The sequence below is a fragment of the Cupriavidus sp. GW823-FHT07A04 genome, from assembly GCF_058794615.1.
Genome location: NZ_JBXAHA010000019.1, coordinates 1 through 194,364 on the forward strand (window position 1 = coordinate 1; position 194,364 = coordinate 194,364).

General features: G+C 65.9%; 172 protein-coding genes and 2 pseudogenes. 108 read left to right on the forward strand and 66 right to left on the reverse strand.

Annotation, left to right across the window (positions count from 1 at the left end):
• Window positions 1-149: 149 nt before the first annotated feature.
• From AC1Q7Q_RS29000 to AC1Q7Q_RS29010, 3 genes are all read left to right on the forward strand, one after another.
• Window positions 150-473, forward strand: coding sequence for a GIY-YIG nuclease family protein (locus tag AC1Q7Q_RS29000; RefSeq protein ID WP_492371287.1), 324 nt, complete (start codon window positions 150-152; stop codon window positions 471-473).
• A gap of 143 nt (window positions 474-616) precedes the next feature.
• Complete coding sequence (locus tag AC1Q7Q_RS29005; RefSeq protein ID WP_492371288.1) at window positions 617-2,080, forward strand: DegQ family serine endoprotease; 1,464 nt, start codon at window positions 617-619, stop codon at window positions 2,078-2,080.
• 271 nt (window positions 2,081-2,351) lie between these two features.
• Window positions 2,352-2,669, forward strand: coding sequence for a hypothetical protein (locus tag AC1Q7Q_RS29010; RefSeq protein WP_006164639.1), 318 nt, complete (start codon window positions 2,352-2,354; stop codon window positions 2,667-2,669).
• A 231-nt stretch (window positions 2,670-2,900) separates the two neighbouring features.
• Here AC1Q7Q_RS29010 and AC1Q7Q_RS29015 read toward each other — a convergent pair whose 3' ends face one another.
• The 5 genes from AC1Q7Q_RS29015 to AC1Q7Q_RS29035 all read right to left on the reverse strand — a co-directional run bounded on the left by AC1Q7Q_RS29015 (window position 2,901) and on the right by AC1Q7Q_RS29035 (window position 9,073).
• Entirely contained in the window at window positions 2,901-4,475 is a 1,575-nt protein-coding gene (locus AC1Q7Q_RS29015; RefSeq protein ID WP_492371289.1) for an MFS transporter, read from the reverse strand.
• Window positions 4,472-4,960: a MarR family winged helix-turn-helix transcriptional regulator gene (locus AC1Q7Q_RS29020; RefSeq protein WP_492371290.1), complete on the reverse strand. Its 489-nt coding sequence runs from the start codon at window positions 4,958-4,960 to the stop codon at window positions 4,472-4,474. Before AC1Q7Q_RS29020 ends, AC1Q7Q_RS29015 begins: the two co-directional genes overlap by 4 nt.
• 115 nt (window positions 4,961-5,075) lie before the next feature.
• Window positions 5,076-7,103, reverse strand: a complete 2,028-nt coding sequence (locus AC1Q7Q_RS29025) for a transglutaminase TgpA family protein (RefSeq protein WP_492371291.1) — start codon at window positions 7,101-7,103, stop codon at window positions 5,076-5,078.
• Window positions 7,100-8,146, reverse strand: a complete 1,047-nt coding sequence (locus AC1Q7Q_RS29030) for a DUF58 domain-containing protein (protein WP_492371292.1) — start codon at window positions 8,144-8,146, stop codon at window positions 7,100-7,102. The genes AC1Q7Q_RS29025 and AC1Q7Q_RS29030 overlap by 4 nt, the downstream gene beginning before the upstream one ends.
• 6 nt (window positions 8,147-8,152) lie before the next feature.
• Window positions 8,153-9,073: an AAA family ATPase gene (locus AC1Q7Q_RS29035; RefSeq protein WP_043357117.1), complete on the reverse strand. Its 921-nt coding sequence runs from the start codon at window positions 9,071-9,073 to the stop codon at window positions 8,153-8,155.
• A gap of 169 nt (window positions 9,074-9,242) precedes the next feature.
• On the opposite strand from AC1Q7Q_RS29035, the gene AC1Q7Q_RS29040 reads away from it, so the two are divergent.
• Window positions 9,243-10,124, forward strand: a complete 882-nt coding sequence (locus AC1Q7Q_RS29040) for a phytanoyl-CoA dioxygenase family protein (protein WP_492371293.1) — start codon at window positions 9,243-9,245, stop codon at window positions 10,122-10,124.
• A gap of 13 nt (window positions 10,125-10,137) precedes the next feature.
• On the opposite strand, the gene AC1Q7Q_RS29045 is transcribed toward AC1Q7Q_RS29040, so the two are convergent.
• Window positions 10,138-10,986 carry an IclR family transcriptional regulator gene (locus tag AC1Q7Q_RS29045; protein ID WP_492371294.1) on the reverse strand — a complete coding sequence of 283 codons (849 nt, stop codon included), beginning with the start codon at window positions 10,984-10,986 and terminating at the stop codon, window positions 10,138-10,140.
• 141 nt (window positions 10,987-11,127) lie between these two features.
• On the opposite strand from AC1Q7Q_RS29045, the gene AC1Q7Q_RS29050 reads away from it, so the two are divergent.
• The gene (locus tag AC1Q7Q_RS29050) at window positions 11,128-12,057 is read left to right on the forward strand and encodes a LysR family transcriptional regulator (protein WP_150991598.1); all 930 of its coding nucleotides are present in this window, start codon (window positions 11,128-11,130) and stop codon (window positions 12,055-12,057) included.
• 157 nt (window positions 12,058-12,214) lie between these two features.
• Here the strand turns inward: AC1Q7Q_RS29050 and AC1Q7Q_RS29055 are convergent, their stop codons facing one another.
• Both AC1Q7Q_RS29055 and AC1Q7Q_RS29060 read right to left on the reverse strand, forming a co-directional pair.
• Complete coding sequence (locus tag AC1Q7Q_RS29055; protein ID WP_253930380.1) at window positions 12,215-12,493, reverse strand: hypothetical protein; 279 nt, start codon at window positions 12,491-12,493, stop codon at window positions 12,215-12,217.
• Between the two features lie 209 nt (window positions 12,494-12,702).
• Window positions 12,703-13,272, reverse strand: a complete 570-nt coding sequence (locus AC1Q7Q_RS29060) for a YggT family protein (protein WP_492371295.1) — start codon at window positions 13,270-13,272, stop codon at window positions 12,703-12,705.
• Between the two features lie 202 nt (window positions 13,273-13,474).
• Here AC1Q7Q_RS29060 and AC1Q7Q_RS29065 point away from each other — a divergent pair, with 202 nt between their 5' ends.
• From AC1Q7Q_RS29065 to AC1Q7Q_RS29075, 3 genes are all read left to right on the forward strand, one after another.
• Window positions 13,475-13,927, forward strand: coding sequence for a MarR family winged helix-turn-helix transcriptional regulator (locus AC1Q7Q_RS29065; protein WP_492371296.1), 453 nt, complete (start codon window positions 13,475-13,477; stop codon window positions 13,925-13,927).
• Window positions 13,928-14,105: 178 nt separating this feature from the next.
• The gene (locus AC1Q7Q_RS29070) at window positions 14,106-14,783 is read left to right on the forward strand and encodes an outer membrane lipoprotein (protein ID WP_492371297.1); all 678 of its coding nucleotides are present in this window, start codon (window positions 14,106-14,108) and stop codon (window positions 14,781-14,783) included.
• Window positions 14,784-14,913: 130 nt separating this feature from the next.
• Window positions 14,914-15,594 carry a type 1 glutamine amidotransferase domain-containing protein gene (locus AC1Q7Q_RS29075; RefSeq protein ID WP_492371298.1) on the forward strand — a complete coding sequence of 227 codons (681 nt, stop codon included), beginning with the start codon at window positions 14,914-14,916 and terminating at the stop codon, window positions 15,592-15,594.
• 10 nt (window positions 15,595-15,604) lie between these two features.
• Here the strand turns inward: AC1Q7Q_RS29075 and AC1Q7Q_RS29080 are convergent, their stop codons facing one another.
• From AC1Q7Q_RS29080 to AC1Q7Q_RS29090, 3 genes are all read right to left on the reverse strand, one after another.
• On the reverse strand, window positions 15,605-17,146 hold the full coding sequence (locus AC1Q7Q_RS29080; RefSeq protein ID WP_492371299.1) for a fatty acyl-CoA synthetase: 1,542 nt from the start codon (window positions 17,144-17,146) through the stop codon (window positions 15,605-15,607).
• Between the two features lie 305 nt (window positions 17,147-17,451).
• A complete protein-coding gene (locus tag AC1Q7Q_RS29085; protein WP_492371300.1) occupies window positions 17,452-18,171 on the reverse strand; it encodes a dienelactone hydrolase family protein in 720 nt (239 codons plus the stop codon).
• A 122-nt stretch (window positions 18,172-18,293) separates the two neighbouring features.
• Window positions 18,294-19,028, reverse strand: a complete 735-nt coding sequence (locus AC1Q7Q_RS29090) for a DNA/RNA non-specific endonuclease (protein WP_492371301.1) — start codon at window positions 19,026-19,028, stop codon at window positions 18,294-18,296.
• Window positions 19,029-19,303: 275 nt separating this feature from the next.
• Here AC1Q7Q_RS29090 and AC1Q7Q_RS29095 point away from each other — a divergent pair, with 275 nt between their 5' ends.
• Window positions 19,304-20,215: a LysR family transcriptional regulator gene (locus tag AC1Q7Q_RS29095; RefSeq protein ID WP_492371302.1), complete on the forward strand. Its 912-nt coding sequence runs from the start codon at window positions 19,304-19,306 to the stop codon at window positions 20,213-20,215.
• A gap of 222 nt (window positions 20,216-20,437) precedes the next feature.
• The gene (locus AC1Q7Q_RS29100) at window positions 20,438-21,181 is read left to right on the forward strand and encodes an SDR family oxidoreductase (RefSeq protein WP_492371303.1); all 744 of its coding nucleotides are present in this window, start codon (window positions 20,438-20,440) and stop codon (window positions 21,179-21,181) included.
• Between the two features lie 33 nt (window positions 21,182-21,214).
• Here AC1Q7Q_RS29100 and AC1Q7Q_RS29105 read toward each other — a convergent pair whose 3' ends face one another.
• Together AC1Q7Q_RS29105 and AC1Q7Q_RS29110 are read right to left on the reverse strand one after the other, a co-directional pair.
• Window positions 21,215-21,466: a hypothetical protein gene (locus AC1Q7Q_RS29105; protein WP_006163098.1), complete on the reverse strand. Its 252-nt coding sequence runs from the start codon at window positions 21,464-21,466 to the stop codon at window positions 21,215-21,217.
• A gap of 247 nt (window positions 21,467-21,713) precedes the next feature.
• Complete coding sequence (locus AC1Q7Q_RS29110) at window positions 21,714-22,898, reverse strand: tartrate dehydrogenase (protein WP_492371304.1); 1,185 nt, start codon at window positions 22,896-22,898, stop codon at window positions 21,714-21,716.
• Window positions 22,899-22,957: 59 nt separating this feature from the next.
• On the opposite strand from AC1Q7Q_RS29110, the gene AC1Q7Q_RS29115 reads away from it, so the two are divergent.
• A complete protein-coding gene (locus AC1Q7Q_RS29115) occupies window positions 22,958-23,890 on the forward strand; it encodes a LysR substrate-binding domain-containing protein (RefSeq protein ID WP_492371305.1) in 933 nt (310 codons plus the stop codon).
• A gap of 45 nt (window positions 23,891-23,935) precedes the next feature.
• On the opposite strand, the gene AC1Q7Q_RS29120 is transcribed toward AC1Q7Q_RS29115, so the two are convergent.
• Together AC1Q7Q_RS29120 and AC1Q7Q_RS29125 are read right to left on the reverse strand one after the other, a co-directional pair.
• Window positions 23,936-24,940: a Bug family tripartite tricarboxylate transporter substrate binding protein gene (locus AC1Q7Q_RS29120; RefSeq protein ID WP_492371306.1), complete on the reverse strand. Its 1,005-nt coding sequence runs from the start codon at window positions 24,938-24,940 to the stop codon at window positions 23,936-23,938.
• Window positions 24,941-25,052: 112 nt separating this feature from the next.
• Window positions 25,053-26,459: an amidase gene (locus AC1Q7Q_RS29125; RefSeq protein WP_492371307.1), complete on the reverse strand. Its 1,407-nt coding sequence runs from the start codon at window positions 26,457-26,459 to the stop codon at window positions 25,053-25,055.
• Window positions 26,460-26,896: 437 nt separating this feature from the next.
• Here AC1Q7Q_RS29125 and AC1Q7Q_RS29130 point away from each other — a divergent pair, with 437 nt between their 5' ends.
• Both AC1Q7Q_RS29130 and AC1Q7Q_RS29135 read left to right on the forward strand, forming a co-directional pair.
• Window positions 26,897-27,859, forward strand: coding sequence for a LysR family transcriptional regulator (locus AC1Q7Q_RS29130; protein ID WP_492371308.1), 963 nt, complete (start codon window positions 26,897-26,899; stop codon window positions 27,857-27,859).
• Window positions 27,860-28,023: 164 nt separating this feature from the next.
• Window positions 28,024-28,230, forward strand: coding sequence for a dodecin (locus AC1Q7Q_RS29135; RefSeq protein WP_150991561.1), 207 nt, complete (start codon window positions 28,024-28,026; stop codon window positions 28,228-28,230).
• On the opposite strand, the gene AC1Q7Q_RS29140 is transcribed toward AC1Q7Q_RS29135, so the two are convergent.
• The 5 genes and pseudogenes from AC1Q7Q_RS29140 to AC1Q7Q_RS29160 form a co-directional block, all read right to left on the reverse strand.
• The gene (locus tag AC1Q7Q_RS29140) at window positions 28,199-28,972 is read right to left on the reverse strand and encodes a tetratricopeptide repeat protein (protein ID WP_492387243.1); all 774 of its coding nucleotides are present in this window, start codon (window positions 28,970-28,972) and stop codon (window positions 28,199-28,201) included. The two genes, AC1Q7Q_RS29135 and AC1Q7Q_RS29140, sit on opposite strands and share 32 nt — an antisense overlap.
• A 149-nt stretch (window positions 28,973-29,121) precedes the next feature.
• Window positions 29,122-31,338, reverse strand: coding sequence for a TonB-dependent receptor (locus tag AC1Q7Q_RS29145; RefSeq protein WP_492371310.1), 2,217 nt, complete (start codon window positions 31,336-31,338; stop codon window positions 29,122-29,124).
• A gap of 480 nt (window positions 31,339-31,818) precedes the next feature.
• Window positions 31,819-32,049 (reverse strand): annotated as a pseudogene (locus AC1Q7Q_RS29150) (TonB-dependent receptor plug domain-containing protein); the annotation flags it as partial.
• Between the two features lie 10 nt (window positions 32,050-32,059).
• Complete coding sequence (locus AC1Q7Q_RS29155) at window positions 32,060-33,727, reverse strand: ShlB/FhaC/HecB family hemolysin secretion/activation protein (RefSeq protein WP_492371311.1); 1,668 nt, start codon at window positions 33,725-33,727, stop codon at window positions 32,060-32,062.
• 199 nt (window positions 33,728-33,926) lie between these two features.
• Window positions 33,927-35,468: a collagen-like triple helix repeat-containing protein gene (locus AC1Q7Q_RS29160; protein ID WP_492371312.1), complete on the reverse strand. Its 1,542-nt coding sequence runs from the start codon at window positions 35,466-35,468 to the stop codon at window positions 33,927-33,929.
• 702 nt (window positions 35,469-36,170) lie between these two features.
• Here AC1Q7Q_RS29160 and AC1Q7Q_RS29165 point away from each other — a divergent pair.
• The 14 genes from AC1Q7Q_RS29165 (at window position 36,171) to AC1Q7Q_RS29230 (ending at window position 50,441) form a co-directional block, all read left to right on the forward strand.
• Window positions 36,171-37,346 (forward strand): collagen-like triple helix repeat-containing protein, encoded by a 1,176-nt coding sequence (locus tag AC1Q7Q_RS29165; protein ID WP_492371313.1) that lies wholly within the window; start codon window positions 36,171-36,173, stop codon window positions 37,344-37,346.
• A gap of 355 nt (window positions 37,347-37,701) precedes the next feature.
• Complete coding sequence (locus AC1Q7Q_RS29170) at window positions 37,702-37,890, forward strand: Flp family type IVb pilin (protein WP_492371314.1); 189 nt, start codon at window positions 37,702-37,704, stop codon at window positions 37,888-37,890.
• The gene (locus tag AC1Q7Q_RS29175) at window positions 37,891-38,397 is read left to right on the forward strand and encodes an A24 family peptidase (protein WP_492371315.1); all 507 of its coding nucleotides are present in this window, start codon (window positions 37,891-37,893) and stop codon (window positions 38,395-38,397) included. It begins immediately after the preceding gene.
• Between the two features lie 87 nt (window positions 38,398-38,484).
• Window positions 38,485-38,949, forward strand: coding sequence for a TadE/TadG family type IV pilus assembly protein (locus AC1Q7Q_RS29180; RefSeq protein WP_043357084.1), 465 nt, complete (start codon window positions 38,485-38,487; stop codon window positions 38,947-38,949).
• An 82-nt stretch (window positions 38,950-39,031) separates the two neighbouring features.
• A complete protein-coding gene (gene cpaB, locus AC1Q7Q_RS29185; protein WP_492371316.1) occupies window positions 39,032-40,003 on the forward strand; it encodes a Flp pilus assembly protein CpaB in 972 nt (323 codons plus the stop codon).
• 97 nt (window positions 40,004-40,100) lie between these two features.
• On the forward strand, window positions 40,101-41,462 hold the full coding sequence (locus tag AC1Q7Q_RS29190) for a type II and III secretion system protein family protein (RefSeq protein ID WP_492371317.1): 1,362 nt from the start codon (window positions 40,101-40,103) through the stop codon (window positions 41,460-41,462).
• A gap of 38 nt (window positions 41,463-41,500) precedes the next feature.
• Window positions 41,501-42,718 carry a CpaE/TadZ family protein gene (locus AC1Q7Q_RS29195; protein ID WP_492371421.1) on the forward strand — a complete coding sequence of 406 codons (1,218 nt, stop codon included), beginning with the start codon at window positions 41,501-41,503 and terminating at the stop codon, window positions 42,716-42,718.
• A gap of 1 nt (window position 42,719) precedes the next feature.
• A complete protein-coding gene (locus AC1Q7Q_RS29200; RefSeq protein WP_492371318.1) occupies window positions 42,720-44,036 on the forward strand; it encodes a TadA family conjugal transfer-associated ATPase in 1,317 nt (438 codons plus the stop codon).
• A complete protein-coding gene (locus AC1Q7Q_RS29205) occupies window positions 44,029-44,955 on the forward strand; it encodes a type II secretion system F family protein (RefSeq protein WP_492371319.1) in 927 nt (308 codons plus the stop codon). Before AC1Q7Q_RS29200 ends, AC1Q7Q_RS29205 begins: the two co-directional genes overlap by 8 nt.
• Window positions 44,956-44,967: 12 nt before the next feature.
• On the forward strand, window positions 44,968-45,990 hold the full coding sequence (locus AC1Q7Q_RS29210) for a type II secretion system F family protein (RefSeq protein ID WP_492371320.1): 1,023 nt from the start codon (window positions 44,968-44,970) through the stop codon (window positions 45,988-45,990).
• Window positions 45,987-46,877, forward strand: coding sequence for a pilus assembly protein TadD (locus AC1Q7Q_RS29215; RefSeq protein ID WP_492371321.1), 891 nt, complete (start codon window positions 45,987-45,989; stop codon window positions 46,875-46,877). The genes AC1Q7Q_RS29210 and AC1Q7Q_RS29215 overlap by 4 nt, the downstream gene beginning before the upstream one ends.
• Window positions 46,878-46,954: 77 nt before the next feature.
• Window positions 46,955-47,314, forward strand: coding sequence for a DUF3613 domain-containing protein (locus tag AC1Q7Q_RS29220; protein ID WP_492371322.1), 360 nt, complete (start codon window positions 46,955-46,957; stop codon window positions 47,312-47,314).
• Window positions 47,311-49,032, forward strand: a complete 1,722-nt coding sequence (locus AC1Q7Q_RS29225) for a TadG family pilus assembly protein (protein ID WP_492371323.1) — start codon at window positions 47,311-47,313, stop codon at window positions 49,030-49,032. Before AC1Q7Q_RS29220 ends, AC1Q7Q_RS29225 begins: the two co-directional genes overlap by 4 nt.
• A 38-nt stretch (window positions 49,033-49,070) precedes the next feature.
• Window positions 49,071-50,441: a sigma 54-interacting transcriptional regulator gene (locus AC1Q7Q_RS29230; protein ID WP_183033918.1), complete on the forward strand. Its 1,371-nt coding sequence runs from the start codon at window positions 49,071-49,073 to the stop codon at window positions 50,439-50,441.
• Between the two features lie 33 nt (window positions 50,442-50,474).
• Here the strand turns inward: AC1Q7Q_RS29230 and AC1Q7Q_RS29235 are convergent, their stop codons facing one another.
• Both AC1Q7Q_RS29235 and AC1Q7Q_RS29240 read right to left on the reverse strand, forming a co-directional pair.
• A complete protein-coding gene (locus AC1Q7Q_RS29235) occupies window positions 50,475-50,801 on the reverse strand; it encodes a hypothetical protein (protein ID WP_150991512.1) in 327 nt (108 codons plus the stop codon).
• Between the two features lie 72 nt (window positions 50,802-50,873).
• Complete coding sequence (locus AC1Q7Q_RS29240) at window positions 50,874-51,731, reverse strand: helix-turn-helix domain-containing protein (protein WP_309405743.1); 858 nt, start codon at window positions 51,729-51,731, stop codon at window positions 50,874-50,876.
• 400 nt (window positions 51,732-52,131) lie between these two features.
• Between AC1Q7Q_RS29240 and AC1Q7Q_RS29245 the strand changes: the two genes are divergently transcribed.
• On the forward strand, window positions 52,132-53,121 hold the full coding sequence (locus AC1Q7Q_RS29245; RefSeq protein ID WP_492371324.1) for a Bug family tripartite tricarboxylate transporter substrate binding protein: 990 nt from the start codon (window positions 52,132-52,134) through the stop codon (window positions 53,119-53,121).
• Between the two features lie 105 nt (window positions 53,122-53,226).
• Here the strand turns inward: AC1Q7Q_RS29245 and AC1Q7Q_RS29250 are convergent, their stop codons facing one another.
• The gene (locus AC1Q7Q_RS29250; RefSeq protein ID WP_492371325.1) at window positions 53,227-53,571 is read right to left on the reverse strand and encodes a NirD/YgiW/YdeI family stress tolerance protein; all 345 of its coding nucleotides are present in this window, start codon (window positions 53,569-53,571) and stop codon (window positions 53,227-53,229) included.
• A 211-nt stretch (window positions 53,572-53,782) separates the two neighbouring features.
• Between AC1Q7Q_RS29250 and AC1Q7Q_RS29255 the strand changes: the two genes are divergently transcribed.
• The 7 genes from AC1Q7Q_RS29255 to AC1Q7Q_RS29285 all read left to right on the forward strand — a co-directional run bounded on the left by AC1Q7Q_RS29255 (window position 53,783) and on the right by AC1Q7Q_RS29285 (window position 63,151).
• The gene (locus tag AC1Q7Q_RS29255; protein WP_492371326.1) at window positions 53,783-54,928 is read left to right on the forward strand and encodes an exonuclease SbcCD subunit D; all 1,146 of its coding nucleotides are present in this window, start codon (window positions 53,783-53,785) and stop codon (window positions 54,926-54,928) included.
• On the forward strand, window positions 54,925-58,002 hold the full coding sequence (locus tag AC1Q7Q_RS29260) for an AAA family ATPase (RefSeq protein ID WP_492371327.1): 3,078 nt from the start codon (window positions 54,925-54,927) through the stop codon (window positions 58,000-58,002). The genes AC1Q7Q_RS29255 and AC1Q7Q_RS29260 overlap by 4 nt, the downstream gene beginning before the upstream one ends.
• Before the next feature lie 396 nt (window positions 58,003-58,398).
• A complete protein-coding gene (locus AC1Q7Q_RS29265) occupies window positions 58,399-59,082 on the forward strand; it encodes a 3-oxoacid CoA-transferase subunit A (RefSeq protein WP_043357062.1) in 684 nt (227 codons plus the stop codon).
• A 20-nt stretch (window positions 59,083-59,102) separates the two neighbouring features.
• Window positions 59,103-59,750 carry a 3-oxoacid CoA-transferase subunit B gene (locus AC1Q7Q_RS29270; protein ID WP_492371328.1) on the forward strand — a complete coding sequence of 216 codons (648 nt, stop codon included), beginning with the start codon at window positions 59,103-59,105 and terminating at the stop codon, window positions 59,748-59,750.
• A gap of 98 nt (window positions 59,751-59,848) precedes the next feature.
• Window positions 59,849-61,051, forward strand: coding sequence for a 3-oxoadipyl-CoA thiolase (pcaF, locus tag AC1Q7Q_RS29275; RefSeq protein ID WP_174424128.1), 1,203 nt, complete (start codon window positions 59,849-59,851; stop codon window positions 61,049-61,051).
• Between the two features lie 223 nt (window positions 61,052-61,274).
• Window positions 61,275-62,006 carry an SDR family NAD(P)-dependent oxidoreductase gene (locus AC1Q7Q_RS29280; RefSeq protein ID WP_043357057.1) on the forward strand — a complete coding sequence of 244 codons (732 nt, stop codon included), beginning with the start codon at window positions 61,275-61,277 and terminating at the stop codon, window positions 62,004-62,006.
• Window positions 62,007-62,131: 125 nt separating this feature from the next.
• Window positions 62,132-63,151, forward strand: coding sequence for a Bug family tripartite tricarboxylate transporter substrate binding protein (locus AC1Q7Q_RS29285; RefSeq protein WP_150993157.1), 1,020 nt, complete (start codon window positions 62,132-62,134; stop codon window positions 63,149-63,151).
• Window positions 63,152-63,384: 233 nt separating this feature from the next.
• Here the strand turns inward: AC1Q7Q_RS29285 and AC1Q7Q_RS29290 are convergent, their stop codons facing one another.
• A complete protein-coding gene (locus AC1Q7Q_RS29290; RefSeq protein WP_416051513.1) occupies window positions 63,385-63,606 on the reverse strand; it encodes a hypothetical protein in 222 nt (73 codons plus the stop codon).
• Between the two features lie 311 nt (window positions 63,607-63,917).
• Between AC1Q7Q_RS29290 and AC1Q7Q_RS29295 the strand changes: the two genes are divergently transcribed.
• Window positions 63,918-64,463: a PadR family transcriptional regulator gene (locus tag AC1Q7Q_RS29295; RefSeq protein ID WP_150993161.1), complete on the forward strand. Its 546-nt coding sequence runs from the start codon at window positions 63,918-63,920 to the stop codon at window positions 64,461-64,463.
• Between the two features lie 115 nt (window positions 64,464-64,578).
• Here AC1Q7Q_RS29295 and AC1Q7Q_RS29300 read toward each other — a convergent pair whose 3' ends face one another.
• Together AC1Q7Q_RS29300 and AC1Q7Q_RS29305 are read right to left on the reverse strand one after the other, a co-directional pair.
• A complete protein-coding gene (locus tag AC1Q7Q_RS29300; protein WP_174424123.1) occupies window positions 64,579-65,580 on the reverse strand; it encodes an NAD(P)H-dependent flavin oxidoreductase in 1,002 nt (333 codons plus the stop codon).
• A 67-nt stretch (window positions 65,581-65,647) separates the two neighbouring features.
• Entirely contained in the window at window positions 65,648-66,028 is a 381-nt protein-coding gene (locus AC1Q7Q_RS29305) for a nuclear transport factor 2 family protein (RefSeq protein WP_220810808.1), read from the reverse strand.
• Window positions 66,029-66,413: 385 nt separating this feature from the next.
• Here AC1Q7Q_RS29305 and AC1Q7Q_RS29310 point away from each other — a divergent pair, with 385 nt between their 5' ends.
• Entirely contained in the window at window positions 66,414-67,439 is a 1,026-nt protein-coding gene (locus AC1Q7Q_RS29310; RefSeq protein WP_492371422.1) for a tyrosine-type recombinase/integrase, read from the forward strand.
• A gap of 185 nt (window positions 67,440-67,624) precedes the next feature.
• Window positions 67,625-68,644 carry a UDP-glucose 4-epimerase GalE gene (galE, locus tag AC1Q7Q_RS29315; RefSeq protein WP_492371329.1) on the forward strand — a complete coding sequence of 340 codons (1,020 nt, stop codon included), beginning with the start codon at window positions 67,625-67,627 and terminating at the stop codon, window positions 68,642-68,644.
• A gap of 196 nt (window positions 68,645-68,840) precedes the next feature.
• Here the strand turns inward: galE and AC1Q7Q_RS29320 are convergent, their stop codons facing one another.
• The gene (locus tag AC1Q7Q_RS29320) at window positions 68,841-69,146 is read right to left on the reverse strand and encodes an H-NS histone family protein (RefSeq protein WP_043357044.1); all 306 of its coding nucleotides are present in this window, start codon (window positions 69,144-69,146) and stop codon (window positions 68,841-68,843) included.
• A gap of 346 nt (window positions 69,147-69,492) precedes the next feature.
• Here AC1Q7Q_RS29320 and AC1Q7Q_RS29325 point away from each other — a divergent pair, with 346 nt between their 5' ends.
• The 3 genes from AC1Q7Q_RS29325 (at window position 69,493) to AC1Q7Q_RS29335 (ending at window position 74,128) form a co-directional block, all read left to right on the forward strand.
• Complete coding sequence (locus AC1Q7Q_RS29325; protein WP_492371423.1) at window positions 69,493-70,098, forward strand: flavin reductase family protein; 606 nt, start codon at window positions 69,493-69,495, stop codon at window positions 70,096-70,098.
• A 184-nt stretch (window positions 70,099-70,282) separates the two neighbouring features.
• Window positions 70,283-72,034 (forward strand): methyl-accepting chemotaxis protein, encoded by a 1,752-nt coding sequence (locus AC1Q7Q_RS29330; protein WP_492371330.1) that lies wholly within the window; start codon window positions 70,283-70,285, stop codon window positions 72,032-72,034.
• A gap of 132 nt (window positions 72,035-72,166) precedes the next feature.
• On the forward strand, window positions 72,167-74,128 hold the full coding sequence (locus AC1Q7Q_RS29335; RefSeq protein WP_492371331.1) for a putative bifunctional diguanylate cyclase/phosphodiesterase: 1,962 nt from the start codon (window positions 72,167-72,169) through the stop codon (window positions 74,126-74,128).
• A gap of 71 nt (window positions 74,129-74,199) precedes the next feature.
• Here the strand turns inward: AC1Q7Q_RS29335 and AC1Q7Q_RS29340 are convergent, their stop codons facing one another.
• Window positions 74,200-74,952, reverse strand: coding sequence for a hypothetical protein (locus AC1Q7Q_RS29340; RefSeq protein WP_492371332.1), 753 nt, complete (start codon window positions 74,950-74,952; stop codon window positions 74,200-74,202).
• Between the two features lie 344 nt (window positions 74,953-75,296).
• On the opposite strand from AC1Q7Q_RS29340, the gene AC1Q7Q_RS29345 reads away from it, so the two are divergent.
• The 22 genes from AC1Q7Q_RS29345 (at window position 75,297) to AC1Q7Q_RS29450 (ending at window position 98,661) form a co-directional block, all read left to right on the forward strand.
• Entirely contained in the window at window positions 75,297-75,680 is a 384-nt protein-coding gene (locus AC1Q7Q_RS29345) for a response regulator (RefSeq protein WP_492371333.1), read from the forward strand.
• 168 nt (window positions 75,681-75,848) lie between these two features.
• Window positions 75,849-76,325: a chemotaxis protein CheW gene (locus AC1Q7Q_RS29350; RefSeq protein WP_492371334.1), complete on the forward strand. Its 477-nt coding sequence runs from the start codon at window positions 75,849-75,851 to the stop codon at window positions 76,323-76,325.
• A 45-nt stretch (window positions 76,326-76,370) separates the two neighbouring features.
• A complete protein-coding gene (locus AC1Q7Q_RS29355; protein ID WP_492371335.1) occupies window positions 76,371-78,011 on the forward strand; it encodes a methyl-accepting chemotaxis protein in 1,641 nt (546 codons plus the stop codon).
• 152 nt (window positions 78,012-78,163) lie between these two features.
• Window positions 78,164-79,987 (forward strand): methyl-accepting chemotaxis protein, encoded by a 1,824-nt coding sequence (locus tag AC1Q7Q_RS29360; RefSeq protein ID WP_492371336.1) that lies wholly within the window; start codon window positions 78,164-78,166, stop codon window positions 79,985-79,987.
• A gap of 50 nt (window positions 79,988-80,037) precedes the next feature.
• Window positions 80,038-80,772, forward strand: a complete 735-nt coding sequence (locus AC1Q7Q_RS29365; RefSeq protein ID WP_492371337.1) for a DUF4088 family protein — start codon at window positions 80,038-80,040, stop codon at window positions 80,770-80,772.
• Between the two features lie 409 nt (window positions 80,773-81,181).
• The gene (gene flhD, locus AC1Q7Q_RS29370) at window positions 81,182-81,499 is read left to right on the forward strand and encodes a flagellar transcriptional regulator FlhD (RefSeq protein WP_006162633.1); all 318 of its coding nucleotides are present in this window, start codon (window positions 81,182-81,184) and stop codon (window positions 81,497-81,499) included.
• Complete coding sequence (flhC, locus tag AC1Q7Q_RS29375) at window positions 81,496-82,101, forward strand: flagellar transcriptional regulator FlhC (protein ID WP_043357029.1); 606 nt, start codon at window positions 81,496-81,498, stop codon at window positions 82,099-82,101. Before flhD ends, flhC begins: the two co-directional genes overlap by 4 nt.
• Before the next feature lie 239 nt (window positions 82,102-82,340).
• A complete protein-coding gene (gene motA, locus AC1Q7Q_RS29380) occupies window positions 82,341-83,204 on the forward strand; it encodes a flagellar motor stator protein MotA (RefSeq protein WP_253930423.1) in 864 nt (287 codons plus the stop codon).
• Between the two features lie 18 nt (window positions 83,205-83,222).
• Complete coding sequence (gene motB / locus AC1Q7Q_RS29385) at window positions 83,223-84,245, forward strand: flagellar motor protein MotB (protein ID WP_492371338.1); 1,023 nt, start codon at window positions 83,223-83,225, stop codon at window positions 84,243-84,245.
• A gap of 59 nt (window positions 84,246-84,304) precedes the next feature.
• Window positions 84,305-86,323 carry a chemotaxis protein CheA gene (cheA, locus tag AC1Q7Q_RS29390; protein WP_492371339.1) on the forward strand — a complete coding sequence of 673 codons (2,019 nt, stop codon included), beginning with the start codon at window positions 84,305-84,307 and terminating at the stop codon, window positions 86,321-86,323.
• A gap of 21 nt (window positions 86,324-86,344) precedes the next feature.
• A complete protein-coding gene (gene cheW, locus AC1Q7Q_RS29395; protein ID WP_006162638.1) occupies window positions 86,345-86,839 on the forward strand; it encodes a chemotaxis protein CheW in 495 nt (164 codons plus the stop codon).
• A 70-nt stretch (window positions 86,840-86,909) separates the two neighbouring features.
• On the forward strand, window positions 86,910-87,812 hold the full coding sequence (locus AC1Q7Q_RS29400; RefSeq protein WP_492371340.1) for a CheR family methyltransferase: 903 nt from the start codon (window positions 86,910-86,912) through the stop codon (window positions 87,810-87,812).
• Complete coding sequence (cheD, locus tag AC1Q7Q_RS29405; RefSeq protein WP_492371341.1) at window positions 87,812-88,468, forward strand: chemoreceptor glutamine deamidase CheD; 657 nt, start codon at window positions 87,812-87,814, stop codon at window positions 88,466-88,468. Before AC1Q7Q_RS29400 ends, cheD begins: the two co-directional genes overlap by 1 nt.
• A gap of 23 nt (window positions 88,469-88,491) precedes the next feature.
• Window positions 88,492-89,568 (forward strand): protein-glutamate methylesterase/protein-glutamine glutaminase, encoded by a 1,077-nt coding sequence (locus tag AC1Q7Q_RS29410; protein WP_492371342.1) that lies wholly within the window; start codon window positions 88,492-88,494, stop codon window positions 89,566-89,568.
• Between the two features lie 88 nt (window positions 89,569-89,656).
• Window positions 89,657-90,052 (forward strand): chemotaxis response regulator CheY, encoded by a 396-nt coding sequence (gene cheY, locus AC1Q7Q_RS29415; RefSeq protein WP_006162642.1) that lies wholly within the window; start codon window positions 89,657-89,659, stop codon window positions 90,050-90,052.
• 10 nt (window positions 90,053-90,062) lie between these two features.
• Window positions 90,063-90,698: a protein phosphatase CheZ gene (gene cheZ, locus AC1Q7Q_RS29420; RefSeq protein WP_492371343.1), complete on the forward strand. Its 636-nt coding sequence runs from the start codon at window positions 90,063-90,065 to the stop codon at window positions 90,696-90,698.
• Between the two features lie 274 nt (window positions 90,699-90,972).
• Window positions 90,973-92,115, forward strand: a complete 1,143-nt coding sequence (gene flhB, locus AC1Q7Q_RS29425) for a flagellar biosynthesis protein FlhB (protein WP_492371344.1) — start codon at window positions 90,973-90,975, stop codon at window positions 92,113-92,115.
• Window positions 92,112-94,199, forward strand: coding sequence for a flagellar biosynthesis protein FlhA (gene flhA, locus AC1Q7Q_RS29430; RefSeq protein ID WP_492371345.1), 2,088 nt, complete (start codon window positions 92,112-92,114; stop codon window positions 94,197-94,199). Before flhB ends, flhA begins: the two co-directional genes overlap by 4 nt.
• Window positions 94,200-94,212: 13 nt before the next feature.
• A complete protein-coding gene (flhF, locus tag AC1Q7Q_RS29435; RefSeq protein ID WP_492371346.1) occupies window positions 94,213-96,654 on the forward strand; it encodes a flagellar biosynthesis GTPase FlhF in 2,442 nt (813 codons plus the stop codon).
• A 3-nt stretch (window positions 96,655-96,657) separates the two neighbouring features.
• Window positions 96,658-97,476: a MinD/ParA family ATP-binding protein gene (locus AC1Q7Q_RS29440; RefSeq protein ID WP_492371347.1), complete on the forward strand. Its 819-nt coding sequence runs from the start codon at window positions 96,658-96,660 to the stop codon at window positions 97,474-97,476.
• 40 nt (window positions 97,477-97,516) lie between these two features.
• Entirely contained in the window at window positions 97,517-98,233 is a 717-nt protein-coding gene (locus tag AC1Q7Q_RS29445) for an RNA polymerase sigma factor FliA (RefSeq protein WP_006162649.1), read from the forward strand.
• Window positions 98,230-98,661, forward strand: a complete 432-nt coding sequence (locus AC1Q7Q_RS29450) for a flagellar protein FlhE (RefSeq protein WP_492371348.1) — start codon at window positions 98,230-98,232, stop codon at window positions 98,659-98,661. Before AC1Q7Q_RS29445 ends, AC1Q7Q_RS29450 begins: the two co-directional genes overlap by 4 nt.
• A 192-nt stretch (window positions 98,662-98,853) precedes the next feature.
• Here AC1Q7Q_RS29450 and AC1Q7Q_RS29455 read toward each other — a convergent pair whose 3' ends face one another.
• The 3 genes from AC1Q7Q_RS29455 to flgA form a co-directional block, all read right to left on the reverse strand.
• Window positions 98,854-99,312: a flagella synthesis protein FlgN gene (locus AC1Q7Q_RS29455; RefSeq protein ID WP_492371349.1), complete on the reverse strand. Its 459-nt coding sequence runs from the start codon at window positions 99,310-99,312 to the stop codon at window positions 98,854-98,856.
• Between the two features lie 54 nt (window positions 99,313-99,366).
• Window positions 99,367-99,672 (reverse strand): flagellar biosynthesis anti-sigma factor FlgM, encoded by a 306-nt coding sequence (gene flgM / locus AC1Q7Q_RS29460; protein WP_183033945.1) that lies wholly within the window; start codon window positions 99,670-99,672, stop codon window positions 99,367-99,369.
• 167 nt (window positions 99,673-99,839) lie between these two features.
• Complete coding sequence (gene flgA, locus AC1Q7Q_RS29465; protein WP_492371350.1) at window positions 99,840-100,559, reverse strand: flagellar basal body P-ring formation chaperone FlgA; 720 nt, start codon at window positions 100,557-100,559, stop codon at window positions 99,840-99,842.
• A 222-nt stretch (window positions 100,560-100,781) separates the two neighbouring features.
• Between flgA and flgB the strand changes: the two genes are divergently transcribed.
• The 11 genes from flgB (at window position 100,782) to flgL (ending at window position 111,474) form a co-directional block, all read left to right on the forward strand.
• Entirely contained in the window at window positions 100,782-101,192 is a 411-nt protein-coding gene (gene flgB, locus AC1Q7Q_RS29470; protein WP_416051536.1) for a flagellar basal body rod protein FlgB, read from the forward strand.
• A gap of 7 nt (window positions 101,193-101,199) precedes the next feature.
• Window positions 101,200-101,607, forward strand: coding sequence for a flagellar basal body rod protein FlgC (gene flgC / locus AC1Q7Q_RS29475; RefSeq protein WP_006162655.1), 408 nt, complete (start codon window positions 101,200-101,202; stop codon window positions 101,605-101,607).
• Between the two features lie 14 nt (window positions 101,608-101,621).
• Window positions 101,622-102,293, forward strand: a complete 672-nt coding sequence (locus tag AC1Q7Q_RS29480) for a flagellar hook assembly protein FlgD (RefSeq protein WP_183033949.1) — start codon at window positions 101,622-101,624, stop codon at window positions 102,291-102,293.
• 56 nt (window positions 102,294-102,349) lie between these two features.
• A complete protein-coding gene (gene flgE, locus AC1Q7Q_RS29485; RefSeq protein ID WP_492371351.1) occupies window positions 102,350-103,591 on the forward strand; it encodes a flagellar hook protein FlgE in 1,242 nt (413 codons plus the stop codon).
• 50 nt (window positions 103,592-103,641) lie between these two features.
• Window positions 103,642-104,385, forward strand: a complete 744-nt coding sequence (gene flgF / locus AC1Q7Q_RS29490; RefSeq protein WP_492371352.1) for a flagellar basal-body rod protein FlgF — start codon at window positions 103,642-103,644, stop codon at window positions 104,383-104,385.
• 51 nt (window positions 104,386-104,436) lie between these two features.
• Complete coding sequence (flgG, locus tag AC1Q7Q_RS29495) at window positions 104,437-105,222, forward strand: flagellar basal-body rod protein FlgG (RefSeq protein ID WP_043356996.1); 786 nt, start codon at window positions 104,437-104,439, stop codon at window positions 105,220-105,222.
• A 2-nt stretch (window positions 105,223-105,224) separates the two neighbouring features.
• Complete coding sequence (gene flgH, locus AC1Q7Q_RS29500; RefSeq protein ID WP_370564869.1) at window positions 105,225-105,902, forward strand: flagellar basal body L-ring protein FlgH; 678 nt, start codon at window positions 105,225-105,227, stop codon at window positions 105,900-105,902.
• Window positions 105,903-105,916: 14 nt separating this feature from the next.
• Window positions 105,917-107,050, forward strand: a complete 1,134-nt coding sequence (locus AC1Q7Q_RS29505) for a flagellar basal body P-ring protein FlgI (RefSeq protein WP_492371353.1) — start codon at window positions 105,917-105,919, stop codon at window positions 107,048-107,050.
• Window positions 107,051-107,052: 2 nt separating this feature from the next.
• A complete protein-coding gene (gene flgJ, locus AC1Q7Q_RS29510) occupies window positions 107,053-108,075 on the forward strand; it encodes a flagellar assembly peptidoglycan hydrolase FlgJ (RefSeq protein ID WP_492371354.1) in 1,023 nt (340 codons plus the stop codon).
• Window positions 108,076-108,290: 215 nt separating this feature from the next.
• Window positions 108,291-110,204, forward strand: a complete 1,914-nt coding sequence (gene flgK / locus AC1Q7Q_RS29515) for a flagellar hook-associated protein FlgK (RefSeq protein WP_492371355.1) — start codon at window positions 108,291-108,293, stop codon at window positions 110,202-110,204.
• A 37-nt stretch (window positions 110,205-110,241) separates the two neighbouring features.
• The gene (flgL, locus tag AC1Q7Q_RS29520; protein WP_492371356.1) at window positions 110,242-111,474 is read left to right on the forward strand and encodes a flagellar hook-associated protein FlgL; all 1,233 of its coding nucleotides are present in this window, start codon (window positions 110,242-110,244) and stop codon (window positions 111,472-111,474) included.
• A 156-nt stretch (window positions 111,475-111,630) separates the two neighbouring features.
• Here the strand turns inward: flgL and AC1Q7Q_RS29525 are convergent, their stop codons facing one another.
• Window positions 111,631-111,831: a hypothetical protein gene (locus AC1Q7Q_RS29525; protein ID WP_492371357.1), complete on the reverse strand. Its 201-nt coding sequence runs from the start codon at window positions 111,829-111,831 to the stop codon at window positions 111,631-111,633.
• A gap of 416 nt (window positions 111,832-112,247) precedes the next feature.
• Between AC1Q7Q_RS29525 and AC1Q7Q_RS29530 the strand changes: the two genes are divergently transcribed.
• The 4 genes from AC1Q7Q_RS29530 to AC1Q7Q_RS29545 all read left to right on the forward strand — a co-directional run bounded on the left by AC1Q7Q_RS29530 (window position 112,248) and on the right by AC1Q7Q_RS29545 (window position 120,507).
• Window positions 112,248-114,053 carry a methyl-accepting chemotaxis protein gene (locus AC1Q7Q_RS29530; protein WP_492371358.1) on the forward strand — a complete coding sequence of 602 codons (1,806 nt, stop codon included), beginning with the start codon at window positions 112,248-112,250 and terminating at the stop codon, window positions 114,051-114,053.
• 932 nt (window positions 114,054-114,985) lie between these two features.
• Entirely contained in the window at window positions 114,986-118,384 is a 3,399-nt protein-coding gene (locus tag AC1Q7Q_RS29535; RefSeq protein WP_492371359.1) for a bifunctional diguanylate cyclase/phosphodiesterase, read from the forward strand.
• A gap of 50 nt (window positions 118,385-118,434) precedes the next feature.
• Entirely contained in the window at window positions 118,435-119,013 is a 579-nt protein-coding gene (locus tag AC1Q7Q_RS29540; protein ID WP_492371360.1) for a glycine-rich domain-containing protein, read from the forward strand.
• Window positions 119,014-119,106: 93 nt separating this feature from the next.
• Window positions 119,107-120,507, forward strand: coding sequence for a hypothetical protein (locus AC1Q7Q_RS29545; RefSeq protein WP_492371361.1), 1,401 nt, complete (start codon window positions 119,107-119,109; stop codon window positions 120,505-120,507).
• A gap of 67 nt (window positions 120,508-120,574) precedes the next feature.
• On the opposite strand, the gene AC1Q7Q_RS29550 is transcribed toward AC1Q7Q_RS29545, so the two are convergent.
• The 5 genes from AC1Q7Q_RS29550 to pgaA all read right to left on the reverse strand — a co-directional run bounded on the left by AC1Q7Q_RS29550 (window position 120,575) and on the right by pgaA (window position 127,870).
• Window positions 120,575-121,813 carry a hypothetical protein gene (locus tag AC1Q7Q_RS29550; RefSeq protein WP_492371362.1) on the reverse strand — a complete coding sequence of 413 codons (1,239 nt, stop codon included), beginning with the start codon at window positions 121,811-121,813 and terminating at the stop codon, window positions 120,575-120,577.
• Between the two features lie 114 nt (window positions 121,814-121,927).
• Complete coding sequence (locus tag AC1Q7Q_RS29555) at window positions 121,928-122,371, reverse strand: hypothetical protein (RefSeq protein ID WP_492371363.1); 444 nt, start codon at window positions 122,369-122,371, stop codon at window positions 121,928-121,930.
• A gap of 13 nt (window positions 122,372-122,384) precedes the next feature.
• Window positions 122,385-123,707 (reverse strand): poly-beta-1,6-N-acetyl-D-glucosamine synthase, encoded by a 1,323-nt coding sequence (gene pgaC / locus AC1Q7Q_RS29560; protein ID WP_492371364.1) that lies wholly within the window; start codon window positions 123,705-123,707, stop codon window positions 122,385-122,387.
• Between the two features lie 65 nt (window positions 123,708-123,772).
• Window positions 123,773-125,818 carry a poly-beta-1,6-N-acetyl-D-glucosamine N-deacetylase PgaB gene (gene pgaB, locus AC1Q7Q_RS29565; protein WP_492371365.1) on the reverse strand — a complete coding sequence of 682 codons (2,046 nt, stop codon included), beginning with the start codon at window positions 125,816-125,818 and terminating at the stop codon, window positions 123,773-123,775.
• Between the two features lie 6 nt (window positions 125,819-125,824).
• The gene (pgaA, locus tag AC1Q7Q_RS29570) at window positions 125,825-127,870 is read right to left on the reverse strand and encodes a poly-beta-1,6 N-acetyl-D-glucosamine export porin PgaA (protein ID WP_492371366.1); all 2,046 of its coding nucleotides are present in this window, start codon (window positions 127,868-127,870) and stop codon (window positions 125,825-125,827) included.
• 883 nt (window positions 127,871-128,753) lie between these two features.
• On the opposite strand from pgaA, the gene AC1Q7Q_RS29575 reads away from it, so the two are divergent.
• Window positions 128,754-129,329, forward strand: a complete 576-nt coding sequence (locus AC1Q7Q_RS29575; protein ID WP_492371367.1) for a hypothetical protein — start codon at window positions 128,754-128,756, stop codon at window positions 129,327-129,329.
• 113 nt (window positions 129,330-129,442) lie between these two features.
• On the opposite strand, the pseudogene AC1Q7Q_RS29580 reads toward AC1Q7Q_RS29575, so the two are convergent.
• The 5 genes and pseudogenes from AC1Q7Q_RS29580 to AC1Q7Q_RS29600 all read right to left on the reverse strand — a co-directional run.
• Window positions 129,443-129,580: pseudogene (locus tag AC1Q7Q_RS29580) on the reverse strand (SDR family oxidoreductase); the annotation flags it as partial.
• Window positions 129,581-129,763: 183 nt separating this feature from the next.
• The gene (locus tag AC1Q7Q_RS29585) at window positions 129,764-130,321 is read right to left on the reverse strand and encodes a phasin family protein (RefSeq protein WP_492371368.1); all 558 of its coding nucleotides are present in this window, start codon (window positions 130,319-130,321) and stop codon (window positions 129,764-129,766) included.
• Between the two features lie 716 nt (window positions 130,322-131,037).
• Entirely contained in the window at window positions 131,038-131,220 is a 183-nt protein-coding gene (locus AC1Q7Q_RS29590) for a hypothetical protein (protein ID WP_492371369.1), read from the reverse strand.
• A gap of 153 nt (window positions 131,221-131,373) precedes the next feature.
• The gene (locus tag AC1Q7Q_RS29595; RefSeq protein WP_492371370.1) at window positions 131,374-132,048 is read right to left on the reverse strand and encodes a M24 family metallopeptidase; all 675 of its coding nucleotides are present in this window, start codon (window positions 132,046-132,048) and stop codon (window positions 131,374-131,376) included.
• 331 nt (window positions 132,049-132,379) lie between these two features.
• Window positions 132,380-133,297 (reverse strand): LysR family transcriptional regulator, encoded by a 918-nt coding sequence (locus tag AC1Q7Q_RS29600; protein ID WP_492371371.1) that lies wholly within the window; start codon window positions 133,295-133,297, stop codon window positions 132,380-132,382.
• Between the two features lie 153 nt (window positions 133,298-133,450).
• On the opposite strand from AC1Q7Q_RS29600, the gene AC1Q7Q_RS29605 reads away from it, so the two are divergent.
• From AC1Q7Q_RS29605 to AC1Q7Q_RS29635, 7 genes are all read left to right on the forward strand, one after another.
• Window positions 133,451-134,656 (forward strand): pyridoxal phosphate-dependent aminotransferase, encoded by a 1,206-nt coding sequence (locus AC1Q7Q_RS29605; RefSeq protein WP_492371372.1) that lies wholly within the window; start codon window positions 133,451-133,453, stop codon window positions 134,654-134,656.
• A gap of 50 nt (window positions 134,657-134,706) precedes the next feature.
• Window positions 134,707-135,681, forward strand: a complete 975-nt coding sequence (locus tag AC1Q7Q_RS29610; RefSeq protein ID WP_492371373.1) for a Bug family tripartite tricarboxylate transporter substrate binding protein — start codon at window positions 134,707-134,709, stop codon at window positions 135,679-135,681.
• A gap of 11 nt (window positions 135,682-135,692) precedes the next feature.
• Window positions 135,693-136,409: an RraA family protein gene (locus AC1Q7Q_RS29615; protein WP_492371374.1), complete on the forward strand. Its 717-nt coding sequence runs from the start codon at window positions 135,693-135,695 to the stop codon at window positions 136,407-136,409.
• A gap of 243 nt (window positions 136,410-136,652) precedes the next feature.
• The gene (gene hpnI, locus AC1Q7Q_RS29620) at window positions 136,653-137,930 is read left to right on the forward strand and encodes a bacteriohopanetetrol glucosamine biosynthesis glycosyltransferase HpnI (RefSeq protein WP_492371375.1); all 1,278 of its coding nucleotides are present in this window, start codon (window positions 136,653-136,655) and stop codon (window positions 137,928-137,930) included.
• Entirely contained in the window at window positions 137,927-139,348 is a 1,422-nt protein-coding gene (hpnJ, locus tag AC1Q7Q_RS29625; RefSeq protein ID WP_492371376.1) for a hopanoid biosynthesis associated radical SAM protein HpnJ, read from the forward strand. Before hpnI ends, hpnJ begins: the two co-directional genes overlap by 4 nt.
• Window positions 139,349-139,365: 17 nt before the next feature.
• On the forward strand, window positions 139,366-140,217 hold the full coding sequence (hpnK, locus tag AC1Q7Q_RS29630) for a hopanoid biosynthesis-associated protein HpnK (protein WP_492371377.1): 852 nt from the start codon (window positions 139,366-139,368) through the stop codon (window positions 140,215-140,217).
• Window positions 140,214-141,260, forward strand: a complete 1,047-nt coding sequence (locus tag AC1Q7Q_RS29635; RefSeq protein WP_416051584.1) for a lysylphosphatidylglycerol synthase domain-containing protein — start codon at window positions 140,214-140,216, stop codon at window positions 141,258-141,260. The genes hpnK and AC1Q7Q_RS29635 overlap by 4 nt, the downstream gene beginning before the upstream one ends.
• Here the strand turns inward: AC1Q7Q_RS29635 and AC1Q7Q_RS29640 are convergent.
• From AC1Q7Q_RS29640 to AC1Q7Q_RS29665, 6 genes are all read right to left on the reverse strand, one after another.
• Entirely contained in the window at window positions 141,244-143,325 is a 2,082-nt protein-coding gene (locus AC1Q7Q_RS29640; RefSeq protein WP_492371378.1) for a 3-hydroxyacyl-CoA dehydrogenase NAD-binding domain-containing protein, read from the reverse strand. The two genes, AC1Q7Q_RS29635 and AC1Q7Q_RS29640, sit on opposite strands and share 17 nt — an antisense overlap.
• Window positions 143,326-143,414: 89 nt before the next feature.
• Window positions 143,415-144,617 (reverse strand): acetyl-CoA C-acyltransferase, encoded by a 1,203-nt coding sequence (locus AC1Q7Q_RS29645; protein WP_459374973.1) that lies wholly within the window; start codon window positions 144,615-144,617, stop codon window positions 143,415-143,417.
• Window positions 144,618-144,649: 32 nt separating this feature from the next.
• The gene (locus tag AC1Q7Q_RS29650; protein ID WP_492371379.1) at window positions 144,650-146,407 is read right to left on the reverse strand and encodes a long-chain-fatty-acid--CoA ligase; all 1,758 of its coding nucleotides are present in this window, start codon (window positions 146,405-146,407) and stop codon (window positions 144,650-144,652) included.
• Between the two features lie 54 nt (window positions 146,408-146,461).
• Window positions 146,462-147,799, reverse strand: a complete 1,338-nt coding sequence (locus AC1Q7Q_RS29655; RefSeq protein WP_492371380.1) for an MFS transporter — start codon at window positions 147,797-147,799, stop codon at window positions 146,462-146,464.
• On the reverse strand, window positions 147,796-148,470 hold the full coding sequence (locus AC1Q7Q_RS29660; RefSeq protein ID WP_492371381.1) for an alpha/beta fold hydrolase: 675 nt from the start codon (window positions 148,468-148,470) through the stop codon (window positions 147,796-147,798). Before AC1Q7Q_RS29660 ends, AC1Q7Q_RS29655 begins: the two co-directional genes overlap by 4 nt.
• Window positions 148,467-149,402 carry an alpha/beta fold hydrolase gene (locus AC1Q7Q_RS29665; RefSeq protein ID WP_492371382.1) on the reverse strand — a complete coding sequence of 312 codons (936 nt, stop codon included), beginning with the start codon at window positions 149,400-149,402 and terminating at the stop codon, window positions 148,467-148,469. Before AC1Q7Q_RS29665 ends, AC1Q7Q_RS29660 begins: the two co-directional genes overlap by 4 nt.
• A gap of 247 nt (window positions 149,403-149,649) precedes the next feature.
• On the opposite strand from AC1Q7Q_RS29665, the gene AC1Q7Q_RS29670 reads away from it, so the two are divergent.
• The 7 genes from AC1Q7Q_RS29670 (at window position 149,650) to AC1Q7Q_RS29700 (ending at window position 158,141) form a co-directional block, all read left to right on the forward strand.
• Window positions 149,650-150,834, forward strand: coding sequence for an acyl-CoA dehydrogenase family protein (locus AC1Q7Q_RS29670; protein ID WP_492371383.1), 1,185 nt, complete (start codon window positions 149,650-149,652; stop codon window positions 150,832-150,834).
• A 50-nt stretch (window positions 150,835-150,884) separates the two neighbouring features.
• A complete protein-coding gene (locus AC1Q7Q_RS29675) occupies window positions 150,885-152,012 on the forward strand; it encodes an acyl-CoA dehydrogenase family protein (RefSeq protein ID WP_492371384.1) in 1,128 nt (375 codons plus the stop codon).
• 432 nt (window positions 152,013-152,444) lie between these two features.
• A complete protein-coding gene (locus tag AC1Q7Q_RS29680) occupies window positions 152,445-153,401 on the forward strand; it encodes an ABC transporter permease (RefSeq protein WP_492371385.1) in 957 nt (318 codons plus the stop codon).
• Window positions 153,401-154,336, forward strand: coding sequence for an ABC transporter permease (locus AC1Q7Q_RS29685; protein ID WP_492371386.1), 936 nt, complete (start codon window positions 153,401-153,403; stop codon window positions 154,334-154,336). Before AC1Q7Q_RS29680 ends, AC1Q7Q_RS29685 begins: the two co-directional genes overlap by 1 nt.
• Window positions 154,337-154,349: 13 nt before the next feature.
• A complete protein-coding gene (locus tag AC1Q7Q_RS29690; RefSeq protein ID WP_492371387.1) occupies window positions 154,350-156,059 on the forward strand; it encodes an ABC transporter substrate-binding protein in 1,710 nt (569 codons plus the stop codon).
• A gap of 71 nt (window positions 156,060-156,130) precedes the next feature.
• Window positions 156,131-157,114: an ABC transporter ATP-binding protein gene (locus AC1Q7Q_RS29695; protein WP_492371388.1), complete on the forward strand. Its 984-nt coding sequence runs from the start codon at window positions 156,131-156,133 to the stop codon at window positions 157,112-157,114.
• Window positions 157,101-158,141 (forward strand): ABC transporter ATP-binding protein, encoded by a 1,041-nt coding sequence (locus tag AC1Q7Q_RS29700; RefSeq protein WP_492371424.1) that lies wholly within the window; start codon window positions 157,101-157,103, stop codon window positions 158,139-158,141. The genes AC1Q7Q_RS29695 and AC1Q7Q_RS29700 overlap by 14 nt, the downstream gene beginning before the upstream one ends.
• Before the next feature lie 79 nt (window positions 158,142-158,220).
• Here AC1Q7Q_RS29700 and AC1Q7Q_RS29705 read toward each other — a convergent pair whose 3' ends face one another.
• The 11 genes from AC1Q7Q_RS29705 to AC1Q7Q_RS29755 all read right to left on the reverse strand — a co-directional run bounded on the left by AC1Q7Q_RS29705 (window position 158,221) and on the right by AC1Q7Q_RS29755 (window position 169,151).
• Window positions 158,221-159,450 (reverse strand): TetR/AcrR family transcriptional regulator, encoded by a 1,230-nt coding sequence (locus AC1Q7Q_RS29705; protein ID WP_492371389.1) that lies wholly within the window; start codon window positions 159,448-159,450, stop codon window positions 158,221-158,223.
• Between the two features lie 109 nt (window positions 159,451-159,559).
• Window positions 159,560-161,017, reverse strand: coding sequence for an amidase (locus AC1Q7Q_RS29710; protein ID WP_492371390.1), 1,458 nt, complete (start codon window positions 161,015-161,017; stop codon window positions 159,560-159,562).
• Window positions 161,018-161,024: 7 nt separating this feature from the next.
• Window positions 161,025-161,270 (reverse strand): hypothetical protein, encoded by a 246-nt coding sequence (locus tag AC1Q7Q_RS29715; RefSeq protein WP_492371391.1) that lies wholly within the window; start codon window positions 161,268-161,270, stop codon window positions 161,025-161,027.
• On the reverse strand, window positions 161,263-161,958 hold the full coding sequence (locus AC1Q7Q_RS29720) for an RraA family protein (RefSeq protein WP_492371392.1): 696 nt from the start codon (window positions 161,956-161,958) through the stop codon (window positions 161,263-161,265). Before AC1Q7Q_RS29720 ends, AC1Q7Q_RS29715 begins: the two co-directional genes overlap by 8 nt.
• Window positions 161,959-161,984: 26 nt before the next feature.
• Window positions 161,985-162,770, reverse strand: coding sequence for an SDR family oxidoreductase (locus tag AC1Q7Q_RS29725; RefSeq protein WP_492371393.1), 786 nt, complete (start codon window positions 162,768-162,770; stop codon window positions 161,985-161,987).
• A 21-nt stretch (window positions 162,771-162,791) separates the two neighbouring features.
• The gene (locus tag AC1Q7Q_RS29730; RefSeq protein ID WP_492371394.1) at window positions 162,792-163,607 is read right to left on the reverse strand and encodes an aspartate dehydrogenase; all 816 of its coding nucleotides are present in this window, start codon (window positions 163,605-163,607) and stop codon (window positions 162,792-162,794) included.
• 41 nt (window positions 163,608-163,648) lie between these two features.
• Window positions 163,649-164,530, reverse strand: a complete 882-nt coding sequence (locus AC1Q7Q_RS29735; protein ID WP_492371395.1) for a polysaccharide deacetylase family protein — start codon at window positions 164,528-164,530, stop codon at window positions 163,649-163,651.
• A 63-nt stretch (window positions 164,531-164,593) separates the two neighbouring features.
• Window positions 164,594-165,562 (reverse strand): TMAO reductase system protein TorT, encoded by a 969-nt coding sequence (locus AC1Q7Q_RS29740; protein ID WP_492371396.1) that lies wholly within the window; start codon window positions 165,560-165,562, stop codon window positions 164,594-164,596.
• Window positions 165,563-165,615: 53 nt separating this feature from the next.
• Window positions 165,616-166,626, reverse strand: a complete 1,011-nt coding sequence (locus AC1Q7Q_RS29745) for an ABC transporter permease (RefSeq protein WP_492371397.1) — start codon at window positions 166,624-166,626, stop codon at window positions 165,616-165,618.
• Window positions 166,627-166,636: 10 nt separating this feature from the next.
• The gene (locus AC1Q7Q_RS29750; protein ID WP_492371398.1) at window positions 166,637-167,602 is read right to left on the reverse strand and encodes an ABC transporter permease; all 966 of its coding nucleotides are present in this window, start codon (window positions 167,600-167,602) and stop codon (window positions 166,637-166,639) included.
• Window positions 167,589-169,151 carry a sugar ABC transporter ATP-binding protein gene (locus AC1Q7Q_RS29755; protein WP_492371399.1) on the reverse strand — a complete coding sequence of 521 codons (1,563 nt, stop codon included), beginning with the start codon at window positions 169,149-169,151 and terminating at the stop codon, window positions 167,589-167,591. The genes AC1Q7Q_RS29750 and AC1Q7Q_RS29755 overlap by 14 nt, the downstream gene beginning before the upstream one ends.
• A gap of 172 nt (window positions 169,152-169,323) precedes the next feature.
• Here AC1Q7Q_RS29755 and AC1Q7Q_RS29760 point away from each other — a divergent pair, with 172 nt between their 5' ends.
• The 11 genes from AC1Q7Q_RS29760 to AC1Q7Q_RS29810 all read left to right on the forward strand — a co-directional run bounded on the left by AC1Q7Q_RS29760 (window position 169,324) and on the right by AC1Q7Q_RS29810 (window position 179,075).
• A complete protein-coding gene (locus AC1Q7Q_RS29760; protein ID WP_492371400.1) occupies window positions 169,324-170,274 on the forward strand; it encodes a LysR substrate-binding domain-containing protein in 951 nt (316 codons plus the stop codon).
• Window positions 170,275-170,482: 208 nt separating this feature from the next.
• Window positions 170,483-171,028, forward strand: a complete 546-nt coding sequence (locus AC1Q7Q_RS29765; RefSeq protein ID WP_492371401.1) for a RidA family protein — start codon at window positions 170,483-170,485, stop codon at window positions 171,026-171,028.
• Window positions 171,029-171,106: 78 nt separating this feature from the next.
• Window positions 171,107-171,895, forward strand: coding sequence for an ABC transporter ATP-binding protein (locus tag AC1Q7Q_RS29770; RefSeq protein WP_492371402.1), 789 nt, complete (start codon window positions 171,107-171,109; stop codon window positions 171,893-171,895).
• Window positions 171,892-173,196, forward strand: a complete 1,305-nt coding sequence (locus tag AC1Q7Q_RS29775; protein WP_492371403.1) for an ABC transporter permease — start codon at window positions 171,892-171,894, stop codon at window positions 173,194-173,196. Before AC1Q7Q_RS29770 ends, AC1Q7Q_RS29775 begins: the two co-directional genes overlap by 4 nt.
• Window positions 173,193-173,861 carry a DUF3299 domain-containing protein gene (locus tag AC1Q7Q_RS29780; RefSeq protein ID WP_492371404.1) on the forward strand — a complete coding sequence of 223 codons (669 nt, stop codon included), beginning with the start codon at window positions 173,193-173,195 and terminating at the stop codon, window positions 173,859-173,861. Before AC1Q7Q_RS29775 ends, AC1Q7Q_RS29780 begins: the two co-directional genes overlap by 4 nt.
• A 248-nt stretch (window positions 173,862-174,109) precedes the next feature.
• Window positions 174,110-175,012: an NAD-dependent epimerase/dehydratase family protein gene (locus AC1Q7Q_RS29785; protein ID WP_492371405.1), complete on the forward strand. Its 903-nt coding sequence runs from the start codon at window positions 174,110-174,112 to the stop codon at window positions 175,010-175,012.
• A gap of 84 nt (window positions 175,013-175,096) precedes the next feature.
• Window positions 175,097-175,900, forward strand: coding sequence for a 2,5-didehydrogluconate reductase DkgB (gene dkgB / locus AC1Q7Q_RS29790; protein WP_492371406.1), 804 nt, complete (start codon window positions 175,097-175,099; stop codon window positions 175,898-175,900).
• Between the two features lie 366 nt (window positions 175,901-176,266).
• On the forward strand, window positions 176,267-176,533 hold the full coding sequence (locus AC1Q7Q_RS29795) for a TRAP transporter large permease subunit (protein WP_492371407.1): 267 nt from the start codon (window positions 176,267-176,269) through the stop codon (window positions 176,531-176,533).
• Window positions 176,534-176,543: 10 nt separating this feature from the next.
• Complete coding sequence (locus AC1Q7Q_RS29800; protein WP_492371408.1) at window positions 176,544-177,620, forward strand: LacI family DNA-binding transcriptional regulator; 1,077 nt, start codon at window positions 176,544-176,546, stop codon at window positions 177,618-177,620.
• Window positions 177,621-177,735: 115 nt separating this feature from the next.
• On the forward strand, window positions 177,736-178,041 hold the full coding sequence (locus AC1Q7Q_RS29805; protein WP_492371409.1) for a hypothetical protein: 306 nt from the start codon (window positions 177,736-177,738) through the stop codon (window positions 178,039-178,041).
• 185 nt (window positions 178,042-178,226) lie between these two features.
• A complete protein-coding gene (locus AC1Q7Q_RS29810; protein WP_492371410.1) occupies window positions 178,227-179,075 on the forward strand; it encodes a transcriptional regulator in 849 nt (282 codons plus the stop codon).
• A gap of 28 nt (window positions 179,076-179,103) precedes the next feature.
• On the opposite strand, the gene AC1Q7Q_RS29815 is transcribed toward AC1Q7Q_RS29810, so the two are convergent.
• Window positions 179,104-180,120, reverse strand: a complete 1,017-nt coding sequence (locus AC1Q7Q_RS29815) for a tripartite tricarboxylate transporter substrate binding protein (RefSeq protein WP_492371411.1) — start codon at window positions 180,118-180,120, stop codon at window positions 179,104-179,106.
• 257 nt (window positions 180,121-180,377) lie between these two features.
• On the opposite strand from AC1Q7Q_RS29815, the gene AC1Q7Q_RS29820 reads away from it, so the two are divergent.
• From AC1Q7Q_RS29820 to AC1Q7Q_RS29830, 3 genes are all read left to right on the forward strand, one after another.
• Window positions 180,378-180,818, forward strand: a complete 441-nt coding sequence (locus AC1Q7Q_RS29820) for a DoxX family protein (protein ID WP_492371412.1) — start codon at window positions 180,378-180,380, stop codon at window positions 180,816-180,818.
• A gap of 52 nt (window positions 180,819-180,870) precedes the next feature.
• Window positions 180,871-182,478 (forward strand): MFS transporter, encoded by a 1,608-nt coding sequence (locus AC1Q7Q_RS29825; RefSeq protein ID WP_492371413.1) that lies wholly within the window; start codon window positions 180,871-180,873, stop codon window positions 182,476-182,478.
• Between the two features lie 252 nt (window positions 182,479-182,730).
• Window positions 182,731-184,794, forward strand: a complete 2,064-nt coding sequence (locus AC1Q7Q_RS29830; RefSeq protein WP_492371425.1) for an NAD(+) synthase — start codon at window positions 182,731-182,733, stop codon at window positions 184,792-184,794.
• A 121-nt stretch (window positions 184,795-184,915) separates the two neighbouring features.
• On the opposite strand, the gene AC1Q7Q_RS29835 is transcribed toward AC1Q7Q_RS29830, so the two are convergent.
• The gene (locus AC1Q7Q_RS29835) at window positions 184,916-185,878 is read right to left on the reverse strand and encodes a LysR family transcriptional regulator (RefSeq protein ID WP_492371414.1); all 963 of its coding nucleotides are present in this window, start codon (window positions 185,876-185,878) and stop codon (window positions 184,916-184,918) included.
• A gap of 125 nt (window positions 185,879-186,003) precedes the next feature.
• On the opposite strand from AC1Q7Q_RS29835, the gene AC1Q7Q_RS29840 reads away from it, so the two are divergent.
• Complete coding sequence (locus AC1Q7Q_RS29840) at window positions 186,004-187,251, forward strand: MFS transporter (protein ID WP_492371415.1); 1,248 nt, start codon at window positions 186,004-186,006, stop codon at window positions 187,249-187,251.
• Window positions 187,252-187,482: 231 nt separating this feature from the next.
• Here the strand turns inward: AC1Q7Q_RS29840 and AC1Q7Q_RS29845 are convergent, their stop codons facing one another.
• The 5 genes from AC1Q7Q_RS29845 to AC1Q7Q_RS29865 form a co-directional block, all read right to left on the reverse strand.
• Window positions 187,483-188,964: a carboxylesterase family protein gene (locus AC1Q7Q_RS29845; RefSeq protein WP_492371416.1), complete on the reverse strand. Its 1,482-nt coding sequence runs from the start codon at window positions 188,962-188,964 to the stop codon at window positions 187,483-187,485.
• A 4-nt stretch (window positions 188,965-188,968) separates the two neighbouring features.
• The gene (locus AC1Q7Q_RS29850) at window positions 188,969-190,306 is read right to left on the reverse strand and encodes an MFS transporter (protein ID WP_492371417.1); all 1,338 of its coding nucleotides are present in this window, start codon (window positions 190,304-190,306) and stop codon (window positions 188,969-188,971) included.
• A gap of 18 nt (window positions 190,307-190,324) precedes the next feature.
• Window positions 190,325-191,470 (reverse strand): porin, encoded by a 1,146-nt coding sequence (locus tag AC1Q7Q_RS29855; RefSeq protein WP_492371418.1) that lies wholly within the window; start codon window positions 191,468-191,470, stop codon window positions 190,325-190,327.
• Between the two features lie 326 nt (window positions 191,471-191,796).
• The gene (locus AC1Q7Q_RS29860; RefSeq protein ID WP_492371419.1) at window positions 191,797-192,813 is read right to left on the reverse strand and encodes a LysR family transcriptional regulator; all 1,017 of its coding nucleotides are present in this window, start codon (window positions 192,811-192,813) and stop codon (window positions 191,797-191,799) included.
• Window positions 192,814-192,843: 30 nt separating this feature from the next.
• Window positions 192,844-194,223, reverse strand: a complete 1,380-nt coding sequence (locus AC1Q7Q_RS29865) for an MFS transporter (protein WP_492371420.1) — start codon at window positions 194,221-194,223, stop codon at window positions 192,844-192,846.
• Window positions 194,224-194,364: the final 141 nt, after the last annotated feature.

A 194,364-nucleotide genomic window follows, 5' to 3' on the forward strand; every position in this document is an offset into this window, starting at 1 on the left:
TGTGAAAGTAGGTAATCGCCAGGCTCTCCCTTGAAACCCCCCAGTACGAAAGTACTGGGGGGTTTTGCTTTTGCGGCTGCGAAAAGTGATGGCAGCAAGCATAATTGCCGCTCCGGCCATCTTGCCTCCCCTTTTCTAGCTCATTTCGAATGCCAGCTGACGGCGAAGCCCCGTGGTTTCTTTACCTGCTCGAATGCGAGGGCAACACGATCTACACCGGTATCACCACGGATGTGGAGCGGCGCTTCGCCCAGCATCTGGCAGGAACGGGCGCTAAATATACGCGATCGCGCAAGCCAGTCAGGATCCTGGGCTGGCAGCGCTTCGACAATCGCTCGGAAGCCTCAAAAGCTGAAGCGGCGGCGAAGCGGCTGACTTCCGCGCAGAAGCGGAGTTTTTGCGCGCAATTGGCGACAGAGATGCCCGATGCTTCAGCCGTCGATCCTGGCTTGAGCAATATCCTCGCACCTTGAATACCCCGCATCGGTGGCACCCTTCTTGATCCCGACAGTGCCTTCTACGCTTCCTTAAGTCTGGTTTAAGGATCGGCCTTTAGGATGGTCCTGTCGCGTCCAGATAGCCCGGACGCCTGAGGTAACCAAGAAAGGAAAACGCCATGATTCGCCAGACGCTTGCACGCTCCGCCATTGGCATTGCTGCCCTGGCCGCTCTTGCCGGGGGGTATGCCTATCTGCAGAAGGAAGTGATCACGCCGGGATATGCCGCCCAGGCGCCCGTGACGGCCTCGGCCCAGCCGCTGGCCGTGGCCGCGCCCACCGATTTCTCGAGCATCGTCGACCAGTACGGTCCGGCGGTGGTCAATATCAGTGTTACGGCGCGTGCCCAGCACGCTTCGGCGCAAGTGCCGCAGGGCATGGACCCGGATGATCCCCTGTTCCAGTTCTTCAAGCGCTTCGGCCCGCAATTCCAGGGACCGCAGAATGGCCAGCAGCAACTTGTGCGTGGCCTTGGCTCGGGCTTTATCGTCAGCCCCGAGGGTCTGATCCTGACCAATGCGCACGTGGTGGACGGCGCTCAGGAGGTGACGGTCAAACTGACCGACCGCCGCGAATTCAAGGCCAAGGTGCTGGGCGCGGATGCGCAAACGGACGTCGCAGTGATCAAGATCGACGCCAAGGATCTGCCGACCGTGCGCCTGGGCGACCCCTCGCGCGTACGCGTGGGTGAGCCGGTGCTGGCCATCGGCTCGCCTTACGGTTTCGAGAATACGGTCACCGGCGGCATCGTCAGCGCGAAATCGCGCTCCTTGCCCGATGACACCTATGTGCCGTTTATCCAGACCGATGTCGCGGTCAATCCCGGCAACTCGGGCGGCCCTCTGTTCAACCAGCGGGGCGAAGTGATCGGCATCAATTCGCAGATCTACAGCCAGACCGGCGGTTACCAGGGGTTGTCGTTCTCGATTCCCATCGACGTGGCCACCAAGGTGCAGGCGCAGCTGGTGGCGCATGGCAAGGTCACGCGCGGCCGTCTCGGCATCGGCGTGCAGGAGATCAACCAGGCCCTGGCGCAATCGTTCGGCCTGCCCAAGCCTAGCGGGGCGCTGGTCAACTCGGTGGAGCCGGACAGCCCGGCCGCCAAGGCCGGCCTCAAACCGGGCGACGTGATCGTGCAGCTTGGCAACGACGTGATCGACCATTCGGGCGACTTGCCTGAGCATGTGGCCGACATTGCGCCGGGCACGCAGACTTCGCTGAAGGTGATCCGCAAGGGCGAGCCCCTGACCCTGACGGTGAAGGTCGGCACGGCCAAGGATGCGGCAATCGCTGGCAAGACCCCCGCCAATGACGCCGGCGGCAAGCTTGGCCTGGCGGTTCGCCCGCTGAGCCCGACCGAGAAGCGCGACAGCGGGATCGACGGCGGGCTGGTGGTCGAAGATGTCGCAGGCCCGGCGGCCAAGGTGGGCATCCAGCCGGGTGACGTCATCCTGTCCATCAACGGCACGCCGATCAGCTCGGCGGAGCAGTTGCGGGCCCTGGTAGCGAAGTCTGGCAAGCAGGTTGCACTGCTGGTGCAACGTGACGATGCCCGTATCTTTATCCCACTGGACCTGGGTTAACGGCAAAGCCGGCCACGGAGTTAGCCAGGGAGTTAACCGCGAAGTTAACCCCGAGTTAACCTCGGCATAAATGGCGGACGGGCCGGCGCGAAGGTATACGTGTCGGCCCGCCAAGCCTTAGTGGACGCCGAATTCCGGTGCAATAGGGCTGCCAGAACGCGCGGTAACAGGTATCATCTCGACTGCGAAGCAGGACACGCAGTAACGGCCTTGACCATCCTGGGCCATTAATGCGAAATTGTCCTGCAGACTCGATGACACAAGGAAGTCTATGCAGTTGGATTTCACCCGCGCGTCCGCGACCACGGGTACCGAGAGAGCGCGGCGCCTGCCGCAAGCCTCGCCCACCCCGCGCCGACGCAAGAAAGCCGAAGCCCCGCACTGGGAGCGTGGCTACCGTTCGCATTTCTACCGCAATGAGCGCGGCGAGAAACTGGGCGAAGTTCGCCTGTCCGATCGCGGCGACATGCCGGTGGTCTATCACTGGGCCGCAGGCAATTACTCCGGTGCGGAGGGCTCGCTCGCTCACGCCCGCATGCGCGTGGAAGAAACCATCGGCTTTGGCATGCGCCAGCTCGCTCTGTTCTGACTAGAACCGATTAACTAGCCGACCCGACGCTTTCCCGGAAAGCGACAGCCGCGCGCGCCCCGCGCCGCGACTCCCCGGAGCGATCCGCTCCGGCATGCCAGCCAGATTCAGCCAGATTTACCAGATCCAACACGCTGCTCCAGCCCCTCGGGCCGACACTGCGTAGCCTGTGCGGCAGACAGATCTGCCCGCGCCCCGGCATCCAACTCCCAGTCTTGCAGCAAGCGCGCTTCAATCGAGACGGCGTTGCGCCAGCATAAAGACAGCAGCCATCAGCGCAAGCGCCGCGATCAGCCGATACAGATCCTCGCAGGCAATCAGCCTGGCCTGCGTATCGACCAGGCCGGCAAGCTGCGCCAGCGCGGCCTGATAGGCATGGCCCGGATCCAGCCCACGCGCGCTCAAGGCTGCCTGGGCGGCCGCCATCCACTGCTGCGTCTCTGCCGTGTGCTGGCCAAGGGCGCCGGTCAGGCTCGTGTGTACCGCGAACTGCCGGTTCTGCAAAAGCACGGCGCCAAGCGCGGACGCGAAGGACGCGGCGATCTGGCGCAGCAGGTTCTTGCTGCGGTAGCCGTGGGCGAAATCGTCGCCTGCCAGCGAACGGAAGGTGAGTCCGGCAATCGGGATGATGACCATCACGCCAAACAGGCCCTTGCCCACCAGTCCCCACGCCAGCGCCGACGGGCCAGCGTTGGGCGGCATCGACGAAAACCACCACGCGGCCCCGGCCATCAGCAGCAGGCCGCTTGCCATCAGCGGCTTCTTGTGCGGCAGTTTTGGGGCCAGGCGCAGGTAGACGAAGATGCCGGCCAGGCTGACCGTGGCGGCGAAGGTGTTGAGCCAGCCGGTGGTCGCCAGCGGCAGCCCGAGCGCCTGCTCGGCGTAGATCGGGAACACGTAGCTGCTCAGGTTGCTGATCAGGTAGTAAACAAAATACATGGCCAGCCCGGTCAGGTAGACCGGATTGCGCAGCGCGCGCAGATGGAGCACCGGCGTGCTGTGATGCCATTGCTGCCAGAGAAACCCCATCAGCAGTCCGACACCCGCCGCGCAGATCAGCGCCAGCCGCAGTGGGTGCGAGAAGATATCGAAGCGCGCCTCCGTCATGGCGGCCTGCAGGGTCACCACCGCCGCGCCGAATAGCAGCAGCGGGCCCAGCGCGGGGCCGGGATCGTCCTCGCGCGGCTCGGCGTCTGGCAGCAGCAGCCACGCCCCCAGCGTTGCCAGCGCGGCGAAGGGCAGCACGCCGTAGAACACGTCCTGCCACACGCCACGGTCGATTAGCTCGGCTGCCATGGCGGGCGCCAGCGCGGAGGCGGCAAAGATCCCCAGCATGAAGATGCGCGAAGCGCGTGGCCGGTCGGCCGGCGCGAACATCACATTGACCAAGATGCGGCAGCTGGTAAACAGCGCCCCGCCGCCCACGCCCTGCACAAAGCGCGCGCCCACCAGCTGCGGCAGCGAATGGCTGGTGGCCGCCGCCAGCGTGCCCGCCATGAAGATCAGCAGCGCGCCGGTGAGGTAGTAGCGATAGCCAAAGCGCTGCGCCAGCCACTGCTGCTTGAGGATCATCAACATGCTGCCCACCGCGTACGCGGCCTGGACCAGGGCGAAGCTGCGCGGATCGGCATCGACGCCGCCAACGATATGGCTCGATGCGAACACGAACATGATGTTCTCAAGGAACTCCACCGAGGTGGCCAGCGCAAGCAGCAACATCACCAGGGTCTGGCGCTGCCGGTGGCTGAGCAGGCGCAGCCACCGCAGCCCGAGCCGCAGCGGCCGTAAGGCAGACACGGTTTTCATGGTTCCAGCGTCAGCAGGTTCTGGTGCATCCGGTTGAGCGCACGCGTGGCAGCGGCCAGGCCGCTTTCGCCTACCGGCCCCCAGGCTTCGGCGTAGGCCGCATGCACGGCCGGGGCGGCACGCTCCAGCATGCGGTGGCCGGCGGCTGTCAGTACCAGCTCGGTGCTGCGGCGGTCCTGCGCCGAGGTGTGCCGGCGCACCAGGCCGCGCGCTTCGAGGCCGTCCATCAGCCGGGTCATCTGCGTGCGCGTGGCGTCGAGCGTGATGCCGAGCTCGGATGGCAGGCTGGGCTGGTCGTCGTCGGTGGCGAGCAGGCTGATGGCGAGGTATTGCTGCAGGTCCAGCTCGAAGGCCGCTAGCGCGCGATCGATGTGGCTGCGCAGCAGGCGTGCGGTGCGCATGAGCAGCCGGGACGCCAGGATCAGGTCGCGCGGTGCTTCCGGATGGCCCGCGCAGAAGCGGTCAATGCGGTCTTCGAAGGACATGGCGGGGAGTCAGGTGATGCCGGAGCAACGGAGCCGGTCCGGCAATATAATTACAAACGCAATTATATCATCTGAAACAAGTCAGGGCGCTGATGCCTCCCGGCGCTCGCTATGCTCAGCGAGCAAGGTGACGGCAAAGCCGCCGCAGCGCTTGGCGCAGCCCGGCAAGCTCGGCCGAGTGCTGCGCCGGCGCCAGGCGGCCGTAGCGCAGCCTGGTGTAGCGATCGCTGAAGTCCCGCACTGCCAGCGCGGCAGCCGGGAGGGCGCGCGCGGCCCGCGCTGCAAAATCTTGCGGCCCTTCGGACGGCGCGCGCACGCAACCGCGGCGTGCCAGCTGGCGGCAGAAGCGTGCGTAGGCGGCTTGCACGGGATCGATCCGGCGGCGCTTGAGCACGAGCGGCAGGAGCGCCAGCAGGCTCAGCGCCGCCAGTCCACCCAGCAGGACTTGCGGCACGCTGTCGCCGATGCCGAGCTGCTGCATCAGGCGGGCCTGCTGGCCGCGATCGTATTGCAATACCCAGCGCTGCCAGGTGTAGACCATGCCGTCCATGCCCCAGCGCAGGTTCCGCAGCCAGCCCGAGGCTCGCATCGCGTGCAGCGCTTCGATCTCGCTGGCCTCCAGTGCGGCGTCGATGCCGCGCTCGACCCGGCTTGGCGCCACCGCGCTGGTGGGATCGACGCGCACCCAGCCGCGCCCTTCGAGCCAGATTTCCGCCCATGCGTGGGCATCGGCCTGCCGCACGATGTAGTTGCCGCCGATGGGGTTGTACTCGCCGCCGAGATATCCGGTGACCACGCGCGCGGGCACGCCGGCCGCGCGCATCAGGAACACGAAGCTGCTGGCGTAATGCTCGCAAAAGCCGCGTTGCGTGTCGAACAGGAAACTGTCGACCTGCTCGTGGCCAAGCGGCGAAGGCGAGAGCGTGTAGCTGAACGGCGCGGCGGCAAACAGCCGCAGCGCGGCCTGCGCCCGCTGGGCGGGATCCGGGTATTGCTCCGCCCACGCGGCGGCGAGTGCCCGCGTGCGCGGGTTGCCCGGCGGCAATGCCAGCGCCAGCTCTCGCGTCGCCAGATCGAGAGGCTGCGCTGCGGCGGGAGCCGAACGCGCGCGGTAGCGCAGGCGCCGGTCCACCGGGTCGCGCGTAAAAAACTCCCCGTCGGCATTGATCACCGCGCCGGCGCCGGGGGCAATCGCCTGGCCACGGTCGAGCAGGAACAGCCACGCGTGCTGGTTGGGCTCCAGCGTGATGCTGTAGTTGACGATCCCGTTGGCCGAGGCGTTGCCAACCGTTTCGCCAGGCCCGGCATCCGCAGCCGTGTCGTTGGCCGCCGGCAAGCCCGGCGCCGGCTGCGCGCGCCGCTGCCGCAGTGGCGATGGCCGCCAGGTCTGTCCATCGAATTGCCACAGCACCAGCGCGCGCCAGTACAGGGCGCTGGCCGGCAACGGACCGCCTTGCACGTCGGCGCGCAGTGCGACTTCGGTCGACTGGGTGAGCCGGCTCACGCTGCCCGGGCTCATGGTGTCGCTGATGCCGGTAGTGGCCACGGCCTCGGCTTGCGGCAGCCGCCACAGTGGACGATCCAGGCGCGGAAACAAGACAAAGAGCAGCAGCGCCCAGGGTAGCCCGATCAGCGTCAGGCGGCCGAGCAACGGCCACACGGCAAGATAGCCGCGCGCCTCGGGATGCCCCAGGAAAAGCCAGTTGCGCAGCAGCCAGGCGGCAATGGCAAGGCTGTACAAGGCCAGCCAGAACGGCTGGTCAAACAGGTACAGGCTCAGCAGTAGGTAAAAGCACAGCTGGGTAACCAGCGTGGCATCGGCCAGCACCCGGCACTCCAGCAATTTGAGCACGACGAAGGCGCCCAGCAGCGCCACCGACAGGTCGCGCCCCATGTTGCCGCCGGCCTGCCAGACCAGTGCGGCGGCCACCAGCATCACCAGTCCCGCGATGATCCCGAGCATTAGGCGCGAGGGCAGCGGCGCGCGCTGGTGCCACAACAGCCAGCGCCACGCCAGCAGCAAGACCAGCAAGACGCTGATGGTCACCGGCAGGCTGCGCGCCTGCGGCGCGAGCACCAGTGCCAGCTGGCTCAGCAGCAGGCCATGCTCTTCGTGCGCAAGGGGGCGCGGTGGCAGCTTCACGGTGTGCTTTCCGGCGGGGCTTGACCTGCGCGTCCCGGCCACAGGGCCAGGGCTTCGAGGCAGGCGCGGCGATGCGCGCCCCCGCGGCCGGGCGGGATATCGACCCCAGGCAGCCGCAGGCCGATTTCCATGGTGTCGCCCGCGGCCACCACCCAGGCGCACAGGCGCGATAGCCTCGCCTCGATGCCGAGTTGTTGTGGCAGGGCCTGCCAGTCCAGCCAGCAGGTCGGCAGGCTGCCGGCCTCGCCGGTGCGGCTCAGCCAGCGGCCGGTACGCGCGCTATGTTTCCAGGCGATGCGGTGCAGCGGATCGCCGCTGCGGTAGCGCCGCAACTGATCCGTGCCATCGTCCGAGGGCAAGGACGCCGCGCCATCGTCGTCGGGCTGCGCGGCAAAAGGCAGAGGCGGTGCGCCAGGTTCCGGCCTTGGGTAGACCAGCGCGGCCAGCGGCAGGTCGGCATAGCTCCACACCCGGAACAGGCCCAGCGGAAAACGGCTCGACAGCGTGACGCGCGGCAGCGCCAGCCAGCCGCGCTGGCTGGTAGGCATGTGCAAGATCAGCTGGCCGGAGGCATCCCGTGCCAGGCTCAGGCGGGCAGGCAGCGCGCCGGCCTGGGCCGGCAGGCTCGCCTCCACGCCGATGCGCACCGGCGCGTCGCTGCCTGAAATGCGCAGGCTGAATGCCGCCGGCTCGCCGGCAAAGGCTGGCGCCGCGCTGACACCGGCCACCGTCATGTCGAGCAGGTTGCGGTAGGCCTGCCACATGCAGGCCATGCCGATGCCGCCGAGCAGGAAGGTGAGGGCGAAGCCCAGGCTGATGTTGTAGTTCAGCGAAGTCAGCAGCATGGCCATCAGCAACACCGCGAAGCCCAGGCCGGCCCGGGTGGGCAAGATGTACAGGTGACGGCGGTCGAGCGTTACCACGCCTTGCCGGGGGGCGCGCCGGCGCTGCAGCCAGGGTGGCGACGCCCATGCCTGCCGCTTGGGGCCAGGCGCGGCCGGGGATGCCGTGCCCGGCGAGGAAAACGGCCGGCCGCGTGCCATCGGGCGTCAGGGAATGGCTACGTCAGCCAGCAGGCGGGTAAGCGCCTCCTGGCCACCGCCGGCTGCGCCGGACGGCAGCAGCCGGTGGCCCGCCACTGGCATGAAGACCGCCTGCACGTCTTCGGGCAGCACGCTGTCGCGCTGGTGCAGCAGCGCCCAGGCGCGCGCGCAGGCCAGCAGCGCCAGGCCTGCCCGCGGCGACAGCCCGGCGGCAAAGGCGGAGTGCGCGCGTGTGGCCTGCACCAGCGCCAGGGCGTAGTCCACCAGCGCCGGGCCGGCATAGACCTGGGCCGCGGCCTGCTGCAGCGCGGCCACCTGCTCGGCATCCATCACGGGCGTGCCGGCCGCGGGCGCTGCCCCGCCGAGGTAGAGCACGCGCTCGAAAGCCGGATCGGGATAACCCAGCGACAGGCGCATGGTGAAGCGGTCGAGCTGCGATTCGGGCAAGGCGTGCGTGCCGATCTGGTCCAGCGGATTCTGCGTGGCGATGACAAAGAACGGGGACGGCAAGGCATGGGTGACGCCGTCGTGGGTGACTTGTCCCTCCGCCATCGCCTCCAGCAGGGCGCTCTGCGTCTTGGGGGTGGCGCGGTTGATCTCGTCGGCAAGCACCACCTGCGCGAACACGGGGCCGCGATGGAAGCGGAATTCCGCACTGTCGCGCACGAAGACGGAGACGCCGATCAGGTCGGCGGGCAACAGGTCGCTGGTGAACTGCACGCGCTGGAACTGTAGCCCCAACGTGCGCGCCAGCGCGTGGGCGAGCGTGGTCTTGCCCACGCCCGGCAGGTCCTCCAGCAGCAGATGGCCACGTGCCAGCATGCAGGCCAGCGCCAGCCGGATCTGCCGGGGCTTGCCCAGGACGATGCGGCCAAGCTGGGCTTCCGCCTCGGAGAGCGATGCGACGATGCGTGGGCGAGCTGTCACGTGGAGCCTGCGGGTCGGGGGAGAACCCGGCCATTGTAGCGGCGCGCCTAGGCGCGGGAACAGTCTGTTTGCGCACGCAACGGGCACCCAACACACGCGGGGCGCGCCGATTCGCCCGGCTTCTGGCATTATCGAAGCTGTCGGCCCAGCCAACCCCCCATCCGCTGCAATGAACTCCCCGCTTGCTGTCCCGCCGGGTGCCGCTTCCAAAGTGGCTTCCACGGCTTCCAAGGTTTCCACCGCTTCCATCGCTTCGGCCATCGCCCCGACCGCTGCAGACTTGAACGAACTCAACCGCGCCTTTCACGCAGATGGCTATATCGTGCTGCGCGGCTTTGCCCCGCCCGCGGTCTGCGACCAGCTCGAGCAGGTTGCACGCGCGCAACTGGCCGCGGCGGCGGCGCCGGTCGAATATGAAGCCGAGCTAGGCTATCCCGGCGCGCCCGCAAGCCGCGACGCCGTCGGAGGGGCCACGGTGCGGCGCTTGCGCCAGGCCTATGGGCGCGACGATGCGTTCCGTGCATGGGCCGCCGATCCCGCGGTGGGGCAGGTGGTGGCGAGCTTGCTGGGCGAGCCGGTGCGCCTGACTCTCGCTCACCACAACTGCGTGATGACCAAGCATCCGCACTATGGCAGCCAGACCGGCTGGCACCGTGATACCCGCTACTGGTCATTTGCTCGCCCGGAGCTGGTGACGGTGTGGCTGGCGCTGGGCAGGGAGGATGAGAGCAACGGCGTGCTGCGCGTGATTCCCGGCTCGCACACCGTCGCGCTCGAACCCGGCCAGCTCGATGCGGCCGAATTCCTGATCGAGTCGCATCCGGCCAGCCAGGCCATGCTGCAAGGCGTGCGGCCGCTGGCCCTGGAACGCGGCGACGTGCTGCTGTTCGACAGCCGGCTGTTTCACAGCGCGGGCCAGAACGTTTCCGAAGCGGTCAAGTTGTCGGTCGCCTTCGCCTACCACGGTGCCAGCAACCATCCGCTGCCGGGCACCCGCTCGGCCGAGTTCGGCAGCGTCGAGCTGCCCACGCCGGCAACGCCCATGCGCTAACCGCGCTGGCGCATCAGCTCCGCAGGCTGATCAGGTTCGAGATTTTCTCGGAGGCGGCCAGCAGTGGCGGCAGGAAGCTGCTGGCCATGTCGTCGGCGCTGGTGCGGTTGGCCTGGCCGCTGATATTGATGGCGGCGATGACCTGGCCGGCACGGTTGCGGATCGGCGCGGCCAGCGAAACCAGCCCTTCTTCCAGCTCCTGGTCGTTCTGGGCCCAGCCGCGTGTGCGGATGCCGGCGATGATGGCCTTGAGCTCGGCGGGATCGGTGACGGTGCGGCTGGTACGGGCGCGCAGTTCGCTAGCGCCCAGCACCCGGTCGAGCTCCTCAAGCGGCAGGCCGGCCAGCAGCACGCGGCCCATCGACGAGCAATAGGCCGGAAGCCGGCTGCCGATGGACAGGTTGATCGTCATGATCTTGCGCGCTGGCACCCGCAGCACGTAGACAATCTCGGTGCCGTCCAGCACGGAGATCGAGCAGCTTTCACGCACCTCCTGCGACAACGCCTCCATGATCGGCTCGGCCAGGTTCCAGAACGGCATCGAGGTCAGGTAGGCGAAGCCCAGGTCGAGGATCTTGGGGGTCAGGCGGAACAGGCGGCCATCGGCGCGCACATAGCCCAGGCCGACCAGGGTCAGCAGAATGCGCCGCGCGCCGGCGCGGGTCAGGCCGCTGGCCTGCGCGATCTCGCTCAGCGTCTGGGCGGGGTGCTGCGCGTCAAAGGCACGGATGACCGAGAGCCCGCGTGCAAAGGACTGCACATAGCTATCGCTCGGTTTCTCCGGGCCCGGCGCGGCGGCGGGCGCCACGGAAGCATCCGTGGCCGGGTGGTCGGAATTGTCGGGAGCGGCAGGGCTGGCCATCGGTTGGTTCGGCTGATTGCCGAATACACACGGAAAGGCCGAAAGGGTAGAGGAAATGCGGGACGCGCGCCAGTGGCGCGCCCGCTGCGCGCATAATGTCGCGCGTTTGGGAAACATAGCTTGTAAAGGAAACATCGCCTGGTGAACGAGACAATCCAGTGGAACGATTGGGAAGCCTTCTGCTGCGTGGTGGAGCAAGGCACTTTCACGGCTGCGGCCGAGCAGCTCGACTGTCCCAAGTCCCGGGTCTCGGCGGCGGTTGCGCGGCTTGAGTCGGCCATCGGCTCCAAGCTGCTCCAGCGCACAACCCGGCGCATGCGCCTGACCGACGCCGGCAGCGCGGTGTACCGCGACGTGGCGCCCTTGTTCGCGCGGCTGCGTGAGATCCGCCAGGAAACACTGGCGCGCGAAGAGCGGGTGCAAGGCGTGCTGCGCATCGCCGCGCCGTACGAGTTTGGCGCCCAGCAACTGGGCGGCGTGATCTGCCGCACGCTGGCGGCCCACCCGGCACTGGACGTGAAGGTGGAGATCTCGCAAGGCATGGTCGATCCCATTCGTGACGGATTCGACGTCGCCTTTGTCGCGGTCGATGCCGACCTGCCCGATTCCGGGACCGTGGCGCGGCGCATCTATCATGTGGAGCGAGGCCTGTTCGCGGCGCCGGCGCTGGCCGCCGGCCTGCCGCTGCAACTGCAGCCCGAAGACCTGGCCAACCTGCCAACCCTGACCACGCCCGGTGACGGCATGTGGGAATTTACCCGCGATGGCGAGCGCGTGGCGGTACCGATCCGGCCGCGCATGCAGACCGCCAACGCCGAGCTGCGGCTGCAGGGCGCCCTGGCCGGCCTTGGCATTGCCCGGTTGTCGCTGATCTATTGCGAAGCAGAAGTCGCCCAGGGACGGCTGGTCAAGGTGCTGCCGGACTACCCGCCGCCGCCGCTGCGGGTCTTTGCCTTGCTGCCCGATCGCCGGCTGCAGCCGCGCAAGGTACGCGTCTTCATGGAGGCGGTGGAAGCCATGATGGCCTCCGAACTGCAGGACCGAAACGACGCAGCCGCGCCCGGCCCGTGAGGGCTGGCGCGGCTGTGGGGGTCATTGCGGTTGGGGGTGGGCGGCTGGCAGGCCTGCCCATGTCCGCGCTGACAATGTTGCTCACACCGTGAGCACTTGCTGACTATCTCTGACTATCTAACTGTCTCTTCCACACCTGGCGAATGCCAGGTTGCGTTCAGGCGCCGTCGCTGAAGCTGCTGCGGGGCTCGTTCACGCCGCGCGCGCCGTCGGTGTACGGGTCACGCGGGCCGCTGCGGGCGCCATCGGTGAACGGGTCGCGCGGGCCGTTGCGGGCACCGTCGGTGAACGCGTCGACCGTGCGGCCGATGCTGCCATCGAGGCGAGCCAGGTCGGAAACCGGCGTACTGGCGTGCGCGGAGGCGGCGGCCATCGACAGGCCGATGGCGCAGAGGAGGGAAACGGCGAGGGTGCGGGTTTGTGCGAGGGTCTTCATGATGCTTTTCTTCCTTCGGGCATATCGTGGTGTGTTCCACGTTGGCTGTAATGTATGCCTACATCTGCCCAGGAAAAAGCGTCAATCACCAAAACACTGTTCGTCACTATGGACAATGCCCCGGGCCTGGGCCCGGGGCACCCACAGACATCCCTTGCCGGCGGGGCCTTCAAAGACCTTCAGAGGTCTTTAGTGGTCTTTAGATGTCTTCAGAGGCCAAATCGCGCGCCGAACAATCCCGCGCCAAGGCGGGCAATGATCATCAGCAGGATCTGCGCGATCACGAAAAGCGCCAGCGGCGAGATATCGAAGCCGCCCAGGCGCGGAATCACGCGGCGGATCGGGCGCAGCAGCGGCTCGGTCAGGTGGTTGATGGCGGGCGTAACGGGTGAGTGCGGGTTGACCCACGACAGAATCGCCATCAGCAGCGTGACCCACATCACCATGCTGATGCCCCACTTCAGCACATTGAGCACGGCGATCAGCAGGATCAGCGGCAGGTAGGTCAGCGGGTCGGCGCCGGAGACCAGCAGCACCAGCAGCAGGAACGCCAGGGCGGTCAGCCAGGCGCCGATCAAGGTGGCCCAGTCGATGCCGCCAAGGCCGGGAATGAACCGGCGTAAGGGCCGCACCAGCCAGTCGGTGACCTGGAATACGCCTTGCGAGACGGGATTGCGCGTGGGCAGCCGTGTCCATTGCATCCACAGGCGCAGCAGCAGCGCCATGCCGAACAAGCTGAAGACGGTATCGAGCAGGAAAAGGGCGATTTCCGAGAACATCGGTTTCGATTCCGGTGGAAGTGTGATGTCGGCAGTCAGGAGTGTCTGCGAACGCACAGATTCTGCCATACCCGCATCGGCGCAGGTCGAAACCCTGGCCTGGCCCCGGAACCTGGCACTGCCGCACGTCCGCGGAACCGCTGGGGGCAGCCCCTATAATGAGCGTCGAGCCAAGTTCCCCAGCGCCCAGACGCTGCCCCTTATGACCCGCCAGCCTGCCGCATCCAAATCCCCGCTTGACAAGCAGGATTTCGAGGCACTTTCCGATTTTCGCTACCAACTGCGGCGTTTCCTGCGGTTTTCAGAAGATGCCGCCCAGAGCGAAGGGCTGACCGTGCAGCAATACCTGCTGATGCTGCATATCCGCGGCTGTGCCGGCAAGGACTGGGCATCGATCGGCGAGCTCGCCGAGCGCTTGCAGGCCAAGCAGCACGGCGTGGTCGCGCTGGTCAACCGCTGCGAGGCGGCCGGGCTGGTCAAGCGCAAGGCCAACCCGGATGACCGCCGCATTGTCGAGGTCCACCTGATGGCCAAGGGCGAGCGCTTCCTTAACCGGCTGGCCATGCTGCACCGGAGCGAGCTGGAATCGCTGCGCGGCACCTTCCGCGTGGCACGCCTCACGGCCTTCAACGACGATGGCGCGGAGCGCGTCTGAGCGCCCTTGAAGCACCCCTGAAGCATTCCTGAAGCGGGAAAAAGGGTTTTTTTAACCCGGCAGGCACTCCCCGTTACAGGCGGTTACCAATCACAAGCCTCGGTGACACCCGAGGCGCTCCTGCGGCCCTAGACTCGCGCGCATTCCCACTCGCGTTGCTACCGCAGGAGTTTCCCCGATGCCTTTCCCTTCTTTCCCCCTTCGTACCGCCGCGCTTGCCTTGCTTGCAGCGGGCGCCCTGGCCGGCTGCGTGAGCGCGCCATATGGCGGCGGGTATGGCGGCTACGGGGCCTATGGCAATTCGGGCACGTACGGCAGCAGCACGCAGGCGGGTGGCGCTTACCCCGTGGCCTATCCGCAGCAGGGCTACCAGCAACCCGCTTACCCTCAGGCCGACTACCCGCAATCGGGCTACCCGCAGGCGCCGGTACAGGAGAGCTATCCGCAACAGGGTTACCCGCAAGCCGGCTATCCGCAGGCGAGCCAGCCGCAAGCCGCCTACGGCAACGATGCCTACGGCGTGCGCTATGGCCAGGTTGAATCCATCGAGATGTTGCCGGGACAGCCGGCTAGCGGCGGCGTCGCCGGTACTTTGATCGGCGGCATGGTTGGCGGCCTGCTCGGCCACCAGGTGGGCGGCGGCCGCGGCAATACGGTCGCGACCATCGGCGGCGCGGTGGTTGGCGCGGTGGCCGGCAACGAGGTGGAGAAGCGTGCCAACACGGCACCGCCCGCGTACCGCATCCGCGTGCGCACCACCGACAACAGCTACCTCACGCTGACCCAGTCGACGCCGTACAACCTGCGCAACGGCGACCGGGTCAAGGTGCAGAACGGCGTGGCAATGCCTTACTGACGATGGGGTTGCCCGGATCTTCTATTGTCTGAGGTCTAAGGGTGTTAGGGTTCCCGGGTGGAGAGGCGGCCGCGCATAGCGCACCCGCTCCTTCGCCTGGCGCCGTTCATCCCACAGCAAGGAGCACAGCATGAAGATCCTGATGGTTCTGACCTCGCATGACCAGTTGGGCAATACTGGCAAGAAAACCGGCTTCTGGCTTGAAGAGTTTGCCTCGCCCTACTATGTGTTCCGCGATGCGGGGGCCGACATCACGCTGGCCTCGCCCCAGGGCGGCCAGCCGCCGCTGGACCCCAAGAGCGACGCGCCCGATGCGCAGACCGAAGCCACCGGACGCTTGCGCAAGGACGCCGCGGCCCAGGCTGCCCTGGCCAGCACGCTAAAGCTCGCGCAGGTCAAGGGTGGCGACTACGACGCCGTGTTCTATCCCGGTGGCCACGGCCCGTTATGGGACCTCGCCGAGGATCGCGCTTCCATCGCGCTGATCGAGAGCATGTATGCCGCTGGCAAGCCGGTTGCCGCCGTGTGCCACGCGCCCGGCGTGCTGCGCCATGTGCGTGGCCCGGACGGTGAGCCGCTGGTGCGGGGCAAGGCGGTGACCGGCTTTTCCAATGCCGAGGAGGCCGCCGTCCAGCTGACCGAGGTGGTGCCCTTCCTGGTCGAGGATGAACTCAAGCGGTTGGGCGGCCACTACAGCAAGGCGGCCGACTGGCAGAGCTACGCGCTGGTGGCGCAGCGGCTCGTGACCGGGCAGAATCCTGCTTCGTCGGCCGCAGCGGCCGAGGCCTTGCTGACGTTGCTGAAGTCCTGATCGCCTTCGCCTACGCGCCTGTCCCGAACAAGTTCGCGTAATCCTCGCGCAATTGCCGCTTGAGCAGTTTGCCGGCGGTGTTGCGCGGCAGGTCGGGCACGAACACGATGCGCTTGGGCACCTTGTACGGGGCGAGCGCGGCGCGGGCATGGGCAAGCAGCGCCTCCTCCTCAGCGCGCGTCTCGCGCTTGAGCACCACGCAAGCCGCCACGGCTTCCACCCACTTGGGGTGCGGCAGCGCGAAGACGGCGACTTCCGCCACGGCCTCATGCTGGTACAGGCACTCCTCGACTTCACGGCTGGATACCAGCACGCCGCCGGAATTGATCACGTCCTTGATGCGGTCCACCACATACAGATAGCCGCCCTCGTCCATATAGCCCAGGTCGCCCGAGTGGAACCAGCCGCCGCTGAAGGCCTCGGCGGTCTGCTCCGGCTTGTCCCAGTACTCGGTGAGCAATTGCGGCGAACGGTGCACGATCTCGCCGAGCTCGCCGGGTCTGGCGTCCTGCATCTTTTCGTCGACGATGCGGGTTTCCACATTCAGCACGGGCCGCCCGGCCGAAGCGGGCCGCTCGCGGTGCTCATCGGGGCCGAGCACCGTGGCCAGCGGGCCGATCTCGCTTTGTCCGTAGCAGTTGAAAAAGCCCAGCGCGGGCAGTCGCTCGCGTAGCTCCTGCAGCACCGGCAGCGGCATGATCGAGGCGCCGTAATAGGCCTTGGTCAGCGAGACCAGCTGGCGCGGATCGAAGTCCGCGTGGCGCAGCAGCGCAATCCATACGGTGGGTGGCGCAAAGAAGCTGGTGATGCCGGCCTCGCGCACCGTGCGCAGGCAGTAGCCCGGCTCGGGACTTTGCGCCAGCAGGATGCTGCCGCCCATCAGCAGCAGCGGCATCAGGAAGACATGCATCTGCGCGGAGTGGTAGAGCGGTAGCGCAGCCAGCGCGTCATCCTCCGGCTTGATGTCGCACGTGGCGATGGCGCTCATGTATTCGGCCAGCAAGGCGCGATGCGTCAGCACCGCCCCCTTGGGCGCGGACGTGGTGCCGGAGGTGTAGAGGATCTGCGCCGGCATGGCGTCGTCAAGGGTGGCGAGGATCTCCCCGGCGGGGCCCTTGGCCGCCGTCAGCACGTCGCGCTGGCCGCCGCCATGCAGGCTCCCCAGCAATGGGCAAGGCAGCCCTTCGACGTGCGCGGCCAGCGCCGGGTCGGCGAACAGCGCGCTGGCGCCGGACTGGGCGACGATGTATTCGACCTCGCCGCGCGTCATCGAGAAATTCACCGGCACATGGATCAGCCCGGCACGCAGGCAGCCCAGCCACAGCAGCACGTAGGCATCCGAATTCTTGCCGAACGCCGCCACGCGGTCGCCGGGGCGCAGGCCCCACCGTTGCAGCGCGGCGCCCACGCTGGCCGCCGCGGCCTCGAGTTCGCGATAGGTCCAGCTGCGTTCGCCAAAGCGCAGCGCCACCTTGTCGGGGCTGCGCCGTACCGCGCGGGCGAGGGCATCGGGGATGGTATTGCGCAGGACGCGCTGCTGCTCTGACTGCATGGTGGTCTCCGTTATGGTTTTAGGGTCCAGCAGGTCTTGAGAGCCGATGCCGCGGGGTTTGATCGCGTCATTGCATGCCTGGCGCAAGCACGATGCCATGGCCGCGGCGTTGGCCTTCGAGGGGCCAGCATAGGGGCGGGACGGCACAGGCGCAAGCCGCCCTGGCGTGGGGGAAGGCGAGAGACGCCGGGCAGGACGCCCGGCGCAAGGGGACGATAAAGCGAGGCAGCGCGCCACGGCAGGGCCATGGCGCGTGCGTGTATGCAGCCCGGTGGCGGCGGCTGCCGGCTGCCGCTACCGCTGGCTCAGGCGGACAGCGCGCCAGCCAGGAAAGTCAGGGCTCGGCCATGGGCCAGCGCGGCGGACGGCTGATGATACGAGCCGCGCGCCCAGCAGTTGAAGCCGTGATCGGCCTGCGCATAGACGTGGATTTCCGCCTGGCGATTGCCGGCCACGGCCGCGCGCACTTTCTCGACGGCGTCAGCCGGGATATGCGCATCGAGCGCGCCGTAGTGGAACTGGACCGGCACCTTGATACTGGCGGCTTCCTGCAGATTGTTCTGGATGCCGCCGCCATAGTAAGGAACCGCCGCATCGACCAGGCCGCGCGCGGCGCTCAGGTAGGCCATCAGGCCACCGAAGCAGTAGCCCACCGCCGCAATCTTTGCGCCCGGGCTGAGCTGGCCGCGCAGCGCCTTGGCGGTGGCGGCGATGTCTTTCACCGCCAGCTCCACATCCACCTTCTGGCGCAACTCCATCGCGCGCGCCATGTCCGCACCAGCATAGCCGAGCTCCACGCGCGGCGCCAGGCGCCAGAACACGTCCGGCGCCAGCACCACGTAGCCGTCGAGGGCGTACTGGTCCGCTACCGCGCGGATATGTTCATTGACGCCGAAGATTTCCTGCACCAGCACGATGCCCGGTGCATTGGCAGCCTTGCCAGTGGGCGGCAGGGCCAGGTAGGCATCGAAGGCGCCGCCTTCGGTTTCAACGCGGATCCATTGGCTGTTGCTGTGGTTAGGCATGCTTGCTTGCTCCATTGACACTCAGTGACGTTGATCGGCAGGACAGAAATCCGGAAAGCTGCAAGTGTGCCACTGTCCGGGCAGACGTGCCGGGCGTGCCGCAGCCCGGCACGTCTGGCGCATCAGCTTGCCGGCTGAACGCCAGGCAGGAACTCGATGCCGGTGCGCTTGACCAGTTCGCCGTAGGAGATCGGCTTGCCCGGCCGGGCGGCGTCGGAGTTTTCGATCCAGTGCGCCCAGGCGCGGTTGGTCGATGGATCGTAGACGAGCTTGTAGAGGTATGTGGGGACCCAGACCTTGCCGTTGCCGATGGTGCGAACGTTGCCATCGAAGACCGGGCCCGTGATGACATAGACATCGCCGGCCGCGCGCATGGCGTACTTGCGCGTGGCCTTTTCGATGGAGGCCCATGCCTTGCGGTTGTTCTGGCTGTATTGCGGCACCACGTTGGCAAGCGTGAACGATTGCGACATGGCTTGCGCGGTCGGCTGGTCAGCCGCAGGCGACATATGGCCACGGTCGATGCCTTCATTGCCCTTGTAATCGTCCAGTTCCGCCCGCTCGGCGCGGGGCAGGCGCGCATCGGAAAAGAAGCGATTCGTTCGTGCTTCGTCCCTGGCATCGATCAGTTGCGCGCGCGACAGGCGCTCGGCCACGTACAGCGGGGTCTTGCTGCGGCCCGAGTGCATGACCGCAAAGGCGTCATAGCAAAGCGGGCGCAGCTTAAGCTCGGCCGAGCTCGGTGCCTTGGGGGCCGCGCTTTGCGCGAAGAATTGAGGACATTGGGCAAAGCTACCGGAAGCGCTGGCCACGCCAGATGCCAGGCACAGCGCCACCGAGACAAAAAACGTCTTCATGCGAGAAAGGAATCCTTACAGCTTGCAGATTGAAGAGACGGCAAAAAGCCGGCGAGAGCCGTCAGAGGACATTGCACCGTCGCGCAGGATGGCGCAGGCCGTGCGCGGGAGCCGGGCATTCTGCCAGACAGAAGCGCGATGCGGAACGAGCGATGCGCAACCTACATTGACCAGGGTGGCAATGAGACAGTTCTCATTCAACGCCGTGGCGGCTCCTATAATCGCGCTTTTGCATCATCACCCACGCACCTGCGCTTTTCACGGCGCACACCACCATGCTCAACCGGCTGGAAATGCTGAGGATCTTCTGCGCGGCAGCGGAGTCGGCTTCGTTCAAGGCGGCCGCGACGCGGCTGGGCACGTCGCCGCAAACCGTCACCCGCGCGGTCAAGGACCTCGAGGAAGCCGTGGGCGAGCCGCTGTTCCACCGCAACACCCGCCAGATTCGCATCACCGCCGCCGGCGAGCGGCTGGCCGAGCGCGCCCGCGCGGCGCTCGTCGATGTCGATAGCCTGTTCGCGCATCCGGCCAGTCGCTCGGACACGGAGCTCAAGGGCGTCGTGCGCATTACCGCGCCGAGCACGCTGGGGCGGCAGCATCTGCTGGTGGCGCTGCGGAAGGTGGCGCTGGCGCATCCGGGCATCACGCTCGATATCCGGCTCTCGGACCAGGTCGCCGATGTGGTCGACGACGAGATCGACATCGGCCTGCGCCTCGGCATGTTCCGCGACCAGCGGCTGGTGGCGCGCATGACGACGCGGGTGGGCTTCCATATCGTGGGCACGCCGGAGCTGGTGGCGCGCGTCGGCAAGCCCGCCGACCTGGCCCAACTCGCCGCGCTGCCCACCACAGGCCTGATCGACCGCAGCAGCGGCCGCGCCTGGCCGTGGTATTTCGCGCAGGGCGAGCAGTTCAATCCGCGCGCGCCAGCGTTTCTCACCGACGACCCGGAGACCGAAATGGAGGCGATCCTCTCCGGGCTCGCCTACGGTCAGTTGCCTGACTATCTCGCGCAGCCCCATCTGCGCTCGGGCCGCCTCGTCAGCGTGCTGGAGCGCTTCGCGCCCGCGCCGTGGGGTTTGTACATCTACCGCTCGCGCCGTAGCCCGGTGCCGATGCGCATCCGGCTGGTGTTCGACGCGCTGGTGGCTTACTTCGGCGACAAGGATGCCGTGCCGGCGCGCTGAGCGCGCTTCCCGCTGGCTTGAACGAGTGGACGGTGGCATGCCGCCGCCGGGCAGGGTTAGCCGATAGCCGATAGCCGATAGCCGATAGCCGTTAGCCGTTAGCTGATGAGTTCCAGAAAATGGAATACTGAAATCAAAACGTTTCCATTTTGATTGATCGTCGCAGCCAAGATAATCACTCCCATCCGCAGGCAGCGCGCCTGCAGTTTTCCGGAGTGAACAATGAGCACGAACATCGCAAGCAAGGTTGTCGTCATCACCGGCGCCAGCAGCGGGCTGGGCGAAGCCACCGCGCGTCACCTGGGCGCGGCGGGCGCCTCGCTGGTGCTGGCCGCGCGTCGCGGCGACCGCCTGGAATCCCTGGCGGCCGAGATCCGCGCCAAGGGCGGCAAGGTGGAGGTGGTGGTAGCCGACGTGAGCCGGCGCGCCGATGTCGAGGCCTTGGTGCAAAAGGCCGTGGCCAGCTTCGGCCGCATCGATGTCATGATCAACAACGCGGGCCTCATGGCCATCGCCCCCATGAGCGAGGCCAAGGTCGAGGAATGGGAGCGCATGATCGACATCAACATCAAGGGCGTGCTGTATGGCATCGCCGCCGCGCTGCCAGTGTTCCAGAAGCAGGGCACGGGGCACTTCATCAATATTGCCTCGGTCGCGGGCGTAAAGGTGTTCAGCCCGGGCGGCACGGTGTACAGCGGTACCAAGTTCGCGGTGCGCGCCATTTCCGAAGGCCTGCGGCATGAAACCGGCGGCGCGATCCGCACCACGGTGATTTCGCCGGGCGCGGTCGACTCGGAGCTCAAGCTGGGCAGCTCCCACGCGGAAAGCGCCAAGGTGGTGGGCGAGTTCTATCAGCAAGCCATCCCGGCCGATTCGGTGGCGCGCGCTATCGCCTATGCGATCGAGCAGCCGGCCGACGTGGATATCAACGAGATTGTGCTGCGCCCGACCGTGCAGGAATTCTGAGCATTGCGGGCAACAAGGCCGCGCCCCTGTGGATCAGGCAGCGCGCGGTGTCTTTCGGCTGCGCATGGCCGAGGGGCGCACCTGCTGCAGGGTGCGCAGGCTCTGGATGGCATCTTCGATCGCCTCGATGCCTTGAGTGAGGCGATCGCGCGCCTGGCCCAGCGCGGTCTGGGTCTCGGCGTCGAAGATCGCCAGGTGATCAAGCGAATCGACCTCGGCCTGCAACTGGCCGACGAGCCGTCGCAACTGCGCGGTGCTGTGTGAGGCGGTGGAACGGATTGCCATTGCGGTCTCCGGAAAGGCAGGGCGCACACTCGTAAGGTAGAACGTATGCACCGGAAAGGACAAACACTTTCTCGGCGCATCCGATCGTTTTACGCGTCAGGCATCAGTCTGGAAACAGTTGGGCAAGACATCGCAAACCACAGCAAGTCGAGGGCACGAATCGCGCCATGCAATGGCATGATCCTTGCTGCCGCAAAAGCCTGTGCCGCGGCCCTTGGCGCGCACGCACGGCACATGCGCCACGCAGCTATGCAGCGAGTGCGTTCGCTAGTGGCTTGGCGTTGCGCACAATCGCCGCAATGGCCGCGCCCACGTCATCCGTGCGCGCTTCGCCGCCCAGGTCCGGCGTGCGCGGACCCTGCGCCAGCACGGCCTCGATAGCCTGCACGATGGCATCGTGCGCTTCGCGGTAGCGTGCGCTGTCGGCCGCCGCCAAGCCTTCGGTGCTGCTGAGGAAGTCCAGCATCAGCGCACCCGACCAGATCATCGCGATCGGGTTGGCGATGGCCTTGCCGTAGATGTCCGGCGCCGAACCATGGACCGGCTCGAACAGCGAGGGAAACGTGCGGTCCGGGTTGAGATTGGCCGAAGGCGCCAGCCCGATGGTGCCGGCGCAGGCGGGGCCCAGGTCGGAGAGGATGTCGCCGAACAGGTTGGAAGCCACCACCACATCGAAGCGGTCTGGTTGCAGCACGAAGCGCGCCGTGAGGATGTCGATGTGCTGCCGGTCAACCGTCACATCCGGGTAGTGCTTTGCCATGGCGTCGGCGCGTTCGTCCCAGTACGGCATGCTGACCGCGATGCCGTTGGACTTGGTCGCCACCGTGAGGTGGCGGCGCGGCCGCGATTGCGCCAGCGCGAAGGCGTAGCGCAGCACGCGGTCGGTGCCCACGCGGCTGAACACGGATTCCTGCAACACCACCTCGCGCTGCGTGCCCTCGAACATGCGGCCGCCCAGCGAGGTGTATTCCCCCTCGGTGTTCTCGCGCACCACGAAGAAATCGATGTCGCCCGGCTTGCGGTTGGCCAGCGGGCAAGGCACGCCCTCGAATAGCCGCACCGGGCGCAGGTTCACGTACTGGTCGAACTCGCGCCGGAACTTCAGCAGCGAGCCCCACAGCGAGACATGATCCGGCACTTTGGCCGGCCAGCCCACCGCGCCGAAATACAACGCGTCGAACCCTTCCAGTTGCTCACGCCAGTCCGCCGGCATCATCGCGCCGGTTTGCAGGTAGTAGTCGCAGTGCGCCCAGTCGAAGCGGACGAATTCAAGCGCCAGCGAGTAGCGCTCGGCGGCGGCTTCCAGCACGCGCAGGCCTTCGGGCATGACTTCATTGCCGATGCCGTCGCCAGGGATGACGGCAATGCGCAGGGGCGTGGGGGAGGTCGGGTTCACGTTGGAGTCCTCACTGATGGGATCGGGGAGGCCCATGGTAAGCAACTTCAGGCGGAATATAATCGGCCAAACTGTAATGCCATAAAACACACATCGTGAAGAATGACGTGCTCAACGAGGACCTGCGGGTCTTCATCGAAGTGGCGCGCAAGTCCAGCTTTGCCGCCGCTGCCGAGGCACTCGGCGTTTCGCCTGCCTATATCAGCAAGCGGATCCAGCTGCTCGAAGCCGCACTTGCGGTCAAGTTGTTTCACCGCACTACCCGCCGCGTGGTAGTGAGCGACGATGGCGAGCGGGTGTATGCGCTGGCGCAGCGTATCCTCGACGATGTGGACCGTCTCTACGAGGAAGTCTCCAGCGCGCGCCGCGAGCCGCGTGGCCTGCTGCGGGTTTGCTCCAGCTTCGGCTTCGGCCGCGTCGTCGTGGCGCCGGCGATCTCGGAGTTGTCTATGCGCTATCCCGCGCTCCAGGTGCGCTTCGAGGTGTTCGACCGGTTGGTGGATGTAGCCACGGAAGGCTTTGACCTCGATATCCGAGTGGGCGATGAGATCGCACCGCACCATATCGCGCGCCGGCTTGGCGACAACCACCGGATCCTGTGCGCGGCCCCCGCCTACCTCGCGCGCCGGGGCCGGCCGCGCACGCTGGCCGACCTCGCCAGCCATGATTGCCTGGTGATCAAGGAGCGCGACCATCCCTTCGGTGTCTGGAAGCTGCGTAACGGGATGAATGGCAACATCGAGCAGACCGTTAAGGTCACCGGGCCGCTCTCGTCCAACCACGGCGAGATCGTGGTGCGCTGGGCGGTCGACGGGCGCGGCATCGTGCTGCGCTCGCTATGGGACGTGGGCCCGCAGTTGGCCACGGGTGAACTTGAGCAGATCCTGCCCGAATGCCATCAAGAGGCGAACATCTGGGCGGTGTACCCGTCGCGCCTGACCACCTCGGCCAAGATCCGGGTTTGCGTGGAATTCTTCGAGGCGTTCTTTCGCGAGCGGGCGGCCTCGCATGGCAGCATGCGAGGCTGATATCGGTCAATTCGGTTGATGCTTGTTGATGCTGGCTGATGCCGCTTAATCCGCGTGGATATTGGCCGCTTGCGCGATCTTGCGCAGGCGCGCGATCTCGCTGGTGACGCGCGCGCGGTATTCGCCGGCGCTGCCGTACTCGGGCTCGAAGCCGTTGGCGGTCATGCTCTGCTGCAGCGCGGGATCCTTCATCATGCTGGCAATGGCGGCGTCCAGCGTCTGGCGCACCGGCGCGGGAATGCCCTTGGGCGCGACGATGGCAAACCAGGTGCTGAGCGACACGCCGGGATAGCCGCTTTCGATCGCCGTGGGCACCTGGGGCAACAGCATCGAACGCGCGGCGCTGGTGACGGCGATGGCCTTGACCTTGCCGCCCTTGATTTGCGGCGCGGCTGCCACCACGGTATCGACCGACAGCGGGATCTGATTGCCGATCAGGTCGGCCATGGCGGGCGCGCTGCCTTTGTACGGTACGTGCAGCAAGCCCATGCCGGTCGCCGCGTTGATCATCTCGCCCGCGAAGTGCGCGGTGGTGCCCGCGCCATAGGAGCCGTAGGACATGCCGCCCGGCGTGGCCTTGGCCTCGGCCACCAGTTGCTTGAGCGTGTCCGCCTTGACCGCCGGATTGGCCAGCAGCACTAGCGCGGTGGAGCCGACCATGCCGAGCGGCTCGAAGCTCTTGAGCGAGTCGTAGGGCAGGCGCGAGTATGTGACCGGATTCACGGTGAACGTGGTGGCGGCACTGAGCAGCAGGGTATAGCCGTCAGGCGTGGCTTTCGCCACATAGTCGGCACCGACGATCGTGCCCGCACCGGCCTTGTTCTCCACCACCACGGATTGCCGCAGCACTTCGCCCAGCTTGCGCGCCACCAGGCGGGCCAGCACATCCGTGGAGCCGCCCGGGGGAAACGGCACTACCAGCTTGACCGGCTTGTCCGGGTACGTCTGGGCCAGCGCCGGCCCGGCAGCCGCCAGTGCTGCGCAGGCGGCGGCACCGCCAATGATGCATCGGGCCACGCCGCTGGTCATGCCCAGCGTCCATCTTGTCATGTGCGTTGCAAACATCTGTGTTTCCCCTTGTGTTGCGATCAATGTGGTCGATGTTGTCGAAATGGTCAATGTGGCCCGGTGCGCCGGTCCTGGCCGGCGCCGCCGTGGTGGCTTACAGCGCCGGGCGGATGCGCCCGGCAGGATTGGCCTGCTCGAACAGTTGCGCAAACGCCAGCAGCGCGCGCTCGCCGCGATACTTGCCGACGATCTGCAAGCCCACCGGCAAGCCGTCGTCGGTAAAGCCGCAGGGCACCGAGATGGCGGGATGGCCCGTGATGGTGATGCGGTAGCACGAGCGCATCCAGCCGATATAGCTAGGCATCTGCACGCCTTCGATGCGCTGCGGATACTCGGTTTCGACGGCGAACGGCGTCACCTGCGACACCGGCGCGATCAGGAAATCGTAACGCGCCAGCAACGCCTGCATGCGTGCAAACATGCGGCTGTGGGCCCGCGCGGCTTCCGCCATCGCGGCGCCGTCCTGGGCCAGGCCCAGATCGATGTTCCAGCGCACCGTTTCCTTCATCCGTTCGCCATGCTCGGTGCGCGCCGCGCCGTAATTGGTGGCGAACGCCAGCGCGCGCAGCACCTCGAAGGCGTGGTCGGCCCCGCTGAAATCCGGCTCCGCCTCGTCCACCGTGCAGCCCAGCGCCTGGCACTGGCGAATCCCCTCCTGCAGCATGCGGCTCACCGCCGGCTCGAACGGCAGCCCGCCGAGCGTCGGGCTGACCGCCACGCGCAGGCCCTTGCCATCGATCCGGGGCAGGGTGGCGAAATCGCTGGCGTCGGCAGCGATTGCCAGCGGGTCGGCCGGATCGTCGCCGGCCAGCACGCTGAACATCAGCGCCACATCCGCCACCGAGCGGCCCATCGGCCCGCCCACCGTGAGCGTGTTGAAGGCATGGTTGGCCGGCGTCATCGGCACGCGGCCGATCGACGCTCGCAAGCCCACCACGTTGCAGAAGCTGGCCGGGTTGCGCAGCGAACCGCCCATGTCCGAGCCATCGGCCAACGCGACCATGCCCGCGGCCAGCGCCGCCGCGCTGCCACCACTGCTGCCACCCGCCGATACGTCCTGGCGATAGGGGTTGCGCGTGGCGCCGAACACGGCATTGAAGGTGTGCGAGCCCGCGCCGAACTCCGGCAGGTTGGTCTTGCCCAGCATGATGGCGCCCGCCGCCCGCTGGCGCGCCACCACGGCACTGTCCTGCGCCGGCACGAAATCCCGGTACACGGCGGAGCCAAAGGTCGTGCGCACGCCTGCGCTCAGGAAGGAATCCTTGTGCGCCACGGGCAGGCCAAACAGCGGCCCGGGCACGGCGCCGCGCGCCAGCGCCGTGTCGGCCGCATCGGCCGCTGTCTGTGCCTCGTCGAAGGTGGTGGTGACGATGGCGTTGATGGCCGGGTTGACGCGCTGGATGCGCGCGATATGCGCGTCAACCACTTCGCGCACGCCGAGTTCGCGGGTGCGGATGGCGCGGGCCATTTCCACGGCGCCCAGGTAGCAGATGTCTTCCATGAGGTTACGGTCTCCTTGCTTGGCTATTGCATTTTTGTCGGCGCCCCGCTGCCGCATGCCGCCTTGCATACGCTGCGCGGCGGGGCATGGCGTAACGATAAGGGCAGCCGGGCCGGTTCCCGCGAAGGGGCGTGTCGCAATGCCAACAGCATCTGCGGTCCTTGCATGCCAGTTCACGCCCGCCCGTGGCGTGGCGCGGCGCACTACCCGCACCGCCACGGTGCCGTTTGCGCGAGAACCTGCCGCGCAGGCCGCGCTGCACGGCATTTCGGCACCAATGGCGCTCGGGCCGGTTAGAAAGCTGCTTTCTAAAATCAGCAAGGCAAGTGCAGGCAGGAATTATCATTGTGCAAAGGCCGGTGCGGCATTGCAGCGCGCCGCCCGCCTATCTCACCACCAGCGCGCAAGCCAGAAGCACGGAAGCCGGAAGCAAAACCATGAAGCTCACATCGATCCACGCGGTACCGCTGGCCTATTTCCTGGAGGTGGCGCAGCGCGGTTCGCTCAGTGCGGCCTCTGCCTCGTTGCATGTCGCGGTGTCGGCCATCAGCCGGCAGGTGGCCCGGCTCGAAGCGGAACTCGGTACGGCGCTCTTTGAGCGCGAGCCGCGCGGCATGCGCCTGACCGAGGCCGGACTGGTGGTGCAGCAGTACGGACGCCGCGCCTTCCTCGACGCGCAGACCCTGCAGGCCGATCTCCAGGGCTTGCTTAGCGTGGCGCACAGCAAAGTCAGGCTGGCCTGCACCGACGGCTTTGCGCGGGACTACATGCCTTACGCGATGGCGCTGTTCCAGCGCCGTTTCCCCGGCGTGAGCTTTTCGCTTGAAGTCTGCGCGCCCGCGGTCGCCACGCGCATGGTCCGCGAGGGCACGGTGGACCTGGCGCTGACGTTCGCCATCGCGGCCCAGGAAGGCATCGAAGTTGCCTATTCGGAAGCCGCGCCGGTCTATGCCTATGTAGCGCGCAAGCATCCGCTGGCCGCGCTCAAGCGCGCCAGCCTGAAGGAAGTGGTTGCGTATCCGCTGGCGCTGCCCAGCGAAACCAACACCATCCGGCAACTGTTCGACCTGGCCTGCGGCGTGGAGGGGCTGCGCCCGCGCATATTGCTTAGCAGCAATTCACTGAGCGCGCTGGTGGGCTACCAGGCGTACGCGGACGCGGTGTACCTGACGGGTTCCCTGGCGGTGCGCAACAACCTGCGCGCGGAGCGGCGCGTGCTGGTGCCGATCGCCAGCCGCGCCATGCAGCAGCGCGCGCTGCAGATACAGACCATGGCGGGGCGCCACCTGCCGCCGGCGGTGCGCGCCTTCGTCGAATGGCTCGCCGAGGACATCGCCGGGCGGCGCCGCGCGGTGCCGGACCAGCCGGCACGCCGGCGCGCGGGCCAGCCTCAGGCATGAAACGCCGGCACGGGGCCGGTGCTTAACCCGTCAGCAATCTTGTCGGCGAGTAACCGCACTTTGGATTTGCCGTGCCCGCTGCCTATGATGGAGAAACGTATCCGGAGCACCAAGCTGGCGGGTGCGGATCATAGCCAGCGGCCATCGCGCCAAGGAGGGCGGACATGTCAAACCACACCTACAAACTGGTCGAGATCGTGGGCTCGTCGCCGGACGGCTGCGACGCGGCGATCCGTAGCGCCATCGAGAAGGCGAGCGAGACCATCAAGCATATCGACTGGTTCGAAGTGGTTGAGACACGCGGGCACATCGCGGACGGCAAGGTTGCGCACTTCCAGGTCACGCTGAAGATTGGGTTTCGCGTGAGCTGAGCTGCGCGGCATCGTCCGCGTGGCTATACAACTGGTTCAGCGCTGCGTCGGGCGCGTCGCGCAGGAAGGCGAGCATCTTGTCGATGAAGGGCGCATTGGCGGTGCGTGGCACTTGCCGCACCCAGCGGATGGCCTCGTGTTCCTGGCCGCATAGCGCCAGCGCGCGGGCGTAGTTGAACTGGCCGCGAAAATCGCCGCCTTCGGCGGCGCGGCGGTAGTAGTCCATTGCCACGGCTGCGTCGCGTTCTACTTCCCAGCCGTCCTCGTAGAAGCCGCCCACGATATTGAGCGACTTGGCGTGCCCCATGTCGGCGGCCCGCAGATACCAGTCGAGCGCTTGCGGGCGGCTGGCGGCAATGCCGCGGCCCAGCACCAGCGCGGTTGCCAGGTTGTACATGCCCCAGTCGGAGCCGCGCTGCGCCGCGAGCGTGTACCACTGCGCTGCCGCGTGATCGTCCTGCAGCGTGCCCCAGGCGTTTTCGTAGCAACGGCCAGTCATGTTCGAGGCCCCGGCGTGGCCGGCGTGCGCGGCGTGCTTGAACCACGCGAAGGCGCGGGCTTCGTCGCGCTCGACGCCGTGGCCGGCGAGAAACCACTGGCCGAGAATCATTTGCGCTTCGAGGTTGCCTTGCACGGCGGCGCCGCCCAGCCAGGGCAGCGCCAGGTGTGGCGGCTCGCGCAGCTTGTCGGCCAGGCCGTTGGGGCCAAGCTGGTCAAGCTCTCCGGGAGAGACGATGCGCAAGGAGAGTGTAGCCAGTGTTTCCGGTGTTTCCATATGGGGCGATAAAGTAAAAACGGCACACCGTGCCGCAAGGGTGGTGTGCCGTGTGCGGGCTGGCCGGCCAGCAAGACCGGTCAGCAGCGCAGGGTTTGCCGAGCGCTTGCCGCCGCTTAATAACGCACGTTGAGGCTCAGGACACCGGAGCGTCCGGGAGCGATCGATGCGTAGTGGCTGGCGAAGGCCTGGTTGTAATAGACCTTGTCGGCCAGGTTGAACACATTGAGCTGCACCGCCACGTTCTTGTTGATGCGATACGAGGCCATCGCATCAAAGCGCCAGTACGAGGGCACCCACTTGTTGGTGGCTTCGCTGCCCCACACCTTGGAGACGTAATACGCACCACCGCCTACCGTGAGGTTGGGGATGATCTGATAGGTGCTCCACACGCTGAAGCTGTCCGCTGGCGTGTTGGGGAAGGACTGGCCGTTGGTGGCGCCGAAGGCCGCACCGGAGCCGCCGTTGTTGCGCAGTTCGCTCTTCAGGTGCGTGTAGCCGCCGAATACGGCCCACTTGTCGGTGACGTTGCCCGAGAAGCCCAGTTCTACGCCGTCCACGCGCTTGTTGCCGGCCATGGCGGCGGTGCCGTCCTGCTGCGTGATGCGCGCATTGGTGGTTTCCACGCGGAAGATCGCGGCGGTCAGCGCCAGGCGCTTGCGCAGCACGTCCCACTTGGTGCCGATCTCGAAGGCGCGGTTCTTTTCCGGTGCGAGGTCGGAGCCGGGATTGCGGCCACTGCGGTCCGGCCCCAGTGCGTTGCCGTCGCTGCCTTGGGCCAGGAAGGAGCCGGCCGGGGTCGACGAGGTGCCGTAGGAGACGTAGAAGCTGGCGTTGTCCACCGGCTTGTAGACCACGCCCAACTGGTAGTTGAACAGGTTGTCGTCGCGTGAGTACTCGGCGCGGGTGCCGTTGGCGGCGCGGGCGGCCTGGAACTCGGTGCTGTAGCGGTCAAAGCGCACGCCGGCGTTGAGCAGCCACTGCTTGTTCAGCTCGATCGAATCGAAGGCGTAGACCGAGCTGGTGTTGGTCTTCGAGTTGGTCGGGTTGTTCGCGCGGCTGATGGCGCCAGCCCATGGGTCGTTGGGGTTCGGGTTGTACAGCGTGGTGCAGTTGTAGCCGCCGGCAGCGCCCGGGCCGCTCGGGCAGCGGTTGCTGCCGGTCGCCACGTTGTAGCTGTCGTTCTCGCTCTTCTCTTGCGCGAACTCCACGCCGAAGGCGTACTTGTGCTTGATGGTGCCGGTGGCGAACTCACCCGACAGGTCGGTCTGGTTGGCAATGGTGTTGGCGGTGGCCACACGCGTATTGGCGCGGCGCCAGATCATCCCGTAGTACAGATTGCCCTGGCTGTCGTCCGGCTGGGTCCAGATGAAGTCCTGGCTGGTCTTGGCAATACGGGTCTGGTTGCGGAACTTGAGCGCGGGGCTGAAATCGTGCTCGAAGCGGATGGTGCCCATATCGGCCTTATCCTTGCGGAAGTCGCGATCGGACAAGCCGTAATAGGTGTTGCGCGGCACGTTCACCGGCGAGCCGTCGCCGGCAACGCTCAGGCGCGGGCGGCCATCGGTGCGGCGATTGAAGGTGGGGTTGTTGTACGGGATGCCGGTGTCGGGGATATCGTCCGACTGCATGTGGTAGTAGGACAGCGTCAGGCGGGTGTCGGTACCCAGGCCGAAGGCCACGGAGGGCGCAAAGCCCCAGCGACTCTGGTGCGTGGTATCGCGCCCGGCGACGCCGGCATCGTGATACATGGCGTTCAGGCGGAAAGCCGCGTGGTCGGCGAACTTCCAGTTGCCGTCGACCGTGGCGCGCTTGTAGTCTGCGTTGCCGACGCCAATGTTGCCTTCGGCGAAGCTGGTCAGCTTGGGCGCCTTGCTGACGATATTGATGCTGCCGCCGGCCGAGCCGCGGCCGTCGTAGGCGCCGGCCGGGCCCTTGGTGACCTCGACGGATTCGACGTTGAACAGCTCGCGGCTTTGCGAGCCGATGTCGCGGAAGCCATCCAGGAAGGTGCTGGCCTGCGCATCGTAGCCACGGATAAAGGGCCGGTCGCCAACCGGGTTGCCGCCTTCGCCGGCACCGAAGGAGATTCCGGGTACCGTACGCAGCACATCGCTCAGGCTGGTCGAGCCGGTGCTCTGGATCACTTCCTGCGGAATGATGGTGATCGACTTGGGTGTATCGAGCAGGGCGGCGGGCGTCTTGATCGACGATGCGGTGTCCGCCTTGAAGCCGCTTTCGTTGGCGCCACTGACGGTTACCGCGGGCAATTCCACGGCGGCAACGGTCGTGCTGACCGATTGGGCAGCCACCGGCGCGGCTGCGACCGCCATGCCGACGGCACCGGAAAGGCGCGGGATGACGTTATGTTTCTTGTTCTTCCGGACGACAAAAGCGGTCTGCACGAATTCCCCCGATTTCTTGAATGATGTTGCGAATGAGAGGGATTATCATTTGCGTTTCATATGTCAGTCAAGACATACATGCATAGCGTCTGTAGCGAAAACGTTACATGTTGGGGGTTGCGGTATGGGAATACATGCCGTGGCGCGAGCGGCTCCCGCGCGCCACGGCGGCGACCCACCTCGGCTCAGTAGCGCAGGTTGACGTTGAAAATGGCGGCGCGGAGGCAACGCGGAGCCCGCGCTGGTCGGCGCGATCCCGCTCGGCTCGCTGCCCTGGCCGACCACGGCGCCGGCTGCCGTGGACGAGGTGCCGTAGGACAAGTAGACACTGGCGTTTTCCGCCGGCTTGTAGACCATGCCGAGCTGATAGTTGAAGAGGTTGTCGTCACGCGTGTGCGTGCTGCGTGGGCCGACGCCACCGTTGGCGCCGGCCGGCCCGCTGGTAACCTCGACCGACTCGATGTTGAACATCTCGCACGATGGCGCGCCGATGTCGCGCATGCCATCCAGGAAGGTGCTGGCCTGCGCATCGTAGCCACGGATAAAGGGCCGGCCGCCAACCGGGTTGCCGCCTTCGCCCGCGCCAAATGCAATGCCGGGCACGGTGCGCAGCGCCTCGGCGAGGCTGGTGGAGGCGGTGCGCCATCACCTATTCAAACTGATAGGAGTAAGTCGCGTTCAGGCGCGGCGACCGGCGCGCGGCATTGGTCGGCTTGTCGCCAACCGGCTGCGCCACCGAGACATCCAGCGTGTAGTAGCGCCGGTCCGAGAAGCGCAGGCCGATGGCCACCGATTGCAGCGTGCGGTGCACCAGCGACAAACTGTTCGAGTACACGCGCGCCATGTCAGTCAGCACGTAAGGCTGCACGGTCTTCAGGTAGGTCAGGCCGGGCGTAAAGAGGCGGTTGATCTCAGCCGACGCGCCCCAGCCCTTGTCGCCCGCCACCTCGCCCGCCGGATAGCCGAGCCCGAAGAAGCGGCCGCCAAAGCTGATCTGCTCGCTCGACGCCAGGCGCTGCCCGCTGTACTGGCCCGCCGCGGATACCGCTACGCCGAAGCCCCAGGGCAAGTCGGTGGCCTGCGACACCACTAGCCGGCTGCGCACGAAGTCCAGGTCGTTGACGTTGTTCTCACGGCTCGCGCCGAGCGCGTTCATGCCTTTGTAGACGCCTAGCGTGGCACTGCGGGTCTGGCCCTCCTGCCGCTGCACATAGGCGAGTTCCGCGCTCAGCACGCGCACGTGCGTGGTCAGCGCGATCTGGCTGCCCGTGCCCGACTGCGTGTAGCGCTCGAACTGGTCGTTGGCATAGAGGCCGCCGGTAGCCGTGAGCGAGTATGCGTTGTTGAGGATCACCGGATAGCTGAGCGTGCCGCCGAGGCGCTTGGTGTCGTTCACGTAGCGCGTATCGAAGCCGATCTGCGCCAGCGTGCCGTTTTGCGGCACGCCACGGTAATGCGAGGCGCTCAGGCGGGCCATCATGCCCTCGGTGCCGATCGGCTGGCCGTAGCTGGCGACGTAGTATTCCTCATGGTCCGGGCCCCGGGGCGCCAGCGCGGAGACCGATATCTGTTCTCCCAGCGGCGTCAGGCTGTTGGTGGTGGCGGTGAAGATGCCGCGCACGCTCGGATCCTTGTAATCCAAGCCCATGCCAAACGTAAAGGGCTTGCGCTTGACCTCGAGCACCATCTCGCAGGCGCCGTCCGTGGTCTGCGGCGGTTGCACGGTCGCGGCCACCTGCATGCCGGGCTGCAGCGCCAGCACGTTGACGTAATGCTCGAAGGTCTCGCGGCGCAGCGGCTGGTCCTGCATCAATTGCTCTGCGATGGCGCGCAGGCGGCCTTCGGCCGGGCCCGCTTCGCCGCGGATCGTGATGGTGGAAACATGGCCCTCCACCACGGTGACCAGCACATTGCCATTTTCGAAGCTCTGCGCCGGGACAAAGGCGAAGGACAGCGGAAAGCCGCGTTGCTGGTACATCTGGGTGACTTCATTCGCTACCGCCAGCAGCTGGCCCACCGTGATTTCCTTGCCGGCCAGCGGTGCGAACCTGGCTGCGATCTCCGCGAATGGGATCGCCTTCACGCCTTCGATCTGGAATCGCTGCGGCGTGAGCTTGCTGGTGAGCAGGTTTTGCAGCGCGGAGTCTGGCCGTTCGACCTGCACGGTGACATTGCTCTGCGGCGGGCGCGCGGGCGCGATGCTAGGCAAGGTTTGCGTGGGATCGCCCAGGATCGGGCTGCGTGGCTCCGCAAGGATACTGTTGCAGGCGCCGATGCCGAGCAGCAATGTGGCAACACGCAGGTGTGTGTGCGTCATGGTAATACCCCTGGATCCGTAAAAATCAGCATGCGGCTTTAACGCGCTGTGCCAATGACGCCAGGGGTGCCGCTACCCTTGGCGCTGCTGCGTGGCCGATCGCGTTCTCTTTTAAAAGGGGCGCGTCGAACGCGCCCCCTTTTTTTAATTCTTACATGCAGGCGCACGAAGCGCGAAGCATGTATTGCCTGCTTGACACTTAGCGCTTGCCGCCGAGGCCGCCCAGCAGGCCACTCACGAGGCCGGTAACCGGCGCCAGTGCGTTGTTGCCCGAGCCGCTGCCGCTGCCTGCGCCATTGCCGCCGGTGACACCAGCGACGATGCCGGTAACCGGTGCGAGCGCATTGCCTGCGCCGCCACCCGAGGCACCGCCAGCTGCGCCGGTGACCGTGCTCACCACGCCGCTGACAAGGTTGGTGACAGGCGCGAGCGGGCTGCTTGCGCTGCCGCTGCCGAGGCCGCCGGTGAGCCCGCCGGTCAGGCCACTGACCAGGCTGGTGACGGGCGCGAGCGGGCCGCTTGCGTTACCACCGCCCAGGCCGCCGGTGAGCCCGCCCGTCAGGCCGCTGACCAGGTTGGTGACAGGCGCCAGCGGGCCGCTTGCGTTGCTACCGCCCAGGCCACCGGTGAGCCCACCGGTCAAGCCGCTGACCAGACTGGTGACGGGCGCGAGCGGGCCGCTTGCGCTGCCACCCGTCAGACCACCCGTGAGGCCGCCCAGCAGGCTCGTGACCGGCGCCAGCGGGTTGCCAGTACCCGTGCCGCTCGGGTTGTAGGCCACGCCGCCAAGCGCGGCCACCGTGCTGCCCGCGCCAGCGACGATGCCGCCCACGCCCGACATCACCGGCGTGTTGGTCTGCTTGATTGTGTTGCCCGCCGTGGCCAGGCCGCCGCCAAGCGTCGCCAGGAGATTGTTGACCGGAGCTCCCAGGCCGGTTGCCGCCCCGAGCGTCTGCGTGGTGCTGGTGAGTTGCGAGGTGAGCGGCACGATGAGCCTGCTGACGCCGCCGGTGAGCTGCTCCACGGGGCCGGTCGAGAGGGCCGCGCCGAGCTGGGCGCCCGCGCCATTGACCGCGGTGCCGACTTGCGAAACCAGTGAGCCCACCGGTGTGGTGACGGCTGCCAGGGGCGACAGCGGACCGCTGCCCAGGCCGCTGACGAGCGAGCCGGCGTTGGTCACGGCATTGCCCACCTGACTGACTACGCCGCCGGTGCTTGCCACCGTGGTGCCGAGCGGGTTGGTGGCATTAGGGATGTTGCCCAGGCCGTTTTGCACGCCGTTGCCCAGGGTGCTGACCGCGGCGCCGAGCGAACCGACCACGCCACCCAGGCCATCCTTGGATTGGGTCGAGAGAATCGGCAGGTTGGTGTTCTTGATCTGCGTGCCGAGGTCGCTCACAGCGTTGCCGGCGGAGGTCACGACGCCACCCGCCTGATCGACGATCTTGCTGGTCGGCGTCAGCGCGGCCGTGTTGCCACCGTTATTGCCACCGTTGTTTCCGCCATTGTTTCCGCCATTGTTGCCGCCGTTGTTCCCACCGTTATTGCCGCCGTTGCTGCCACCGCCCGTGCTGGCGTTGGTGCCGCTGCCGCCGGCGGTGCCTGCGCTGGTACCGCCGCCATTGCCGGTGCCCGCACCACTGCCGGTATCCATGGACGTTGTGCCACCACCACTTGCGCAACCGCCAAGTGCCAACAGCGAGCCGAGCAGTGCCGTGATGAGGATCTGTTGAGTACGCATGACCTTTTCCCTTTTTTCTTCCCGTCGTGAAATCACGGAGCGCGTGGCGCCTGCCGTGGTGTCACTCCATAGCGCAAAGGGTGTGCCAGTGCGTGCCAGCATGCCGCCGGCTCGTGCGCGGACGCCGGATAAAAACGCGCCAAGCCTTGCCGCGCTTGGGTTTGAAGAGGATGAGACATAGCCGGTAAAGGACCAGACATGAGCGCGCTGTGCGGTGTTTCAGTGTTACGCGTTACGTAACGCCGCGGCGCCCATACGGAACAACGCGGACTTGTTCCCTGCGCCGCTGCCGCATGCCACCGTGTCGGCAACGTGTGGGCAGGCGGTGCGTGCGCAGTTGCGCATCGGGAACATCGAGGGGGGAACATGTTACGTAGCACGTAACACGCCGCGCGGCTTGGGGGCGCCTTGCTGTGCAACGTGACGCGTGACTGGCCCATGTTCGCCATCCCGCGTCAATCAACGGTTTGCGCGGCGGCGCCAGCGGTGATGGCCTGCCTTGCCGACAGCGTGCCATGCAGCTGGCACGCAGCTTGCGGTATTGACTCCCGACAAGCGCGGCGCACAGCGCGGCGCGGAGCAAACGCCCTCGTCGTATTGCGGTATTGCGTTCCGCGCTCAAGGCTTCGCATGCATCGTCCAAGAGCCAATTCGATTGCAGTTCCAAAGGAGAACCTTCCGCGAGGAAGACCAGGAGATCCCATGAAAGCGCATTTCGCCCCGATGTCATCCATGACCCTCGCCTGTGCCGCCGCACTGTTGCTGCTGGCAGGTTGCTCCTCCGGCGGATCCGGCAGCGGCGTGAGCCCCAGCGCCGTCACGCCAACCACGCCCCCTCCGAATACACCGGCTGCGACGCCCGACACCACGCCCACCGCCAAGGTTACTGAAGGCGTGGGCAATACGGTGGTGGCAGCGGGCAATGCGGTGAGCGATATCGGCAAGCAGATCCAGGCTGCGCAAGTGCCGCTGCTGCCTGACGCCACGCGCAACGCGCTCGGCGGCGTAGTGGTAAATGCGGGGAACACGGTTGGCACGCTAGGCGTGGGTGTGCGCGACGGCCTTGGCAAGATGGGTGCAGTCACCGATCCGCTTGGCATCACCGTGTCCAGCACGGGCAACGTGGTGCAGAAAGCCGGCGTCACGGTATCGAGCGCGGGCGATCTCGTGAGCAGCCTCGGCACCGGGCAACTGGCGCCGCTAGGCGCGGTGACCACACCCGTGGGCGGCCTGGTCAATCAGGTTGGCGGCGCGGTGACGATGGCCGGCGGCAAGCTCGGCGAGGCGCTCTCGACCGGCCCCGTGGCGCAAGTCACCGGCAGCGTGAGCAAGGTGATCGTGCCGCTGACCACGCAGGTCACCACCGCTACGCAAACGGTTGGCGGAGCCACCGGCCTTGGCGCGCCGCTGGACAAGCTGCTGGCAACCCTCGGCAACTCCGTGGCCAGCGGCGGCAGCCTGCTGACCAATACCCAGGCCCCATTGGTCTCCAGCCTTGGCGGTGTCGTGACCGAGGCCGGCAAGACCGTCGCCGGGGCCGGCGTGCTGGTGCACGGCAACGGCACCGGCGGCAATCCGCTCGGAGGGTTGCTCGGCAACCTGCCTCTTGGCGGCATCGCGGGCGGCTCCAGCTCGGGCACGGGCGCAGGCGCGGCAGGCATGCTGGCTCCCGTGACAGGCTTGCTGGGGGGCGTGACGGGTGGTGCTGCCGCGGGCACTGGCACTGCCGGCGCGCTGGGACCTTTGGCCGGTTTGCTAGCGCCTGTGACGGGCGTGCTGAGCGGCGCGCGCAACGCTGCAGCGGGTGCGGCTACGACGACATCGAGCACGCCGAACACGCCGGGGCTGACCAATCTGCTCGGTGGCCTGGCTCGTTAATTGTTGATCTGAATACGTCGAATACGTCGATACGTCTTTACGGTGCGCAGTTGTCCTTACCCCGCGGCTGCGCATCCTTTTACATCACACCGCGCCAAATGGCTCACCCGAACGGGTGTGGTATTTGACGCGAGTAGAACTTTTGCTCTTTAAAAAACACTGTTTTCAAACGGACGTCAGCCATTATGCTGAGACAACTATAACTCCAAGGGGGGGTATGGTTGATACATGGCTTTGATCTATAAATTGTTCACCAGCGTTACCGCTCGGTACTAACCTGGCCACAAGAGCGAGGCGGTATCGGAGGGGTAAGCGGACGCTGCGTGATGACATAAATTAAAATCGGAGTGACATCATGAAAAACGCTTTGGCACGCTTTCTTCGGGACGAACAAGGGGCAACTGCAATCGAGTACGGGTTGATTGCAGGTCTCATTGCTCTGGCTCTTATCACTACGGTCACCCAACTAGGCACCGACGTCGGTGCCCTGTTCAGTCGCTTGAGCAGCAAGGTCACGGCCATTCTTCCCGCATCCGGTGGCTAAGTGTTAGCCCTAATTGCCGCGTTATTCTGCGCGGCAATCATCTGGACCGATTTCGCTTATCGCAAAGTACCAAATGCCGTGCTGGTTGCCACGATTGTGGCAATGAGCCTGGCGCTTGCGTTCGGGCCGCCTCCTGAGCCTGGGGTGGCTTCCCGGCTGCTCGGCTTTCTGGCGGGCCTGCTGGTCATGTTGCCGGTTTATGCACTCGGCCGCATGGGCGCGGGCGACATCAAGTTCTTTGCCGTCACAGGCTTGTTCACTGGCCCCATGGGGCTGGTGACGGTATGGGTCGTCGGCAGCCTGCTGGCGCTTGCGCATGCCTTGCTGGTGCGCATGCAAGCTGGCGCGGTCTGGGCTGTATGGCGAGACCATTTCACAAGCTTGTTGCAGCGAGGCGGCGGCATGAGCGTCCCCGGTGCGGTGCGCCATACAGCGGAGGAGCGCGGCATTCCGTACGCCGCGTACCTTGCGATCGGTTTGTTGGTCTGGATGATTTTGGGAAGGTAGCTGCCGCGCGGGCGAGGGGCTGTTAGCCAACCGCCTGTCGCCCGCGCCACCGGTCGGCGCAAAAAGTAAAAGATAACCGGGTGAAGTATGCCATTGCGGGGAAACCATGCCGTGCGGACGCGCTCGTCCGGAACGGCTGCGCTTGAATTTGCCATCGTGCTGCCGGTTCTTCTGGCTGTCGTGATCGGCATTGTCTATTTCGGCATCGTGCTGGCCCTGCAGCAGACACTGACGCTTGCTGCGGAAGAAGGTGCCCGTGCAGCCCTGCGTTACCCCAGTGGGGCATCGGCCAATAACGCGGCTGCCACGCAAGCCTTGCGGGTGAGCGCGGCTTCGACGACGGCTTTGGCTGTGCTGCCTGCCTCAATCAGCAGCGTCATTCCCACCGCCAATATTGCGCAAGTTGTCTCCTGCGCCAATCCAAGCGGCTCGGTATGCGTGACGGTAACGCTGAACCTTCCCTCAAGCGCGATCTTGCCGGTCATACCCGGGGTACCGATTCCCACAACGCTGACTGGCAGCGCGACGGTGCAACTGGCACCTGACACATGAGGATCTGCCCACGCCACGAGCGGACGCCGTTTGTCGACATGTGCCTAAGCCAGATTCCATTTATCCAAACCAGAGAGTTCGCATGACCAGCAAACAGATCCGCGTGCTTGCCATCGCGCTGCTCGTCCTTGCCGCGTTGCTGGCGTTGCTCGCGTGGCGCGTGGCGCGTACGCCGGCCAAACCAGCGGAGCCCGTAATGGCAAGCATGCAGTCGTATCCGGTGGTGATCACAGTGAAGCCGATCGAAGCCGGCAAGCCGGTCCCCGTCGACGCGCTCAAGGTAGAGCAATTGCCCATCAATCCGGCGGGGGCTTACACCGAAGTGGCCCGCGTGGCAGGCCAGGTGCCGCTGGTTGGCATCGGCGCGAACGTGCCGGTACTGGAAAGCCAGCTGCTGGCGGGCCTTGCCACTCAGGTGAAAGAGGGCGAGCGCGCGGTGGCGGTTGCGGTCGATGAAGTGATTGGCGTTGGCAACCAGGTGCAGCCGGGCGACTTTGTCGATGTGTTCGCGGTGTTCCGCCGCGATGGCCAGGAGATCGCAGGCAGCCAGGCGCGCATGCTGCTCGCGCGCCTGCGCGTGCTGGCCTATGGTGCGGGGACGGTCAATGAAGCCGCCAAGCCCCCGCCCGAGCAAATGATGGCGCGCCGCGAAGGCGCGAAGACCGCCGTGCTGGCAGTGCCGGTGGCCAACGTCGGCAAGCTGGCTATCGCACAGCAAACCGGGCGCCTGTTGCTGGCCCTGCGCAATCCCGACGATCCGGATGTTCCCACCGAAGGCCTGTTTGAGGATCCCGCACCGGTCATGCAGGCAAAGACGCAGGCAAAAGGCGGGGCGCCTGCCGCAGCGCTGGCGCCATCCGATCGCGCAATGGCAGGCGTTGCGCTGGCAGGGATCGCGGGTGGGGCACGAGGTGAAGCGCTTCCTGTCAAGGCAGCGCCATCGCCTGTCCCGGCACCTGCAGCCATCGCGCAGCGCCCCCATGGCGCGGGCGCGAGCAGCGTCGCGCAGAACAGTGTTGAGATGATCCGCGGCGGCAAGCGCGAGATCGAATGAAGCCAGGCACGCCGTCGTGGTCGAAGCATGCCTCGTGCACGCCCGCCGGATTGCATTTGGATTGGTGTTTTCAGTGTTACTTCTGGATAGTCGATTGATGAAATCCATTCTTGCCGGGGCCGCCACCATCCTGGCCGTCTGCTGCACCGTCCCCGCGGCGTGGGCGCAGCAGGCCGATGGCGGCGTGCGTGATCTGAGGCTGGTGGTGGGTAGCCAGCGTGAGCTACGTCTGAACAGGCCACTGGAACGCGTGGCGATCGGCAACCCTGCCGTGGCGGATGCGTTGCTGCTAAAGAGCGGCTCGGGTGCCAACGGCGTGCTGGTGGTGGCCAAGAAGCCCGGCGCTACCGAGCTGATGGTTTGGCCACGTGGCGAAGCCGCGCAAACCTACCGGGTGCAGGTGGATGCGACGCGAGGCGAGTCCGGCGATCCCGACGTGACAGTGTCGGGCGGGGGCGCACTGATCAGCGGCGAGGCGCGTGATGCGCAGGCTTCGCTGCGCGCCCAACTGGCGGCGCGCTCGGCCACCGCTACCGCCGAAGGCAAGGGTGGTGTGGTGATCGATCGCTCCACGATTCCGGTCAGCAGCACGGTGCAGGTCGACGTGAAAGTGGTCGAGGTCAGCAAGACCGTGCTCAAGGAGGTGGGGTTCAATTTCTACCGGAACAACGGCGGCTTCGCCTTTGGCACGTTCTCCCCGTCGTCGCTGAACAAGTTCACTTTCACACCGCGAACGGACTCCACGCCGGGTTCGTTCAGTGCCGACATCAGCTCGCCGATGAGCAGTGCCTTCAATCTTGTCGCGGCGTCATTCTCGCGCGGGATCTTCGCCAACCTGAGCCTGCTTGAGAGCAATGGCATGGCGCGGGTGCTGGCCGAACCGAGCCTGGTGGCGCTGTCCGGGCAGAGCGCGAGCTTTCTTGCCGGCGGGGAGATCCCGATCCCGGTGCCGCAGGCACTCGGCACGACCACCATCCAGTTCAAGCCCTTCGGCATTGGCCTGACCGTGACGCCCACCGTGCTAGCCAAGGATCGCATTGCCTTGAAGGTGGCGCCTGAAGCCAGCGATCTCGATCCGTCACGCGGCATATCGATCAACGGTGCCATGGTGCCTGCCATTGTCACCCGCCGCGCCGACACCACGGTGGAACTCGGCGATGGCGAGAGCTTTGTGATCGGCGGGCTGGTCAGCCGCACCACGGTCAGCAACGTCAACAAGGTGCCTTTGCTCGGCGACCTGCCGATCATCGGCACCTTCTTTCGCAACCTGAACTTCAACCAGGAAGACCGCGAGCTGATGATCGTGGTCACGCCGCGCCTGGTGCGCCCGCTCGCCAAGGGCGCGGCGGCCGTGGCCGCGGTCAGCGAGGATGGACGCACCAGCGGCAACCCCAATGTGTGGGGCCGGTATGTGCTTGGCGAATACGTCGATCCGACGCTGCCAGGGTTTTCAAAATGACATTGGGCAAGCAGGACGACGGCGCAAGGCAGGGTCAGATGGACTTCTTCCTGTTCAACACCGCACAGCCGGAGCCGCGCCAATGGCTGGCCAACGCGCTCGGCAACCTGGGCCGGCTGGTCGTCGAGGCTGGCCCGCAGGATGCCTTTGTGGAGCAGATCGCCACGGTCAATCCCGGCATGGTCTTCCTGCATTTTTCGCGGGAGCAGGCGCTGGCATCAAGCCGGCTGGCCGAGCACGTGACGAAGCTGTACCCGGGGCTGCCGCTGGTGGCGGTGGGCAACGCGGGCGAGCCGGACATCATGCTGGCGGCGCTGCGGGCTGGCGCCAAAGATTTCATCGACATGACCGCGCCGCCGGCCGGCGCGATCGAGATCGTGCGCAGGCTGCTGGCGGTGCGCGGCCACGCGGAGCCGGCGCGCCGGGGCAAGGTCGTGGCGGTGCTTGGCGCGCGCGTGGGCGTGGGTGCCACAACGCTGGCTACCAACCTCGCGGCAGCGGTGCGCAAGCGCAGCCATGGCGAAGTGCTGTTGATGGACCTGGGGCTGCCGTCGCGCGACGGCTCGTTGTACATGAACATCAGTCCCGGCTTTCACTTTGTCGAAGGCGTACGCAACCTGCGGCGCTTCGACCAGGTTTTCGTGCAGACGGCGCTGGCGCGCCACGGCAATGGCGTGGCCGTGTTGCCGCTGCCGGCCACGCTGGCGGAGATGCGGGATATCTCGTTCATGGAGGCGCTTGGGCTGCTGAATCGCCTGCGCGCCTTTTTTGACCTGCAGGTGGTGGACCTGGGCGGCTTTAGCAATGTCGATTTCATGGCGCACCTGGTCAAGGCCGCCGACATGGTGGTGTTGGTGGTGGACCAGAGCGTCGGCGCCATCGTCTCGGCTGCGGAGTTGCTCCAGGAGTTGAAGAAGCGCGAGGTGGAGCGCGAGGACCTGCACTTGCTGGTCTCGCGTTTCGAGGCGCGCCTGGGCGTGGACGCCCAGCAGATCGCGCAGCGCCTGGAGGCGCCCTCGGTCGGCACCTTGCCCGACCGGCGCGAGCCGCTGGTGCTGGCGCTCAACCGTGGCGTGGTGCTGGCCGATGACAGCCCCGCCGATCCCTATGTCCGTGCCATTGGCCAGTTGGTGGATCGGCTGGGATACCGTGCCGGCACTGCAAGCGAAGCTGGCTTGCTGGGCCGGGTAAAAGAAAAACTGCCCGAAGCGCTACGCGCCATGCGCGTGATACGCGCTGAGCGGGCTGGGAACTGACATGTCGCAAGCCATCGAATTCTCCGATAACTCCGCCGCGCCTTTTCCTGCTTCGCAGGAATTCCAGAACATCAAGGAGGCGGCCCATGAGCATCTGCTCACCCGCATTGAGGAGCTGGGCGCGGAGTTCGGCCGCTGGTCGCGCACCGCGATCAACCGCTTTGTCGACCTGGAACTGGAGAGCTTCATGCGGCTGCGCCGCATCCCCATCAACGAGGCCGAGCTGCATCAGATCGCCGAGGCGCTGACCAAGGAGCTGGCGGGCTTCGGTCCGATCGAGGACTTGCTCAACGACCCGGCGGTGGAAGACATCCTGGTCAACGGGCACCTGGATGTCTACGTCTCCCGGCATGGCGTGCTGGAGCGCATCCCCGTGCGCTTTGCCGATAGCGGGCATCTGCTGCGCATCGTGCGCCGCATCCTGGCGCCCATCGGCCGGCGGCTGGATGAGTCCAATCCCATGGTCGACGCACGCCTGCCGGATGGCGGGCGCATCAACGTGGTGATTCCCCCGCTGGCGCTGGCCGGCCCGGTGGTGTCGATCCGCAAGTTCCGCAAGGACCCGCTGACGCCCGCGGACCTGCAAGGCCTGGGCACCATGAGCCCCGAGGTCAACGAACTGCTCGAGGCCGCCGTAAAGGCCCGCTGCAATATCCTTGTCAGTGGCGGCACCAGTTCGGGCAAGACGTCGCTGCTCAATGCGCTGGCCACCTATGTGCCCGACGGCGAGCGCGTGATCACCATCGAGGACACGGCGGAACTGGCGCTCAACCATCCGCACGTGGTGCGGCTGGAGAGCCGCCCTGGCGGCTTCGAAGGCACGGGCGTGGTGTCGATCCGCGACCTGCTGCGCAACAGCCTGCGGATGCGGCCCGACCGCATCATCGTGGGCGAGGTGCGCGGCGGTGAGGTGCTGGAAATGCTGCAGGCCATGAGCACGGGGCACGATGGCTCCATGGGCACCATCCACTCGAGCAGCCCGCGCGAGTGCCTGTACCGACTGGAGATGCTGGCCGGCTTTGCCGGCTTCCAGGGCAGCGAGGCCAGCCTGCGCCGGCAGATCGCCAATGCCATCGACTTTATCGTGCAGATCGGCCGGCTCTCCAACGGCAAGCGCCGCATCCTCTCGATCACGGAAGTCACCGGCCTTGGCGACAACATCATCTCGACCCAGGAGCTGTTCCGCCACGAGCCGTTCGTCGGCCCCGACGGCAACGAGGTAGACCGCTGGCTCTCGCTTGGCATCCTGCCGCATTCGCCCAAGCTGGCGCGCATGCGCCCGACCAACTTTGGCCTGGACGACCGCTTCGATGTCTAGCGCGGCGCTGGTCGTTGCGGCGGCCGCTCTCGTCTTGCTGGGACTGGGCCTGCTGATGCTGTCCAGCGCCAAGGCGCGCGCGCAGGAAGAGAGCGCGCGTGCGTTCCTGCAAGCGCAGACCGAGCAGGTCAAGGCACGCTATGCGACTACGCCGGAGCCGCAAGCCGGCAAGAAGCAGCACGACCTGCGGCGCAAGTGGGCGGATTTCCTGCGCCGTGCGGACCTGGCGCCGACGCGGCGCACTTATGCGTTGTGGGGTGGTTCCATCATCGGCTTGGGGCTCGTGGGCGTTGCCATGGGCGGCTGGCTGGCTGCATTAGCCGCGCTGTCAATCGGGGTGGTGATCCTTTATTTCATGCTCTGGAACCGAGCCCGTCGTACCGGGCAGAGACTTCGCCAGCAGTTGCCGTCGTTTCTCGATGCGGTAGTCCGGATGATGAGCATCGGAAGCAGCGTGCCTTCGGCCTTTCAGGCTGCCATCGGCAATGCCGAGGCGCCATTGCGCCAGTGCCTGGTACAGGCCATCCACTTGCAGCGCGCAGGCAAGGAACTGGATCAGGCGGTCTTGCAGGTCGCGCGGATCTACCAGGTCGACGAACTGATGCTGCTGTCTTCCGTGCTACGGCTCGCGGTGCGCTACGGCGGTCGCGCGGACATTGTCATGGAGCGTACCGCCGCCTTCATGCGAGACCGCGAGCAAGCGCAACAGGAACTGCATGCGCTGTCGTCCGAGACGCGGTTGTCGGCCTGGGTACTTGGCATGCTGCCGATGGTGGTGGCGGGGATGATGTTCGTGATGAATGCCGCCTACATCATGATGATGTGGCGCGACCCGGCCGGCAAGACGCTATTGCTGGTTGCCGTGATACTGGAAGTGATGGGGGCGGCCATGCTCTATCGGCTGGCCAAGTCGGTATAGGAACAAGGGACCATGGATAGCACTACCTTGATCTCGCTGAGCCTATGCGCGGCGGCCATCGGGCTAGCGGCCCTGGCCTTGCCGCTGGTGGGGCAATGGCGGCAACGTCACCGCGCCGAGCGCACCATCGACGCTGCGCTCTCGCGACAGGCTGCCGCGGCTGCCGCCGTGCCGGATGCTCCCGCCACTGCTCCGGCCAGCACAGCCAATGTTGCCAACGCCGCCGCGGCACAAAGCGCCGGCGCTCGCATTGGCGTGCGGCTGGGCAGCCAGCTTAGCAAGCGCTTTGACCAGCGCTGGCTTGAGTCGCCTTTGGGCAAGGCCGTGGTGACAGCGGAAGAGCAGCGATTGCTTGAGCAGTGTGGCCTTTACGGTGACAAGGCCCGGGCCATATTTGGAGGACTGCGCCTGTCATTACCGGCGGCGTTGGCGGCAGGGGTCTTTGCATGGCGTTTGCCCACATCGCTGATGGGCGCAACGATGTGGGCCTTCGTCACGTTCGCGGTGTTTTTCCTGGCGCCCAAATGGGCGCTGCAGCGTCGGGCCAGCAGTCGCATGCTGCGCCTGGAGGATGAGTTGCCTGTGCTGGTCGACATGCTGCGCCTGTTGCAGGGAGTGGGGCTGTCGATCGATCAGAGCCTGCAGGTGATCGTGGCGGAGTTCGGCGGCATGCTGCGCGTGCTTGGCCCTGAACTGATGCGTGCCAACCAGCAGTTTGCCTCGGGCCGGTCGCGCGACCAGACGCTCCAGCGCATCGGGAAGTTGTTCGATAGCGAGGACCTGAAGAGCCTGATCACCATGCTTAGCCAGGTGGATCGATTTGGCGGTGCCGTTCAGGAGCCGCTGCGGCAATTCGGCTTGCGCCTGCAGGAATCGCGCAAGGCGCGCATGAAAGAACAGGTGGGGAAGCTGACCGTGAAGATGACTGCCGTCATGGTGGTGACCATGCTGCCCGTATTGCTGATCATCACGGCCGGACCCGGCTTTTTGGGCGTGATAAGAATGCTGGCGCATATGTCGGGGGGACCGAAATGAACAAACAAGACAAGCGCTCGGGAAGCAGGACGAGATATCGATCGCTTTGGCCCGCACACTCTTTAACCACCCTGGCATCGGCCCTGGCCCTGGCCGTGCTATCCGGCTGCGGCACCAGCCTGGCTACCCGCATGAGCGATCAGGCCGATGCCCAGGTGGAGCTGTCCAAGCTGCGCGACAAGCAGGACCGGGCCATCTACGACGATAAATCGGTCTACCTCGGCCTGATCGGCAAGATGCAGGAAGAGGGCCTGTACTTCGCGTCGCTTGCGCATATCGACGTCTACGAGAAGCGCTTCGGCGCGTCGCCGGCGATGACGCTGATGCGCGCGGACGCGTTGCGCGAGACCAATCAGGATGCCGCCGCCGAGCAGGCTTATCGCAGCCTGGCCGGCACTTCGGTGCAGGCGCGCGCTTACCACGGTCTGGGCCTGATTGCCGGCCGCAGGAACGACTTTGCCGCTGCCGCGACAGCGTTTCAATTGGCAGCCGGCGCGGATCCCACCAACGCGCAGGTGGCCAATGACCTGGGCTACGCGTTGATGCGCACGGGTGCGTTGGGCGAGGCGCGCGTGCCGGTGATGCAGGCCTTGCAACTCGATGGCAAGAACCCGCGCGTGGTGAGCAACGCGGCGGTCTGGCTCGCAGCCGACGGCAAGCGTGAGCAGGCGGCGTCGCTGATGCAGCGGGCCGGCCTGCCAGAGGCAACGCGCAAGGCGGTGTTGCAGGAAGCAGAGCGGGTCCGGCGCGCGAGCACGCAACGCGAACGCGTTGCCGCGCAGCAGGCCGTGGCGCAGACCGCGCCACAATCGGCCCGGCTTGCCGCCGCCGCGACACCCGGCCCGAACCATCAGCGCCTGACCGATATCCTCCAGGCCACGCCATGAGAGATCGCTGGATGGCACAACCGCGCAATACCCGATACCCGTTGTCCGCGCCGACGGCACCAACCCAGGAGATTTCCATGAACCAGACCGGAACAAGAAGCCTGCGTGGCCATGCCCGCCGCAGTGGACTGGCGCTGGCGATCGCCATGCTCGGATTTGGCGCCTTCCCCGCCGAGGCCCAGACGGACGCACCTGCAACACCCTTGGCGCGACCGGCCCGGCAAGAGATTGGCCCGCATACCCGTGGCATCCTCGAGATCCAGCGCAGTGGCGCCCAGGCGGGCGAGCTGCAGGTGTTGCGTGGGGAGCAGGCAGCCCTGTCCTACCAGCGCTATATGGCGACGTTTGCCTATCCGATCCCCGAGTTCTACACGGGCCAGGCGGGATCGAAAAATGGCTCCAGCGGTGGCGCAGGGCAGGGAGTGGCAGGCCGATGATTCGCTGCCGCTCGCCTCTCGTCGCCGGGCGCCGACGCGGGCAGCGCGGTGCCATCGGCGTGCTTGGCGCCCTGCTGCTGGCGACGGTTGCGATCGGTTCGCTGGTGTCGATCGATGTCGGCCATGTGTTCTACCGGCAGCGCCAGTTGCAAAAGATCGCCGACATGGCCGCACTGGCCGGCGCGCAGCAGCTCAAGCAAGCCGCGGCCGCCGCCACCGTGTCGGCCAATGTGCTGAGCGCCACGCAGTCGGCGGGCACGCAGAATGACTACGCCGGCACGGCGACCGCCAATTGCAGCGCAGCGGGCAGCAGCGATGCCGATGGCATGCGTGTCTGCCTGGGCGTATGGGATCCGGCTTACAGCACTGGGAGCGACACCGTACGGCACTTCAACGCCGGCTACGACACCACCAAGCTATCGGCAAACGCGGTGCAGGTGGTCGTGACCCAGACCGTGCCGATCCTGTTCGTGATTCCCGGCAGCGCGTCGCGCCAGTTGCGCGCGGAGGCGATTGCCAATGCGAGCCCGCCGGTGGCGTCGTTTTCGGTCGGTAGCGGGTTGCTGGATGTCAACACCGGCAGCAGTGTGCTCAGCAGTTTGCTGGGAACCTCGGTGCAGCTGTCCGTTTTGGACTGGCAAGGCTTGCTCAACGCCAATGTCACGCTCGACCAACTGCGCCTGAAGCTGGGTGTCGGCACCATTAACGACTTGCTGAAGACATCGCTGTCGATCCAGCAGTTCTATGCGCTCGTGCTGGGCGCGGCCGGCAAGGATTCGCTGCTGTCCGCGGCGCTGGGCAGCCCGCCCACGCAACTTGGGTTGAGCGGGGTCAAGGCCAACGTGGGACTGGGCCAGTTGCTGAACCTGGGCGTGCTGGCGCCGGCGGCGTCGTCAGCGGCTGATGTGGCGCTGAACGTGGCGCAGTTGCTGATGCTCGGGGCGCAGGTCGCGAATGGCAATTCGGCGATCCAGGTGAAGTTGCCTCAGATTAATGTGGCGGGCCTGACCAATATCGGTGCGCAGCTATATGTCGTGCAGCCGCCCGTGATGGCGGTAGGGCCGGCGCGCCAGCTTAGCCCCGGAGTCTGGCAAACCACCGCGCACACGGCGCAGGTGGGGTTGCGACTCGATCTCGGGGTCAATATCAACGTGCTCAGCCTGGTGGGCGTCGGCATAAACCTGCCGCTCTACGTCGAAGTCGCGGCGGCCACGGCCTCATTGCAAGGCATTCAGTGTGCGGCCGCAAAGGCGGATTGCCGTGCCACATTGGGGGTGAACACAGGCTTGGTCAAGGCATGCCTTGCCGCGGCCTCCGGCAGCGGCTGCGCGTCCGGACCTGTCACATTAATCGATACCTTGGCTTTCGGCACGGGGGTGAGGATCATCGCCAGCGGCAGTCCGCAAACTGGTACGGTTGGTGTCAACAGTACGACAGTCAACATGGCGCCAGGTACGTCGATCCGGGTCGGGACCCCGCAGCCACTAAGCGGGGTGGTCAGAGATGTCCTGCGTAACCTGAACCTGGATATCGTCGTCAGGTTGCTCGGGATTGATATCGCGACGGTTCCATTGCCGCTAGCGGATCTCCTAGCCTCATTGCTCTCAGGGCTTGACCCCGTGCTGGTCCCATTACTAGCCGCATTAGGCATCCAGCTAGGCTACGCCGACATCTGGATGCAAGGAATCGACTGCAACAACGCCGAGCTGGTGTTCTGAGCCATGCAGCAGGCTAATCGCTATACGGCGGAAGACAGATGAAGACAGATCGCTGGGCTTACGAGAGCCTTGAAGTATATGTATGGGAAGGCAAGTCTGACATTGCCGATCGTGTATCGCGTTTCCTGTCGCCGCTTGGCGTGGACGTGATCCGCGCCGGCGCGCTGGAGGCCTTGCCCGCGGAGCCGCGGCTCAAGCCGTGCGTGGCGGTCATCAGTGTCTCGGTGATCGGCGCGGCGAAGTTCACCGCGCTGGACTGGGAGGCGGCCCACGGCATGCCCGTGGTGTGGGTGGCGGCGCCGGGGCGCGAGACGGATCCGGGGCGCTTTCCCGCGGAGTATGCGCATATCCTGGCCGACGATTTCACGGGGCCAGACCTGCGCAACCAGATCGGCAAGCTGCTGCCGCAGTTGCTGGCAGCCGCCGAGCCCGCGAATGCGGTGGCGGACCTGGTGGCGGAGTCACCCGCCATGCAGCAGTTCCTGTCGCAGGTGGAGACCTTCGCGGATTTCGGCAGCAATGTGATGCTGTACGGCGAGACCGGCGCGGGCAAGGAGCGGATCGCGCAGCGCTTTCACGAGCGCAACAACATCTATGGCAAGGGACCGTTCGTTGCCGTGAATTGCGGGGCGATTCCCGATGGCCTGTTCGAGTCGCAGTTCTTCGGACATGCCAAGGGCGCGTTTACCGGCGCGATGTTCGCGCACCGCGGCTTCTTCGAGCAGGCCAACGGCGGCACGCTGTTCCTGGATGAAATCGGCGACCTGCCGCTGTTCCAGCAGGTCAAGCTGCTGCGCGTGCTGGAGGAGAGCGCGCTGACCCGGCTGGGCTCGACCATGCCGGTCAAGCTGGATTTCCGCCTGGTCGCGGCCACCAACAAGGATCTGCGCGAGGCCGTGTCGCAGGGCCGCTTCCGTGCGGACCTATATTTCCGGCTGGCGGTGATCGAGCTGCGGCTGCCCAGCCTGGAGGAGCGGGGCGCCGTCGATAAGGTGGCGTTGCTGGTGTCGTTCCTCAAGCAGATGCTCGGGGCCTCAGGCCTGGACGCATTGCCGCCCGTGCCAGACTGGCTCAAGGGGGCGGTGGGCACGGCGTTCTTCACGGGGAATGTGCGCGAGTTGCGCAACCTGGCCGAGCGCATCGGTATTACTGTGCAGCAGACCGGGCATTGGGACGAGGCGCGGATCCGGCCTTTGTTCCGCAGCCTGCGCCCGGGTGCGTTCGATAGCAGCGAGCGCACTGCCGACTGGCGCGGCGAGACCGAGGAGCGCCGCCGCATTGTGGCCGCGCTGGATGCCAATAGCTGGCGGCGCCAGGATACGGCGGCCAGCCTGGGCATCAGCCGCAAGGTGCTGTGGGAGAAGATGCGCAAGTTCCAGATCGCCGACAACGAGGCCGAGCCGGCGTGAATTGTCCCCGTCATGGCATGGGGGCGCTGCGCTTCAGAACGTCTTCTTGCCGCCCTGGTAAGCGCTGACGATGCGGTTCATTTCCGCCAGCAGCGCGGCGCTCTCGCCGTGCAGCGTGCGTGCAATGCCTTGCATGTAGCCGAGCAGCTCCTGCTTGGCGGCTTCGGCAAAGTCCATGGTCACTGCCTGGTCCTCATACAGCAGCACGTAAGAGCGGGCGAAGCCGTACAGCAGGAAGTAGGCCGCCGCGTGTGCGGGGTCGGTGTCGATCAGCTCGCGCGTGGCTTTCTTCACCGTCACGAAAGCGTCGGTGCCGGGGAGCGAATCCTGGAATTGCTGGAGGGTGGTTTCAAGCGTCATGGCGCAATATCGGTTAGTGAAAACGGGTTCGGTACATCAAATGAAAATGGCTGCATGGCGGATCGCGCCCGCTCATACGCTGTTCAACATGCGCCGCAGCAGCGCGGCGCCGTCGCGCCCCTTGTAGGCGCGTTGCCATAGGTCATTGACCATGGTGGTGTAAAGCCGTACCGCCTCGGGCGCTGCGGTCACGGTGGCGATGCCGGTGGACACGTTGGGAAACTCGCCAAAACGAAATGGGCTGGTGGCCACATAAGCCTTGCCGGGCCGCTCGAAGACCTGGAAGGTCACGTTGGGCATGCTGCCGTCGACGATGCCGATCTGCAGGCCGATGGGCTGCGCGTCCAGCAGGTCGATCACGCGTTCGATCTCGCGCCGGGCTGCCAGCGAGCGCTCCATGCGCACCGCGGGCGGCAGGTCCAGCCGTCCCACCAAGCCAAAATGCACGAAGCGCTCCAGCGAGCGCAGGTCGATCAGGCTGGTGATGGGCGGCACGCTGCGCGCGAACGATTGCTTGCGCTCTTCCAGCAGGTCCAGCAGGGCGTCGATGGTTGCGGCTGGCGCTGGCTGCGGACTCTCCGCCAGCATCTGGCGCAGGTGGCCGGCGTAATCGGGCGAGGTCAGCAGGTAGGAGATTGGTTCGAAATGGGCCAGGATGCGCGTCGCGCCGTGCTCGAGCTGGCGCATGCGCTCGATATACGCCACGGCCGAGTAGTAGTACTCGGACTCGACCCCCAGCATGGATGCCAGCGAGGTGCCGAGCAACTGGGCGAGACGGCCAAGGGTCTCGATCTTGACGATGTCGCCCTTCTCCATGCGATAGATCGCGGCCCGCGATACGCCGAGCTGTTCGGCGATGGCTTCCGCGCGCATCCCCGCGCCTAGACGGTACGCGCGCAGGCGATTGCCGATTTCAACGAAATCAACCATTGGGCCGGCAGCGAGCGGAGCGTCCATCCTCGGGGAATCTCAAAAAGAAGACAAGACCCATCCTAGCATGGGCCGTGGCCGGATGGCGAGAGAAGCAACATGTCGGAATGCCATGCCGCCGCATTTCCCCGCGTTCAAGGCATTCGCGCATCCGGACGATATACCCACGACGGCTGGATGATCTGGATAAGCCGCATTTTGTGCATCAATGTGCCTTTTGTGCTCAGTTGTGGTGCATAAAGATGGCGTCAATGCTTGTACAGTCTCGTAAACGAGACTTGGCTAGTTTTTTGGATGGCATGTATATTGCGATCCGCATCATGAGGCCCGCAATCCGCTGGTTTCCCGCATCACGCTTGCCACACCAAAGGAGCGCCTCAGGCGCCAGAAAAGGAATCCGATGAAGAAGTCCCTCGCCACGGCGCTGACCGCCGCCGTCACCATCGTTACGACCGCCACGCTGACCCTCGCCGTAGCGCCTGCCCAGGCCGCCGGTTATCCGGACCGGCCCATCACCATCGTCGTGCCATACGCCGCCGGCGGCAGCAACGACCTGGTGGCGCGCGTGCTGAGCCAGCGCCTTGGCCAGGACCTGGGTGTATCGGTGGTGGTGGACAATGCGCCGGGCGCCAGCGGCACCATCGGCGCGCTCAAGACCATCAATGCGCCGGCCGACGGCTATACGTTGCTGCTGGGTTCCAACAGCGAAATCTCGATCGCCAAGCTGACCAACCCGAAGATCAAGTACGACGGCCAGCGGGATCTCGTGCCCTTGCGCATGGTGGGCTCGCAGCCCATGGTGCTGGTGTCCGGCGCGCATTCCGGCATTCAGGGCGTGGCGGGTTTCCTGGCGCTGGCCAAGAGCAAGAAGCCGGTGAACTATGGCACCTCGGGCATCGGCACGCCGCTGCATCTGTCGGGAGAGCTGATCCGCGGCGCCAGCAAGGTCGATATGACCCACGTGCCGTACAAGGGCGGCGCGCCGGCCATCGCCGACCTGATGGCAAACCAGATCGAACTGGGCGTGCTGGTGCTGTCGACGGCGCTGCCGCAGATCAAGTCGGGCAAGCTGCAAGCGATTGGCGTGACCTCGGCCACGCGCTCGCATGCCGCGCCCAATATCCCGGCACTGGCGGAGAACAAGGCCCTGGCCAATGTGGACATGCGCCTGTGGTTTGGCTTGTTCGCGCCTGCCAACACGCCCAAGTCGGTGACCGACAAGCTGACCGACGCACTGGCTCGCGCCATCAACGCGCCGGAAGTGAAGAGCAAGCTGTCCGAATCGGGTGTCGACATCGATGCGAAGGACGCCGTCGCCTTTCGCAGCTTTATCGCCAAGGAAACCGAGTCGTACCGCAAGATCGTGAGCGAAGCCAATATCCAGGAATAATCCGGATTCCAGGCTTCCAGGCTTCCAGGCTTCCAGTCTTCCAGACGTCAGTGCGGCGATGCCCGGGTGCTTACGGCCCGGCCATCGCCGTTTTTGCGCTATGCATTAAAGAATGCGGATCTGCTTGACCTTGAACTTGGAGTCGCCGAAGAGCGCCTTGTCGTATTCGCCCAGCAGTTCCACTTTGGTCGATGCGTCCACCGGCTTTCCGGCAGGCCACAGCTTCTTGTCGATCTTGATCCGGATCTGGCCGGTGCCGTCGTCGAACTGGTAAAGCTCGTGGCCCACGCTGCTGATGATTTGCCCGCGCAGCACGGCGTGCTGGTCATCCTTGCCTTGCTCCGTCAACGCCTTGACGGTGGTCGTTGGAACCGTGGTTGGGCCCACGTACTGCGCTTGTGCCAATGCGGCCGTAGCCGTCAGTGCTGCCGCGATCAGGATGCGTTTCATGGTTTCTCTCTCAGGTCTGGTTGAAACATAGCGGCTGGGGGGCGGCAACCTAGCCAGCCCATTGTGCCGGAGGCGGTGCTTTTGCACTGGCTCGGCGCCTATTGTGGAGCGTGCCGGCTGAACCGAAGCTGAATGGCGGCTGGGCAACGTTATGATGGCGCTTGCCGCCGCGGTCCGCTCCGGCCCGTCCACATACTGCTAGGGATTCACATTGCGTTTTCTTCACACTGCCGACTGGCATCTCGGGCGCGTATTCCATGCGCGCAGCCTGCTTGAAGACCAGGCCTGGGTGCTTGACCAATTCGTTGCGCTGGTGCGCGAGCGCCGGCCCGATGCGGTGCTGATCGCCGGCGACGTGTATGACCGCGCGGTGCCGCCGCCCGAGGCCGTGGCGTTGCTGGACGACGTGCTGGCCCGCATCGTGGTGGATGCCGGCATTCCGGTGGTGATGATCGCGGGCAATCACGACAGCGCCCAGCGGCTTGGTTTCGGCGCGCGGCTGCTGACGGCGCAGGGTTTGCACGTGGCCGGCATCACCGAGCGCGATGCCACTTGCGTGACCTTGTCCGATGCCCATGGCGAAGTACGGATCTACGCCTTGCCCTATGCCGAGCCCGCAACCGTGCGCGACGCCTTCGACATGGAACTGCCCGGGCACGAGGCCGCGTTGGCGGCGCGCCTGGACGCGATCCGCGCCAGCCATCCGGCGCAGGCGCGTTCGGTGGTGGTGGCCCACGCTTTCGTGATCGGTGGCGAGGCCAGCGAATCCGAGCGGCCGCTGTCGGTTGGTGGCAGCGGCGCCGTTGCCGCCAGCGTGTTCGACGGCTTCGACCTGGTCGCGCTTGGCCACCTGCATCGCCCGCAGACCTTCAGCCAGCGCATCCACTACGCCGGCTCCTTGCTGAAGTACTCGCTGTCCGAAGTCACGCATGCCAAGTCGGTTTCACTGATCGAGCTGGCGGCCGATGGCGCGGTCAGCATCGAGCCGATCGCGCTGTCGCCACGGCGCGACCTTCGCATCATCGAAGGGCAACTGGCCGATCTGCTGGCGCAAGGCGCGGCAGACCCGCGGCGCGATGACTACATCCACGCGGTGTTGACCGACAACGGCGCCTTGCTCGATCCGATGGCGCGCTTGCGCCAGGCCTATCCCAATGCGCTCGCCATCGAGCGCGCGGTGCTGGCGCGCACGGGCGAGGCCGGCGCGGCGGGCCAGCGCCTGCGCCAGCTCGATACCGGCGAACTGTTCGCCAACTTCTTCAAGGAGGTGGCGGACGAAGAGCTGGACGACGATAAGCGCCGCGTGCTCGACCAGGTGCTCGAGGGCATTGCCCGCGCAGACCGGGAGTCCGCATGAGACCGCTGCGCCTGAAGCTGCAAGCCTTCGGCCCATTTGCCGCCAGCGAGGAAATCGACTTCACCCGGCTCGGGGAGCGGGCATTCTTCCTGATCCACGGCCCCACCGGCGCGGGCAAGACCACCTTGCTCGACGCGATCTGCTTTGCGCTCTACGGCGACACCTCTGGCGGCGAGCGCAGCGCGCAGGACATGCGCAGCGCCAACGCCGATCCGGCCTTGCGCACGGAGGTGACGTTCGAGTTCAGCTTGGGTGGCCAGCGCTACATGGCCACGCGTTCGCCCGCGCAGGAGCGGCCCAAGCTGCGCGGCGAGGGCACCGTCAAGGAAACGCCCAAGGCCCAGCTTGATGTCATGGGCGACGCGGGCTGGACCAGCAAGGCGAGCCAGCCCAACAAGGTCGATGACTTCGTGCGCAACCTGCTGGGCTTTGACAGCAGCCAGTTCCGCCAGGTGATCGTGCTGCCGCAGGGGCGCTTTCGCGAATTGCTCACGGCGGATTCCAAGAGCCGCCAGGCCATCCTCGAGCGGCTGTTCCGCACCGAGCTGTACCGGCGCGTGGAGGAACTGCTCAAGGGGCAGGCGGCCGGCATTCGCCAGGAAGCCGAGCGCCTGCGCATCGAGCAGACGGCGTTGCTGCAGCAGTATCAATTGGAATCCGTGGACGCGCTGCGGGAGCAGGCTGCAGGGTTGCAGGCCCAGCTGGCCGAACTGCAGCAGCGCGAGGTGGCCGCGCGCACCGCGCTGGAGGTGGCCACATTGGCAACCAGGCAGGGCGAGCAGACGGATGCCCGCCTGCGGGAGCAGCGCGATACCGAGGCGGCCCATGCTGCGCTGATGGCGCAGCGGCCCGAGATGGAGGCGCAGCGCCAGCGCCTGCAGTCCGCACGCCGTGCCATGCAGGTGCAGCCGCTCGAGCAGCATCTGGGGCAGGCCGTGCAGGAACACCAGCAGGCGCAGCAAGCGCTGGCCGCCGCAAGCGCGCGGTCTGCCGATTGCGCCGCTGTCTCGGCCACTGCCGCTGCGGGGCTTGAGGCCGAAGTGGCCCGTGCCGGCGAGCGCCAGACGGCGCAAAAACAAGTGACGGAGCTGGAGGCCATGTTGCCGCAGGCGCAGCGGCTCGGCGTGCTGCAGCAAGAGTTGCAGGCCGCCGCCCGCCAGCAGGCGCAAGCGGGTGCGGCCCATGCCGGGGCGCTGCAGGCGCAGCAGCAAGTCACCGCCACGTTGCGCCAGGCCGAGGCCGGCCTGGCCCAGGCGCAGGAAGGCGCGCGCGGGCTGGAGACGATCCAGCTCAAGCTGGCCGGCCTGGCGCAGCAGGCAACCACGCTCGACAAATACGCCGCCACGCTGGCGCAGTGCGAGCAAGCGCACCGCCAGGCCGATGCCGACCAGCTCGCTGCGCAGCAAGCCGCCAAGCAGCAGGCGGCAAGCCTGCTGCGCCTGCGCGAGACGGAGCAGGCCTGGCGGGCCGGGCAAGCCGCGCGGCTGGCTGCCGGCTTGCAGGATGGCCAGGCGTGCGCTGTCTGCGGGAGCACCGCGCACCCGCAACTGGCGCAGCACGTCGATGCACTGGTCTCCGACGAGGCACTGGACCTGGCCCGCGAGGCCGCACGGCTTGCCGACCAGGCGGCGCAGGGCGCGGCCAGCCGTGCGCAGGGCGCGTTGCTGGCAGCCACGCACCGGCAGGAACAACTGGATGAACTGCGCGAAGCGGCGGGAACGGTGGGCATGCCCGACGGCGCCGCGCAAGACCCGGCGGCGGCCAGGCAGCAGCTTGCCGGCGCCGTCCAGGCGCTGCGCCAGCAGCAACAGGCGGCAGAGGCGGCCGCCGGCCGCTGCCAGCCGCTGGCCGCGGAAGTTGAGCGGCAGCAAGCCGCTCTCACGGCAGCCGAGGCGGCCATTCGCGCCGCCGACGCCGCTGTGCAGGATGCAGGCCAGCGTCACGCCAAGCTCCAGGGCGAGTGGCAGGCCGCCAGCACGCAGGTGCCGCCGGACCGGCGCGAGCCGGAGCGGCTGACAGCGGCGCTAGCACAGGCACGCCGGGACCTTGCCGCGCGCGAAGCCGCACTGGCCGCCGCGCAGGCCGCCGACAAGCAGGCCGGCGTGGGGCTGGCGGCAGCGCTGGCCGCGCAAGCCGCCGCGCAAGCGAGCCTCGCTACCCACGCAAAGCGGGAGACGCAGGCGGGCGCCGCATTCGCGAGCGCGCTGGAGCAAGCCGGCTTTGTCACTCGCCAGGCCTATGCCGAGGCGCGGATGCCGGGTGCGCAGATGGAGCAGGCCGAAGCCCAGGTCAATCGCTTCGACCTCGACCTGGCCGCTGCCGGCGATCGCCGCGAGCGCGCCGCCATTGCCGCGCGCGACCTTGCCCCGCCGGATCTTGCCGCCCTGCGCCAGGCCCAGGCGGACGCCGCCGGCGCGCTCGAGGCGCTGGTCCGGCAGCAGGCCGACCTGCACCGCAGCCGCGAGAACCTGCTGCAATGCCAGCAGCGGCTGGATGCCCTGGCCAGCAAGGGCGCGGACATCGAGCGCAGCTACGCGGTGCTCGGCCGCCTGGCCGAAGTGGCCAACGGCAACAATCCGCGCCGCATGACATTCCAGCGCTTCGTGCTGGCCACCTTGCTCGACGAGGTGCTGGAAGCGGCCTCGCTGCGGCTGATGCGCATGAGCCGCAACCGGTATGAGCTGCAGCGCGTGCGCCAGCAGGGCGACCAGCGCACCGCCGGCGGCCTCGACCTGGAGGTGTTCGACCACGACACTGGCATGGCGCGCCCGGCCAATACCTTGTCCGGAGGCGAGGGCTTTCTGGCCTCGCTCTCGCTCGCGCTGGGGCTGGCCGATGTGGTGCAGTCGCGCGCGGGCGGGATCCAGCTCGATACCTTGTTTGTCGACGAGGGCTTCGGCACGCTCGATCCCGAGAGCCTGGACTTTGCCATCCGCACCCTGATCGACCTGCAGCATGCCGGACGGCTGGTGGGCATCATTTCCCACGTGGCCGAGCTGCGCGAGCGCATCGATGTGCGGCTGGAGATCCGGGCCGGGGCCGGCGGCAGCCGAGCGGAGCTGCAATTGCCGTAGCGGCCCGGGCGCCACCTCAGCGGGGCCTGAAGAGCGTAAGCTGTCCGATGTTCCGGGCAGCCGTGGCCCCGTTGGCAAGCTAGCTTTCAACTGCCCTACGGTCGTGGCCGGCTAACGCACAAGCGATTTGCCGGCGCCTTGACCACCCGCGGACAGGGGGTGTAACCTGTTCATTCTGCGAATTGAAGTTCGCAATTAGAACAAACCACAATAATAAGAAAAACCAAAGTCTGTTGGATTCGTTTCCGGCGGTGCGCCTTTTGCAAGCGGAGGGCGCCCAAGCCGGATGGCTCTTCCGGCAGGACTGTCCGGAGACAGCGTTTGCGCGCCGCCTGGTTTCCCTCCTTGGCGGCCGGTTCCGGATAGTTCGTCCGGACTCTCGGAACTGGAACGCAAGTGATCAACAAGCTATTCGACTCGGTGGAATCGGCCATGGCCGATATCCAGGACGGCGCCACCATCCTGATCGGCGGCTTCGGCATGGCAGGCATGCCGGCGGAGCTCATCGATGCCCTCATCGCGCAGGGCGCCCGCGACCTCACCATCGTCAACAACAACGCCGGCAATGGCGACACCGGGCTGGCCGCGCTGCTCAAGACAGAGCGCGTGCGCAAGATCATTTGCTCTTTCCCGCGCCAGGCCGACTCCTACGTCTTCGATTCGCTCTACCACGCTGGCAAGATTGAGCTGGAACTGGTGCCGCAGGGCAACCTGGCCGAGCGCATCCGCGCCGCCGGCGCCGGCATCGGCGGCTTCTTCACCCGCACCGCCTATGGCACGCCGCTGGCCGAGGGCAAGGAAACCCGCATTATCGACGGCCAGGGCTACGTCTACGAGACGCCCATCCATGCCGACTTCGCCCTGATCAAGGCGCTGCGCGCCGACCGCTGGGGCAACCTGACCTACCGCAAGACCGCGCGCAACTTTGGCCCCATCATGGCGATGGCCGCCAAATGCCCCATTGTGCAGGTCAGCGAGATCGTCGAACTCGGCGAGCTGGACCCGGAACACATCGTGACCCCGGGGTTGTTCGTCAAGCGCGTCGTCAAGGTCGACGGCGCCAGCCAGGCCGCTGCCTGAGCGCCAAGGAGATTCAGAATATGCAACGCCTGACCCGCGATCAGATGGCCGCCCGCGTGGCCAAAGACATTCCCGACGGTGCCGTGGTCAATCTCGGCATCGGCCTGCCCACCCTGGTTGGCAATCACCTGCCAGCCGACCGTGAAATCCTGCTGCACAGCGAGAACGGCCTGCTTGGCATGGGCAAGGCACCCCCCGCCGGCGAAGAAGACGGCGACCTGATCAACGCCGGCAAGCAGCCGGTCACGATCAAGCCGGGCGGCTCGTATTTCCACCATGCCGATTCCTTCGCCATGATGCGCGGCGGCCACCTCGACTTTTGCGTGCTGGGGGCTTTCCAGGTCTCGGTGAAGGGCGACCTGGCCAACTGGCATACCGGCGCGCCGGGCGCGATCCCCGCCGTGGGCGGCGCGATGGACCTGGCGATCGGCGCCAAGGAGGTGTTCGTGATGATGGAACACCAGACCAAGCAGGGCGAGAGCAAGATCGTGGCGGAATGCACGTATCCGCTGACCGGCATGACCTGCGTCACGCGCATCTATACCGATCTGGCGACCATCGACGTCACGTCCGACGGGCTGGTGGCGCGCGACCTGGTTGAAGGCCTGTCCTTCGACGAACTGCAACGCCTGACCGGCGTGCCGCTCAAGCAGGGCGCTTCTGCCTGAGTGCCTGAGTGTTGGCCTGACCGGCGGGGCGAGCCCCGGCGAGCACGCTTGCAAGCCTCCCGTTTTCACGATCACGAACAAGCAAGAGAGAGACAACCATGACCGAAGCCTTCATCTGCGACGCCATCCGTACCCCCATCGGCCGCTACGGCGGCAGCCTGTCCGGCGTTCGCCCGGACGACCTGGGCGCGGTGCCGCTCAAGGCCCTGATGGCACGCAACCCGAACCTGGACTGGTCCGCCATTGACGACGTGATCTACGGCAATGCCAACCAGGCCGGCGAAGACAACCGCAACGTAGCGCGCATGTCGCTGCTGCTGGCCGGCCTGCCGCAAAGCGTACCGGGCGCCACCATCAACCGCCTGTGCGGCTCTGGCATGGACGCTACCGGCACCGCCGCGCGCGCGATCAAGTCCGGCGAAGCCGGCCTGATGCTCGCTGGTGGCGTGGAAAGCATGAGCCGCGCCCCGTTCGTGATGGGCAAGGCCACCAGCGCCTTCTCGCGCGATGCGCAGATTTTCGACACCACCATCGGCTGGCGCTTCATCAACCCGGCGATGCGCGCGGCTTACGGCGTGGACTCGATGCCCGAGACCGCCGAGAACGTTGCCACCGACTACAAGATCAGCCGCGAAGACCAGGACCTGATGGCCCTGCGCAGCCAGGAAAAGGCATCGCGCGCGCAAGCCGACGGCACGCTGGCGCAGGAAATCACCGCGGTGACGATCGCCCAGAAGAAGGGCGACCCGCTGGTTGTGGACCGCGACGAACACCCGCGTGCCACCAGCATGGAAGCGCTGGGCAAGCTGCGCGGCGTGGTTCGCGCCGATGGCACCGTGACTGCCGGCAATGCCTCGGGCGTGAACGACGGCGCCTGCGCCATCCTGCTCGCCAGCGAAGCCGCGGCCCGCCAGCACGGCCTGACGCCCAAGGCTCGCATCGTCGGCATGGCAACCGCCGGCGTGGCGCCGCGCGTGATGGGCATTGGTCCGGCACCGGCTTCGCAAAAGCTGCTCAAGCAACTCGGCATGACCATCGACCAGATGGACGTGATCGAGCTGAACGAAGCGTTCGCCGCGCAAGGCCTGGCCGTGCTGCGCGAACTCGGCGTGGCCGACGACGACGCACGCGTCAACCCGAATGGCGGCGCGATCGCGCTGGGCCACCCGCTCGGCATGAGCGGCGCCCGCCTGGTGACCACCGCCATGTACCAGCTGCACCGCACCGGCGGCCGCTACGCGCTGTGCACGATGTGCATCGGCGTGGGCCAGGGCATCGCTATGGTGATCGAGCGGGTCTGATCGTCAGCTGCCTGACCGTTTGACGCCTGGGCGCCCGCGGGTTTCGGCTCGCGGGCGCCGTGCGCTAAAGATTGCCGCGCGGCTGCCGTTAGTACCCGGTGGAAGTGCAGGCTGATGAAGTTTCCCAACGCAAAGAAGCAGCGCGACAGGGCCGACTGGCTCGCCGGCTCTCGTCGCATCCTCTTCAGCATGACCCGGTGCCCCTTGCCGGTCGGAGTATGTGATGTCCCTTCCCGTTGCCACGCTCGTTACCGGCGCCAGTTCCGGTATCGGCCGCGCCATCAGCGAAATGCTGCTGGCCGATGGCGTGACCCAGGTGGTCAATGTCGACTATGTCGCCCCCGCCTGGTCCCATCCCAACATGACGTTTGTCCAGGCCGACCTGACCAATGCCGACGCGACCCGCGCCGCGGCCGAGCAGGTGACCTCGCGCTTTGCCGTGACCCGGCTGGTCAATAATGCCGGCGCCACCCGCCCCGGCACGGCCGACACGGCGCGCGTCGAAGACCTGGACTATGTGGTTGGCCTGCATCTGCAGGCCACCCTGCTGCTGACCCAGGCCTGCCTGCCCGCCATGCGCGCGGCACGCTTTGGCCGCATCGTGAACATGGCTTCGCGCGCGGCGCTGGGCAAGCCGGAACGCGTGGTGTATTCCGCCACCAAGGCCGGCCTGATCGGCATGACCCGCACGCTCGCGATGGAACTCGGCGGCGACGGCATCACGGTCAATGCCGTGGCGCCTGGCCCGATTGCGACCGACCTGTTCCGCAAGAGCAACCCCGAAGGCAGCGAGCAGACCAAGCGGATCCTCGCCAGCATCGCGGTCAAGCGCATGGGCACGCCGGAAGACGTGGCTCGCGCCTCGATGTTCTTCCTGTCGCCGGAGAACGGCTTCGTGACCGGCCAGGTGCTTTATGTGTGCGGTGGCACCACCCTCGGCGTCGCACCCGTGTAGTCCCGCGGCGTGACCGGTGCAAAGCGCGCACCCGTCATCACGCCGCAGCATTTAGTCCGTAGAAAACTAAAAAAGATGACCCGCGCCACAAGCGCGGGCTTACAGCGATTTATCCTGGAGCAAACATGAAATCCCATTCCCAAGCTCGCACCCCGCACAACAGCGCGCGCCGTCGCCTGCTGGCTGCCGGTGTGGCATTGGCCGCCACCTTCGGCGGCATGACCAGCGCAGCCTACGCGCAAGGCAACTATCCGACCAAGCCGATCACCATGATCGTGCCGTTCTCGGCCGGCGGCACCACCGACATCCTGGCGCGCATCGTCGGCCTGCAACTGGGCAAGGCGCTCGGCCAGCCGGTGGTGATCGACAACCGTCCGGGCGCGGGCGGCAACATCGGCGCATCGATCGCGGCCAAGGCTCCGGGCGATGGCTACACCCTGTTCATGGGCACCATCGGTACCCATGCCATCAACCAGTCGCTTTACTCCAAGCTGCCGTTCGATCCGGTCAAGGATTTCGCGCCGATCTCGCGCGTGGCGATGGTGCCGAACATTGTGGTGGTGAACCCCAAGGTGCCGGTCAACAACGTCAAGGAACTGATCGCCTACGTCAAGGCCAACCCGGACAAGCTGTCGTACGGTTCGTCGGGCAGCGGCTCGTCGATGCACCTGTCGGGCGAGTTGTTCAACTCGATGACCGGCCTGCATATCCAGCACATCCCGTACAAGGGCAGCGCCCCGGCGGTCAACGACCTGCTGGGTAACCAGATCGGCCTGATGTTCGACAACATGCCGTCGTCGTACCCGCACGTGAAGGCCGGCAAGCTGCGCGCTATCGCCGTGACCTCGGCCAAGCGCTCGCCGGCACTGCCGAACGTGCCGACCGTGGCCGAATCCGGCGTGCCGGGCTATGAAGCGACTTCCTGGTTCGCGTTGTACGCCACCGGCGGCACGCCGCAGCCGATCGTCGATCGCTTGAATGCGGAAGTGGTGAAGATCCTGGCCATGCCGGAAGTGAAGAAGCAGATGGCCGACCAGGGCGCGGAGCCGCATCCCGAGAAGCCGGCCGAACTGGCCGCTTTCATGAAGACCGAGACCGCCAAGTGGGCCAAGGTGGTGAAGGCTTCGGGCGCCACGGTGGACTGATCGATCCCCGCACGGTTGCCCCGGCCCGAACTTCTGGCCCGGGCCGATGACAGTAAAAAGGCCGGCCCTTCGGGGTCGGCCTTTTTACGTGCGCTTGATGTGTGGACGCGCTCAGGGCAGAAAAAAGCCCGCGGTAGGTTGCGGGCCCAATCCTGGCCCACACACAGGGCAGGAGGAGACAGGGGGGAAACATTGGCAGGAGACGGTGCACGGCGCACGCGGCGCATCAGCCGTCAGGCCAGGCTGTACTTGACAACCTGTTCTTCCACGCCCACAAAACGCACCAGCTGACGCAAGCCGCTGGCGTACTCCTTGATATGGTGCCCGTCCGGCGTATCCGGCAGGCGGTAGTACACGGGCATCGTTGTAGCCGACGCGGGCTGGCTGGCGGCTTGGGGCCCATCGGCCTCCCACGGGACATCCCGGTCTTCGGCGAAATCTGTTCGTCCTGGCATGGACCGCTCCTGGTGAATGACTGGCATGGCTGTGCCGTGGCCGAGAACCGGCAACAGGCATGCGGAATGACTATGTCTGCAAATGTATTGCACCCTGCCGAAAAATGCTATTTAGCATTTTTTAGATCTGCATCAGCGTTGTCGTTGCCTTGTCATTTTTCGTGTGTCCAACAGCCGGAAATTGGCGGTATCCGTGGGCAGCAGCCCTGGCGGGGCCGGGCTTTGCGCTACCATAGGCGCTCGCCACCCAAAGCCATGGCGGCAGCCATATGCCGCCACCGGGCGACCGGCCTCCACGTCACGCTTCCCGCATGTCCGTTCAGCACGCACTCCTGACCTCCCTTCTGGAAAAACCGTCTTCCGGCTACGAGCTGGCTCGCCGCTTCGACCGCTCCATCGGCTATTTCTGGCATGCGACGCATCAGCAGATCTATCGGGAGCTGGGCCGCATGGCCGAGCACGGCTGGATTGCCGCGGATGAGGGGGAGGGTGACGCCAGGAATCGCAAGAAGGTCTACTTCGTGCTGCCGCCAGGGCGCGACGAACTGGCGCGCTGGGTGCTGGCGCCTACCGCCGGCCTGGACGTGCGAGATGAAATCCTGGTGAAGCTGCGCGCCGATGCTGTCGTGGGCCCGCTCGGGCTGAGGCCGGAGATGGCGCGGCTGATCGGCCTGCACCGCGAGCGGCTCGAGACCTATCGCCAGATCGAGCGGCGCGATTTCTCCGCCGCGCAGCCCACGCGCGCGCAACAGGTGCAGCACGCCCTGCTCAAGCGCGGCATCCGGTATGAAGAGGATTGGGTGTCGTGGGCCGAGGAATTGTTGCCGCTGCTGGATAAGCAGGACGACGCGGCCTGAAGTCGCGCCGGGCGATCGCGCCCGGCGGATGGGAAATGCGTGGAAACGGGCGCCAATAGGGGGATCGGACAGGTGGCCAGGCGCTGCGGCGCGCTGGCCACCGTCAACAACGCGCTCAGGCCAGGTCGGCCGCCGTCGCGCCGTTGGCGTAAGCCGCTGCCGGGGCCAGCCCAAGGCGGCGGCGCGCCAGCGCGTATTCCTCCGCAAAGCGGCGCACCAGTTCGGCGGCCGGCACCACGCGCTTGATGGCGCCCACGCCCTGGCCAGCGCCCCAGATGTCTTTCCAGGCCTTGGCGCTGCCCGAACCGAAGTTCATCTTGGACGGATCCGATTGCGGCAGCGCTTCCGGATCGAGCCCGGCATTGACGATGCTCTGGCGCAGGTAGTTGCCGTGCACGCCGGTAAAGAGGTTCGAGTAGACGATGTCCGACGCCGTGCTGTCGACGATCATCTGCTTGTAGCCGGCCTGCGCGTTGGCCTCTTCGGTGGCGATAAAGGCCGAGCCCACATAGGCCAGGTCGGCGCCTGCGGCCAGCGCCGCGAGGATGCCGTCGCCGCTGGCGATGGCGCCCGACAGCAGCAGCGGGCCGTCGAACCACTCCCGGATTTCATGCAGCAGCGCAAACGGCGACAGCACGCCGGCGTGGCCGCCTGCGCCCGAGGCGACCGCGATCAGGCCGTCGGCGCCCTTCTCGATGGCCTTGCGTGCGAACGTGTTGTTGATGATGTCGTGCAGCACGATGCCGCCATAGGAGTGCACGGCATCGTTGACTTCCTTGCGCGCGCCCAGCGAGGTGATGACGATGGGCACCTTGTAGCGCACGCACAGTTCCAGGTCGTGATCGAGCCGGTCATTGGACTTGTGCACGATCTGGTTGACCGCGAACGGTGCCGACGGGCGGTCCGGATGCTTGGCGTCGTGCTCGGCCAGCTCGGTGGTGATGCGGTCCAGCCAGTCGTTGAGCACCGGGCCAGGGCGCGCATTGAGCGCCGGGAAGGAGCCGACCACGCCGGCCTTGCACTGGGCGATCACCAGGTCGGGGTTGGAGATGATGAACAGCGGCGAGCAAACCACCGGCAGCGAAAGACGGTTCTGGAGAATGGCGGGAAGTGACATGGCGTTTCTGCGAGAGTGAATACAGTGGAACGGATAGGGGTACGGGATACGGGAAACGGCGATGCGCTCAGGCGCTGGCGCCCTGCAACACGGATTTCTGGCTGGCGAGGCGGGCGCCCATGGCGGCGGCGAGCGCGTCCAGGCCGCTCTTCGGGCGGACCATGACTTCGAAGTCGTCGATCTTGCCGGCGTCGTTAAAACGGATCATGTCGATGGCCTTGACGGATTTGCCATCGACCGTCGCGCTGAACTCCAGCACCACGCTGCGCCCGTCGTCGCTGACAAACGTGCGGTGGTAGCGGAAGTCCTGGAACACCTGGTTGACGGATTCCAGCACCATGCGCAGGGCAACGCGGCCCGGGTACGGCGTGTGGGCGACGGGCGAGTGAAAAACCACTTCGTCCGCCACGATGCTGTCCAGGTCGGACATGGAATGGGTGGCGATCATGCGGTGCCAGATGGCTAGCGAGGCCTGCGCCGCCGCTGACAAGGTTGCTTGGGTCACGGTGTCTCCTCCGGTTGGGCCGAGGGCGTGGGAGTCGCCCGTTGCGGCACGCTGCGCAACGCTTGCCCGTGGCCCCTCAGGGGCTACGGCAGCGGCGGCTTGCACATCGCTATGCAACTGGTTGCATAGCGATGTGTGAAAGGTAGCAGCAGACGACGGCAAATGCAATGGCCTGACGTTGCGAGGGCAGGAACCGGTGCGTTCCGGATTGCCGGATGAGGCCCGCCCGTGCTTGGGCAGCGGTCAAACGAACTCTGTCTTTTGTGGCGACTTGTCTACAATAGCGGCATTGCCGAAAACCAATGCAGGAGCGCGAGTGAGTACTGACATGAGCGCCAACGGGCCATCCCCCGACCTGTTCGATGCGGACCTGGAGGCCTGGCGGAAGCAGCCCGAGCGAGCCTTCGATGGCTGGCTGGCCAGCCACGGTTTTCGCCATGGCACGGCTGTGGTGTACCGCGCGATGTGGGGCAAGCTCTTGCGCTGGTCGGGCGAGCGCGGCTTGGCGCCGCTGTCCTGGTCGGCGGAGCAGATCGGGGCCTTCCTCGACGAGCAGGATCTGCACAAGCATCACCGTTACCGCTACACGCGGCTGATCGAGCGTGTCTTCCACCATCTATCGCTATTGCAGGACGGCTTGCACAACCCGGCCAGCCAGGCGGTGCGCGCTCACCTCGCCGAAGGCGAGAACGATCCGACCGCCTTCTTGCTGCCCGCCGAGCGCGATGCCCTGATTGCCCGCGTGCTGGCACCGGCGGCCCTGGCGGCCGGGCAGGACGGCGCCGCGCTGTCGGCCACCCAATGGAAGCGCGCCCGCGACACCGCACTGGTGGCCGTGTTGCTGGGCGCCGGCCTGAAAGTGGGCGAAGCGCGCGGCCTGGGCATCGACAGCATCGCCGAGGACGCCGCCAGGCTGCGCCTGGTGCGCGCCGACAACGGCCGCGCGTACGAGGCGCCGGTCTTTGCCTTCGCGCGGGCGGCGCTGCTGGCCTGGATGGAAATCCGCTCCCGTACCGGCACGCTGGGCAACCTGGTGTTTCCGGCCATGCCAAGCGGGCGGCACTTGCACGCGGCCTCGCTATACCGCCGTGTGGAGATCCTGCTCGACGAGGCTGGCGTGCTGGCGGGGCGCAGCGAGCGCGCGTCGCCGCAGACGCTGCGCAATACCTGCGGCGCACTGCATTTCGAGGCCGGAGCCGGCCCGGCCGAGGTGGCGCAGTGTCTCGGCATGCGCGACCTGGAGTCCGGCTGGCGCTTGCGTGCCGCTTTTGAGGCCTGGCAGGCACGTGCAGGGCTGAAACCGGTGCGCCGTGCCGGTGACACAGGCGCGACAGATGTGGCCTGCTATGCTTAGCCGCCCTCTTTCAACCTATTTCAATCTGTTTCGATCCGATGCGGGCAACCCTGGCGGGGCGTGCCTGCCGCCCGCCAGGACAGCGCCGCGATATTGCAGCCTGAAGCATGGATTTCGCTTGTTGCATCGTGCGCCCTGTCCTGGCGCCTGTTACGTCTCTTTTCACAACTATTTGATGAATCGCTATGTCTGAAACCTTGCTGCTCACGGGAGCCACCGGTTATATCGCCTCGCACACCTGGGTCGCCTTGCTCGAGGCCGGCTATCACGTGATCGGCCTGGATAATCTCTGCAACAGCAATCGCGTCGTGGTCGAGCGTCTTGCGCAGATTACCGGCCAGCGCCCGCATTTTGTCGAAGGCGACGTGCGGGACCGCGCTTTGCTGGACCGTTTGTTCGCCGAACACCGGATCTCGGGCGCGATTCATTTCGCGGCACTCAAGGCGGTGGGGGAATCGGTCAGCAAACCGCTGGATTATTACGACAATAATCTCAATGGCCTGCTCACCCTCTGCTCGGCCATGAACACGGCTGGCGTGAAGCAACTGGTGTTCAGCTCTTCCGCCACCGTTTATGGCAATCCGCATGCGGTGCCGATCCTGGAGGACTTTCCGCTGTCGGCGACCAATCCGTATGGCCAGACCAAGCTGATGAGCGAGCAGATCCTGCGTGACCTGGAACTGTCGGATCCCGCCTGGCGTATCGCCTACCTGCGCTATTTCAATCCGGTGGGCGCGCACGAAAGCGGGTTGATCGGGGAGGACCCGGGTGGTGTGCCGAACAACCTGATGCCTTATGTGGCGCAAGTCGCCGGCGGGCGCCGCGAGAAGCTGCAGGTGCACGGTGGCGACTATCCCACGGTCGACGGCACCGGTGTACGCGATTACATCCACGTCTGCGATCTGGCAGCCGGCCACCTTGCGGCCCTGGTCTACCTGCGTGACCAGCAGCAGTGCCTGACGGTCAATCTCGGCACGGGCCGGGGCTACAGCGTGCTGGAAGTGGTCGCGGCCTACCAGCGCGCCAGCGGGCGCCCGGTGCCCTACGTGATCGGGGACCGCCGCCCTGGCGATATCGCTTCGTGCTACGCCGACCCCGCGTTGGCGCAACAGCTGATCGGCTGGCGCGCGCAGCACGACATCGATCGCATGTGCGAGGATTCCTGGCGCTGGCAGTCGATGAACCCGCTGGGGTTTGCCGGCTAAGCTGCCTGGCGCGGACGCGCGGGCACGTAGGCAAGCGGGGCGCGCATCCGTTATCTGCGTGCCCGGTTTCTCCGGCGTGTCGAGGCGAGGACAGGGCAGCAGGAAATAAAGACGGCCGGGCAAATGCCCGGCCGTCTTCAGGAGTCCTGCGGGCTCGCGGCGCAGTCGGCCGCCATGCCCGGCGTTGCGCCCGACTTTAGCGAATCAGGAAGTCCTCGATGGTCTTGCCCGCGGCCAGGGCCTGGGTCAGCCAGCCCGGACGCTTGCCGCGGCCAGTCCAGGTATTGCCTGCGCTGTCGCGATAGCGAACCGGTACCTTGCGGGTTGCCTTCTTGCCGGCGGCGGGCTTGGTGCCGAAGCCAAGGTCGTCCGCGGTCAGTCCATATTGGTCGATTTTCTGGCGAATATCGGCGATGACGGAAGCCTGCTCGCGGGCCTTGATTTCCTCGGCCTGCTTTTGAAGTTCGCTGATTTTCTGAACAATTTCCTGATAAGTCGCCATTACGAGCCTCGATTTACTGGGTGAGCATGATGAACCGGATGAATTATAACGGCCGCAAGCGATCCTGCAAACGCTTTTAACCCCGATGGGGAGAATTCTGATAAATCATCTGCTCCATCTAATTAATGAACTTCCGCGCAGGTCGCCGGTCATCGATGGGGCCGGATTTTCCGGCGTGGTGCCCACTTTGGCGGCTCGCCGAAATCCATGCGTGGCGCAGATTCGGTTTTTTACACTCGCGCTGCGCAATAACCCTTCCCCTCGTAATGGCGAGGGTCATAAAGTGCTTTTGCTGCAACAATGCCGATCCGATTTCAGTTTGAGCGAACCTTCATCCGTATCCGACATGCTTGACGACTCGATTAACGTCGGCGCCGCTTCCCGGCGCGTCCCCGTAGAGCTGGCAAAAGCCTATCGCCTGCTGAATCACGGCCCGGTGACGCTGGTCACCAGCGCCCATGCTGGCCGGCGCAACGTGATGGCGGCATCCTGGGCCATGCCGCTGGATTTCCAGCCACCGAAAGTGGCGGTGGTGATCGACGCCAGCACGCTCACGCGCGAGCTGGTGGATGCCTGCGGTGAATTCGCGCTGAACATACCCGCGCGTGGGCAGGCTGCCGCCACGCTGGCAGTGGGCTCGCGTTCCGGCCGCGAGCAGGACAAATTCGCCGCTGCGGGACTGTCCACGTTCGCGGCGGCGGAAATTGCCGCGCCGTTGGTGGCCGGCTGCCTCGCCTGGCTGGAGTGCCGCGTCATTCCCGAGCCAGCCGTGGCTGGCCGCTACGACTTGTTCATCGCGGAAGTGGTGGCCGCGTGGGCAGACTCCGCTGCATTTTCAGAGGGTAGATGGCATTTTCCGGACGCTGAGTGCCGCTCAATGCACTATCTGGCTGGTGGCGCTTTTTTTGCCACGGGAGAGGGTTTTCAGGTAGCGCCAGGAGAGCGCGAATGAGCAGGGCGAGGGCGCTGCGCCGCGGCCGTCCCGCCATGAGCGGTCTGGCGTGGCGGGCACGGCACCCGGCTCAAGGAATCGCGGGGCACCGCCGTTATCTGCCCTGAGCGGGTCGCTGGGGTGTCGATCCGCCGGGCCGGGGCCGGTGGAGGCCTTGCGCATTCCTTACCGTATCGGGTGCTTCATGTCTTTCCATAACAATATCCAGATCAAAACTCTGCTGCGCGGCGCAATGGCAATGTTGTCGCTTCTTCTGATGCTGGTTGGCGGCGTTGGCCTGTATGGCATGTCGCACAGCAACGAGGCGCTTCAGGAAACCTATGGCAACCAGCTAGCCTCCTCGCAAGCGCTGGGCGAGGCCATGCTTGGCATGACGCGCATGCGCCTGGCCCTCGATCGCGGCGTCATGCCGGGAGAGGGAGATGATGCCAAGGCGGTGGTGGACCGTTCGATGGTATTCGTCGACAGTGCCGAGGCGGCCTGGAAGCGATACTCTGCGCTACCGCAGGACGCTGAAGAAAAGGCACTGGCCACCGAGTTTGGCCGCAAGCGCCAGGAATTCATGGAAAAGGGCATCCTGCCCCTGCAAAAAGCCTTGAAGGAGAACAACGCGGACGCGGCACTCAAGGTTGCCAAGAAAGACTTGCCCGATCTGCAGCGCAGCATGGCAACGGCCTACGAGGCACTGCAGGCATTCCAGTACCGTACCGGCGAGTCCAATTTCAATGACGCGCAAGCTGGCTTCCGGCATGTGCGCGTGCTCTGCTTCCTGCTGATCGCCTTTGGCCTGGTGGTGGCCGCGCTGTGCACGACCACCCTGCAGCGGGCCATCGTCCGGCCGGTGGAGGAGGCCTTGGCGGTCTTCGAGCGTATCGCAGCGGGTGACCTGACCTCGCGTATCACCAATGTGTCGCGCAATGAGGTGGGCCGCATGATGCAGGCACTGGTCGCCATGCAGGAAAGCCTGTCGAACATCGTCTCGCAGGTGCGCGGCGGCACCGACTCGATCGCCTCGGCCACGCAGCAGATCGCCACCGGCAATCTCGATTTGTCGCAGCGTACCGAAGAGCAGGCCTCGTCGCTGGAGGAGACCGCCGCCAGCATGGAAGAGCTGACTTCGGCCGTGCGCCAGAATTCGGACAACGCGCGCCAGGCCGGCGTGCTGGCCACCGATGCCTCGCAGATCGCGCTCAAGGGTGGCGACGTGGTGGGCCGCGTGGTTGATACGATGAACGAGATCAATGGCTCGTCACGCAAGGTGGTCGAGATCATTGCCGTGATCGAAGGCATTGCCTTCCAGACCAACATCCTGGCGCTGAATGCCGCGGTGGAAGCCGCGCGTGCCGGCGAGCAAGGCCGCGGCTTCGCGGTGGTGGCAGGCGAGGTGCGCACCCTGGCGCAGCGCTCGGCCGCCGCCGCCAAGGAGATCGAGGCGCTGATCAGCGAATCCGGCCAGCGCGTGGAAAGCGGCACCAAGCTGGTCGCCGAAGCCGGCCAGACCATGGGCGAGATTGTCAACGCGGTCAAGCGCGTCACCGACATCATGAACGAGATCAGCGCGGCCACGCAGGAACAGACCAGCGGCATCGAGCAGGTCAACCAGGCGGTCACGCAGATGGATCAGGTCACCCAGCAGAATGCCGCGCTGGTGGAAGAGGCCGCGGCGGCAGCCGGCGCCCTGGAAGAGCAGGCGCAGAAGCTCAATGGCGTGGTGTCGGTGTTCCGTCTTTCCGGCAGCCACGTGATGGCAGCGCAGCCGCCGGCGACGCGCCCGCCCGTGGCCGCCAAGGCCGCGGCGAGCAGTTCACCCGGGCGCCAGCCGGCCATGCCGGCGCGTCCGCGCACGCCGGTCCAGCGTCAGGCACGCGCGGCACGTCCGGCCGCCCCGGCGATGGCTACGGCCAACGCTGGCGGCGACGACTGGAGCGCGTTCTGAGCCATGGTTGAACGTTTGCCGCCGTTTTCATCACCGGGGAAGCGCGTGTGATGCGATGATGCGGGTTTTGCGCCCGCATCGCCTGGATCGTCGCGCCATCGCCCCCAATTTTTGCGCAGCTTCCTTATTGACATGAGTGCTAGCCTTCTGCTGCTCGCTGCCCTATCCGGCCTCGCGGTCGGGTTGGGGATACGTGCAGCCAAGCCGGACCGGGAGCTGCCTAGCGGGCCGGCCCGGTCGCTGCAATGGGCGGTCTTGCTGCTCTCCCCTGCTTCCGTAGGCCTGCCGTTATGGGTTGCGCTGGGTTCCGGCAGCCTGCGCGTCACGCACGACGTGTCGCAGGCCGCGGTGGCACTCGCCGCGACGACCGCACTCACGCTTGCCTTTCCCTGGCTGCGCCGCAACGTGCCACTGCGTGGTGCTGCGCTGGCGATGACACTGGCCGGCGCCGGCGTGGTGGTGGCTGCCGGCATGCGCCTGAGCACCCTGTGCGGCGAGGCCCCGCACCCGTCCGCCCTGTGCCTGGATCCCGGCAGGTTCATGCCGCCGGCCTGGATGGCGGCGGGCGCGCTGCTTTTGCTGCCGCTGGGATTCTTCGCCCTGCGCCGCGCCAACTTGCCCGGATGGCGGCTGGCCAGCAGCGGCAGTTTCGCAAGCCCGCAGAGCCATGCGCTGGACGAGATGTTCGAGGACCATCCGGCCGGTACCGGTGGCATCGCCGGCAGCGGTGGGCCGACGGTGCCGATGCGGCGCCGTGGCCGTATCCCGGGCCGCCTGACCGTGCGAGCGACCGCGCGCGGGCATGGCACGGTCGGGGAGTACAGCGTCAGCACGGACCTTCCGGACCGCACCGGCTTTGCGCGCTGGCTCGACCAGTCGATCGCCCAGGCGCGCCTGGCCGAGACCAGCTGCGCCGTGCTGCTGGTGCATATCGCCGATTTTCGCGAGGTCGATGAGGTTTTCGAGGTGCGCGCCGACGATATCCTGGCACAGGATGCCGGGGCGCTGGCCCAGGCAGCGCTGGAGCCGCACGACTTCCTGGCGCGCCTGGCGCGGGACGAATTCGCGGTCGGCGTGCCGGAGATGGTGCACCAGAGCCGCGCCAATGAGCTGGGCGCGCGCCTGCTGGGCTCGCTCGCGGAGTTCGTGGCCGCGCGTGGCCTGCAGATGCAGATCGGCGTGAACATCGGCATTGCCATCTACCCGCGCGATGCGCAAACCTCCGAGGCCCTGATGCAGGCGGCACGCGTGAGCCTGAGCGAGGCGCGCGAGAGCGGCTCGAACCAGGTGCGCGTATTCAACTCGGCAGCCGGTGAACGCGCCCGGCGCATGCGGGTGATCCGCCGCGACCTGTGGCTGGCCATCCAGGACGATGGCCTGGCCTTGCAGTACCAACCGAAGTTCGACGTGCGCCAGCGTACCGTGATCGGCGCCGAGGCCCTATGCCGCTGGCGCCATCCGACCCTGGGGCAGGTCAATCCCGCCGAGTTCATCACGGTGGCGGAGCAGTCCGGCCAGATCGACAAGCTCGACGACTGGGTGATCGCCACGGTCTGCCGGCAGATCCGACAGTGGCAGGACGACGGCATCCCTGTGGTGCCGGTGGCCATCAACGTCTCCGGCTTGCGCTTTGCCAGCCGCGACTTCCCGCAGTACCTGCTCGAGCAGATCCACCAGCATGACATCCCGCCATCGGCTGTCACGCTCGAGATCACCGAGACCGCGGCGATGAAGGACATCGCCCAATCGCTGGAGACGCTGCTGGAGCTGCAGGCGCTGGGCATCCACGTGGCGCTGGACGACTTTGGCAGTGGCTATTCAAGCCTCGGTTATCTCAAGCGCTTGCGGGTCGGGACGCTGAAGATCGATCGGACCTTGATTGGCGGGCTGGATGTCGATGCGCAGGGCAGGGCCATTGTCGGGTCGATGGTGGCGCTGGCGCACGAGCTGAAGATGCGGGTGGTGGCCGAAGGCGTGGAGTCGCATTCGCAACTGGATATCCTGGCGGGGATGGGGTGTGACGAGGCGCAGGGGTACTTGCTGTCGCATCCCTTGGACCCGGTCACGTTTGCCAATTTGTTATCGGGAGCGTGAGGAGAATCGGCCGATTTGGGCGATTCGGGCGATTCGGGCGATTCGGGCGAATGACGCCTCGCCGTCAAACCTCACTTTCTGGGCGTGAACGGCTCCGGTAACGCGCCTCCAGGCGGAAACAACGCCAAAAGCCGGGTAAACCGCCCGCTCTCAGGCACCAGCAAGGCAAACCGGGTCTCGCAATGATGCCCTGTAACGGCCCCAAGCCGGCGCAACTGCTGGCTGCAACTAACCAGCGACGGCAGCCCGCGCGGCAGGTAGATGCTCGCCAGCAGCGCCTCCGGCTCGATCCGCGTGCGGCCATGAAAGCGCGCCAGCTGCATCAGCAGCTCATCCGACATGCCGGCCTCGCTGCTGGTGTCCAGGTGCAAGGGCAGGCCAATGGCGTCGCGATTGGCCACGGTCTGCACGTCCCGCCAGTTCAGAGGCATGGGCCCGTCGCTGAGCACCGGCGCGAACAGCACTGAAGCCAGCAGCTGCAGGGTATGCGGCAGCGCCTCGGCGGTGGTCGGCACGATGGGCCCGCAGCCGCTGGCGGCATGTGGCAGGCCGTCGACCAGCAATGTGAGCACAAGGCGATCGGGATGGCGCAGGGAGCGCAGGCGTTGGGCGGTGGTAGCGTTGATCTGCCGCTCCACGATCACAAGCTGCGCATCGGCCGGCTGGCGCGGGCGCCGCGATACCCAGTGCAGGCATCCACCAAAATCCGGCAGCGACGCCAGCAATGCGTCCGGGGCGCCCTGGACGAAGACGGTGAGCTTGTCGGGTTGGCGCGGGTCAGGGGTATCCCGTTTGCTCCACTGCGGGCCTGGCAAGTTCGACATGATCACGTTCCGATGGTATTGCAGTGCCTCAGTCGCGGGTAGCGCAGGCGTGCCATGGCCCGCCGGTGCGCGGGCCATTTTACGGCGAGGCCGTAGTATGCCCACCCGCCGCCGCCAGATGCACCCCATGCTCGTGGGGTAACAAATGCCACAAATCCCGCCGATCGACGCAACCGTGCTACGGATTCGGCCGCCGCTGCCGATATGCCCCAAAGGGGCGTTGTTTGCACCGGCCACGCCAGTCGCGCATCGCCGCACACCGCAGCCCCGTCCGCAGGAACATCGGTCCACCGTGCCAGAACCCCGGCTTGTGGACTCACCATCGTGCTGTCAACGGAGCCGCTATGTCTTTGCCTCATATTCTAGTCGTCGATGATTCTCCCTCCTTGCGCCGCATGATCGGCGCCTGCCTGCGCGCGGGGGGCTACGCCGTGTCCGAAGCCGCCGACGGCGACGAGGCGCTGGCGCTGGCCCTCGACGCTGACTTCGGCATGCTGGTGACCGACCAGGTGATGCCGGGAACGGACGGCCTGACCCTGATCCGCACGCTGCGTGCGAAACCTGCCTATGCCGCCATCCCGATGCTGATGCTGAGCACCGAGGCCGACAGCCAGGTGCGCGAGCAGGCTCGCGTGGCCGGCGCGTCCGGCTTCCTGGCCAAGCCGTTCGATCCGGATCAGTTGATGGAAGCCGTGAATGCGCTGCTAGACCCCTCCAAGGTAGGGTAAATGCCTTGGCATTGTTGCCCTTCAGTCACGTCCAGGACTGCCGTTAAGAGGTAAACGATATTCGTGCCTCGTCGCAGGCTGAGTCTCGGCCTGGCTGCCCGCCCGCGGGCGGGCCGGCTGCGGCTTTGGCAGCGCCGCATGGCCGGTCATTGCAGCGGGAGCCAGCAAATGAAAGCCGGGAACAAGACAGAGGGCGCGGGGGAAGAGTTCCTCGCGTTCAGGTTGGGCGGCGAGGAGTACGGCGTCGACATCCTCAAGGTGCAGGAGATCCGTGGCTATGAGAACGTCACGCAGATTGCCAATGCGCCCGCCTATCTCAAGGGCGTGGTCAACCTGCGCGGGATCATCGTCCCGATCATCGACCTGCGCATCAAGTTTCGCCAGGACAAGGTCAACTACGACCAGTACACGGTCGTGATCATCGCCGACCTGCACGATCGCACCACCGGCATCGTGGTCGACGGTGTGTCCGACGTGCTGACGCTGGCGCCGGGCCAGATCCGGCAGGCACCCCAGCTCTCCGGCGAGACGGATTACATCCGCGGCATCGGCTCGGTCGAAAGCCGCATGCTGATCCTCGTCGACATCGAGAAATTGCTAGACACCGAAGAACTCGCGGCCATCGAGGCAGCCGCGGCCAGCTGAGGCGGCCGCACGTAGCGAGAGCCCGATCCATGCAGTCTTCCATTCATGCGAAATAATCAACCCGTTACCTCCCGAGAGTACAAGCTCTCCGCAGACGATTACCTGATCTCCAGGACCGACCTGAAGGGTCGCATCACGTTCGCCAACCGCGCCTTTATCGAGGCCAGCGGATTCGCGGCCGAGGAATTGCTCGGCGCCGCGCACAACCTGGTCCGCCATCCGGACATGCCGCCGGAGGCATTCGCCGACCTGTGGAAGACCATTCAGGCCGGACGCTCGTGGGTCGGCATCGTCAAGAACCGCCGCAAGGACGGTGATTTCTACTGGGTCAGTGCCACGGTGACACCCACGGTCGTCGACGGCCAGCTGGTGGGCTATACCTCGGTGCGTTCGATGCCGCAGCGCGAGCAGGTCGAGGCAGCAGGCGCCGCTTACGCACGCCTGCGCGAGGGCGGCGGCTCGGGCCTGGCCGTGCGCGATGGTGCCGTGGTACGCAGGGGCCTGGCGGGGCTGCCGGCACGCCTGGGCAAGATCACGCTCAAGCGGCGCATCCTGCTGTCGCAGGCGGCGGGCCTGGTGTGGTTCCTCGCGGCGCTGCTGGCCTTCGAGGCGCTGGCCGGGGCAGAAGCCACGAGCCAGTTGCGGCCCTGGTTGTGGGGCGGTTTCGGGCTGGCGGTCGCGTCATCCTTTATCGGCGGCACGCTGCTGCTGGCACGCGTGAACCGGCCGGTGCAGGACATGCTCGACTTTGCCTTGCGCATGGGCGCGGGCGATCTCACCACGCGCCTGGACTACCGCGCGAGCGACGAGGTGGGGGCGCTGGCGCGTGCCATGCGCACGATGCAGCGCAGCTTGCTGTCGGTGGTGGGCGAGATCCAGGAGGGCATGGCGAGCATTTCCACGGCCACGCGCCAGGTGGCCGCGGGCAACAGCGACCTGTCGCAGCGCACCGAACAGCAGGCAGCCTCGCTGGAAGAAACCGCATCGAGCATGGAAGAGCTGACCAGCACGGTGCGCCAGAACGCGGACAACGCGCGGCAGGCCAGCGGCCTGGCAGCCAACGCCTCCGAGATTGCCGTCAAGGGCGGCGAAGTGGTGGGCCGCGTGGTGCAGACCATGGACGACATCAACGGTGCATCGAAGAAGATCGTCGACATTATCGGCGTGATCGAAGGCATTGCTTTCCAGACCAATATCCTGGCGCTGAACGCGGCGGTGGAAGCCGCGCGGGCCGGCGAACAGGGCCGGGGCTTCGCGGTGGTGGCGGGAGAGGTGCGCGGGCTGGCACAGCGCAGCGCGAACGCGGCCAAGGAAATCAAGGGCCTGATCGGCGACACGGTGGCACGGGTGGACAACGGCTCGGCACTGGTGGGCCAGGCCGGGCTGACCATGGGCGAGATCGTGCAGGCGGTCAAGCGCGTGACGGACATCATGGGCGAGATCAGCGCGGCGTCCGCCGAGCAGAGCTCGGGCATCGAGCAGGTGAACAAGGCCGTGGCCCAGATGGACGAGGTGACACAGCAGAACGCGGCACTGGTGGAGCAGGCCGCGGCCGCGGCCGGCGCACTGGAAGACCAGGCCGGGCGCTTGCGCGATGCGGTAGCCACCTTCCGCGTCAGCTTGCGCCCTGAAGCACGGCCGGTGCGTGCCCGTCAGGGCGATGCGCTGCATCTGGCGCAAGCCTGAAAAGAGAAAGAGATCAAGCAGTGTCGAGGCAATCGGCCTGAAAGCGTGTTCTAGAAAAAGAAGTAGCGCCTGTCGTGCGCACTGCCGGCAACCCGCCGGCAGCGGACAGATGAGGCCCCGGTCAAGTCATTCAGAAAAAAGAGGTAGTCTGCATGCAATGGTTCAATCAGCTCCGCGTCACGACCAAGCTGGTCGTTGGCTTTCTGGTCGTGTCGCTTATCGGCGCGGTGATGGGTCTGCTGGGCGTCATCAATATGGGACGCATGACGGACTGGACCAGCCGGATTTATCACGGCGACCTGCAGGCGCTCAAGGCGGTGCAGAGCGGCAACATCGACCTGCTCTATTCGAGCCGCGCGCAGATTGCGCTGCTGTCGGCTTCGACCATGGGCGAGCGCGCCGCAGAGAAGGAGCAGATCGAAAAGTCGCTGGTCCTGCTGGACGAGAGCATGAAGCGTGCGCGCCCGGCGTTCGGCCAGCCCGAGGGGATCGCCCTCGTCAAGCAATTCGACACCCTGCTGCCGGCCTACCGTGAGCGCCTGGGCAAGTATGTGGCGCTCGTCAGCAAGCAGCCGCTCGATACCTCGCAGTTTGAAAGCCAGGTCTTTAGCGAAAGCGCCGACCTGATCAAGGATAGCCGCGCGCTCGAAGACGTGATGGCAAAGATGGTCAAGCGACGCGACGATCGCGCGCTGGCCAACATGGACGAAGCACGTGGCGTCTACGAAAGCTCCCGCCTGTGGATGTTGGGCCTGGTGCTGGGCGGCCTGGCCGTCTCCGTGCTGCTGGGCGCCTTCCTGGCCCGTACGCTGTCGCGCCAGCTGGGCGGCGAGCCGGCCTACGCGGTGGATATTGCCTCGCGTATCGCCGAGGGTGACTTTTCGGCCGACGTGAAGCTGCGTGCGGGCGACAAGGACAGCCTGCTGCACGCCATGCGGCAGATGCAGCAGCAACTCTCGGCCATGGTGCGTGACTTCAAGGATTCCGCGGAATCGATCGCATCCGCCTCGCGTGAGATCGCCGCGGGCAATAGCGACCTGTCGCAGCGCACCGAACAGCAGGCGGCCTCGCTGGAAGAAACCGCATCGAGCATGGAAGAGCTGACCAGCACGGTGCGCCAGAACGCGGACAACGCGCGGCAGGCCAGCGGCCTGGCAGCCAACGCCTCCGAGACCGCGGTCAAGGGTGGCGAAGTGGTGGGCCGCGTGGTGAAGACTATGGATGAGATCAACGATGCCTCCAAGAAGATCGTCGACATTATCGGTGTGATCGAAGGCATTGCCTTCCAGACCAATATCCTGGCGCTGAACGCGGCAGTGGAAGCCGCGCGTGCCGGCGAGCAAGGCCGGGGCTTTGCGGTGGTGGCAGGCGAGGTGCGCAGCCTGGCGCAGCGCAGCGCGAACGCGGCCAAGGAAATCAAGGGCCTGATCGGCGACACGGTGGCGCGGGTGGACAACGGCTCGACGCTGGTGGGCCAGGCCGGGCACACCATGGGTGAGATCGTGCAGGCGGTCAAGCGCGTGACAGACATCATGGGCGAGATCAGCGCGGCGTCCGCCGAGCAGAGCTCGGGCATCGAGCAGGTCAACAAGGCCGTGGCGCAAATGGACGAGGTGACGCAGCAAAACGCGGCGCTGGTCGAGCAGGCCGCGGCTGCCGCCGGTTCCCTGGAAGACCAGGCCACGCGCCTGCAATCCTCGGTAGCCAGTTTCCGCCTGGCCGAAACGGATGCCTTTGCCGGCTCGCGCGTGCAAGCGCCGCAGCCCAAGGTGATCGCTGCGCCCAAGGCCAAGCCCAAGCGCATGGAGCCGTCGGCACCGGCCTCCCGCCACGAAGAGTCCAGTCATGCCGAGCCCGCGCCGGTGGACAAGGATGAGCGCGAGGGCGGACGTGATATGCCTGCGCCGGTTACGGCGCGCGCCGCGCGTCCCGCAGCCCTGGTTGCCTCGGAAAGCGGCGACTGGAGCGCTTTCTGACGGCGAGCAAGGTGCTCCCACCGTCAGCGGCATAGCCGGATCTGCATATCATGACTACTGAAATCACCCTGGCGCTGCCCGAAGAAGCCGCGGCCAAGCTGCGTGCCGAGTTCGAGCACTTCGTCAAGCTCTCGACCGGGCTGGACAACGAGTTCACGCCGCCCGGCTTCGATGATTTCCTGCGGGCGCGCCTGCTTCACCATGACGGCCCGCTGACCGAGCGTGCCGTCACGCGGCTGCTCTCGGGTGGGGAATACGCCTGGGCCAAGCGCGTGTTCAACAAGCAGTTGCCCAATGCCATGGCGACCCTGATGCGCGACGCGCAGCGCTATGGCTATGGCCTAGCGGTGCGCTACGAGTGGACGCCCCAGGAACGCCTTGCGCACGCCCGTGACTGGTCCCGGCAGATTCTGGAGGACGCCGGGGCCGACCTGGCCTTTACCGATCCCCTGGCATCCCAGCTGGCCACCTCGGCGGTGGATATCCGCACGCTTGAGGAGCAGATGCAGACACCGGCATGGCGCGTCGCGGAAAGCCTGCGCCGCCGGGTCTACGACCTCATGTACATGGTGCAGACTGAGCGCACCGCAGGCACGGCACGCTCGCGGCTGGGCGAGTTGCGTGCGTTGCTGGGGCTATCGATGGACTATGGCACTGTGAGTGCCGAAGAGGCTGCACGCGTGATGGAGCAGGTGGAGCAAACCTGCCCGCATCTGTTCCGCGAAGAGCCCGACGACCTGTTCGCACGGGTGGCGGCATGGCTGCGCAGGGTCCTAGTGCAGTGAGACCGACCCGTCAATAGAGGAATGCGACTAGTACACCCTCGGGCGGGATGACCTAACGCGCCATTTTAGAGCTTTTCCTCTGTTACATACGCGTAACAGTTTTGATGCAAATCACATGACAAGGAGATGTCTGTTACAAACTTTGAATCCCATGTATGTTTCATGCGACATTGCTGTACCCCAACGTAAGAGGGGATTGGCAGTCTGCTCAAATTGCCGATATAACACTGTCAGTCGCACTTACACTCTGTAACATTTGTAACGTTTCAGATAGGTCTGACCAAGCGCAGTTCCGTAGTCGTACGCAGTACCCGTCGAACACGCACTCAAACGATCTGGTCGCCTTCAGCCTTCGGCTGCGGGTAAGCGCCGGACAAGCGGTCGAAGGGCTTTTGGTAGCGGGGAAAAATTGGAAAGCAGTGAAGTTCTCCAGGAGATCAGGGAGGTCAATCTCGCCTATCTGCTGCTCGCGCAACGCCTGGTGCGCGAAAATCATCTGGAAGCCATGTTCAGGCTTGGCGTCAGCAAGGAAATTGCCGACATTCTCGCCAAGTTGACACCGGCCCAGCTTGTCAAACTGGCAGCATCAAACATGGTCCTATGCCGTTTTCGGTTCGACGACCATGCCTTGCTGTCGACACTCACCCATACGGCCAAGAGCCATGATATGCAGCAGATCCATGCTGCGATCCTGCTCGCACGGCAGCCCGTGGAGTCGCTCAATTGACCGCGCTCCTGCAGGCCCCGTCAGCCCGGAGTACCACGGCCACTCCCGTCCCCAATCGCAAGAGCGTCCTGCAGGATGCCAACCAGACCCAGCTCGCCATTGAGCTGATCGGCCTGGGTGCGCGCCTGCAAGTCCTCGAAGCCGAGACCACGCTCTCGCGCGATCGCCTGATCCGCCTCTACAAGGAGCTGCGCGGCGCCTCGCCGCCCAAGGGCATGCTGCCCTTCTCGACCGACTGGTTCACCACCTGGTTGCCAAACATCCATTCCTCGCTGTTCTTCTCGGCCTATCAGTTCATGGTCCAGCAGGGCGAGACGGTTGGCATCCGCGGCGTGGTGGCAGCCTATCGGCTCTATCTTGAGCACGTATCGCTGCTCGAAAGCGAAATTGTCTTAAGTTTCACCCGTGCCTGGACGTTAGTACGGTTTTTCGAGAGCAACATGCTGCAGCTTTCCAGCTGCACCTGCTGCGGCGGGCGTTTCGTTGCGCACGCGTACGAGCCGCATGCGAATTTCGTATGCAGCCTGTGCCGTCCGCCCTCGCGTGCTGGCAAAGCCAAGAAGCTCTCGAAGGACATCGCACCAGCGCAAGCTGTCGCCTGACTGAAATCCTTGGGTCGATAGGGCACTAAGTCTTCAAGTCTTGCCGTCTTCAGTCGTTAAGTCTTAAGACGGACAGACTTCAGGACCCAAGGCTTCAAGGCCCGATAGTCCCAAGGTCTCAGATCCGATGGCAGCCTGCGTGACAGGTGAGCCCTGCCAAGGCAGGCGGTATATCCGCCTGGCTGGAGGGGTGACCCTTGTGCGTGCCTGACGCGTGTTTTTCTGACGGGGAATCAATCGTGCTAGTTGTAATTGGCTTTGTTGTCGTGATAGCGGCGGTGCTTGGCGGATACGCCATGACCGGCGGCCATATGGGCGCGCTTTATCAACCGGCAGAGCTTGTCATCATTGGGGGCGCCGCGGTCGGCGCGTTCATCAGCTCCAATAATGGCAAGGCTATCAAGGCCACCATTCGCGTGCTGCCGACACTGTTTCGCAGCAGCAAGTACAGCAAGGCGCTGTACATGGAAGTCATGGCGCTGCTCTATGTCCTGCTGTCCAAGGCCCGCCGCGAAGGCATCCTGTTCCTCGAGAAGGAAATCGCGGATCCGGCGGCCAGCAGCGTGTTCAGCCAGTATCCGCGCATCCTTGCCGACCCGGGAATGATGGAGTTCCTGACGGACTACCTGCGCATGATGGTCAACGGCAATATGAACGCCTTCGAGATCGAGACCCTGATGGATCACGAGATCGAGACCTTCCGCCACGAGGCCGAGGTGCCAGCGCATGCGCTGACCCGCGTCGGCGACGGATTGCCCGCCTTCGGCATTGTCGCCGCGGTGATGGGCGTGGTGCACGCGCTGGCCTCGGCAGACCTGCCGCCGGCCGAACTGGGCGCGCTGATCGCCCACGCCATGGTCGGCACCTTCCTCGGCATCTTGCTCGCCTACGGCTTTGTCTCGCCGCTGGCGGCGCGGGTCGAGCACCAGGTGGACGAAACCGTGAAGATGTACGAGTGCATCAAGGTCACGCTGCTGGCTTCGCTCAATGGGTATGCACCTCTGGTGGCGGTCGAGTTCGGCCGCAAGGTGCTGTACTCGACCGAGCGGCCATCCTTCCTCGAACTGGACGACCACGTCCGCGAAGTCAAGAGCATCACCTGACGAAGAGGAGCGACAGCGATGAGCAGTGAGCACGGTGCGCACCCCATTGTCGTCAAACGCATCAAGAAGAGCAGCGCCGGGCATCATGGCGGATCGTGGAAGATCGCCTACGCCGACTTCATGACGGCAATGATGGCGCTGTTCCTTGTGCTTTGGCTGCTGAAGGCTGCCCAGCCCAAGGACCTGGTGCAATTGGCAGAGTATTTCCGCACGCCGCTGAAAGTGGCCATTGCGGGCGGCAACAAGAGCAGCTTGTCTTCCAGCGTGATCCCGGGCGGCGGCACGGACGTGACCCGCCAGGACGCGGAAGTCAGGAAGACGCCCGAAGACGCCACGGAAAAGGCCAAGGAACGCCAGGAAGCCGAGCGCCTGCGCTCGCTCAAGAAACGTCTTGAGCAGATCATCGAGAACAACCCGGTGCTGCGCCAGTTCCGCCCCCAGTTGTTGCTCGATATCACCAGCGAAGGTTTGCGCATCCAGATCCTGGATACGCAGAACCGGCCGATGTTCCGTACCGGCAGCGCCGCGGTCGAGCCGTATATGCGCAGCATCCTGCGCGAGATCGGCCCGGTGCTCAACGAGATGCCCAACAAGGTCAGCCTGTCCGGCCATACCGACTCCGCCAACTATTCCAATGGCGAGCGCACATATAGCAACTGGGAGCTGTCCTCCGACCGCTCCAATGCCTCCCGGCGCGAGCTGATTGCCGGCGGCATGAACGAGGGCAAGGTGCTGCGCGTGATCGGCCTGGCCGCGACCATGCCGCTCGACAAGAAGGACGATCTCGCGCCGGTGAATCGCCGCATCAGCATCGTGGTGCTGAACCAGCGCGCGCAGTCTCGGATCGAGGCTGAGAATGCCAGCGCCGCCGAGGTTTCGATCGCAGCAAAGGCCGGTGAAGCCGGCCAGGAAGTGCAGGCAGGCCTGGCGGCCGCCTCCGCCCCCGCAACCGCAGTCGCGCCGGCCGCTTCGGCCGCCCCGGCTGCGGCTGCGCCGGGCAACGCCGCCGCGGCCCCGGCCAAGCCGGGCAGTGTTCAATGAAGACCGCCTGCCATGCCGGCAGCGGGCTTCGCAGCAAAATTCAGTGAGCCAGGACGGTTATGTCTGTCGATATCGATATCACGCAGTTCTACCAGACCTTTTTCGAGGAGGCGGAAGAGCTCCTCGTGGAAATGGAGCAACTGCTGCTCGGGCTGGATCTCGAATCCCCCGATGCGGAAGAGCTCAACGCGATTTTTCGCGCGGCGCACTCTATCAAGGGTGGCGCGGCCACGTTCGGCTTCGCTGCCCTGACCGAAACCACGCACCTGCTGGAAAACCTGCTTGACCGTACGCGGCGGCGGGAACTGGCGTTGTCCCGGACCATCATCGACACTTTTCTGGAAACCAAGGACGTGTTGCAAGATCAGCTCAACGCCTACCGTAACGGTACGGAACCCGATCCGGAAACGCTGGCGCGTATCTGCGCCGTTCTTCAGCAACTGGCGCTCGAGGCTGCGGGCGGCACGCCGGCAGCGGCGCCCGCCCCGGCGCCTGTCGCCGCGGCGGCAACCGTGGCAGCTGCGGCACCTGCGAGCGCCGGCGGCGGCCTGAAGGTGACCCTGGTCAAGGTGTCGCCCTCGGATCAGGCGCTGTTGCGCGAGGAACTCGCCAACCTGGGCGAGATCACTGGCCAGAAGGAAGAGGGCGGCGATCTCACCGTGTGGCTGTCGAGCCAGTGCAGCGCCGATGACATCATCGCGGTGTGCTGCTTCGTCGTCGACGGCGACCAGATCATCGTGGAAGCGGCGGATGCGCCGGCTCCGGCCGCAGCGCCGGCAGCGGCCGAGCCGGTAGCTGCGCCGGCCGCCGCCGCACCGGCGCAAGCCCCGGCCGCGTCCGCTCCCGCCAAGGAAAAAGCCAAGGCACAGCCCGCCGCGGCCGCGCACGCGCAGGAGAACGGCTCCATCCGCGTGCCCACCGAAAAGGTGGACCAGATCATCAACCTGGTGGGCGAACTGGTCATCACGCAGTCGATGCTGGCGCAGACCGCATCCGCGCTCGATCCGGTGCTGTTCGACCGCTTGTTCTCCGGCATGGGCCAGCTCGAGCGCAATGCGCGCGACCTGCAGGAAGCGGTGATGTCGATCCGCATGATGCCGATGGACTACGTCTTCTCGCGCTTCCCGCGCCTGGTGCGCGACCTGGCCGGCAAGCTGGGCAAGCAGATCGACCTGGTCACTTTCGGCAAGGCCACCGAGCTCGACAAGAGCCTGATCGAACGCATCATCGACCCGCTGACCCACCTGGTGCGCAACAGCCTGGACCACGGCATCGAGACACCGGACTTGCGCGTTGCCGCAGGCAAGGAACCCACCGGGCAGCTGATCCTGTCGGCCCAGCACCACGGCGGCAACATCGTCATTGAAGTGAGCGACGACGGCGGTGGCCTGCGCCGCGACAAGATCCTCGCCAAGGCACTGCAGAATGGCCTGCCGGTGTCGGAGAACATCAGCGACGATGAAGTCTGGCAACTGATCTTCGCGCCGGGCTTCTCCACCGCCGAAGCGGTGACCGACCTGTCCGGCCGCGGCGTGGGCATGGACGTGGTCAAGCGGAACATCCAGGAAATGGGCGGCCACGTCGAGGTTACCTCGCGTCCCGGCCAGGGCACGACCACCCGCATCGTGCTGCCGCTGACGCTGGCGATCCTGGACGGCATGTCCGTCAAGGTGGGCGCCGAGACCTTCATCCTGCCGCTGAACTGCGTGATGGAGTCGCTGCAGCCCAAGCCGGAAGACGTGCACACGGCCGCCAACAACGACCGCGTGATGCATGTGCGCGGCGAATACCTCCCGCTGCTGGAACTGCACCGCGTGTTCAACGTGGCCGAAGCCGTGCACGAGCCGACCCAGGGCATCGCCGTGATCCTGCAGGCCGAAGGCAAGCGCTTCGCGCTGCTGGTGGACCAACTGATCGGCCAGCACCAGGTCGTGCTGAAGAATCTCGAAACCAACTACCGCAAGGTGCCTTGCATTTCCGCTGCCACCATCCTTGGCGACGGCAGCGTGGCACTGATCGTGGACGTCGGCGCGCTGCAGCGCACCGGAGTGCGCCGCCAAGACCCGGCGCTTGCTTAACGCTCAGGAGAACAAGACATCATGGCCGGCATCGGACACATCGATACCCCCGGGAGCGAAGCTTCCGGGCAGGAGTTCCTGGTTTTCACGCTGGGAAGCGAAGAGTATGGCATCGACATTCTCAAGGTGCAGGAGATCCGCGGCTACGACGCGGTGACCCGCCTGGCGAATGCGCCTGACTTCATCAAGGGCGTGACCAATCTGCGCGGCGTGATCGTGCCGATCGTGGACCTGCGCCTGAAGTTCCGCTTGGGCAACGTGCGCTACGACCACCAGACCGTGGTCATCATCCTCAATATCGCTGGCCGCGTGGTTGGCATCGTGGTGGATGGCGTATCGGACGTGCTGACCCTGACCGGCGAAGCCATCAAGCCGGCGCCGGAGTTCGGCGTCTCGGTCTCCAACGATCACCTGACCGGCCTTGGCACTGTCGACGGCCGCATGCTGATCCTGATCGACATCGAGAAGCTGATGACCAGTGCCGAAATGGAACTGGTCGAAGCCGAGCTCGCCTGATCCCGAGCGGATCCGCCTGAGTTCACCAAAGCAAGCCCCAGCAAGACCACGGCCAAAAGCCCCGCAACACATGACGCAGCCTCGCCCAACCGCCTTTGCCGCCGGCCCGCAATCAGCGCAGCCCGCTTCCCTGCGGCGCGACGAGCCGCGTGACTTCCTGCTGACCGAGCGGGACTTCGAGAAGATCCGCGCGATGATTCATCGCCGCGCGGGCATCTCGCTTGGCAGCCACAAGCGAGAGATGGTGTACAGCCGGCTGGCGCGACGGCTGCGCACGCTGCAGCTGGTCGATTTCGGCACTTACCTGGCGATGCTGGACGCCGATGCCGGCTCGGACGAGTGGGAGTTCTTTACCAACGCGCTCACCACCAACCTGACGTCGTTCTTCCGCGAAGCCCATCACTTCCCCTTGCTGGCGGAGCATGCCAAGAAGACCGGCCGGCCCTACTCGGTATGGTGCTCGGCCGCGTCCACCGGCGAGGAACCTTACTCGATCGCCATCACGCTGGCCGAAGCGCTCGGCGATCGCGCCGCCACCGTGCTGGCCACCGATATCGATACCCAGGTGCTGGCCAAGGCCCGCTCCGGTGTCTATACGGCTGAGCAGGTGAACAAGCTCTCGCCGGAGCGGCTCAAGCGCTTCTTCCTCAAGGGCACCGGCCAGCGCGCCGGCGCGGTCAAGGTCAAGCCGGAACTGGCGGGCACCATCAGTTTCGAGCCGCTCAACCTGCTGGCGCCGGACTGGGGGATTCGCGAGAAGTTCGACGCGATCTTCTGCCGCAACGTGATGATCTATTTCGACAAGCCTACGCAGGGCAAGATCCTGGAGCGCTTCGTGCCGCTGCTCAAGCCGCACGGGCTGCTGTTCGCGGGCCACTCCGAGAATTTCTCCTACGTGACGCGCGCCTTCCAGCTGCGCGGGCAGACTGTCTATGAACTGGCGCCGCAGTCGGCCCGGCCGGGAGGATCGTGATGCGCACGCCCCAATTGCCGGAGGCAATCGCCACCCGCAGCTACTTTGACCGTGAATTCGGCAAGCAAGCCATCAAGCTGCTGCCTAACGAGTACTACGTGACCCGCGAAGACGTGGTGCTGACCACGGTGCTCGGCTCGTGCGTAGCGGCATGCATCCGCGATGAGACGGCCGGGGTAGGGGGCATGAACCACTTCATGCTGCCGGATGACGATGGCGTGGGTGCCGACCGGCTGCTGTCCGCGTCGATGCGCTACGGCTGCTACGCGTTGGAGGTGCTGGTCAACGAACTGCTGAAGATGGGCGCGCGCCGCGAGCGGCTCGAAGCCAAGGTGTTTGGCGGCGGCGCGGTGCTGGCCAACATGACCACGCTCAACATCGGCGACCGCAATGCAGAGTTCGTGATCCGTTACCTGAAGACCGAAGGGATCCGGCTGGCCGCGCAGGACCTGCGCGGCCCGCATGCGCGCCGGGTCAGCTATTTCCCGCTTACCGGGCTGGCGCTGGTGCGCCGGCTCACGCGCCAGGACGACCAGGTGGTGGTCGAGCGTAACGAACGCGCGCTGGCACGCGCCATCGCCAGCTCCGCGACGACGCCTGGAAAGGGCGGCGCGGAATTGTTTTCACGGCGTGCGCCATCGGCTGCCGTTTCCTGATACGACAAGGACTTTTTCCAGACATGACTGCGGCCAAGATCAAGGTATTGTGCGTGGACGACTCCGCGCTGATACGCAGCCTGATGACGGAGATCATCAACAGCCAGAGCGATATGGAGGTCGTGGGTACCGCCCCCGATCCGCTGGTGGCGCGCGACCTGATCAAGCGCCTGAATCCGGATGTACTGACGCTGGACGTGGAAATGCCGCGCATGGACGGGCTGGATTTCCTTGAGCGGCTGATGCGCCTGCGCCCGATGCCGGTGCTGATGGTGTCGTCGCTGACCGAGCGCGGCTCGGAAATCACGATGCGCGCGCTGGAACTCGGCGCGGTGGATTTCGTCACCAAGCCCAAGCTCGGCATCCGCGACGGCCTGATGGATTACACCGACACCATCGCCGACAAGATCCGTGCCGCGTCGCGCGCACGCATCCGCAGCAACGCACCCGCCAGCGGGGAAGGGGCAGCGCCGGCTACCCCGATGCTGCGCAGCCCGTTGCTGTCCACGGAAAAGCTGATTATCGTCGGGGCGTCCACCGGCGGCACCGAAGCAATCAAGGACTTCCTGATGCCGATGCCGCCCGATTGCCCCGCCGTGCTGATCGTCCAGCATATGCCGGCGGGCTTCACGCGTTCGTTCGCGCAGCGCCTGGACGGCCTGTGCCGGATCACGGTCAAGGAAGCGGAGCACGGCGAGCGCGTGCTGCCCGGCTACGCCTATATCGCCCCAGGCGACTCGCACCTGCTGCTTGCGCGCAGCGGGGCCAACTATGTGGCCCACCTGTCGCAGGAGCCGGCGGTCAACCGCCACCGGCCGTCGGTGGAAGTGCTGTTCGACTCCGCGGCCAAGCATGCCGGCAAGAACGCCATCGGCGTGATGCTGACGGGCATGGGCAAGGACGGGGCGCAAGGCATGCTGCGCATGCGCGAGGCCGGTGCTTATAACCTGGCGCAGGACGAGAGCAGTTGCATTGTATTCGGCATGCCCAAGGAGGCGATTGCCGCCGGTGGGGTGCATGAGGTAGTACCGCTGCACGCGATGAGCCAGCGCGTGATGGCACGCCTGGCCACCTTCGGGACACGCGCGCAGCGAGTTTGACAGGGCACAAGCGCCGGCCCGGCCGCATACCGGCGGGGCCAGCGCAAGTATTGCAGCAACTTTCCACAACTGTATTGGAGCCGTTAGAGTGGACAAGAACATGAAGATCCTGGTGGTCGATGACTTCCCCACCATGCGTCGCATCATCCGCAACCTGCTTAAGGAACTGGGCTTTGCCAACGTCGAGGAAGCCGAAGACGGCGCCGCGGGCCTGGAGAAAGTCAAGGACGGCAGCTTCCAGTTCGTCATTTCCGACTGGAACATGCCGAACATGGACGGCCTGAGCATGCTGCAGGCGATTCGCGCCGAAGGGGCGCTTGCCAAGTTGCCGGTACTGATGGTGACGGCCGAGGCCAAGAAGGAAAACATCATCGCTGCGGCACAGGCCGGCGCGAACGGCTATGTGGTCAAGCCGTTCACGGCTGCGACGCTCGATGAGAAGATCACCAAGATCTTCGAGAAGCTGGCGAAGGAAGGGGCATAAGGTGGGCGACATGTCGACGACTCCGACTCTAAGCAACGAATCTGCCGAGCAGCTGTTCCAGCGCATTGGCGCCCTGACACGGATGCTGCGCGACAACATGCGCGAATTGGGGCTCGACAAGGAAATCGAGCGCGCCGCGCAGGCCATCCCCGACGCGCGTGACCGCCTGAGCTATATCGCCTCCATGACCGAGCAGGCTGCCGAGCGCACGCTGACCGCGGTGGAGCTGGCGCAGCCGATCCAGTCCGGCATGGAGAAACAGGCCGAGGCGCTCGACAAGCGCTGGGAAGCCTGGTTCGAAAAGCCGGTGGAGCTGGGCGACGCGCGCGAGCTCGTGCTCGATACCCGCGCCTTCCTGACGGATGTGCCGCAGCAGGCCCGCGCCACTGGCAGTCACCTGCTCGACATCATGATGGCGCAGGATTTCCAGGACCTGACCGGCCAGGTCATCAAGAAGATGATGGACATGATCCACTCCCTGGAGCAGGAACTGCTGCAGGTGCTGATCGACAATGTCCCGGCCGATCGCCGCGTGGAAGCGCCGCCGACGTTGATGAACGGGCCGCAGGTGAACCCCGAAGGCAAGGCCGACGTGGTCTCCGACCAGTCACAGGTCGACGACCTGCTCGCCAGCCTGGGCTTCTGATCGCCAGGCACGGACCGCGGCGCTGCTAGCGGCGCCGCGCCGTCCCGCGTGCGCCCCTTCCCCGGGGTGCGCTGCCGGAGCGCCCCCGCCGCCAAGGCGAGGGCTGCGCATCGCGCATGCCGGCCCTCCCTCGCGCGCCGCGCGCCCCGCCCAAGCGGCGCCATCGCGCAAACAGCGCCAGAATCCCGGTCCTATTCCAGCTAATGCCCACCGGTTTCCGCTCCGATAATCGATCCTGACGAACGGCCGCATGCCGCTTCGTAACGGAGCGGCCATGTCCGAAGAAAGCGATCTCGAGAAAACCGAACCTGCCTCAGCGCGGCGCCTGGAAAAGGCGCGCGAAGAGGGGCAGGTCGTGCGTTCGCGCGAGCTCGCCACGCTGATCATGCTGATGAGCGGCGTAGTGGGCCTGTCGACGCTGGGCGGCACGCTTGCCAACAAGCTCGATGCCGTGCTGCATGCCAGCCTGGCCTTCGAGCCGGCGATTGCCTTCGACACGACGCGCATGATGTCGCGCTTTGGTATCGCGGTCTGGGAGGGCCTGCTGGCCTTCCTGCCGCTGCTGCTGTTCTTTGGCGCGGCAGCGCTGGCCGGCCCCATGCTGCTGGGCGGCTGGATGTTCTCCGCCAAGTCTTTCGCCCCGGATTTCTCCCGCCTCTCGCCACTCAAGGGGCTGGGCCGGTTGTTCTCCTCGCAGTCGCTGGTGGAGCTGACCAAGGCCATTGCCAAGGCGCTGCTGGTTGGCAGCGTGGCCGGCTGGGTGCTGTGGCGGCGGCTGCCCGAGGCCATCGCGCTGATGAGCGCGCCGATCCACGAAGCGCTGCTGCACATGCTGGAGATGGTGCTGAGTTGCACCGCGATGGTGGCGGGTTCGCTGGTGCTGGTGGCCGCGCTCGACGTGCCCTGGCAGTACTGGACCTTCTACAAGAAGCTGCGCATGACCAAGGAAGAGGTCAAGCAGGAGCACAAGGACAGCGATGGCGACCCGCACATCAAGGCGCGCATCCGCCAGCAGCAGCGTGCCATGGCCAAGCGCCGCATGATGTCCGAAGTGCCGAAGGCGGATGTGGTGGTAACCAACCCCACCCACTTCGCCGTGGCGCTGCGCTACGAAGAAGGCCGCATGAGCGCGCCGCGTGTGGTCGCCAAGGGCAGTGACGCGATTGCCGCGCGCATTCGCGAGATTGCCGTCGAGAACGGCGTGCCGTTGCTGTGCGCGCCGCCGCTGGCGCGCGCGCTGCATCGTCACGTAGAGCTGGGCAGGGAAATCCCTGCCGGCCTGTACACCTCCGTGGCCGAAGTCCTGGCCTGGGTCTATCAACTGAAGCACTGGCACCACAGCAGCGGCCCGCATCCGGCGGCACCCTCCGATCTGCTGGTGCCTGACGAGTTAGCCGTACCGGAAAGCCAAGCATGAACGCATTGACCTCGCTGTTCAAACTGCCGGGGGGCCAGACAGGCGGGCAGATGAAGGCCCTGGCCGGCCCGCTGCTGATCATCATGATCCTCGGCATGATGATCCTGCCGCTGCCGCCCTTTGTCCTGGATCTGCTGTTCACGTTCAACATCGCCCTGTCGATCATGGTGCTGCTGGTGGGCATGTACACCCAGAAGGCGCTGGACTTCGCAGCCTTCCCGGCGGTGCTGCTGTTCACCACGCTGCTGCGCCTGTCGCTCAACGTGGCCTCGACCCGGGTCGTGCTGATGGAAGGGCACACCGGGCCGGATGCCGCGGGCAAGGTGATCGAGGCCTTCGGCCACTTCCTGGTGGGCGGCAACTTTGCAGTGGGCATCGTGGTGTTCGCGATCCTGGTGGTGATCAACTTCATGGTCATCACCAAGGGCGCGGGGCGTATCGCCGAAGTTGGCGCGCGCTTCATGCTCGACGCCATGCCCGGCAAGCAGATGGCGATCGACGCCGACCTCAACGCTGGCCTGATCAATGAAGACGGCGCCAAGAAGCGCCGCGCCGAGGTCTCGCAGGAATCGGACTTCTACGGCGCGATGGATGGTGCCAGCAAGTTCGTGCGCGGCGATGCCGTGGCGGGCCTGATGATCATGTTCATCAACGTCGGCGCTGGCATGGTGGTGGGCATGGTGCAGCATGACCTGGACTTTGCCACCGCGGTGCGCAACTACACGCTGCTGACCATTGGCGATGGCCTGGTCGCGCAGATCCCGGCGCTGGTGATTTCCACCGCCGCGGGTGTGATCGTCTCGCGCGTCTCCAACGAGCAGGACGTGGGCCAGCAGCTGACCGGACAGCTGTTCTCCAATCCGCGCGTGCTCTACCTGACCGGCGCCATCATTGGCATGATGGGCATCATCCCGGGCATGCCGCACTTCGCCTTCCTGGCCTTTGCCGGGGCGCTGGTGTGGTTCGGCCGCTATGTGGCACGCCGCGACATGGCGCAGGCGCAGGAAAAGAAGCGCGAGGAACGCGCCCCCGCGGTGGCGCCGGAATCGACCGAAGCCAGCTGGGACGATGTCACCCTGGTTGATCCGCTCGGCATGGAAGTGGGCTATCGCCTGATCCCGCTGGTGGACCGCGCGCAGAACGGCGAGCTCCTCGGGCGCATCAAGAGCATCCGCAAGAAGGTGGCGCAGGAGATCGGCTTCCTGGTGCCGGTGGTGCATATCCGCGACAACCTGGAACTCAAGCCCAACGCCTACCGCATCACCCTCAAGGGCGTGGAGATCGGCCGCGGCGAAGCCGCGCCCGGGCAGTGGATGGCGATCAACCCCGGCCAGGTGTCCGGCGCGCTGCCGGGCACGCCCAGCCAGGACCCGGCCTTCGGCCTGCCCGCGGTGTGGATCGAGAGCGGCCTCAAGGAGCAGGCGCAGACCTACGGCTACACCGTGGTGGACGCAAGCACGGTAGTGGCGACTCACCTCAACCACCTGATCCACATGCACGCGGCCGAGCTGCTTGGCCGCCAGGAAGTGCAGGCGCTGCTCGACCGCATCGCCAAGGAATCTCCCAAGCTCACCGAAGACCTGGTTCCCAAGGTCATCACGCTCACCGCGCTGCAAAAGATCCTGCAGAACCTGCTGGACGAAAGCGTGCCGATCCGCGACATGCGCACCGTGCTGGACGTGGTGGCCGAGCACGCGCCGAAGGTCAGCGATCCCAACGAACTCACCTCGCTGGTGCGCATGGCGCTGGGCCGCGCCATCACCCAGCAGTGGTTCCCCAACGGCGCCGACCTCCAGGTCATCGGCCTTGACGCTGGCTTGGAACGCGTGCTTTCGCAAGCGCTCACTAACGGCGGCGGCATCGAGCCGGGCCTGGCAGATGCGCTGTTGCAGCAGACGCACGGCGCGGTGACCAGGCAAGAACAGCTGGGACTGGATCCGGTGCTTCTGGTGCCGCATCCGCTGCGCCCGTTGCTGGCGCGCTTCCTGCGCCGGACCATGCCGCAACTCAAGGTGCTCTCGCATGCCGAGGTGCCGGACAACCGAAATATCAGGATCACCGCCATGATCGGTGGCACAGCGTGAGGGGTTTCGCAAAATGAGCGTAGCTAAATTCGTGGCGGCCAATGGCCGCGAGGCCTTGCGCCAGGTGCGCGAGGCGATGGGGCCGGATGCCGTGGTGCTGTCCAACCGCACCGTCGAAGGGGGTGTGGAGATCGTCGCGATGCGCGACACCGATCTCGGCGCCATCTCCAGCAACGCGCCGGTATTCACGCCGCCGCCGGCTGCCGCGGTCGCCGTCGACGGTGCCCTTGGCGACCTGCGCGGCGAGCTGCAGACCATGCGCGCCATGATGGAGCGCCAGTTCTCCGGCGTGGGCACGCACAGCCTGCCGTCGATCGGCGGCGACCCGTTGCGCGATTCGCTGTTTACCTGGTTAGTGACCGCTGGCTTCTCCGGGCAGCTTGCCCGTTCGCTGCTGGGTCACTTGCCGCTGGGCCATGACCGGCCTGCCGCCATGACCTGGATCCGCCAGGAGCTCGCGCGCAAGGTGCCGGTGCTGAACGACGAAGATGCGCTCTTTGCCCAGGGCGGCGTGCTGGCGCTGGTGGGCCCCACCGGCGTGGGCAAGACCACCACCACCGCCAAGCTGGCCGCGCGCTTCGTGCTCAAGCACGGCCCGGAACGCCTGGCGCTCCTGACCACCGACACGTTCCGGATTGGCGCGCACGAGCAATTGCGCATCTACGGCGACATCCTTGGTGTGCCCGTGCACGCGGTCAAGGACGCGGCCGACCTGCGCTTTGCGCTGGCGGCACTGACCGAGAAGCACCTGGTGATCATCGACACCGTGGGCATGAGCCAGCGAGACCGCAACCTGTCCGAGCAGATCGCCATGCTGGCCGGCGTGCAGGCGCCGGTGCAGCGCATCCTGCTGCTCAACGGCGCCAGCCACGGCGACACGCTCAACGAAGTCGTCCACGCTTACCGTCACGATGCCACGCCCGACGGCGGCATCGACGGCTGCATCGTCAGCAAGCTGGATGAGGCCACGCACCTGGGCTCCGTGCTCGACGTGGTGATCCGCCACCGCTTGCCGGTGTACTACGCCTCCACCGGCCAGCGCGTGCCCGAGCACCTTGAACTCGCCAACGGCGCGGCCCTTGTCGAGCGTGCCTTCCAGACGCCGCGCCGCGGCTCGGTGTTTGCCGACGCGGAAGCCGCGCGCCGCGCCATGCCCGCGCAGGACGACAGCGAAGCCGCGCGCGCAGCCAGCCCCGGCGGCGCCGACGGCATGCTGCGCTCGCTGACCGACAGCGCCAACGCGGTGGGCGATTGCGTGGAGCAACTGAACGCTGGCAGCTATAGCTTTGAGCTGGTCCGCTCGCTGTGGCGGCAACGCAATGAGAGCGCACCCTCGCCGCGCCTGATGGCGCAGCAAGTGCGTGAGGCCGCCTGCCGCGACCTCGCCCGCCATTGCGACCGCTTCGTGCTGTCGCTGAGTGCCACGGTGGCCGCGCCGGTGGCGGGACGGCGCGCGCCGCGCCCATGGCAACACACGCTGTTCCTGGCGGACCGCGACGGCCTGCCGCTGGCGGCCGCCGCCGCGCCCGCCGGCCGCACCGGCCCGGCGCTGCAAGGCGGCCAGGGCGGATGGGAAGCCGATGCCGCCACGCTGTGCGCCGCCATCGCCGCCGCCCGTACCGTGGTCAACGTACTCGACGCCATGCCTGCCGCCCCCGTGCTGGCACGCTGGCAGCAAGCTGGCGAGCGCTGGCTGGCCACCGCACGCAAGACCACTCGCGTGGCCAGCGGCGGCGGTGCCGTCAAGCTCGATGCGTTGGCCGAGACGCTGACCTTCCACGCCGTGCAAGACATGGATTATCGCGGCCGCGATGCTGTGCAGTGGATCGCGCAAAGCCCGGTGCGCGTGCTCGAAGGCCAGGCACGCGGCGCCCGCTCTGCCGCCGAAGGCGGTACCGAGGCAGGCTTGCTGGTGTCGCGCGTGGTCGACCGCGAGAACGGCCAGACGCTCGCCGTGCATTACCTGCTGTGCGACCCGGCGCTGTCGGCCGAGGGCGCACAACTGGCCCGCTGGGCCCGCTGGGCCGAAGCCGGCGAAGCGCAACTGCGCACGCTGCGCCATGCGCTGGACCACCTGGGCCAAGGCGACGGCGGCAATGAACCCGCACAGGCCGAAGCGCAGGCCTGCGCCCGCTTGCTCGCGCTGCAGATGGGCGTGGCCGCGCTGCGCCTCGAGCAGGCCTGCGATGATTCGGTCACTGCATTCCTGGCGCGGCTGACCGGCCGCGCGCCGGCTCGCCAGGCTTGCGGCGCAGCGGTACTGGTCGAAGGCATCGGCCGTTTGCTGGCCTTGCTCGACGTGCTGGAAAACTATCCCGCCCGCAGCGGCCGCGCCACGCAGTCCGCCGTTCAGGAAGCGCCGCCGGAGACGTTCCAACTGGGCGGCGCCGGGGGCCAGCTCGAGGCGCGCATGAGCGGAAGCCGCGTGTTCGAGACACTGGCGCAGGGAGAATAAGCCGTGAATTCACTCGCATCCGACCAGGCGGAAAGCCTGCGGCGCATGCTGGCGCCACGCGCCACGCGCCGCATTGCCGTGGTCGCAAGCGATGCCGGTGCCGGCGCCACCACGGTGGCACTGGGGTTGGCCAACGCTCTTGCCCTGCAAGGCGAACGTGTACTGCTCGTCGATGAGGACCGCTTCGGCGCCCGCGCCACCCGGCTTGCCGGCGCCATGCCGGAAGGCACCCTGGCCGCGGTGCTGGGTGGCGCGGTGACGCTCGACGCTGCGCTCGGCAAGCGTCCCGCCGGCACCATCGCCGTGCTGCCGGGCAGCCCCCAGGCCAATGGCGACCTGCAGCTGCTCAAGTCGTTTCGCACCGTGCTCAGCGACGCCCGCAGCGATGCGGATGGCGGCTTGTCGCAAATGGCAGGCGCGGCGCACAACCTCATCGTGGTGCTGCGCGCGGAGCCGGCCTCGATCAAAGCCGCATACGCCTGCATCAAGCAGCTCAATCACCTGTACGCCTGCCGGCGTTTCCACCTGGTGATCAATGCCGCCGCCGGGGACGCCGCCGCCAGTGCGGTGCTGGGCAACCTGGCCCGTACCGCCAGCCAGTACCTTGGCGTCGAGGCCAGCCCCGCGGGCAGCCTGCCGCACGATCCGCTGGTTGAGCGCAGTACCGCATTGGGCCGTTGCGTGGTCGAGGCCTTCCCGGCCGCGCCCGCCACCGCCGCATTACGCCGAATTGCCACGGGCATTGCCAGCTGGCCAATGTCCGCCGATCCCCGTTCAACCCTGTCGGCACCGATGGCGCCGACGGCCACGGCCCTGGCTTAAGGGCCGGGACCTGCAAGCTAGGACTCACGAGAATTCCACCATGTATACGATTCAGGGAAAGCTCGAACAGACTGATACCGTGACGGCGCATGCGTCGCTGGTGCGTCGCATCGCCTTGCAACTGGCGGCCAAGCTGCCTGCCAGCGTGCAGCTCGATGACTTGATCCAGGCCGGCATGATCGGCCTGCTCGACGCCGCCAAGCGCTATGAAGACACCCACGGTGCGCGTTTCGAGACCTACGCCAGCCAGCGCATTCGCGGCGCCATGCTCGACGAGGTGCGCGCCAACGACTGGCAGTCGCGCAGCCTGCGCCAGTTCACGCGGCGGATCGAGCGCACCGTGCGTGGCCTGGAGCAAACGCTGGGCCGTGCGCCGCTCGATTCCGAAGTGGCGCAGGAACTGGAGCTGCCGCTCGACGAATACCAGACGCTGCTCAACGAGGTCTATGGCTGCCAGTTGCTGCACTATGAAGACTTCGAGCGCTCCGGCGAAGAGGACTTCCTGGACCGGCACCTGAGCGTGAGCGATGACGGCAACCCCCTCACGGTGCTGATGGAGAGTGGCATGCGCGAAGCGCTGATCCGCGCCATCGAGCGCCTGCCCGAGCGGGAGAAGCTGGTGCTGTCGCTGTGCTATGACCAGGAGCTGAACCTGCGGGAAATCGGCGCGGTGCTGGAAGTCACCGAGTCGCGCGTGTGCCAGATCCGCAGCCAGGCGATTACACGGCTGCGTTCGCAGTTGCGCGGGCTGCTGTGAGCAACGGGCCCAAGCACTTCGCTGCGTTGGCGCTAGCCGTGGCGTGCTGCCCGGCACTGGCCGCGCCTGGCGGGCAGGCGCTGCATAGCTGGTCGGCTTCGGTGAACGGGCCTGCGCTGTACAGCAAAGGCTTGCGCACCGTTTCCGTCCCGATTTCACCGACCGGCTATTTGCCGCAGGCGCAGGGCGCAATCACGACGGTGCGGTGGCGCTATAGCTTCTCGCGTACGCCGCCGAATGCACTGCAGGCTTACCTATGCAATGCGCAACGGTGTGTATTGCTTTCGGGGGCTGAGGGGCTGACCGAGGCGTTTAGCGGGGATGACGCTGCCAAGGGCTTTGTGTTTGCCTTTCAGGTGCCGGGGAAGGGCGCGTTGACGCCGGTTTTGATCGGGCAGGCTAACGAGGTGACGGTTGGGTTTCGGTGAGGGGGGCAGGGTAGCCTAACCGCAACTGCAGTCCCACTACCGCTGCGGGGCGGCAATCACGGCTACATCGAATCGTCTTCTGTTCCCGCTGGTTTGCTCCCCTCTCCCACTTGTGGGAGAGGGGCCGGGGGAGAGGGCGGGCACTCGCAAGAACGAGATGCCACAAACCACCCAGCTCAACCAATACCCAATTCAACCAGTCGCCAGACTGACCCCTTGCGGCCCGTTCTGCGTGCGCCCGTCGCGCCCATAGAGCGTCGTGTTGTCACCCCGTTGCCGCAACGCCAGGATCGCTTCCTCGGTGAACTCGAGATGCGCATCCACAACCGCGGCATTCAGCGCATTGGCGTGGCTTGCCGTGCGTGCCGCAAACACCAGCCTCCGCCATGCGGCCTCCACCGACGAATCGATCTGGCGCCCGAACAGCTGGCCGCCCGCGCCGGTGCGAATTCCCATGGCACCCATCTGCGCCTCGCGCGTGCGCGTCAGGGCGCCCAGCAATCCGGCCAGTTCGACCTTGCGTTCCAGCAGCCCGGCAAGGGCCTGGTAATCGCCGGCCTTGATCAGGCTTCTTTCTTCGCCTAGTACGGTGGCGAACTCCTGCGCGAGCTCGGTTTCGCGGTGCAGGTTCTGGATCAGGGACTGGCTCATGGCTTGCCTATCTTAGGGTGGGGTTGGCGATGCGGCCCGTGGCAAGCCGCGGTGTCAGGCGCCGCCGCTGAGTTCGCGCAGGGACGCGAGCAGCCCGTCGGCGATCTTGCTTGGGTCGATCTTGATGCGGCCTTCGGAGATCGCCTGGCGGATCTCTTCGACCTTGGCGGTGTCGATATCGTCGTCATGGTCTTCCACCATGCGCGCGCCGATCTCGCGCACCTGGGCCGACAGGGGGCTGCTGACGCGCACGCTGGACGTCTCCGGGGCAGCCGTCGATCCGGGGGCGCCGGCCACGCTGCGCACGGCGCCGTCGATGGCGTCGCTCGGCCTCGACGAGGTGGTCTGATTGATCTTCACGATGATTCCTTGCTGGGTACCTTTGGCTTATCGGATGCTTAGGGCGAAACTTTAGGTCGAATTGCGACGCCGCGGCGCCGTTTTTCCGGCCGCGGAGCGCGCGTTATTGTCTCATGAGCCGGCCCATGAGACGCATGCGCAACTCCAGGTGTCGCCGTCCCGATTCCCTATTGCTGTAGCACCACCGTGTCGCCGTTGCGCACCAGCGCATTGACCACCTGACCGCTCTTGAGCCGCACCTGGACGTTGTTGCCCACCGCGGCCTCGGCCATGACCTTGCCCTCGCTGCTGAGCTGGAACGACTCGCCTTCCACCAGCACCGTCACGTTCTGGCCCTGGCGTACGGCAATGGCCTTCTTCAGTAGATCCATCCGCATCGGCGAACCCGCGGCGATGCGGTTGGCCGCCACCGCGCCGGTCACCTGTGCGGGATCCGTCACCACCGCGCGCGGCAGCGACGCCAGGTCGCCTTGGCGGACTTCCATGTCGGCTGCATCGATGGCCTCGCCGGGCATCAGGTTGCGCCCGGCCACATAGTAGTCGGCCACCACCGACACGCGCGCTTGCACGTAGCGGGTCCAGGGACGTTCGCCGGCGCAGCGCACGCCGACCGAGACCCGGCCCCAGGGGGACGCGCCCGGCGGCAGGAACGGCTCGGGCAGCGGGCAATCCGGCGCGCGCCCGCCCGAGGGCGGTACCACCTGGATGGTGGCCTTGCCGGGCAGGCCGGCAGTCTGGCGCTCAAGGAATTGTTCGACCGCGGCGCGCACCGGGTCTTCGGGAAACGGCGAGGGCGGCGCCGCGCCGGCGCTGCCGGGCAGCGTGCCGCCGGCGGCCAGCACGCAGAGCAGGGCGCGCGCCGCGGCGGCCCGGAAACGAGGGGTCATGTGTACATCCAGGCAAGGAAACGACGCGGGCCGCACCGCGAAAGCGGGTGCTGCGTGCGTGTCAACGGGTCCTATTGTAGGCAGCCCCGCGTTCTTGCTCGAGTCGAAATGCGCGGTTTTCTTTGCCCTATTCGTGCGATTGGCATGACGGGGCCGCCCCTAAGATGGCACACCTGAAGAAGGTCGACCTTCGTTGCTCTCCCCCTCCAGCGAGACACAGACATGATTGACAGACTCGATGCGGCGTTGCGCTTCCAACAAGAAGCGCTGAGCTTGCGGACCCAGCGGCAATCGGTGATTGCCTCCAATATCGCCCATGCCGACACACCTGGCTACAAGGCGCGCGACTTCGATTTCTCCAGCACGCTGGCGCAAAGCGTCGAGCGCGGAAAGCAAGCCGAAGGCGTGTCGCTGTCCACCACCTCGGTGCGCCACTTGCCGGGCGTGACGTCTGCGTTCGCCGACAAGATGCAACTCGACTACCGCATCCCGATGCAGTCGAGCATCGATGGCAATACCGTCGAGATGGACACCGAGCGCGTCGCCTTTGCCGACAACGCGGTGCACTTCGAGTCCGGGCTGACCGTGATGAGCGCCAAGATCAAGACCATGCTGTCGGCCATCCAGCAGTGAGCACGCCATGCCCGCAATGAACATCTTCGAAGTCGCCGGCTCGGCCATGGCTGCGCAGTCGCAGCGCATGAACGTGACCGCGTCCAACCTGGCCAATGCCGACAGTGCGGTCGGCCCCAACGGCCAGCCCTACCGCGCCAAGCAAGTGGTGTTCGGCCTTGCCGCCACACCAGGCCAGAACGACGTGGGCGGCGTGCAGGTGGAGGGCGTGATGGAAGATCCGTCGCCCCCGCGCATGGTGCACAACCCCACGCATCCGCTGGCCAATGCCGACGGCTACGTCACGATGCCAAACGTTAACCCGGTGGAGGAGATGGTCAACATGATCTCGGCCTCGCGTTCCTACCAGGCCAACGTGGAAGTCCTCAACACCGCCAAGAACATGATGCTCAAGACACTGACCATCGGTCAGTAAAACCGGGATACGCAATGACCACGACCTCCTCCACAGGCAGCAGCACCAGCGCCGCCGGCATCGCCAATACCCTGCAAAGCGGCAGCGCATCCGCCGCCGACCTGCAGAACAACTTCCTGACGATGCTGGTCACGCAGATGAACAACCAGGATCCGCTCAACCCGATGGACAACTCGCAGCTGACCTCGCAGCTCGCGCAGATCAGCCAGGTGAGCGGCATGCAGACCTTGAACACCACGCTGAACTCGCTGCTGTCGCAAGTCAGCGCGAGCCGCGCGATGGATTCGGCAGCGCTGATTGGCCACACCGTGATGGTGCCGGGCAATGCCACCACGGTGGCCAGCGGCGTGCCGGGCCAGATCGGTGTGGACCTGCCGTCCACCGCCGATGCGGTCACGGTCCAGGTGGTCGACGCGAACGGCAACGTGGTGCGCAACATCAACATGAACGGCCAGACCGCCGGCGTGCACGACATCGCCTGGGACGGCAAGAACGATGCAGGCGTCGCCGTTGCCGATGGCGACTACAGCTTCAAGGTCACCGCTACCGCCAACGGCAAGGATGTCGCGCCGGTCGCGCTGGTCTACGGCAAGGTCAACAGCATCAGTGGCGACTCCACGGGCGTGCTGGTCGACATCGGCGGCGGCCGCACTGCGCCGGTCGACGGTGTTCGCCGCATTCTTTAATCACGTGGCCACGCGCGAGACGCGCCGGCAGGATGTCAGGTAACTAGGAGAAAATCATGGGTTTCGGTCAAGGGGTAAGCGGCATCAATGCCGCCGCATCGAATCTGGACGTCATCGGCAACAACATCGCCAACGCCAACACGGTCGGCTACAAGCAATCGACCGCGCAGTTCGCCGACGTGTACGCCGGCACCAAGATTGGCTTGGGCACGACCGTGAATTCGGTGGTGCAGTCGTTCAACCAGGGCAATATCGAGTCGAGCGGCAATGCGCTCGATGTGGCCATCACCAATGGCAATGGTTTCTTCCGCCTGACCGATTCCTCGGGCTCGGTCTTCTACTCGCGCAACGGCCAGTTCCAGCGCCAGCAGGACGGTAGCATCACCAACGCGCAAGGCCTGAAACTGACTGGCTACCCGGCTGGCACGGTGGGCGGCGGCGCTGTGCAGCCGCAGCCGCTGGTGGTGCCGAACACCACGATGGCCGCCAAGGCGACCACCACCCTCGGCATCTCCTTCAACCTGAACTCCGGCAGCACCGTACCGACCACGCCGTTCGCCAGCACCCCGGCCGCACTGCCGACGTCGAGCATGTTCAACTACAGCTCCGGCGTCACCGTCTATGACTCGCTGGGCAACGCCAAGCAGCTCACCGCGTACTTCTCCACGGGCACGCCCGGCGCGGGCACGTTCCCGGCGGCGGGCGGCGGCGGCACCGACTGGACGATGAACCTGACCGATGCGGCGGGCAACGTGGTTGGCGCGCCGATCACGCTCAAGTTCGACTCGAAGGGCACGCTGCAGTCGCCGGCCGCAGGTGCTACCACCGCCATCAACATCGCCGCTGCCAACGGTGCGGCACCCCTGGCCATCGCGATGGACCTGACCGGCACGACGCAGTTCGCCGGCGCCAACGACACCAAGCCGCCTGTGCAGAACGGCTATACCGCGGGCAGCCTGCTCGGCTTTGCGATCCAGCCGGATGGCACCATCCTTGGCAGCTACTCGAACCAGCAGACGCAGTCGCTCGGCCAGGTCGTGATGGCCGGCTTTGGCAACGTGCAGGGCCTGAAGCCGGAGGGCAACAATGTGTGGTCCGCGACCGGCGCATCGGGCCAGGCCGTGGTCGGCGCGGCCGGCGGCAGCCTTGGCACGCTCAAGTCCAATGCGGTGGAGGCATCCAACGTGGACCTGTCCGGCCAGCTGGTCAGCCTGATCGTGGCGCAGCGCAACTACCAGGCCAACGCGCAGACCATCAAGGCGCAGGACACCGTCATGCAGACACTGGTCAACCTGTAATGCGCAGCGTTGGCAAGACGAGCCGCACGGACAGGAACTAAAGGGACGCCATGGACCGCATGATCTATACCGCCCTGTCGGGGGCCAAGCAGACGCTCGACCAGCAGGCCGCGGTGTCCAACAACCTGGCCAATACTTCCACGCCGGGCTTCCGCGCGCAGGTCAACATGTTCCGCGCGGTGCCGGTGGTGGGGCAAGCCTCGCCAACGCGCGCATTCACGCTGGCGTCCACGCTTGGCGCCGACTTCAAGGCCGGCCCGCTGACCTACACGGAGCGCCCGCTGGACGTGGCGCTGCAGGGCAACGGCTGGCTGACGGTGCAGGCACCGGACGGCACGGAAGCCTACACCCGCGCCGGTTCGCTGCAGGTGTCGGCGGACGGGCAACTGGTTACCAGCACCGGCCTGCAGGTGATGGGCGATGGCGGCCCGATCGCGGTGCCGCCTGGCGCGCAGGTCACCATCGGCAGCGATGGCACGATTACCGCGCGCGGCCCTGGCGAGACCTCCGCGGGCCTGGCCCAGGTGGGCAAGCTGCGGCTGGTGAATCCACCGCCCGATTCGATCGCCCGAGGCGACGATGGCCTGTTCCGGCTGCGCCCCGGCGCGCAGCCGCTGCAGGTTGACGCCAACATCCGCGTGATTTCCGGCGCGATCGAAGGCAGCAACGTCAACCCGGTCGAGGCGATGGTCGACATGATCGCCAACGCCCGCCGCTTCGAGATGCAGATGAAGATGATCCAGGGCGCTGACACCAACGATCAGCGCGCTAATCAACTGCTCTCGAATAACTGAACTTTGAATTGATGTGCTGCCGCGGCTCGCGGCAGCCTTGTGAGGACAAACATGATCCGCTCTCTCTGGATTGCCAAGACCGGCCTCGATGCGCAGCAGACGCAGATGGACGTGATCTCGAACAACCTGGCCAACGTCTCCACCAACGGCTTCAAGCGTGGGCGTGCCGTGTTCGAGGAATTGATGTACCAGACCGTGCGCCAGCCCGGCGCATTGTCTTCGGACCAGACCACGCTGCCGTCCGGCCTGCAACTGGGCACCGGCGTGCGTCCCGTGGCTACCGAGCGGATCCATACCCAGGGCAATCCGCAGCAGACCGGCAACAGCAAGGACGTGGCAGTGATCGGCCAGGGCTTCTTCCAGGTCACGATGCCCGACGGCACCACCGCCTACACGCGCGATGGCTCGTTCCAGACCGACCAGAACGGCCAACTGGTGACGTCCAGCGGTTTCGTGATCCAGCCCGCCATCACCTTGCCGGCCAACTACACGGCGCTGACCGTTGCGCGCGACGGCGTGGTCTCGGTGACCCAGCCCGGCTCGAGCGCCAACGTGCAGGTCGGCCAGCTGCAACTGGCTACCTTCGCGAACCCGGCAGGCCTGGAGAGCCTTGGCGAGAACCTGTATGTGCAGACCGATGCGTCGGGCGCGCCGAACACCACGGTGCCTGGCCTGAACGGCTCCGGCACGCTGCAGCAGAACTACGTCGAAGCGTCCAACGTGAACGTGGTCGAAGAACTGGTGAGCATGATCCAGACCCAGCGCGCCTACGAAATCAACAGCAAGGCCGTGCAGACCTCCGACCAGATGCTGCAGCGCCTCACCCAGCTGGGATGATCATGATTGCCTCGCTGACTCGCCTGGGCGCGCTTGCCCTTTGCTGCTTCGCGACAGGTTGCGCGATGATGCCGCGCGAGCCGCTGGTCCAGCTGCCCACCTCCGCGCGGGCAGAGCCGCGCGCGCTGGCGCCGGCGAGCGGATCGATCTACCAGTCGTCGTACGCGGGCAATCCGTTGTTCGAGGATCGCCGGCCGCGCAACGTGGGCGACATCCTCACCATCGTGATCAGCGAGAACGTCAACGCCAGCAAGAACTCCGGCACCAACGCCAGCCGCACGTCCAACAGCGCGCTGGCCTTCGATGCCGTGCCCAGGGCGCTTGGCGGGCTGTTCAGCAGCGCCCAGAACGCAACCATGAGCGGCGCCAATGCGCTTAAGGCTAGCGGCGGCGCCAGCGCCACCAACACGTTCAACGGCACCATCACCGTGACCGTGCTGGAAGTGCTGGCCAACGGCAACCTCATCGTCTCCGGTGAAAAGCAGATGGCCATCAACCAGGGCGCGGAGTACATCCGCTTCTCCGGGGTGGTCAATCCGCGCACGATCACCGGCGACAACGCGGTGCCGTCCACGCAGGTGGCCGACGCGCGCATCGAGTACACCGCCAAGGGCTATATCGACGAGACGCAGAACATGGGCTGGCTGCAGCGTTTCTTCCTCAATGTTTCACCGTATTGATCACTGACCGCGTCATGTCCCTGTCTTCGCTCCCCGCCTCGCGCAGCCGCTTCGTCCGCGCTCTCTTCCTGGCGCTGACGCTGGGCCTGCTAGCAGGCGCGGCGCACGCGGAACGGCTGAAGAACCTGGCCAACTTCCAGGGCGTGCGCGACAACCCGCTGGTGGGCTATGGGCTCGTGGTGGGGCTGGATAACACCGGCGACCAGACCATGCAGACGCCGTTCACCACGCAGAGCCTGACCAACATGCTCTCCCAGCTCGGCATCACCCTGCCGGCCGGCAAGAACATGCAGCTCAAGAACGTGGCGGCGGTGATGGTCACCGCCACGCTGCCGCCGTTCGCACGGCCCGGCAGCCAGCTCGACGTGGTGGTGTCGTCGATGGGCAATGCCAAGAGCCTGCGTGGCGGCACCTTGCTGATGACGCCCCTCAAGGGCGCCGACGGCCAGGTCTACGCGATCGCGCAGGGCAATATGCTGGTGGGCGGCGCGGGCGCGTCGGCCAACGGCAGCAAGGTGCAGGTCAATCAGCTGGCGGTGGGCCGCATTGCCAATGGCGGCATCGTGGAGCGCGCCGTCCCCGCGTTCCAGCCCGAAGGCGGCATCCTGAACCTGGAGCTGCGCGAAACCGACTACGGCACGGCCGAACGCGTTGTCGAGGCGATCAATCGCGCGATGGGCGGCGGCGTAGCCAGCGCGCTGGACGGCAGGGTGGTGCAGGTGCGCACGCCCGCGGCCCCGAGCGCGCGGGTGGGCTTCATGGCCCGCATCGAGAACATCGAGGTCACGCGCGCCAAGGCCGCCGCCAAGGTCATCCTCAATGCGCGCACCGGCTCGATCGTGATGAACCAGGCCGTGACGGTGGACGACTGCGCGGTGGCGCATGGCAATCTGTCGGTGGTGATCAATACCCAGCCGGTGATCAGCCAGCCGGCGCCGTTCAGTGGCGGCCAGACGGTGGTGGCGCCGGTTTCGCAGATCAACATGAAGCAAGAAGGCGGCGCGCTGCAGATGGTCAAGGCAGGCGCATCGCTGGCCGCGGTGGTCAAGGGCCTGAACGCGCTGGGCGCGACGCCGGCCGACCTGCAGACCATCCTTGAGGCCATGCGTGCCGCAGGTGCGCTGCGCGCCGACCTCGAGATCATCTGATCATGTCAGCCAGCCGCGTGGCCGCACAGGCCGAACTCTCGCAACGCTTCGCCCTGGATACGCAAGGCTTCGAAGGCCTCAAGCAAAGTGCCCGTACCGGGGCCACCCCGGAGACGCTGCGCACCGCCGCGCGCCAGTTCGAGGCGGTGTTCACGCAGATGGTGCTCAAGAGCATGCGCGACGCCACGCCGCAGGATGGCCTGTTCGACAACGAGCAGACCAAGCTGTACATGTCGATGATGGACCAGCAGCTGTCCCAGCAGATGTCCACGCGCGGCATCGGCCTGGCCGACGTCATGGTGCGCCAGCTCGCGCGCGCCAGCGGCGCGGGCCTGCCGCCCGAGCTCGCTGGCGCGGCCGCCAAGCAGGCCGCCGTGCAGGCGGGCATGGACGACGCGGTCCCCGGCCTTGCGCGCACGCTGGACATGCGCAACGGCGACGCGGACGCGCCGCGTGCAGGCAGCGTGGTGGCCGGCACCAGCTGGAACCCCACTGCGGGCCTGCGCCAGTATCAGTCGCAGGACACCGGTGCGTGGCAGGGCGGCAATGCCGTGTTGCCGGAAGACACGCCGGCCCACATCAGCGCCTTCGTCTCCCGCATGGCGGGGCCGGCGCAATCCGCAGCGCGCGCCACCGGCGTGCCGGCCAAGCTGATCCTGGGCCAGGCCGCGCTCGAATCCGGCTGGGGCCGGCGCGAGATTGCCTACCCGGACGGCAGCACCACCTTCAATGTCTTCGGCATCAAGGCGGGCGCCAACTGGAAGGGCCAGGTCGCGGAAATCACCACCACCGAATATGTCGACGGCCAGCCGCAAAAGGTGCGCGCGCGCTTCCGTGCCTACGGTTCGTACGACGAAGCCTTTGCCGACTACGGGCGCTTGCTGAGCAACAACCCGCGCTACGCCGAGGTACTGGCGGCGGCCACACCGGACGACGCGGCGCGGGGCCTGCAGCGTGCCGGTTATGCCACGGATCCGGCTTACGGCGAAAAGCTGGTCCGGATCATGCGGAAAGTGCCCGTCTGAGCGCATGCCGAGCCCTGGCAGGGCACAGGCCGAGCGGACGCAAATTGTGGGCGCCGCGCACTAAAGTCTCCTTGTACTTCTGCCGTTACTTACATCATTCACCGCCGTTCATGTCCGGCAGCGGCGAACCGGCATCGAAGGCTCCGCGACAAGCGGCCACGGTGCACGGATCGCTAGGTCAGGCACACGGCAGCCACCAGATGCGGGGTTAGAGCATGTCTCTCTTCAATATCGGACTTTCCGGCCTGAACACGGCGCAGAACGCGTTGACGACGGTTGGCCACAATATCAGCAATGCCGCCACGGCAGGCTATACGCGGCAGAACACCATTATTGCGTCCGCAGGTGGCCAGTACACCAGCAGCGGCTTCTACGGCCAAGGGTCCAACACGACCTCGGTGGTCCGCGTCTATGACGAGTTCCTGACCGGCCAGCTGCGCAACGCCCAGTCCGCCAGTGCCCAGCTCTCGACGTACTCCAGCCAGATCGGCCAGATCGACAACCTGTTGGCCGACCAGACGGGCGGTATCGCACCGCTGATGCAGAAGTTCTTCGCCGCCGTGCAAGGGGTATCCGACACGCCGGCGGATCCGGCCGCGCGCCAGAACATGATCAATGCCGGGCAATCGCTCACTGGGCAGGTGCGCGCCGCCAACTCCTACTTCCAGCAGTTGCGTGACGGTGTCAATACCCAGCTGCAGAGCTCGGTGACGCAGATCAACGCCTACTCCCAGCAGCTTGCCAAGCTCAACGACCAGATCACGCGGGCTACCGCTGCCGGCGGCGGCCAGCCGCCCAACGACCTGCTCGACCAGCGCGACCAGATGGTCTCGCAGCTGACCCAGCTGGTAGGCGTCAAGGTGGTGCCGCAGGACAATACATACAACGTGTTCGTCGGCAACGGCCAGCCCCTGGTGATGGGATCGAACTCCTATGATCTGAAGGCGGTGCAATCGTCGGCCGATCCGTCGCGTACCACGATCGCCTACACGCAGGCCAACGGCAACGTGACCGAGATGGACGAAAGCACCCTTACCGGCGGCTCCGTCGGCGGCTTGCTCAAGTTCCGCACCGAGTCGCTGGATCCCGCGCAGAACGCCATCGGGCGGCTGTCGGTGACGCTCGCCCAGACCTTCAACGACCAGCATAAGCTGGGCGTGGACCTGACCGGCCAGATCGGCGGCAACCTGTTCAAGCTCGGCACGCCCGTCACGCTGCCCAAGAGCTCGAATACCGGCACCTCGCTGGTATCGGCCAGCATCAGCAACACGTCGCAACTGACCACCAGCGACTACACGCTGGCCTACGACGGCACCAACTACTCGCTCACGCGCATGTCGGACAACACGGTCGTGGCCACCCAGGCGGGCGCTACCGCCACCTATCCGCTGACGCTGTCGGCGGATGGCGTGGACGTCAAGATCCCGACGGCGATGTCGGCCAATGATTCCTACCAGATCCAGCCGACCCGCAATGTGGCCGCGAGCATGGACATGGCCATTACCGATCCCGCCAAGATTGCTGCCGCAGGCCCGCTGCGCGCCAGCGCAGGTACCACCAACACCGGTACCGGCACGGTCAAGGTCAGCAATGTCGCGCAAGGCTTCAGCCTGCCCGCTACCACGATCACGGCCAAGTACAACGGCGCCAATTACGTCTTCACCGATGCGACGGGCGCGCCTGTCGTGCCCACCAGCGGCCCGACCCCCAGCGGCACCGCGACGCAATACTCGTTCAACGGTGTCACGGTCAGCTTCGACGGCACGCCCAAGACTGGTGACAGCTTCACGCTGGCGCCCAACCTGAGCGGCGTATCCGATAACGGCAACGCGCTCGCGCTGGCCAAGCTGCAAACCACCAAGACCATCGGCGGCGTGTCGAGCTACAACGACGCCTTCGCGCAGCTGGTCAACGACGTCGGCAGCCGCGCCAAATCAGTGCAGATCGCGTCGACTTCGCAGGACAGCGTCACGACCCAGGTGCAGACGGCGCAGCAAGGCATCTCGGGCGTGAACATGGATGAGGAAACGGTCTCCATGCTGCGTTTCCAGCAGCTCTACCAGGCCAACGCCAAGGTCATCCAGACTGCCACCACGCTGTTCGACACCATCATCGGTATCGGCCGCTGATCGCTTCTGAAGACCCGGATCTCCTAAAGGAACAGACATGCGCGTTGCAAGCTCCACGCTCTACCAACTCGGCCTGGCCTCGATGAACAGCCAGCAAGGCTCATTGCTGCATGTGCAGCAACAGCTCGGCACCGGCCGCCGTATCCTGACGCCGTCCGACGACCCGGTGGGTGCCACCCGGGCGCTGGTGGTCTCGCAGTCCAGCGCGGTCAACGGCCAGTACGCCACGTCCCGCAAACAGGCTAACACCAACCTGTCGATGGAACTGAGCTCGCTCAACAGCGTCGTCACCACCGTCCAGAATATCCAGACGCTGGTGGTGCAAGCCGGCAACGGCACCATGAGCGATGCCGACCGCGCCTCGGTCGCCTCCTCGCTGCAGGACTCATACAACCAGCTGCTCGGCCTGTCCAACGCCGACGATGGCAACGGCCAGTTCCTGTTCGCGGGTTACCAGTCGTCCACGCCGCCGTTCGCGAAGAACGGCAGCGGCGCGGTGGTCTATGGCGGCGATACCGGCCAGCAACTGCTGCAGGTCGACGTTGCCCGTCAGATGCCCACCAACGACAACGGCAACGCGATCTTCATGAGCGTGCAGTCCACCGCCACCTACGTTGCCTCCTCGCCAACCACCAATACGGGCACCGGCGAGTTCAGCGCGATCTCGGTGACGGATCCAACCAATGCGCTGTACGGCCACAGCCTCTCGCTCAATTTCGCCACCAATGCCGTCACGGGCAAGATGCAGTACCAGGTAATGGACCAGAGCGCCGCGCCGCCGGCCGCCGTTGGCGCCCCGGTGGACTATGTGGACGGCGCCGGCATCTCGGCCGGCGGGCTCTCGCTGTCGATCAAGGGCACGCCCAAGGATGGCGATGTCGTCAACCTGCAACCCGCAAAGCAAGCCGGCACGGACATCTTTGCCAACCTGCAGAGCGTCATCAATGCCCTGAAGCAGCCGATCGTCACCAGCACCGACCGCGCCACGCTGGCCAACGCGCTGTCCACGGCAAACCGCCAGATGGCCAACTCGCTGGACAACGTCAGCACGGTGCAGACCTCGGTCGGCTCGCGCATGAATGAGCTCGATGCGCTCAACACCATCGGCACCAACCGTGGGTTGAACTACACCGAGACGCTCTCGGGCCTGCAGGACCTGGATTACTACTCGGCCATGACCGAGTACTACCAGCGCCAGACTTCGCTGCAGGCGGCACAACAGTCATTCATGCAGATCCAGGGGATGAATCTGTTCAAGTACCTGGGGTAAGCGCGAGGTTTTGCGTCCGGCAAGAAATAGCTCGCTTGTCCCGAGAGAATGGATATAGGTCATCTTGTGTGAGTTGCACGCTATAGGCCCTGCCGGATAATCTGGCAGGGCGCTGGTGTCCTGAACGCACTTGGAAATTCTGCCGGCCGGCCTAATTCAGTTCAGGTTTGAATAGTCGTCGGGAGTTCGCTTGCGGACGCTCGCGACTAGCTTCTCGCGATCGATGTTGATGGCGAGATCAAGCACCGTAGTTTTGATGGCATCGAGCAATATCTCGATTGCGGCGACGGGCACCTGCTTCCAAGCCGCGACAAAACGGATACCCTTGTGTTGCGCGTGATCCGCATTGGCGCACAAGCTCCGGCACCCATGGCAACGTCAGAGTTGCCCCGACCTCCCCGTCTGTGAAGCGCTGGAAACCGCTGGCAAGGCCACCCATTTGAGCCACGCGATAGACGTCCCGAAACGCGGCTGGCAACACGCCAACCTGGGATGTGGAATTCCCCTGGGAGACTGACGAAGAGACGGTAGTTCCCCACCAATCCTTTCCGCCGCCTACATAGATCGCTCTACCCGAGCGAAGAACATGTTCCAGCCCACCCTCGGGCTCGGCGTACGCCACTTGCGCCGGTTCTTGCCGCCGGCCTAAAGTTGCCCGCTCGGTTGCCGTAGTTAGCTCTGTGGCGCCTAAGACCGGCCGATGCCGTGGTCTCAGGCACCGCGATAATGCCGTACTCAGACCGACTCACCCAGGTAACATCACTCTCTTCGGTATGACCGCATCCTCGCTCCGCACCCGCATCGCTCTGATCATGTCCGCCACGGTTGTCGGCGCTCTCGCACTCTCGGGTGCCGCCACCTATGGCATCGTCCGCGCAAATATGACGGCAACAATGGAGAGCGACCTTAGCGCCATCGCCAGTGGCAACACGCTGGCGATCGAACAATGGGTCGCCGCCAAGGCTTTGGCCGTCAAGACTGCAGCGGAGGTCGTGGAGAAAGGCGACCCCGCTGGCTTGGTCAAGTTCATGGGTGATGCCAACGGCTTTCCCGTGACCACCATCGGGTGGAGCGACAAGTCATACTACTCGAGCAGCAGCACGACGCCGAAGGACTACGACCCCACCGCGCGCCCTTGGTACAAAGCGGCGCTGGCCGCGGGTAAGCCGACTGTGACCAAGCCGTATGGAGATGTCTCGACTCGAGTGCCATACGTTTCCTTTGCGGCGCCACTCATCCGTGACGGTGCGGCAATCGGCGCCGTCAGCGGCGCAGTGCCACTGGAAGGCGTGCGAGAGGTCGTGAAGGCGATACATCCAACGCCTTCGAGCTTGGCCTTCGTCGTAGCCAGGGATGGCCAGGTAATCGCCCACGCCGATGCGAATCAGATGCTAAAGCCGGTCAGCGAAGTGACAGCCGTACTGACGCCGGCCACGCTCGAGAACCTGGTTCGGGCTAGTGCGCCGCTAGAAGTGGAAATCCAGGGCGTGCCGAAGCTGCTAAAGGCCCAGGCTGTCGCCGGCACCGATTGGTATCTGGTGATCGCGCTCGATAAGGCCGAAGCCACCGTAGGCCTGCGCCACGTCGTAAGCGCCATGGGCATAGCCTTGGTCCTGCTTACCCTGGCTGCGCTCGGCATTGCCACCTTCTTTACCGCAAAAGCACTCCGCAGGCTCTCCGGGGTACGTGACGCGATGGATACCATCGGGACTGGTGGGGGCGACTTGACCCGCCGGCTGGATGTCGTGGGCAATGATGAGGTGGCACAGATATCCGCGTCGTTCAACGCCTTCGTAGAGAAGATCGGCGCCGTGTTGGTCGACGTGCGTGCCAGTGTGCAGGGTATGACCTCGGCAACTGGCGAGATCGAGGCAGGTAATCGCGACCTATCCCACCGCACGGAAGCCTCAGCCAGCAATCTGCAGCAGACCTCGGCAGCCTTGACCCAACTGGCATCGAGTGTAAAGCAGACTGCGGAAGCGGCCGAACAGGCAACGCAGTTGGCGACTGACGCCAGCGCCACCGCGGCGCGCGGCGGCGAAGTTGTCTCTGGCGCTGTGCGCATCATGGACGAGATTGCCAAATCGTCGGGACGGATCACGGAAATCATAGGCGTGATCGACAGCATCGCCTTCCAGACCAATATCCTAGCGCTTAACGCGGCAGTCGAGGCGGCGCGTGCCGGGGAACAGGGCCGCGGCTTTGCCGTGGTGGCTGGCGAGGTGCGAACCCTGGCTCAGCGCAGTGCCACAGCCGCCCAGGAGATCAAGGGACTCATCGAAAGCTCCGTAGCCAGCGTAAGCAGCGGCACCGAGCGCGTCCAGGCAGCGGGCTCGACCATGACCGAAATTGTCAAGGACATCGAGCACGTTCGACGGATCATTACTGAGATACACGGTGCGGTGAGCGAGCAGAACACAGGTATTGGACAGCTCGACCAGAGCGTGTCAGAAATGGATCAAGCCACGCAACAGAACGCTGCGCTGGTGGAGGAGTCTGCGGCAGCATCATCGATGCTTAATGATCGGGCACGGGAGCTCGCGCGAACAGTGGCACGATTTCAATTGCACGAGGCATAACACGATGTTGTACCTCGGTCGATAGCGGCAGTCCGCCTCCAAGGATTCAGATCTGGAGGTCGGCACGCCTCCCGGACTGCAAGCTGATTGACATGCTGTTCGACAGGTGGGGATGCACATTCCAATGTCCGCATGGCGAGTCCGCGCGTTCATGTCGGTGCCGCTGTCTGCGGGCTGCTGCCAGAGAACCAACCTTTGGCCCATCGCGATTGCCGGCCTGCTTTGACGTTGCGAACTTGCTTCCCACCATCCCCTCCGCAGCCTGAAATGGCTCGCCTTCAGTCACGGCGGGACTGCAGCAAACAAAGCTCTCGTTGCTCTGAGACTCGGTCCATCCCATATTGACTGTGGATGCAACCGGTCAATGCAACGGATCGATGGATTCCAAGTGAGCCCCATTCTTCTTGTGGCGCCGCGCGCGCTCGCCTGGCTTAGTCGAGCCCGGCGCCGGCCTTCTCCCGCTCGGCTACTATCATCGCGGCCCGCGCTGGTTGCGCTGCGCCTGCGCCTCGCCCACCTGCCAGATCGACCGCACGGCGCCGTGAGGTAGTTTCTAGTACGGGAGGGTACCGATTCTTTACGCGGGACCTTCAAACTCCCTCGCCTCGCATCCGCTATGTTCCTCCGCCCCTCGCCTCCCTGTCGCTGTTGCTTGCCGCGGCGCCCGTCGCCCATGCCGAGCGGTGGCAACCTTTGCGCCCCTCATGCTTGACTAAGCACATAGGGCGTACCCCCCACTTAAGTGGGGAGTCGACAATCGTATTCGGCCTTGCCCCCGCTCCAATTTGAGATAACGTTGTAGAGACAGGTAAAAGAACGCTGCGCAAATCCGCGCGCCCCGGTGGCGGCGGCCCAGCAGTAGCCGGCTGACACCATCGCCGCTTGATCGCTTAGGTCTGCAGTCCACACGTCACGTTCCTGGGGGATATCGTGTGCGCAAGCTACTGACGCAATTGTTGCGTCCGATCGGACGCGTCAGTACGACCGTCATCACGCTCGGCGCGCTGCTGCTCGGCCTGCTTAGCACGATCGTCGTGCATTCGCTGTACACAGAGCTGCTGGAGAGGGATGCGCGCCTGCGATTCAAGAGCGATACCGACGATATCGTCCAGCAGATCGATACGCGTATCCGGCTCTACACCGACGTCCTGGTAACCATGCAGGCGCTCTTCGGCGCTAGTGATGATGTTTCGCGCGAGGAATTCCGCGACTTCGTCAATGGCCTCAACCTGGAACAGCGCTATCCCGGGTTCCAGACGCTGAACTACGCGCCCTATGTGCCGGCCTCCGAGCTGGCCAGCTTTGTCGCCAGCCAGCGCAAGGACCCAGTCCTGCGCGAGGCCGGCGTGGCGTTCTCCGTCCACCCTGCAGGGAAGCGGCCAGCCTATTTCGTGTTGACTTATGTCGAGCCGTTCCAGAACAACCTGCCGTCGATCGGCATCGACATGGGTGCGGAGCCGGGGCGCCTGGCCGCTCTCGAAAGAGCCCGTGACAGCGGGCAGGCAGTGAGCAGCGGGCGCCTGATCTTCAGCGAAGCCAAAGGTCCCCACGTCGGCATTGCCTTGCGCCTTCCGGTCTACAGAAAAGGCCAGCCGCTCGATTCAGTGGAGCAGCGCCGCCGTGCCTATATCGGCTCCGTTGGTGCTGGCATACGAATCAGCGGGCTGCTTGGGGAGATTGCCGGCAGCGAGCGCGTGTATGGGACTCGTTTCGAACTGTACGACGCCGGGAAACTCGATGGCGAACCAGTACCGCCGTCCCCGGCGACTCTGCTGTACAACAGCGCCGGCGGCATGACGGCCACCGCCCCCGCCAGTGCCAAGGCGGCTAGCCAGGCCAGCGCCGCACGGCTTGCCGCCAGCAACGAGCCTTCCGCGCCCCAGCGGGCAAGCGTATCGGACGATCGTTCCTTCCAGCGCAAGGAGATGACACAGCCGTTTGGAGGGCGGCGCTGGCTCATTGTCTTCTCCGCCGACGCCCAGGCCATGGTGGGCCCGCAACGCTACCTGAAGAGTGTGGTGCTTGGGGCCGGGCTGATCATTACCGCGCTGCTGGCCGGGCTGGCCTACGCGCTATCCAGTTCCCGGTCACGAGCCCTGGCGGTGGCCGATGGCATGACGCACAGCCTGCGCGAGAGTCGAGAGGGCCTTGCCCAGGCGCAGCGGATCGCGCACCTGGGGGATTGGCGTCTTGACCTGGAGCGCAATGCGGCCTATTTCTCCAGCGAGATGGCCCGGCTGCTGGGTGTGCGAGCGCTGGATCCCACGCCCGACACACTGCTAGGCGCAGCCGATCCTCGCTTCCGCGGCGTGTTGCGGCAGAGGATGCAAACCGCCTTGCGGGAGCGCGTCGCTTTCGAGCTCGAATGCCCCTACCGCTCGTTACGTGGACGCATGGGTTGGCTTCACCTGATCGGCCATGCGCATGGCCCACCGGGCACGGCCGTCCTGCGCGGCACCGCGCAAGACATCACCCAGCGAAAGCTCATCGAGCAGGCTCGCGCACAGGAGCATCTGGTTGCCTTGCATCTCGCCACCGTGTCTAGCGAAGCCGAAGTCCTGGAAAAAATCATCCGTACCTTGGTTGCGGGAATGGAATGGGAGGCGGGTGCATTCTGGCCTTCGGATGCAGGACGTGGCTTGGCGCTTGCGCCGGTTTGCCGGGCCAGAGAGCAAGAACTGGAACCTTGGCTGGCACGGCGCCCGGCCGATCCGCAGGCAGATCAGGCAGATCAGGCAGACGTACTGACGGAACCGCGTTGGTATGCGGGCCGCGGTGCCATCGCGCGCTTGCCTCAGCATCGCTGGCTGGCCGACGGGAGCGTGCGCACTGTATTCGCTTTCCCACTGCGCAAGGGCACGACCACGCTCGGACTGGTGGAGATGTATTCGCGCACCAAGCGTCCACGCGATCCACATGCGCTTGCGATGGCTAGCGCGATAGCTAGTCACACTGGCCACTTCCTGCTGCGTCGCCAGGCCGAGGAGACCCTACGCTTTTTTGCCAATCACGATGCGCTCACAGGTCTGCCCAACAGGTTGATGTTCAAGAACCATCTCGAGAGCAGCCTCGCTCGTTCCCGCTCCCGTCAACACCGTCTCGATATCCTCTTTGTTGACCTGGACCAGTTCAAGAGGGTCAACGACACAATGGGCCACAACGCGGGCGACGTCTTGTTACGCGCCGTGGCAGATCGCTTTAGCGCCACGCTTGGCGAAGCCAACCTGATTGCCCGGCTCGGTGGCGACGAGTTTGTCGTACTGGTCGAGCCGATCGACGACTTCTCCCTTTTGCACCGCATCATCAAGCGTATCCAGGCCGCGCTCGCATCCGGCTTTGTCGTCAATGGCAAGGAGCTGCAGGTGACGGCAAGCATTGGCGTCAGCTCCTTCCCCGAAGATGGCAATGACGCGCAGACGCTACTAAAGCATGCCGATCTCGCCATGTATGCCGCCAAGCAGCTCGGCAAGAACGGCTTCCAATACTATGTGCGCGAGATGAGTGTGACCCTGCAGAATCGCATCGACATGGAATCGCATCTGCGCAGCGCACTCGATCACAATGAGTTCGTGCTGCACTACCAGCCACGCATCTCGCTGGACACCAATGCCTGTACCGGCGTCGAAGCCCTGATCCGATGGCGCCACCCGAAGCTCGGCATGGTGATGCCCGCTGACTTCATTCCGGTTGCGGAGGAGTGCGGGGCCATCGTGCAGATTGGCGCATGGGTACTGCGTGAGGCCTGTCGCCAGAATGCGCAATGGCTTGCCGACGGCAATGCCCCGATACGCGTCTCGGTCAACCTTAGCGCAAGGCAATTTGCCGACAAGGACCTGAGGCAGGTCGTGCTCGATGCCCTGAAGCAAGCCGGCTTGCCAGGGTATCTGCTCGAACTCGAACTAACCGAAAGCATGGTCATGCGCGATGCCGAGCAAGCGGCGCGCTGGCTGTCGCGCCTGAAGCGAACCGGGGTACGGCTGGCCATTGACGATTTCGGCACCGGCTACTCCTCGCTCGCCTACCTGAGCCGTTTCCCGATTGACACCGTGAAGATCGACCGTTCGTTCATACGCTATCTGCCCGATAGCAGGAGCGATGCGCAAATCACGAGCGCAATCATCGGGCTAGGACATCAGATGGCGCTGGAGGTCGTGGCCGAAGGCGTCGAGAACGAGGCTCAGCTGGACTTTCTTCGCCGCGAGGGCTGTGACGAAGTCCAGGGCTACTACTTTAGCCGCCCTATTCCGGCCGAGGACGTCACCGCGTTCCTCGCTGGCCATACCGTGCACGGTCTGCTGCCTGAACAGGGACCGCAGCCGATGCGCGCCTGATTCTGAGTTCCGGCGCGCGCCCCAGCGTCAACAACAGGAGGGAACACATCATGACAGTGCAGAAACAGTGGATTGAACGGTCATGGCAAGCCATCGATGCGCTCGATTTCTCGAGGATCAAAGCCAAGCTTCTACATGGCAAGTCCGCCCATTGGAGCCCCGAAAGCCTGGCCGATGCCGAGGCCGGCTACCGCAGGTTTCTCAAGCTAGCGGCAAAGTACCCCGACACACCAGTCGTGCCCAGCGAACAGGTAGACGCGTTCTGGCACGCCCATATCGTCGATACCAGGCGCTATGCGAACGACTGTGAGCACATTTTTGGCCATGTCCTGCATCATGACCCCTACGTCGGTATCGATGGCCCACAGGATGAAGCCCGCCTGCGCGCGTTGGCCGAGGCAAGCGCCCGGCTTAGCGCGCGCGAGTTTGGGTTGAGACCGGCGACGGCGGCCTACTGTGCGGTCACGAGCGAGGGCAAGCCCACGCTGGGAGCCGAGCCCGCGGACGCCAAGGCAGCGTACTGCGCAATCACCAATGGGACGCAAGCGGCGTACTGCGCGATCACCTCCGGAGTCGTTTCGTCCTGCGGTCGGGACGCGCCTTGCCCTGTGGGGCTGCCGCGTCACTGATGCGTTGCGAAGTGCCGTGCCAACTGGCCGTAGGCGCATTCACGGCACCCCGACCACGTCCGGGAGGGGTGCCATCCTGTGGGAGACGATGCGATGATGGATTCATTGCTGTTTAGCAAGCCGTTTACCTTCCTGGCTTGCCCGCCGATTGCAGAACTCAAAGAAGCCATCGATGCGCTTAACACGTTGCCGGGACATTCGCGCTGGCTTAAGGAGGAAAACGCCATTCGCCGCGATCATGTTCCTGCCTTTGTCGAGCAGAGCCGCCAAGCCCTGGAGGCGCTTGTTCCGGGCCGGTCCTTCATGGTCGATAGCCTCGCCGATCGGATTCGGCACACGCCACGGGTGCTACAGGAGTTGCGCGAGTACGGTCCGGAGGTGGCGGCTGCCGCTCACTCCTACTTCTACTGGCGCTATTCAGCCGACGTGCTCGGACGGGCGCAGGGCATTCCGCGCAGTGCGCTGGAACGTCAATTTGGCAGGGTGGCGGCACGCGATGGCTCCCACAAGATCATATGGGGCTGTCCGTGTTGCGATCATCCAGCGCGATACCAGGTCGATGGGCTACTTGCCAATCAGCGCCCGGCGCGCCAGGGCGGCTTTGCGCTTGAGTGTGATCACTGTGGGCATCAGGAGCGGGTGTATGCTGGATTTCTGCATTACGGGCGTCTCCAGTGCCAATGCGCTGCGTGCAAGAGCTATGTTGGCGTTCTCGCCTATGACATGGCCAGGGCTGCGCGAAAACTTGCTGAAAATCTCGAGAAGTACGCCTGGAGCCAAGCTGCCGAGACCCTTGCCGAGATCCAGGAGTACAAGGACGAGTCCATGCAAATGCTGCAGCGCCGGGCTAGCCCATCACGCAATGCCGCTTCCTTTGCACTTGAAGTCGTGTCCGGCAGGCACCAATCGATGCCAGCGATTCTAACGAGCCTGGACCCTGGCCTGGAAGGTTGCATCGAGAAGAATCCCAGGGCTTGGGCGTTGCTGTGCGAACTGCTACGCGAAGGCGTCGTTGACAACGAATACCTCATCTACGAGGAAGCTGACCGCGAGCGCGTGGCGCTGCAGCTATCACTGCTAGAAGAGTCCTCCTCCCAAACGGAAGGCTTGCCACAGAAGAATCTTGAAACTCTGTTGCAAGGCTACCAGCCTGCGTCTCGCGAGTCCTTTGTCGCGTGGCTGAAAGCAAGCATGCAACTCAAGATCTTTACCGGCAAGTTCTGTACCGCGGTGGAGGTTACCTGGAAACCCAACGCGCAGCGCTGCGAGTTCATCGCTAGCAGTCAGGTCGACCATGCTCGGCCGCTCGCGCACGATACGCCTGCGAGATCAGACACGTCCTTCGTGCCGCCTTCAAAACACCTGCCTCACACTGACGCTGAAATTGAGGCAGTGACGCTACTGAGATCGCTGGGGTACATTGTTGTGGATCCCGCCGTCATTGAAGCGCATGGTTACTCAAAACTGGAGGAAAACACACCGCTCAACAAGTAACCCTGTGTAGCACGCATCGGTGATCGATTCAGCTCCAAACGGGTCACATTGCGCGGCGGATACTTGCCTACCGGCACAGATCCGCGGCCGAAGGCGGCGTCGCCCGGCTCAAATCAAAATCGCTCTCTCGCAAGCCCGCCGGCGTAAGCGAGACCCAGTGCAGTATGGATGACGAGCGCACCAGCCCAAGGCTGCCCGCATAAGTCCATGGAAACGGCGATGGCTGGCTACCGCGCAACTCAATCGTGCCGGCGGACAGCTTCAGGTGCAGCAGGCGGCCGTCCGCCGCAGGCGTGTACGCCATGTCGCCGACCACGGTGATGCTGGCCTCGCGCACGCTTTCCGGCATGCAGGCCAGCGAGGCACTCACCCTGCCGGCCTTATCCAGCAGATGCGCGAAGCCCTTGCCCAAGTCGTTGGTGCCGACCAGCAGGAAGCTGTCCAGGGCCGGGACATAGGCGACACTGTAGGTGTAGTACTTCAGGCGGCCATTCAGTGCTTGCATGCCAGTCAGCGCTCCGTCGACGGGCCGATAGACGGCCGTCTTCAGCCTGGCGTGCGTCTCGCCGGGTACGAACTCCTGCCAGGCAAGCAAGGCCGTCTCCTTCGAGCCTGTAATCAATGGCCACCACTCGCGCTTGTTCGGCGCCACCTCAGTGCTTTGCAGCAGCCGGCCGTTACCGTCATACGTCTTGAGGTAGACGCCGTTCCCGGTGCCCAGGTTGTCCACGCCGCCACCATCGATCCAGTCGTCCGAGTAAAACACCACAAAATTGTCCCCTACCGCCGTCACGTGGCCAGAGTGCCCGCCAGACCAGACGTCAGTCGATTTCGCCTCTTGCGATTGAAGGTCCGTGCCGTACACACGATAGCGCTGGCTGACGCTGTTGGTGGTATTCGAGCCATCCTCAAAGGTCAGCATGATGCGGCCCGCGGCGTTCTGCGCTACTGACACCGGCTCCTGCGCTTCCTTCTCGGCGACCAGTAGCCGGGGCTTGCCAAGACTGGCCTGGGCCGGGTTCCATTCGGCGACGTAGATGTCGTGCGTCCAGTTGCGATTGCGATCCGGGCCGCGCGGCGGCAGCCCGGAGCTGCTGAAGAAGACGTAGGTGGTCTGCCCAGGCCCGGTGGCTGCGCCAATGCCATGCATAAAGGCGCGCTGATCGATCGCCGGGCGGACCTTGGCGGGCGGCCGGGTATCAGCGCGGTTATGGTTCCGGGCTTCGTTACGCGCACCCGACGGCGAGCACAGCAGCGCACCGGCAAGCACTAGAGAAGCGCCACACATCATGACGAGCGGACGCATGGCTACTCCACATTTCCTCGTGACAATGGACAATGCCAAGACCATTCAATGAGGACCTCGCGCGACAGCGGGCGGCACCGCCGGCTGCCGCGCGAGGCCAAACCGCGGAGCTGCTCAGGCCAGTTCCTGCTGTAGTGGCGCAACGTGCGAGATCAGGCCGTCTTCGTCGTGAAAAGCCACCAGGCGACGACCGGTGCCAACCGAGAGCACCACATCCTTGGCCAGGTCGAGCGTCGAGATCGGCGCCACCCGGGCAGGCTGTTTCAGGTTGGAAACGCTTGTCCCGAAGCGGCGCGCCAACGTCCACGCCGTGAACGCCAGCCCTATCCCGAGGACGGTCAACGCATCGGGGATGATCTCCCCAAGCGAGAATTCGCCGCTTCCCGCGGAGGCCACGCACCAGTGGATGTAGAACGCCGCAGCTACCCAGATGCTGGCCACCAGCAGCGGCCGCGCCAGCCGATACCAGAGATATCGTCGGACCGCCTTTCCCCGCGCAAGGTGCTGCAGATACTGCTGCAATGTCGTGCTGGACGCGTCAATGATGGGTTCTTTCATGTCTCACTCCTCCTCAAGAATGCTCTTCAAGCTGCCCGACAACTGGAGATGCGGGCGCAGGTGACCTTGGCGGCGTGGACGCGGGGGCGTCCTCGCGGATGCCGCGGTCGGGGCTGACCCACCTTGCCCGGGTGCGGCGCTGGTGCAACAGCACGCTGGGCAGGGCGATCACCGATGCGACCATGCTGATGGTCCAGAACGCGATCGGGTACCAGATCGTGTCAAGGAAGTAGCGCAGCAGCTTGGTGTCGTAGCAGCGATCGATGACGCAGCCGACCAGGATCTGCACGCAGCAGGTCAGAAAGAGAAAGACGCCTGCCCCGCGCGGCATGCCGGCGAAGCGCCAGGCTTCGGGCAGCTCGAACAGCGCGGTCGCGGCCGTCATCACCAGGGTGAACAGCATGCAATAGGCCCAGATCACGCTGACCGTATACTCGAGGAAGATCGGCCACATCATCGGCTTGTTCTTTGTGACGATGGGCGCCGCATACTTCTGCAGCACCTGGATGCCGCCCCGCGCCCAGCGCAGGCGTTGCCTGAACAGGCCCTTGAATGTCTCCGGCATCAGGATCCAGCTGAGCGCGTGTGGCTCGAAATGCAGCCGCCAGCCATTGACCTGCAGTTTCCAGCTGATATCGATGTCTTCGGTCAGCATGTCGGGGCTCCAGTAGCCCACGCCGCGCAGCGCGCTCTTGCGGAACATGCAGATCACGCCAGACACGGTCAGCAGGCGGCCATACAGTTCCTGGGTCCGTTTGATCAGGCCCACGATCGACGAGAACTCGCCGACCTGCATGCGCCCCAACAGCGAGGTCCGGGTGCGGATGCGCGGATTGCCGGTGACTGCGCCAACCCCCGCATCCCGCAGGAAGTGCCGCAGCATCCAGCCGATCACCTCGCGGTCGAGCAGCGAGTCGCCGTCGATGCACAGCAGGTACTCGGCATCGGTCAGCATTGCCGCAGTGGTCAGGCCAATGGCCTTGCCCTCGTTACTGTGCTGGTGGATCACCAGCAATTGCGGATACTGATCGATCAGCGCATTCAGGATATCGCCGGTGGCGTCGCTGCTGCCGTCATTGACGGCGATGATGTTGTAGTTCGGATAGCGCAACTCCGCCAGGTTCGCGATGACCTCGCGCACATTGGCTTCCTCGTTGAAGCAGGGCACGATCACCGAGACCTTCGGGCACTCGAGCAACACGTCCGCCCGCGTTTTCTTGCTCTCTTTTCTCTCGATCAGGAAGTAGTGAAGCAGGCCACCGGTCATCCATAAGTAGGACATGAACAGTGGGTAGTAGAAGACAAAATTCGAAAGCAGGCTTGCCGTATTCTTCATAATCTTCCCCTACCTTGTTGCTATCGGCTCTTGGTCTGGATCTGGCTCTTGATCCGGCTCTTGGTCTAAACCTTCATGCCATTGCGCGGTCGCACCAGGTTCTGCATGGACATGACATCCCGCAGCACCGCCAGGTCTGGCTGGTTCACCATGAACTGGTCGGGGCAGTAGCCGAGGTGCTTCACGCCAGCCATGCGCAGGCGCTGCATCTGATCACGTAGCGCGGTGCTGGCGACCGGTGCCTGGGTTCGGCCATCGAGTGTCTGCAACGCGAAGATGGTCTTCGGCAGCGCGCCCGGATGCGCCGCTACGGCGCTGACCAGGCCCTCCAGCCAGGGCGTCGAAGGCGGGCCGCCTCCGGCATCCGCGTAGGCCATCAGGTTGACGAAGTCGTATTGCGCGGCGAATGCATCGATGTCCTGGGCCAGGCGCATGCTCGCGTCGGGACGCAGCACCGCATTGGCAGGCAGGCTGCGCACGGTCAGCACATTGCCGCCGCCCTGATAGTCCTTGACCAGGTCGCCCAGTTGCCGCGTAAAGTCGATCAGGTACCGGAGCTTGGCGTCCGACCATCGTTGCAGCAGATCGGGGTTGGCGCGGATCGCAGCCAGTTCGCGCGGCAACCCCCAGTCCGCGTAGGCGGCAAGCGCCGCATCGCTCGCATCTTCAACATCGCTCAGGCTCGCGTCATCGCCAAACACGACGCCGTTAAGACTGGTGTATCTGCCCAGGTCGTAGTAGATATCGCGGATCACGCTGCGGGCGAGCGGGTCGAAGGGGCTGAGCCGTTGCCGCTGGCGCGGGTCCAGGGGCGTGGCCGGCGCGGCCGGCATCACCGCTACCAGCCGGGACGAAGCCGGATGGCCCGCGGGCAGCTTGTAGGCAAGCACCGGCAATGCCGCGTAGACCTGTACGCCAGCGCGGGTGATCAGCTGCCAGGCCGCGCGCGAGAAAAGGTCGCCGCGCACCGGCATGTGGCGGTTGGGAAAGTAGAGCGCCTGGGCGGTGCCGCTGCCGTCGGGATCGTGAAACGCCTGCAGGTAGACCGATTTGGGCTCAAGATCCTTGATCCGGTCTATCAGCCGCGATAGCCTGGCCTCCTGGCGATCGGGGTTCGGATCGTACACGTCGTCGAGAGAGACGTTGACAACCCGTTCGACCGGCTGGTTGTCGCCGCGATAGGCCGACTGCTGGCGGAACTGGCCCATCATGACACCGGCATCCCAGTCGTAGGAAACCAGCAGGCGCCTGATCTTGGTCAACGGCACCTCGGGCGTATTGGGTCCGTCGTCGAGGGTGAAGTGGACATTCATGCCCAGTTTGTGCGAAGCACCGATCAGCGCCGCGTTGTACATGCCGTAGGGCCAGACCATCGAGCGCACCCGAGCCCCGGTTTTCGCCTGGATCATGTCCGAGCACATCTTCAGGTCGCCACCGACCCGGTTTTCGTATTCCTGGTCGGTTTCGTAGCGTTTCAGGTCGGCATGGTAGAGGTGCGCGCTGGCCGCCGGTAGTTCGTTGCCTTGCGGATTGGCCACTGCGCCGTGGTGCATGTCGTGCGTGTGCGAGGCGATCTCCACCAGGCCTGACTCAGCCATCTCGCGCAGGTTGTCCCAGCTCATGAAATAGCCTGGCGCCATCACCGACTTATGGCTGATGCGCACCGGCTCGTCCCGGGGAGTACCGGTCCAGCGCGACACCACCGCGACCAGGCCTGGGTAGTTGTACTGTTGCAAGAGCGGAAAGACCTTGGTGTACTGGCTCTTGTAGGCATCGTCGAAGGTCAGCAGCACTGCACGCGGCGGCAGGCGCGGGCCGCCGTTGCGCGAGGCAATGATCTGGTCGACGCTGACAGGGTGGAAGTCGTTGCCCTTGAGCCAGGCGAAGATATTGTTGAGCGTGGCGGTGCTGATCGCACAGGTATCTGCCACCGTTCCCACATCCGCACGCAGGTCGTCCCGGATGTCGTGAAACGCGAGTACGCGGAAGGTCAGCCCGTCGTCGCGATCCTGCGGCGGCAGCAAGGACAGCGCATAGCCAGCGTGGACGCTATTGGTCACCGACAGCGCGCCGGCGAGCCCGATGAATGTTCGGCGATTGAGCTTTTGCATGATGACCTATAGAGGGACGTTGAGGTTGAGGTAGATCAGCTTGGTTGTCTCCCGGTTGGCGTCGAAGCGCCTGCTACCGATGCCGATGCCGTAGGTGAGCGAAGCCTTGCGGCCAAGCTGCCAGAACTGTTCGAGGCGCGCTTCCCACAACATGCTGTCGCCGAAGCCGTCCTGCCGGTAGCCACCTGCGGTGACATACACGCGCTGGCTGAAGGATTTTTCGGCATAGCGCCACGGCGTCCATTGGTACATGGTGCGCAGTTGCGCGGTGTAGTCGCGCCGCGGATTGAAGTAGGCGGTGCTGTCCAGCGTATTGCTGGTGGTGCCCACGTCGAGCCAGATCGCCACCTGGTGGCGTGGTTGGTTCAGCAGCCGCTGGTAAGCGGTGCCCTGCCACATCTGGTGAAAGTTGGTGTCGCTGTAGCGCGACGCGCCGTACATCACATTGAAGTAGCGCGCATCGTCCTGCGAGTAGCGCGCCGATGCCGTGGCAGTGCGGCCTGTCACGCCGGCCTGGTAGGCTTTCAAAGGCAACGCGTTGTCGTCGGAGTCGACGCCCGCGCCAAAGCGCCAGGAGTCATTGGGCTGGAAGGCGACCGTGCCGGTGCCGCCGGTCTTGCCCTGACCTCCGGTGGACTGATGCAGCTCGGCGGCGGCTTCCCAGCCGTCGCGCCGGAAGTCGCCGCCGAGGCCGTTGCGTATGCGGCTGACGCTCTGGCCATCGCCGGTGTCGCCACGCGCCGTGTATTGGTGCGCGAAGACACGCCAGTAGTCGGCCATCGGCGACGAGTAGAGACGGGTGTCAACCCCCCAGGCATGATCCGCCAGCACGGCGTTGCCGCGCTCGCCAATGGCGTCGATGATCAGTTGCGGGCGCTCGTAGACGCGGTACTCGCGCTGGAAGTTCTTGACGCTGTTGTTGTCGGGGAAATTGCCGTCGAAGGCCGCGGCGACCGCCTTCGCCTGATCGTACTGATGGAGCTGGAGGGCGGTCTTGCCGAGCCCCACCAGGCTTTCGATATCGCCGGGGTGGTCGGCCTGCGCCTGCCGGTAGATGCTTTGCGAGGCGTACGGGCGTTCCAGCACCAGCGAACCGTCCGCGCGGGCGGTCAGCAGGGAGGGATCGAAGGGGGCGTCCTTGCGCAAGGCATCCAGTGCCTGGACGCCCTCATTGACGTGATTGGTATAGAGGAGGTATTGCGCCTGCAGCTTCTTGACGCGGCCGTATTCGGGATTGGTCTTGTCCACGTCTTCGGACAACTCGGTTTGCGCCGGCGTGTTGCGGGCCATCATCGAGACCAGTTCGCGCGCCGCCTCGTAGTGTCCCTGGTCCAGGTAGGCAAAGAACAGGCTTTCCTGCACGCTAGGACGCGATAGCGCATAGGGCTCGGTAGTCTCCTTGATCGGCTCGATGACCGCCTGCAAGGCCAGTTCGTAGGCGCGCGAGGCAAGGTCGGGCTTGTCGAGATAGGCGTAGGCGTCGCCCGCGGCGGCATAAGCGGAGCCCGGTAGCGGCTCGTTGGCCAGCGAGAGCTGCTCGTATAGCGCGGCGGCTTCCTTCATGCGCCCGCGCACGGACAACGCCGTGAGGCGATCGGACTGGACCGCGCGCCGCACCCCGTTGTATTCGTCATCGGCGGGAATCCTGCCTTGCAGTGCCTCGGCAGCAGCAAGCGCGCCGTCGGCGGGAACCAGGCGATCCTGGTCATTGGAAGCGCTGGCTTGCTGCCGTGCCCACCGGATTTGCTGGGCAACGACAAGATGCTCCAGCAGCAGCAGATCCCGGCGCGCGAAGACATCGGGGCGTGCGGCGGCCTGTTCCAGCGCTAGTTTTGGAGACCCTGCTTCGGCCAGGGCGAAAATGCGCTCCCTGAGCCCGTCGTTCTCGCCCGCCGATGCGGGTTGCTCCAGCCTGGCCGGCGGCTGCACGCGCGGTGCTGCCGGCTTTGCGGTTTCTGCCGCGCAATGCTCGCGAGCGAACAGCGCTAACAGCACGGCTGTGGTCTTGAGCGTGGTCCGCAATCGCCTGCGGCACTGCTGGGATGCGTTCACGTTTTGATCCCCCGGAATGCGCTGCTGCAAACAAAACGTCTCCCTTGGCGTGCGGCATATCCTTGCCGGCGCCAATGCGTGTAACCGGAGAGACGGACATCACACGGCTAACCTGCTGGCCCTGTTGCAACGCAACGCGCCAATCCGGTCCGCCGAGACATGACCTTGCTGAATCCGACCAGAAATCAAAGCGACCCCGGATCTTCTCCGGTTGCGCCCTGTTATTCCCATCCAATGCCTGTCGCGCCCGGCAGCGATTTGTGCTGCGGCGATGCGGCCTATTCCACTGTCTTCTCGTTCTGCTTTCGTCTGCCGCAAAAAACGGCTGCTCCCTGCCAACCACGTCTCCAGGCTTGCTCTTTGCGCCTGCCTTGATGCCCTTCTTAGTGCTTGTGCGCCATTATTTGGTGATCGGGTGCTATTGCGACAGTCGCCAAAAGCACTAGAGCGACCAGCTGAAAGATGGAGTCGACCTAAACCGGGAGACCAGCCCCGCTGTTACAAGGATGAAACGAAAGCGTGCGCAGGAATGCGCCGCTAAGGAAAACGCGCCGTCCAGCAAGCGAGCACTGCCACGAGCGCATGCCTGAGGTCGGATGTCGGATGGGGAGACCTACACTGAGGCACAGCGCGTCGAACTGAACGTTCAAGCGAATCTGCGCCGGATTGGCCCGCCCTCGCGGGTTACCTCACCGGGTCTGGCCCGGGTGCGGTAGACGAGGAGGGCGTAATGTGCGCCACGCCGCAAATCGGTGGGACTTCTGGCGGATAGCTGCGTATGCCGCTTGTGTCTAGTCTTGTCGCACCAATTCAGAGGGGGAGCGCCATGTCAATCTCACATACTGCCCGCCCTGCGGCTGTTGCGCGCTTTGTTCTCATCGGCATGTCGGCGGCGCTCGCGTTTGGCACGCAAGCCCAATCGTTGCCCGAGGCGCCGACCCAGCAAGCGCAAGCCGTGCCTACACCGCCGGAGATGGCAATTCCGGCGGCGGCAATGCCACAAGCCGCAGACCCGCAGGCCTCAACGACACAGGCGCAAGCGGAAAATCAGGAACCGCCGCTTGTCATCGCGCAGCCCGAGGCCGCAGCCTCGCCGGCGCAGCCGGCAGTCATGCGCCAGCAGGCCTCGGGACCGCAGTTGATGACGCCGCGGACTATTGGCAATGTCACCTATATCTGCGGCGGCACGGGCGTCGAGGAGCAGGACCAGCTGACCAGTCTCGAACAGCAATACAACCTCGGCGTCATCTTCACGAAGGGGCCGCAAGGCGATTTGCTGGCGGGGGTCGATGTCCAGCTGCGGCGCCATGGCAAGGTGCTGGCCGCGTTTCAGGCCACCGGTCCGCGCTGCCTGTTCAAGGTGCCGCCCGCCGACTATCGGGTGGAGGCCACCTACAAGCAGCGAACGCAATACGTGATCTTCGAAACCGGATCCCTGGGGACAGGCCTGCGCTGGTAGCAATGACCCGCGGCTGGCGCGCCTGGCAATGACGCGGCCCCCTGTTATCCCCCTACTGGGTCGAAGGAGCGGGCCGAGACCCGCTGTGCAGCTTCGCTATGCTTCCACCAGTGTCACTGCAGATGCTGGCCCCCATTGATCGCAATGTTTGCGCCAGTCAGGAAAGCCGCTTCACGCGAACATAGGTAGACAATCAAGGCCGCTACTTCCTCCGGCTCCCCCAGGCGGCCAACCGGGATTTGCGGGATGACCATACCCCCCGTTACCAGGGCTATCCTCGTCGTCATGATTTGAATCCTCCATATACTGCGTTGAAGGCCAGGTCGGTGACACGGCCGTAGGAGCAGGTGGCCGAAGCCCAGCCTGCCGCTGGACATGGCTCGCGCTCGCCGCGGCCCCGCGAAGCGTAGGGGCCGCGGCAGCCATTGCGCGGCTTACTGCCGGACGGCTCGGGCAGGCGGTTGCTTCACCGACCTTGAGGCCGCTTCGGCAGCCGTATTGAAACTGCTCTGCGCAACGTGCGCCGCCTGCTTTGCCGTCGACTGCATGGTCTCGTATAGCGTGTGGGTTGCATCGATTGCCGACTGCCAGGCGGCGACAGCCGCGCTGGAACCTGCTGGCGCAGCGCTCACCGCGTTGTCAAGGAGACGCTGCACCCCGCGCTTGTTTGCCTCGTAGTGCGTTTCCGCAGCCTTGTCGAATTCGACCCGCGTCGCGGACGCAATTTCAAAAAATTGCAGGCGATACGAGAGTGTCTTTTCCGTCGCTTGCTTGAGCAACTCGATCTGCAATGCAAAAAAATCCTGGGGGTGCTTGACCGACAGGGCTTTGCGCGCGCCTTCGCAAGTATCGGATAGCGCGGCTTTCGTCGTCTCGATATTCAATGCGAGCAGCTTCTCAAAACCTTCGACAGCTTTGGCCGTCAGACCTGCCGTGGCGTCAATAATCGCCTTCTGCGCAGCCAGGACTTGCTCGGGGGACAGCTGATTCATCTTGCAGCTCCTTGGTGTGACCCACGCCCCGTGCCATCCCATGACAGCACGTTCGCGGCGGAGTCGCGTGAATCGGGCGGCGGCGTAACCGCGGCGGAGGTTCCGGTGCGCAAGAGCCGAGTACATGCCAGGCACCTGCAGGCATCTCAGACGGGCGCGCTGCGCCCTTTTCGTGAGGCGGGGCGTGTCAGATCCGCTCTGTGGAGGACACGCCTGAAGGCTCTGAGCAAGGCGTAGCCCTGGATTGTTAGCTGAGGTCGGCGAAAGCCCGGCACAGGCCGGTCGAGCGCTATTGGCTCATGCTCCAGAAGCGCCTTCTGAGTTCACACCCAAAATAACCTCTATTGGCTTGAAACCAAAGATCAGATACTTTAGATCAAAATTCGCATGCTCCGGGATTTAATATTTTGAATTCAGAGTTAATTAATATTCACATAAAAAGATTTTAAACAATTTACCCCCGGAAAGAGGGGTTTGAGATCGCAGGGCTCGTTGCAACGCGCCCATTGCCTGGGTGCCTGATACATCGGTGCGACGTGGGCCGATACGATGAACACGACGCGCGTGCCGTTGGCTTGCCTGGATGTCAAGAACCTGAAGGTCGCGTCCTGGCAGTGGAATGAAGTGTTCGACGCAAGTCTGGAGGAGGGCATCCTCACCTGGACTGCTTCTCGTGCTGCCCGCACAAAAACGCAGGCACCGGGTATCTCACGGAGTCAGTGTTTGGCAAGTGCTTTCGCGAAGTATCGATCGAGATCGTTTTCGAATAACGATTGCTCATGGGCCTGCATGGCTGCGCGGCCGCCATTCGCCAGTGCGTGCGCAAGGATGCCGGTGTCGGTATGCTGGGGGTAGCTGCCCCAGTCAGTATTGCGCTGCGGCAGCGCAAGCGCGGACATCGCGGCCAGGAACGCCTGCCGATGAAGCGCGACAGAGTCCGTCAGCGTGCCGTCGATGTCCAGAACAAGAATGCGGTCGGCTCTCGTGGTCAGGCTCTGGTTGGCAGGTAGCGCACGTGCGGCATGCGAGAAGCGCTCCCTGCGCTGGGTTGGTTAGCTGGCTATCAGGATGTCTTCATAGAAGGCGCCGAATGACTTGGTGGGATGGGCGATCTGGATCTCCAGTATCCACAGTCCAGTCTTGGGGCACCGTTCATAGTCTCCCAAGTCCCCCGCCCGATAGATCGCATGAGGGAAATCGGATACGCGGTGCCCCTTGATTTCGAGGTTGAGCTTCCAGCCCGCAGCCTCAGCCCTCTGCGCTGCATATTGGTATAGCGCCGGTCCGCCAAGACCATCTTCACGCCAGCGCGCGCTGACTTCTTGCCAGAGGATGCGCGCGGCCTCGGCGCAGGCATGCATCTCCGGGTCCTCCCCGACGACGAAGGTATCACCCGCATCGCCTTCATGATCGTTCCAGACAATGCCGAGGTCTATGAAGAAGATGTCATGCTCACCGAGAACATGATCCGGGTCTATGCGCTCCTTGAACGTCTTCAGGGTGTTCCGGCCAAAGCGCACGATGATCTGATGCCAGATGCGCTGCATGCCCATCTCCTCGAGCGTGATGCGCGCAAAATCACAGGCCTGCTTTTCGGTCATGCCTGGACGAATGCCCGCGGCAATGCGCCGGACCCCTTCGAAGGTCTTGTCCCGCGCGTATTGCATGGCGGGCAATGAGAATTTGGCCCCAACGGCTTCCCGGTCAAGGCTTGGTGTGCTTTCCATGAAAAATCCAGATGTCGTCATGATTCTGCCGAGTTGAGGCGGGCTGCGGTGCCGGCGGAATCAGCGGACCCCTCTGGGGAGGATTGCCGGGCCCATCGTGTGTGGGGCCGGAGAATCGCTGCCTGGAAGGCCTTGCTGCCTTGGTCGCCACAGCAGGCGTACCTCGCGTCGGAAGGGCTCGTTGGGGCCGGATGTTGCCGCTGGCAACCTATCGTGTCCCGGCTCCCGCTTGATTGCCGAAATATATCATTGAATATAACGAATGTGCGTTACGACACTCTTTCCGGTTTCATTGCGGCAGCATCTCCCAGTTGGGCGCGCAATAATGCGCTCACCGTGCAACCGCAAGATCATGCGGGCCACGCGAGAAGTCGCACACAAGCCGGCTGACCTCGGCAATGACATCCAGCGCCGCACTGAAGGCATCGTCCCGGTAGACGGCGGAGTAAACCAGCGGCGGTGGCATGGGGTCGCTCTTTACCACGCGCAAGAGCCCTTGCTCGATATCCGTGGCGAAGTAGTCCAGGGCAAGCTGGCTGATGCCGAGTCCTTCGATGGTCAGTGCTCTCAATACGGTCAGGCTGTTGGTGGCAAATACCTTCTTGAACCTGAATCCATGCTCCCGGCGCCAGGCGCCGTAGAAGGTGTTCTTCGCGGACCCGATGGATTGCTCCAGCACGGGATACTGGGCAAATTCTTCGGGGCGCAGCGGCCTGTCGGGTAACGCGAGGGTGGGGCTCGCCATCCACAGGTCTTCCACGCGGCCGACCTCCACCGTCTTGTAGGCTTCGCCCCAGAACGTGCCCGGCAGGATCGCCAGGTCGATCTTGTTTGCCTCCAGGCCTTCGAACAGGTTCATGCCCGCATCGACCACCGGTTCCAGTTGAAGCTCTGGATGCCGGTTCTTGAGTTCCTTGAGCAGCTTGGTCAGCCAGGTCAGTGCGATGAGCTCGGTGACGCCGATCCGGTAGGTGCCGGTGAGCTTGTCGACCTGCCCGACCTCGGCATCGATCCGCTCGCGCAGTCGCATGGCTTCTGCGGCGAGGGTCAGGAGCCGGCTGCCGGCATGGGTGGGCACGAGGCCCTTTGGCGTGCGGTGGACGAGTTGCACGCCCAGGACCGCCTCCAGTTCGCCGACACGCTTGGACATGGCCGATTGCGTCGCGTGGAGCTTGGTGGCCGCCGAGCTGAAGGATGCATGCGTCACACAGAAGTAGAAGGCTTCGAGTTGCTTGAACGTGACAGACATTTGATTTCCCGATTCTGTGCGGCGACATATTCTCGCACCAACAATGCCCTCATCACGAAAAAATGGAATACCGGCGCAATCCGATTTCTCGTTTTGCCGGGCCGGCGCGGTGGCGGATACTTTCTCGCAAGATCCCTTCCATGGCCACGCCTCATGCTTTCGCTCACCGACCGACTCAACCGAATCAAGCCCTCTCCCAGTTCCATGGCGGGGCAACGCGTGCGGGAGCTCCGCGCCGCGGGGCGCGATGTGATCGGCCTCACCGCCGGGGAGCCGGACTTCGAGACGCCGGCCCACATCCGGGAAGCCGCCTGGAGCGCAATGCAAGCCGGCAAGACGCGCTACACCGATGTGGGGGGCACGGCCGAGCTGCGCCACGCCGCCGCGCAGAAATTCAAGCGGGAGAACGGTCTCGACTATGCGGCCAGCGAGATCATCGTCAGCACCGGTGCCAAGCAGGTCATCTTCAATGCGCTCATGTGCACGGTGCAACAGGGCGACGAGGTCATCGTGCCCGCGCCATACTGGGTGTCATACCCGGATATCACGCTGTTTGCCGGTGGCGTGCCGGTGTTCGTGGCATGCCGGCAGGAGAATGGGTTCAAGCTCACGCCCGAGGATCTCGAGCGGGCCATCTCCGCGCGGACCCGCTGGCTGATCCTCAATTCGCCGAACAACCCCAGCGGCGCCGCCTATACCCGCGCGGAGCTGGTTGCCATCGCCGACGTACTGGAGCGTCACCCGCACGTCTGGGTGATGACGGATGACATCTACGAGCACCTTACCTACGACGACGCCGCCTTTGTCACGCTGGCGCAAGCCGCCCCGTCACTGAAGGCGCGCACGCTGACCATCAACGGCGTCTCGAAGGCGTACGCGATGACGGGCTGGCGCATCGGCTACGCCGGCGCGCCGGCGCCGCTCATCAAGGCGATGGTGAAGCTGCAATCGCAAAGCACGTCTGGCGCCAATTCGGTGGCGCAGGCCGCGGCGATCGCGGCGCTGGATGGCCCGCAGGATTTCATCACGGCCAACAAGGCGGCGTTCCAGGCGCGCCGGGACAGGGTGGTTGCCGCGCTCGGGCAGGTCGACGGCATTCATTGCCAGGCGCCAGCCGGCGCATTTTATGTCTTTGCGTCGTGCGAAGCGCTGATCGGCGCACGCACGCCGCACGGCTCGGTGATCCGGTCCAGCGACGACTGGGTCAACTGGTTGCTGGACTCGCAGGATCTCGCGGTACTGCAGGGTTCCGCCTACGGCGTCGATACGCACTTCCGGCTTTCGTTTGCCGCCAGCATGGCGCAGCTGGACGAGGGCTGCCGCCGGATCGAAGCCGCGGCGGCCGCATTGATTCGCTAGGCATCGCACGACCTTCCTTCCTTCATTCATTTCATCCACCAGGGCGCACCATGAACTATCTGCTGAAGTGTCTTCGCCTCGTCGCGGCGGGCTTGCCGCTGCTTGCCACGGCTGCCCATGGCGAGCCCGCGTATCCCTCGAGGCCGATCCGCATCCTTGTGGGTTTTTCTCCTGGTGGCTCGAACGATATCGTCGCCCGTCTGCTGGCGCCCAAGCTGTCCGAGGCCCTGGGCCAGCAGGTGCTCATCGACAACCGCCCCGGCGCCGGCGGCAACATCGCTGCCGACACCATGCTGAAAGCGCCCGCCGATGGCCACACCCTGATGATCTGCACCACGGGGATGCTGTCCATCCAGCCGTCCTTGCAGAAGGTCAGCTACGATCCGCAGACCGACATCATTCCGGTGTCCCTGATCGCCAACACGCCGTATATCGCGCTGGTCAACGCGGCGCTGCCTATCCACAACGTCAGGGAGCTGATCGCGTATGCCAAGGCCAATCCAGGCAAGCTGAACTTCGCTTCGTCTGGCAATGGCACGGCGGGCCACCTCGCGGGCGAAATGCTCAAGCTGCGCGCCGGCATCAACATTGTCCATGTGCCTTACAAGGGCACGGGGCAGGCCATGACGGACCTGCTTGGCGGCCAGGTCTCCATGATCTTCGACCAGCCCATCAGCTCCCTGCCTTACGCCAAATCCGGAAAGCTGCGCGTGCTTGGCGTGGCGTCGCTGCAGCGCTTGCAGTCGCTGCCCGACGTGCCGACTTTTGCGGAGTCGGGCGTGCCCGGGTTTGACCCCGTGGCGTGGACCGGGCTTTGCGCGGCCAAGGGCACGCCGGCCAGCGTGGTGGCGCGCTTGCAGCACGACGTGGCGCAGGTGCTGCGCCAGCCGGAGATTGCGCAGCGCCTGAGCCAGGACGGCATGGAAGTGGTTGGCAGCACGTCGGATAAATTCCGCGAGTTCCTGGCCACCGACAAGCGCAAGTGGGTCAGCGTGATCAAAGAAGCCAACGTCACGCTGAATTAAAGGGACACGACATGGACATCGACATCGACATCGACATCGAGAGCAACCTGCCGGATATGGTCCGGGATTTCGAGCGTGTTCGCCCGGACCTGGTCGAGCAAGCATCTCAGTTCGCCGCCTCGATCTTCGCGGATGTGGCGGGGCGCCGGGGCGGCATGCACGGGCGCATCGCACCGCTCGACCGCGCGAGCCGCTTCTGCGGGACCGCGCTCACGGTCGAAGTCCGGCCGGGAGACAACCTGATGATTCACGCCGCCATGGCGCTCGCAAAGCCAGGTGATGTGATCGTGGTGGACGGCAAGGGCGACCAGTCTTGCGCGCTGATGGGGGCCATCATGACGAACCAGTGCAAGGCGCTTGGCGTGGCGGCGGTGGTGCTGGACGCGGCATCGCGCGACGCCGACGAGATCCGAGAGCTGGGCTTTCCGATGTACTCCGTGGGCACGAATCCCAATGGTCCCACCAAGCTTGTGCCCGGCCGCGTCAACCATCCGATTCAATGCGGCGGCGTTACGGTCAGGGCCGGTGATCTTGTGATCGGCGACGCCGATGGCGTGGTGGTGGTCGAGCGCGAAAAGGTGGCCGAGCTGATCGGGCGGGCGGCCGAGAAGGTGGTGGCGGAGCGAAAGCGGATCGATGGTATCCGGTCCGGCCAGGCGTTGCGCCCGGCGTGGCTCGACGCGTCCTTGCGCGCGGCGGGCGTGCTCAAGGCGGGCGAGGCGCTCTGAGCGTAGCTGGCAATCCGGGCCTGTCTCTGGCCCTGGCCCTTCCGATATAAATAAAAGTAACAAGAATTGTTATCAATATCTTTCTTGTCTAATTTAGGTACCCCACGTTGTCCCCATGCCATCCGCGATCTTACTAGTGGACGAAATAACTTCTGTGCGTCATATTTCCCCTTAATACTTCCTTAAGTATTCACGCTATACCGTACAACTTTAGTCAAAACCTTAATTTGAGGGCTGGCCGAAATGACGTTGGGAGGGCTCGCTGGTCCGGCAGTTGCATGGCTCGCGGCAGGATATGCCGTGGCGGCGGCGTGGATCAGCCGACGGTCCTCGCCCGGCCCGGCGCCCGCCTGCGTAGCCCCGGATAGCGCGAGCGTTCGGCCCGTGAGCGTGCTCAAGCCACTCTGCGGCGCCGAGCCTCGTCTCTACGAAAACCTGGCCACCTTGTGCAGACAGCAGCACCCCGCCTACCAGATCGTGTTTGGTGTACGCGCTGTCGACGATCCCGCCATAGGCGTCGTGAAGCGCTTGCGCGCCGATTTCCCCGCCTGCGAGATCGACCTGGTCATCGATCCCCGGGTGCATGGCAGCAATCTCAAGGCCAGCAACCTGATCAACCTCTGCGCCAGCGCGCGCCACGCATGGCTGGTGGTCGCCGATAGCGACATTGCCGTGGCGCCGGATTATCTGGCACGCGTTACCGCCCCCCTGGCCGATGCCCGGGTCGGTGTGGTGACTTGCCTGTATCGCGGCCATCCGGTCGGCGGCTTCTGGTCGCGCCTGGGGGCGGGATTTATCGACCACTGGTTCGCGCCTTCGGTGCGGATCGCCCACGCGGGCGGCTCCCGCAGTTTTTCCTTTGGCGCTACCATTGCCCTGCGGCGTGACGCACTGGCCGCAATTGGCGGGTTCGAAGCGCTCTCCAACCGCCTTGCCGACGATTTCTGGCTGGGCGAGCTGGTTCGGCGCCAGGGGCTGGAGACGGTGCTGTCGGATGAGATGGTCACCACAGATGTGACTGAATCAACTCTTTTCGATCTCTGGGCGCATGAATTGCGGTGGATGCGCACCATCCGCTCGCTCAATCCGGCTGGCTTCGCCTTCACCTTCATCACGTTCACCTGGCCAATGCTGGCGCTGGCCGCCTGGATTTCGCCGCAGCCGCTGGTGCTGGCCGCGGTGGTGTTGGGCGGGCTGGCACGCAGTTTCCTGGCTGGCGGCCTCGGCGCCGCGCTGATGGCGCCGCTGCGTGATACCTTGCTGCTCGTGGAGTGGGCGGTTGCCCTGGCCGGATCGCAGGTGCGTTGGCGTGATCGGATATTGCCGGTGCGAGACCCTCCCACAGCCGAGGCGCCGCTGCAGCCGCGCGCGCCGGCGGCGCGCGCGGGCATGGAACCTTACCAGGGTGCTGGCGTAACGCTTCGCCCCCTTCCCTTGATGACGGAGGGGACGGACAATGGCGTGCCGGAACGCCAGTCGTCCCTTTCGACAAACGGCTTGAATCCCCCGAGGCTGCTATGAAAACCTTGTTCCTCCAGGTGCCTTCCTTCGATGGCTTTGACGGCGGCGCCGGCTCGCGCTATCAAGCCAAGCGCGAGATCAAATCGTTCTGGTACCCGACGTGGCTGGCGCAGCCCGCCGCGCTGGTGCCGGATAGCCGCGTGCTCGACGCGCCCGCCGACGGCCTGGGTGTGCAGGAAACGCTGGATATCGCCGCCGGCTATGAACTGGTCATCATCCACACCAGCACGCCGTCCTTTCCCACCGATGCCAAGTTCGCGGAAGAACTCAAGGCACGCCACCCAGGGGTGATGATCGGCATGGTAGGCGCCAAGCCCGCCGTCGACCCCGGCGGCACGCTCGGCGCGAGCTCCGCCATCGATTTCGTGTGCCGCGAGGAATTCGACTACACCTGCCAGGAGGTGGCCGCCGGCAAGCCGCTCAAGGACGTGCTCGGCCTGAGCTACAAACTGCCCGATGGCTCGCAGGAGCATAACGGCCCGCGCCCGATGATCGAGAACATGGACGAGCTGCCCTTCGTGGCACCCATCTACCAGCGCGACCTGAAGATCGACAACTACTTCATCGGCTACCTGAAGCACCCCTACGTCTCGATCTATACCGGGCGCGGCTGCCGCTCCAAGTGCACCTTCTGCCTGTGGCCGCAGACCGTGGGCGGGCACCGCTATCGCACGCGCTCCCCGGAGAACGTGATCGCCGAGGTCAAATGGATCAAGGAGAACATGCCCGAGGTCAAGGAGATCATGTTCGACGACGACACCTTCACGGATTTCAAGCCGCGCGTGGAGGAGATCGCGCGCGGGCTGGGCAAGCTGGGCGTGACGTGGTCCTGCAATGCCAAGGCCAACGTGCCCTACAGCACGCTCAAGATCATGAAGGAAAACGGCCTGCGCCTGCTGCTGGTGGGCTACGAGTCCGGCGACGACCAGATCCTGCTCAATATCAAGAAAGGCCTGCGCACCGATATCGCGCGCCGCTTCACCGAGGACTGCCGCAAGCTCGGCATCATCATCCACGGCACCTTCATCCTCGGCCTGCCCGGCGAGACGCGCGAGACGATCGAGAAGACCATCGCCTACGCCAAGGACATCAACCCGCACACGATCCAGGTCTCGCTGGCAGCGCCCTATCCGGGCACCACGCTATACCGGCAGGCGGTGGAAAACGGCTGGCTGGAAGACAACAAGGTCATCAACCTGGTCAACGACAAGGGCGTGCAGCTGGCCGCGATCAGCTATCCGCACCTGAGCAAGGAAGAGATCTACCACGGCGTGGAAACGTTCTATAAGCGCTTCTACTTCCGCCCGAGCAAGATCTGGGAGATCGTGCGCGAGATGCTGGGCAGCTGGGAAATGATGAAGCGCCGCCTGCGCGAAGGGGTGGAGTTCTTCCGCTTCCTGCGCTCGCACGAGGCCTGACCCTGGCTAGCGATCCTGTGGCGTCTGATCCTGCGCGGCGTGCCCTGATCATCACCGCCGACGATTTCGGCCTGCACGGCGGTGTCAACGAAGCGGTGGAGCTGGCGCACCGCGATGGCGTGCTGAACGCCGCCAGCCTGATGGTGGGCGCGAGTGCGGCTGCCGATGCGGTGGCGCGCGCCAGGCGCCTGCCGCGCTTGCGCGTGGGCCTGCATGTGGTGCTGGCCGACGGCCCGGCCGTGCTGGCCCCGGCCGCCATTCCGGCGCTGGTGGATGCGCATGGCCGCTTCGGCTCGGCCATGGCGCGCGACGGCTTCCGCTTTTTCTTCCTGCCGCATGTGCGGCGCCAGCTGGCCGCGGAGATCCGCGCCCAGTTCGAGGCGTTCGCCGCCACCGGGCTGACGCTGGACCACGTGAACACCCACAAGCATTTCCACTTGCATCCCACCGTGCTGTCCCTGATCTTGCAGATCGGCCGCGAGTTCGGCCTGCACGCCATGCGCCTGCCCAGCGAGCCTGCGGCGCCGCTGCTGCTGCGGCCCTGGCTGGCTTTGTTGCGCAGGCGGCTGGACCTGGCCGGCATTGCCCACAACGACTACGTGCTTGGCATTGCCAATAGCGGCCGCATGGACGAAGCCGCCTTGCTGGCCGCGCTGGCGGAGCTGCCGGCGGGCGTGGGCGAGATCTACCTGCATCCCGGCGTGGTCTCCGGCGCCGAGGTCGCGCCCAGCATGCGTGGCTATCGCCATGCCGACGAGCTGGCCGCGCTGCTGTCGCCCCGCGTGCGCGAGGCGCTGGAGCGCGCCGGTGTGCGTCGCGGCGGCTTTACCGACATCTTTGGCGCGCCAGGTGCCCTGGCCCCAGCATGAAGCGCCTGATCTACCTGACCGGGCTTTTGGGCATGCTGGCCCTGACGGCACTGGTGCTGCACGAAGGCGCGTCCGACATTGGCCGCATCGTCGGCCAGGCTGGCTGGCCGCTGCTGCTGCTGGTGCCTTTCCACGCCCTGCCGCTGCTGCTGGACGCGCAAGGCTGGCGGGTGTTGCTGACGTCAGCCGATCCGGATGAGTCCGCCGGCCTCGCCTTCCTGTGGTGGGTGGCCACCGTGCGCGAGGCGGTCAACCGGCTGTTGCCTACCGTGGGTGTGGGTGGCGAGCTGGTCGGCATCCGGCTGACCCGCCTGCGTATCGCGGATACCACGGCAGTGACCGCCAGCATCGTGGTGGAAGTCATGGTGACGCTGTTCGCGCAGTACCTGTTCTCCGCGCTCGGCGTGGTGCTGCTGCTGTTGGCGCTCGGTGGCGGCGATGGTCATGCCTGGGTGATCCTGGCTGGCTTGCTGCTGTCCTTGCCGGTGCCAGTGTTGTTTGCGCTCTCGCTGCGCCATAGCGCGCTGTTCGAGCGGCTGGAGGGCGCCGCGCGGCGCTTGTTCGGCGCGGACCACCGGGTGGTCGCGCTGATCGACGGCGCCCGGCTCGACGCGCAGATCCGTGCGTTGAATGCGCGCCGCGGCGAATTGCTGGCCGCGCTGTGCTGGCAGTTCGCCGGCCTGGCCTTAGGCGCGGCGGAGATCTGGTTCGCGCTGTGGCTGCTGGGCCATCCCGTCCCGCTCTGGCAGGCGCTGGCGATCGAGTCGCTGACGCAGGCCGTGCGCCATGTGGCCTTCTTCGTGCCGGCCGGCCTTGGCGTGCAGGAGGCGGTGATGATGCTGCTGGGCCACCTGCTTGGCGTCGACCCGCAGGTGGCCTTGTCGCTGGCCCTGGTCAAGCGCGCGCGCGAGGTGCTCTTCGGCATCCCGGCGCTGCTGTCGTGGCAGTGGGTGGAGCTGCGGCGCTACATGGCCCCCAAGGCCGGGCCGGCCAAGGGGGCGCATCGGCACGCAGCGCCGGAACTGCCTACTTCAGGTCGCTGAACTTCCTGCCCTGCGCAACCAGGTCCTCGAGCAGCTTGGCCGGCTTGAAGTCTGCGCCGAGCGTTGCCTCGAAGTTCTTCATGGCCGCCAGCACCTTGTCCAGCCCGATCGTGTCCGCATAGCACATCGGGCCGCCCCGGTACACCGGCCAGCCGTAGCCGTTGACCCACACCACATCGATGTCGGAGGCGCGGATGGCCTTGCCTTCCTCCAGGATCTTCGCGCCTTCGTTGATCATCGGGTAGATGCAGCGCTCCAGGATCTCCTGCTCGGAGACCACGCGGCTGGTCTTGCCCTGCCTGGCGGCAAAGTCGCGGATGATCCCCTCGACCACGGGCGAGGGGATGGCATTGCGCTTCTCGTCGTAGTCGTAGTAGCCCGCGCCGGTTTTCTGGCCGCGGCGGTCCATCTCGCACAATATCTCGCGCAGCGTGGAGCTGCTGGATTTCTCGCGGATCCAGCCCAGGTCCAGGCCGGCCAGGTCGCTCATGGCGAATGGCCCCATCGGGAAGCCGAAGTTGTACAGCACGCGGTCGATGTCCCACGGCAGCGCGCCTGCGAGCACGAGTTTTTGCGCTTCGCGCTGGCGCTGGGCGAGCATGCGGTTACCGACAAAGCCCGGGCACACGCCCACCAGCGCGGCAATCTTGCCAATCTTGCGGGCCAGCTCCATCGACGTGCGGATGACGGGTTTGGAGGTCTTGTCGCCGCGTACCACTTCCAGCAGCTTCATGACGTTGGCCGGCGAGAAGAAATGCAGGCCGATCACGGATTCCGGGCGCGACGTGGCGCGGGCGATCTCGTTGACATCGAGCGCGGAGGTGTTGGTGGCCAGGATGGCACCGGGCTTCACGATCTTGTCGAGCTTGCCGAAGATGTCTTTCTTCACGTCCATGTTTTCATAGACGGCTTCGATGACCAGGTCGGCGTCGGCCAGCTGGCCGAGTTCCAGCGTCGGGGTCAGCAGCGCCATGCGCTTGTCGACCTCGGCGGCGGTGATGCGGCCCTTTTTGGCGGTGTTGTCGTAGTTGGCGCGGATGGTGCGCACGCCGCGGTCCAGCGCTTCTTGCGCGGTTTCCACGATCACGACGGGAATGCCGGCGTTGAGCATGTTCATGGCGATGCCGCCGCCCATGGTGCCCGCGCCGATGATGCCGACCTTCTTCACGTCGATGACCGGTGTGTCGGCTGGCACGTCGGGCAGGTTCCAGACCTGGCGCGAGGCGAAGAAGTAGTAGCGCTGCGCGGCGGATTGCGTGCCGTTCATCAGCTCCAGGAAGAGCTTGCGCTCGACCTTCATGCCTTCGTCGAAGGGCAGGTTGACCGCGGCCTCGATGCAGCGGATGTTGTACTCGGGCGCGTCGAAGCCACGGAACTTGCGGGCGTTGGCGCGGCGGAAGTCGGCGAACAGTTCCGGCTTGCCGCGCGCGGCTTCCACTTTTTCGTTGAGGTCACGCACCTTGCGCAGCGGGCGCTGCTCGGCGTTGACCTGCCTGGCGAAGGCAATGGCGCCGGCGCGCAGCGCGGTGTCTTCGGTCACCAGGTCGAACAGGCCCATCTCGGCGGCGGCGGCCGCGCCGATGTGGGCGCCCGAGGTCACCATGTCGAGCGCCTTGGCGGGGCCGACGATGCGGGGCAGGCGTTGTGTGCCGCCAGCGCCGGGCAGCAGGCCGAGGTTGACTTCCGGCAGGCCGCATTTGGCGGACCTGGCTGCCACGCGATAGTGGCAGACCAGCGCGACTTCCAGCCCGCCGCCCAGCGCGGTGCCGTGGATGGCGGCGACCACCGGCTTGGGCGAGCCTTCGATTGCGGCTTGCACGTCGGCCAGCGAAGGGCCAACCGGCGGCTTGCCGAATTCGGTGATGTCGGCGCCGGCGATAAAGGTCTTGCCCGCGCAGGTCAGGACGATGCCCTTGACGTTGCCGTCGGCGATGGCGCGCTCGACGCCAGCGAGGATGCCGGCGCGGACTGCGGCGGACAGTGCGTTCACCGGCGGCGAGTTGAGCGTAAGGATGGCGATATCGCCTTCCACGGCGAGATCGGCGACTGCGTTGATAGCGGTCATGGGTGTGGACTCCAGTGTGTCAGTGTGTCGGTGTGTCGTTGTGTCGTTGTGTCGGTTCAGGTGGCTTGCTGCGAGGGCTGGCGCCCGGCTCAGAAAATCTCGAACAGCCCGGCCGCCCCCATGCCGCCGCCAATGCACATCGTCACCACGCCGAACCTGGCGCCACGGCGCTTTCCCTCCAGCAGCAGGTGGCCGCTCATGCGCGCGCCGGACATGCCGTACGGATGGCCAATGGAGATCGCCCCACCGGAGACGTTCAGGCGCTCGTTCGGAATGCCCAGCGTATCGCGGATATGCAGGACCTGGCTGGCGAACGCCTCGTTCAGCTCCCAGATGCCGATGTCGCTCATCGACAAGCCATGCTGCTTGAGCAGCTTGGGAATGGCGAACACCGGGCCAATGCCCATCTCGTCCGGATCGCAGCCGGCAACGGCCATGCCGCGATACGCGCCCAGCGGCTGCAGGCCGCGGCGTTCGGCTTCCTTGGCTTCCATCAGCACCATGGCGGATGCGCCATCGGACAGTTGCGAGGCATTGCCGGCGGTGATGAAGCTGCCCTCGGCCACGCGTTGCCCATTCTTGAAGACCGGCTTGAGGGCCTGCAGGTCGGCCAGCGTGGTGCTGGGGCGGTTGCCCTCATCCTTGGCCAGCGTGACCTGCTTCTCGCTCACGGCGCCGCTGGCCTTGTCGGTGACCAGCATGGTGGTGGTGATTGGCACGATTTCCGCGTCGAAGCGGCCGGCTTGCTGCGCGGCGGCCGTGCGCTGCTGCGATTGCAGCGAGTACGCATCCTGGGCTTCGCGGCTCACGCCATAGCGCTGCGCCACGATCTCGGCGGTCTCCAGCATCGTCATGTAGATCTGCGGCAGCGTTTGCACCAGCTGCGGGTCCTGCGCGCGGTAGCGGTTGATCTTGTCGTTCTGGACCAGCGAGATCGACTCCAGCCCGCCGCCCACGGCAACCTGCATGCCGTCGACGATGATCTGCTTGGCGGCCGTGGCGATCGCCATCAGGCCGGAGGCGCACTGGCGGTCCATCGACATGCCCGACACCGTGACGGGCAGCCCGGCGCGCAGCAGCGCCTGGCGCGCGACGTTGCCACCCGTGGAGCCTTGCTGCACCGCGCAGCCCAGGATCACGTCGGCGATCTCCGCCGGGTCGATGCCGGCACGCTGCACGGCGTGCGAGATGGCGTGGGCGCCGAGTTCCTGCGCCTGCGTGTTGTTGAAGGCGCCGCGATGGGCCTTGCCGATCGGCGTACGTGCGGTGGATACGATAACTGCTTCACGCATGGGAAGTCTCCTGCTGTGTTTTGAGTGAATGCCTAACCGTGGCGATGCGAAACGTCCTTGGCGATGGCCAGGAATGTCTCCAGGTCATCGCGGATCTGTTTTTTGTTGTACTTGCCTACGCTGGTCTTGGGGATGTCCCGCGTGATGGCGACGAGCTTGGGCAGCATCCACCTGGTGATCTTGCCGGTCTCGACGCCGTGGACCTTCAGGAAATCGATGACGCTGTCCTCGCTGGCCGCAAAGCCGTTGCGCACGCTGACCAGCGCCAAGGGCTTCTCGCCCCAGACCGGATCCGGCACGCCGACCACTGTCGCCTCATGCACGAAATCGGCCATCGCGATCAGGTTCTCCAGCAGTACCGTGGGCACCATTTCCGCGCCGCTGCGGATCACGTCCTTCATGCGGTCGGCGATGGTGATATAGCCCTCGGCATCCACCTTGGCGATGTCGCCGGTGTGCAGCCAGCCGTCTTGCCACAACTCCGCGCTTTTCTCGGGGTTGCGGTAGTACTGCCCGGTCGCCCAGGGCGCGCGCACCACGATCTCGCCGACCGTGTGGTCGTCCTGAGGCACTGGCTTGCCTTTGTCGTCGATGACCTCCACCTCCACGCCAAGAATCGGCAGGCCGGATTTGACCAGCACCGCATCGGTCTCGTCCCGGTCCAGGTGGACCATGGTCTTCTTGATGAACGAGCCAACGATGGTGGGCGCGGTCTCGGTCATGCCGTAGCCCGAACTCATGCGGAAGGTGGGGATCAGGGCTTCCAGCTTGCGCTTGAGCCCGAGCGGCAGCGCGCCGCCGCCCACGCTGACGCGCACCAGGCTGCTGAGATCGTACTTCTTCAGGTCCGGGTATTCGAGCAGCATGGCCGCGATGGTCGCCACGATGCCCACCGACGTCACCTTCTCGCGCTCCACCAGCTCGCAGAAGCCCTGTACGGTAAAGGTCCCGTGCAGCACGATCTTCTGCGCGCTATAGACCGCGACGAAAGGCTGCCCCCAGCCGTGGATGTGGAACATCGGCGTATTCAGCAGCGGCACCGCGCCTTCGCCCAGCCGCGTGCCCAGGCCATCGGCGATATCGTGGTCCGGCGTGTTGCCGATAGCGAGCTGCGCCATCATGTGGATCGTCAGCAGGTAGAGCTGGCGATGCGTGAAGGTGGCGCCCTTCGGCTGGCCCGTGGTGCCGGTGGTGTAGCACAGCGTGGCGTTCACGTCCTCGTGCAGGGCGGGCCACTCGATGGTCTCGGCCTGGCGGGCGATCAGCGTTTCGTACTCGATGATGTTGGGGATGCGGGTCTGCGGCAGCCCCGGCTTGTCCGACATATAGACCACCAGCTCGACCACGTCTTTGATCTGGTCGTAGATGCCTTCCAGCAAGGGCATCAGGGTGTCGTCGACAAACAGGATCTTGTCCTGCGCGTGCCGGATGGTGTAGACGATGTGCTGCGGGGACAGGCGGACATTGATCGGGTGCAACGTGGCGCCAATGCCTGTCACGCCGTAGTACAGCTCCAGGTGGCGGTGGGTGTTGAGCGCCATCGTGGCGATGCGCTCGCCAGGTTCGCCAGGCATGCCGGCTTGCACCTTGAGCTCACCGCGCAGGCCGTTGGCCAGCTGGGCGACGCGCCGGTACCACTGCATCCAGGTAAAGCGGAGATACTCGCCGGTGGCGGGGTTGCGGTAGACGACGCCGATCTCGTCGGGATACATCCGCACCGGGCGCTTCATGATCGTGGTGAGCACAAGCGGGTAGTGCGTGCTGAATTCCGGATAGGTCCTGAATGTCATCCTGTCTCCTGTTGATCCCTGATCCTGTTGATCCCGATGATCCCGATGTTGGCGCTACGCGTTGCCCTCGCGCTGCGGCCGCGGGCGGCGGCGCGGCTCCTCCACCCGCAGGGCTAGCACAAAGGCGATGCTCATGACCACCATGGCCGCGACGAACACCAGCGAGAAGCGCACCCCCTGCGCCAGCATGCCGCCGAGGATCGGCCCGCACGCCATCATCGTGTAGGTGGCTGTGTCGGACACCGCCAGCAGCATCGGGCGATCGCGCCGGTTGCCGAACTCCAGCGCAAAGTTGTCCGCGGACAGGAAGTAGCCGCCAAAGCTGGCGCCCAGCCCGCAGAACACCAGCAGGAACGCGCCCAGGCTATCGCAGAGCAGCAGCGCGGCGGTGGACAGCACCCACAGCCCGATGCTGCACAGGAACACCAGCCGATAGCCGTGGCGGTCGGCCAGGCGGCCCCAGATCAGGTTGCTGGTAGTCTGCGCCAGCAGGTAGGCAATGCTCAGGTAGCCCAGCGTGGCACCCGAGAGCGGCAGATGGCTACCGACATAGATGGCATAGAACGGCACGGCCATCATGCTGAACGCCACCAGCGCGCGGGCCACGAAGAAGCGCACGTAGTGCTTGTCCGCGCGCAGCAGCGCCGGCACTTCGCGCAGGCGCTGGCGAAAGCCCGATTGCACGCGTACATCGTGCAGCACCGGCTCGCGCATGCGGGTCAGCGCGGAGATGCCCAGGCTGGTAAGGACAAAGGCGGCGAGGAAGGTAGTGGCGTAGCCATTGCCGAACACATTGCCGCCAACCAGGAAACGGCCGCCCAGATAGGCCACCGCCGCCGCGATCAGCCCGCCGAGGAAATTGCGGAACGCGCTCAACGCGCCCCGCCGCTCCAGCGGAATGATCTTGGACGTGAGGTAGTTGAAGGTGACGTTCTGCACGCCGTTGAACAGGCCGAACAGCAGCAGGAACCCGGCGGCGGCAGCCAGCGCGCCGTCGCCCGAGAGCAGGAAGGCGGACAAGCCCAGGCCGAGGATCTGCAGGCGCACCAGCCAGCCCACCAGGTAGATCAGCGGCATCACGCGCTGGCGATGCTCGATCTGCGTTGCGCCCCAGATGGAGGACATCGCCATGCCGGCGTACTGCGCGCCAAGCACGCACCCCACCACCAGCTTGGAGCCGGACAGCAGGTAGATGTAGGCCGGCACGAAGGTGGGGGCGGTCACCAGCCGGAAGCCGGTCATGCCCAGCATGCCGTGGACCAGGTAGGCGCGTGCGTTGCGTGGCAGGTGCTGCTGTACGTGGGCGCGGAAGCTATCCTCGGCCAGTGCGTGCGCATCGCCATGTCCGGCATTTGTGCCACGGGCGGCTTGCGCGGCGAGTTCCGCTTTCATGCCTGAGCGTCTCCACGCATCGCCGCTTGCGCCGCGTAGTGTTGCAGCGCCTGGTCCAGCTCGACCTTCTCCAGCGAGAGCAGCTCTGTCACCGCTTTCAGCCAGTCCGGGCGCTCGCGCGTGCACACGGAGATCGGCTGCGGTGTGTCGGAGTGCTGCGCGGCCAGCATCGCGTAGTTGGCCGCGTAGCTCGGCGGGCGCACGTCGGTTGCCAGGTCGGCGATGGCGTACGGGTCGGGCGGGCCGGTGCGCGAGGTATCCACCACCGGGATATACGGATTGCGTGCCGCGGTGCCACCACCGGCCAGGCCGGGGCCGTCGCGCAGGATGGCGCCGCGCACCTGCTCCGGGCGCGCGCCGGCCAGCAGCAAGGCGATATAGCCGCCCAGCCCGCGCCCCGCCACGGTCGACGGGCCCAGGTGCGCCAGTGCGATATCCGCGTCCGCCATCAGGAACTCGCAGCTGTAGCCACCGCCGCGCGGAATGTCCGAGAGCCCGTGCCCGGTGAAATCCAGCGCGTGCACCGTGCCGGGCCAGCCGGCGTACTCCGCCGGCAATGTGTCCGGCGATCGCTCGCCCAGCCCGTGCAGCAACAGCAGCGCGGGCCCGCTGCCGGTCTTGAGCGGATGCAGGGCAAGGCGCAGGCGATTGTGGCGCAGGTAGAGGGTCATGATCGGAGGAAGGGCAGGATGCGTTCCGCGGTCTCTCGCGGCCGCTCGATATGGATGAAGTGCCCGGTGTCGGCCATCACCTGTACCTGGGTCGAGGGCGGGAAGTACGGCGCGAGGTCGGCCGCGGTGGCATCCCACCCCATCGGTTCGCGCTCCGTGCCGAAGATGGCCAGCATGGGAATGGGAAAGCCCGGCAGGCGGTCGGTCATCCAGCGCGCGCGCATGGGGCCAAAGCCGGAGGAGCCGATCACCGGGTCGAGCTTCCAGCGCCAGCCGTGCGCATCCTGCCGCGCGCCGAGCGCGGCCAGGTAGCACAGCCACGCATGGGCCAGCCGCGGGTTCATGCGGGCGCGCCGCCGGGCGAGTTCCTCAAGGGTGCCGGGCTTGCGTGCGAGGCCCGGGCTTTGCCGGCGCGTATCGAGCCAGCGCGTGATGATGGGCGCGGTCATCGATTTCTTGTCGCGCACGGCGCTGTCCGCGTGCGGATTGCGAAAGGGCAGGCCATCGATGGCGACAAAGCGGGTGAACCGGTGCGGCAGCGCCTGGATCGCATGCACCAGCAGCGAGCCGCCCTTGCTGTGGCCGATGGCGATCAGCGGCTCGCGCGTGACCGAGTCGGCCACCGCCAGCAGGTCCCGCTCGTCCGCGACCCAGCTGTACAGGTCGGCATGCTCGGAGTCGCCGTGGCCACGCTGGTCATAAGACACCACGCGGTAGCCGGCATCGGCCAGCAGCGGCGCGAAGACATCGAAGGTCCGCGCGAAATCCATGGCGCCATGCACCAGCAGGACCGGCGTGGCGTCGATCGCGCCCCACTCATGGACGGCGATGCGGATGCCGTCGGCGCTGACGGTGCGCGAGCGATCCGGCGCCCGGGCACCCGGAAAGGCAGGGATGGCACAGCGCGGCGCGCTGCTGGCTTTGGCCTCCACATTGTCTCCTGGTTGCGCCCCCACGGGCGCCGACCGGCTTGGTGTGCTTGCCGGTTTAGTGGTTACGGTATGTTCCCGGGAATGCTATCACATCGGCAGAAAATGCATGATTGGCAGCAATGGTCGGGTGTTTGGCCGTACCACGTTTTCATTTTAGGAAATGGAGTATTGACGTTGCGGGGTCGGGCTTATATAACGAATCCAAACCAAACCAAAACAAGACAAGCCAAAAAAACAGGAGACAAGCGTGGATGACCTGGAAACCTTCCGGCAGGAGGTGCGTGCCTGGCTGGAGGCGCAATGCCCGCCCGAAATGCGGCAGCCCGTGCGCAACGAGGACGACATCTGCTGGGGCGGGCGCAAGTTCCGCTTCCAGTCCGAGGCGCAGCGCCTCTGGCTCGCGCGCATGGGGGAGAAGGGCTGGACGGTGCCGGAGTGGCCGCGCGAGTATGGCGGCGGCGGCCTCTCCCGCGAGCAGGCCAAGGTGCTGCGCCAGGAAATGCAAGCGCTTGGCTGCCGCGTGCCGTTGCAAAGCTTCGGCATCTGGATGCTTGGCCCGGCCTTGCTCCGGTTTGGCTCGGAGGCGCAGAAGCGCGAGCATCTGCCCAGGATCGCCCGCGGCGAGATCCGCTGGTGCCAGGGATATTCGGAGCCCAATGCCGGGTCGGACCTGGCCTCGCTGCAAACGCGCGCGGACGAGCGCGACGATCACTTTGTCGTCAACGGCCAGAAGGTGTGGACCTCGTACGCCGACAAGGCGGACTGGATCTTCTGCCTGGTGCGTACCGACTTTTCGGCACAGAAGCACACCGGCATCAGCTTCTTGCTGTTCGACATGGAAACGCCGGGCGTGACGGCGCGGCCCATCGTGCTGATTTCCGGCAAGTCGCCGTTCTGCGAGACCTTCTTTGACGATGTAGTGGTGCCGCGCGCCAACCTGGTGGGCGAGCAAAACGGCGGCTGGGCCATCGCCAAGTACCTGCTGACCCATGAGCGCGAGATGATCAGCGGCATCGGCGGGCGCGGCCAGCGCCCGCCGATGGGCAAGCTGGCGCGCGACACGCTCGGCCAGAACGAGCGCGGTGAAGTCGACGCGCCCATGCTGCGCGCGCAGATCGCCACCTTCGAGATCGATGAAGCGGCATTCGCCCTGGCGGGGGAGCGCGCGCTGGACCTGGCCCGGCAGGGCGAGGGCATCGCCGCGTTCTCGTCGGTGCTCAAGTACTACGGGTCGGAGCTGAACAAGCGGCGCTATGAGTTGCTGATGTCGATTGGGGGCAGCGAGGCCCTGGAGTGGGAGAGCGAGCGCAGCAACGACGGTGCCACCGCGCGCGGCTGGCTGCGCAGCAAGGCCAACTCGATCGAGGGCGGCACGAGCGAAGTGCAGCTCAACATTGTTGCCAAGCGCCTGCTCGGCCTGCCCGGCGTCTGACCGCCCCAACTCCACGCTTGAATGCTCAGGGACCGACTATGGCAATCGTATTGAATCAGACCCAGGAGATGCTGCGGGACAGCGCCCTGGCATTCCTGCGCGAAAGCGCACCCATCCCGATGCTGCGCAAGCTGCGGGACACCCGGGACAACACCGGCTTCTCGCCCGCCCTCTGGCGGGAGTTTGCCGAACTGGGCTTTGCCGGCGTGCTGATCCCCGAGCAGTATGGTGGCAGCGAGCTCGGCGTGGTGGAGGCGGGCGTCCTGATGGAGGCGCTTGGCCGCACGCTGGCCCCCACGCCGTTTTTCTCCACCGCCTTGCTGGGCGCTTCGTTGATTTCCCGCGAAGGCAGCGCAGCGCAGAAGGCGCATTTCCTGCCCGCCATCGCGGCTGGCAAGCACCTGACCGCGCTGGCGATCGACGAGGGCGCGGCGCACCGTCCGGAGCGCCAGGCGCTCGCCGCCGTGGAGCAGGACGGCGGGTTCGTGCTCAATGGCGCCAAGGTCTTCGTCATCGACGGACATATTGCCGATACGCTGATCGTGGTGGGCCGCACCAGCGGCAACGCCGACGACCGTGACGGCGTCACGCTCTTCCTGGTGCCGCGCGGCGCCGATGGCATTACCGTGGAGCGCACCGTGATGGCGGATGCCCGCAATGCCGCGCGCGTGCAGTTCCGGGATGTGCGCGTGGCGGCGGACGCGGTGCTGGGTGAGGCCGGTAGCGGCGCGGCCGTGCTTGAGCACGCGCTCGATATCGCCCGCGCGGCGCTGGCGTCCGAGCTGGTCGGCATTGCCGACGAAGCCTTCGAGCGCACGCTGCAATACCTGAAAGAGCGCAAGCAGTTCGGCAAGATCATCGGCGAGTTCCAGGCGCTGCAGCATCGCGCCGCCCACCTGTTCAGCGAGATCGAGATCACGCGCGCGGCGGTGCTGCGCAGCCAGCAACTGCTAGACGACGGCCCGGCACAGCCAATCGCGCTGGTATCCGCGGCCAAAGCCCGCGCCGGGTCCACGGCGATGCTCGCGGTGCAGGAGGCCGTGCAGATGCACGGCGGCATTGGCATGACCGACGAGTTCGAGATCGGCTTCTACATGAAGCGCGCCTGCGCCGCGCAGATCCTGCTCGGCGACACCAACTTCCACGCCCAGCGCTGGGCGATCTTGCGCGGCTACTGAGCGCCGCAACGCACCATCTTCAACCGTGTTTGCAGGCCGTCCACGCGCAGGCGCGGCGCCTGCGCTCGCCCTCGCGTTTCCCGCCGCGCGTTTGCGCCGCACAAGCGGCCCGCCACGGCGGCGCCGACCTAGGTAAATCCACTAGACATTCAAGGGTCAGTTCGGTTGTCATGAATTAGAACTATGGGTATGCTGAATGGGCTATCTGCACAAACAGCAGCTCGGTGGAAGACTCCCAGGGATACTTCCTTGATCGCACCAGATATCGCTTGATTTACGTGTTCAGCGATGCTTGTATGGTGTGTTTGGCGACCACGCGAAGCACCGAACAGGAGACGGCATGGTCGGGGCGGCATTCTTTATCGTATCCACGGTATCTTTTTTAAGGGCTTACGGCGTGGCCCGGACTGGCGTCACGGAAGCGGGCGCGCCATGAGTGCCTACATCCTGCGCCGCCTGCTGGCGCTGCTGCCCACGCTGCTGTTCGCCAGCCTGATCGTCTTTGTGATCGTGCGCATGGTGCCGGGCGATGTGGTCGACCTGATGCTGAGCCAGAACGACATCAGCGCCGACACCAAGAGCCGCGAGGACCTGATCCGCGCGCTGGGCCTGGACCAGCCGATGTGGTTCCAGTACGTCCACTGGGTCGGCAACATCGTGTTGCACGGGGATCTCGGCCAGTCGCTGTGGCAGGGTGAGCCGGTGCTGAAGATGGTGCTGGCGCGCATGCCCGCCACCTTCTCGCTGGGCGCGCTTGCCCTGTTCGTGGCGCTGTCGGTTGCGTTGCCCGTGGGCGTGCTCTCGGCGATCCGGCAGGACACCGCGGCCGACTACGTGGCGCGCTCATTTTCCATCCTGATGCTGGCAGTGCCCAGCTTCTGGATGGGCACGATGATCATGGTGTTTCCTTCCGTGTGGTGGGGCTGGTCGCCCGAGGTGCGCTACGTTCCCTTCCTGGAGGACCCGCTCCAGCACATCAGCAACATGCTGGTGCCCGCCATCATCCTTGGCATGGCACTGTCGGCCATCACCATGCGCATGACGCGCACCATGATGCTGGAGGTGCTGCGCCAGGACTACATCCGCACGGCCTGGGCCAAGGGCTTGAACGAGCGCCTGGTGATCCTGCGCCATGCGCTGCGCAACGCGCTGATTCCGGTGGTGACGCTGATCGGCCTGCAAGCGCCGCTGCTGATCGGCGGGGCCGTGGTGATCGAGCAGATCTTCGCGCTGCCGGGCATGGGGCTGCTCCTGCTGGACGCCGTGAACCAGCGGGACTATCCCGTGATCACCGGCGTGTTCCTGGTGGTCGGGGTGGCCGTCATGCTCATCAACCTGCTCGTGGACCTGAGCTATGGGCTGTTCGACCCGAAAGTGAGGCATCGCTGATGGCACGTCCAATCGCAAACGCCCCGGCGCTCAAGACGGCGCAAGCCGTCCCTGCCGCGCCGCCGATGTCTGGCCCGGGCCGGCTCGAGTCAGCCTTCGCACTGGTGGGTCGCCTGTTGCGCGAGAAGCCGCTGGGCGCCGCCGGCGCGGTGATCTGCATGATCTTCCTGTTCTGCGGCGTCTTTGCCGACTGGCTGGCGCCTTATGGCGTCAACGAGATCAGCATGATGAAGCGGCTGCAGCCGCCGTCATGGGCGCACCCCTTCGGCACCGACAACCTCGGGCGCGACATGCTCTCGCGCTGCCTGTACGGCGCGCAGCTCTCGGTCATCATCGGGCTGTCGGCCGCCACGCTGGCTACCGCCATCTCGGTGCTGATCGGCATCCTGACCGGCTACCTGGGCGGCAAGTTCGACCTGATCGTGCAGCGCATGGTGGATGCGTGGATGAGCTTTCCTGACCTGGTGATCCTGATCGTGGTGGTGTCCGTGCTCGGCCCGGGCAGCTGGCAGATCATCGGCACGCTGGGCTTGCTGCTGGGCGTGGGCGGCTCGCGCATCATCCGCAGCGCGGTGGTCTCGGTGCGCGAGAACATGTATGTGCATGCCGCGCAGTCCATGGGTGCCTCCACCGGCCGCATTCTCTGGCGCCATATCCTGCCCAATGTGCTGCCGCCCATCATCGTGCTGTTCACCACGCGCGTGGGCACCGCGATCCTGGCCGAGTCCGGCCTGTCCTTCCTCGGGCTGGGCGTGCCGCCGCCCGCGCCGACCTGGGGCGGCATGCTCTCGGGCAACGGCCGCACCTTCATGTTCCAGGGGCCCTGGCTGGCCTTGGCCCCCGGCATCTGCCTCACCGTTGTCGTCTATGCGATCAACGTCTACGGCGACGCGCTACGTGACCTGCTCGACCCGCGCATGCGCGGATCGCGATAACCAACAACGAGGGATGACGATGGAGGGACGCGGCTTGAACCGGACAATATCTTCAGTGGTGGCGGGCGTGGCGCTGGCGCTTGCCGCCGGCGCGGCCTGCGCGCAGGCCGAAGCGCCGAAGTACGGCGGCAATCTCGAGATCGGCTCCATGTATCCCACCATCTCCGCCTTGTCGTGGGACCTGGCCGACTGGAACTGGAAGCAGAACTACGACACCGGCCAGGTCTACGAACAGCTCTTTGTCGCCGACCTTTCCAAGGCCAGGCGCAACGGCGGCAAGTATCCGTTCCAGGCCGATGCGTGGCTGCCGGAGGATGCGATTCGCGGCGAGCTGGCCGAGAGCTGGAAGTGGGTCGACCCGCTGACGCTCGAAGTCAAGCTGCGCAAGGGCGTGAAGTTCCCCGCCAAGGCGGGCGTGATGGAAGAGCGCGAACTGGTGGCCGATGACGTGGTCTTCAGCTACAACCGCCAGAACACCAGCGCCAAGAAAATCCCCACGTATTACGACCACCTCAACAAGGTGGAGGCAACGGACAAGTACACCGTGGTCTTCCGCTTCAAGGAATTCAACGCCGAATGGGATTACCGCTTCGGCTGGGGCTACTACTCCGGCATCATGCCCAAGGAAGTGGCGGCGGCCGGGGCCGGCAACTGGAAGAATGTGAACGGCAGCGGGCCGTTCCTGCTGAGCAACTTCGTCCAGGGCACCGCCAGCACTTACACGAAGAACGAGCAATACTGGGATAGCGACAAGATCGCTGGCAAGGACTACAAGCTGCCCTTCGTCGACAAGGTCGTGCTGCGCACCGTCAAGGACGAGTCCACCCGCAACACCATGCTGCGCACCGGCAAGCTGGATGTGCTCGAGTCCGTCCGCTGGACCGCGGTCGATGAGCTCAAGAAGAATGCGCCGGCGCTCAAGTGGTCGCGCTGGCTGTCGACCAACGGCCAGTACGTGGCGCTGCGCGTCGATACCAAGCCGTTCAACGACCTGCGCGTGCGGCGCGCGCTGAACATGGCGGTCAACAAGCAGGAGATCGTCAAGCAGTTCTATGGCGGCAATGCCGAACTGTTCGCCTACCCGCAGCATCCGGATTACGCCGGCTACTTCGAGCCGCTGAGCGCCATGCCGGATTCGGTGAAGGAGCTGTTTGCCTACAACCCGGACAAGGCGCGCAAGCTGCTGGCCGAGGCGGGCTACGCGAAGGGCTTCACCTTCAAGGTGCAGGTATGCGCCTGCCAGCCGGAGCACCTGGAGCTGCTGCCGCTGATCGGCGCCTACCTGGAGCAGGTTGGCGTGCGCATAGAGATCCAGCCGATGGAGTACGGCGCGTTCCTGTCGGCCATGACCACCAAGACCAATGCGCCCGGCTACCTGATGAGCAATGGACATACCAACCCCACCACCACGATCCGCAAGAGCTTCGTGAAGGGCCAGGTCTGGAACGCCGCGCAGTGGGGCGACGCCAAGTACGAGCAGCGCGTGAACGAAGCCTTCCAGATGCGCGACCTCGGCCGCCGGCAAGAGGCCTTGCGCTCGCTGACGCGCGATGTGCTCGCGGATGCGCCGTATATCTGGTTGCCGACCCCTTACGTGTACACCGCATGGTGGCCCTGGGTGAAGAACTACAACGCCGAGCTGCGCGCGGGCGCGGTCCGTCCCGGCCCGATCTACGCGCGGATGTGGGTCGACCAGGACATGAAGAAGAAGATGGGGTTCTGATTTCCTTGCTCCCACCTTGCTCCATGCCTGTCCACACCTGTCCCACGCCTGTCCCTTTCAAGGAGGCCCGCATGACGCAGCCCATCCTGCAGGTGAACCAGCTGACCACGCGCTTTCGCACCGACCGGGGCGTGGTCACGGCGGTGGACCAGGTCTCGTTCGATGTCGCCCCCGGCGAGACACTGGCCATCGTCGGCGAGTCCGGCTCGGGAAAAAGCGTCACCGCGCTATCCATCCTGGGCCTGATTCCCAGCCCGGCAGGCCGCATCGAATCGGGCGAGATCCGCTTTGACGGGCAGGACCTGCTCCAGCTCAGCCCGGCAAGAATGCGTGCGATCCGCGGCAACCGGATCGCGATGATCTTCCAGGAGCCGATGTCGTCGATGAACCCGGCGCTCACCGTGGGCAAGCAGATCGCCGAGCCGATCAACCTGCACCAAGGCATGCCGTGGAAGACCGCCCTGGGCATCGCCGGCGAGCTGCTTGGCAAGGTGCAGATCCCCGAGCCGCAGAGCCGGCTGGGCGCCTATCCGCACCAGTTCTCGGGTGGCATGCGCCAGCGCGCCATGATCGCCATGGCGCTGGCCTGCAAGCCGCAGCTGATCATTGCGGACGAGCCCACCACCGCGCTCGACGTCACAGTGCAAGCGCAAATCCTCGACCTGCTCAAGGACCTGGCCAGCCAGTCCGGTACGGCACTGGTGCTCATCACGCACGACCTGGGCGTGGTGGCCCGCTATGCCGATCGCGTGGCCGTGATGTACGGCGGCCGCATGGTCGAGACCGCCACGGCTCGTGAGCTCTACGGCCATCCCGCGCACCCGTACACGCGCGGGCTGATGGCATCGGTGCCGCGCATCGACGGCGATACCCGCCAGCCGCTGGTGCCCATCGACGGCCAGCCGCCCGACCTCACCGCGCTGCCGCCAGGGTGCGCCTTCATGCCGCGGTGCAAGCTCGCTACCGATCAATGCGGCCTGTCGCGCCCCGCGCTGCGTGCCGTGCGTCCGAATCACTTCAAGGCATGTTTCCTCCATGACCATGACCACCACTGAAGCACGGGCAGAGCCCGCCGCGCGCCAGCACGGCAAGATCGGCGACGAGATCCTGCGCGTCGAGGACCTCAAGGTGCATTTTCCCGTGACCCAGGGCGTCTTCATCAAGCGGCAGGTGGGCTCGGTCAAGGCGGTGGACGGCGTATCGTTCACCCTCAGGCGCGGCGAGACACTGGGCCTGGTCGGCGAAAGCGGCTGCGGCAAGTCCACGACCGGCCTCGCCATCATCAAGATGCTGGCCGCCAGCGGCGGACGGATCGCCTTCGATGGCGACGACTTCGCTACCTTCAGCAAGGCGCAGGAGAAGAACTTCCGCCGCAGCGTGCAGATGGTCTACCAGGATCCGTTCGGCTCGCTGAACCCGCGCATGAAGGTCTGCGACATCATCGGCGAGCCGCTCGAAGTGCACGGCATGGCCAACGACCGCGAGCACTATCGCGCCCGCATCGCCGAGCTGCTGCAGATGGTCGGCCTGCTGCCCTATATGGCGGACCGCTACCCGCACGAGTTCTCCGGCGGCCAGCGCCAGCGCATCGGCATTGCCCGCGCGCTGGCGGTCGAACCCAGCCTGATCGTTTGCGATGAACCCGTCTCCGCGCTGGACGTATCGATCCAGGCGCAGGTGGTCAATGTGTTCATGGAGCTGCAGCGGCGGCTCGGGCTGACCTATATCTTCATTGCGCACGACCTGGCCGTGGTGCGCCACATCAGCGACCGCATCGCCGTGATGTACCTCGGCCGCATCGTGGAGATCGCCGGGCGCGACGAGCTATATGCGAATCCCCGGCATCCCTACACCAAGGCGTTGCTGTCCGCCGTGCCGGTAGCGAGCGTCGAAGCCGAGGAAAGGCGCCAGCGCATCGTGCTCAAGGGCGAAGTGCCAAGTCCGCTGAACCCGCCATCCGGCTGCCGCTTTCACCCGCGCTGCGCGCAGGCAACGCAGCGCTGCAGGGTGGAGGATCCGGTGCTGAGGGAGCGGGGGGATGGGCAGATGGTGGCTTGCCATCTTGAGGGTCTTGCGGTGTGACACGGGAAGCGGGGAGCCAGGCGTTGGTGCATCGAAGCGCATCAGGCGCATCAAAGAGCATCAAGGCGAATACTCGCGCTCACTGCCCTGAAAATATCCCCAGGAACAAAGGCCGGATAAACAAGTCCGCCGCGTTCTCCCCGGATGCATCCGGCACCCACCGCCGCAACTCCACCGCGGCATTGATCATCCCATTCACCTGCAACGAAGCAATCGACTGATCCAGCGCCCGGATCGACCCGTCCTGCATCCCTTGTACGAGGAACCGCGCAAACCGCGCCGACAGCCGGTTCATCGTCAGCATCTTCTCCTTGCGCATCTCCTCGGGCAGCGCGCCGTAGATAGTCAGCCGCAGCAACGGCCCCTGGTTGGAGAACTGATAGCTGACCAGCGCGCGCGCGATCGCGCACAGCTTGTCCCAGCCGGTGCCCGGGCCGTCTTCCACTTTCGACTGCGCATCGCGGATCACCGCGAACATGCGGTCGAAGCAGGCGGAGATCAGGTCGTCCTTGTTTTCGTTGTGGTGATAGAAGGCCCCCTTGGTGAGATTCAGCCGCGCGGAGATGCGATCGGCGGAAGCGCCCCGATAGCCCAGTTCGTTGAGCAGTTCCGTTGCGGCGCGCAGGAAGGCTTCCTGCGTGGTTTCGGCCACCGGGATTGGGGGCGTCCCGGCGGGGGCGCTGTCCCATTGCGATGACGGTGACGCAAAGCCGTTGAGCAGGATATCCACGACGGTATCCGCCACCTTCGGATAGTCCTCCGGCTCATAGCGCTCCACCCATGTCATCGCGCCGCTGGTCAGCGACAGCAGCAAGTGCGCCGCCGCGCTCAGGGCACTGCGTTGCGCCGGGTCCTTGGGTGTGTCGCTGCGCAGCAGCTTGCGGATGCGCCGGAACATGTCCGTGTAGGCCGCGAAGGCGACGTCCGCGTGGGTGTCGGGCAGCGAGCGGATCTCGCGAAAGCTCATCAGCTCGGGGCGCTCGCCGGTTGCCGTCCTGGCCAGCCGCTGGAAAAAAAGCGCGATGAAGCGGCGCACCCTGGCCTGCGGCAGCGGCTCGCCGGCCGTGGCGTCGGCGATGCCCGCGATTTCATCGATGGTGCGCATCAGGCACGCCACCACAAGGTCTTCCTTCTTGCGGTAGTAGTAGGTGATGCTGTTGGTGCTCAGGCCGACTTCTTGCGCTACGTCCGAGAGCGTGGCGCCGCGCAAGCCCTTGCGGTTGAACAGCCGGGCAGCGGCATCGAGGATCGCCTCGCGTTTTTCCACGTACCGGCGTGTCGGGCGGGCTTGCGCTGTTTCCTTGAGCATGAGGCGAGATATCTGCGATGGTTGGCCGGGAGCGCGGATTATAGAGGTGGCCCGCGCGGGTTGAGGCTGTGCCGAGTCTACCATCGCGCCGGCCTGCCATTTTAGATGCTTACCCGTTGTCCGGCTCCGCCGCGATGCCGGCCACCTTCGTGCCATTGAGCACGGGTTCGATACGGTGCCAGCTGGTGGCTTGCTGGAATGCGGCGCAGGCGTCAAGCAGGGTACCTTCGGCCCAAGGCCTGCCGATCAGTTGCAAGCCCACGGGAAGGCCGTCGGGCGTGAATCCCACTGGCAGCGACACGGCAGGCAGGCCGAGATAGCTGATGCAGCGGTTGGCGCGCAGTAGCGAGGTTGTCACGCGCACCGCTTGCGCGGCGTCTTGCGCCACGGAGGCGATCCGCGGCGTTGGCACGGCAACGCTGGGTGCCACCAGCACATCGCACGCCGAGAAGACGTGATCGACAAAGCGCCGCAGCGCCAGCGGCCGGTAGGCCAGGGCACGCGCGTAATCGTCGGGGCCGGCCGCCAGCGCCGTCTCCAGCCGCAGCCGCGTGGCACGGGCCAGGCGATCCGCATGGCTACGCAGGCGCTCGCCGTGGAGCGCTATCGCTTCGCGCCACGTCACCACGGTGGCCGCGGTATCGCAGGCCTCCACGCCGGGCGCGGTCTGCTCATGCAAGCTGGCGCCCAGCGACTCGAACGCTAGCAAGGCGCGGGCAATCACCGAGGCGCCGTCGTCATGCGTTACCTCGAAGAACGGGTGCCGGGCAATGCCGATGCGCAGGCCGGCCAGCGGACTGCGGAGGTCGCTGATGCGATCGAACGTGGTGGCCTGTGCCGCCGTTGGCTCCAGCGCGTCGAGCACCGCCGCGCAATCCCTGGCGGTCCGGGCGATGATGCCGAGCGTGTCCTGCGACGGCGACAGCGGGACCGCGCCGCGCGTGCAGAGGCGGCCCCAGGTGGGTTTCAGGCCGACCACCCCGCACATCGACGCTGGGATGCGGATCGAGCCACCGGTGTCCGCTGCGATGGCGAACGGCACCGCGCGCGCCGCGACCGCCGCCGCCGCGCCACCCGACGAGCCGCCGGTGATGTAGCGCGGATCCCACGGGTTGCGGCAGTGGCCATAGTGATCGTTCAGGCCGGTGGCGCCGTAGCTGAGTTCGTCGAGCGCGGTGGCGCCCAGGCCGATCGCGCCGGACAGGTGCAGGGCTTCGAGCACTGCTGCCGGCCTTCGGGCCGCTGCCGGATCGTCGATCAGGTCGTCGATCAGGTCGTCGAACAAGGAACCCGCGCGCGGCGGCCGGACGGGGTCGGACAGCACGTCCTTATGCGCGAACGGGATACCCCAGAGGGGTGCCTGGGCAGCGCCGGCCGCGCTGTGCGTCTCCAGCTGGATGGCGCGGGCGAGCGCGCCTGCGTCGTCCAGCGCGGCAAAGCAATGCGTGGCGGCGTGCGCCGCCGCGGCCCGCCGCAGGCAGGCTTGCACCAGCGCGGAGGGTGACAGGCGCCGGTGGGCCAGCGCCATGCGCAACTCGGCAACGCTCAGGAGGGTGGGGTCGCTCATTGTCCTCCTAGCGCGCGGTGGCGCACTGCCGCAGCCAATGCGTGTACGGCCATGGCTGCGCTGCAAGTTCCGCGTCGCCCGCCGGCAAGGCACGGACGGCTTGCAGCAGCGGCGCGGCCGCAGCCGCGATCTCGTCGCAGCGGCCACCATCCAGCCGCAGCCCGAGATCCGCCGCGCGCTGCATCACCTGCGCCGCCAGGTCTGCCAATGCTGCCGGTGCTGCCGGTGCTGCCAATGTCTCCAGCTCAGACATGCCCGTACTTGGCCAGCGCATCGGCCAGGCTGAGCCCCTGCTGCAGTTCCACGCGGATGCTGCGCTCCTGCTCGGTCAGGCGCTCCGCTTCGAGCAGCACGGTGTCGACCACTTCGTGCGGGATCACCAGCACGCCGTCTTCGTCGCCCAGCACGAAGTCGCCCGGGCGCACCTGCACCCATTGCGAGGTGGCGCCACGGATGCTCACCGGCACCTGCCATCCGTTGACCTTCCAGCGGGCAATCGACTGCACCGGCGTGCGGTAGCGCGCGAACACCGGGAAAGCTTGCTCGGCGATCCAGCGGATATCGCGAATGCCGCCATCGATCAGCGAGCCGACGCAGCCGCGCTCTTTCATGCCAATGGCGATCAGCTCGCCGAAGTAGCAGACGCCTTCGCCGTCGCCGCTCCAGACCGTGACGTCGCCGGCGGACACGCCCGCGCAGGCCTTCATCTTGTCCGGGTCGCCGCCGAGCGCGTACGGCGACATCTGGCCGCGGATGGTGTAGGCCCAGCCGGCCAGCTTGCCACCATTGGCGGGGAACGGCGTAAAGGCGGACGAGAGGCCCTGGTCGAACAGGCCGAGCGTGTCGAGCACGTCGGCAACGTTGGAGGTATCGACCAGCAGGAATCGCTGGCGGATCGTCTCGCGCTCGGTGGCGCTGCGGGCTACGTGGGTGGTTTCCATGCTGTGCTTCCTCGGGAGATAAGTGATCAGATGCTCGGGATCATGCCGCCGTCGACGCGCACGACGGAGCCGGTGACAAAGGCGGCGCGCTCGCTGGCCAGGAAAGCCACCACGTCGCCGTACTCCTCGGGCCGGCCGTAGCGCCGGGCTGGAATCGTCCCGGTGCTGGCCGCCACGATGTCTTCATAGGTCTTGCCCTCGCGCCTGGCGCGGGCTTCGTCCAGCGCGCGGATGCGGTCCGTGGCGATGCGCCCGGGCAGCACCACGTTGACGCAGATGCCGTCGGCGGCTACCTCGTTGGCCAGCGTCTTCGACCAGCCCAGCAACGCCATGCGCAATGTGTTGGACATGCCCAGGTTGGGAATGGGCGCGACCACGCCGGACGAGGTGCTGGTGATGATGCGGCCCCAGCCCTTGCGCTTCATGGCCGGCAGCAGCAGGTCCGTGAGATGCATCAGCGACAGCACCATCGATTCGAACTGCTTGCGCCACTGCTCCGGTGCGACTTGCGCGGCCGTGGAAGGGGGCGGCCCGCCCGAGTTGTTGACCAGGATGTCCGGGTCGCCCAGCGTGCTCCTGACCTGCTCCACCATGGCCGTCACGCTCGCCAGGTCGGCAAGATCGGCGCGCACGCCGAAAGCCTGCCCACCGGCCGCGCGGATGCGGGCCACCGTATCGTCCAGTGCCTCCTGGTTCTGGTCCGATACGGCAACCACGGCGCCTTGCGCCGCGAGCGCCAGCGCAATGGCCGAGCCGAGCCCGCCGCCCGCCGACATGACCAGCGCGACGCGCCCCTTGATGCCTAGATCCATGTTGTTGCTCCTTGATGGTTTTCAGGTGCCCACGCGCAGCGGGCTGCGCAGCTTGCGCAGTACGGCCAGCACGCTCTGCGCCGTGATGCGGCCGGTCTTGGGGTTTTCCGTGGGAATGTTCTGGATGCTCATGGAGAACGACGCGGCATCGGAGTCCACCACGATCTCGTGGGTGTTGCGGGTCAGCGCCGGGTCCGCCCAGATTTCCAGGTGGGTCTTGTCCGGGCCGATGCCGGCCAGCGCCAGCGCAACCACCACGTTGAGGTTGGCGGGGAAGCCCTTGGCGGCCTCGCGGGCGGTGCCGGAGAAGATCTGGATCGGCGCCGTCACGTCGTCGATGTTGATGTTGTTCTCCACCAGGAACGGCGCCCCAACCAGGCCACGCACCGGCTTGCGCGTGATCATGCGCACGGAGTGGATGACGCCCTCCGATGCCGCCGTCACCGCATCCAGGCCCAGCAACGCGCCGGTCGGCACGATGATCTGGCCGCCGTGCTCGCGTGCCAGGTCCACCAGGTCCATGCGGTCAAGCAGCGCCCCGCAGCTGAGCACGATCATGGTCTTGCCCGCGCGCAGCACCGGCTCGGCGATCTCGCCGACGAGTTCCGCCGGCGCGCATTCGATCACCACGTCCGCCAGGCCGGCCAGCTCGCCGAGCCCGACGATGGCCACCTCGTTGCGCAGGCCCTGCAGCGCTTGCGCCGCCTTTTCCTTGTCGCGCACTGCCACCGCCGTCAGCCGCAGGCCGAAGACGCCGGCATCGAGTTGCTTGACGAGCTTCTTGCCGACCGCGCCGAACCCGGCGATGCCGACCCGCAGTTCTTTGTCGAATGACATTGTGTGATCTCCTGTTTGATGAACTTGTTGTTTGGTTCGGCTCAGGCGTCTTGCGCAGGCAGGCCGATGTAGTGCCGCGCAATGGCGCCGGTGGTGGTCAGCCAGATCTGGTTGCGATGGCGCAGGATGTGCTCCATCGCCCGGCGGAACTGCCGCAGCCGGTAGGGCTGGCCGACCAGGAAGGCGTGGATGGAGATGCCATAGACGAGCGGCTGCTCCACGCTTTGCTCCAGCATCTCGTCGAAGTTGTCGATGATGATGTCTGCGAACTCGCTCGCGGTGGCGTCGTGCAGTGCGATGGCGGGGATATCGTTGACCTCGTGCGGGTAGGGGATGCTCAGCAGGCGGCCGCCGCGCGTGTTGATCCACACCGGCTGGTCATCCATCGGCCAGTCGAGGATGTAGCGGTAGCCGGCCTCCTGCAGCAGGTCGGGCGTGACGTTGCTGGGATTGACGCCGGGGCTGAGCCAGCCCGCGGGCGGCTTGCCCTCGTGGTGGGCGATGGCTTCGGTCACCTCGCGGATCAGCTCGCGCTCCTCGGCTTCGGAGAAGTTGTTCTGCTGCTCCGAGTTGGTGCGGCCATGGCCCAGGATCTCGTCGCCGCGCTTGCGCAGCGCGTCGATCACCTGCGGGCAATGCGCATAGCATTCGGCGTTGAGCAGCACCGACAGCGGGATGCCGAGCTTGTCGCACAGCGCGATGATGCGCCACACGCCAACCCGGTTGCCGTACTCGCGCCAGCCCCAGTTGTAGGTATTGGGGTGCGGGATGCCGGGGGAATAGGAGATGCCGCCGCCGGTGTTGTAGGCGAAGTGCTCCAGGTTCAGGCACAGATGCACCGCGAGGCGCTTGCCGCCGGGCCAGTCGAATTGCGGGCGATCGACGATGGGCGAATAGGGAAATCTGTCGTGAGAAGCAAGCATGGCGTTATTGACCTGGCTGGATGCGTGAGTTTGAGTAAGGCGGAATCGAATGGTGGCGCTGCGTCACGGACGATAGTCCTTCGGCGCGGTCACCAGGGAAAGGTCGAGCGTGGCGAGATTGTCGCGCGTGGCCAGGATGGACGGCGTGCGCACGACTGCTGTCGTGCTCTCCTTGCGGGCGGCGGCCACCGCCTGCCTGAGCGCCTCGCGGCCCTGCGTGACGATCTGCTGCACAGACGAGCAGGCCAGCTCGCCGTTCTGCAGCATCTGCTGCGCGGTGGGGCTGAGGTTGGAGGCACTGATCTTCACGCCTTCGCGGTGGGCGGACTTGACCGCCAGCGCCGCGCCCGCCGCCGAGTCATCCACCGCGGAGTAGATGCCGTTGAGCTCGGGAAAGCGTTGCAGCCAGTCGTCCACCAGGTTGATGGCGCCGTTTCGCGTGACCGCGCTGCGCGACTCCGCGACCACCTTGATGCCGGGGTATTCCGCCTTGATGGTTTCCAGGAAGCCCTGGCGCCGCAGGTCGGCCCAGGTCTGCCCTTGCTGCTGGGAGATCATGCCCACCGCGCCCTTGCCGTTGAGCGACTTGCCAAGGCACTGCGCCTGCAGGCGGCCCATGTCGTAGTGGTCCGCGCTGATCCTGGAGGCCAGCTTGTCGCTGCTGGGCACGCTGGAGAGGCCCACCACCGGGATGCCCTTGCCAATGGCATGCTCCACCGCGCCACGGATGGCATCGCCGTTGGTGGCGCCGACGACGACGGCGTCGACCTTGCGCTGTACGAGGTCCTGCAATTGCGAGATCTGGATGTTGACGTTGGCATCGCCGCCAGCGTTGAGCTTGACCAGCGCAACGCCGAGCTTCTTCGCTTCATCCTCCACCCCGTAGGTCATGGAGATCCAGAACGACGATGACAAGTCCGGCGTGGCGTAGCCGATCGTCAGCGCTTTCTGCGCCATGGCCGGCCCGCATGCCAGCAGGGCGCCTGCCAGGGCGACGGCGGCCCGCAGCCGGGGAATGCTGATTCGCTTCATGATTCAAGCTCCTGTCCGATGTCGTTGCAGTGAAGGTAAGGTAAGGTAAGGGTTCAGCCCTGGCGCGATCCCACCCTGCGCATCAGGTATTCGAGCAGGCCTGCGGATACGATGACCGCGCCCAGTACGATCTCGGAGGCAAAGGGCGAGGTGCCTAGCAGGTTCAGCCCGTTGAGCAATGCCTGGATGAACAGGGTGCCCACCATCACCTGCCACACGGCGCCCTTGCCGCCGCTCAGCGCCACGCCGCCGATCACGCACGCGGCAATGGCTTGCAACTCCATGCCCGCGCCGTCGACCGCCACCGCTGCGCCGCTGCGCGCCAGCAGGAACACCGCCGCCAGCCCGGCCAGCGCGCCGCACAGTCCATAGGCCAGCACGCCGGCGGTGCGCACGGGCACGCCTACCAGCAAGGCCGCATCGGGATGGCTGCCGATCATGTAGAACCAGCGGCCGAGTGGCAGGCGCGCGCACAGCAGCCAGGCCAGCGCCGCCACCGGCGCGGCCAGCCACACCATCGCCGGTACACCTAGCCATGCCCCGTAGGCCAGCGACTGGATCACCGTCGCGGGCGGCAGCGGCACCGCATCGACGCCACCGGAGACGATGGTCGATATGCCGCGCACGATCAGCGTGGCGCCCAGCGTGACGACGATCGGCTCCATGCGGCGGCAGGCGATCAGGTAGCCATTGCAGAGCCCCACCGCCAGCCCGGCGCCCGTGCCCAGCAGGATGGCGGGCGCTTCGCCCAACTGCGCGGCCGTCTGCGCGATCACGATGGACGACAGCACCGCCACGGCGCCCACCGAGATATCGAAGCCGCGCGTGACCACCACCAGCATCTGCCCGAGCGCGAGCAACAGCAGCACGGCACTTTGCGAAACGATGTTGGCCAGGTTGTCCGAGGTGGCGAAGCCGGGCGAGATCACGCCCATCACCAGCCACAAGCCCGCGCAGGCGAACAGGCCGGTGGATTTGCGCAGCGCGGGCACGGAGCGCGGCGAGAACGCTGAGAGGGCGGCGCCGGTGCGAGCGTGCAGGGACATCAGTCGTTGCGTGTTCATGTTCATGCGCTCAAGATGCGTTGGCAGGAAGGCTGGGCAGCGGGCGCGCGCGCAGTGAGCGGCCGCGCAGTTGCTGGAGCAGCACGGCCGCGAGGATCAGCACGCCAAGCAGGACGCTCTGGATATAGCTGGGGAAATTGACCAGCACGAGCGCATTGCCCACCATGGCCAGGATCAGGCAGCCAAACAGCGCGTGCAGCGGGCCGCCCTTGCCGCCGGTGAGCGGAATGCCGCCGATGGCGCACGCGGCGATCGCCTCGAAGGGCAGGTTGGGATAGAGGTTGGGCTGGCCCGAGCCGAGCCGCGAGGTCAGCACCGCGCCGGCTATCGCCACCAGCACGGCATTGGCCAGATAGGCCTGCAGCACGCGTGGCTTCACCGCGATGCCCGCCAGGTGCGCGGCCTCCGGGTTGCTGCCCACCAGATACCATTCGCGGCCTGGCGCCGTGTAGCGCGTGAGCGCGCCCACGACCAGCAGCGCGGCGCCGGCCAGCCACAGCGGCAACGGCAGGCCCAGCCACTGTCCCCGGCCCAGCGCGGAAAAGTCCACGCTGGACGGGGCATCCAGCGGCACGCCGCCCACCAGCACGCCGCACAAGCCGTGCACCGCAATCATGGTGCCGAGCGTGGCAAGAAAGGCGGGAATGCGCAAGATGCCAACCAGCGTGCCATTGAGCACGCCCAGGGCCAGCACCGACAGCGCGCCGGCGGCAAACGCGCCCCCCACGCCGATGGCCGGCATGCTCAGCACAGCCACCACGCTGAACAGCGCCACCCCGGAGCCCACGGAAAAATCGAGCCCGCGCACCACGATCACCAGGCCCTGGCCGATCGCCACCAGCAGCAGCACCGCCAGCACGCGCGCCAGGTTGAAGATGTTGCCGCTGGTGCCAAAGCGCGGCACCGCGATCACGCAGACCACGAACAGCGCCAGGCAGACCCAGGCCGATGCCGGCCACTTCCTAAGCCAGGCCATGATGTGCCTCCTCACGCGTGGGTTGCCTGCTGTCATCGCCATCGCTGGCACCGGTGGTGCACGCAATCACCTGGTGCAACGCCACCCCGCGCGCAAACACCCTGGCCATGCGGCCGTGGCGCATCACCACGATGCGATGCGACAAGGCCACCACCTCGTCGATGTCGCTGGACGCCACGATCACGCACACGCCACGGCGCGCCGCGTCCACCAGCGCATCGTGGATGGCCTCGCGGGCGTTCACGTCAACCCCGCGCGTGGGCTCGATCACCACCAGCACCTTCAGCCCGGGCAGCAGCAGGTTGCGGATCACCAGCAGCTTTTGCTGGTTGCCGCCGCTCAGCGCGCTGACGTCCAGCGCCGGATCGCCCGGGCGCACCCGCAGCGACGCGAACAGGCGCTCGCTGGCGCCCACCTCCATGGCATCGGAGACGAAGAGATGATCCGAGATGGATGCGTAGGTGGAGGCCACCGCGTTGGCGGCGCAATTGAGCCCCGGGAAGATGCCGTCGCTGCTGCGGTCGGCCGGGATCAGCCCGACGCCGCCTTGCTTGAAGCGCCGGCGCGACATCGCCGTCAGGTCCAGCTCGTCGACCCGGATGGTGCCGGCGCTGGGGGGGCGGCTGCCGCTCAGCACTTCGCCCAGCTCGATCGCACCCGAGCCGATCAGGCCAGCCAGCCCGACGATCTCGCCTCGCCCCACCGACAGCGTGACGTCGCGCAGCAGATCGCCGCAGGCGATGCCTTCAACCCGCAGCCGCGTGTTGCCTACGACGGGGAGCGCGCGCGCGGGGCGCTCGGCCACCGGCCCCACCATGGCCTCGACGATCTGGTGCGGCGTCATGGCGGCCACCGGCGCCGCATCCACCACGGTAAAGCCATCGCGCAGCACGGTGATGGTGTCGCAGACCTGCTTGATCTCGCCCAGCTTGTGGCTGATGAAGACGATGCCCTTGCCTTCTTCCTTGAGGCGCGCGACAGCGGCGAACAGACGGTCGGCTTCATGCGCGTTAAGCGCGGCGGTCGGCTCGTCGAGGATCAGCACCTCGCACTTGCGCGCCACGCCGCGCGCGATCTCCAGCAACTGCCGCTCGGCCATCGACAGGCCGGACACCAGCTGGCGCGGGTTGAGCGCCAGCCCGATGCGCCGCGCCGTGTCCAGATAGCATTGCAGGGGCAGGCGGGCGCCAGCGTGCAGCGCGCCGGCCCGGGCCACGTCGAAGGCATGCAGGTTTTGTTCCACCGTCAGGTCCGGGAACACGGTGGCATGCTGGTACACGGGAATCACGCCGGCCGCGATGGCGTCGCGCACCGAGCCAAAGGCAACCGGCTGGCCGCGCAGCACGATGGTGCCCGTATCCGGGCGCAGCGCGCCGACGAGCATCTTCACCAGCGTGCTTTTGCCTGCACCATTTTCGCCCATCAACGCATGCACCTCGCCGGGGCGCACGGTGAGATCGGCGCCGCGCAATGCGCAGGTCGCTCCAAATCGCTTGGAAAGACCGGATACCGAGAGCAGGGGGCGCTCCTCGCCGGGCGTGGTTGTCATGTGGGCTCCTTTTTTTGGCTTTGTCTTTTGTCTGGGTCTTTGTTTTTTGCAGATGCTTTTTTTCTTGCCTGAGAGGAATACTCGGCGTCGCGGATCTTTTCAGCAAACGACTTGATTGCACATACGCATGACTTATACTTATGCGTCCATCGCCCTCGCCCCCAGGTGCCGCATGAAACGTTCGCTTCCTCCGCTGGTTTCGCTGCGCGCTTTCGAGGCCGCCGCGCGACACATGAGTTTCACGCTGGCCGCGGACGAGCTGTGCGTGACCCAGAGCGCGATCAGCCGGCATATCAAGAACCTGGAAACGCACTACGGGCTCAAACTTTTCAACCGCCTCACGCGCGCCATCGAACTCACCCCCCAGGGCGCGCGCTTGTTCGACGTGGTGACGCGCTCGCTCGACCAGATCGAGACGGTTGCCCGCGAGCTCACCGGGGCCAGGAACTCGCGCAGCCTGCTGGTCAGCATCCTGCCCACGCTGGCCTCCACCTGGCTGATGCCGAAGCTGGTCAACTTCACGCAGGCGCACCAGGCCATCGAGATCCGGCTGATCACGTCGATCGATCCGGTTTCGTTCGATCGCGACAAAGTGGACGTGGCCATCCGTGTGGGCAAGCCGCCTGGCAAGCGGGCCCGCAAGGGTGCGCCGCGCATCGACCTGGTGATGACGGATGAGTGGAAGGGCGTGGCCACGGAGCCGCTGTTTCCCGACAGCCTGGTGCCCGTATGCAAGCCTGGGCTGGTGAAGGGCCGGCTGCCCGCCAGCCCGGCCGCGCTGGCGCGGCTGCCGCTGATTCACACCGACTCCCGCGCGCATGCCTGGCCCGACTGGTTTGCCGCGCTGGACGTGCCCTACGCGGCCGGCGCGCAGGCCCTGCATTTCGGGCATTTCTTCATGTCGGTGCGGGCCGCCATCGAAGGCCGCGGCATCGCGCTGGTGCCCGATGTGCTGGTGGCCGAGGAGATCGCCTCCGGCAGGCTGGCCGTGCCGGTGCGCGAACGCATCACCAGCGGCGGCGACTACTGCTTGCTGTACCGCAAGGAGCGGGCCGACGACTACGCCATCGCGGCGTTCCGCAACTGGCTGCACGCCGAGGTGGCGGCGATGCCGTCGATCTGAGCTGTCGTTGGACCCACGCATGACCTCAGGGCATGCATGCGGCGCAAGGAGTCATTTGTCCGCGCACAGGGGCGGCTACTAGCATGGGGTCGTGACAATCGCGAACGCGTTCGGTGTTCAGTGTTCTGCGTCTCGCATTTGCACGGTCCGGCAAGGCAACGCCGCGTTGCCCGGATCCTCCTTCCTTGCTTCTACCGACAGGCCCCCCATGCGCGCAACACGCTTGCTATCGTGTATTTCCATCGCCACCGTCGTCGCTCCGGCACTTTGCATCGCCACGGCCAACGCCGCCGAGCAGATCGTCCGGCATCGCAACCCGGCGCACATGACCGAACCCTGGGCGCGCGAGTTCGCCGAGGCGATCGAGATTCCCGCCAGCGCGGAGCAACTCGTGCTCAGCGGCGTGGGGCCCACGGTGGCGAATGCCTCCGCGCCGCCCGATACCGCGGCCTCCTATGGCGACACCGCAACCCAGACCCGCAACGTGCTCGGCCAGATCGAGCACATCCTCAAGGACCGCGGCTACCAGATGGGCGACATCGTCTCCATGCAGGCGCTGATCGTGGCGGACCCGGCCACGGGCAAGCCGGATTTCACCGGTTTCTCGGGCGTCTATAACCAGTACTTCGGAACCGGCAAGCAGCCCAACGTGCCGGTGCGTACGCGCGCCGAAGTGTTGCGGCTGGTGCCGCCGGGATGGCTGGTCGAGGTCACGGTCACCGCGAGCCGCGTGCCGGCGCGCCCGGCAAGGTAGACGCCGGGGCCGCTTGCCATCTCTTGCCGGGTCGCAGCATAATGCAACACTGTTGCATTATGCTTGGCGAGGTTCTGGATGGCGAATGGTATCGGCGAACGTAGCGAACATGGCGAGCCCAGCAAGGCCGGCGGCGATGCCGTCATCGACCTGCGGGACATCGCATTCACCTGGCCCGCGCAGGCCGCGCCCGGCCTGCGGCTTGACCGGCTCCGGCTGGGCGCGGGCGAGCAGGTGTTCGTGTGCGGCCCCAGCGGCAGCGGCAAGAGTACCTTGCTGTCGATGCTGGCCGGCGTGCTGCTGCCACAGCAAGGCACCGTGCGCGTGCTGGGCACCGCGCTCGACGCGTTATCGGCCTCGCAGCGCGACCGCTTCCGTGCCGATCATGTTGGCCTGGTCTTCCAGCAGTTCAACCTGCTGTCCTACCTGTCGGTCGTGGACAACGTGCTGCTGCCCTGCCGCTTCTCGCCCGCCCGGCGCGAGCGTACGGCGGCGCAGGGCGAGACGCCGGAAGCCGCCGCGCACGCGCTGCTCAGGCAGCTCGACCTGTCGCCGGCCCTGTGGCAGCGCCCTGTCACCCAGCTCTCGGTTGGCCAGCAGCAGCGCGTGGCCGCGGCGCGCGCGCTGATCGGCTGCCCGCAGGTGGTGCTGGCCGACGAGCCCACTTCGGCGCTGGACGCGCCGCGCCAGCAGGCCTTCATGGCGTTGCTGCAGCGCGAATGCGGCACCGCCGGCGCCAGCCTGGTGTTTGTCAGCCATGACGAGCGCTTGTCGGCGGGCTTCGCACAGAGGTTGTCGCTGCCGGCGATCGATACGATGGACGCGACCGGCGCGATCGAGGCTAGTGACGTGATGGAGCCGGCATGATGCTGATGCTATCGATGGCGGCGCGCAGCGCGTGGAACCGCCGCTTCAACCTGCTGCTGATGCTGCTGGCAATAGCCCTGTCCGTTGCCATGCTGCTGGGCGTGGAGCGTATCCGGCATGCGGTGCGGGCGAGCTTCGCGCAGTCGGTGTCCGGCACCGACCTGGTGGTCGGGGCGCGCACCAGCCCGATCCAACTGATGCTCTACACCGTGTTCCACCTTGGCGGGGCCACCAACAACATGCGCTGGGACAGCGTAGAGCGGCTATCGCGGCATCCGGCGGTGGCGTGGACCATTCCGATCTCGCTGGGCGACTCGCACCGCGGCTTCCCGGTGCTGGCGACCACGGCCAGCTACTTTACCCACTACCGCTACGGGGATCGCCGTGCGCTGGAGCTGGCGCAGGGCAGGATCTTCCCGTCGCTGTTCGATGCGGTGCTTGGCGCCGAGGTGGCGAGCCGGCTCGGCTACCGCGTGGGCGACCGCATCGTGCTTAGCCACGGCGACAGCGACGGCGACAGCGACGGCGGTGGCGATGGGCCACATGCCGATCCTGCCGGCCATCATGACCATGCCGACAAGCCCTTCGTGGTCAGCGGCATCCTGGCGCGCACCGGCACGCCGGTGGACCGCACCGTGCATATCTGCCTGGATGCGATGCAAGCCATCCACCTGGGCTGGGAGGGCGGCGTGCCGCTGCCGGGCCTGGCGATCCTGCCGGAGCAGGTGCGCAAGTTCGACCTGACGCCCCATAGCGTGACGGGCGTGCTGGTCGGGCTGAAGCTGCGCTCGCAAGTGTTTGCCGTGCAGCGCGAGATTGCCGAGGACCCGCACGAGCCGCTGACGGCGGTGTTGCCGGGCGTAGCGCTGGATGACCTGTGGCGCGTCATCGGGGTGGCCGAGCGCGCCATGCTGCTGGTGTCGGCGCTGGTGGTGGTGGTCGGGCTGGCGGGGCTGGCGTCCTCCATCCTTGCCGCGCTGGGCGAGCGGCGGCGCGAGCTGGCCATCCTGCGTGCCGTCGGCGCCCGCCCGCGCGACCTGCTGGCCATGCTGGCGCTGGAGGGGCTGGTGGTGATGGCCGCCGGTGCCCTGCTCGGGCTCCTGCTGCTGAGCGCGCTGGCAGCGGGGCTTGGGCCCTATCTGGAAGCCACGTACGGCGTGGCCTTGCAAGCGGCCTGGCCGACGCCGGGCGAGTGGCCACTGCTTGGCGCCGCGGTCGCCGCCGGCTTCTGCGTGAGCCTGCTGCCCGGGTGGCGCGCTTACCGCCTCAGCCTGGCCGACGGGCTGATGCCGACCACATGATGATGAACAAGCCCGGCATGACCCCACGTGTGCGGCGTGCCTTGTTTGCGCTCACTGTCATCGGAGTGGCTATTGCTGGCGCGGCGTATTTCTTCCGGCCGTCGGCGCCTGCGCAAGCCAAAGCGGATGCAGCCACGGCCGAGCCGCCCGCTTATGCGATAGGCGAGGCGCTGCAACCCGCGCCCGCCACACCTGACCCCACCTTGCGCGAGATCGGCTGGCAGGCCTTGCTGCCCAAGGGCTGGGATCCACTGGAGCCGTTCAAGGGCCTGCGGCTCGATGAACTGGAGGACGCCGACCCGCGCGCGCAGATCGCCCTGTACAAGGCCCGGCAGTACTGGAAGAACGCACCGGTGGAGCCCTCGCTCGATGGCGCGGCGGTGCGCATAGCGGGCTTTGTCGTCTCGCTCGACGGCGAGGGCGAGGCGATCCGCGAATTTCTGCTGGTGCCGTACTTTGGCGCGTGCATCCATGTGCCGCCGCCGCCCGCCAACCAGGTCATCCTTGTGCGCACGGACAAACCACTGGCGGGGCTGCGCAGCATGGACACCGTGTGGATCAGCGGCGCGATGCGGGTGGAGCGGGCGGACACCATGATGGGCTACGCCGGCTACGCCATGCCGGCGGCAAACGTGCAGCCTTATCTGGCGTCGCCGCGCCGTTAATCGGTGGCGACGATCCGTTCCCGGCCTGGGGCTAAGCACGGCAGCGCAGGCAGCGCGCGCCACATTTTGCGTGCGCGCTGCCCATTCTTGCGCCGGAATCAAATATGTTCTGCACGCCGCACGGTTTTTCTCTGCATGGGTTGCGCGGATACTCGGGTCACGTTCATCCGGCCATGGCCGCCGCCTCACGGTCTCACGGCCCCGCCCCAATCCGGCGCGCTTCACAAGCCCGCTTCCAGGATCATCCCATGCAAATCTTCATCACCGGCGCGGCCGGCTTTATCGGCGGCTCTGTCGCGGCTCACCTGATCGCCGCCGGGCATAGCGTGCGCGGCCTGGTTCGCAACCCGGCGCAGGCCGCACAGCTGGCCATGCGCGGCGTCGTGCCCGTGCAGGGCACGCTCGACGACGCCGCGCTGCTGACGCGCGAAGCCGCGCAGGCCGACGGCGTGATCAACGCCGCCAGCAGCGACCACCGCGCCGCGGTAGAGGCGCTGCTGGCCGGATTGCGCGGCTCGGGCAAACCGTTGCTGCATACCAGCGGCTCCAGCGTGATCGGCGACGACGCCGGCGGCAATGCCTTGTCGCCGCGTATCTTCGACGAACAGACGCCGTTCGTGGTGGAGCTGGGCAAGCAGGCGCGCCACGCCATCGACCAGATGGTGCTGGCGGCCGCTGCGCAAGGCGTGCGCAGCGCCGTGCTGTGCAACAGCATGATCTACGGCGTCGGCGCCGGGCTGCATGCCGACAGCGTGCAGATTCCGCCGCTGGTGGCGCAGGCCAGGCAAAGCGGCGTGGTGCGCATCGTCGGCGCGGGCGTGAACCGATGGTCCAACGTGCATATCGCCGATGTGGTGGACCTCTATGCGCGCGTGCTCGACAGTGCGCCCGCGGGCGCCTTTTACTTCGTCGAGAACGGCGAGGCTTCGTACGCGGAGATCGGCGCTGCCATTGCCCGGCGGCTTGGCCTCGGGGCCGTGCAGTCCTGGTCAGTCGAAGAGGCCACGCCCATCTGGGGCGAGGGCCAGTCGCGCTACTCCTTCGGCTCCAACAGCCGCGTGCGCGCCCGGCGCGCGCGCTCGGAACTGGGCTGGCAGCCCCGGCACGCGTCGGTGACGGCGTGGATCGAGAACGAGATGCCGCTCGCCTGACGCCCGCCTGAAGCGCGGATTCATTCCGGCCATGGCCGCAGCCGGCCGTGGCCGCCAACGCATGACCTGATATAGGAAAACACAATGTCCATTCCCGCCATTGGCCTCGGCACCTTCCGCCTGCAAGGCCAGACCGTCATCAACTCCGTGCGCAACGGCCTTGACGTTGGCTACCGCGCCATCGATACCGCGCAGATCTACGGCAACGAGGCCGAGGTCGGCCAGGCCATCGCCGAGAGCGGTGTGGCGCGCTCGGCGCTGTTCCTGACGACCAAGATCTGGACCGAGAACCTGTCGCGCGACAAGCTGGTGCCCAGCCTCAAGGACAGCCTTGCCAAGCTGCGTACGGACCATGTCGACCTGACGCTGATCCACTGGCCGTCGCCAGGTGATGGGGTGCCGGTTGCTGAGTTCATGGGCGCGCTGGCTGATGCTCGCGAGCAGGGGCTGACGCGTCAGATCGGGGTGTCCAATTTCACGATCGGGCTGATGCAGCAGGCGATCGACGTGGTGGGGGCGGGTGCCATCGCGACCAACCAGATCGAGTTGCATCCGTTCTTGCAGAATCGCAAGGTGGCTGACTTTGCCCGCAGCCAGGGGATTCCGATCACTTCGTACATGACGCTGGGTTACGGCAAGGTGTTGCAGGATCCGGTGGTGCAGGCGATAGCGCAGCGCAACGAGGCTACGCCTGCGCAGGTGGTGCTGGCTTGGGCTATGCAGCTTGGGCATGCGGTGATTCCTTCCTCTACCAAGCGTGCGAACCTGGAGAGCAACCTGGGTGCGCTTGCGGTGCGGCTGTCTGAGCAGGACATGGCTGCCATCGGTGCGCTGGATCGGGGCGCACGCTTGACCAGCCCGGAGGGGTTGGCGCCTGCCTGGGATTGAGGGCGGTGGCTTGGTTGCTGTATTTGCTGTATTTGCTGTAGTTGCCCGCGCCAGGGCGGTCACGGCCTGAACCACTTCCTTCAGAATGCGCAGCCGGGCACCGCCGCGATGGCGGCGATACCCGGCAAGCCGTCGTCCTTGCATTTGTCTCACGACCATCTATGATTTGTAAATCGATTTAGTAAATCGTTTTACGGAGACGCTTAATACTTGGTGCCGAGTACCGGAGACCAAGTGCGCAAGCGCGGCAATCATGGCGTCAGACGAAGTGCAGCGCGACGCGCCTCGCCGCAGCCTGGTGCCATCCTCCCTGGACTTTGCCGCCGGCGCCGATCCTGTTCGGCCGGCTGCTCATGCCCGGTGCTCATGTCCATTGGCCAGCAGGCCGGCGTGCATCCGCTACACTTCGGCACGGTGATGGTGATTGCCATGGGCTTTGGCCTGTTCATGCCGCCCTCGGGCCCGGGGCTGGTCGCCACTTGCGCGATGGCCGCCACGCGCATGGAGCAGGTGGCGGGGCCGATGCTGAAGTACCTCGCCTTGCTGCCGCTGATCTTGCTGTTGTTGATCCCGACGCCATCGCTGACGCCATCGTTGACGCCATGGCTATCCCGCCTGATGACGCTGGCATGAGATCCCGATAATGGCAACCATACAAGATGTCGCCAGGCTGGCGAACGTATCCGTGAGTTCCGTTTCCAACGTGCTCAACGGACGCACCGAACGGCTCAATCCCGCCACGTTCGAGCGGGTGCAGGAGGCCATCCGCACGCTTGGCTTCCGGCCCAGCCAGGTCGCGCGCCAGCTCAAGACCGGCCGGACGCCGATGCTGGGGCTGCTGGTGCCGTCCACCGCCAACCCCATGTACGGCCAGCTCGCGCTGAAGATCGAGGCCGAGGCGCAGCGCCAGAACGGCTACCGCGTGCTGCTGGGCAATACCAACCGGGACCGGGAGCAGGAGTCGCGCATGCTCGACGATCTGCTCTCGTTCGGCGTGCACGGGGTGATCATCGTGTCGTCGCTCACCGACGAGCAGCATTTCCAGGCGGCGACCCGGCAGGGGCTGGCCATGGTCAGCTACGACGGCGGCGCCGACGCGAACATGCCTGCGTACATCGATCATGTGGCGCCCGACAATTTCCAGGCGGGCCATCTGGCCGCGTCGCACCTGATCGAGCTGGGCCACCGGCGCATCGCCTTTGTCATGCCCGCCGGGCGCACGGTGAGCCGCGCGAGCAAGATCGCCGGTTTCCAGGCGGCGGTGAAAGAGGCCGGGCTGGGGGACGCGGCGGTGATAGAGTGCCCGCCCACCGCGCATTACGGCGATGCCGAACTGGCGGAACTGGGCCAAGTCCTGGCGGGGCAGTTGGCGCAGGCCAGCATGCGCCCTACCGGGCTCATCGCGGTCAACGACATGATGGCGATCGGGCTGATGTCCGGCCTGCACCAGGCGGGCCTGTCGGTGCCGGACGACGTCTCGGTGATCGGCATGGACGATATCGGCATGTGCTCGTACACCAATCCCGCGCTGACCTCGGTGGCCATGCCCTTTGACGAGATGGTGCAAGCCATGGTGCGGCGGGTCATGTTGCGGCTGGCGCAACCAGACGAAGCGCCGATCCGCCTGTGCTTTCCCAGCGGGCTGGTGGTGCGCCAGTCCACCGCGAAGCCGCCCGCCGCCACCCGGCTGGCCGGCGCGAGCGCACCAATGCGAGGCTGACGCACGCATGACAAGCCCATGGCCGCGGGGGGGCCGCAGCCATGGGCGGATGGAACCACGCACGCCGTGCGTGGCTGTGGTTGTCACAAATCGACCTGAATCGTGGAGGAACGAGATGGTGCTCGACAAACCGGAACGCCGGCTGGCAGGCCCGGCCAGGACGTATATCGAGGCCGGATATGCCATCGAGGTGGATATCCTGCAGGTGGCGCAAGGCAGTTGGGGAGCGCTGGTCCGCCTGTCAAAGCTGGCCGACGGCCAGGTCCCTGCCGCGCACTTCATGCTCAACCGCACGTTCGAGGACCGCGCCATGGCGTTCTCATACACGCTGGCGCTGACGCGCTCCTGCGTAGCGCAATTCGCACCGGCCTCCGCGACCGAGATTGCCGAGATGCTCAAGACTGGCAAGGCGGACCACTAGGATAGCGGAGGCTATCCAGCATGCAGCAGACGTGGCGCACCACAAATGCCCGGCACGATTCAGCGCCAGCCCTGGCCGGCGCGGGATATCCGGCGAACGATCGCAACGGCACGCGCGCCCCCCGGGCGCCGGCACGCTGCGGCAAGAGCTGAAGAGGGGACCCACCAGGCAATCAGGGGGGCAGCATGGAGAACACCACGGTGTTCACAAGACAGGAACTAGATACTTACTTTGCTTCATATGTGGGGATGGAGGGGGGCAATCCGCGGGCCTCGGTCTGGTTTTGCGACAGGAGCCCGCATCCGTGGTCCGAGCACCTGCGCGCGCCACTCAAGCCGCGCCTGGCGCCGCTGGCCTGGGACGCGGCGTTTCGCGCCGCGCACCGCGCCAGCATGGGCAAATGGCTCAGCCACCAGCGCATCGCCCGCATCATGGCCGCCGCCCGCGCTCAGGTGCTGGGCTTGCGCGACGACGATGCCGGCTGGAAGCCATATTACGAGCACCACCTGTACGCCGCCTGCGGGGCCGAGTTCAAGCTCAACCTGTTTCCCCTGCCCATGCAGCTCGATGGCCTGACCCCCTGGTCCACGGTGTTCCGCGGCCAGCCGGCCCTGGTGCCCAAGGAGCACTACCTGAATCTGTGCCGGCACGGCGGACGCTTCCGCTTCCTGGCCGAGATGTGCGCGCGCTGGCGGCCCAAGGTGGTGGTGTGCCTGGGCCACCGGCATACCGAGGATTTCGTCAACGCGTTCGCGCTGGACTACGCGGCGGTGCGGGACGAGAAACTGCAGCCCGCTGACCTGGTGAAATCACTGCGGGTGTTCACGCGTGACGACATCACCTGGATCATCTGCCCGGCGCTGGCCGGCCCCTCCGGGCTGACCTCCGATGTCTTGCTGAACGCCTTCGGCAAGCTGCTTGCCGCCAGCCTGGACGCGAGCGACTTCGGCCTTGTGCAGACCGGCCGCAAGGCCGTGGGCTTCAGTCCATGGCCGCAGGCCGCGGCTTACCAGCAGGCCGAGCCCATGCGCTGACGTCGCCCTTTCCTTGCATCGATTTGCATCAGTCAGCCTTGAGGCCGATCCGCAGGGCCAGCTTGGTCCATCGCGCGATATCGGCGTTCACCACCCGCTGGAACTCCGCCGGCGTGCTGTGGGTGGTGGCGAAACCCAGGTTCGCCAGGTTGGCCATGACCTCCGGCCTGGCAATGACCCTGGCGATCTCCAGGTTGAGCTTTTGCACGACTTCGGGCGACGTGCCCGCTGGCGCCAGGATGCCGAACCACTGGTCGACGTCGTAGCCCGGCAGGCCAAGCTCGCTGGCCGCGGGCACCTCGGGCAGGAACGGTGAGCGGCCACGGGACGTGACCGCCAGCGCGCGTAGCTTGCCAGTCTTGAGGTAGGGCAGGGTGTTGGTGAGCGTGTTGATGCTGACGTCCGCCTGGCCGCCCAGCACGTCGGTCATGGCGGGTGCGCATCCCTTGTAGGGAATATGCAGCAGATCGGTCCTTGCCGAGATCTTCAGCAACTCGCCCGCCAGGTGCTGCGGCGTGCCGTTGCCGCACGACGCATAGCTGGGCGGCTTGCCCGAGCGCCCGGCAGCGATCAGGTCCTTGACGCTATGGATCGGGGACTGTTCCGGCACGGCGATCACGGACGGCACCGACGCAAACGCGATGACCGCGCTGAAGTCCTTGCCTGGCTCGAAGGGCAGCTTGCGGAACACGCCGGGATTGATGGCGAAGCTGCTGTTGACCACCAGCAGGGTATAGCCATCTGCCGGGCTCCTTGCCACCAGCTCCGCGCCGATATTGCCGCTGGCACCGGGCCGGTTGTCCACCACCACGGCCTGCCCGAGGCTGCGCCCAAGTTCCGTGCCGATCACCCGCGCCAGGGTATCGGTGCCGCCGCCCGGCGGAAATGTCACTACCAGGCGGATTGGCCGCTGCGGGAAGTCGCTAGCGGGGTTGGCGCTGGCATTGGTATTGGTATTGGTATTGGCCCGGGCCGGCATGCCTGCCAGCGCCGCCCCAAGCAACGAGATCGCCGCGAGGCAGCGTACGACGGATGAGAATTTCATGTGAAGCCATCTTCGGATGACCGACATGATAGAGCAGCATGCGCGCACACACGGCGGCAGGGTTATTGCCGCAGCCGTGCGGCGCTGTGCGGCTTCGGTTCCCTTCGTCCTGGCCCGCGTCGCATCCTACAATCACATGGTGTGACGCCGTCGCGGCTCGTGGCCGGCAGGACGGCTGGCGGCGCGGGCCGTTCCGGTTTTGCGCCTTTGCGGTTAGGCAAGCGAGTTGGCAACTTACCTATCAAGGGGATGCATCGATGGAATCGAGAAGCTCGTACCCCGGGATCTCCCGCGGCAATGGCCTGTCGCGCACCGCGTCCGTCATAGCGTGGATAGGCTTGCTGGGGCTTTGCGCGGCCTATCTGCAGGGCGGCATCAACAAGGCGCTGGATTTCCCCGGCGCCGTGGCGGAACTGGCGCACTTCGGCCTGGCGCCAGCGGCGCCCTTGGCGGCGGCCACCATCGCGCTCGAACTGGGGGCTTCGCTGATGATCCTGCTCGGCTTCTATCGCTGGGCCGGCGCGCTGGCGCTGGCGGTGTTCACCGCCTTTGCCACCCTGATCGCCAACCGGTTCTGGCTGATGGCGCCGCCGGAGCGTTTCATGGCGGCCAATGCCTTCTTCGAACACCTCGGCCTGGTTGGCGGCTTCGTGCTGGTGGCCTGGTACGACCTGCGTCACCGGCGCCATCGTGGCTAGCCTGGCGCGTAGCCGCAGCGGGCCGCCCGGCATCACTGGACCTGGAGTTGAAATGAATCAGGAACTCTCCGGCACCGCGCTGGCGCAGCCTGCGGGCGGGCCGTGGAGCCCCTTGCGCAACAAGGTGTTCCGGGCCATCTGGCTAGCAACCCTGGTCTCCAATATCGGCACCTGGATGCATGATGTGGGCGCCGGCTGGATGATGACCTCGGTCAGCCCGTCGCCGCTGATGGTGGCCCTGGTGCAGGCCGCCACCACGCTGCCGATGTTCCTGTTTGCCCTGCCGTCCGGCGTGCTGGCCGATATCGTGGACCGGCGCAAATACCTGCTGTTTGCCCAGGCCTGGATGCTGGTGGTGGCGACGGCGCTGGGCCTGCTGGCGCTGGCCGGGCTGGTAACGCCGGCGGTCTTGCTGGCCGCCACTTTCCTGCTGGGCACCGGTGCGGCGATGAGCGCGCCGCCGTTCCAGGCCATCGTGCCGGACCTGGTGCCCAAGCCGGAGCTGCAGTCGGCGGTGGCGCTCAACTCGCTGGGGGTGAATATCAGCCGGGCGATCGGGCCCGCCCTGGGCGGCGTCGTGCTGACTCTGTTTGGTCCACCTGCCGTGTTCCTCCTGAATGCGGTGTCGGTGGTGGGCGTGCTGTGGGTGATCTGCCGATGGCAGCCCGCGCAGACCACACGGCGCTTGCCGCCCGAGCATTTCTTCCCGGCCGTGCGGGCGGGCCTGCGCTACGTGCAGGCGGCGCCAGTGCTGCAGGTGGTGCTGGTTCGCGCGGTGGCGTTCTTTGCCTTCGGCAGCGCCGGTTGGGCGCTGTTGCCGCTGGTAGCGCGCAAGGAACTGGCGGTGGGCCCCGGTGGCTATGGGCTGCTGCTGGCGTGCGTGGGCGCCGGCGCGATCGGCGGCGCGCTGATGCTGCCGCGCCTGCGCAAGATGCTCTCGCCCGACTGGCTGGTGCTGGGCGCCAGCGTGATCTTTGCGCTGGCCTTGTTCGCCATGTCGGGCATCAAGCGCTTTGCCCTGATCGCCATCGTGCTGCTGTTCGCAGGCATGGCGTGGATTGTCGTGCTGTCCGTGCTCAATGGCGGTGCGCAGCGCAGTTCCGCCGGGTGGGTCAAGGCGCGGGCGCTGGCGGTCTACCTGCTGGTGTTCTTTGGTTCGATGGCGGCCGGCAGCGCGGTATGGGGACAGGTTGCCTCGCTAGAGGGCACCGCGCCGGCACTGCAGGTGGCCGGCGTGGGCATGCTGCTTGCCGCCGCGCTGGCCATGCGCTGGCGGCTGGCCGATTCTCCCGATCTCGATCTCACCCCGTCGCCACATCATGCGGGCGCGCCGGTGCCTGGCGAGGCCGCGGGCGATCGCGGCCCCGTGATGATCAGCGTCGAGTACTACATCGACAGGGCCAATGCCGCTGCGTTCCATGCCGCTGCCCGTGAGATGCGGCGCGTGCGCCGGCGGGGCGGGGCGCTGTCATGGAGCCTGTTCGAGGACATGGACGAGCCGGGGCGCTATGTGGAAACGTTTGTCATCGAGTCGTGGCTGGAGCATCTGCGCCAGCATGAGCGCTTCAGTGTGAACGACAAGGCGATCCAGGCCCGCGTCCATGCGCTGCACCTGGGGCCGGCGGCGCCCAGGGTCCGGCATTTCGTGTCTCCGCCTTAGCGAGCGCGCGGCAGGCGCCGAGGCATGAAGGACCGCATGCCTTCCTGGCGCAGTTTGCCGGCCCTTGGGCTTTGCGCCGGGCTGTTCTCCAGCAACTACGCGCACCACTGTGGCGCGCCAACGCCTCGTTGCTTCGGGACGTCCCCCCGCGCGCGTCGTAGAATTGCGCCATATACCGCACAACCTACTTCTCGCCCGGCCTGCGCCGCAAGCGCTGCACCGCGCAGTGCAAGGATGATTGACATGATTGACATGACTGACACGAAGAACCCGTTCCTCAATATCTACGCCCATGGCTTTGCCCGCGTGGCCGTGGGCGTGCCGGTGTGCCGCGTGGCCGATCCGGCCTTCAATGCCGCCGAAACGATCGCGCTGGCCAGGGATGCCGCCAGCCAGGGCGCGGCGCTGGTGGCCTTTCCGGAGCTGGGTTTGTCCGCCTATACCTGCGACGACCTGTTCCATCAGCGCGCCTTGCTCGACGCCTGCGAGGCGGCCCTTGCCGCGATCGTCGATGCGTCGAAGTCGATTGCCGCGACGCTGGTGGTGGGGCTGCCGCTGCGGGTCGAGCATCAGCTGTTCAACTGCGCGGCGGTGGTAGCCGGCGGGCGCATCCTTGGCGTGGTTCCCAAGACTTACCTGCCGAACTACTGGGAGTTCTACGAGGCGCGCCAGTTCAGTTCGGCCGATAGCGCGGTAGCCACGGAGGTGCTGCTGTGCGGCAGCAAGGTGCCTTTTGGCGCCGGCCTGCTGTTCGAGGCGCAAGACGTGCCGTTCTTGCGCTTCCATGTGGAGATCTGCGAGGACGTGTGGGTGCCGATTCCGCCGTCGTCGTTCGCGGCGCTGGCGGGCGCGACCGTGCTGGTGAACCTGTCGGCCTCCAACATCGTGGTCGGCAAGTCCGGCTACCGGCACCAGCTGGTCAGCCAGCAGTCGGCGCGCTGCCTGGCGGCGTACCTGTACAGCTCGGCGGGCAAGGGCGAGTCGTCCACCGACCTGGCGTGGGACGGGCAGGCGCTGATCTACGAGAACGGCGAGCTGCTCGCGGAGTCCGAGCGCTTTGCGGACAGCTCGCACCTGACCTTTGCGGATGTCGACCTCGAGCGCCTGTCGCGCGAGCGCATGCACCAGACCACGTTCGGCCACTCGGTGCGGCGCCACGGCGCGGAGGTGGCGAAGTTCAAGGTGATCCCCTTTGCCATGAACCTGGTGCTGGACAAGCCATTGCCGCTGCGCAGGACGGTGGAGCGGTTCCCCTACGTGCCGTCCGACGCGCGGCGGCGCGACGAGCGCTGCAGCGAGGTCTACAACATCCAGGTGCAGGCGCTGGTCCAGCGGCTGTCGTCCAGCGGCATCTCCAAGGTGGTGATCGGCGTCTCCGGCGGGCTGGATTCCACGCACGCGCTGCTGGTGTGCGCCAAGGCCATGGATCGGCTGAAGCTGCCGCGCACCAACATCATCGGCATCACCATGCCGGGCTTTGCCACCAGCGAGCGCACGCTGCTCCAGGCGCGCAAGCTGATGGAGGTGGTGGGCTGCGTGGCCAAGGAGATCGACATCCGGCCAAGCTGCGTCGAGATGCTCAAGGACCTCGAGCACCCCTATGCGTCCGGCAAGCCTGTGTACGACGTCACGTTCGAGAACGTACAGGCGGGCGAGCGCACCAACCATCTGTTCCGCTTCGCCAATCACAGCCACGCCATCGTGATCGGCACCGGCGACCTGAGCGAGCTGGCCCTGGGCTGGTGCACGTATGGCGTGGGCGACCACATGTCGCATTACAACGTGAACGGCAGCGTGCCCAAGACGCTGATCTCGCACCTGGTCCGCTGGGTGGCGGAGACCGGGCAGATCGGCAATGCCGGCTCGGACGTGCTGCTCGACGTGCTTGGCACGGAGATCAGCCCGGAACTGGTGCCGGGCGACTCCGCCGACGCGCCCCAGCAAAAGACCGAAAATTTCATTGGTCCGTATGAGCTGCAGGATTTCAACCTGTACTACACGCTGCGGTTCGGCTTCACGCCGACCAAGATCGCCTTCCTTGCCCTGAGCGCATGGGGCGAGCGCGACAAGGGCAACTGGCCTGACGGGCTGGACGTGGTGCGCAATGTGTACAAGGTGGCCGACATCAAGCGCAATCTGCGCATCTTCCTCGACCGTTTTTTCCGGACCAGCCAGTTCAAGCGCTCGTGCGTGCCGAACGGGCCCAAGGTGGGGTCGGGCGGCTCGCTGTCGCCGCGCGGAGACTGGCGGGCGCCGAGCGATTCGGAGTCCGTGGTGTGGATGAAGGACCTGGAGCGGGTGCCGGACGAGATCTGATGGCGCCGGGGTGGCTCTGGTTTCCGGGCTTTGGCTATCACGCGAAGCGGCCCGGCGGGTCGATGCCGAGCACTTCGATCTTGAGCCTGCCGCCCGGCGGCAGCTTGCGCTCGGCCAGGGTTCATCCTGCCATGGTCGCCGGCACGCATTGCCGCATCGTCTCCACAAAGCGGCGCAGCTTGGCGGGATAGAAGCTCGCATAGGGATAGATCAGGTACATCGGCAGCGAGGATGCCCGCCACTCGGGCACCAGGTGCAGCAGCCGGCCCTGTGCAATATCCTCGGCCATCAGCCAGGCCGACGCCACGGCCACGCCTAGTCCCAGCGCCGCCGCGCTGCGCAACGCATACAGGCTGTCGGTGCCCATGCGCGGGCGGAACGTCAGCCGCTGGTTCTCGCCTGTCGCCGCATGGGTCAGCGTCACCTCGTTGCGATAGAAGGTGCGCAGGGAAAGCCAGGGCAGCATGGCTAGCTCGTTCGGGTGCGAGGGCGTCGCCAAGCCATCCAGCACGGCAGGCGCGGCAACGACGATGCGGGGCACCTCGGCAAGCCGGATCGCCACCACCGACGGGTCGCTCACCTCGCCAACGTGGATGGCGCAGTCGATGCCGTCAGCAATGAACTCCGGTGTCCGGTCATACAACAGCCACTCCACCGTCACCCGCGAGTGACGGCGCAGGAACTCCGCCAGCGGCCCCAGCAACTGCTGCTGCCCGAAGGCATGCGGCACCACGACCCGCAGCGTGCCTTCGGGCTCGTCACCGGCGCCGCGCAGGTCCGCTTCGAAAGCCTCCCATCCCGCTACCAGCTCCTTGGCGCGCCCAAAGCAGCGCTCGCCATCCTCGGTGAGCTTCATCGCATGGGTTGAGCGCTGCAGCAGGCGCAGGCCAAGCGAGCGCTCCAGGCTTTGCAGGCGGCGGCTGATGGTGGGCTGGGTGGTGCCTAGTTGCGCGGCGGCCGCCGACAGGCTGCCGGCCTCGACAATCCGCACGAAGGTCTGCATCAGCTCGACGCGGTCGGCGGAAGGCGTGGAGGAGGTGGCCGGAGCGACTGGAGCGACTGGAGCGGAGGGCTGGGTTTTCATGGTTTCCGGCACGGCGGCTGTTGGTCATGCGTCTGGCGTATAGCCATTGTGCGAAGTGTAGTACTACCACGTGCCGAGGGCCACCGGCAAACTCCAGCCATGTTTTCCAACTGAGGGTTAACGCAATGTCTTCCATTCAAGCCGCACATACCACCGCTGCCGCGCGCACAACGCACACGGCGGATTCCCCTGCCACCGGCCTGCCCGCACGGCTGGTCCTGCTGCTTGCCGCGGGCGCCGGCCTAGCCGTGGCGTCGCTGTACTACAGCCAGCCCATGCTCGGCGTGCTGGGCCCGGACATCGGCGCGTCCGATGCGGCGGTCGGCCTGGTGCCTACGCTCACGCAGCTCGGCTATGCGCTGGGCATCCTGCTGCTGGCCCCGCTGGGCGACCGCTATGACCGCCGGCGCATCATCCTGGCCAAGGCTGCCGTGCTCAGCGTCGCGCTGCTAGCCAGCGGCGCCGCCTCCGGCATCGGGCTGCTGCTGGCCACCAGCCTGGCGATCGGGCTGGCCGCGACGATGGCGCAAGACATCGTGCCGGCCGCCGCCACGCTGGCGCCCGAGTCGCACCGGGGCAAGGTCGTCGGCACCGTGATGACCGGGCTGCTGCTCGGCATCCTGCTCTCGCGCGTGCTCAGCGGGTTTGTGGCCGAGCACTTCGGCTGGCGCATCATGTTCGTGATCGCAGCGGCCAGCATTGCGCTGATCGGCGTGGTGGCCGCGCGCGGCCTGCCGCGCTTCAAGCCCACCACCCATCTTGCGTACAGCGCGCTGCTGGGCTCGCTCGGCAAGCTGTGGCAGAAGCACGGCGCGCTGCGCCGGGCGACGCTGTCACAGGGGCTGCTGTCGGTTGGCTTCAGCGCATTCTGGTCGACCCTGGCCGTGATGCTCCACGGCGCGCCGTTCCACCTGGGCAGCGCGGCTGCCGGCGCATTCGGCCTGGCCGGTGCCGCCGGTGCGCTCGCCGCACCGCTGGCCGGCCGCCTGGCAGACCGCAAGGGCCCGGAGCTCGTCACCCGCCTGGGCATCGCGCTGACCGCGATCTCGTTCGCCGGGATGCTGCTCTCGCCGCTGCTCGCACCGCACGCACGGCTGTGGCTGATTGGCGCCAGCGCGCTGGGCTTCGACCTTGGTGTGCAAGTGACGCTGGTCGCGCACCAGACCATCGTCTACGGCATCGAGCCTGGCGCCCGCAGCCGCCTCAATGCGGTGCTGTTTGTCGGCATGTTCGTGGGGATGGCGGCCGGCGCCGCGCTGGGCAGCGTGCTGCTGGCGCGCTGGGGCTGGATGGCGGTGACGCTGTTGTCGACCGCGACGGCCGTCGGGGCCCTGGTGGTACGGATGTGGCCGGGGGCACGGCTGGCCCGGTGATGGCATCCGTGGCTTGACGACTCTCCTGCCGGAGCGCAAAGGAGCCCCGCCAGCCTGGGAAAGGGCATGGCGGGGCGAAGGTACGGTGCTAGGGGCCAGTCACGTACAGGGATGAGTCTGGGACCAGGAGAGGGCTGCGAATGTCTGCCGCCACACAGAGCGGGGCGGGTGTTGTCGGCCGGAGACGAGGTTGTCACCGGTTCTCGGACGTTTCGCTACCCATGGCTGGCACTAAGTGGCAAGCAAGGGATGCCACGGCTGCCAGGAGAGGCCGGCATCCGCGAAGTCCGCGATGCCCGGCTCGGCGACATCGAAGGGCTGCCACGCAGCACCAGACGGCGTGGCTGGCTTGCCCGTCGTGACAAAGCTGGATATGGCCAGGCGGAAGGCGGCGCCCACGTTCTCGAATATCTCTTCAGGGATGTTCGCAATCATGGGTGCATCAAGCCAGTTGCCGCGGTTCCCGAACAGGAAGGGCAGTTCCAGGCAATGCGGGCTCATGAGGTTTGGCACGCGGCTCTGCACGCTGAACCGGTACGGATAGACAGGCTTGGCCGCGCTGGCGAGAGCGCTGGAGATCTCGCGCGCCGCGGCACCGAACAGGCCGTATCCGCTTGCATCGACCAACTGGGTGTACGGCGTGTGGGCAGGGCGCGCGGCAGCAAAGGCCGCGTAGTGCTCCATTGCGGCCGCCCCGAATTTGTTCTCGAACCAAGCCATGACCTGCTGCGCCGAGGCTTCCACCACCTCGGGCGCGGCTGCCATGAAGGCGGTACTCTCGTCAGCCGTAAAGCCGAGCAGGGACGCTGACACGTGCGCTTGCCTGGCCGCGCGCGGCAGGTCGAAGAGCCAGTCGGGGACAAGGCCTTCTTCTGCCACCGGCCGCAAGCCGACCGAGACTTCACCGAAACTGGCGCGCGAGCGCATCAACTGGCTCTGCGCCGCAAGGATCTCATTGACCGACAACGCGCCGATGTCTTGCGCGCCTGCGGCGTCGAGCAGCGCGAGGCTCGTGCGATACGCGTCGTCCGGTGAAAGCGGCGGCAGGGCCGGCAGGCTGAACATGGCGTTTCGATGGAGCAGCCCCTTCGACGCAGGGCTGACGCCAAGCAACCAGGCGTAGTAGGCACCGGCCGACTGGCCGCCCACCGTGACGCGCGCCGGATCGCCGCCAAACCGGCTGATATGTTCCTGCACCCACTCCAGGGCGCGAATCAGGTCGCGAACGGCGCGATTGGCGCCGCGCGCATCGCTGGCATCGGTGAAATGGCCCAGCGCGCCAAGCCGGTAGTTGACCGTTGCCACCACCATCCCGCTTTCCCTGGCCAAGCGTTCGCCGTCATACCAGGCAGCGGTGCCACCGCCGGTGAGAAAACCGCCACCGTGAATAAACACCAACACTGGCCGGCGCTCCGCGTCCCGCGGCGCCCACACATTGAGGAGGAATGCGTCTTCGGATTGCGGGTTGCGGTCGATGCCGTTGCCCATGACCGTAGCCAGGCGCGAAGGGGCTTGCGGAAAGACCGCGCCGAGCGCGGTGGCATCGCGTTCGCCAGTCCATGCGGACGGCGGCATCACTTCGGATAGCCGGTTCCCAGGATGGGCTCGCTCGCCATAAGGCACCCCGCGAAATGCAAAGACGCCATCGGACGCCTCGCCACGGATGGCGCCGATGGACAAGGACACCACAACGGATTTCTCTTTGACAGGCATTGGATCAGACTCCAGGTTCACGCAACTTGCGGATAAGGAACGGTACGATCACGGCGCACACCAGCACCGCGGCGCCGACAGTGGCGATGATCTCGGGCAGCCCCACGCCGGACTTGATCAATAGCCCGACAGAGCCCGCGCCGGCCAGCGATCCCACGCGGCCGAGCGCGCTGGCCCAGCCCGCGCCCACGGAACGTATCTGCGTGGGGTAGGCCGCAACCGCGACGGCGTTGAGCACGACGATGGGCCCGCTGATCAGGAAGCCCGAGCAGAATACGGCGATGGCGTACCCTGCCGTGGCATCGGGTGAGGCGATCAGAAGCGGGCTGGCGGCACCGATCAGCAAGGCGATCCCGACGAAACGCAACGGCGCGACGCGCCGGATGGCGAAGGCGCCGACCACCGCGCCGACCAGGCCGCCAAACTGGAACAGGGAGGCCGTCCTGGAAGCCATGGCAACGCTTTCCCCGGTACTCTTGATCAAGGTCGGGAGCCAGCTCGCGATGACATAGAAGCTGCCCAGTATCAGGAACATCAGCAGCCAGAGCAGCACCGTGGTTGACCGGTACTGCGTACTGAAGAGCTGCGCCACGCTGCCCTTGGTGATCTCGGCCGGCTGCGCGGGGGCCTTGAACATCGCTGCGCCAGGCTGGGGCGCGCCCAGCTTGGCCAGGGCGGCGCATACCCGGCCCGAACCGGCCCCGATCTGCACCAGGAATGCTGGAGACTCGGGCAAGAGAGCAAGGATGGCGGGAACGAGCAGCAGCGGCCCGATGCCTCCGAGGAGAAACAGCCCCTGCCAGCCGATGCCATCGATCAGGTGCCCCGTCAGGAAGCCCGCCGCGGCAGAGCCGAACAGGAATCCGCAGAACACGCCGGAGAGCGCCGATGCGCGCCGGCGGGCGGGCAGCAATTCCGCCAGCAGCGCGGCAACGGCGGGCATCGCCACACCGACGCCCACGCCGGTCAGGCATCGCCATGCCACCAGCTGGAATAGCGATGCGCTGAACGCAGAGGCGAGGGTGGCTAGCGCAAACGCTAGCGTGCCGGCCACAAGCACAGGCTTTCGTCCTCGTGTGTCAGCAATGCTCCCCGCGGTGACATAGCCGAGCAGCAGCCCGAACATGCCCGCTGCGATGGCAGCGGAAATCTCGGCGGGCTTCGCGCTGAAGTGCGTAGCGATCTGCGGCGCAATGAATCCAATGATGGCTGCATCGAAGCCCTCGAGCGCAACCACGGCAAAGCAGATGGCGATGATGCGGCGGCGGTGTCGATTGGGCGGGATGTCGTCGATCACCGCGGAGATGCCCAGGGGATCGGCACGCAATGGGGGGTTTTTCATGGTAGGCGCTCGTCCCGCTCAGAATGCGTGCTCGACAAAGAGCCCGGACAGTACTTGCTTGTTGCTGTCCGACGGGCCGGCAGCGCCGTTGATAAAGGCCTTGGCGTCCGCGGTGCCCCCCGCCTTCTGGAACGCGGCTTGCAGGTAGACATGGGTTCTCAGCGACAGCGCCTTGTCCAGTTTCAGCAGGACCTGATGCGCGTAGCGATCCTGCAGCGCCGCGTTGCCCTTCATGTACTGGTAGTGAAGGTTGATCGTGTAGCTATCGCCCACAGGCACTGTCGAGCCCGCGCCGAACGTGTCGATCGCGCCATTGGTGAGCGCGTTTCTCACGCGGGTGTAAGACCCAGCAATCGTCGACTCGCCGATGTTCCACTTTGCCCCCAGCCCCATCGTCTGGAAGTGCGCGCGGCTGGTCGGCGTGCTGCTGTCCCTGAAATCCGTATAGGCGACGGCGGCGCCATAGCGCGGGGTTTCGTAGAGTGCGCCGAGGCTATAGGTGCTTCCGTCGTTGATCGAACTGGTGCGCTCGCCGAGGGCGTACATCGCGCCGAGCTTGAGCGGCCCGAATTGCCTGGTGTACTTGGCCGCGTTGGCCAGCGCTTCGCCGTTGGTCCGGTCGGCGTCGAACGAACCCACGCGAGCCGGGCTATAGACGCCGCCAAAATTCAGGAACGGCCCCTGCGGGCTGCCCCAGATGCCGCCGAACCACGAGCCGCTGAAGCCCGGGATCGTCAGGAAATCGAACATGAAGTCTCGCGTGTATCCCAGGGCGAGGTCGCCCAGCGAACCGCGCAAGCCAACGATCGCATTGGTGTTGAAGAGCTGCCCGACCGTCTGGCCGTTATCCGCAAAGAACCGGCCGGCCAGCCTGAAGTACGCCGCCATGTCTGGCGACAACGTCTCGGAACCGTTCATGGCGATGTAGTTGGGCCGGTACGGGCCGGAATCGACGCCATAGCGTGAAGCCCCTCCGACATTCGACGTCACCGTGGGACCCGCCGTTACCAGGCCGCTGAGTGAGACCCCGTCGGGCTGCGCGGCCGATGCATTGGCCGCCATGCCCAGCGCGGTTGTCGCCAGGCTTGCCAGGCAAAGCCGGCGCAGATGAATTCGTGGAAATGCACTTCCCGTGATGGCAGACCTGCGGCCTTTCGTCCTCATTGTTTCCTCCTTTTGTGGTTTCGGTTGGAGCGCTCACGCTCAGCAGCACAAGGTGGCGATCTCTCTGATATCCGGCAACGACTTGCCGCGTGGGCGATGTCATTGGCCTGTGACCGATACCGATGGTAGAGCGAAGGTGGCGCGGCAAGGCATGACGAAATTGAGAAGCGTCATGCGTAGGTCGCATGGCCTGTGCCGGTGCTTCGAGGCAGGTGAATAAGCATGGCGGACGCGGGCCACGGCACGGGAACGCGCGGTGACGCCAGCGCGGTGCGGACGGCTTTGAAGGGGTGTGTGATTGCCCGCGAATGGGGCAAGCCGCAGGCTCAGTGGCTGCCGGCGTCCCAGGAGGATTCGACGACGCGCCGCAGGCTGAGGATAAAGCTGCGCGTCTGCCGCGTGCTGGTCCGGTCGCGCCGCCAGATGGCCGATAGCGGACCAAGACTGAGGTTGAACGACAGCGGGAGGATGCAAACCTCGCCGCGCGCGGCCATGAAGCGTGCGGCACTTTCGGGGAGCTGCCACAGGAAGTGGCCGCGCGACATCAGTTCGCGCCCCAGTTCCAGCGAGAGCGCGCCCACGATTTCCGGCGCCGGGAGACCGGCTTCCCGGATTTCATGCACCAGCATTTCCCGAAGGATGCTTCCTGGTGGCGCGGAGATCCAGGGGTACTGGATGCACGTCGCGATATCGACATCCTGCCTGGCCAGCGGATGATCCGGAGCGCACGCAAGCACGATGCCGTCATGCACCAGCGCGGCGGTCCGGTAGGTTTCGGCGCTCTGGCTTCTCGGGGCGCGGCTGATGAGCAGGTCGATCGCGCCCGCATCCAGTTTCTCGATCAGGGCTTCGTGCGATCCGACTTCCACCGTGATCTCCACGCGCGGATTCGCCTGGCGGAACTGGAGAATGGCCTCCGCCAGCGGCCACCGGCTGAACATCGAGAAGCAGCCCAGGATCATGTTGCCGAGATCGCCCCTGGCGATGGCACCCAGATCCGCCTCGGCCTTGTGGAAGTCGCTCAGGAGCAAGGCCGCATGGCGGCACATCGCGGTTCCGAGCGCGGTGGCCATCATGCCCTTCGCGGATCGCTCGAACAGCTTCCCGGCAACGATCTCCTCGACCTCGGCAACCGCCCGCGAAAGCCCGGACTGCGTCATGTGCAATTGCTCGGCGGCCTTGGACAGGTTCCCAAGTTCCGCGACGGAGAGAATGATCTCCAGATGGCGCGTCCGAAGCTTTCCGCGAAATGGGGTCATCGTTTGTGGATTTGAATGAACTTTCGGGATGTGCCCGTTGACCGGGCAGGTCGGAGCGAACCGCGATCTTACCCGTAAGTGCATGCGTGGCGGCGCCTGCGCCGCCACGCCCACTTACGATGTTATGTGTGATCCCGCCACCAGCGCGATGGGTGCTACATGCTCCGTCTTGCCCTCGGCATGCTGCGCCGAAGCCGAGCGCCGATGATCGATCAGCAACACCGCCATCATCGCGATCACCGCCGGAATGGCGATGGCCACGAAATTCTGCTGCAGCGGCAGCGACATGCCCACCAGCGCGCCGATCACGATCGGCGCCAGGATGGCCCCGCTGCGCCCGATGCCTGACGCCCAGCCGATGCCGGTCGCGCGGACCGCCATCGGATAGAACTGCCCCACATAGGCGTAGGTGACGATCTGCGTGCCGATGGTCGAGGCGCCGGCCAGCGCTACCAGCACGAACAGCAGCGCGGTGGGCACCGGGTAGCCCAGCAGCGTGATCGATACCGCGGCCAGGGCGTACATGCCCACCAGCACGTACTTGATATTGAAACGGTCCGCCAGCCAGCCACCGCCGATGGCGCCGATCATGGCGCCGAAGTTCAGCACCAGCACGAAGGTGAGCGCCGAGCCCAGGCTATAGCCTGCACCGGCCATCATCTTGGCCAGCCAGGAGCTGAGCGCGTAGACCATGAACAGGCACATGAAGAACGCTACCCAGAACATCAACGTGGAAAAGCCGCGTCCGTCCTGGAACAGCTTGCCGATGGGCGCGTCGCCCGCTTGCTCGCCGGCGGGCAGCGCGAACCGGTCACCGGGCTGGGGCTGGTAGCCTGGCTCCAGGCGCGAGGCGATGTGCTTGAGTGCGTCGATCTGGCCCGATTTGATCAGGAAGGGCATGGACTCCGGCAAGGACTTCAGGATGACTGGGATCAGCAGTGCCGGCAGGCCAGCGGCGAGGAAGACCGATTGCCACCCGTAGCTTTCAATCATGCCTTTGCCCAGCAGCGCGGCCAACATGCCGCCCACCGAGTAGCCGCTGAACATCAGCGTGACCATGGTCCCGCGAATCTTGCGCGGGGAGTACTCGGTCATCTGCGCCACCACGTTCGGCATGACGCCGCCGATGCCCAGGCCGGCCAGGAAGCGTGTCACGCTGAACGTCACGGGATCGCTGGTGAAGCCGGCCGCCGCGGTGAAGACGCTGAACAGCAGGATGCAGATGGCGATGGCGCGGCGCCGCCCGATACGGTCAGCCACCGTGCCCATGAAGATGGCGCCGAACATCATGCCGAACAGCGCGGCGCTGACCATGAAGCCGGCGCTGGTGGCGTCCACGCCCATGCCCTTCATGATCGACGGCAGCGCGATGCCGACCACGGCGAGGTCGTAGCCGTCGAAGATGATGATGAGGGCGCACCAGAGGAGGATTTGGGCGTGGAAGCGGTTGAAGCGGGATTCATCGGCTAGTTTGTGGATGTCGATGTGGGGCATGGGGGGTCTCCTTTTGGTCCTTTTGGGTTTTGTTTTTGTTTGGTGGGGTTGCTACTGCTAAACGTCAAAGTCAAAGGCAGTTTCACCACCCCTGCGGGGCGGCGACCTACTTTCTTGTCTTGCCAAGAAAGTAGGCAAAGA

Excerpts from the sequence above, each read along its gene's own strand:
- AC1Q7Q_RS29000 (WP_492371287.1), top strand. The coding sequence starts at position 150 with ATGCCAGCTGACGGCGAAGCCCCGTGGTTTCTTTACCTGCTCGAATGC.
- AC1Q7Q_RS29005 (WP_492371288.1), top strand. The coding sequence starts at position 617 with ATGATTCGCCAGACGCTTGCACGCTCCGCCATTGGCATTGCTGCCCTG.
- AC1Q7Q_RS29010 (WP_006164639.1), top strand. The coding sequence starts at position 2,352 with ATGCAGTTGGATTTCACCCGCGCGTCCGCGACCACGGGTACCGAGAGA.
- AC1Q7Q_RS29015 (WP_492371289.1), bottom strand. The coding sequence starts at position 4,475 with ATGAAAACCGTGTCTGCCTTACGGCCGCTGCGGCTCGGGCTGCGGTGG.
- AC1Q7Q_RS29020 (WP_492371290.1), bottom strand. The coding sequence starts at position 4,960 with ATGTCCTTCGAAGACCGCATTGACCGCTTCTGCGCGGGCCATCCGGAA.
- AC1Q7Q_RS29030 (WP_492371292.1), bottom strand. The coding sequence starts at position 8,146 with ATGGCACGCGGCCGGCCGTTTTCCTCGCCGGGCACGGCATCCCCGGCC.
- AC1Q7Q_RS29040 (WP_492371293.1), top strand. The coding sequence starts at position 9,243 with ATGAACTCCCCGCTTGCTGTCCCGCCGGGTGCCGCTTCCAAAGTGGCT.
- AC1Q7Q_RS29045 (WP_492371294.1), bottom strand. The coding sequence starts at position 10,986 with ATGGCCAGCCCTGCCGCTCCCGACAATTCCGACCACCCGGCCACGGAT.
- AC1Q7Q_RS29055 (WP_253930380.1), bottom strand. The coding sequence starts at position 12,493 with ATGAAGACCCTCGCACAAACCCGCACCCTCGCCGTTTCCCTCCTCTGC.
- AC1Q7Q_RS29060 (WP_492371295.1), bottom strand. The coding sequence starts at position 13,272 with ATGTTCTCGGAAATCGCCCTTTTCCTGCTCGATACCGTCTTCAGCTTG.
- AC1Q7Q_RS29065 (WP_492371296.1), top strand. The coding sequence starts at position 13,475 with ATGACCCGCCAGCCTGCCGCATCCAAATCCCCGCTTGACAAGCAGGAT.
- AC1Q7Q_RS29070 (WP_492371297.1), top strand. The coding sequence starts at position 14,106 with ATGCCTTTCCCTTCTTTCCCCCTTCGTACCGCCGCGCTTGCCTTGCTT.
- AC1Q7Q_RS29075 (WP_492371298.1), top strand. The coding sequence starts at position 14,914 with ATGAAGATCCTGATGGTTCTGACCTCGCATGACCAGTTGGGCAATACT.
- AC1Q7Q_RS29080 (WP_492371299.1), bottom strand. The coding sequence starts at position 17,146 with ATGCAGTCAGAGCAGCAGCGCGTCCTGCGCAATACCATCCCCGATGCC.
- AC1Q7Q_RS29085 (WP_492371300.1), bottom strand. The coding sequence starts at position 18,171 with ATGCCTAACCACAGCAACAGCCAATGGATCCGCGTTGAAACCGAAGGC.
- AC1Q7Q_RS29090 (WP_492371301.1), bottom strand. The coding sequence starts at position 19,028 with ATGAAGACGTTTTTTGTCTCGGTGGCGCTGTGCCTGGCATCTGGCGTG.
- AC1Q7Q_RS29095 (WP_492371302.1), top strand. The coding sequence starts at position 19,304 with ATGCTCAACCGGCTGGAAATGCTGAGGATCTTCTGCGCGGCAGCGGAG.
- AC1Q7Q_RS29100 (WP_492371303.1), top strand. The coding sequence starts at position 20,438 with ATGAGCACGAACATCGCAAGCAAGGTTGTCGTCATCACCGGCGCCAGC.
- AC1Q7Q_RS29105 (WP_006163098.1), bottom strand. The coding sequence starts at position 21,466 with ATGGCAATCCGTTCCACCGCCTCACACAGCACCGCGCAGTTGCGACGG.
- AC1Q7Q_RS29110 (WP_492371304.1), bottom strand. The coding sequence starts at position 22,898 with ATGGGCCTCCCCGATCCCATCAGTGAGGACTCCAACGTGAACCCGACC.
- AC1Q7Q_RS29120 (WP_492371306.1), bottom strand. The coding sequence starts at position 24,940 with ATGACAAGATGGACGCTGGGCATGACCAGCGGCGTGGCCCGATGCATC.
- AC1Q7Q_RS29125 (WP_492371307.1), bottom strand. The coding sequence starts at position 26,459 with ATGGAAGACATCTGCTACCTGGGCGCCGTGGAAATGGCCCGCGCCATC.
- AC1Q7Q_RS29130 (WP_492371308.1), top strand. The coding sequence starts at position 26,897 with ATGAAGCTCACATCGATCCACGCGGTACCGCTGGCCTATTTCCTGGAG.
- AC1Q7Q_RS29135 (WP_150991561.1), top strand. The coding sequence starts at position 28,024 with ATGTCAAACCACACCTACAAACTGGTCGAGATCGTGGGCTCGTCGCCG.
- AC1Q7Q_RS29145 (WP_492371310.1), bottom strand. The coding sequence starts at position 31,338 with ATGGCGGTCGCAGCCGCGCCGGTGGCTGCCCAATCGGTCAGCACGACC.
- AC1Q7Q_RS29155 (WP_492371311.1), bottom strand. The coding sequence starts at position 33,727 with ATGACGCACACACACCTGCGTGTTGCCACATTGCTGCTCGGCATCGGC.
- AC1Q7Q_RS29160 (WP_492371312.1), bottom strand. The coding sequence starts at position 35,468 with ATGCGTACTCAACAGATCCTCATCACGGCACTGCTCGGCTCGCTGTTG.
- AC1Q7Q_RS29165 (WP_492371313.1), top strand. The coding sequence starts at position 36,171 with ATGAAAGCGCATTTCGCCCCGATGTCATCCATGACCCTCGCCTGTGCC.
- AC1Q7Q_RS29170 (WP_492371314.1), top strand. The coding sequence starts at position 37,702 with ATGAAAAACGCTTTGGCACGCTTTCTTCGGGACGAACAAGGGGCAACT.
- AC1Q7Q_RS29180 (WP_043357084.1), top strand. The coding sequence starts at position 38,485 with ATGCCATTGCGGGGAAACCATGCCGTGCGGACGCGCTCGTCCGGAACG.
- cpaB (WP_492371316.1), top strand. The coding sequence starts at position 39,032 with ATGACCAGCAAACAGATCCGCGTGCTTGCCATCGCGCTGCTCGTCCTT.
- AC1Q7Q_RS29190 (WP_492371317.1), top strand. The coding sequence starts at position 40,101 with ATGAAATCCATTCTTGCCGGGGCCGCCACCATCCTGGCCGTCTGCTGC.
- AC1Q7Q_RS29195 (WP_492371421.1), top strand. The coding sequence starts at position 41,501 with ATGGACTTCTTCCTGTTCAACACCGCACAGCCGGAGCCGCGCCAATGG.
- AC1Q7Q_RS29200 (WP_492371318.1), top strand. The coding sequence starts at position 42,720 with ATGTCGCAAGCCATCGAATTCTCCGATAACTCCGCCGCGCCTTTTCCT.
- AC1Q7Q_RS29205 (WP_492371319.1), top strand. The coding sequence starts at position 44,029 with ATGTCTAGCGCGGCGCTGGTCGTTGCGGCGGCCGCTCTCGTCTTGCTG.
- AC1Q7Q_RS29210 (WP_492371320.1), top strand. The coding sequence starts at position 44,968 with ATGGATAGCACTACCTTGATCTCGCTGAGCCTATGCGCGGCGGCCATC.
- AC1Q7Q_RS29215 (WP_492371321.1), top strand. The coding sequence starts at position 45,987 with ATGAACAAACAAGACAAGCGCTCGGGAAGCAGGACGAGATATCGATCG.
- AC1Q7Q_RS29220 (WP_492371322.1), top strand. The coding sequence starts at position 46,955 with ATGAACCAGACCGGAACAAGAAGCCTGCGTGGCCATGCCCGCCGCAGT.
- AC1Q7Q_RS29225 (WP_492371323.1), top strand. The coding sequence starts at position 47,311 with ATGATTCGCTGCCGCTCGCCTCTCGTCGCCGGGCGCCGACGCGGGCAG.
- AC1Q7Q_RS29230 (WP_183033918.1), top strand. The coding sequence starts at position 49,071 with ATGAAGACAGATCGCTGGGCTTACGAGAGCCTTGAAGTATATGTATGG.
- AC1Q7Q_RS29235 (WP_150991512.1), bottom strand. The coding sequence starts at position 50,801 with ATGACGCTTGAAACCACCCTCCAGCAATTCCAGGATTCGCTCCCCGGC.
- AC1Q7Q_RS29240 (WP_309405743.1), bottom strand. The coding sequence starts at position 51,731 with ATGGTTGATTTCGTTGAAATCGGCAATCGCCTGCGCGCGTACCGTCTA.
- AC1Q7Q_RS29245 (WP_492371324.1), top strand. The coding sequence starts at position 52,132 with ATGAAGAAGTCCCTCGCCACGGCGCTGACCGCCGCCGTCACCATCGTT.
- AC1Q7Q_RS29250 (WP_492371325.1), bottom strand. The coding sequence starts at position 53,571 with ATGAAACGCATCCTGATCGCGGCAGCACTGACGGCTACGGCCGCATTG.
- AC1Q7Q_RS29260 (WP_492371327.1), top strand. The coding sequence starts at position 54,925 with ATGAGACCGCTGCGCCTGAAGCTGCAAGCCTTCGGCCCATTTGCCGCC.
- AC1Q7Q_RS29270 (WP_492371328.1), top strand. The coding sequence starts at position 59,103 with ATGCAACGCCTGACCCGCGATCAGATGGCCGCCCGCGTGGCCAAAGAC.
- pcaF (WP_174424128.1), top strand. The coding sequence starts at position 59,849 with ATGACCGAAGCCTTCATCTGCGACGCCATCCGTACCCCCATCGGCCGC.
- AC1Q7Q_RS29280 (WP_043357057.1), top strand. The coding sequence starts at position 61,275 with ATGTCCCTTCCCGTTGCCACGCTCGTTACCGGCGCCAGTTCCGGTATC.
- AC1Q7Q_RS29285 (WP_150993157.1), top strand. The coding sequence starts at position 62,132 with ATGAAATCCCATTCCCAAGCTCGCACCCCGCACAACAGCGCGCGCCGT.
- AC1Q7Q_RS29290 (WP_416051513.1), bottom strand. The coding sequence starts at position 63,606 with ATGCCAGGACGAACAGATTTCGCCGAAGACCGGGATGTCCCGTGGGAG.
- AC1Q7Q_RS29295 (WP_150993161.1), top strand. The coding sequence starts at position 63,918 with ATGTCCGTTCAGCACGCACTCCTGACCTCCCTTCTGGAAAAACCGTCT.
- AC1Q7Q_RS29300 (WP_174424123.1), bottom strand. The coding sequence starts at position 65,580 with ATGTCACTTCCCGCCATTCTCCAGAACCGTCTTTCGCTGCCGGTGGTT.
- AC1Q7Q_RS29305 (WP_220810808.1), bottom strand. The coding sequence starts at position 66,028 with ATGATCGCCACCCATTCCATGTCCGACCTGGACAGCATCGTGGCGGAC.
- AC1Q7Q_RS29310 (WP_492371422.1), top strand. The coding sequence starts at position 66,414 with ATGAGCGCCAACGGGCCATCCCCCGACCTGTTCGATGCGGACCTGGAG.
- galE (WP_492371329.1), top strand. The coding sequence starts at position 67,625 with ATGTCTGAAACCTTGCTGCTCACGGGAGCCACCGGTTATATCGCCTCG.
- AC1Q7Q_RS29320 (WP_043357044.1), bottom strand. The coding sequence starts at position 69,146 with ATGGCGACTTATCAGGAAATTGTTCAGAAAATCAGCGAACTTCAAAAG.
- AC1Q7Q_RS29325 (WP_492371423.1), top strand. The coding sequence starts at position 69,493 with ATGCTTGACGACTCGATTAACGTCGGCGCCGCTTCCCGGCGCGTCCCC.
- AC1Q7Q_RS29330 (WP_492371330.1), top strand. The coding sequence starts at position 70,283 with ATGTCTTTCCATAACAATATCCAGATCAAAACTCTGCTGCGCGGCGCA.
- AC1Q7Q_RS29335 (WP_492371331.1), top strand. The coding sequence starts at position 72,167 with ATGAGTGCTAGCCTTCTGCTGCTCGCTGCCCTATCCGGCCTCGCGGTC.
- AC1Q7Q_RS29340 (WP_492371332.1), bottom strand. The coding sequence starts at position 74,952 with ATGTCGAACTTGCCAGGCCCGCAGTGGAGCAAACGGGATACCCCTGAC.
- AC1Q7Q_RS29345 (WP_492371333.1), top strand. The coding sequence starts at position 75,297 with ATGTCTTTGCCTCATATTCTAGTCGTCGATGATTCTCCCTCCTTGCGC.
- AC1Q7Q_RS29350 (WP_492371334.1), top strand. The coding sequence starts at position 75,849 with ATGAAAGCCGGGAACAAGACAGAGGGCGCGGGGGAAGAGTTCCTCGCG.
- AC1Q7Q_RS29355 (WP_492371335.1), top strand. The coding sequence starts at position 76,371 with ATGCGAAATAATCAACCCGTTACCTCCCGAGAGTACAAGCTCTCCGCA.
- AC1Q7Q_RS29360 (WP_492371336.1), top strand. The coding sequence starts at position 78,164 with ATGCAATGGTTCAATCAGCTCCGCGTCACGACCAAGCTGGTCGTTGGC.
- AC1Q7Q_RS29365 (WP_492371337.1), top strand. The coding sequence starts at position 80,038 with ATGACTACTGAAATCACCCTGGCGCTGCCCGAAGAAGCCGCGGCCAAG.
- motB (WP_492371338.1), top strand. The coding sequence starts at position 83,223 with ATGAGCAGTGAGCACGGTGCGCACCCCATTGTCGTCAAACGCATCAAG.
- cheA (WP_492371339.1), top strand. The coding sequence starts at position 84,305 with ATGTCTGTCGATATCGATATCACGCAGTTCTACCAGACCTTTTTCGAG.
- cheW (WP_006162638.1), top strand. The coding sequence starts at position 86,345 with ATGGCCGGCATCGGACACATCGATACCCCCGGGAGCGAAGCTTCCGGG.
- AC1Q7Q_RS29400 (WP_492371340.1), top strand. The coding sequence starts at position 86,910 with ATGACGCAGCCTCGCCCAACCGCCTTTGCCGCCGGCCCGCAATCAGCG.
- cheD (WP_492371341.1), top strand. The coding sequence starts at position 87,812 with ATGCGCACGCCCCAATTGCCGGAGGCAATCGCCACCCGCAGCTACTTT.
- AC1Q7Q_RS29410 (WP_492371342.1), top strand. The coding sequence starts at position 88,492 with ATGACTGCGGCCAAGATCAAGGTATTGTGCGTGGACGACTCCGCGCTG.
- cheZ (WP_492371343.1), top strand. The coding sequence starts at position 90,063 with ATGTCGACGACTCCGACTCTAAGCAACGAATCTGCCGAGCAGCTGTTC.
- flhB (WP_492371344.1), top strand. The coding sequence starts at position 90,973 with ATGTCCGAAGAAAGCGATCTCGAGAAAACCGAACCTGCCTCAGCGCGG.
- flhA (WP_492371345.1), top strand. The coding sequence starts at position 92,112 with ATGAACGCATTGACCTCGCTGTTCAAACTGCCGGGGGGCCAGACAGGC.
- flhF (WP_492371346.1), top strand. The coding sequence starts at position 94,213 with ATGAGCGTAGCTAAATTCGTGGCGGCCAATGGCCGCGAGGCCTTGCGC.
- AC1Q7Q_RS29445 (WP_006162649.1), top strand. The coding sequence starts at position 97,517 with ATGTATACGATTCAGGGAAAGCTCGAACAGACTGATACCGTGACGGCG.
- AC1Q7Q_RS29455 (WP_492371349.1), bottom strand. The coding sequence starts at position 99,312 with ATGAGCCAGTCCCTGATCCAGAACCTGCACCGCGAAACCGAGCTCGCG.
- flgA (WP_492371350.1), bottom strand. The coding sequence starts at position 100,559 with ATGACCCCTCGTTTCCGGGCCGCCGCGGCGCGCGCCCTGCTCTGCGTG.
- flgB (WP_416051536.1), top strand. The coding sequence starts at position 100,782 with ATGATTGACAGACTCGATGCGGCGTTGCGCTTCCAACAAGAAGCGCTG.
- flgC (WP_006162655.1), top strand. The coding sequence starts at position 101,200 with ATGCCCGCAATGAACATCTTCGAAGTCGCCGGCTCGGCCATGGCTGCG.
- AC1Q7Q_RS29480 (WP_183033949.1), top strand. The coding sequence starts at position 101,622 with ATGACCACGACCTCCTCCACAGGCAGCAGCACCAGCGCCGCCGGCATC.
- flgE (WP_492371351.1), top strand. The coding sequence starts at position 102,350 with ATGGGTTTCGGTCAAGGGGTAAGCGGCATCAATGCCGCCGCATCGAAT.
- flgF (WP_492371352.1), top strand. The coding sequence starts at position 103,642 with ATGGACCGCATGATCTATACCGCCCTGTCGGGGGCCAAGCAGACGCTC.
- flgG (WP_043356996.1), top strand. The coding sequence starts at position 104,437 with ATGATCCGCTCTCTCTGGATTGCCAAGACCGGCCTCGATGCGCAGCAG.
- flgH (WP_370564869.1), top strand. The coding sequence starts at position 105,225 with ATGATTGCCTCGCTGACTCGCCTGGGCGCGCTTGCCCTTTGCTGCTTC.
- AC1Q7Q_RS29505 (WP_492371353.1), top strand. The coding sequence starts at position 105,917 with ATGTCCCTGTCTTCGCTCCCCGCCTCGCGCAGCCGCTTCGTCCGCGCT.
- flgJ (WP_492371354.1), top strand. The coding sequence starts at position 107,053 with ATGTCAGCCAGCCGCGTGGCCGCACAGGCCGAACTCTCGCAACGCTTC.
- flgK (WP_492371355.1), top strand. The coding sequence starts at position 108,291 with ATGTCTCTCTTCAATATCGGACTTTCCGGCCTGAACACGGCGCAGAAC.
- flgL (WP_492371356.1), top strand. The coding sequence starts at position 110,242 with ATGCGCGTTGCAAGCTCCACGCTCTACCAACTCGGCCTGGCCTCGATG.
- AC1Q7Q_RS29530 (WP_492371358.1), top strand. The coding sequence starts at position 112,248 with ATGACCGCATCCTCGCTCCGCACCCGCATCGCTCTGATCATGTCCGCC.
- AC1Q7Q_RS29540 (WP_492371360.1), top strand. The coding sequence starts at position 118,435 with ATGACAGTGCAGAAACAGTGGATTGAACGGTCATGGCAAGCCATCGAT.
- AC1Q7Q_RS29545 (WP_492371361.1), top strand. The coding sequence starts at position 119,107 with ATGATGGATTCATTGCTGTTTAGCAAGCCGTTTACCTTCCTGGCTTGC.
- AC1Q7Q_RS29550 (WP_492371362.1), bottom strand. The coding sequence starts at position 121,813 with ATGCGTCCGCTCGTCATGATGTGTGGCGCTTCTCTAGTGCTTGCCGGT.
- AC1Q7Q_RS29555 (WP_492371363.1), bottom strand. The coding sequence starts at position 122,371 with ATGAAAGAACCCATCATTGACGCGTCCAGCACGACATTGCAGCAGTAT.
- pgaC (WP_492371364.1), bottom strand. The coding sequence starts at position 123,707 with ATGAAGAATACGGCAAGCCTGCTTTCGAATTTTGTCTTCTACTACCCA.
- pgaB (WP_492371365.1), bottom strand. The coding sequence starts at position 125,818 with ATGCAAAAGCTCAATCGCCGAACATTCATCGGGCTCGCCGGCGCGCTG.
- AC1Q7Q_RS29575 (WP_492371367.1), top strand. The coding sequence starts at position 128,754 with ATGTCGGCGGCGCTCGCGTTTGGCACGCAAGCCCAATCGTTGCCCGAG.
- AC1Q7Q_RS29585 (WP_492371368.1), bottom strand. The coding sequence starts at position 130,321 with ATGAATCAGCTGTCCCCCGAGCAAGTCCTGGCTGCGCAGAAGGCGATT.
- AC1Q7Q_RS29590 (WP_492371369.1), bottom strand. The coding sequence starts at position 131,220 with ATGTCCGCGCTTGCGCTGCCGCAGCGCAATACTGACTGGGGCAGCTAC.
- AC1Q7Q_RS29595 (WP_492371370.1), bottom strand. The coding sequence starts at position 132,048 with ATGGAAAGCACACCAAGCCTTGACCGGGAAGCCGTTGGGGCCAAATTC.
- AC1Q7Q_RS29600 (WP_492371371.1), bottom strand. The coding sequence starts at position 133,297 with ATGTCTGTCACGTTCAAGCAACTCGAAGCCTTCTACTTCTGTGTGACG.
- AC1Q7Q_RS29605 (WP_492371372.1), top strand. The coding sequence starts at position 133,451 with ATGCTTTCGCTCACCGACCGACTCAACCGAATCAAGCCCTCTCCCAGT.
- AC1Q7Q_RS29610 (WP_492371373.1), top strand. The coding sequence starts at position 134,707 with ATGAACTATCTGCTGAAGTGTCTTCGCCTCGTCGCGGCGGGCTTGCCG.
- AC1Q7Q_RS29615 (WP_492371374.1), top strand. The coding sequence starts at position 135,693 with ATGGACATCGACATCGACATCGACATCGAGAGCAACCTGCCGGATATG.
- hpnI (WP_492371375.1), top strand. The coding sequence starts at position 136,653 with ATGACGTTGGGAGGGCTCGCTGGTCCGGCAGTTGCATGGCTCGCGGCA.
- hpnJ (WP_492371376.1), top strand. The coding sequence starts at position 137,927 with ATGAAAACCTTGTTCCTCCAGGTGCCTTCCTTCGATGGCTTTGACGGC.
- AC1Q7Q_RS29635 (WP_416051584.1), top strand. The coding sequence starts at position 140,214 with ATGAAGCGCCTGATCTACCTGACCGGGCTTTTGGGCATGCTGGCCCTG.
- AC1Q7Q_RS29640 (WP_492371378.1), bottom strand. The coding sequence starts at position 143,325 with ATGACCGCTATCAACGCAGTCGCCGATCTCGCCGTGGAAGGCGATATC.
- AC1Q7Q_RS29645 (WP_459374973.1), bottom strand. The coding sequence starts at position 144,617 with ATGCGTGAAGCAGTTATCGTATCCACCGCACGTACGCCGATCGGCAAG.
- AC1Q7Q_RS29650 (WP_492371379.1), bottom strand. The coding sequence starts at position 146,407 with ATGACATTCAGGACCTATCCGGAATTCAGCACGCACTACCCGCTTGTG.
- AC1Q7Q_RS29655 (WP_492371380.1), bottom strand. The coding sequence starts at position 147,799 with ATGAAAGCGGAACTCGCCGCGCAAGCCGCCCGTGGCACAAATGCCGGA.
- AC1Q7Q_RS29660 (WP_492371381.1), bottom strand. The coding sequence starts at position 148,470 with ATGACCCTCTACCTGCGCCACAATCGCCTGCGCCTTGCCCTGCATCCG.
- AC1Q7Q_RS29680 (WP_492371385.1), top strand. The coding sequence starts at position 152,445 with ATGAGTGCCTACATCCTGCGCCGCCTGCTGGCGCTGCTGCCCACGCTG.
- AC1Q7Q_RS29685 (WP_492371386.1), top strand. The coding sequence starts at position 153,401 with ATGGCACGTCCAATCGCAAACGCCCCGGCGCTCAAGACGGCGCAAGCC.
- AC1Q7Q_RS29690 (WP_492371387.1), top strand. The coding sequence starts at position 154,350 with ATGACGATGGAGGGACGCGGCTTGAACCGGACAATATCTTCAGTGGTG.
- AC1Q7Q_RS29695 (WP_492371388.1), top strand. The coding sequence starts at position 156,131 with ATGACGCAGCCCATCCTGCAGGTGAACCAGCTGACCACGCGCTTTCGC.
- AC1Q7Q_RS29700 (WP_492371424.1), top strand. The coding sequence starts at position 157,101 with ATGACCACCACTGAAGCACGGGCAGAGCCCGCCGCGCGCCAGCACGGC.
- AC1Q7Q_RS29705 (WP_492371389.1), bottom strand. The coding sequence starts at position 159,450 with ATGCTCAAGGAAACAGCGCAAGCCCGCCCGACACGCCGGTACGTGGAA.
- AC1Q7Q_RS29710 (WP_492371390.1), bottom strand. The coding sequence starts at position 161,017 with ATGAGCGACCCCACCCTCCTGAGCGTTGCCGAGTTGCGCATGGCGCTG.
- AC1Q7Q_RS29715 (WP_492371391.1), bottom strand. The coding sequence starts at position 161,270 with ATGTCTGAGCTGGAGACATTGGCAGCACCGGCAGCACCGGCAGCATTG.
- AC1Q7Q_RS29720 (WP_492371392.1), bottom strand. The coding sequence starts at position 161,958 with ATGGAAACCACCCACGTAGCCCGCAGCGCCACCGAGCGCGAGACGATC.
- AC1Q7Q_RS29725 (WP_492371393.1), bottom strand. The coding sequence starts at position 162,770 with ATGGATCTAGGCATCAAGGGGCGCGTCGCGCTGGTCATGTCGGCGGGC.
- AC1Q7Q_RS29730 (WP_492371394.1), bottom strand. The coding sequence starts at position 163,607 with ATGTCATTCGACAAAGAACTGCGGGTCGGCATCGCCGGGTTCGGCGCG.
- AC1Q7Q_RS29735 (WP_492371395.1), bottom strand. The coding sequence starts at position 164,530 with ATGCTTGCTTCTCACGACAGATTTCCCTATTCGCCCATCGTCGATCGC.
- AC1Q7Q_RS29740 (WP_492371396.1), bottom strand. The coding sequence starts at position 165,562 with ATGAAGCGAATCAGCATTCCCCGGCTGCGGGCCGCCGTCGCCCTGGCA.
- AC1Q7Q_RS29745 (WP_492371397.1), bottom strand. The coding sequence starts at position 166,626 with ATGAACACGCAACGACTGATGTCCCTGCACGCTCGCACCGGCGCCGCC.
- AC1Q7Q_RS29750 (WP_492371398.1), bottom strand. The coding sequence starts at position 167,602 with ATGGCCTGGCTTAGGAAGTGGCCGGCATCGGCCTGGGTCTGCCTGGCG.
- AC1Q7Q_RS29755 (WP_492371399.1), bottom strand. The coding sequence starts at position 169,151 with ATGACAACCACGCCCGGCGAGGAGCGCCCCCTGCTCTCGGTATCCGGT.
- AC1Q7Q_RS29760 (WP_492371400.1), top strand. The coding sequence starts at position 169,324 with ATGAAACGTTCGCTTCCTCCGCTGGTTTCGCTGCGCGCTTTCGAGGCC.
- AC1Q7Q_RS29765 (WP_492371401.1), top strand. The coding sequence starts at position 170,483 with ATGCGCGCAACACGCTTGCTATCGTGTATTTCCATCGCCACCGTCGTC.
- AC1Q7Q_RS29770 (WP_492371402.1), top strand. The coding sequence starts at position 171,107 with ATGGCGAATGGTATCGGCGAACGTAGCGAACATGGCGAGCCCAGCAAG.
- AC1Q7Q_RS29775 (WP_492371403.1), top strand. The coding sequence starts at position 171,892 with ATGATGCTGATGCTATCGATGGCGGCGCGCAGCGCGTGGAACCGCCGC.
- AC1Q7Q_RS29780 (WP_492371404.1), top strand. The coding sequence starts at position 173,193 with ATGATGATGAACAAGCCCGGCATGACCCCACGTGTGCGGCGTGCCTTG.
- AC1Q7Q_RS29785 (WP_492371405.1), top strand. The coding sequence starts at position 174,110 with ATGCAAATCTTCATCACCGGCGCGGCCGGCTTTATCGGCGGCTCTGTC.
- dkgB (WP_492371406.1), top strand. The coding sequence starts at position 175,097 with ATGTCCATTCCCGCCATTGGCCTCGGCACCTTCCGCCTGCAAGGCCAG.
- AC1Q7Q_RS29795 (WP_492371407.1), top strand. The coding sequence starts at position 176,267 with ATGTCCATTGGCCAGCAGGCCGGCGTGCATCCGCTACACTTCGGCACG.
- AC1Q7Q_RS29800 (WP_492371408.1), top strand. The coding sequence starts at position 176,544 with ATGGCAACCATACAAGATGTCGCCAGGCTGGCGAACGTATCCGTGAGT.
- AC1Q7Q_RS29805 (WP_492371409.1), top strand. The coding sequence starts at position 177,736 with ATGGTGCTCGACAAACCGGAACGCCGGCTGGCAGGCCCGGCCAGGACG.
- AC1Q7Q_RS29810 (WP_492371410.1), top strand. The coding sequence starts at position 178,227 with ATGGAGAACACCACGGTGTTCACAAGACAGGAACTAGATACTTACTTT.
- AC1Q7Q_RS29815 (WP_492371411.1), bottom strand. The coding sequence starts at position 180,120 with ATGAAATTCTCATCCGTCGTACGCTGCCTCGCGGCGATCTCGTTGCTT.
- AC1Q7Q_RS29820 (WP_492371412.1), top strand. The coding sequence starts at position 180,378 with ATGGAATCGAGAAGCTCGTACCCCGGGATCTCCCGCGGCAATGGCCTG.
- AC1Q7Q_RS29825 (WP_492371413.1), top strand. The coding sequence starts at position 180,871 with ATGAATCAGGAACTCTCCGGCACCGCGCTGGCGCAGCCTGCGGGCGGG.
- AC1Q7Q_RS29830 (WP_492371425.1), top strand. The coding sequence starts at position 182,731 with ATGACTGACACGAAGAACCCGTTCCTCAATATCTACGCCCATGGCTTT.
- AC1Q7Q_RS29835 (WP_492371414.1), bottom strand. The coding sequence starts at position 185,878 with ATGAAAACCCAGCCCTCCGCTCCAGTCGCTCCAGTCGCTCCGGCCACC.
- AC1Q7Q_RS29840 (WP_492371415.1), top strand. The coding sequence starts at position 186,004 with ATGTCTTCCATTCAAGCCGCACATACCACCGCTGCCGCGCGCACAACG.
- AC1Q7Q_RS29845 (WP_492371416.1), bottom strand. The coding sequence starts at position 188,964 with ATGCCTGTCAAAGAGAAATCCGTTGTGGTGTCCTTGTCCATCGGCGCC.
- AC1Q7Q_RS29850 (WP_492371417.1), bottom strand. The coding sequence starts at position 190,306 with ATGAAAAACCCCCCATTGCGTGCCGATCCCCTGGGCATCTCCGCGGTG.
- AC1Q7Q_RS29855 (WP_492371418.1), bottom strand. The coding sequence starts at position 191,470 with ATGAGGACGAAAGGCCGCAGGTCTGCCATCACGGGAAGTGCATTTCCA.
- AC1Q7Q_RS29860 (WP_492371419.1), bottom strand. The coding sequence starts at position 192,813 with ATGCACTTACGGGTAAGATCGCGGTTCGCTCCGACCTGCCCGGTCAAC.
- AC1Q7Q_RS29865 (WP_492371420.1), bottom strand. The coding sequence starts at position 194,223 with ATGCCCCACATCGACATCCACAAACTAGCCGATGAATCCCGCTTCAAC.